General features: G+C 44.2%; 184 protein-coding genes, 1 tRNA gene and 1 pseudogene (2 of these 186 only partly in view). 69 read left to right on the forward strand and 117 right to left on the reverse strand.

The window, feature by feature from the left end:
* Positions 1 to 1665 carry the 5' portion of an inorganic phosphate transporter gene (locus tag KUV50_RS07650; RefSeq protein ID WP_222579534.1) on the reverse strand. The gene continues 663 nt to the left of window position 1, outside the view, so the window shows 1665 of its 2328 coding nt (coding positions 1-1665); the start codon lies at positions 1663 to 1665; its stop codon lies off the left edge, out of view.
* Positions 1666 to 2010: 345 nt separating this feature from the next.
* Here KUV50_RS07650 and KUV50_RS07655 point away from each other — a divergent pair, with 345 nt between their 5' ends.
* From KUV50_RS07655 to KUV50_RS07665, 3 genes are read left to right on the forward strand one after another with little or no spacing between them, the layout of a single operon-like run.
* Entirely contained in the window at positions 2011 to 3474 is a 1464-nt protein-coding gene (locus KUV50_RS07655; RefSeq protein WP_222579535.1) for an alkaline phosphatase D family protein, read from the forward strand.
* A 34-nt stretch (positions 3475 to 3508) separates the two neighbouring features.
* Entirely contained in the window at positions 3509 to 5254 is a 1746-nt protein-coding gene (locus tag KUV50_RS07660; RefSeq protein WP_222579536.1) for a SulP family inorganic anion transporter, read from the forward strand.
* A gap of 51 nt (positions 5255 to 5305) precedes the next feature.
* Positions 5306 to 6868: a sulfatase family protein gene (locus KUV50_RS07665; RefSeq protein ID WP_222579537.1), complete on the forward strand. Its 1563-nt coding sequence runs from the start codon at positions 5306 to 5308 to the stop codon at positions 6866 to 6868.
* Positions 6869 to 6878: 10 nt separating this feature from the next.
* On the opposite strand, the gene KUV50_RS07670 is transcribed toward KUV50_RS07665, so the two are convergent.
* Complete coding sequence (locus KUV50_RS07670; protein WP_222579538.1) at positions 6879 to 8378, reverse strand: parallel beta-helix domain-containing protein; 1500 nt, start codon at positions 8376 to 8378, stop codon at positions 6879 to 6881.
* Between the two features lie 34 nt (positions 8379 to 8412).
* Positions 8413 to 9630 carry a cytochrome-c peroxidase gene (locus tag KUV50_RS07675; RefSeq protein WP_222579539.1) on the reverse strand — a complete coding sequence of 406 codons (1218 nt, stop codon included), beginning with the start codon at positions 9628 to 9630 and terminating at the stop codon, positions 8413 to 8415.
* A gap of 1053 nt (positions 9631 to 10683) precedes the next feature.
* On the opposite strand from KUV50_RS07675, the gene KUV50_RS07680 reads away from it, so the two are divergent.
* Together KUV50_RS07680 and KUV50_RS07685 are read left to right on the forward strand one after the other, a co-directional pair.
* Complete coding sequence (locus KUV50_RS07680) at positions 10684 to 13779, forward strand: SusC/RagA family TonB-linked outer membrane protein (protein WP_222579540.1); 3096 nt, start codon at positions 10684 to 10686, stop codon at positions 13777 to 13779.
* Positions 13780 to 13791: 12 nt separating this feature from the next.
* Positions 13792 to 15318 (forward strand): RagB/SusD family nutrient uptake outer membrane protein, encoded by a 1527-nt coding sequence (locus KUV50_RS07685; RefSeq protein ID WP_222579541.1) that lies wholly within the window; start codon positions 13792 to 13794, stop codon positions 15316 to 15318.
* Positions 15319 to 15841: 523 nt separating this feature from the next.
* On the opposite strand, the gene KUV50_RS07690 is transcribed toward KUV50_RS07685, so the two are convergent.
* The 8 genes from KUV50_RS07690 to KUV50_RS07725 form a co-directional block, all read right to left on the reverse strand.
* The gene (locus tag KUV50_RS07690; protein ID WP_222579542.1) at positions 15842 to 17194 is read right to left on the reverse strand and encodes a DEAD/DEAH box helicase; all 1353 of its coding nucleotides are present in this window, start codon (positions 17192 to 17194) and stop codon (positions 15842 to 15844) included.
* A 167-nt stretch (positions 17195 to 17361) separates the two neighbouring features.
* The gene (locus KUV50_RS07695) at positions 17362 to 17994 is read right to left on the reverse strand and encodes a hypothetical protein (RefSeq protein WP_222579543.1); all 633 of its coding nucleotides are present in this window, start codon (positions 17992 to 17994) and stop codon (positions 17362 to 17364) included.
* 55 nt (positions 17995 to 18049) lie between these two features.
* Positions 18050 to 18502: a DUF1456 family protein gene (locus tag KUV50_RS07700; RefSeq protein ID WP_222579544.1), complete on the reverse strand. Its 453-nt coding sequence runs from the start codon at positions 18500 to 18502 to the stop codon at positions 18050 to 18052.
* Positions 18503 to 18514: 12 nt separating this feature from the next.
* The gene (locus KUV50_RS07705) at positions 18515 to 20365 is read right to left on the reverse strand and encodes a PLP-dependent transferase (RefSeq protein ID WP_261395049.1); all 1851 of its coding nucleotides are present in this window, start codon (positions 20363 to 20365) and stop codon (positions 18515 to 18517) included.
* A gap of 374 nt (positions 20366 to 20739) precedes the next feature.
* Entirely contained in the window at positions 20740 to 22152 is a 1413-nt protein-coding gene (locus KUV50_RS07710) for an enolase C-terminal domain-like protein (protein WP_222579545.1), read from the reverse strand.
* Positions 22153 to 22184: 32 nt separating this feature from the next.
* Entirely contained in the window at positions 22185 to 23144 is a 960-nt protein-coding gene (locus KUV50_RS07715) for a sugar phosphate isomerase/epimerase family protein (RefSeq protein WP_222579546.1), read from the reverse strand.
* A gap of 183 nt (positions 23145 to 23327) precedes the next feature.
* Positions 23328 to 26132 carry a DUF6797 domain-containing protein gene (locus KUV50_RS07720; RefSeq protein WP_222579547.1) on the reverse strand — a complete coding sequence of 935 codons (2805 nt, stop codon included), beginning with the start codon at positions 26130 to 26132 and terminating at the stop codon, positions 23328 to 23330.
* A 347-nt stretch (positions 26133 to 26479) separates the two neighbouring features.
* Positions 26480 to 29563, reverse strand: a complete 3084-nt coding sequence (locus KUV50_RS07725; protein WP_222579548.1) for a c-type cytochrome — start codon at positions 29561 to 29563, stop codon at positions 26480 to 26482.
* Between the two features lie 87 nt (positions 29564 to 29650).
* Between KUV50_RS07725 and KUV50_RS07730 the strand changes: the two genes are divergently transcribed.
* Positions 29651 to 29836 carry a hypothetical protein gene (locus KUV50_RS07730; protein ID WP_222579549.1) on the forward strand — a complete coding sequence of 62 codons (186 nt, stop codon included), beginning with the start codon at positions 29651 to 29653 and terminating at the stop codon, positions 29834 to 29836.
* A gap of 2 nt (positions 29837 to 29838) precedes the next feature.
* Here KUV50_RS07730 and KUV50_RS07735 read toward each other — a convergent pair whose 3' ends face one another.
* The 7 genes from KUV50_RS07735 to KUV50_RS07765 form a co-directional block, all read right to left on the reverse strand.
* Positions 29839 to 30648: an endonuclease/exonuclease/phosphatase family protein gene (locus KUV50_RS07735; RefSeq protein WP_222579550.1), complete on the reverse strand. Its 810-nt coding sequence runs from the start codon at positions 30646 to 30648 to the stop codon at positions 29839 to 29841.
* 121 nt (positions 30649 to 30769) lie between these two features.
* Positions 30770 to 31087 (reverse strand): amidohydrolase family protein, encoded by a 318-nt coding sequence (locus KUV50_RS07740; RefSeq protein WP_222579551.1) that lies wholly within the window; start codon positions 31085 to 31087, stop codon positions 30770 to 30772.
* 289 nt (positions 31088 to 31376) lie between these two features.
* Positions 31377 to 32705, reverse strand: coding sequence for an amidohydrolase (locus KUV50_RS07745; RefSeq protein WP_222579552.1), 1329 nt, complete (start codon positions 32703 to 32705; stop codon positions 31377 to 31379).
* Positions 32706 to 32711: 6 nt separating this feature from the next.
* Positions 32712 to 33662, reverse strand: coding sequence for a nitrilase family protein (locus tag KUV50_RS07750; RefSeq protein WP_222579553.1), 951 nt, complete (start codon positions 33660 to 33662; stop codon positions 32712 to 32714).
* A 245-nt stretch (positions 33663 to 33907) separates the two neighbouring features.
* The gene (locus KUV50_RS07755; RefSeq protein ID WP_222579554.1) at positions 33908 to 34339 is read right to left on the reverse strand and encodes an OsmC family protein; all 432 of its coding nucleotides are present in this window, start codon (positions 34337 to 34339) and stop codon (positions 33908 to 33910) included.
* Between the two features lie 94 nt (positions 34340 to 34433).
* Complete coding sequence (locus tag KUV50_RS07760; RefSeq protein WP_222579555.1) at positions 34434 to 35108, reverse strand: hypothetical protein; 675 nt, start codon at positions 35106 to 35108, stop codon at positions 34434 to 34436.
* Positions 35109 to 35161: 53 nt separating this feature from the next.
* A complete protein-coding gene (locus tag KUV50_RS07765; RefSeq protein ID WP_222579556.1) occupies positions 35162 to 36586 on the reverse strand; it encodes a glucosaminidase domain-containing protein in 1425 nt (474 codons plus the stop codon).
* Between the two features lie 184 nt (positions 36587 to 36770).
* Here KUV50_RS07765 and KUV50_RS07770 point away from each other — a divergent pair, with 184 nt between their 5' ends.
* From KUV50_RS07770 to KUV50_RS07785, 4 genes are all read left to right on the forward strand, one after another.
* A complete protein-coding gene (locus KUV50_RS07770) occupies positions 36771 to 37826 on the forward strand; it encodes a tetratricopeptide repeat protein (protein WP_222579557.1) in 1056 nt (351 codons plus the stop codon).
* A 106-nt stretch (positions 37827 to 37932) separates the two neighbouring features.
* The gene (locus tag KUV50_RS07775; RefSeq protein ID WP_222579558.1) at positions 37933 to 39156 is read left to right on the forward strand and encodes a hypothetical protein; all 1224 of its coding nucleotides are present in this window, start codon (positions 37933 to 37935) and stop codon (positions 39154 to 39156) included.
* 34 nt (positions 39157 to 39190) lie between these two features.
* Positions 39191 to 39763: a BatD family protein gene (locus KUV50_RS07780; protein ID WP_222579559.1), complete on the forward strand. Its 573-nt coding sequence runs from the start codon at positions 39191 to 39193 to the stop codon at positions 39761 to 39763.
* Positions 39764 to 39772: 9 nt separating this feature from the next.
* A complete protein-coding gene (locus KUV50_RS07785) occupies positions 39773 to 40276 on the forward strand; it encodes a hypothetical protein (RefSeq protein ID WP_222579560.1) in 504 nt (167 codons plus the stop codon).
* A gap of 51 nt (positions 40277 to 40327) precedes the next feature.
* Here KUV50_RS07785 and KUV50_RS07790 read toward each other — a convergent pair whose 3' ends face one another.
* Together KUV50_RS07790 and KUV50_RS07795 are read right to left on the reverse strand one after the other, a co-directional pair.
* Entirely contained in the window at positions 40328 to 40672 is a 345-nt protein-coding gene (locus KUV50_RS07790) for a hypothetical protein (protein WP_222579561.1), read from the reverse strand.
* A 180-nt stretch (positions 40673 to 40852) separates the two neighbouring features.
* Positions 40853 to 41191: a hypothetical protein gene (locus KUV50_RS07795; protein ID WP_222579562.1), complete on the reverse strand. Its 339-nt coding sequence runs from the start codon at positions 41189 to 41191 to the stop codon at positions 40853 to 40855.
* 587 nt (positions 41192 to 41778) lie between these two features.
* Between KUV50_RS07795 and KUV50_RS07800 the strand changes: the two genes are divergently transcribed.
* The 5 genes from KUV50_RS07800 to KUV50_RS07820 all read left to right on the forward strand — a co-directional run bounded on the left by KUV50_RS07800 (position 41779) and on the right by KUV50_RS07820 (position 46629).
* A complete protein-coding gene (locus tag KUV50_RS07800; RefSeq protein WP_222579563.1) occupies positions 41779 to 42330 on the forward strand; it encodes a PH domain-containing protein in 552 nt (183 codons plus the stop codon).
* Positions 42323 to 43855, forward strand: coding sequence for a PH domain-containing protein (locus KUV50_RS07805; RefSeq protein ID WP_222579564.1), 1533 nt, complete (start codon positions 42323 to 42325; stop codon positions 43853 to 43855). Before KUV50_RS07800 ends, KUV50_RS07805 begins: the two co-directional genes overlap by 8 nt.
* Before the next feature lie 162 nt (positions 43856 to 44017).
* Positions 44018 to 44503, forward strand: a complete 486-nt coding sequence (locus KUV50_RS07810) for an RNA polymerase sigma factor (protein ID WP_222579565.1) — start codon at positions 44018 to 44020, stop codon at positions 44501 to 44503.
* Between the two features lie 6 nt (positions 44504 to 44509).
* Positions 44510 to 45556: a hypothetical protein gene (locus KUV50_RS07815; RefSeq protein WP_222579566.1), complete on the forward strand. Its 1047-nt coding sequence runs from the start codon at positions 44510 to 44512 to the stop codon at positions 45554 to 45556.
* Between the two features lie 2 nt (positions 45557 to 45558).
* A complete protein-coding gene (locus KUV50_RS07820) occupies positions 45559 to 46629 on the forward strand; it encodes an outer membrane beta-barrel protein (RefSeq protein ID WP_222579567.1) in 1071 nt (356 codons plus the stop codon).
* A gap of 248 nt (positions 46630 to 46877) precedes the next feature.
* On the opposite strand, the gene KUV50_RS07825 is transcribed toward KUV50_RS07820, so the two are convergent.
* The 12 genes from KUV50_RS07825 to KUV50_RS07880 all read right to left on the reverse strand — a co-directional run bounded on the left by KUV50_RS07825 (position 46878) and on the right by KUV50_RS07880 (position 62854).
* Positions 46878 to 49976 carry an efflux RND transporter permease subunit gene (locus tag KUV50_RS07825; RefSeq protein ID WP_222579568.1) on the reverse strand — a complete coding sequence of 1033 codons (3099 nt, stop codon included), beginning with the start codon at positions 49974 to 49976 and terminating at the stop codon, positions 46878 to 46880.
* Between the two features lie 11 nt (positions 49977 to 49987).
* Positions 49988 to 51043, reverse strand: a complete 1056-nt coding sequence (locus tag KUV50_RS07830) for an efflux RND transporter periplasmic adaptor subunit (RefSeq protein WP_222579569.1) — start codon at positions 51041 to 51043, stop codon at positions 49988 to 49990.
* Between the two features lie 4 nt (positions 51044 to 51047).
* Positions 51048 to 52382 carry a TolC family protein gene (locus KUV50_RS07835; protein ID WP_222579570.1) on the reverse strand — a complete coding sequence of 445 codons (1335 nt, stop codon included), beginning with the start codon at positions 52380 to 52382 and terminating at the stop codon, positions 51048 to 51050.
* A gap of 13 nt (positions 52383 to 52395) precedes the next feature.
* Positions 52396 to 52797: a hypothetical protein gene (locus KUV50_RS07840; protein ID WP_222579571.1), complete on the reverse strand. Its 402-nt coding sequence runs from the start codon at positions 52795 to 52797 to the stop codon at positions 52396 to 52398.
* The gene (locus tag KUV50_RS07845) at positions 52794 to 53387 is read right to left on the reverse strand and encodes a TetR/AcrR family transcriptional regulator (RefSeq protein WP_261395052.1); all 594 of its coding nucleotides are present in this window, start codon (positions 53385 to 53387) and stop codon (positions 52794 to 52796) included. Before KUV50_RS07845 ends, KUV50_RS07840 begins: the two co-directional genes overlap by 4 nt.
* 172 nt (positions 53388 to 53559) lie before the next feature.
* The gene (locus KUV50_RS07850; protein ID WP_222579572.1) at positions 53560 to 54093 is read right to left on the reverse strand and encodes a helix-hairpin-helix domain-containing protein; all 534 of its coding nucleotides are present in this window, start codon (positions 54091 to 54093) and stop codon (positions 53560 to 53562) included.
* 175 nt (positions 54094 to 54268) lie between these two features.
* A complete protein-coding gene (locus tag KUV50_RS07855; RefSeq protein WP_261395053.1) occupies positions 54269 to 54595 on the reverse strand; it encodes a type II toxin-antitoxin system PemK/MazF family toxin in 327 nt (108 codons plus the stop codon).
* Complete coding sequence (locus KUV50_RS07860; protein ID WP_222579573.1) at positions 54583 to 54852, reverse strand: AbrB/MazE/SpoVT family DNA-binding domain-containing protein; 270 nt, start codon at positions 54850 to 54852, stop codon at positions 54583 to 54585. The genes KUV50_RS07855 and KUV50_RS07860 overlap by 13 nt, the downstream gene beginning before the upstream one ends.
* Before the next feature lie 116 nt (positions 54853 to 54968).
* Entirely contained in the window at positions 54969 to 56117 is a 1149-nt protein-coding gene (locus KUV50_RS07865) for an efflux RND transporter periplasmic adaptor subunit (protein ID WP_222579574.1), read from the reverse strand.
* A 12-nt stretch (positions 56118 to 56129) separates the two neighbouring features.
* Positions 56130 to 60458 (reverse strand): CusA/CzcA family heavy metal efflux RND transporter, encoded by a 4329-nt coding sequence (locus tag KUV50_RS07870; RefSeq protein ID WP_222579575.1) that lies wholly within the window; start codon positions 60456 to 60458, stop codon positions 56130 to 56132.
* Between the two features lie 323 nt (positions 60459 to 60781).
* Positions 60782 to 62185 (reverse strand): ATP-binding protein, encoded by a 1404-nt coding sequence (locus KUV50_RS07875; protein ID WP_222579576.1) that lies wholly within the window; start codon positions 62183 to 62185, stop codon positions 60782 to 60784.
* 3 nt (positions 62186 to 62188) lie between these two features.
* Positions 62189 to 62854 (reverse strand): response regulator transcription factor, encoded by a 666-nt coding sequence (locus tag KUV50_RS07880; RefSeq protein ID WP_222579577.1) that lies wholly within the window; start codon positions 62852 to 62854, stop codon positions 62189 to 62191.
* 190 nt (positions 62855 to 63044) lie between these two features.
* On the opposite strand from KUV50_RS07880, the gene KUV50_RS07885 reads away from it, so the two are divergent.
* Positions 63045 to 64835 carry a glycoside hydrolase family 9 protein gene (locus tag KUV50_RS07885; protein ID WP_222579578.1) on the forward strand — a complete coding sequence of 597 codons (1791 nt, stop codon included), beginning with the start codon at positions 63045 to 63047 and terminating at the stop codon, positions 64833 to 64835.
* 125 nt (positions 64836 to 64960) lie between these two features.
* Here KUV50_RS07885 and KUV50_RS07890 read toward each other — a convergent pair whose 3' ends face one another.
* Complete coding sequence (locus tag KUV50_RS07890; protein WP_222579579.1) at positions 64961 to 66847, reverse strand: T9SS type A sorting domain-containing protein; 1887 nt, start codon at positions 66845 to 66847, stop codon at positions 64961 to 64963.
* A 140-nt stretch (positions 66848 to 66987) separates the two neighbouring features.
* On the opposite strand from KUV50_RS07890, the gene KUV50_RS07895 reads away from it, so the two are divergent.
* On the forward strand, positions 66988 to 69300 hold the full coding sequence (locus KUV50_RS07895; protein ID WP_222579580.1) for a beta-N-acetylhexosaminidase: 2313 nt from the start codon (positions 66988 to 66990) through the stop codon (positions 69298 to 69300).
* 6 nt (positions 69301 to 69306) lie between these two features.
* Here the strand turns inward: KUV50_RS07895 and KUV50_RS07900 are convergent, their stop codons facing one another.
* The 15 genes from KUV50_RS07900 to KUV50_RS07970 form a co-directional block, all read right to left on the reverse strand.
* Positions 69307 to 70467: a metal ABC transporter permease gene (locus KUV50_RS07900; protein ID WP_222579581.1), complete on the reverse strand. Its 1161-nt coding sequence runs from the start codon at positions 70465 to 70467 to the stop codon at positions 69307 to 69309.
* On the reverse strand, positions 70460 to 71584 hold the full coding sequence (locus KUV50_RS07905; protein ID WP_222579582.1) for a metal ABC transporter permease: 1125 nt from the start codon (positions 71582 to 71584) through the stop codon (positions 70460 to 70462). Before KUV50_RS07905 ends, KUV50_RS07900 begins: the two co-directional genes overlap by 8 nt.
* A 278-nt stretch (positions 71585 to 71862) precedes the next feature.
* A complete protein-coding gene (locus KUV50_RS07910) occupies positions 71863 to 72099 on the reverse strand; it encodes a four helix bundle protein (RefSeq protein ID WP_222579583.1) in 237 nt (78 codons plus the stop codon).
* Positions 72100 to 72134: 35 nt separating this feature from the next.
* On the reverse strand, positions 72135 to 72875 hold the full coding sequence (locus KUV50_RS07915) for a metal ABC transporter ATP-binding protein (RefSeq protein ID WP_222579584.1): 741 nt from the start codon (positions 72873 to 72875) through the stop codon (positions 72135 to 72137).
* 14 nt (positions 72876 to 72889) lie between these two features.
* The gene (locus tag KUV50_RS07920; protein ID WP_222579585.1) at positions 72890 to 73828 is read right to left on the reverse strand and encodes a metal ABC transporter solute-binding protein, Zn/Mn family; all 939 of its coding nucleotides are present in this window, start codon (positions 73826 to 73828) and stop codon (positions 72890 to 72892) included.
* A 92-nt stretch (positions 73829 to 73920) separates the two neighbouring features.
* Positions 73921 to 75600, reverse strand: coding sequence for a SulP family inorganic anion transporter (locus KUV50_RS07925; RefSeq protein ID WP_222579586.1), 1680 nt, complete (start codon positions 75598 to 75600; stop codon positions 73921 to 73923).
* 138 nt (positions 75601 to 75738) lie between these two features.
* Entirely contained in the window at positions 75739 to 78858 is a 3120-nt protein-coding gene (locus KUV50_RS07930; protein WP_222579587.1) for an efflux RND transporter permease subunit, read from the reverse strand.
* Entirely contained in the window at positions 78855 to 79955 is a 1101-nt protein-coding gene (locus KUV50_RS07935; protein WP_222579588.1) for an efflux RND transporter periplasmic adaptor subunit, read from the reverse strand. Before KUV50_RS07935 ends, KUV50_RS07930 begins: the two co-directional genes overlap by 4 nt.
* A gap of 50 nt (positions 79956 to 80005) precedes the next feature.
* Positions 80006 to 81307, reverse strand: a complete 1302-nt coding sequence (locus tag KUV50_RS07940) for a TolC family protein (RefSeq protein ID WP_222579589.1) — start codon at positions 81305 to 81307, stop codon at positions 80006 to 80008.
* Positions 81308 to 81530: 223 nt separating this feature from the next.
* Complete coding sequence (locus tag KUV50_RS07945; protein WP_222579590.1) at positions 81531 to 82895, reverse strand: sensor histidine kinase; 1365 nt, start codon at positions 82893 to 82895, stop codon at positions 81531 to 81533.
* The gene (locus tag KUV50_RS07950) at positions 82892 to 83578 is read right to left on the reverse strand and encodes a response regulator transcription factor (RefSeq protein WP_222579591.1); all 687 of its coding nucleotides are present in this window, start codon (positions 83576 to 83578) and stop codon (positions 82892 to 82894) included. The genes KUV50_RS07945 and KUV50_RS07950 overlap by 4 nt, the downstream gene beginning before the upstream one ends.
* A gap of 86 nt (positions 83579 to 83664) precedes the next feature.
* Positions 83665 to 84042 (reverse strand): hypothetical protein, encoded by a 378-nt coding sequence (locus KUV50_RS07955; protein WP_222579592.1) that lies wholly within the window; start codon positions 84040 to 84042, stop codon positions 83665 to 83667.
* Between the two features lies 1 nt (position 84043).
* Positions 84044 to 85459, reverse strand: coding sequence for a 23S rRNA (uracil(1939)-C(5))-methyltransferase RlmD (rlmD, locus tag KUV50_RS07960; protein WP_222579593.1), 1416 nt, complete (start codon positions 85457 to 85459; stop codon positions 84044 to 84046).
* A complete protein-coding gene (locus tag KUV50_RS07965; protein ID WP_222579594.1) occupies positions 85452 to 87326 on the reverse strand; it encodes an OmpA family protein in 1875 nt (624 codons plus the stop codon). Before KUV50_RS07965 ends, rlmD begins: the two co-directional genes overlap by 8 nt.
* Positions 87327 to 87444: 118 nt before the next feature.
* Entirely contained in the window at positions 87445 to 88467 is a 1023-nt protein-coding gene (locus KUV50_RS07970; protein ID WP_222579595.1) for a hypothetical protein, read from the reverse strand.
* 278 nt (positions 88468 to 88745) lie between these two features.
* Between KUV50_RS07970 and pth the strand changes: the two genes are divergently transcribed.
* Complete coding sequence (gene pth / locus KUV50_RS07975; protein ID WP_222579596.1) at positions 88746 to 89318, forward strand: aminoacyl-tRNA hydrolase; 573 nt, start codon at positions 88746 to 88748, stop codon at positions 89316 to 89318.
* 50 nt (positions 89319 to 89368) lie between these two features.
* On the opposite strand, the gene KUV50_RS07980 is transcribed toward pth, so the two are convergent.
* Positions 89369 to 90235, reverse strand: a complete 867-nt coding sequence (locus tag KUV50_RS07980; RefSeq protein WP_222579597.1) for a mechanosensitive ion channel domain-containing protein — start codon at positions 90233 to 90235, stop codon at positions 89369 to 89371.
* 95 nt (positions 90236 to 90330) lie between these two features.
* On the opposite strand from KUV50_RS07980, the gene KUV50_RS19395 reads away from it, so the two are divergent.
* Complete coding sequence (locus KUV50_RS19395; protein ID WP_261395055.1) at positions 90331 to 90927, forward strand: TraR/DksA family transcriptional regulator; 597 nt, start codon at positions 90331 to 90333, stop codon at positions 90925 to 90927.
* Positions 90928 to 91061: 134 nt separating this feature from the next.
* Here KUV50_RS19395 and KUV50_RS07990 read toward each other — a convergent pair whose 3' ends face one another.
* Complete coding sequence (locus KUV50_RS07990) at positions 91062 to 92246, reverse strand: aspartate aminotransferase family protein (RefSeq protein WP_261395056.1); 1185 nt, start codon at positions 92244 to 92246, stop codon at positions 91062 to 91064.
* 62 nt (positions 92247 to 92308) lie between these two features.
* On the opposite strand from KUV50_RS07990, the gene KUV50_RS07995 reads away from it, so the two are divergent.
* Entirely contained in the window at positions 92309 to 93010 is a 702-nt protein-coding gene (locus KUV50_RS07995; protein ID WP_222579598.1) for an SIMPL domain-containing protein, read from the forward strand.
* Positions 93011 to 93445: 435 nt separating this feature from the next.
* On the opposite strand, the gene KUV50_RS08000 is transcribed toward KUV50_RS07995, so the two are convergent.
* The 3 genes from KUV50_RS08000 to uvrB form a co-directional block, all read right to left on the reverse strand.
* A complete protein-coding gene (locus tag KUV50_RS08000) occupies positions 93446 to 94867 on the reverse strand; it encodes a SusD/RagB family nutrient-binding outer membrane lipoprotein (protein ID WP_222579599.1) in 1422 nt (473 codons plus the stop codon).
* 12 nt (positions 94868 to 94879) lie between these two features.
* On the reverse strand, positions 94880 to 97978 hold the full coding sequence (locus KUV50_RS08005; protein WP_222579600.1) for a SusC/RagA family TonB-linked outer membrane protein: 3099 nt from the start codon (positions 97976 to 97978) through the stop codon (positions 94880 to 94882).
* A gap of 101 nt (positions 97979 to 98079) precedes the next feature.
* Positions 98080 to 100089, reverse strand: coding sequence for an excinuclease ABC subunit UvrB (gene uvrB, locus KUV50_RS08010; protein ID WP_222579601.1), 2010 nt, complete (start codon positions 100087 to 100089; stop codon positions 98080 to 98082).
* 138 nt (positions 100090 to 100227) lie between these two features.
* On the opposite strand from uvrB, the gene KUV50_RS08015 reads away from it, so the two are divergent.
* Positions 100228 to 100581 (forward strand): DUF488 domain-containing protein, encoded by a 354-nt coding sequence (locus tag KUV50_RS08015; protein ID WP_222579602.1) that lies wholly within the window; start codon positions 100228 to 100230, stop codon positions 100579 to 100581.
* Positions 100582 to 100662: 81 nt separating this feature from the next.
* Here the strand turns inward: KUV50_RS08015 and KUV50_RS08020 are convergent, their stop codons facing one another.
* Both KUV50_RS08020 and pdxA read right to left on the reverse strand, forming a co-directional pair.
* Entirely contained in the window at positions 100663 to 101349 is a 687-nt protein-coding gene (locus tag KUV50_RS08020) for a lipoprotein signal peptidase (protein WP_222579603.1), read from the reverse strand.
* A gap of 12 nt (positions 101350 to 101361) precedes the next feature.
* Positions 101362 to 102441, reverse strand: coding sequence for a 4-hydroxythreonine-4-phosphate dehydrogenase PdxA (gene pdxA / locus KUV50_RS08025; RefSeq protein WP_222579604.1), 1080 nt, complete (start codon positions 102439 to 102441; stop codon positions 101362 to 101364).
* 79 nt (positions 102442 to 102520) lie between these two features.
* On the opposite strand from pdxA, the gene rsmA reads away from it, so the two are divergent.
* The gene (rsmA, locus tag KUV50_RS08030; protein ID WP_222579605.1) at positions 102521 to 103291 is read left to right on the forward strand and encodes a 16S rRNA (adenine(1518)-N(6)/adenine(1519)-N(6))-dimethyltransferase RsmA; all 771 of its coding nucleotides are present in this window, start codon (positions 102521 to 102523) and stop codon (positions 103289 to 103291) included.
* 14 nt (positions 103292 to 103305) lie between these two features.
* Here rsmA and KUV50_RS08035 read toward each other — a convergent pair whose 3' ends face one another.
* On the reverse strand, positions 103306 to 103851 hold the full coding sequence (locus KUV50_RS08035; protein WP_222579606.1) for a hypothetical protein: 546 nt from the start codon (positions 103849 to 103851) through the stop codon (positions 103306 to 103308).
* Between the two features lie 38 nt (positions 103852 to 103889).
* Here KUV50_RS08035 and KUV50_RS08040 point away from each other — a divergent pair, with 38 nt between their 5' ends.
* The 7 genes from KUV50_RS08040 to KUV50_RS08070 all read left to right on the forward strand — a co-directional run bounded on the left by KUV50_RS08040 (position 103890) and on the right by KUV50_RS08070 (position 113440).
* Complete coding sequence (locus KUV50_RS08040; protein ID WP_222579607.1) at positions 103890 to 104207, forward strand: MGMT family protein; 318 nt, start codon at positions 103890 to 103892, stop codon at positions 104205 to 104207.
* A gap of 308 nt (positions 104208 to 104515) precedes the next feature.
* Positions 104516 to 106348, forward strand: a complete 1833-nt coding sequence (gene pepF, locus KUV50_RS08045; RefSeq protein WP_222579608.1) for an oligoendopeptidase F — start codon at positions 104516 to 104518, stop codon at positions 106346 to 106348.
* 390 nt (positions 106349 to 106738) lie between these two features.
* Positions 106739 to 107845, forward strand: coding sequence for a DUF4856 domain-containing protein (locus KUV50_RS08050; protein ID WP_222579609.1), 1107 nt, complete (start codon positions 106739 to 106741; stop codon positions 107843 to 107845).
* A gap of 5 nt (positions 107846 to 107850) precedes the next feature.
* The gene (locus KUV50_RS08055; RefSeq protein ID WP_222579610.1) at positions 107851 to 108957 is read left to right on the forward strand and encodes an imelysin family protein; all 1107 of its coding nucleotides are present in this window, start codon (positions 107851 to 107853) and stop codon (positions 108955 to 108957) included.
* A complete protein-coding gene (locus KUV50_RS08060; RefSeq protein ID WP_222579611.1) occupies positions 108957 to 110360 on the forward strand; it encodes an HTTM domain-containing protein in 1404 nt (467 codons plus the stop codon). The genes KUV50_RS08055 and KUV50_RS08060 overlap by 1 nt, the downstream gene beginning before the upstream one ends.
* Positions 110357 to 112765 carry a TonB-dependent receptor family protein gene (locus KUV50_RS08065; protein WP_222579612.1) on the forward strand — a complete coding sequence of 803 codons (2409 nt, stop codon included), beginning with the start codon at positions 110357 to 110359 and terminating at the stop codon, positions 112763 to 112765. The genes KUV50_RS08060 and KUV50_RS08065 overlap by 4 nt, the downstream gene beginning before the upstream one ends.
* Before the next feature lie 237 nt (positions 112766 to 113002).
* On the forward strand, positions 113003 to 113440 hold the full coding sequence (locus KUV50_RS08070) for a PepSY-like domain-containing protein (RefSeq protein ID WP_222579613.1): 438 nt from the start codon (positions 113003 to 113005) through the stop codon (positions 113438 to 113440).
* Between the two features lie 190 nt (positions 113441 to 113630).
* Here the strand turns inward: KUV50_RS08070 and ilvA are convergent, their stop codons facing one another.
* Positions 113631 to 114863 (reverse strand): threonine ammonia-lyase, encoded by a 1233-nt coding sequence (gene ilvA / locus KUV50_RS08075; protein WP_222579614.1) that lies wholly within the window; start codon positions 114861 to 114863, stop codon positions 113631 to 113633.
* A gap of 91 nt (positions 114864 to 114954) precedes the next feature.
* Positions 114955 to 116595 (reverse strand): ABC-F family ATP-binding cassette domain-containing protein, encoded by a 1641-nt coding sequence (locus KUV50_RS08080; RefSeq protein ID WP_222579615.1) that lies wholly within the window; start codon positions 116593 to 116595, stop codon positions 114955 to 114957.
* 403 nt (positions 116596 to 116998) lie between these two features.
* Between KUV50_RS08080 and KUV50_RS08085 the strand changes: the two genes are divergently transcribed.
* Positions 116999 to 121462 (forward strand): fibronectin type III domain-containing protein, encoded by a 4464-nt coding sequence (locus KUV50_RS08085; RefSeq protein ID WP_222579616.1) that lies wholly within the window; start codon positions 116999 to 117001, stop codon positions 121460 to 121462.
* Here KUV50_RS08085 and KUV50_RS08090 read toward each other — a convergent pair whose 3' ends face one another.
* Positions 121463 to 121873: a PIN domain-containing protein gene (locus tag KUV50_RS08090; RefSeq protein ID WP_222579617.1), complete on the reverse strand. Its 411-nt coding sequence runs from the start codon at positions 121871 to 121873 to the stop codon at positions 121463 to 121465. It abuts the gene before it with no gap.
* A gap of 15 nt (positions 121874 to 121888) precedes the next feature.
* Positions 121889 to 122080 (reverse strand): type II toxin-antitoxin system VapB family antitoxin, encoded by a 192-nt coding sequence (locus tag KUV50_RS08095; RefSeq protein WP_222579618.1) that lies wholly within the window; start codon positions 122078 to 122080, stop codon positions 121889 to 121891.
* 152 nt (positions 122081 to 122232) lie between these two features.
* Between KUV50_RS08095 and KUV50_RS08100 the strand changes: the two genes are divergently transcribed.
* From KUV50_RS08100 to KUV50_RS08110, 3 genes are all read left to right on the forward strand, one after another.
* Entirely contained in the window at positions 122233 to 124563 is a 2331-nt protein-coding gene (locus tag KUV50_RS08100; protein WP_222579619.1) for a PSD1 and planctomycete cytochrome C domain-containing protein, read from the forward strand.
* 4 nt (positions 124564 to 124567) lie between these two features.
* A complete protein-coding gene (locus KUV50_RS08105; protein ID WP_222579620.1) occupies positions 124568 to 126022 on the forward strand; it encodes a DUF1501 domain-containing protein in 1455 nt (484 codons plus the stop codon).
* Positions 126023 to 126158: 136 nt separating this feature from the next.
* Positions 126159 to 128315: a chitobiase/beta-hexosaminidase C-terminal domain-containing protein gene (locus KUV50_RS08110; protein WP_222579621.1), complete on the forward strand. Its 2157-nt coding sequence runs from the start codon at positions 126159 to 126161 to the stop codon at positions 128313 to 128315.
* A gap of 8 nt (positions 128316 to 128323) precedes the next feature.
* Here KUV50_RS08110 and KUV50_RS08115 read toward each other — a convergent pair whose 3' ends face one another.
* From KUV50_RS08115 to thrS, 5 genes are all read right to left on the reverse strand, one after another.
* Positions 128324 to 128605: a DUF86 domain-containing protein gene (locus tag KUV50_RS08115; RefSeq protein ID WP_222579622.1), complete on the reverse strand. Its 282-nt coding sequence runs from the start codon at positions 128603 to 128605 to the stop codon at positions 128324 to 128326.
* Between the two features lie 50 nt (positions 128606 to 128655).
* Positions 128656 to 128958, reverse strand: a complete 303-nt coding sequence (locus KUV50_RS08120; protein WP_222579623.1) for a nucleotidyltransferase family protein — start codon at positions 128956 to 128958, stop codon at positions 128656 to 128658.
* A gap of 103 nt (positions 128959 to 129061) precedes the next feature.
* Positions 129062 to 129205: a DUF4926 domain-containing protein gene (locus KUV50_RS08125; protein WP_222579624.1), complete on the reverse strand. Its 144-nt coding sequence runs from the start codon at positions 129203 to 129205 to the stop codon at positions 129062 to 129064.
* A gap of 170 nt (positions 129206 to 129375) precedes the next feature.
* A complete protein-coding gene (locus KUV50_RS08130; protein ID WP_222579625.1) occupies positions 129376 to 129633 on the reverse strand; it encodes a type II toxin-antitoxin system ParD family antitoxin in 258 nt (85 codons plus the stop codon).
* Between the two features lie 246 nt (positions 129634 to 129879).
* Entirely contained in the window at positions 129880 to 131811 is a 1932-nt protein-coding gene (gene thrS / locus KUV50_RS08135) for a threonine--tRNA ligase (protein ID WP_222579626.1), read from the reverse strand.
* Positions 131812 to 132173: 362 nt separating this feature from the next.
* Here thrS and KUV50_RS08140 point away from each other — a divergent pair, with 362 nt between their 5' ends.
* The 3 genes from KUV50_RS08140 to KUV50_RS08150 all read left to right on the forward strand — a co-directional run bounded on the left by KUV50_RS08140 (position 132174) and on the right by KUV50_RS08150 (position 139425).
* Positions 132174 to 134933 (forward strand): TonB-dependent receptor, encoded by a 2760-nt coding sequence (locus KUV50_RS08140; protein ID WP_222579627.1) that lies wholly within the window; start codon positions 132174 to 132176, stop codon positions 134931 to 134933.
* A gap of 30 nt (positions 134934 to 134963) precedes the next feature.
* Complete coding sequence (locus KUV50_RS08145; protein ID WP_222579628.1) at positions 134964 to 136319, forward strand: ATP-binding cassette domain-containing protein; 1356 nt, start codon at positions 134964 to 134966, stop codon at positions 136317 to 136319.
* 337 nt (positions 136320 to 136656) lie between these two features.
* Entirely contained in the window at positions 136657 to 139425 is a 2769-nt protein-coding gene (locus KUV50_RS08150) for an outer membrane beta-barrel protein (RefSeq protein ID WP_222579629.1), read from the forward strand.
* 139 nt (positions 139426 to 139564) lie between these two features.
* Here KUV50_RS08150 and KUV50_RS08155 read toward each other — a convergent pair whose 3' ends face one another.
* From KUV50_RS08155 to KUV50_RS08170, 4 genes are all read right to left on the reverse strand, one after another.
* Positions 139565 to 141262 (reverse strand): GMC oxidoreductase, encoded by a 1698-nt coding sequence (locus KUV50_RS08155; RefSeq protein WP_222579630.1) that lies wholly within the window; start codon positions 141260 to 141262, stop codon positions 139565 to 139567.
* A gap of 43 nt (positions 141263 to 141305) precedes the next feature.
* Positions 141306 to 141848, reverse strand: a complete 543-nt coding sequence (locus KUV50_RS08160; protein WP_222579631.1) for a gluconate 2-dehydrogenase subunit 3 family protein — start codon at positions 141846 to 141848, stop codon at positions 141306 to 141308.
* Positions 141849 to 142057: 209 nt separating this feature from the next.
* A complete protein-coding gene (locus tag KUV50_RS08165; RefSeq protein ID WP_410000031.1) occupies positions 142058 to 142567 on the reverse strand; it encodes a methylated-DNA--[protein]-cysteine S-methyltransferase in 510 nt (169 codons plus the stop codon).
* Positions 142568 to 142802: 235 nt separating this feature from the next.
* Positions 142803 to 142875 (reverse strand) — tRNA-Phe (locus KUV50_RS08170).
* 191 nt (positions 142876 to 143066) lie between these two features.
* Here KUV50_RS08170 and KUV50_RS08175 point away from each other — a divergent pair.
* Complete coding sequence (locus tag KUV50_RS08175) at positions 143067 to 143918, forward strand: hypothetical protein (RefSeq protein WP_222579633.1); 852 nt, start codon at positions 143067 to 143069, stop codon at positions 143916 to 143918.
* Positions 143919 to 144283: 365 nt separating this feature from the next.
* On the opposite strand, the gene icd is transcribed toward KUV50_RS08175, so the two are convergent.
* Positions 144284 to 145507 carry an NADP-dependent isocitrate dehydrogenase gene (gene icd, locus KUV50_RS08180; RefSeq protein WP_222579634.1) on the reverse strand — a complete coding sequence of 408 codons (1224 nt, stop codon included), beginning with the start codon at positions 145505 to 145507 and terminating at the stop codon, positions 144284 to 144286.
* 170 nt (positions 145508 to 145677) lie between these two features.
* Between icd and KUV50_RS08185 the strand changes: the two genes are divergently transcribed.
* On the forward strand, positions 145678 to 146949 hold the full coding sequence (locus KUV50_RS08185) for an alpha/beta hydrolase family protein (RefSeq protein ID WP_222579635.1): 1272 nt from the start codon (positions 145678 to 145680) through the stop codon (positions 146947 to 146949).
* A gap of 70 nt (positions 146950 to 147019) precedes the next feature.
* On the opposite strand, the gene KUV50_RS08190 is transcribed toward KUV50_RS08185, so the two are convergent.
* Positions 147020 to 148846: a TonB-dependent receptor gene (locus tag KUV50_RS08190; protein ID WP_222579636.1), complete on the reverse strand. Its 1827-nt coding sequence runs from the start codon at positions 148844 to 148846 to the stop codon at positions 147020 to 147022.
* Between the two features lie 138 nt (positions 148847 to 148984).
* Between KUV50_RS08190 and KUV50_RS08195 the strand changes: the two genes are divergently transcribed.
* Together KUV50_RS08195 and KUV50_RS08200 are read left to right on the forward strand one after the other, a co-directional pair.
* A complete protein-coding gene (locus tag KUV50_RS08195) occupies positions 148985 to 150121 on the forward strand; it encodes an acyl-CoA dehydrogenase (RefSeq protein WP_222579637.1) in 1137 nt (378 codons plus the stop codon).
* 41 nt (positions 150122 to 150162) lie between these two features.
* Complete coding sequence (locus tag KUV50_RS08200) at positions 150163 to 150696, forward strand: DUF3575 domain-containing protein (RefSeq protein ID WP_222579638.1); 534 nt, start codon at positions 150163 to 150165, stop codon at positions 150694 to 150696.
* A gap of 328 nt (positions 150697 to 151024) precedes the next feature.
* Here KUV50_RS08200 and KUV50_RS08205 read toward each other — a convergent pair whose 3' ends face one another.
* Positions 151025 to 152671 (reverse strand): PQQ-dependent sugar dehydrogenase, encoded by a 1647-nt coding sequence (locus KUV50_RS08205; protein WP_222579639.1) that lies wholly within the window; start codon positions 152669 to 152671, stop codon positions 151025 to 151027.
* A gap of 234 nt (positions 152672 to 152905) precedes the next feature.
* On the opposite strand from KUV50_RS08205, the gene KUV50_RS08210 reads away from it, so the two are divergent.
* Positions 152906 to 153745 (forward strand): 1,4-dihydroxy-2-naphthoyl-CoA synthase, encoded by an 840-nt coding sequence (locus tag KUV50_RS08210; RefSeq protein ID WP_222579640.1) that lies wholly within the window; start codon positions 152906 to 152908, stop codon positions 153743 to 153745.
* A 126-nt stretch (positions 153746 to 153871) separates the two neighbouring features.
* On the opposite strand, the gene KUV50_RS08215 is transcribed toward KUV50_RS08210, so the two are convergent.
* Both KUV50_RS08215 and KUV50_RS08220 read right to left on the reverse strand, forming a co-directional pair.
* Complete coding sequence (locus KUV50_RS08215) at positions 153872 to 155356, reverse strand: SLC13 family permease (protein WP_222579641.1); 1485 nt, start codon at positions 155354 to 155356, stop codon at positions 153872 to 153874.
* A 52-nt stretch (positions 155357 to 155408) separates the two neighbouring features.
* Entirely contained in the window at positions 155409 to 156836 is a 1428-nt protein-coding gene (locus KUV50_RS08220; RefSeq protein WP_222579642.1) for a PQQ-dependent sugar dehydrogenase, read from the reverse strand.
* A 70-nt stretch (positions 156837 to 156906) separates the two neighbouring features.
* Between KUV50_RS08220 and KUV50_RS08225 the strand changes: the two genes are divergently transcribed.
* Together KUV50_RS08225 and KUV50_RS08230 are read left to right on the forward strand one after the other, a co-directional pair.
* A complete protein-coding gene (locus tag KUV50_RS08225; protein ID WP_222579643.1) occupies positions 156907 to 158028 on the forward strand; it encodes an FAD-binding oxidoreductase in 1122 nt (373 codons plus the stop codon).
* A gap of 189 nt (positions 158029 to 158217) precedes the next feature.
* Positions 158218 to 158994, forward strand: a complete 777-nt coding sequence (locus KUV50_RS08230; protein WP_222579644.1) for an enoyl-CoA hydratase-related protein — start codon at positions 158218 to 158220, stop codon at positions 158992 to 158994.
* A 53-nt stretch (positions 158995 to 159047) separates the two neighbouring features.
* Here KUV50_RS08230 and KUV50_RS08235 read toward each other — a convergent pair whose 3' ends face one another.
* Positions 159048 to 159839, reverse strand: a complete 792-nt coding sequence (locus KUV50_RS08235) for an amidohydrolase (protein WP_222579645.1) — start codon at positions 159837 to 159839, stop codon at positions 159048 to 159050.
* Positions 159840 to 160013: 174 nt separating this feature from the next.
* Here KUV50_RS08235 and KUV50_RS08240 point away from each other — a divergent pair, with 174 nt between their 5' ends.
* A complete protein-coding gene (locus tag KUV50_RS08240) occupies positions 160014 to 160445 on the forward strand; it encodes a 2TM domain-containing protein (RefSeq protein ID WP_222579646.1) in 432 nt (143 codons plus the stop codon).
* A 232-nt stretch (positions 160446 to 160677) separates the two neighbouring features.
* On the opposite strand, the gene KUV50_RS08245 is transcribed toward KUV50_RS08240, so the two are convergent.
* The gene (locus KUV50_RS08245) at positions 160678 to 161277 is read right to left on the reverse strand and encodes a ribonuclease HII (RefSeq protein ID WP_222579647.1); all 600 of its coding nucleotides are present in this window, start codon (positions 161275 to 161277) and stop codon (positions 160678 to 160680) included.
* A gap of 156 nt (positions 161278 to 161433) precedes the next feature.
* On the opposite strand from KUV50_RS08245, the gene KUV50_RS08250 reads away from it, so the two are divergent.
* Positions 161434 to 162132 carry a protein-L-isoaspartate(D-aspartate) O-methyltransferase gene (locus KUV50_RS08250; RefSeq protein WP_261395067.1) on the forward strand — a complete coding sequence of 233 codons (699 nt, stop codon included), beginning with the start codon at positions 161434 to 161436 and terminating at the stop codon, positions 162130 to 162132.
* A gap of 110 nt (positions 162133 to 162242) precedes the next feature.
* Entirely contained in the window at positions 162243 to 162869 is a 627-nt protein-coding gene (locus KUV50_RS08255) for a carbonic anhydrase (RefSeq protein ID WP_222579649.1), read from the forward strand.
* An 807-nt stretch (positions 162870 to 163676) separates the two neighbouring features.
* On the opposite strand, the gene KUV50_RS08260 is transcribed toward KUV50_RS08255, so the two are convergent.
* From KUV50_RS08260 to secA, 12 genes are all read right to left on the reverse strand, one after another.
* Positions 163677 to 163883 carry a hypothetical protein gene (locus KUV50_RS08260; protein WP_222579650.1) on the reverse strand — a complete coding sequence of 69 codons (207 nt, stop codon included), beginning with the start codon at positions 163881 to 163883 and terminating at the stop codon, positions 163677 to 163679.
* A 77-nt stretch (positions 163884 to 163960) separates the two neighbouring features.
* Positions 163961 to 164689, reverse strand: coding sequence for an MbnP family protein (locus KUV50_RS08265; protein ID WP_222579651.1), 729 nt, complete (start codon positions 164687 to 164689; stop codon positions 163961 to 163963).
* A gap of 31 nt (positions 164690 to 164720) precedes the next feature.
* Entirely contained in the window at positions 164721 to 165341 is a 621-nt protein-coding gene (locus KUV50_RS08270; protein ID WP_222579652.1) for a hypothetical protein, read from the reverse strand.
* Positions 165325 to 165804: a single-stranded DNA-binding protein gene (locus KUV50_RS08275; protein WP_222579653.1), complete on the reverse strand. Its 480-nt coding sequence runs from the start codon at positions 165802 to 165804 to the stop codon at positions 165325 to 165327. The genes KUV50_RS08270 and KUV50_RS08275 overlap by 17 nt, the downstream gene beginning before the upstream one ends.
* Positions 165794 to 166879 carry an A/G-specific adenine glycosylase gene (gene mutY / locus KUV50_RS08280; RefSeq protein WP_222579654.1) on the reverse strand — a complete coding sequence of 362 codons (1086 nt, stop codon included), beginning with the start codon at positions 166877 to 166879 and terminating at the stop codon, positions 165794 to 165796. The genes KUV50_RS08275 and mutY overlap by 11 nt, the downstream gene beginning before the upstream one ends.
* 49 nt (positions 166880 to 166928) lie before the next feature.
* Entirely contained in the window at positions 166929 to 167465 is a 537-nt protein-coding gene (locus tag KUV50_RS08285) for an RNA polymerase sigma factor (RefSeq protein ID WP_222579655.1), read from the reverse strand.
* A gap of 178 nt (positions 167466 to 167643) precedes the next feature.
* Entirely contained in the window at positions 167644 to 168729 is a 1086-nt protein-coding gene (locus KUV50_RS08290; RefSeq protein ID WP_222579656.1) for an LptF/LptG family permease, read from the reverse strand.
* Positions 168730 to 169866: a tRNA guanosine(34) transglycosylase Tgt gene (gene tgt, locus KUV50_RS08295; protein ID WP_222579657.1), complete on the reverse strand. Its 1137-nt coding sequence runs from the start codon at positions 169864 to 169866 to the stop codon at positions 168730 to 168732.
* A 2-nt stretch (positions 169867 to 169868) separates the two neighbouring features.
* Positions 169869 to 171263: a rod shape-determining protein RodA gene (rodA, locus tag KUV50_RS08300; RefSeq protein ID WP_222579658.1), complete on the reverse strand. Its 1395-nt coding sequence runs from the start codon at positions 171261 to 171263 to the stop codon at positions 169869 to 169871.
* Positions 171260 to 171682: a hypothetical protein gene (locus KUV50_RS08305; protein WP_222579659.1), complete on the reverse strand. Its 423-nt coding sequence runs from the start codon at positions 171680 to 171682 to the stop codon at positions 171260 to 171262. Before KUV50_RS08305 ends, rodA begins: the two co-directional genes overlap by 4 nt.
* A 240-nt stretch (positions 171683 to 171922) precedes the next feature.
* On the reverse strand, positions 171923 to 172552 hold the full coding sequence (deoC, locus tag KUV50_RS08310; protein WP_222579660.1) for a deoxyribose-phosphate aldolase: 630 nt from the start codon (positions 172550 to 172552) through the stop codon (positions 171923 to 171925).
* A 41-nt stretch (positions 172553 to 172593) separates the two neighbouring features.
* Entirely contained in the window at positions 172594 to 175899 is a 3306-nt protein-coding gene (secA, locus tag KUV50_RS08315) for a preprotein translocase subunit SecA (protein ID WP_222579661.1), read from the reverse strand.
* A gap of 179 nt (positions 175900 to 176078) precedes the next feature.
* Here secA and KUV50_RS08320 point away from each other — a divergent pair, with 179 nt between their 5' ends.
* The gene (locus KUV50_RS08320; protein WP_222579662.1) at positions 176079 to 177773 is read left to right on the forward strand and encodes a gliding motility-associated C-terminal domain-containing protein; all 1695 of its coding nucleotides are present in this window, start codon (positions 176079 to 176081) and stop codon (positions 177771 to 177773) included.
* Here the strand turns inward: KUV50_RS08320 and KUV50_RS08325 are convergent.
* From KUV50_RS08325 to KUV50_RS08365, 9 genes are all read right to left on the reverse strand, one after another.
* On the reverse strand, positions 177756 to 178442 hold the full coding sequence (locus tag KUV50_RS08325) for a hypothetical protein (protein WP_222579663.1): 687 nt from the start codon (positions 178440 to 178442) through the stop codon (positions 177756 to 177758). The genes KUV50_RS08320 and KUV50_RS08325 overlap by 18 nt on opposite strands.
* A 139-nt stretch (positions 178443 to 178581) precedes the next feature.
* The gene (locus KUV50_RS08330; protein ID WP_222579664.1) at positions 178582 to 179478 is read right to left on the reverse strand and encodes an NAD kinase; all 897 of its coding nucleotides are present in this window, start codon (positions 179476 to 179478) and stop codon (positions 178582 to 178584) included.
* Entirely contained in the window at positions 179478 to 180845 is a 1368-nt protein-coding gene (locus KUV50_RS08335) for a BamA/TamA family outer membrane protein (RefSeq protein ID WP_222579665.1), read from the reverse strand. Before KUV50_RS08335 ends, KUV50_RS08330 begins: the two co-directional genes overlap by 1 nt.
* A 393-nt stretch (positions 180846 to 181238) precedes the next feature.
* A complete protein-coding gene (locus tag KUV50_RS08340; RefSeq protein ID WP_222579666.1) occupies positions 181239 to 181895 on the reverse strand; it encodes a CBS domain-containing protein in 657 nt (218 codons plus the stop codon).
* 21 nt (positions 181896 to 181916) lie between these two features.
* Positions 181917 to 182873, reverse strand: a complete 957-nt coding sequence (locus tag KUV50_RS08345) for a TM2 domain-containing protein (RefSeq protein ID WP_222579667.1) — start codon at positions 182871 to 182873, stop codon at positions 181917 to 181919.
* A gap of 3 nt (positions 182874 to 182876) precedes the next feature.
* Positions 182877 to 184091, reverse strand: coding sequence for a PP2C family protein-serine/threonine phosphatase (locus tag KUV50_RS08350; RefSeq protein WP_222579668.1), 1215 nt, complete (start codon positions 184089 to 184091; stop codon positions 182877 to 182879).
* A 63-nt stretch (positions 184092 to 184154) separates the two neighbouring features.
* Positions 184155 to 184487: a nucleotide pyrophosphohydrolase gene (locus tag KUV50_RS08355; protein ID WP_222579669.1), complete on the reverse strand. Its 333-nt coding sequence runs from the start codon at positions 184485 to 184487 to the stop codon at positions 184155 to 184157.
* Between the two features lies 1 nt (position 184488).
* Complete coding sequence (gene dtd, locus KUV50_RS08360) at positions 184489 to 184941, reverse strand: D-aminoacyl-tRNA deacylase (RefSeq protein ID WP_222579670.1); 453 nt, start codon at positions 184939 to 184941, stop codon at positions 184489 to 184491.
* A gap of 3 nt (positions 184942 to 184944) precedes the next feature.
* Positions 184945 to 185544 (reverse strand): SOS response-associated peptidase family protein, encoded by a 600-nt coding sequence (locus KUV50_RS08365; RefSeq protein WP_222579671.1) that lies wholly within the window; start codon positions 185542 to 185544, stop codon positions 184945 to 184947.
* 503 nt (positions 185545 to 186047) lie between these two features.
* On the opposite strand from KUV50_RS08365, the gene KUV50_RS08370 reads away from it, so the two are divergent.
* Both KUV50_RS08370 and KUV50_RS08375 read left to right on the forward strand, forming a co-directional pair.
* Entirely contained in the window at positions 186048 to 187106 is a 1059-nt protein-coding gene (locus KUV50_RS08370) for a COX15/CtaA family protein (protein WP_222579672.1), read from the forward strand.
* 32 nt (positions 187107 to 187138) lie between these two features.
* Positions 187139 to 187903: an alpha/beta fold hydrolase gene (locus tag KUV50_RS08375; protein WP_222579673.1), complete on the forward strand. Its 765-nt coding sequence runs from the start codon at positions 187139 to 187141 to the stop codon at positions 187901 to 187903.
* Positions 187904 to 188288: 385 nt separating this feature from the next.
* On the opposite strand, the gene thrC is transcribed toward KUV50_RS08375, so the two are convergent.
* The 6 genes from thrC to KUV50_RS08405 all read right to left on the reverse strand — a co-directional run bounded on the left by thrC (position 188289) and on the right by KUV50_RS08405 (position 197420).
* Entirely contained in the window at positions 188289 to 189593 is a 1305-nt protein-coding gene (gene thrC, locus KUV50_RS08380; protein ID WP_222579674.1) for a threonine synthase, read from the reverse strand.
* Between the two features lie 28 nt (positions 189594 to 189621).
* A complete protein-coding gene (locus KUV50_RS08385) occupies positions 189622 to 190557 on the reverse strand; it encodes a homoserine kinase (protein WP_261395060.1) in 936 nt (311 codons plus the stop codon).
* Positions 190557 to 193022: a bifunctional aspartate kinase/homoserine dehydrogenase I gene (thrA, locus tag KUV50_RS08390; RefSeq protein WP_222579675.1), complete on the reverse strand. Its 2466-nt coding sequence runs from the start codon at positions 193020 to 193022 to the stop codon at positions 190557 to 190559. Before thrA ends, KUV50_RS08385 begins: the two co-directional genes overlap by 1 nt.
* 94 nt (positions 193023 to 193116) lie before the next feature.
* Positions 193117 to 193560, reverse strand: a complete 444-nt coding sequence (gene ybeY, locus KUV50_RS08395; RefSeq protein WP_222579676.1) for an rRNA maturation RNase YbeY — start codon at positions 193558 to 193560, stop codon at positions 193117 to 193119.
* A gap of 1 nt (position 193561) precedes the next feature.
* Positions 193562 to 193954 (reverse strand): ATP-binding protein, encoded by a 393-nt coding sequence (locus KUV50_RS08400; protein WP_222579677.1) that lies wholly within the window; start codon positions 193952 to 193954, stop codon positions 193562 to 193564.
* Positions 193955 to 193958: 4 nt separating this feature from the next.
* Positions 193959 to 197420, reverse strand: a complete 3462-nt coding sequence (locus KUV50_RS08405; protein WP_222579678.1) for a DUF4175 family protein — start codon at positions 197418 to 197420, stop codon at positions 193959 to 193961.
* A 219-nt stretch (positions 197421 to 197639) separates the two neighbouring features.
* Here KUV50_RS08405 and KUV50_RS08410 point away from each other — a divergent pair, with 219 nt between their 5' ends.
* Positions 197640 to 197852, forward strand: coding sequence for a PspC domain-containing protein (locus KUV50_RS08410; RefSeq protein ID WP_261395061.1), 213 nt, complete (start codon positions 197640 to 197642; stop codon positions 197850 to 197852).
* Here the strand turns inward: KUV50_RS08410 and KUV50_RS08415 are convergent, their stop codons facing one another.
* A complete protein-coding gene (locus tag KUV50_RS08415; RefSeq protein ID WP_222579679.1) occupies positions 197853 to 198068 on the reverse strand; it encodes a hypothetical protein in 216 nt (71 codons plus the stop codon).
* Between the two features lie 319 nt (positions 198069 to 198387).
* Between KUV50_RS08415 and KUV50_RS08420 the strand changes: the two genes are divergently transcribed.
* Positions 198388 to 198699, forward strand: coding sequence for a DUF3467 domain-containing protein (locus tag KUV50_RS08420; protein WP_222579680.1), 312 nt, complete (start codon positions 198388 to 198390; stop codon positions 198697 to 198699).
* Between the two features lie 28 nt (positions 198700 to 198727).
* A complete protein-coding gene (locus KUV50_RS08425) occupies positions 198728 to 199948 on the forward strand; it encodes a pyridoxal phosphate-dependent aminotransferase (RefSeq protein WP_222579681.1) in 1221 nt (406 codons plus the stop codon).
* Here the strand turns inward: KUV50_RS08425 and KUV50_RS08430 are convergent.
* Genes KUV50_RS08430 through KUV50_RS08445 form a run of 4 tightly spaced genes read right to left on the reverse strand, consistent with a single transcriptional unit; the run spans position 199942 to position 203532 of the window.
* On the reverse strand, positions 199942 to 200928 hold the full coding sequence (locus KUV50_RS08430) for a biotin-dependent carboxyltransferase family protein (RefSeq protein ID WP_222579682.1): 987 nt from the start codon (positions 200926 to 200928) through the stop codon (positions 199942 to 199944). The two genes, KUV50_RS08425 and KUV50_RS08430, sit on opposite strands and share 7 nt — an antisense overlap.
* A gap of 2 nt (positions 200929 to 200930) precedes the next feature.
* Entirely contained in the window at positions 200931 to 201683 is a 753-nt protein-coding gene (pxpB, locus tag KUV50_RS08435) for a 5-oxoprolinase subunit PxpB (protein WP_222579683.1), read from the reverse strand.
* Entirely contained in the window at positions 201680 to 202444 is a 765-nt protein-coding gene (locus KUV50_RS08440; protein WP_222579684.1) for a 5-oxoprolinase subunit PxpA, read from the reverse strand. Before KUV50_RS08440 ends, pxpB begins: the two co-directional genes overlap by 4 nt.
* A 44-nt stretch (positions 202445 to 202488) precedes the next feature.
* The gene (locus KUV50_RS08445; protein ID WP_222579685.1) at positions 202489 to 203532 is read right to left on the reverse strand and encodes an aldose epimerase family protein; all 1044 of its coding nucleotides are present in this window, start codon (positions 203530 to 203532) and stop codon (positions 202489 to 202491) included.
* 130 nt (positions 203533 to 203662) lie between these two features.
* Between KUV50_RS08445 and KUV50_RS08450 the strand changes: the two genes are divergently transcribed.
* Both KUV50_RS08450 and KUV50_RS08455 read left to right on the forward strand, forming a co-directional pair.
* A complete protein-coding gene (locus KUV50_RS08450) occupies positions 203663 to 204577 on the forward strand; it encodes a GYDIA family GHMP kinase (protein ID WP_315899950.1) in 915 nt (304 codons plus the stop codon).
* A 254-nt stretch (positions 204578 to 204831) separates the two neighbouring features.
* Positions 204832 to 205635 carry a 3'(2'),5'-bisphosphate nucleotidase CysQ gene (locus KUV50_RS08455; RefSeq protein ID WP_222579687.1) on the forward strand — a complete coding sequence of 268 codons (804 nt, stop codon included), beginning with the start codon at positions 204832 to 204834 and terminating at the stop codon, positions 205633 to 205635.
* 97 nt (positions 205636 to 205732) lie between these two features.
* Here the strand turns inward: KUV50_RS08455 and KUV50_RS08460 are convergent, their stop codons facing one another.
* Positions 205733 to 206635, reverse strand: a complete 903-nt coding sequence (locus KUV50_RS08460; protein WP_222579688.1) for a glycosyltransferase family 2 protein — start codon at positions 206633 to 206635, stop codon at positions 205733 to 205735.
* A 205-nt stretch (positions 206636 to 206840) separates the two neighbouring features.
* Here KUV50_RS08460 and mtaB point away from each other — a divergent pair, with 205 nt between their 5' ends.
* The 7 genes from mtaB (at position 206841) to KUV50_RS08495 (ending at position 214551) form a co-directional block, all read left to right on the forward strand.
* Entirely contained in the window at positions 206841 to 208154 is a 1314-nt protein-coding gene (gene mtaB, locus KUV50_RS08465) for a tRNA (N(6)-L-threonylcarbamoyladenosine(37)-C(2))-methylthiotransferase MtaB (RefSeq protein WP_222579689.1), read from the forward strand.
* Between the two features lie 60 nt (positions 208155 to 208214).
* Positions 208215 to 209636 carry a TonB-dependent receptor gene (locus KUV50_RS08470; RefSeq protein ID WP_222579690.1) on the forward strand — a complete coding sequence of 474 codons (1422 nt, stop codon included), beginning with the start codon at positions 208215 to 208217 and terminating at the stop codon, positions 209634 to 209636.
* A 12-nt stretch (positions 209637 to 209648) separates the two neighbouring features.
* On the forward strand, positions 209649 to 210491 hold the full coding sequence (locus tag KUV50_RS08475; RefSeq protein ID WP_222579691.1) for a M15 family metallopeptidase: 843 nt from the start codon (positions 209649 to 209651) through the stop codon (positions 210489 to 210491).
* A 163-nt stretch (positions 210492 to 210654) separates the two neighbouring features.
* Positions 210655 to 211212 (forward strand): thioredoxin family protein, encoded by a 558-nt coding sequence (locus KUV50_RS08480; RefSeq protein WP_222579692.1) that lies wholly within the window; start codon positions 210655 to 210657, stop codon positions 211210 to 211212.
* Between the two features lie 155 nt (positions 211213 to 211367).
* Positions 211368 to 211868 carry a hypothetical protein gene (locus KUV50_RS08485; RefSeq protein WP_222579693.1) on the forward strand — a complete coding sequence of 167 codons (501 nt, stop codon included), beginning with the start codon at positions 211368 to 211370 and terminating at the stop codon, positions 211866 to 211868.
* Between the two features lie 257 nt (positions 211869 to 212125).
* Entirely contained in the window at positions 212126 to 213445 is a 1320-nt protein-coding gene (locus tag KUV50_RS08490; protein ID WP_222579694.1) for a Gfo/Idh/MocA family protein, read from the forward strand.
* Positions 213446 to 213801: 356 nt separating this feature from the next.
* Positions 213802 to 214551 carry a DUF1080 domain-containing protein gene (locus KUV50_RS08495; RefSeq protein WP_222579695.1) on the forward strand — a complete coding sequence of 250 codons (750 nt, stop codon included), beginning with the start codon at positions 213802 to 213804 and terminating at the stop codon, positions 214549 to 214551.
* A 209-nt stretch (positions 214552 to 214760) separates the two neighbouring features.
* Here the strand turns inward: KUV50_RS08495 and KUV50_RS08500 are convergent, their stop codons facing one another.
* Positions 214761 to 215978, reverse strand: coding sequence for a M20/M25/M40 family metallo-hydrolase (locus KUV50_RS08500; RefSeq protein ID WP_222579696.1), 1218 nt, complete (start codon positions 215976 to 215978; stop codon positions 214761 to 214763).
* Positions 215979 to 216176: 198 nt separating this feature from the next.
* Here KUV50_RS08500 and KUV50_RS08505 point away from each other — a divergent pair, with 198 nt between their 5' ends.
* A complete protein-coding gene (locus KUV50_RS08505; RefSeq protein ID WP_222579697.1) occupies positions 216177 to 217367 on the forward strand; it encodes an MFS transporter in 1191 nt (396 codons plus the stop codon).
* 26 nt (positions 217368 to 217393) lie between these two features.
* On the opposite strand, the gene KUV50_RS08510 is transcribed toward KUV50_RS08505, so the two are convergent.
* From KUV50_RS08510 to dnaN, 7 genes and pseudogenes are all read right to left on the reverse strand, one after another.
* Positions 217394 to 218419: a serine hydrolase domain-containing protein gene (locus KUV50_RS08510; protein ID WP_222579698.1), complete on the reverse strand. Its 1026-nt coding sequence runs from the start codon at positions 218417 to 218419 to the stop codon at positions 217394 to 217396.
* Between the two features lie 184 nt (positions 218420 to 218603).
* Positions 218604 to 218939, reverse strand: coding sequence for a n-acetylglutamate synthase (locus tag KUV50_RS19705; RefSeq protein WP_410000036.1), 336 nt, complete (start codon positions 218937 to 218939; stop codon positions 218604 to 218606).
* A gap of 440 nt (positions 218940 to 219379) precedes the next feature.
* Positions 219380 to 219772 carry a MepB family protein gene (locus KUV50_RS08520; protein WP_222579700.1) on the reverse strand — a complete coding sequence of 131 codons (393 nt, stop codon included), beginning with the start codon at positions 219770 to 219772 and terminating at the stop codon, positions 219380 to 219382.
* Positions 219773 to 219957: 185 nt separating this feature from the next.
* Positions 219958 to 220152, reverse strand: a pseudogene (locus KUV50_RS08525) (transcriptional regulator); the annotation flags it as partial.
* A 116-nt stretch (positions 220153 to 220268) separates the two neighbouring features.
* Positions 220269 to 220646 carry a DUF2784 family protein gene (locus KUV50_RS08530; protein ID WP_222579702.1) on the reverse strand — a complete coding sequence of 126 codons (378 nt, stop codon included), beginning with the start codon at positions 220644 to 220646 and terminating at the stop codon, positions 220269 to 220271.
* Between the two features lie 911 nt (positions 220647 to 221557).
* Positions 221558 to 222127 (reverse strand): nicotinate (nicotinamide) nucleotide adenylyltransferase, encoded by a 570-nt coding sequence (gene nadD / locus KUV50_RS08535; RefSeq protein WP_222579703.1) that lies wholly within the window; start codon positions 222125 to 222127, stop codon positions 221558 to 221560.
* Positions 222128 to 222290: 163 nt separating this feature from the next.
* Complete coding sequence (dnaN, locus tag KUV50_RS08540; protein WP_222579704.1) at positions 222291 to 223406, reverse strand: DNA polymerase III subunit beta; 1116 nt, start codon at positions 223404 to 223406, stop codon at positions 222291 to 222293.
* Positions 223407 to 223604: 198 nt separating this feature from the next.
* On the opposite strand from dnaN, the gene KUV50_RS08545 reads away from it, so the two are divergent.
* From KUV50_RS08545 to KUV50_RS08575, 7 genes are all read left to right on the forward strand, one after another.
* Entirely contained in the window at positions 223605 to 224885 is a 1281-nt protein-coding gene (locus KUV50_RS08545) for a M16 family metallopeptidase (protein ID WP_222579705.1), read from the forward strand.
* 96 nt (positions 224886 to 224981) lie between these two features.
* Complete coding sequence (locus KUV50_RS08550) at positions 224982 to 226013, forward strand: rod shape-determining protein (protein WP_222579706.1); 1032 nt, start codon at positions 224982 to 224984, stop codon at positions 226011 to 226013.
* 15 nt (positions 226014 to 226028) lie between these two features.
* Positions 226029 to 226880, forward strand: a complete 852-nt coding sequence (mreC, locus tag KUV50_RS08555) for a rod shape-determining protein MreC (RefSeq protein WP_222579707.1) — start codon at positions 226029 to 226031, stop codon at positions 226878 to 226880.
* Entirely contained in the window at positions 226877 to 227395 is a 519-nt protein-coding gene (locus KUV50_RS08560; RefSeq protein WP_222579708.1) for a hypothetical protein, read from the forward strand. The genes mreC and KUV50_RS08560 overlap by 4 nt, the downstream gene beginning before the upstream one ends.
* An 8-nt stretch (positions 227396 to 227403) precedes the next feature.
* Positions 227404 to 229257 (forward strand): penicillin-binding protein 2, encoded by a 1854-nt coding sequence (mrdA, locus tag KUV50_RS08565; RefSeq protein ID WP_222579709.1) that lies wholly within the window; start codon positions 227404 to 227406, stop codon positions 229255 to 229257.
* Positions 229254 to 229745 carry a type 3 dihydrofolate reductase gene (gene folA, locus KUV50_RS08570; protein WP_222579710.1) on the forward strand — a complete coding sequence of 164 codons (492 nt, stop codon included), beginning with the start codon at positions 229254 to 229256 and terminating at the stop codon, positions 229743 to 229745. Before mrdA ends, folA begins: the two co-directional genes overlap by 4 nt.
* Positions 229732 to 230686: the 5' portion of a DUF2851 family protein gene (locus KUV50_RS08575; RefSeq protein WP_222579711.1), read on the forward strand. It continues 338 nt past the right edge of the window; the window shows 955 of its 1293 coding nt (coding positions 1-955); its start codon is at positions 229732 to 229734; its stop codon lies off the right edge, out of view. The genes folA and KUV50_RS08575 overlap by 14 nt, the downstream gene beginning before the upstream one ends.

Genomic DNA, 230686 nt, shown 5'->3' on the forward strand with positions numbered 1-230686 from the left:
GACCAAAAAGTTCTCAATCTGCGTGATGCACAGATCAATGATTTTTGCACGATTCAATCCGCCATCCATACTCCGTCGCTCGAACTCTTCCAGATCTGCAATCCGCTTGGAATGCGTGCTGTGCGTCCGATACACCGCAATACCAGCCACAATCAGTACAGCTACTATGCCGATAATCCCGGTGAAATAAAAGATCAAAGCAAGCAAAAAAGCGACTGTAAACGCCGAGAAGGCGGTAAAAAACCACCCGCCGATCACGGAAAGCACCCCGGATACCCGGTACACTGCACTTTCGCGCCCCCATGCTCCATCCGCCAATGACGCTCCCATAAATACCATAAATGTCACATAGGTGGTGGACAGGGGTAGTTTGAAATTCGTCCCGACAGCGATTAGGATACTGGCCACGACCAATGTCACAGATGCCCGCAACATGTCGAAAACCGGTGCATCGTTTTTGAGTTTTTGTTGCTTTTCAGTAAATGGGCGTTCATCGAACTGCCGTCTGAAAACCTTGCGCACTTTTATCGGGACATTTTTTCTGACCACCTCTCCGACCGCAGACACATTCCGCACCAGGCTTCGAGAAAGCATGTAGGAGGAAAAGCGTTCGTATCCCTCATCCTGTCGTCCCAGGTCCAATGAAGTCTTGACCACCGCCTGGGCTTTTTTAGAAAAATACAGCGTGATCACCATAATGATCCCCGCTCCGGCCAACAAAATCGCCGGCGTAGCTACTTCTCCGGCCAGCCCGTCCATCAGGAAAGCATCCGCTTCAGCCCCGCTGGCTTTAAAGATTTCATAGGAATTATATGCCGCCAAAGGAACCCCTATAAAGTTGACCAAGTCATTCCCTGCAAAAGCCATGGCCAGGGCAAAAGTGCCCACCAACACCAACACCTTCAGTATATCAATCTTAAACAAGCGGTTGAGTGCGAATAAAATAACCGTCCAGCCAATTAGACTGATCAATAAAATCATGCCGGTGTTTTCCTGGATCGTTTGGGTGAGCTCATCGGACATAAACGAAGCACCCTTCACCCCTTTGATCAACATAAAATAGGTAATCGCCATGATGCCTATCCCGCCGAATAAAGGACCGATTTTGCGCATCCGGTTTTCATAATCAAATGAAAAAATAAACCGACTAATGTACTGAATCAGGGCACCGATGGTAAATGCGATAGCTACCGACATCAGGATCCCGCCGATAATGGCCAGTGCCTTGCCGTTGTTGATGTATTCGTGAAGATGCATCGCATCCGGATCCATAAACACCTTAATCAGCGACATCGCGACCGCCGCTCCCAATAACTCGAACACGATTGAGACCGTGGTCGATGTAGGCATTCCGTACGAATTAAAGGTATCCAGCAGGATCACATCTGTGACCATCACTGCTAAAAAGATCAGTATGATTTCGGAAAAATAAAAGTATTCCGGATGAAAAATGCCTTTTCGTGCCACTTCCATCATACCGCCTGAAAACGTGGCGCCTACCAATACGCCCATTGCGGCGACGAACATGATCACTTTGAAGGGTGCCGCTTTTGATCCAACGGCCGAATTGAGAAAGTTAACAGCATCATTGCTGACACCAACCACGAGGTCAGATATCGCCAGCACAAACAAGATAACTACAAGTACCAGGTAAAATATTTCCATTCGCTTTTTGACTTATTATGACGGTCGGTTGTATTGATTTTTTGTACCAGGGCAAATTTGAAGCATAAATATAGTAATTGCCGGTGTTATGACATTAAGTTATTGTTAATTTTAAAGCATTATACGAGTTTCAATGGTATTTTCGAGAAATGATCATGAATTTGTTCGGTCCTTGATCAGATGAAAAGGCTTTCTTCTGACCCGCTGTATTTCAATTAATAGCATGATCGTTTTCAGTTCGCTGGTCCGTGTTTTTTAAATCTTCGCTTCATGAACTTTGAATGAAAAACTGGAGATTTCATTATATTCACCTTTGACAATGCTATTTCTGACTAATTCGATCCCATGAAATCACCGACCCGGCGATCTTTTTTCAGAAGGACAGGCCTCTATGTGCTGGGGCTTCCTTTTGTACATCTCCGCAAGCAGCTATTGGGCCCGGGAAAGGATGATCCCAGCCTGGTATATTTTACCAACGGTATAAAGGTCACCGAGTTGCGATCCCATTCGGCGATTATCTGGACCCGGCTGTGCGCTCAGATGCATCCGGTGCCGGTCCGTCATGAACGGGTTGACAAAGGAGGGACCGATTTTCCGGTTGCATTTAACGAAGATATGCCGGTCCATGAGATGGATGGGGCCGTGCCAGGCATTTCCGGCGAAGTCCGGTTGATCGTCCATGGTGCCGGAAAGAAAACCACCACGGAATGGTTTCCGGCACGGGAAAGCCATGATTTTACGGTGCATATTCCCATCCGGAGACTGGATGCGGCCTCACACTATACGGTTATCGTGGAAGGGCGGCAGAGCTCCTCCGATAAAATCAATCGTCTGACGGGTGAATTCCGGACACCGCCCATTGACACAGCAGTGGCGCCTGTATTACTCGCCACCAGCACCTGTCAGTATTTTTGGAATTATGATGATGCAGAACGGGGCTATCAAAGCTATGATTCCATGCGTCGCATGAAACCAGATTTATTCGTGCAGACAGGCGATTACATCTACTACGACCGACCCGGACCTATGGCGACCACCGTCGAAAAAGCACGTCACAAATGGCACGCCATGAACAGTTGGCCCTCGCTGCGTACTTTTTTTCAAAGCACGCCAATCTACATGCTCAAAGATGACCACGACCTGCTGAGCGATGATGCCTGGAAAGAAACCAAGCCGCTGGGAGAACTGACGTACACAGACGGACTCAAATTGTGGCGCGAAAATGTTCCGCTGGAAGACAAACCCTACCGTACCTTTCGCTGGGGTCAGGATTTACAGATCTGGCTGGTCGAATCCCGGGAGTTCCGTCATCAGCATCAGGATATTCCAGCCGCTGAACGGTCCATATGGGGCGATGAGCAAAAAGCCTGGTTCGAAAAAACGGTCAAAGAATCCGATGCCACATTCAAAATTCTTATTTCACCCATGCCTGTGGTCGGTCCGGATCGTGAAAAGAAAGCAGATAATCATTCGAACAGCCGATTTCAGACAGAAGGCGAGTGGGTCCGGAATTTTATTTCAGATCAAAAAAACATGTACATAGTGAATGGGGACCGGCACTGGCAATATGTATCAAAAGATATCAACAGAGATTTGTGGGAGTTTGGTTCGGGCCCTGTATCGGATGCACATGCCGGTGGCTGGAAATCAGATGATGTCCGGCCGGAACACCGGTTCTTGCGTGTCAAAGGTGGTTTTTTAACGGTGGAGGTGGATCGCAAGGAGGATACGCCATTTATTGAGTTCACCCATTATGATGTATCGGGAAACCCATTGCACCGGGAGCAATTTTCAGAAACTATACGTTGAGCTAAATAAGGAATACCTTCGTAAAATGATAAACTTGAGTTCTGTATTTCCATTAGCGGAGACCTTGAAGCATTATGATAAGAAAGACTTTCAGGCGGACCTGTACACCGGCCTGACTGTCGGGGTATTGCTCATCCCACAAGGCATGGCCTATGCCATGTTAGCGGGGATGCCACCCATCTACGGGTTGTATGCCGGTCTCATTCCTCCGGTGATTTATGCATTATTTGGTAGTTCCCCACACTTGTCTGTCGGCCCGGTAGCCATCTCCTCGATATTGTTGCTCGCTGGTGTGAGCCGGCTGGCAGAGGTTGGTTCCGAACACTACATTTCCCTGGTTATTACAGCAGGGCTGTTGATTGGGGTTCTGGAACTGGGGATGAGTGTATTTAAAATGGGATTTTTTGTCAACTTTATTTCTTATCCGGTCATTGCAGGCTTTACTTCCGCCGCTTCGATCATTATTATTATAACGCAGTTAGATGATATCCTTGGGATCCAAATTCCCCGCTTCACCCATGCTTACGATACCCTGCTGTACGCCATCCAAAACCTTCCCTACACCCATCTGCTAACCTTGCTGATATTTGGAGTCTCTACGGGTGCGATCCTGCTTATCAAACGACTGGGACGGTTCTTGCCCTCCGCTTTGATTGTTATGGCGGTTGCAACGCTGCTTTGCTATGTGTTTCAACTGGATCAATATGGGGTGGCGATTATTGGTTCGGTGCCGGCCGGATTACCGAAGTGGGTATGGCCGGATTTGAGCATGAGCACGATCATAAGTCTCATGCCCACAGTATTTACTCTGTTGACCATCGGTATTGTTGCCAGCATGAGTATGGCGAAGGCGATCGAAACCAAGCATGAATATTATGATGTTCAGCCGGACAAGGAATTGCTGGGTCTGGGAATGGCTAAAATCGTGGGATCTTTTTTTCAGGCCTTGCCGACAGATGGTAGTTTTTCCAGATCATCCATTGTCAGCGATAGCGGCGGACGAACCGTGATGTCATCCGTCATAGCAGCTGCCCTGGTCGCTATTTCCTTGATGTTCTTTACGGTTTTACTGCATTACCTTCCTCTGGCAGTCCTTAGTGCCGTCATTGTGGTGGCTGTCGTGGGCTTGTTTGAATACAGGCAGGCCATTTCGCTGTGGCGGACACACCGAAGTGACTTTTTAATGATGCTGACGACCTTTGTGGTCACCCTCTCGGTGGGAATTATGGAGGGTGTGGCCTGCGGCGTTATGCTTTCCATTTCTGTGATGTTGTACCGCAGCACCCATCCCAGCGTGGTGGAATTGGGTCGGATCAAAGACAGTACCCGGTATCGGAATCTGGACCGTCATGAAGGAGCCATCAAAAGATCGGATATTGCCATTGTCCGGTTTGACGAACAGCTTTACTTTGCCAATGCCTCTTTTTTCAAAGACTCCATCAAACAATGTGTTAAACGGCATGATCGAAAAAAACTGAAGCATGTCATTTTGGATTCCAGCAACATTCACAGCATTGACAGCACGGGAATCCGCGTACTCAAGGAAGTAGAACAGGACTTAGCACAACAAAACATTACCTTGCATTTATCCAATGTCATCGGTCCGGTACGTGATATACTATACAAAAGCAATCTTCTCAATGAACCCGACAAACACCACATGAGTGTCCACGAAGCGGTTCAGTTTATCCTGGAAAACCCCACCGTACCTGAAGTCGACTATTCCAGAGGGGCGATGCAAACCAATGTGGTGGACGACAAACCCTCGAAAAAATCATGAAAAAATAATTTTTAGTACCTTGTAAACTTATCAGTGAAAGTTCAGAAAATCATGAAAATTTATTTTAAATCTCCACTAGCACTTTTTTTTATTCTAATGGGATTGCTCCCGGGATGTGGATCTGATCCGGATGGTGAAGATGAATCCATGCAGGATCTGCCAAACATTGTGGTGATTTACATGGACGACCTGGGATATGGTGATATGGGCGCCTATGGTGCAACGGGGATACCCACGCCGAATATGGACCGCCTGGCAAATGAAGGCGTGCGTTTCACGGAAGGTTATTCGGCTTCTGCCACTTGCTCACCCAGTCGATATGCTATACTTACCGGTCTCTATCCCTGGCGCAATAAAAATGCAAAAATTCTTCCCGGAACTGCGCCGTTGCTTATTGACACCGCGACCATGACACTGCCACGAATGCTACAACGCGCGGGCTACTATACGGGGGTCGTGGGAAAATGGCATCTGGGACTGGGTGACGGCAAAGTCAACTGGAATGAGCACATCGCACCCGGCCCGAACGAAGTGGGGTTTGACCATTCGTTCATCATGGCAGCGACCCAGGATCGAGTCCCGACCGTATACATCGAAAACGGTGAGGTGGTCGGACTGGATCCGAATGATCCCATTCAGATCAGTTACCAGGAGAATTTTGAAGGCGAACCCACCGGACTCAATAACCCGGAAATGCTGAAAATGAATTATTCCCACGGGCACAACAACAGCATCGTCAATGGAATACCGCGGATCGGTTTTATGAAAGGTGGCGAAAAAGCCAAATGGAAAGACGAGGCTATGGCCGATACATTTTTGGAAGAAGCACAGAAGTTTGTCCGGACCCATAAAAACCAACCTTTTTTCTTATACTACGGATTCCAGCAACCGCACGTACCCCGGACGCCCCACCCCCGTTTTGTGGGAGCGACAGATATGGGGCCCAGAGGGGATGTCATCGTGGAAGCCGACGCTATGATTGGGGCATTTATCAAGACCCTGGAAGAGGAAGGGTTGGCCGAGAACACCCTGATTATTTTTAGCAGTGACAATGGTCCTGTGGTCGATGACGGGTACGAAGATCAGGCTGTGGAGCGGCTGGGGGATCACACCCCCTCGGGACCACTCCGCGGTGGCAAATACAGTTTATTTGAAGCCGGCACACGGGTTCCCTTCGTGACCTATTGGCCGGGCCGTATTGCACCCGCGACTTCTGATGCACTGATCAGCCAGATTGATTTGATGGCCTCGCTCGCAGACCTCGTGGACAGTGATGTAGAAGTCGAGAACGACAGCAAAGCACTGCTCGATGTGTTGATGGGCCAAAGTACGGATGGTCGCGATCAGCTCATTTTGGAAGCCCGGGGACGAACCGCTTTTCGCAAAGGAAGTTGGGCGATGATCCCACCCTATCCGGGCGTGGCCTTGAACAAATGGACCAACATTGAATTGGGAAACCACCCTGAATTTCAACTCTACAATCTGGATGAGGATCTGGGTCAACAAAATAATCTGGCCGAAGAAAAACCAGACAAACTTAAAGAGATGGTCCAAGGTTTTGAAGAAATTCGCGGTCACGAATATGGCGCTTTAAAATCACTTGATAAGGAATAAATCAACTCGGCTATTCCTTCATGGCCAATATGTATTCGGCGACCGCCATTTTGGCTTCCTCACTGAGATAATCCTGTGGGGGCATTTCCGGAAAATCTTCCCGCAGGTTTTTCGGATTCGTGATGTAATCTACTATCCCCTGGGGGTTGCCTTTATGAATAGCCTGAATAATGTTCGTCCTTGGCCCGATCAACCGGGTTCCCCAGGCATGGCAGCCTGCACATACTCCGTAGTAGGTTAGCTCACCCAATTCTTCCGGGGTAACCTCTTTTATGGGTACGGGCTCGGGCAACCGATAAGTTCGCACATCTCTGGTGTCAGTAATCGGCGCTTGCCCCCAATCATCAATACCAAAGGTGCGGTATCTATTTTTATCGCGGATCGTACTTCCTGTGCCGCCGCCATATGCAAATATATCGGGTCCTTTGGAATCCATCTGGGTCAGCATGATCGCTTTAATTTCTCCGGTGGGGTTTTCGCCATTGTTATACATCATATTATCAAGAATAATGACCCGGTCAGGATTGCCTTCCGAGTTGGGGTCGTTCGCTTTGGGATCTCCGGTAGCCAGGTCTACGATGGTGATCCCGGTATTGTCATTTCCTGTAATGATATTGTTCTCTACGATGACATCATCTGCAGCCATGATCAGGATCCCTGTCCCCGCCGGAATACCTGCGACCGTGGATCCCGGTGCACCAAAATTCTCATGGTTGTTATTAACTACAAAATTATTCCGGAGGATGATGTCAAAAGCTGTTTTTATGGGCAGGCCGGGGGTGACAAAAGCCAGAAGACCACCGGTGTTATTGTGTGCATAATTGTTCTCTACCAGACAATGTCTTGAGTTTTCTATTTCAATACCGGCGACATTATCAAAGACTTCATTGTGCAGCACATCCACGTTGTCGCACATACCTACATAAATGGCCGCGTCGGCAATTTTACTGCACACGTTGTGTTCGATCAGACCGTTCTTACCATACTGAGGGAATATCCCATACACGCCGGTATCGATGATCCAGTTGTTCCGGATGACAAAGTTATTCCCGGCTTGCCCCATAATGCCATTGCCTTTGTAGTTAATAATTTTAAAATTTTCAACTAATATCCCATCACCGGAGTATAAAATCGCATCATTTATTTCTTTTTTACCATCCAATGTAGGCCACTGTCCGTCAATAACCACCCCTTGGAGGGCGATGTTGTTTTTGTCAATAAATACATTTTCAGAATACGTACCCGGAAATACCCGGATAAGGTCGCCGGAATGGGCTGACTCCACGGCCTCCTGAATGGACCCGCCTTGTCGTACTTCTATGATCTGACCGTCATAGGATACAGAATGTATCTCAAGGGTATCCCCGGTAGTCCCGGTGGTGCGATACCCCAGACCGGAAGGCATGGGCGTGGTGGATTCCTTGGGTGCTTTGAAAACAAATTTACCCAATACCACCCCAATGGCCAGCAAGACCAGTGCCCCAATAATTTTAAAAATATTTGATTTCATTCGTTTAGTTTGTCAGTGTATAAGTTTATTTGTTTTAGGTGCCCGGGTCTTTTGAGTTCAAAGCGTTGGAAATAAGCTCAGAAGGCAGTGTTTTCGGCACCTGGGGCATAAATGCCTCATCGGTGAGTGTTTTCAAAAAATCAACGAGCCGGTCGATCTCATAACCGGACAGATTGGGTTCCCAAATGTGCCAGTGGAGATACAGTGTCTCATCTTCCGGAACAGCGTGTCCCCGCCCTTTCGTGTAAAACTCGACAGCTTCATGCAACGAAGGAAAGCTCCCGGAGTGCATATACGGAGCTGTTTTTTCTATATTACGCAGCGTCGGAACCTTAAAGGCACCCCGCAGTGATTTGTCGTGAAACGGAACTTGCGCCCCCGGGTCAAGCGGTACCCCGGTAGGTTCGGGTGAACCGATTACAGCGAATTGTTGGTTTGTGAAGAGCGGCGGCGTATGACATTCTGCACATCGGGCCACAAAAGATCGAAACACATTCAACCCTTCGATTTCTTTTTGATTCAACGCTTCGTGGTAGCCATGTGCATAGCGGTCGTACCTACTGTTCAGGGAGACGAGTGACGATTGAAAGGCGGCAATGGCGGTATAAATTTCATCGAGCGCTATCCCGTCATTATAGTCCTTCCGGGGAAACGCGGCACGAAACATTTTTTGGTAAGCTTCTATGCCATTCAATGTATGCAGCAAATTTTCCGGCGTATTCGCCATCTCCTCTTTTGAATACAATGAGGTCTGGATTTGTTCTTCCTGAGTGGTTGCTCGTCCGTCCCAAAAGAGCCTCTCCAGATAGGCCACATTCCACAGTGATGGAGCCGATCGTTTCAGCTTTTTGCCCTGGTGGCCGATGCTGGTGGCCAGACCGTCGGAAAATCCTTTTTCGGGTTGGTGACAAGAGGCGCATGAAAGCTTGCCGTCGACGGATAGTACAGGGTCAAAAAACAAATATCGGCCCAAATCAATCTGCTGTGGAGAAAAACCATCTCTGATCGGAGGCGGAGCGGTTTGTAAACCACCTACTCCCTGGTTATTGGGCGAATCGTATTGTTGATATAGGTTGATGGCAACGCACTCATTGTGCTCATTCTTTCTAAACCCGGGTGGACACTGAGTACGTAATTCAGGAATCACCGAATCGGATGGTGGTGTTTTGTCCGGCGGCGGCATCAGATAGGCTGTTAGGAAAAACAGGCCTAACAAACTAGATTTCAACAGCCAACTTTGCTTACGCATCATCCGATATGGATTGATTTGAGGCAACAATGGAGAATCTGAATATCCTAAATCTTCTAAATGATGTCACATCTCCCACTGCTCCGAAATTAATAATCATCAAAACAAAAGTGTTTTCAATAAACTTTTGGTGATCCACCTGAACTAATCTGCGCAGATCTGTCGATTACAAAATAAGAAGTTAATCCCAATAAATTGAATCAGGGTCAATTTAATTAAAAGATTTGGTAAATTAATCCGGGCGATATCCAGCCACACTGGAATAATTTCTTAAATAAGGGTTATTTATTAAGATAAAACCATTTGGATCGTAGACCGGTAGTCCAAATAGAATTTCATAGTCTGAGGGAGTGGCATATAAAGCACTGCATGGGGTGCATACACTAGGGTGTTTTTTGGTATTGCCAAATATAATTTCTTATATACCCTTTTTAACAGGGTGTTTCAGAATATTATATTGTTTAGTTAACTAGATCTAATTATTATTCTGCACGACCTAATCTTCTTATCTTTGTAGTTCACCAAAAAAAGATAAAGTATGTTACGTAGACGATGGAGAAGACGATGGGGAGTTCAGAATGCAAATACACCTGTAACTTCCAGGAAGTAATCTTAAATCCCAAAGACTAAATCAAGGCACAATTTCAGTAATGAGATTGTGCCTTTTTTGTTTAATCCCAATCTCACATGTTCATCACGTCCTTTCTTCCGAACATGGTGTATCCCGCCATCATTTGGTAAACCCTTAAAAAACAACCTGCTCGCTGTGCAGGCGATCTTTTGGATCCGAAAATTGAATTGTTCCGTTTGCTCATCCACTACTTTTTCGACCCCACCCCATTTAAAGCAGCTTGGGCTTAGACAAATGCAGCCAAGGCTTACCCACCAAGAATTAAAAGTTGACTTATATTCAATTTTCCAATTTATTGGCCATTCGAATTGTGTTAAATTAGATTATTTGCAGGCATTCTTGATTTTTATCATTATATTATGATTCCCGTAACGCGTATTGATTAAGCTATTCCCCAATTTATTGCACCACAAAACCATTGTACCATGAAAAAGGACATGAAACTTGCATCAAAAAAACTCATGCACAGAAGAATAGCTTTAGCATTTACTGTAGTTGTATTACTTAGTGGCTTGACCTCCGCGCTCAGTCAATCCACCATCACAGGACAGGTCACCGATCAAGAAGGATCAGAATTGATTGGAGTGAATGTTCAGATCCAGGGAACCAATGAAGGTACATCAACAGATTTTGAGGGTAAGTACAAAATCGATAATGTAGCAGAAAATGCTACGCTCATCTTTTCATACATCGGTTATCAAACCATGCGGTTACCAGTCGAAGGCCGTTCGTCCATCGATGTAACCATGACTTCAGATGCTGCCCTTCTGGAAGAAATAGTAGTGGTGGGATATGGAACGCAGAAAAAAGTTAATTTGACGGGATCAGTGTCGAGTGTTGACATGTTGGGCACCCTGGAGAACCGGCCGATTACAAATGCCTCTCAGGCTTTGGGCGGGAAAGCTACGGGAGTATGGGTAAGCCAGAATTCTGGTAAGCCGGGTAGTGATGGAGCACAAATCAGGATTCGCGGATGGGGAACATTAAACAATGCCAACCCCCTCGTGCTCATTGATGGTGTAGAAGGGTCCATCAATGAAGTCAATCCCAATGACATACAAAACATATCCGTCCTAAAAGACGCCGCCAGCGCAGCTATCTATGGTTCGAAAGCTGCGAATGGGGTCGTGCTCATCACTACAAAAATGGGTGGATTTGATGATGGTGCAAAAATTAATTTATCCAGCTACATTGGCACTCAAAGCCTGACTCAACATTATGACATCATCGAAAACAGTGCAGAATACATGGGGCTCTGGAACCAGGCTTTGGTGAATGCCGGCGGAAGCGAACTGTTTCCACAATCACTCATTCAGGAATATCAGTCCAACTCGGATCCGTTCACGCACCCCAATGTAAACTTCTTTGACGAAGTATTTCGCTCTTCCATGATTCAGGAGCACAATCTGTCCGTGCGGGGAGGCTCCGAAAAAGTCCGGTACTATATATCAGGTAATTACCTGGATCAGGGTGGAATAATGCGCAATACTCAATCCAATCGATATGGTCTTACGATAAATCTGGAATCCAGAGTTAGGGACTGGGTCAATGTAGGTGGTCGAATCAATGCCATGCGCAAGGTTAGCGAAGAACCCTACAACCTGGGGAGAGTCCTTTATATTTTTGCGAATGGAGCATACCCTTTCACTGCACCTTTTAATGCCGATGGTCAATATGGCGCCCCAGAGGCAGTGAAAGACGGCAGCCTGATCGTCGGGAATCGCAACCCGGTCATTGAGACTGATAACGGGCTCACCACCTACGAAAACAACTTCCTTAAGATGAATGTTTTCGCGGATATTTCACTGGGTGAAAACCTCGTTTTCAAGACCAGCTTTTCTTCTCAAACCAATCACAACTTACGAGATAAACACAATGAGGTGTTGTATGGATACACTTCAGGAGGCATCCAGGCGGTCAATCTTGACTACCCCACAACCCTGGAAGCCAGCCGACGAAATGTAGATAATTATTTTTACACCTGGTTCAATACACTGAACTACACGAAGGCTTTTAATGAAAATCATGAATTGTCTGTTCTGGCCGGTATGCAGGTTGAAAATAATCAGATCAAAGATGCGTATGCCCGGCGAACGAATCCACCAAAAGCGGGATTGATTCAGGTTGATGCGGGTACCGGCGGCTTTACAGCGGATGGAAACCTCTTGTCCTTCCGAATGCTGTCTTATTTTGGAAGAGTCAATTATTATCTGATGAATAAATACCTGTTGGAAGTAAACCTCCGGGCTGACGCTTCTTCCAGGTTTTTAAAAGAAAACCGATGGGGTATATTTCCTTCTTTTTCTGCCGGTTGGCGGGTCTCTGAGGAATCGTTTATGCAGGATCAGAGTCTGATATCAAACTTAAAACTACGAATATCCGCAGGTCGTCTGGGCAATCAAAACATTGATGACTACTGGCCCTACCTGACCGTCATCAATCAAAGTAATTCGGTGAGTTATAACTTCGGAGGCTCTTTTGCCCCTGGTGCCGCTATTACTTCACTGGTCGATCCCAACATCAGTTGGGAAACCACGACCAATTACGGGATAGGCGCAGACATTGGATTTTTCAAGAACAAATTGAATTTAGAAGCTGATATATTCCGCAAGAACACGTATGATATAATCGTACGATTGCCTGTGCCTAAACTGGTTGGGGGTTTGGCTGCACCTTTTGAGAACGTGGGAAAGATGAAAAATGAAGGGGTAGAACTCAATGTAAATTATGGCAACTACGCAGATAACCGACAAAAGTTGAATTACAGCCTGAACGTGAATTTCACCTATATAGACAATCTGGTGACCAAGTTCCGAGGAGGCGATTCACCGGATCAGCTCCATTTGATCCGCGAGGGATTTTCGTACCGGACCCTCTACGGTCTCAAATACGAAGGGGTGTACAAATCAAATGAAGAAGCAGCGCAGCATTTGCCAAACAGCGGTTATCTTCCCAGAGCCGGGGAGTTGAAGTATACCGATATTAATAATGATGGAAAAATCAACTTTGAAGATAAAGTAGAGCTCGGGAATACCATCCCCAAGGTGACCTACGGGATGACTTTTGATCTTGGATATATGGGTTTTGATTTCAGCTTGCTTTTTCAAGGCATTGCCGGCGTCAATTCTTATATCGACAATGCCTGGACACAGCCGCTCGGAATATCAGGAGGCACCATCACGACCAAATGGCGCAACGCCTGGACACCTGAAAATAATTCGGCCACTATACCTGCCATTGCGATCAATAACACTTGGAACGGTCAACAATCAGATTTTTGGATGACCAGTTTGTCTTTTTTCAAACTAAAGAATATTCAGTTGGGCTATAACCTGGCTGACCAACTCCTGGACCGAATTAAAATGGACAAGCTGTATGTATTCCTGAATGCCCAAAATGTTTTTTCCAAGACAAGTAGCGAGTACGAGGGGTTTGACCCTGAACGGAACACCTTCGATTCGGGATACAACTTCTATCCGCTGCCTACCACCATTACCTTCGGACTCAATATTAACCTCTAAATTACAGAAGTCATGAAACATCTATCTATACTATTTTGTACCCTCATTTTTTTGTCAGGCTGCAAAGAAGATTATCTCAATGTTCTTCCCCAGGATAAAATTACCAGTGCCTCATTTTGGACCAGCGAAGACGATGTCGATCTGGCACTCAATGGTATTTACAGCGTGTTGCGACATCGTGGGATTTATGGGGCTGGACCCAGCCTCGAAGCGTGTACTCCCGATGCCTTTCAGTGGGCGCACTGGAACGGGAAGCTGCAACAAATCGGGGATGGTTCAGCAACAGCTTCTACCGGCGAGTTTATTCCGGAAAGATGGACCATGTGCTACCGCATTATATATCGATCCAATTATCTACTCGAAAATATTGACCAGGTTACCTTAGATGCAGACTATAAAGATAGAGTATTGGGAGAAACCCATTTCTTACGAGGAATAGCCTATGCACTATTGGCTGAAACCTACGGCGATGTACCCATCATCGATCAAGTCATATCAGCACAAGAAGCACGGGAAGTGGCTCCCAGCCCACGTCAGGAAGTGTGGAATAAAGCTATTGCGGAATATGACATGGCAATCTCAAGTCTCAAGGCAACCGCCCCAGCAGCAGGAAGAGCCACAAAAGGAGCTGCGCTCGGCATGAAAATGCGAGCTATGCTGTATCAGGGAAAATATGAAGAAGTTCTCGATCTGGTTGATCAGATCGACGCGCTGGACATCTATGAATTGTTCCCTAGCTATGAGGGTTTGTTCATGGTCGAAAATGAGAACAATCCCGAAGTGATTTTTGATATCCAATACATTGACGGCGAACAAGGTCAAGGTAATTTTTTCGCCTGGCTGGGAAGACCTCAGGGAATTACCACAGGTGCAGATGGTGCGAGTGATGTGGCTCCTACACAACAAATGGTTGATAAATATGAAATGATCGATGGTTCAGAAGTAGACCCCGATAATCCCTATGCGGGCCGCGATCCCCGGCTGGACTTTTCCATTCTCCGGCCAGGTACCTTATACGAAGGATTGCCTTACCCGGGTGTGATTCGAAACCATACCGGCCAACGCGTCGGGTTTGGGATGCGAAAATATACTGCCGAAGGAGTCAGTGTGAGTTCCCGCCGACAAGTACCATTGAATTTTATCGTTTTACGCTATGGAGATGTATTGATGTCAAAAGCAGAAGCGCTTATCGAAACGGATCAAAATATTCCAGAAGCCATAGCGCTTATTAACCGGATCCGGACCGAGCGGGATGACGTGAAAATTACAGCTTTATCCACAGATTTATCCCAGGAAGAAGCTCGGAAAAAACTTCGTAAAGAAAGGCGGATTGAGTTTTTCCTGGAAGGCACTTATTGGTCAGACATTAAACGATGGGATATCGGATCGGAACTGTATCCGAGTGAAGTGAGAGCAGGTGATGGCAGTTTGATTGAGATCAAATTTCCAGCCGGATACGATGCTCATTATAACCTCCTTCCCATACCGGATGATGAATTGTCACTGAACGATAACCTGACACAAAATCCGGGGTGGTAGTTTTGCATCCAGAGATTGTTATTTCTTTATCGTTTATTTCTATAACCATGGTGTGATCGGTACAATACCGATTGGCATTCCGGAATATTTTTCGGTTTGTTCGTCAAAAACACCCGGTATAGCTCAAGCTAGCCCGCAAAATTCATGGCTTTTGATTTATGCAGATGCAAGGCATCTAACTCCGCCGGAATAGTATTCTATTTCAAGGAGTTAGTAACGCAGCAGATGTATGAATCAAAAGTCAAACGTCATCCAAAATTGGGCTATGCAATATGCCCAATTTTGGAATTTAAGCAACTGATGAACTGCATATTATGCATTATAGCAGATTGACGTGGTGAATAAAGCGGGCTAGACCTCCGCTTTTTTACTCGAGAATATTTTAGAGCATTTTCAATTCCAAATGGTGGAATCCGATCCGAAAATAGAAAAACCGACCAGGATGAAAAACAACCCCCAAGGGTCCCCACCGGGCTGGTTGTTTCCATCAACACTTTGAATCTCAGAATGAACGCCTCAATTTTTAAATCAAGCTGATCCGCACCTTCTTTTTTTTGAGTTTGGTATTGTTTGTATTCTGAACCAGCTTATCCGCAGCATCAGCATGCACGCCGGCATAGGTATGATTCTGCTGGAGTTCGATCACCCCGAGTTGATCTCTTTTGAGCTGGCCCTGCTTATGAAACAAACCCGCGATATCGCCTTTTGAGATTTTATCGCGCCGTCCGCCCGTGATATACACCGTCCGCCACGCTACAGGAGGAGCAACTACTGCAGGTTCCAGGTCATTGATGTAAAGCGTTTCAGAAGTCTTAGCCTGAATAAATTCGGGCACCTCTTCGTCTTTCCAGTGGAGCACATAAGCGACCCCGTTTCGTTTCATACGCGCTGTACGGCCGTTGCGGTGAGTAAACTCTTTTTCACGGGGTGGAAGGTGGTAATGGATGATGAACTCGATCTCCGGAATATCCAGTCCACGGGCAGCCAGATCGGTCGCCAAAAGGATTCGACTGGTGCCGTTTCTGAATTTGATTAAAGCTCGTTCTCGGTCAATTTGGTCCATTCCGCCGTGAAATGGTTCATGCGGGATCTGATTTTGTGTCAGGTGATCACTGATGCGCTCTAAGGCATCTTTAAAATTGCAGAATATAATTCCGGGTTCGGGGCCTATAAAAGCAAGGGTTTTCTTCAAAGCATCCAGCTTATCTTTGTCGTCCGAAAGGATCGTTTTTATCTTTAAGCGGTCATTCTCCTGCTGTAAATAATCGATCAGAACGGGCTTCTTCAATCCTACAAATGCAGGTATTTCAGCTTCGCTGGTTGCTGAGGTCAGTATTCGCTGCTCTACATGGGGAAGCGCTTCTATGATCTCTGCCATTTCATCCTCAAAACCGATCTCCAGTGATTTATCAAATTCGTCCAGGATCAGGGTTTTAATGTGAGCCAACGAATACTTATCCCGTCTGAAGCGGTCTGCAATCCGTCCGGGTGTACCGATGAGGATAGCCGGTCGGTGTTTCAGATCAATTTTATCCAGTGTTCCCGAACGTCCGCCGTACACGGCGTTGACCTTGAACCCCGTCCCCAATTCCCGGGTTACCTGTTCGATCTGCTGCGCCAGTTCTCGGGATGGAACCAGGATGAGCGCTTGAATTTCCGGTGATTCTTGATCCAACGCTTCCAGGACGGGCAGTAAAAATGCCAGGGTCTTACCCGTCCCCGTGGGAGAAAGCAAGATCACATCCGACTTGGATCGGATTTTCTGTCCAGCCTCTTGCTGCATCGGATTCAATTCCGCTATATCAAATTTTGTTCGAAGGCTTTCATGAATTGCATTCGCGTCCTTTTCTTGATTTTCCGCTGATTGATTTGACATTGACGTTTTTCTCTGTTTTGTTTTTATAAAATGAAGGTTCATCAGACCCAGAGTCTGGTAGAGCTTCTCTCTAACATCGATTTGATTTTACCCAGGGTTTCTTCCGACAGTATCCAGGGATGAAGAACCTGCCTCGATTTTGAAGATCTTTTTGTGGAGAATCGTTTTTAAAATGCATAAAATATGCCGCCTCCCACGCCAAATCCAAAAGACTTGGGGGTTTGTTTTTCTCTCGATCGTATTTCCTGGCCATTGACGATCCGGTAAGCAGTCACATTGTTATTCCCAAAACGCCCATAGTAACCGCCTTCTATCGAAAAGGAGACATGCTGCCAGGCAATCAACTCGATCCCCAATCCAACCCCCACATTGATGTATCGTTCGATATCATAGTCTTTTTTGCCGGATGGTGTTGCCGGATAATTATTCTCCCATTCGTAATAATCATAAAACGAGCCGGCCAGGACATACAAGCGTGTTTTTCTCGATCGCTGTAGATTATATTGCACGTCTGCCCCATAAGCCAATCGTATTTCATCCGACCCATAATCCTCATCGTCGCTGTTCCCGTATCCAAAAAACTGCGTTCGAAGGGATACCCCGTTTTTCAACTGACGCTGATAACTCAATCCATAGCCTGAGAAAAACGATCCGTACAGACCAATCCGGTTTTGAAGCCATTTGGCATCATCCGCCACAGCCACGGGATTGTCTTCACCGGTTTGAGATTTTGATAGATCCTGGGCTCGGGCCAATGCAGCCAGCGTTAATAAACTCAGCACCATGAAGAATGTTTTCATCCTTAATAAATTTAGTTGGACTATAGTTCCAACGATAGCGAACGGGTAAATGTTGCTACTTCTTGGCTTGCAGCGCATTTAGAAAATTACGCAGGTATTGATCTCTCATCGTACGGTAGGAGTTGTTCCCGGGACGGCGAAAAAAAGCACTCAATTCATGTTTGCTGATCCCTTTGCCTGTTGATTCGAACAAATCCAGGATCTCATCTGATTTCAGATTCATCGCAATTTTAAGCTTCCGAAATATAATATTGTTGTTCAGCTGGTCTTCAGGCACTGGTAAGGGCCCTTCTTTTCGGCCGCGATTTTTAATGGTCAATCCATTGAGAAAGGTGGCCAGTTCCTTATCCGTGATTTCCTTAAAAGCAGGATCCTCCTCTTTTTTCAGCCAGTCACAGACCGCAGACCTGGTGACCTCATTACCGGCTAATCTGAAAAGAGCCATCATGGCGTCGTCGTCAAAATCATACAAGTAACGAATACGTCGTAATAGGTCGTTGTTGGTCATGTTCTCTAAGGATTAATTCGTGCTGATAGCGCTCACGAAATCTAAAAAAACTTTTTTATGAAGCTCCAGGTCCACATCGGGAGAGAGTGATACCCGGACAATATAGTCCTTGTCTCCTTCTTTGGTGGTTCCCTGGGTGGATGTAGCCGGGATCGTCCAGTAACACCCTTTTAACTGCCCATAGCTCACGCAAAACTTACTTTCCTGTGGGATTTCAGCAATCATTAATTGGATGAGCTTTAGATTCAATGCTCTCTTGTTCGCCTCCCTTTCTTCTTCGGTATTCCCCGAGGCCGGTAAATCCAAAGAAAATACGGACGGGGTAAAACCCTGATTCGCCAGTTCTTCAGAAACAAAATTGATCTTTGCATCGGGTAAAACTTCCCGAATGAAATTTACAAATTCACGGGTGTTCTGATAAGCCGCTTCGATGCGTTGATTCATCGACGGCAGCTGACTAGCCAGTATTTCTATCTGGTGACTGGTGGCTTCGTTATCGCAAAGGTTCAGGTGATGTTCAACAATTTCCATCAGATCATTCGTCCGCTCATTACCGACGCAGTACCCTGCCGTGACCAGACCGCCACTGGGGAATTTGGATCCACTGACATAAGAGATGGTACGGACGGTCGAAAGAATCGCTCCTTCACCTACAAACCGCACATTGGGACAAAACGTTTGATCCAGGATAAAAACAGGATCCATAGCAACCGATCCATTTGGCGTCATTCGTTTTTTACGCAGCGCCTCTTCCAGCGCAGAAAGATCCGGGACCTGCACTCTCGGGTTGGTCGGAATTTCAGCAATAATATATGGAATGGCATCCGCATTCGCAATCTCTGTCAAAACGGTCTCGACTCCTTGAACCATATCGTGCCCACCATCCACGGGCAAATCAACGATCTCCACCTGATCCAGACAGGCTGCTACACGCCGGGCCTGGTCATTGGTACCACCATAGCAATTGGGTGGCACCACGAATTTGATCTTTTTTCCGGGGTGGTTTTTCAAAGCATCATCCACCAACCCCATCATGATCGCATATTGCATGGAAAGCCCGCTGGAACCGAGCAGCGGCTTCGTGGTGGTGCCTGTAATCTCCCGGATGGAATCCAACACAAATTTCTTGTCTGATTCAACATCATAGGACGTATCATCTATTGTTTCCCCTGTCAGTAACTGTAAAGCTGCGTAACAATCCACCGGTGTCATGGCGATGGTTTCTCTTCGGCGGACGTGCTGTATCTCGGAAATATAACCCGCATTATTCTCACCGTGAATGGTCACTACGCTTCCATATTCCGGATGGATCGTAATGTAAAAATCAATATTGGGGTTGCGTTCCATTTTCCAAAGATCTTCTTGCTTCGAAATAAAGACCGAGCTGCCTTCATTACCAGAAACCTCCTCCGCATTTTGAACTTTCTTCAATTCAAAATCGTACCCATAGACCTGCCTGAGTTTATCCGCATGGAAACTGGCCGGTAGCTCGCCGGTATAATAAATCCGGGTCGGAACCCGATCCAGTAAATTTTTCCGTAACACAGCCAAAATCGGCATGGTTCCCGATGAAAAACTGATGATATGCGTAGGGTCCAGGTCATTAATACGCGCCACACTCCACTCCAGCACGGAGGACAACGGGTGGCCGAGCCGGATATAATCGTAAGCCGTGGGTAGTTCACGGAGGGCAGATGGATCCGTATTATTAACCTGAAACAGGCGGTCAAATTGTTCTAAAAATTGGGTCTTGGCCTGGGATTCATCATAGATATCCAGACGATGGGTCGTTAGTTTGATCCAGTCTTCCGGGCTGTTTTCCAATACCTCTTTTAGAAAATTTCGTATTCTTATCTTATCCATAGTATTCACCATTAAATCAGCCTGGTAACATCAGTTCTTTGGAAAATGTTACAATGCTATTTTATTATAGGGGGTCTATCGTAAATTTTTAGAGTTGCAAACGTACTACATAAAATTTACAGATCACAAAGAAGAGCGTCCCTTCTCCAGGAAAGAATTTATTCGGCGCATTCAGTTTATAAATAAGGTTTTTCTTTCTCTCTCGAGCTGAGATGGCCAGGTCCAGCCCGCCTCGCTGACCTATCCTGCTATCAAGGCAGGATTCTTCCCCCACCAGCCCTAAAACAGTGCTTTTCACAAGGGAGAGGGGGGGGAGTGGAAGGAGTTTGTCGGGTAGTGTGCGCATTAGCACAGCACCTTATACCTTCTTACTGCTATACTTCAAACAACCCCTCATAATGAGGCATGGGCTTAAAGATCCCACCACCATGTTCAAAAAATGGATCTTCCGTATGATACACACCGCCATCCGGCTCGACCCACGGCGCATCTGGCATGGGGTGGTAAGACATCATTTTGTCCCATTTTTTATAGTACTGATGGCCATTCGCTTCTTGCAACCCCGTGCTGATTCCCGGGAATGCTGGTAGACGGGCGGCAATGTTTTTATTCCATTCGACCAGGATGGGGTTCACCGTCAAATCTGCGCAAAAACAAGGAACATTATGCTCGTAGGCCAATTGGGTAATTTTCATTGTCATACTGAGAGTTTTCGCGATCGCCTTGACCGCAAACGCTGTATACCCCATTTCGATCCGGTCAGCGGCATCCTCGACCGTATGTGCACTTTCATCAGACGCAATCCGTACACCAAGATCTCCCACGAACGAGGTATTGAACTCGTCAAAGGGCTCCTCCACCACGGCGATCTGATCGAATGCACCAATTTTCCGGGCATGATCGAGGAGTCGTTCGAGCGTCTCTTTTTTCTCATACCGTCCATTGGCGTCGAAGTAATAGGGAATTTTTCCATCCTTGGTATAAGGCGTTGAATAGGCTTGCATAGCTTGATGTACCTCCGTCAAAAAAGCTTTGTCTTTTTCCAGCATCTCTTCTTGTGTACCCGCCGCCCCAATTTTCAACTTCAGTATAAAATACCCTTCATCAGTGGACTCCGTCAGTTTATCTATCGGCGTTCCGGTCGCAAACGAGGGTATGCTGGCCACCTTATCGTTTCGTGCAGACAATCCGGGTTTATACGCATCGGGGATCATCGCATCAAAATTGGTTATGCCGTGTTCTTGCGCATAGAGCAACCAGGCGGCATTGTCCACACAGACCAAAGCATTGAGCGCAAAGGTTTTTCGCAGGTCCTCGTGATCGGTAATGCGGGAAGCGTAGGCATACACTTCCGGGTACATATCGTCCAGCAATTGAAGCGGATCCGTGAAGCTTTGTCCCTCGATCATTTTTAGCGCGTGTTCACTGACCGCATACATCAGGGCATTGCCCCCTGATTCGGAGTGCTCAAAAGCAACCCGCGCATCAGACCAGAGAACGCCTTGCGACCCCAACCCAATAGTACGTATTCCGGAATCACTCTCCAGCAAAGCAGCCACCTGCCACGCTTCAGTGACCGCGCCTCCTTTAAACCGATAAGGATAAAGGGGCTCTCTTTCAAAATTGGAACTAACATTTTTGATCCGGATGGATTTCTTATTCATTTTATTTTCTGTTTTGTTGTACGCACCAGGACTACTCAGCACATAACCTGCCGCAGCCGAAGCGGTTAACTTAATAAACCCTCGTCGAGGTAAGCTTAAGATACTATTAGAATTGAATTTCATCGCTTTTGTTTAAGAATATGGAAAAATGATGGTTACACCTCCGCCCACAATTTACGCACGTTGTTCAAATCGCGTTTCATGGCATCATAGACCACCTGTGGTTCCACCTCAATATCGCTTCGCCCTTTCTCAGCTCCCCCCAGCGGGTATTCCAAATGCAAGGAAACCGGGACGTTGATTCCATACGATTTCAACAATTGGAAATAGGTCTTCCATTCGACCATCCCTTCACCAAACGGCACATTCTGTGGAAACCATTTTCCATCCTTTTCCATCCATTTAAAATCTTTAATCACAAATGACTGAATTCGTGGATGGATCAACTGCAGGCCTTTGGACCAATTCAATCCACCTTCTACGGTGGCGTGGCGAATGTCATACTGAGCTCCTAATCCTTTTTCGCTCGCGTTCATGATCAGCGCATACAATTCCCATATTGAAGAACCCATTCGGATTCCTGCATGATTCTGATAACAACCCATCAGCCCCAGTTTCTGGTTTAACTTCGCTAGTTTTTCAGCTTGATGCTGATAATGCACAATCGACTCCGGAATGGTTTTATCCTCCAGATACCGGTAATACTGCATCCGATAGTGGGTGATGCCCTGATCCGCAGCTGTACGGAGTACCCGCTGACTTAGTTCATCACCGGCATCATTAACATTGGTGGCCATAAGTACAGGCTGTAATCCAGCCTGATTCATGGCCTTTACGGCCTTGGGCAACTCTTGTTCCACATGCTCAGGTTCTACATGCCCGCCCCGACGCACCGTGAGATCCAGCCCGTCAAACCCCATCTCCGCAGCTTTTTCTGCCATCTCCTCGTAATTCAGGAACTGAAAGTGTTTGGAAAAAAGATGTATTTGCAGTTCGTCGTTCACCGGAGAAGGAGCTTGACTCCACAGCAAATGTGGCATGATCGGAGCTGCCGCAGAAAGTATCGTAGCATTTTTAATGAAATCGCGTCGAGTACCGGGAATGTGATTTTTCATAGTCTTAGTCTCTATATTTTAAATACGGAGATTTAACAGATCTCCAAGATCTGACAAATCTCTTTGTGTTTAAACCATGCTCAACAGCTAAGATTACCATCCACTGCGTTGTTGAACTTGTGTCCGCTTAGCGGTCGAAGCTCCCCCCCTTTCATCGAACCCCTTGCACCTTTCCCCTTTCTCCTAATTTGCCAGCGACTTAATATACAAAATAACAGCGTCTATTTCCGTATCATTCAATATCCCAAGGAATGAGGGCATTTCTGCATCATACCCCTTCACTACTTTTTTATTGGGCTCCAGGATTGACTCCCGGAGATAAGCTTCATCCACCTCCTGCGAACTGCCATCATTAAATTCCCGGACAGAACCATAAAGGTCCTGAAAAGGCGGGCCATACAATCCATCGGTACGGGTGCCTGGAGAATGGCATCCGATGCAAGCCATTTTTGTAAAGAGTTGCTCACCCAGCTCCACCGTCGCTTCCTGAGGCTCTTGGTTGTTCACCGCCAATTCGTCGGAAGAAAGTGCCAGATCACCAGTGTTCACGTCCCTAAAGCCAGCCTGATCCAAATCAATATCGTTCACTTCGTGCAAGGTAAACGAAAAGACATCCGACATGAGAGTTCCTTCTTCAGAAGCCATCTTATAACTGACTTCCATCTGTTCTACGACAGCCATATTGGGCACAATCAATAGCACCGCTTTTTTATCTTCGGAAAGATGGGTGGCCAGGACCGGCAGATGCTCTTCGCCCGGACTGCCATCCATGCGGTAATGGCCCGAACCATATTCCGGCGATCGCAGATAATTATAACGTTTCACCTGAAAATTACCAATATTGTCTATTTCAGCTTCATTCAGAGGTACATCAAACCGCAAAACGATGCCCTGGCGCCCCGCCTGAAATTGAACCGGCAGAATATCCGGCATTCCCGTGTACCGGAATCGGAGCAATGAACTGATCCCTTTGGAAGAGGACCCCCACAGGTTGAATCCGGTAAAGTATGGATATCCATCTTTCCCCCGGATAGCCCCTTTCGAAATCGGAGTCGGATAATGAGCCGGAATATAGGTAATACCGCCTTGCAAGGTCTGGTCTGTGGTATCGATTAGAATTTTATACAATCCCGGTTTACCAAAAGAGATATGTACTAATTGATCATTTAATGGGCCCATTTTATCCGTAGTCATCCACACTTGGCCAATACTAGATGGTTCAATGTGGTGCGGCGCCCATAGCAGTGGTGGGGTAATCGCCGGTGTGTCTACCACATGGGCTGTCGATGGCACCCCATAATAATCGCCTTTTTGCACATGATAGATCGGTGTACTCGGCACGTAATTACCTTGTTGATCGGTCACGGTCAGGAACCCCGTCTCTGGATGAATACCCAGGTAAGGCCCACGAAGACCGGTAGCCATGACCTCCAAAGAACGGCCATCTTCAGATATATGAATCACCGATCCATCGTATTGAGACCCTCTGGCAAAGCCCTTGGTTGTCGGTGCACCAATATGAGGTCCCCCACTTAATGATCCTCCTTTAGCTATGAAAAACCCACCTTCCGGGTCTACAACCAGATCCGCCGGCCACTCCCGTGTCTCCATGGACTGGTCTGCAATGTTTGAAAAGTTCTCATAAAAATCAGCTTCTCCATCGTTATTCGTATCGTGAAACCGAATAATGCCTGAACGATCAAAAACGTAGATTGTATCCCGCAACACCTCAATACTCATCGGTTGGTTGAGTCCGGACGCATAGCGGGTCCAGGTCATATAATCAGACCCGATACCATCGACCAGCCAAACGTCACCTGAAAAAGATACCGCTGCACCACGCCCGTCACTAAAGAAATCCACATCCATCAGACGTACATTGCGATTCCACGGGTTGGGAACGGGCAAGAGCAATTGATCGGTCACATAGGTTGCCGTATCTGGTGACTTTATTTCACGGGTATATACCTTTTCCGACCAGCGTGTTATATTTTCTTTCTTCTTGTATTCATAGTCGCGGCTGTTTTCTGCTTCGACAAATGCTTTAAAATCTTCCAGTTTATCGGTCGGTCCTTTCCAGATAAATATTCGTGAATGAATACCCGTATCCGTAGACTGATATTTGACAGATAGGTACCGGTTATCAGTCAGCACCCAGGTGGCGCCGTGGCCGGGTAGCGTTCCCACGGCTGTGACGCTGTCCTGATTTTCACCCTGAAGAATGTATGCCCAGGCGTCTGAGGATTCCATTTTTGCACCATTGGTAACTTCTGCCAGATTCACAATTAAAGTGTTCTGGTGCGGATTGATCTCGAAAGCTCGTTCAAAAACAGTCTCCTCCCCAAAAGACAGCCGGCCGGGCAGTTCCCGGATATCTGTACCATCTACAGTGTAGTGCAATGCCAATGAGTTGCTGTCTTCCAGTTCGATGCCACCCCATCGACCCAGCGAAGTGGAGATCGGTCCCCATTTGTCTTTATCATACGGAGCCGATTTGGTCCTTGGATCATCGTACGCTGGTTCGTTCACACTCCATCCTGGATACAGTCCCGTGGCTATTTTGGGGTCACCCAATACCTGAGGAAATTTATTCTTCTTATTGAAAAAGTCATCGTAAGAGATCTGAGCCATCCCGGTTAAGGAAATAAAGTCGCCGGTCCAACCCACGGACCAACGCAACAAATCGGGATCAAAACAAGCATAGGTATCATCCCCTAAATTCATGATAACACCCCGGGAAGTCAGATTCCAATCCGGCAATCCGTGTCCCAGATTGCGCAGATCGATCGACGTAGTAATAAACGGAAAATCCTGCTCCACGTAGGGCGCTAACTGAAGCGAATCATAATTATTATCCGAGATAATATGCTCCGGTGGTTTGTCGCAGCTCATAGTCAGCGCAATAAGAGACATCAGCAGCGTGCCTGCCAGAGTGGACAAAGTGGTGTATCGACCGTTAACGAAAACAGTTCGTGACGTGTTTTTCATAGTATATATTTTGACAAGGGTGCTAAATTAAGGGAAATCCATGAGTATAATAGTTTCTGTTGTTAGGATTTAAAGGTTATTTCGGGAAAGGCCCGGAAGGTCAGGGGGATAAAGCAGTTCATTCAATTTGAACTAGTTTCACCATTCTACCATTTGAGATCTCCACGTTGACGATTGGGCATTACTTTTTGTACAGTCTCAAAGGGTCCGCTTCATGCGCGTATGGATACATTTCCATTCTTAGTAGAAGTACAAATGTAAAATGCAAAGGCGCATTGGCTAACTTGGTGGCTAATCCACATTCAAGCGCTTGCTTTCCTTCTGTATTTGAATGCGTGCGTTCCATTTTAGTCCTCCATCAAATAAACAAACAAATCCCGCACCTCCTGATCACTCAATCGTTCCAGGATGCCTTCCGGCATCAAAGAGGTTTGCTGTGGTTCCATTTTTTCAATTTCATTCATGGAGAGTTGGATGGGCTCTCCCCCATACGGCTTCACCGTCACCGCGTTGTCAGAACGTTCAGTAAGAAAACCGGATAAAGTCCGGCCGTCCCGGGTGTATATCCGATAATTGACATAGCCCTCCCGAATGTCCGCACTTGGATCGACCACCTGCATAAGCATATAAGACAGGTTGGTCCGGTCGTAGCCGGTCAGATCGGGACCTATATTCTCCCCTTCATCGTTCATCTGATGACAAATCCCGCAGGCCGTCCGATAAATCAGCTTACCCGACGTTTCATCCCCTGCCCCCGATTGAATGACCCGTGCCAATTCCTGGATCGTTTTGGCTTTTTCATCGAAAGTGCTGACCTTTGTTGCCGGCCAGATTTTCTGTACTCTTTCGGATAATGCCTTATCGCCAAACAAAAGCATGTGCTGGGCCAGTTCGACCGGGACATCTTCCTTGTGGATCACCGAGGTTCCTTCTATTTCATTTAATAACAAACCGGCCCAACCAGGTCTGCTCATCAAAAGATTCAAGGCGGCCAGACGAACTTCCGGGTCTTCACGCAATACCCGCGGGTAAGCACCCAACACGCCATGTCCTACTTCCTCGAAATCATACCGTTGAAGCATGTTCAAAATGGTAATTTTCACCGCCTTCGACTCTTCGAGGGGTGGTCGCTTCAGGATATCCAGCAACGTGGGAACAGCCTCTTCATATTCTACCTCGCCGAGGATACGGATATAGGCCAACCGTTCATTGAGATCGGCCTGTGGATTTTTGATGACTTCCATGACCTTGGGAAGCACACCAGATGTTTTTTGCCGGAGCGCCATGGCATATTCTCCCTCTCCGGTTGCCTGATAAGGAGACATGGCCTGAACGAGTTCTTTTGGTAAATCCGATATATTTTTTCCGCGTAATCCTTCCTGCATCCCGTTCATAAGTTTTTCCCCGGAAGCTTTGTCCGGAACCAGTTCAAACAATCGCTGCGCGGCTCCTAAATTTTCCGGTCCGCCTGACAGCACATAGCGCTGCATTAACCGCGATAAAAGAACCTCTTTCACGACCGGAATAGACCAAAATGATAGATCTCTAAAAAATGCGATGACACCTTCCCGGTCAGATTCCGCTTTGGATTCCAATGCCCACCAGATCTGCAAAGGAATGTCCGGATCCGTGGAGTCATCGTGATGAATTAGCAGATTTCTGATCATGGGCAGGGCTACTTCACCGGGCAATCTTTTGGCGGAGGCTGCAAGCTGACTCCGTACTTCCGGATTTACTTCTTGACGGGCTACTTCAGCGAGTTCCTTTGCCACCACTTCCGATGCCTGACGCTGATCTCCCACTAACCGGACGGCCCACAACCGGACAAAAGGATCCGAATGATTCATCCCAGTTGACGCTAATTCATCATCCAGGCCACCCAGAAGATGCATCGCCCAAAATGCCTCTAGAGCCTCCTGACCAGACCCGGAATTCATTAAACCGCTCAACTGAGGAATCATTGATTGATCGCCTCTATCGTGGATGACCCGAAGGGCCTTTTGACGAAACCATCGGTTTTTATGGGATAAAAGATCGATTAATTCCTGATTACTATAAGTCGTCAGATCAAAGGGATGATAACCTGTTTTACTTCCTTTTTGCCTCAACCTGTAAATCCTACCGGTGGATTTGTTCCAGGTATCCCGGGGATCGACATGGGACAGCCGACTGTCATACCAGTCTGTCATGTACACCGCTCCATCCGGACCGGTCTGAATATCTATAGGTCGAAACCAGCGATCGTCTGTATCCACGGTGGTATCTTGATCAACGGTGCGTATCGTGGAACCATTTATTTCAAAATCAGACAGCACCACGTTTCCTTGTAGTGGATTCAGTGCGATAAAGTTTTCCTCATACCGAGCAGGGAATTGACCGCCTTCATAACGGAGAATAGCGTGAGTAAAACGCACTTTTTCTCCTGCAAATTCCATGTCGGGCAGATACCCAAAGGCATACGGGTTGGTCAATGGTCCGTGTTTGCCCCAGCTTTTCAGGTAATAGCCACCTTGCTTGTAATAAGGCCCGCGTCCATACCCATTGTGCCCCGAATAAATACGGCCCTTGGAGTCGATCTCTACGTTGAAGGTATTCCCACCACCTTCCCCAAAAATCTCGAAGATCTTCGTATCCGGATGATACCGCCAGATCACCTGGCCCTGAAAAAATACATCTTTCGTTGCTGCAGAACTCACCGTGGACGTGGTGGTACTCCCCTGCGCTCCATACAACCAACCGTCCGGACCCCATCGAAGACTGTTTGCTACGGCGTGGGTATCTTGTAAACCAAATCCCTGTAGATGAACTTCCGGGTCTCCATCAGGAATACCATCGCCATCGGGATCCGGATAAGCGATCAGGTAGGGTGGATTGAGCACCCAGATTTTTCCATATCCCTGGGTTACGCTGGTGGTGATATTCAATCCGGAGATCGCATCGATGGAGTGATCAAACACCCCATCGCCATTGGTATCTTCAAATATGGTAATCTTATCAGCTCCTTTTTTACCACCCGGTGGAGGTGCCGGAATCGTGTCAAACTGCACCCGCAAATGATTATCCAATCCGGTAATTTTCAATCCGGCGGGATACGGGTACTGGTTGTAGTGCACCACCCACATTCTCCCCTTGGTATCAAAGCTGATCTCGAGCGGTTGGTTGACCATGGGTTCACCCAATACGAGATCCATATCCAGGTCAGCAGCTACTTCAAATTCCCGGATTGCATCTTCTGCAGGTACGGGTTTGGAATCATCCGTTAATGCACCCCTTCCCGGAAATGCCTCGAGCTGACGGGCCACCTCTTCATTGGCGGCGCGACCGGAAAGGTTTTGGTTGGTCGCTTCCTCATCTTGGCAGCTGAAAATAAAGAGAATTAAAATAAAAGGGAGTTGTTTCAAAACATTATACATCGGGATAAATCTATACATTCAAATATATGTTTTAAAGGTAAGGAAATAATCATCGCAGATGGAACCCGCTAGGAGACATCGTGTTAATTATTTATAATTTCATCCATGGGGGTACAATTACTTTTGAATAAAGATGATCCCTGGAAACTACCTGCAAATCAATTGGACAAGATAAGCCGTATATTAACTTCACTGGATACCATATATACATTGGAGCCATTTCGACAAATCCCGCGATATCGGTATCATGCATTAAAAGGCGATCTTCAAGACGATCATTCTGTTTCCTGATTCTAGCGAAACTCAATTTTAGCGACCACCGGCTTATGATCGGATGCATCTTCATCCAGGACTTCCAATGACTGGACCTTCCAATCTTGGTTTTTGGAAAGAAAAATAAAATCGATCCGAATGCGGGGGTCTTTGGCCGAAAACGTGTTCTGATGTTCACCGAAAAGGACTGCTGCATCATCAAAATACTCCGTCATAATCTGATACGCTTCGCTGTCCGGCTCAAAATTGAAATCACCACATAAAATGACTGGCTCATCTTGGTCCTTGAAATAACGCACCAATTCTTTCGCCTGAGCGACCCGGTTTTCATCAAATTGATGGCAGAGATGGGTCCCCGCAAAAATAATCTCCTGACCGTCCGCTATTTCTCCCTGAACCATAAGAACAGCCCGATCTTCCCCACCTTTTGGAATCGGTAACATAACTTTTCGATGGGGAAAGGGAGTACCGACATGGCGTATCAGAAGCCCTTCCCCATAACCTCCATCGCTAAAATCAATCGCTTTGCCAAAATGGCCCTGCATACCTGTCAGTCTTCCCAGCTCCTCAGCGACATTAATTCGCCGGCCCTCGTTGAATCCGGCCGTACGCCGGGTCATGCTGTCCACCTCCTGCAACGCTACAAAGTCTGGATGGTACGCATTTATGATGTCAGCCACCTCGTCCAAATTGCTCGTTCCAAGGTTATAGGGATTTTCACCATGGTATACGTTATAGGTCATGACGGAAATTTCCTGTGCCGTAGGTTTACAAGAGAAAAGGAGAAAACACCCAAGAATGAAAAGGGTTAATTTGGAATGATATGCCATAGCAATGTAGTTTTTCAAAAGTCGATCTGCAACTCAAATATACACAAAGATAATTTGCAGGGCATGACTTAACATGAGGTCTGTAGTTGATCAGGCGGATCACGCGTGTATTTCCATGGTATTACTCTACCCAGGTTCCATTGAACATAACACGGGAGACCTTCTTGACATTGGAAATATCGACAAGGGGGTTCTCATCCAACAGTATTAGATCAGCAAATTTGCCCGCTTCAACACTCCCAATTCGCTGCTCCGATCGAAAATACTGAGCATTGAGTAAAGTGCTCGCATAAATGATATCCATGGGAGACAGACCAGCTTCTGCGAGCAACTCCATTTCGCGTTGATACGTCCAGCCTGGTTCTGAGTAAGGAGATGAGGTATGAGAACTGGTTACGATTTTAACCCCGGCCTGATGCGCTTTTGAAACAAACTCCAATTATTGATCGAGCGTTTTCAATTAACAAATTGAATACATTGCTGGCAACACCCCATCCAAGCCCACCCTGCAATGGTAGTCCATCCTCTCATACGACCTTTTACTTATGGTTCGGCGCAGTAGTGCTCCGTTTCATAAATTATTCTGTTTAATTCTGGCCTTTTTTATGCTATCCTGCGTTGGAAAGCCTCGCCTTAACCCCGCTATGGCTACGTTCTGACGCCTTGACTAGCACGAAAATGACCTCAGAATTATTCCACATAACTTATAAAACAGTACACTAGTCTTCTTAGTCAAATAATTTCATCGCTGCCGCAGTCATGGTCCGCACGCCTGTCCGAATACTGGGCTCCGGCAAGGGTGCATAAAACGGTGAATGCAGTGAGGGAAGCGCCGGTCCTCCGTTTTTTGCGCGTTCCACCTTATCCGGGGCTACAGTACCTAACCAGTACATGCATATCGGCACTTCATGTTCCTGCAAACCATACCGGCTAAAATCTTCACCAAACGTGTATTTTGGCATCTCCTGTACCTGATCTTTTCCCAACTCTAGTTCAAATACCTGAACTAAAGCTTTTGTCAGTTCGGCGTTATTCACCGTGGTGGGCGTAAACGGATCCCTGATGCGGATTTCCGGTAATTGTTCTTCACTGAGCCCGGCGGCCAATCCCAGATTTCGGCAACGACGGCGGATTCCTTCGATGATTTGATCCCGGACCGCATTGGAATAAGAACGCACTGTGAGCTGAAGGTGGACCCGATCCGGAATCACATTGTGCACGGTCCCGCCATTTACAGCTCCCACTGTGACTACAGCTGGTTCCTGTGGATTGATTTCCCGACTTACGATGGTCTGGAAAGATTCGATCAATTGAGCACTGAGCACCACCGGGTCTTTTGTGGTATGAGGTGCAGCACCATGTCCCCCTTCGCCGTAAACTGTAATATCAATCATATCCACACTGGCGAGCATGGGACCGATGCGATACCCCACTTTTCCTGCTTCCAGATAGGGGTTGCAGTGCAATGCGATTGCATAATCCGGTTTTGGAACCTTGTTATAAAGATCATTCTCGAAAAACAAATTGGCCCCAAGTCCCATCTCTTCTGCAGACTGAGCGACCATCACCAAGGTCCCCTGCCATTGATTCTTCAGCCTCATCAACATCCTGGCTGCACCTATAAACACTGTCATATGTACGTCGTGACCACAAGCGTGCATGACACCAACCTGGTCGCCGGCCGCATTAACTCCCTGCACGGTGCTGGCATATTCCAGCCCGGTCTTTTCCGTGACCGGCAAGGCATCCGTATCGGTCCGGATCAGCACGACCGGACCGGGACCGTTTTTGTATACTGCGGCCAGATTATACGCTCCGAATCCTTCTTGTATCTCAAAGCCGAGTTCTTTGAGGTTTTCCGCCATTTTTCGTGCCGTATTTTCTTCTTGCAGGGACAACTCAGGGCTTCGATGAAGATCCAGGTACAGCTCTTCCAGTCCGGGATAGATCTCATCCACATCATCACGGATTTGCTCCGAGGGTTGTGCGTATGCCTGCTGGTCAGGAAAAATGATTAAGCTGATAAATATTAAACAGAACAAAAAGGTGTATTTCATACTCATTTATTTACCAGATTTCATCCAATAAGGTGTCGTGTCCGCATTGTGATCTGCTCCGAGAATTTCCTTGTAGAGTTCGGGCCGCCGGGCGTTCCGGTATCTGTGACCACCTGCATTCGTAAGTTTCTCCTTTGTGAGCTCTGCGGTAGCAATATCAGCCTCAAAGGCATTGGACTCTGCAAGCAACTCCCCATAGGGATCCAGAAGCATCGCGTTTCCTCCTTTCAGATGTTCGCCATCGTATCCTATGGGATTGGAAAAGGCGTAGTACACCCCGTTATCATACGCTCTCGCCGGCAACCATCGCATCAGCCACCCACGGTGTTTGGGGCCCATAAATTCCTTCCGCAATGTATCCGGGTCCCGATGCCGGGCTTGCCAAATCTCATCTTTGACGTAACCTCGCCCCGGCATGGAAGAAGGTGTGCACCCGGTCACATGGGGCGCAAAGATAATTTCGGCTCCCAAAAGCGAGGTTGCTCTTACATTTTCGATCACATTATTATCATAGCATATCAACATTCCTGCTGTCCAGCCCATCAGCTCAAAAGTAGTGTATTCTGATCCTGCGCTCAGCCATCTACTGATGAATGGATGGAGTTTCCGGTGTCTCGCCATCATGCCTTCACCGTTTACAGCAACGTACGAATTAAAATAACGTCCTTCCTCTTTCTCCAGAACGCCAGCCATAACGACAATATCGTATTCATCTGCCAGCTCCACCAGCCGCTTCGTAGTCGGACCACCGGGAATCTCTTCAGCTAATTGATCGATTTGATCTTTGTTCAACCCCTTTAAAAAAGTGTATCCGGTGGTACACAGTTCATGAAAACTAATAATTTGAGCCCCTTCCTGACTGGCTCGATGAATCAGATCTTCCATGACGACAAGGTTGACGGATTTATCCCCATCCTTGGGTTCAAATTGCGCAACGGATACTTTCAATGGATTCATAAATTCTGGTTTTAAACAAAATAAGGAACCGGTAGAATAAAATCGAAAATTTTTGACAAGTTATGGGCGCATTCGCAGCGTTACTGTACATAACCACGTCGTCATTGTCTTTTATTTTTATTCATCCAATCCCAAAGGTCCACCAAGTTACTAAAAATATAAACCCCCGAACAAGAAAATGATCCTGTTCAGGGGCTTATGCGTCCAGATTTTAATAAATAACCCCGGTGGGGTTATTTTAAGTCTTAATTCAGCGTGGCATCCAGTGTTATCTCACAATTCAGCACAGCAGAAACCGGGCAACCTTTCTTGGCATTACCGGTCAGTTCATCAAATTTGTCTTGGTCAATACCGTCTATTTTGGCATTGAGTTCCAGGTGGCTTTTGCTTATCTTAACTCCGCCATCTCCAGCATCAATGGTCACCGTAGCTTTGGTTTTCAGTTCTTCCGGATCAAAACCGGCCTCGGTAAGCATCTTACTTAGGGCCATATTAAAACACCCGGCATGTGCTGCCGCAATCAATTCTTCGGGGTTGGTCCCACTCGTCCCATCTTCATCCGTAAACCTTCCTGCGAATGAATATGGTGTGTTTTCCAGAGTTCCGGATTGACTGGTCAACTTTCCATTTCCTTCTTTTACTTTTCCTTTCCAAATGCTGGTAGCGTGTCTTTTCATTGGTGCAATGATTTTTATGTGATGTAATACTTATTATAAAACCCAAAGAAGTGAAAATTGTTTGGACTTAATCCTTTCGACGAGCATGGAATCCTCACTCATAAATTACTTTTCTCAAAAATTGCAAGGTCACACCAATCTCTAAACTGATATTCCTGATTTCCTGCTCAGGAACCTGATAACGATTCCCGGAAGGAGTAGTTAGTTCCTGGGGTGGGGTATAGATCTGCTGAGACAGATCGGGACTAAAAGTAATATGGAGCAATGGGCGAAAAAATTCATTGGCGATTAATCGAATCCCGCCGCCTGCACTCACGCCATAATTCCATTTCCGCAATCCGTTCGTATTGATGTAGGTAATATCTCCAAACTCCGTTCCGTAGGTGTACGAACCGCGGATGCCAAAAGAATAAAACCATTCAAATTCATCACTGAGGTCATAGTATTTTTTGACGCCGGCAACCACTTCTGCATTTTTGAATAATATCCTGGAATATCCGCCCCGAACTACCCGCCCCGAAATTGGACTTACAAAGTCATTGAAACGAAGACCGCGCCCTTTGGGATTGAGACCGGCGTTGAGATAAAAAGATGAAGATTCGCCATAAGACTCCAGATGCCCCATCAAATGCAATGCCAGTAAAGGGTTGGATTTTTGATAACCACTCCATTGTTGAAAAGCGACCGTAGGGCCTGCTTTTAATCCCAGATACATGGATTGGCCACTGGCACCAGGCATGGCATATATCACCGCCACCAAGGTTATCATGGATACAGTGATTATACTTCGTGCAATGGATGAACGCCTGTCACAACCCGAGATCATTGGACTATTTTTAATTGCTGTCCAATCTGTATCTGATTAGAGCGCAGGTGATTATTTTGACGAATAGAGTCTACAGAGACTCCGAACTTGCGGCTAATACCATACAGCGTATCTCCTTTAACCACTTCGTATTCTATAAAGTCTTGTTTGGGTTCTGTGCGTGTTTGCTTTTTTCTGATCACAGAGGAAGAATCGGTCACATCCTTTTTGGACAAATCGATCACCGGAACCTGAACCTCCGGTGCAGATTCCGGGGTGCTTGTCGGTGGAGTCACCTGAGCATTAAACGTTTTAGATTGGCTCTCCATGTCGAGCTGTTCCGCCAGTACGGGCTCGGTCACCTTAGCGGAAGGAACAATATCCACATCATCATAAGTTACCGGAATTTCATCTCCGCGTGCCCGGCCTTTCAAAAATATTTTTTCACCGGGAACAGGGACCATATCGGCACGTATTTTATTCTTTCTTTCCAGCGTGGATAGTCGAATACCATATATCTGGGAAATGCGAGAAAGGTCTTCACCTTCCTGGACCACATGAAACCGCTTCGAACCCCGGTACCAGATTCGCTTTTTCTCCAGATAAACAAACATCCCATCTTCGAGATTCTCATCCAATTCAAGGTTATTATCGTTATACTTTAATATTTTCCTGGGTGAGATTTCATATTTACGTGCCAGCTGTTCCATGGTTTGACCTTGAGCTACTTTGACCACCTCCCGTCGATTGATTTCAATCCTGTGCTCCACAGCCCGACGCTGAACCGGTTCTTCAGGCCGGGAAACAATTCTGTTTTGCGGTTTCACTTTCTTTGCGGGTCGTGTCTTTGTAATATCGCGGGGCTCCACGACGAGATCGGAAGGATTCACGTACTTCACATTTGAATCTTCGTAATAATCAAACGTATACAAAGCGTACTTTTCAATCAGATGGATCAGTAGGTTTGCATAAGCTGGATTGGTCGCATACCCGGCCTTACTCAAGCCCCATGCCCAGGATTTATAGTCGTTTTTGTTCAGGTCAAACAAAGGCCCATACCGGTGCGTCTTTTTAGGATCAAGTAAAAACTGCGAATGCGCCCGAAAAGAGTCTTCAGCATCGACAAAAACCCGGAAACAGGATTTTATCAATCGACCTCGTCGGTCGCGGTCATCATCTTTCTTGTAGTAGGTGGGACCACTCCATACTCCCCCGCATTTGATTCCAAAGTGGTTATTCGCTTGGAGTGCCAAATCACTCTTGCCCGCATTGGACTCCAAAATTGCCTGAGCCATCTTAATACTGGCTGGAATGCCATTCTCCTGCATCTCTTCTACAGCAATTAGTTTATACAGCTCGATATAATCCATCACCTCCTGTTTGGAGTAGGAATACCCAATCACAACGTTAACAAGTAAAAAGAAGGTTATAAAAATTCGCATAGTATCCTTTTGTTTCCGTGGTGAACTACCACCAATATTGTGCCAAAAGCGGTAAAAAAAGTCCTTTATATAAAAATAATATTTAATGTATAAAACCCCGAAGGAATCTAAAAATACCTGTTTTTTATAAAAACATAATATTCACCGTATTTTTACCACCCGACAACGGGCAACCAAGTTAATAATGAAACGAAAAAATACAGTCCATCTTGCGCCATTTGGCATTTTTCACCAGATCCTGTGCCTGGTTGGTTTTTTCATGGTGAGTAGTATGTATCAATGCACCGATCCGGATTCTGAAAACACAGCGTCCACCCCTGATGAATTCTCTGATTCGATCAGTTATTACACCCGGCAGGTAGAACGCCAACCAGATAAAAACATCCCGCTATTCCACCGGGCAAAGCATTTCTATGAACGGGGTGCCTATGATGCGGCCCTGAAGGATTTACAAAATGCACTTCATATAGACAGCACTCACCTGGAGACTTATTTGCTTAAAAGCCAGATCGAAATGGACTATTTCCGTTCGAGAGCTGCCCTAAAAACATTGCAGAAAGCAGAAATAATATGGCCAAACTCCATCGAGGTCAAGGAAGATCTGGCGAAAACTCACTTGATTCTAAAACAATACACCTCCGCTCGCGAAGCAGCTCAGAAGGCCCTTGAAATTAACCCCTTCTCAGCGAAACCACATCTTTTTTTGGGCCTCATCGAAAAAGAAAATCAAGACACGGCGACTGCCATTTCACATTTTCAAAGCGCAGTGCAAAATAATGCCGACCTCTTGGATGCCTGGGTCGAGTTGGCCAAATTAAAAATGTCCACGGACCCAGATGAGGCTGTACCATATTTTGAAAGTGCGCTCCAAATTGAACCCGATAATGTGCATCTGTGGCATACTTACGCCACATACTGGCAATCCCGGGATAGCCTCGCCCGGGCGAAAGAATGTTATAAACTGATCAATGAGCTGGATCCGGAATACAAAGAAGCCTATTTCAACAAAGCCCTGATACTGATGGACCAGGACTCATTCCTGACAGCAATTCCCGTGTGGGATCAGTATATCCTTCAAGAACCGGACCAAGCTCAGGGTTATTACTACAGGGGGATCAGCCATGAAATGGTCCAAAATTACCCGGCTGCTCTCAATGATTATAAAGAGGCACGGGAGCGAGATCCAAGACTGGACCAGATCGAGGATGCCATTAAAAGCATGGAGCAGAAAATCCGTTAAATCGTCTTTTTACCACGTCGATCTATTTGACGCACTTTTTCTTTTCGCTTCCATTGCTTAAGACATAGAATTGTTGATCATTCATATCCCTCCAAAAAAACTATATTTGCATCATCAGGATATGAATGGAATAAAGAAAATAGTTCAGATTTTGTGGATTCTTCTGCTTCTGACCGGCAGCAGAACGTTCACTGCCCATGGCCAATCCAATCAGCTTCAGCTGAATCTGCTTCTGGAGTCCGATCAGTCATTGGAATGGACGAGAGAATATCAGGTCTTCATAGCCCGGCATATTCCTGCAACAATTATTTTGGGGAAATTGACCAACGAAAACACCCTGATCGGGCTTTTTGATATCGATGGGCTGGATAACAAACTTATCCTGCATGGTATCGAGAACAAAAAACAATACACGCTGCACGAATGGCTGGACAACAGTATAAAAACCGGCTCCCTCCATCTCAAGCACCATCAAAACCTTTTGACGGGGTACTGGTACAATACGTCACGATCCATGCGACTCAGCATTCAATCCAAGATAACAAGTGCTCCAAATGCGAACGAAATCCGGCAATATCAATACCAAGACCAACTGTTTTTCACGAAAACTACCGATGGTGAAGAGGAAATTCTTGACTCTGACATTATAAACCGGGAGTCCTGGGAAAAAAAACACCACTCTCCTTCACAATGTTACGAAATATCATTGCGGGGTCAAGCAGAGGAATTTTGCCTGTCGGGTCGTCTGGGACTTTATCCCTATAACCAGGTAGACCTGGTTCGGATACTTCATGGGCAGGTTCCGCAAATCCCCCATGATGAAGCTTTTAACAGCCAAATCTCACAATGGCTGAACAACTGGGCTGATTATGTATTTCAGGATACCATTTATGATATTTCTGAACAACGGTGGAGTAGAAACCAATCGATCTCGTTTATGCCGGATTTCATCAATGAAGATTTGGTAAGCGGTATGCTTTCCATTCAATATTCTGGAGACGAAATGATCCACTCTAAATCAGTGATCTACGACCGGGATAAAAAGAAATTCTACACCCCACAGGATTTCTTTCGCAGTCATACTTCCTGGAATGAAAATTTTCAAAATACCGCTCGTCAATATATTATTGAGAAACACTACCCAACAATCAATGTATTTCCAGAGATCATGGATCGAATCCGATTTCACATGACGCTTAACCCCAACGGCGTTTTGATCTCGACGGATTTTACACCATATTTTGGAAGGTTAAAAGTTCAACTGGATCGAAACATCTACCAAGATGATTTGCAAAGATTTGCACCTTTTAGAAAACTATTACTGAAGTAACGGTGTCATATAAAACGGACATAAGGTAATTCGCATGTTAAATATACGTTCTACAACAAAAATCAAAGATTGCATAGGCACAAAACACGGGAAAAAATCTGGTGTGCGGGAGACTTCAAAAATCAAACACGTATGGATGTGGATCTTCTTTGTGATGGGTTTATTATCATATACGCAAAATGGAACTGCCCAGGAAGTTCAGGTCATTCTGAGCTATGACACCGTCTACATGGGGAATGTATTGGGCGTCCAATTTACTATGAAAAACTGGCAAGGCGATTTATCAAATCCCGATTTCGGAGAGTTTGCAGTGGTTGGCGGCCCGCAGATCAGCTCATCGATGTCCTATTCCGGTGGACAGCGTACATCTACAAAATCCATTCTTTTTTACCTCAAACCGCCCGACCGGGCAGGAATTTATCAGCTTCCGGAACAATCCTTTCAGGCAGATGGCGAGGAAGTTATTACGGAAACGCAAGCCATAACTGTCCTGGAGAACCCAGACCAACTGGAGCAAAATCCTGCCATAAAAAAACAACCTTCGCGATCATTTAATAAAGAATACAAAAGGAGCCCACCCCCGCGGGGTCAGCGCCAACGCTTTTAAACACAAGACATGAAACAAAAATATCTTTGGATAACAGAACTCATATGGTGGGTTGGTTCCCTGATAATTGGCGTGGCGATCATATGGCCTTATTACCCGAAGCTGATTGTAAAAGTGCCCTTTCTGATACCCAATATAGTATTGGTCATACTCATGATACAATGCTTTCGACTGACTCTTTTTTTGAAACGATCGCCTTTCCCGGCACATCCTTGGACCATATACATGTCCTCGTTTGCGTTTATCCCCATATGCATTTATGTAGTCAATCAATACAGTCAAATGTCCCAGTTTTTTGAATCATCATCCTGGATGCATTCTTTTTCATATTTACTTACTCTTTCAGAAAAAAGCACGCTGGCCGTGTACATTCGTACGGAATTCACTCTGGTTGCTGTGGTTGCATTTATTTCGGGTATTTCATTTTCAGGTCGAATGATTCTGACTTCCTGGCGATTTTTGGGGAATCGAACACACAAACCGAGTCGACAAAACCAGATGAGCACAAAATAAAAGCCATTTCGCTCGTTTGCAAAATGGCTTTTGGCATGAAAAGATTTTTTTTTAGCTCTTAGAATTCAACCTGAACTGCACTTTGATGTGAATAATACGGTTCACTTCCAGGTCTTTGACATTGATCTTATGGTAATTCATTCGTTCTTTGATAAACTCATCCAGTTTATTGCTTCGCGCATCTGTCTTAAGCACAACCAGTTCATCATCGGTGGTTATAAAAAAAGAAATACGGACACTCTGATCCAGCGTAGTTTGGAGCGTTGGATTTTTCAGTAACTTCACAACGACACTACGAAGTTTAGCATTGGGATCCTCAAGTGGTTTGGTAGTGGAGATCTGGTGAATGGATGTAATTAATAGTAATACAATTGCAATGTGCTTAAACAGTTTCATGGTGTTACTTTTGGCGGGTTATTAAAATAATTCGTTTAGCTTAACAAGGCTTAAATATATATTAAATAACGCCTTTTAGATTGTACAAATGCGACTTTCTTTATGATCATCAAAAAATAAGCCATTTCACTCGTTTGCAAAATGGCTTAAGGCATGAAAAGATTTAGTCTTACAATCTTATTATTCCTCCAAGGCAAAGTGCACTTTCATGTGAAAAATACGATTCACCTCCAGGTCTTTTATATTAATTTTCTGGTAGTTAATCCGGTCTTTAATAAACTTATCCAAGGGCTTTGTACGAGCATCCGTCTTAAGAACCACCAATTTTTCATCGTCGGTGACGAAAAATGAGATGCGCACATGTTCATCTACTGACTGACCAATGTTTGGTTTGCTCAACAATTTGGTAATACTGATTCTCAATTCGGAATTTGGATCGTCCAGTGACTTAGCATGAGAGGAGTGAGTTGTTAGCGCAATGAATATCAGCACCATTGCAAATGCATTTAAAAATTTCATAGCTGGTAGATTTTGGTGAGTAATTATATTATTTTTTGTTTCCACATTATTGAACATCTATATTCCGGATTCATCTTTTGTACATCTTTGAAATTTAGTTTGTATTATAGTGACGGTTGAAAATACGAAAATGTTGCTAGAGCACTTCATATTCTTACTAAAAAGGGGTGATTTTTGGACGAAAGGGGAAAAACACCCGACGAATGACCTGATTACACTTTAAATCGCAACGATATATTTGGACTATTTCGACTTTGCCAAACTAATTACTAGGTATTTAAGATAATCTTCTCCAAAATACCCGGTTAATCCAGAATGTTTATCCCTAGTGCTGACACTGTCATCTTATAATAACAATTAATTTTGATTATGCTAGTCCTTCGCTGAAGGAAAAATAAGAACTTCAAATCGTTGTCCATACTCCCCCGCTAACGCTAGAGTGGGACCCGGTAGGGATTGTGATGAAAACGAATAATCCAAGACTGTGAGTTACCATCCATAAAGTAGCCCATCCATGCCACATTATAAACAGGTTGTTATATCTTCATACCTTCAATCATTTTGAGGAATCTTAATATTAGATGCACATGAATGACACTATCCAGGAAGAGCAATCCCGGCCATTTTACAATGAATGGGTTGACATAAATCAACTACCAATTGCCGAAGACTCAGAATTCGTGGGCCTAGAACCGGAATATCTATATGTCCGGTTAAGTAATATTCTAATCACCACCATTCTCGGTGGCCTTGTATTGGCCATTTTTGTTTTTCTTTCGGCTTTTACTTTCTCCGTAAAGTTTATGGTTTTACTGGGATTTGTCCTTTTAATGGCATTCTGGGGTTTGCTGACTTATCTGGAGTTTCATCAACGGGGGTACGCGATCCGAAGTCAGGATGTGGCCTACCGCAGCGGATATATTTTCAGACAGAGACAATTTTTACCCTTCAGGCGGGTGCAGCACTGCAAGATTACCGAAGGATTAATTGAGCGGCTTTTCAATTTTTCGACGGTGATCATATCGGCCGCCGGTGACGACATTGTCGTCCATGGTCTCCGACCGGAAGAGGCTCAGAAGTTGCAACAATTTGTCAATGAGAAAGTAGATGAGTTGACGAAAGAAATGCACTATGGATAAAATTACCTGGTCCACACTGGCTCCGCCGGCTATGATGATCAAAATCATCATGGCTATCCGGAGTTATGCATTGATAATTCTTTACTTTGCTTACCGCACCTATCAGCGGTTTGACAACATCTCCATATTCAACAGTTTTGATCTTTTTCTGGATTTTTTATTAAATATCCTGCCCGGTATCCTGATCATCATATCAGGAATCATGGAATATAAGAAATTCCGCTACCGACTGGACCGGGAACAGTTCCATATCAACCGAGGATGGCTGCGTCGTGAAAAAAAGAGCATTCCCATCGACAAAATCCAATCTGTCCAGATCGAGCAAAACTGGCTTTATCGTCTACTAAATGTTTATCTGGTAAAGATCGACACCATCGGAGAAGACCAAGTAGAAGTAGAAATTGGCGGCGTGTGGGAAAATGATGCCCTGGAACTAAAGCACACTATTCAAAAAATCAAAAAAGAAGATCCATTCGGTACTGTTCAAGAGGAGATACCGGAAGGATCTGCGACTAAAATCGATTTCTCCTATGCACTGACCAACAAACAGGTTTCGAAATATGCTTTTACAGAAAACATGCTCTGGTTTTTACTTCCTTTTTCGCTCTCTATGGTGGTATTGTTTCAACTTTACCATTCAGCTGAAATGGAAAAGCTTTCCTGGCAGTTAGTGATCGATCTGGTTTTCGGGAATTTTGACCCGGCAGCAGGAAGCTCCATGCATCAGGACCACGTTTCAATTAATTACGTCATTCTATATGGATTGTTATTAGCCACATTCTCCAGCGGTATGTTCTTTTTAAATAAGATAACCGGACTTTTTAATTACCGAATGATTCTTCAAAATAAAGAGATACACATCCAACGGGGTCTGATCAATAAGTTCGAAACCATCATTCCTCAGCGTAAAATTCAATTTACGACCTGGTATACTAATCTTATTCGGCGTAAACTCGGTATTTTCACGCTGGCTTATAAATACGCCGGAGGAAGAAAAACACTGGGCTCAGATGCCATCGTTCCTTTCTTTGACCCACACATGGCTTTCAAGCTCAACCAACCTTATTTTCCTGTGGTTCCCGGAGAGCCATTTCACACAGCGACCATTGCAAGCGTGTATATCTGGAGGAATTATCTTTATCTAAAGCTTCCGCTGTCTGTCTTTATTATCGGCGTCTGTTACTGGATTCATCCGTGGTTGTTTTATGGGTCTTTCGGGGTTTTGGCCTACTTTTGGATATACAATGTCCTGTTTGTAAAAAACTTTAAGATCGAGTTGCATCAAGAATATTTTATCATCCATCAAGGAGTTTGGGGCCGACGACACACCCTGGTCCGATGGGAAAAACTTCAAAAAATAGATGTGCGCCAAACACCTTATCAACGAAGGAATGGGTATGCCCACCTCCACCTGAATACCGCTTCCTCCAATCTGACGATTCCTTATCTGGATCTAACTATGGCAGAGGAAATTTTGAATTATGGGCTGTACAAAACGGAGATCAGCAAACAATTTCTTTTTTAACCACCGATAATCAACGCCAGGTAGGTAAATCAAAAGCCATGAGCTTTGCGGGTTAAATTCCATAAACTTCCTCAATCCTACCCAAAGGGATGTTTTTACTAATTTTCTTTTTTCTCGTAGCTCCAGTAACAAATTCGGACAGCTGTACGTCTAAGAATTACCATGACGCCTACTGAGTATAATGAATGTGTGGATGACCATGCCGATCAATTGTTCCGATATTGTACCGGTCTGACCCGTAATCGAACTGATGCGGATGACTTGGTGCAGACCGCATTCGCCAAGCTCTGGGAAAACCGGAAAGATCTTGAAAAGAAAGTTGCAAAATCGTGGCTTTACAGAACTGCTTATCGGTCTATGGTCGATGAATATCGTAAAACAAAAAGAAATCAGGAGTACCGAAATCGTCAGGAAGAACAAGCCACTGAATTTCAAAGCTCCATCGAAGATAAAGACTTGATCCGGAAAGCACTTGATGTATTAACCGATGAGCAAAAAAATTTAATTCTGCTTCGGGATTACGAGGGATATTCCTACAAGGAGCTTTGTGACATCACAGAGATGTCCATGTCAAATGTAAAAACAACCTTGTTTCGGTCTCGAAAAAAGTTGAAAGAAAAATTGCTGGAACTGGACTTTAAAATTTAACGAAAGATGAAATTCAATATAAATAATTACGAAGAAGCCGCTCTGGACTTTCTGGACGGCAACCTGGACCCAAATGATGAACGCCTGTTTGAAGATTTTCTGGATCAACATCCAGAAATAAAAATGGAAGTAGAAGGATTGGAACACATTATATTGGTGCCGGATCTGACCATGCAGTATCCCACCAAATCAGAGCTTTACCGCAAAGAAACTCCGCTTATGGTTCCGTTCTGGAATTTTCGGCGTCTGGCAGCAGCAGCGGCAGTATTGGTCCTGGTTTCTGCGACCGGATTGTTTATCTGGAAATCATCCCATTCTAACTCACCTTCATTAACAACAAATGCACCCATACGACCCCAGACCACTGAAGAAAGAACACCTGAGACAATCACCAGTTTACCAGTGCCGGAAGCTTCGTCTGACTTAAAAACAGACATCTCAAAAAGTTCGGAACCAGAGCAACCAGAAAGTACTGAACATTCGGATCCGGGCGTCATGGCTTTGGAAGAATCCCTTGCAGTACAACCGGGCACCTCTTTTTCTGCTCCGGCATTGGCTTCTGGGACAAACACCACCCCGCGCATCGGCGCCAGATCGCAAAACATACACCCAATCATGAAAGATTCCTCCGGACCAATCCCAATTCCCAACGGCTCAGACCTCGCCCACGGAATCGACCCCGACGGAGTAACCTCACCGATGCTTCCAGGACCAGTAGTTAGCGGGATCAACCCCTTATTGCCCCCGGTTTCCATCCCTAATTCTTCGGATGAAAACCAACGTAAGATTGCGGAGATTGACCTAAATACCAGCGTGCTCCAAGAACGTCAGACCAATACAGTGGCTTACCTTCCTGCAAAGGAACACTTGATCAGCATGCCTTTGGATGACCCGGCCCGTCCTACGCCGGCAGTAGCACAAAAAGAAACTATCCAAACATTTAAGATTCATATTCCAGGGAAGTTTTTATCGGAAACCTGGGGCGATGTGAGCATGGCTCAATTCAAGAAAAAGCTTTTACCCGAATTTATAAAAAATCAACTAAACCTATAACTATGAAAAATTGGAAATTTATCACGACTATCATACTCGCTGTGCTCTTTGCTGGCCTGGTGTCTTCTTATGGACAGGGCACCGTACCTAAGAACGAAACCGACAGTACCCGGATCAAAATGGAGCAGAAGCAGCAAGAACTTGAAGAATTGGCCCAGGAAATTGCAGAGTTGGCGGAAAAAATGAGCCAAAAAGCATCAAAAGAAATTGAAAAGGAAGTTTCAAGAGAACTCAAAGAGGCCCTTAGAGAAGTCAAGAAGGGTATGGAGGAAATGAAACGGGAAATGGAAAAAGAATGGAATAAGGAAAACGGTCAAAATGAGCAGGAGAAAAAGGTGGAGATCGAGATTGAAGAAGAGGAAATTGAGCGGGAAGATAATAACTGGGGGGAAGTACTTGATGGACTGGACATTAAGTTCAACAAAAAGAAAGACAAGCTCAAAAATGTCAAGACCCGATGGTTTTTGTTTGATCTTGGATTTGCCAGTTATATCGCACCGGAAGCCTTGCCTGAAATCAATGGCGTGAATCCCATGGAGCCAGATATCATCAACAGCGTGAGCTGGCGTCTTCATGTCCTTAATCAACGAATCAACCTCGTTAATCACAACCTTAACCTGATCTATGGCGCGGGATTTTCATTTAACTTTTATGGATTCTCCAATCCAAGTACCCTGGATGTAGCCAGTCCGCAAGTTAATTTCACGTTACCAGATGCCACCCAGGTGTCTTACAAGAAAAACCACTTGCGAGCATCCTATTTACATTTTCCATTGATGCTTAACATTGAGACCAATCCCTATCAAAAAAGCAAAAGTTTTCACATCAATGCCGGGGTGTACGGAAATGTGCTTCTTGGTGGTAAAACCGCTCAAAAAACCAATAATCAAAAGATCAAAATCAAAGACAAGTACAATCTGGAGAATTTCCAATATGGATTATTGGCCCAGCTGGGCTATGGTCCGATCACCTTCTACGGGACTTACGGGCTCAATGAATTGTTCAAGCCCGAAAAGGACAATGGATACCGGGTGCACCCGATTACTTTTGGCGTGAAGGTGTTACCATTTTAACTGATTTCGGGTGTGTGACGCTTGCCGAAGAGGAGGTGCGGCGGGAGCGTCCCACACCTTCCAACATGCTGGCGAGTGACACTTGCTGAGTGGGGTGTGCAGGAGGGAGCGTCCCACAACTTCCAACACCCTGATTAGGGGGCTGGCGGAAGAGGATCGTGTTTTTCACCTGAAAGCCCAGGTAATTTACATAGGTGACAAACCGGTGTGCCTTCCCTCAGTCATAACAGATCACTGTGAATTCTATATCAACGAATTGCATTTTTACTCAAACGGGCTTTTACCGAATCCACCGCATAATACACCACGGGCACCAGGAACACCGTTAACATCAATGAAGACAGCAGACCTCCGATAATAACCCAGGCCAAGCCATTTTTCCATTCACTGGCTGTTCCACTGGCCAGCGCAATGGGGAGCATTCCGATGACCATGGAGAGCGTCGTCATTAGAATGGGGCGCATCCGTTCTTTCCCGGCCAGGATCAGCGCCTCGCTGTAGTGCTTTCCTGTCGCTTTGATCTGATTGGTAAAATCCACGATCAGGATCGCATTTTTGGTCACCAGCCCCATCAGCATAATCAATCCCAACAAAGCAAAAACACTCAGATGACTCATCGATAAATTCAGTGCCAACAATGCGCCAATAGCAGCCACGGGTATAGAGAACAAAACCACAAAGGGATAAATAAAACTATCATACAATGCCACCATGATCAGGTAAATTAGTAAAAAGGAAATCACCAGTACCGAACCCAACGCACCAAAGCTGTCGTTCTGCCGCTTTATATCGCTTCCCCAGATCATATCAATTTCCTCCGGCAACGGATGCTCGGCCAGGTAGGCTATGACATCATCAGCTACCGTCCCCGAAGGTCGTCCAAGCGCATCGGCAGTGATGGTAACAGCCGGCTGACGGTCCAACCGCTCCAACAACGATGGAGAATTCTCCTGTACCACTTCAGCAAACTGACTGACCTGAACGGGCAACCCTGCCGGGTTGACGATAGTCAAATCCCGGACATTTTCATAATTCTGCCGTTCAAATTCCGGCAACCAGACCTGTACTGGATATTCGGTGCCATCTTCCGTATAGGTGGCATCATCGTTACCTGCAAAAGCTGTTCGGAGATTGATGCCGCTGTATGCGGTACTCAACCCCAGCCTTTGCATTCTATCCGGATCCGGTATTATTCGAAACTCGGGCCGCCCTTCTTCCACAGACAGCCGGACATTGTCCGCACCCGGGATGGTCTCGATGACAGCTTGAAGTTGGTTGCCGGCATCCAAGACTTCACTAAGTGCGGGCCCGCTCAGAGTGATCTCAATCGGTGAGGTCCGAGCCACCAGCCCCAATGCCATCAGGCTGAAATTGATCCCTGGAAATTGTTGCCGGAGTTCCTCACGCAGATGCTGCATATAGTGTTCGGTTCGGACATAACCGGCTTCATCTTTTGACTTCAGCTGAATGGTAAATTCTGTTTTGTTGGGTGATCCCACTCCAAAACTCCCAATACCGGTACTGGGACCGCCGATATTACTGAATACCGTAGCCACTTCCGGTTTGGCCAGGATATAAGTCTCAATGTCGGAGGATACTTTCGCATTTTCTGCCAACGCGGTGGTTTTGTCAAACTCCATATTCACACGGAACTTGCCCTGATCACCCGTGGCGATCAATTCCTTCCCGATGATTCCCTGCATCATGAGTGCACCGGTCAGGACAAACAAAAGAACCACAAGTCCGGTGAAAACCAGTTTATGATTCAACACCCATCGGAGTGCATGGCCATACCATTCAATAAAATAATCCAACTGCCGCTCAAACCACAGTAAAAACCGGTTGAAAAAATGAGTAGGTTGCAAATCATCTTTTCTTCCTATTCGCGAGGTCAGCCAGGGTGTCAATGTAAAGCCAACAAGCAAACTGGTTAACGTAGAAGTGATGACAACCACGGAAAATTGTTTCAACATATCGGCCACAAAAACCTGTAAAAATAATATGGGTAGAAATACAACAACATCAACCAGGGTAATCGACATGGCTGAGAACCCTATTTCCATCCGCCCGTCCAAAGAAGCTTTCCGTTTTTCTTTGCCCATATCCAGATGGCGTTGAATATTTTCAAGCACGACGGTAGAATCGTCAACTAGTATTCCTATGATCAGCGACATGGCCAACAAGGTCATCAGATTCAGTGTGTAGCCGAGCAACCACATGACCGCAAATGCAGTGACCAATGAAGTAGGAATAGCTATCAGTACAATCAGAGCGTTCCGAAAACTTCGAAGAAACAATAACATGACTATGGACACCAAAATTACAGCGAGGATCAGATCATGAACCACGGAATCAACAGCAGCAATCGTATTCTCAGTACTATCATCGGCAATTGAAAAAAGGATTTGATCTGACCTGTTTTTATCCTGGATGTCTTTGAATTTTTTCTTCACAAGGGTGGAAACATCGACGGCATTGGCATCACTTTGTTTTTTGATCAGAAGACCTATTCCGGACACGCCGTTGTATCGGCTGACCGATGATATTTCTTTGATGCCATCGGTTACCGTGGCTATATCGCCCACATATATTGGATTGCCCGGCACTGGCATAGCCACCTGCACATTTCGGATATCCTGAAGGTCATGAAATTTAGCGGTGATTCGCACCGCATTGCTTTTCGTATCCGATTGGACTTGTCCCGCCGGGATATCGACTCCCGAGCGCTTTATGGCCTCCACCACCTGAACCAGCGAAATGCCGTAAAACTTTAGCTTTTCCTGTTCCACCCGGACCTGGATCGCTCTTTGTTCACCTCCGAGCAAGGTGATTTCAGCTACGCCCTTAATTTGTTGGATCTGAGGTAGCAAATCATCTTTCATCTTTTGGTAAAACGCCCGGGCTGGAAGTTCACTGGTGGCACTGACCGACATGATCGGAAGATCATTGGGAGACACCTTGCTCATTCTGGGGCTACGAATATCCTCCGGCAAATCTTGACGTATGTTATCGATATAGCGCTGTGCATCCTGCATGGTATTATCCAGATCGGTCCCATACTTTAGATTGGCAATAATAATGGACGCATTGGGTAGTGATTTAGTGACCAGATAATCGACGCCTTCCAGATTGGACAACGCATCTTCGATCTTCCGCGATACCGACGTCTCTACTTCTGCTGGTTCTGCTCCCGGGTAAGCCGTGGTAATCACTACTACAGGCTGATTGAAATCAGGCATTAACTCATAACTCAGGTTTCGATAGCCGATATATCCCAATAGAATAAAAAGGCTAAAAAGTACGATAATCAGAGATGGCCGTTTGATCGAAATTTCCGTAATATTCATGGTTGGTTTTTTTATTGGATCGTTACATTTACTCCATCATAGAGGTTGATAAATCCTTCAGTCACAATTAAGTCACCTGCATTTAGTCCTCCGGATACAACGACCTGATTCCGATATCGAGATGCGATGGTAATAGGTTGCAACACGGCCCGACCATCTCGGACGGTATAGACCTGCGGTTCTTCCGCGGAACCCTGAAGCGCAGAGGCAGGAATTGATATGCCCTGTTCGGCCAATTCGTTCTCTAAAACGGCTTTACCAAACATGCCGGCTTTGATCTTCTGCCCCGGCCGGTTGGAGACTAAAAACTGAACCGGAAAATGATGGGCTCTGTTTGCTTTGGCACCGATCATCACAACCTGACCAGTCAATTCTTCACCAGGAAAAACATCAGCAATGATGGTGTGTTTTGCCTGCATCCGAAATAAGTGCAAATCCCGTTCTGCGACATTTATCGTAAATTTCAACTGATGAATGTTGGTGATCTGTAGTAAGGGCATACCCGGGGCAGCAAAAGCACCTTCCTCCACCATTTTAGCAGTGATCACACCACCAAAGGGAGCCCGGATAGTGGACTTACTGATTTTTTCTTCTACGATTGATTTTTGTATTTGAGCCTTTTGCAAACCGAATTGTGCTTTCTTTACTTTGACCCCCTGAATAGCATCTTCCGCTGCCAAGGCAGTATAACGCCAGAGATCTGATTCCACCCCCTCGATTTCAGCTTCTATGCTTTGCACTTGAAGATCCAACAAGGAATGGTCCAGCTGAATCAGGACCTGTCCCTTCCGCACCTTACTTCCTAAATCGACATCTACAGCATTAATTTTCCCTTGTAGTTCGGCATTGACACGGGTTTCTTTGACCGGCTCAAAAACCCCGGAAAACCGTTGCTCGTTCATAAGGAGTCCAGGTTGTATAGTATCGACGGCCACACCGACAGCTTGATCTTTGTCGTAGTGATAGACCCGATTTTGTGCAATTTCCTTATTGGTTTTTAGCTTAAATGCCGTTAAGACAATTAATGCGATCAGTCCGATGATTAATAATATATTTTTCCAGGTCATGGTATTATTGGTTGGTGAGCGTATTAAAATTTCCTGTCAATTTTTTCAGTTCCAGATCGGCCTTCAGAAAATCTACGACGGCCGATAAATACGATTGCTGGGCAGTCCGGACCACGTTGTCGGCTTGAAGGATATCTGCCATGGTGGCGATGTCCTGCTGCTGCTGGCGCACGGTCTGATTGTAAACAGAAAGTGCCTGAGCAATTTGATCTTCCACGTCCGTGATGGCATTCAAAGTGATCTGTCGCTGGAGTATAGCGTTTTCGATCAACATGAAATTTTGGTCTTTGATTAAGTTCATTTGCAATTGATTATTGATGAGCTCGATGTTTTTCTGATTGATTTTACGTTTGGTGGTACCATCAAATAAAGGATAATGAATCCGAAGCCCTGCAAACCCGATGGGGTACACATTAAGAAACCCATTGGGCTTTTGATCATTACCATATCCCGTAGCACCAAATGATCCAAATAATGATACCGTTGGCAACCGGCTGGCTTTGAGATTTTCCAATTCGATATTTATCCGCTGACCCTGTTTTTGCGTCAGCTGATACTCCAGGGAAAAATGCCGTGGATACCCAACGACGTCAGGAGGAATGATTTCCCGTTCTATGTTCAGAAATGAATCCAGTGGAATACCAATAGCTATTTTCAGCGCGTTGAGCACTTGCTTTATCTTATTGTTAATCAAAGAATTTTGGGTGTTTAGCTGCCCAATTTGCAATTCAACTTTAGACACATCAGTGCCCACAGCCAGTTGATGATCATGCAACATCTGCATGATTTTCAATAGTTTTTTGGCATTTTCCAGTTTGACATCGATAAATTCCGATTGCCGGTACAGGATCTGAGCATTGTAATACAGATTTGCAATGTCGAAGAAAAGTTGTTCTTCTGTTTTCCTGTACTGCAATTCATGCATTTCTATCGCCGTCTGGGTCAGATCCACCGCATGCCTGATCTGTGGCTGATAGAGCGGCAGGGCCAACTGCAAATTAGCATTGATGTTGTGCGGTACACCAAACTGAGCTTCTTTGAACTGTCCCTCCGGTCCTCCGAATAGGGACATCGGCATGAGTTGATACGGAAGATTGGTAAAGTATTTGTATTCTGCGTTTACACGGAGCTTGGGTAACCGATTAGCGGCCATTTCTTTTTTCTTTTCCGATTGGAGAGCCAGGTCGTTTTGCTTGATTTTTAGGTTTTTATTGTATGCTCTTGCTGAATCCAGACATTGATCGAGGGACCATTCCGGAGAACGAGGGGACTCCTGGGCTGCTACCGGAAGAACGCTGATGAGGAACCCAATCAGGATGTGAATATTCACTAACTTCATAAATCAAAAAATTTTAAGCTTCTTTAAGCACTTGGGCGTTGTTCGTGGTATAGTAACTTAGCCAGGCCAATATAGCTGTGATACTCGTTCTAAAAACAAGCGCCAGTACAGTTTTCTCTTCATGTACACCCCCCATATAAACATACACCGCAAAAGCAATGGAAGTGATCAGTAACAATCCGGTTGCGTAAATCAACCATCGGACGGCTTTGGTCCGTTTTTTGACCGACAAGTAACCGGCATAGAGGTAGATTGCTCCACAAATCAGATTGGCAAAAACCACAAACGGGACATAATTCCCTTCCAGTTCTCGAATTCCAAACCAATTAAACAGCACCGAGGAAGCCATAAAAACAGTAACTCCACCCAGGAAGAAAAGCAGAATAATCAATAAAACACGAAGACCTTTTTTCATGATGAACTTTTTATAAGTGTGAGTAATGATTCGATCATATTATAACCACTACGTTCTATATCAAACTGGAAACCCGATATTCTCCATTTAAACATTTGCAAGCGAAATGTTCCCATAACGATGTTCAGAAGTTCTTCCGTGGTAATTTTATTTGTAAATACATTCTGCTGTTGACCGGCCATAATGATGGGCATTAGGTGCTTCATCATCACCTGCATAATCTTGTAAATGGTCTCGTTGATTTGCTTACTTTCTTCGAGAAGTCCTGCTGAAAATACTGCTACGACAAAGTGGGGATTTTCTTTGAAAAAAGCAATTTGAGCCTGGAACAAGCTTTGAAACTTATCTTGCGGAGAATCACGATGACTTACTGCCTGCACATTGACTTCATCGATTTGTTCGGCGAGGTATTCTAGCAATGCAACGACGATCTGTTCTTTCCCGGCAAAATGGCGATAAATCGCACCTTCGGAGAAGTTCATTTCTTTTGCCAGATTCTTGGTAGTCAGCCCACTAACTCCGGCGGTGGTCAGGATTTTACCAGCTGCCTCAATTATTTCTAATTGACGATCTGTTATTGCATTTTCCATTTTCCAGATTATATTATGATTTACTAACAGCGCTAAGCATGTAAATGTTCACTTACAAATATAGCGCTATTTTTCCAGATTCCAAGCAAAACAGGTTTATTTGGAATACTCAACTTGTTTTCTCAACTTTAAATATATCCTTGCGGAATAAAAAGGAAGAAATTTTAACCGGTCAATTTTTCCCTTGCCAGGCTTCCAGTGCTTCCCATTCATCATTCGCGGCGAGAAGTGCTTGCTTCGCCCAGGTTTCATGACCATGCCGCAAATAGACTGTCCCAGCATCTTCCAGGATCTGCTTCAATGCATCAAGAGATGTTTCGGACAAAGCTTTGTAGGTAACAATTCCACTTTGGTACAACACCTCTGCTGTTTTGGGGCCGATCCCTTCTATCCGGGTCAGATCATCTTTTTGGCCGGCATTCTCCGCGGTCTCTTTTTTAGGTAAAGTTGGAGCATCATCTTCTCCAGCCGGCGTACTGTGTTTACCCTGTCCGAGCAATTGATCAATGTAATCTTCCAGTTCATCGATCCGGCCTTCCCGTTCCAGTAGCATATTGTTCATTTCATCATAGGCCTGATCGAGTTCTGCAGCACTTTTACGTTTGTTCTCTGACACCAAATACCCGACGATCACTCCAGCACCAAAAACGATAATTCCAAAGGGGGAACCGAACATCAAACTAAACATCGAGATAAAAAACACCATAGATCTTTAAATTTATTTGAAGGATATTAAAGCTACATAAATTCCTTTTCCTATTCATAACGGATCCATCGTCATTTTGGTTCTTTATACCATTTGAATTCACAATTGCCGCATATATTCCGAAATATTATACGGCATTAACAAATACAAATGGTATTAGAGGTCGACTGACGCATTAATCAATTAAATATTTTTGTAGCAGACTCTTAAGAGCTAATATTCCCTTTTGGTTGAGTACGTCCATTTTTCTACCCAATCTTAGCTTATCAACGCAACGTATTTGATCCAGACAAATCTGAGCTTTTCTACCGGTTAAAGTTATTTGTAACCTCATAGGAAATCGTCGAATGGTAGAAGTAATAGGAGCTACTAGAACTGTATTCAACCATGAATTACTAGTATTTGGCGAGATGACAATGCAAGGGCGAATCTTGTTAATTTCACTTCCTAACGTAGGAGTTAAATCCACCCAATAAACCTCATATTGTTTTACCAGGTCCATTCACTTAGGTCTTCATCTTCAAAGAAATCAGGTAAGAGCCGTTCAGGTTGACCATTTTTCTCAATTTCAGAACGTAATGCTTCTTCCCACCCTTCCCTTGGTTTTTTCTTTTTATCCAGCTTCTTACCCGGTGTCAAAATCAATTTTTCATTTTCCAATTCCATTTGTACCGATTCTTCCAATCCCAGTAATCTTATGATGTTGGCAGGAATAATGATGCCTTTTGAATTTCCTATTTTTATGATATTAGCTTCCATGGTATAAATCATTTTGTGTTCATACAAAGTTATAACTTTTTGGATGCATGAAAAGTTCCTGAATAATTTGGTTAATAACCAAGGCTACTATGATCACGTAAAAAAAGTTTGAGACCTTACTCCGTGATCAAACCAAATACACCCCCGATCAAAAAGGTGGTTTCAGGAGTAAAGTCTTCTGCATTACGTAGCGGATAAAACCCATTGTACAACGGTCCTACTTTTACTTCCCGTCGCTCAAAAGACAAATTTTCATCACCTCCATGGTCATTCCATACCAGCACATAGGACTGATTTTCCATTTTTACCACAGCTTCCTCCGGTAAAGCGGGCATAGAATCTTGCTTCGTTACTATTTCTGCTTCCACATACATGCCGGGCGTCAAATCGCGTGCCAGCGATTCATCCTTGAGGTGACCATGGACCAGAACTGTCCGCTTGTCTTCATCAATGAGCCGGTTAATCAGATAAATATCTGCGTCATACCAGGTAGCAAGATCACTCTGAACCTTGAATCGAATATCCTGTCCCACCGAGACCTTGGATAAGTCAGATTCATAGACCGATAATTCAACATGAATATGATTTGTATTTAGCAAGCTGACCGCAACGTCCCCAGGTGATAAAAACATTCCCGTTGAAGCGTTCACACCCGTCACAAATCCAGAAAAAGGAGACCGTATCCCTATGGTGGTCTGTATCGTGGTATCGGTCAATTCGTCCGGATCAATCCGCATCATCTCCAGTCTTTTCCGGAGCGACTGATATTTACTCTCACTCACCCGGTAGTCCGATTCTGCTTTTAGATAATTCTTCTCCGAGGTAAAATTGTCTTTGACTAATTCGCCCTGCCGTTCGTATTCACGCTTTAGATAATCCAGAGAATTTTTTACTTCCAGATAATCCTGCTGTACCTCAATGTAAGCCGGGTTTTCCAGCGTAAATAAAGTTTGCCCACGCCGGACACGTTGCCCCGGAATCAGATTCAGGGATTTTACATACCCCTCAAAATACGCACTAACCTGTGCTCTTCCTTCCGGTGGAACATCCAATACACCAGTCGTGCGGATTAACTGTTCAAAAGTACGGAGGGCATACCGGCCGGTATCCAGCTTGCCGGCCAGATATTGCTCCGGGGAGATGTCGAGTACAGGATCTGTCTGGTTGTCAGGCAGATGAATCACTGCTGAATCATCGTTTCCGGATCCACAGGATGCGACGCCAAGGAGAAGCCACAAACCAATTATATATTTTAAGGTATTCATAAATAAAATATCTTATTCGATTAAATAATTTGCTTCCAGTACAGCTTGATTGTACCGGTACACATGGTCTAAATATTTGCGCTCGATCTGCTGCGCCTGATCCATCAATTGGATATACTGTAAAAAATCAATTTCTCCTGATTCAAACAAAGCCTGTGCATTTGATAGAATTTCCAGGGCATAGGATTGTCCGGTGTTTTCATAGTAATCGATACCTTGTCTCAGACTTTGGAGTTTTCGAAGAATCGATTGATAATCGTTCCTTAAATTCTTCTTGTAGTTAAAAGATTCGTGTTGCCGGATAATCCGTTCTACCCGGGCTGCTTCTATTCTTGATTTTTGAGCCCCGTTGAACAGGGGAATACCAAGGCCAATCTGAAATCCCAGGTAGCTGTTGGGTGCTTCCTGTCCGTTTAATCCCTGAAAAATTCCAAGATGGATATCCGGCCACTGTAGCCGACGCTGGTATTCCAATTGATTATCCGCCTGGACCTGTTGGTTGATATAAAAGGAGAGTCCCGGATGATTCATAGTATCGAGCGGTTGAAGATTCAGTGGAATCAATTCCTGATCCTGTATGGTCACAGAATCACTGGTTTGCAACCATTTCCGGAGGGATACCAAAGCTTGCTGTTCGTTAGCCCGGCTCTGCATGAGAAGAAGATGCACTTCCTGTTGTTTATTTTCAGCGGTAACCTGTACCAGTCTATTCGTTTCACCGGACTCATATCGTCGGGTAGCTGCCCGCACAAACCGGCCATACAGACTATCCAACCGCTTATAATGCGTTTCGATTTTATTCCAATAAAGTACGGCATAGTAAGCCTGAGATACTTCTTTGGTCAACATTCTTTTGCGAATGGCAAGCTGGTCTCGGGAGAGTAATGTATTGGATTCCAACACCTGACGTCTCGCTTTGTAGATGGTGGGAAATTCAAACGACTGGTTGACGCCCCAAACATGCAAAGGGAAGCCATTTTCAGCCAGGTTAGACTGGTCAAAATTGTAATACACTTCCGTTTTTTCCACATCAAATGCCGAATTTTCCAACACTTTGTTTTGATTGATCCGCCCGGATGAAGCCTGGATACCCTGATTATTTTCCAGAGCCAGTGATATCGCATCATCCAGCGAAATAGATATCGGATCATTCTGAGCAGTGAGGCCTATCGTGCCAAGTATTAGTAAAAGAATAGTCATCGGTGCTTTTTTTAATGCCCGCTGAGCACTTCTGCTCTCCACCATAGCATAAAGCACAGGTAATACGAGCAGCGTGAGAATAGTAGCTGAGATCAGACCTCCAATGACTACGGTGGCCAAGGGCCGTTGTACCTCAGCGCCCACATTGGTCGATATCGCCATGGGCAAAAATCCCATGGCTGCTGCAGAAGCGGTCAAAAGCACAGGCCGCATCCGATGTTTTGTACCGAGGATAATCCTTCGATGTATATCTGTCATACCTTGTGATTTAAGTTCTTTAAAATGCTCTATTAGCACGATGCCATTGAGAACAGCGACACCAAAGAGTGCTATAAACCCGATGCTGGCGGATATACTAAATGGCATATCCCGGATAAATAGCAACATGACTCCTCCCACTGCGGACAGCGGAATAGCTGTGTAAATCAACAACGCATCCCGTACCGAATGAAAGGCAAAATAAAGCAAAAAGAAGATCAAGATCAACGCAATGGGAATGACAATTGTCAATCGCTGTCGAGCTGAACGCAGATTTTCAAACTGACCGCCATATTCCACAGTATAACCCGGTGGCATATCGATTTCCTCGGCAATAATGTTCTGGACGTCATTTACGACCGATTCCAGATCCCTGTCCCGCACATTGACTCCTACTACAATCCGCCGTCGGGTATCATCCCTGGAGATCATGGCCGGGCCAGTAGTGTATTGAATAGAGGCAAATTCCGTAAAAGGTACCGCCTGACCGTTGGGGAGTTGTACCGTGGTTTTTTCCAGATCAGCCAAATCCTTACGGTAACCCTCCTCCAGGCGAACCACCAGATCAAACTGCCGTTCACCTTCAAAGATCGTTCCGGCTGCCTTACCGGCGAATGCCATCGTCAGGATATCATTGAGTTGGGCGATATTCAAGCCATAACGTGCTATTTTGGCCCGGTCAAATTCGACAGACATCTGGGGCAGGCCAACCGTTTTTTCAGTGATGATATCAGAAGCTCCATCCACATCGCGGATGGCATTTTCGACCTCCACCGCTTTTCGATGAAGAACATCGAGGTCTTCTCCAAATATTTTTACGGCCAGATCGGCCCGCACTCCCGTGATCAACTCATTGAAACGCATTTCAATCGGTTGGGTAAACTCATATTCTACACCGGGAATGACCGAAAGCTTATCCTGAAATTCATCGATCAGATCAACCTTGGTGCCGGCCGTCGTCCAGGTTTTGATCGGTGTAAGTTTCACAATGACATCGGTCTCCTCCATAGACATGGGATCCGTAGGAACTTCCGCTGCTCCTATCCGGGTCACGACCTGTTCTACCTCAGGGAAAGTCAGCAGTATTTTTTCGATCTGAGTCGTCGTTTCGATGGTTTTGGTCAGTGAAGTACCGGTTTTTAGTATCGGTTGTATGACCAGATCACCCTCGTCCAGTGTAGGGACAAACTCTCCCCCCATTTTTGAAAACAAGAAAACAGTCAGACCTAATAATCCTACAGCCAGGAGGAGTACCAGCCATTTCATTCGCAGTGCCCACACGATGACAGGATGATAAAGATTCTCCAATCCCCGTATGAGTCGGTGAGAAATATTATTGCTATTCTTCTTCGATGGTTTGAGAAACAGTGAAGCCATCACGGGCACATAAGTAAGGCCCAGGATCATGGTTCCCGCCAGTGCAAGACTAAACACCATGGCCATAGGCCCGAACATTTTTCCTTCTACCCCGGTCAGTGACAAAATGGGGATAAATACAATGATGATAATGATCTGTCCAAAGATGGCAGAACGCATCATTTTTGACGCACTTTCATGGGTAATCTTGTCGATCATGGATCTTTTCTCACCGCCAGTCAATCCTTGAAGTTTCCCGCTTTGTTGTGTCATTTGGAAAGCGATAAACTCAACTATAATCACCGCACCATCGATGATAATACCAAAATCGATCGCACCCAGACTCATCAAGTTAGCATCAATGCCCAGGATATACATCATCGACAAAGCAAACAATAAACTGAGTGGTATCACAGACCCTACGACCAGCCCCGAACGTAAATTCCCCAGCAGTAGTACCACCACAAAAACCACGATCAAAAAGCCGAGGATCAGATTTTCAGCTATGGTGAAGGTCGTTTTCCCAATTAACTCCGTTCGTTCCAAGAACGCATTGATGTACACGCCCTCCGGCAATGAAGACTGAATGGATTCCACACGATCCACCACGCGTCCTATAACGTCCTCTACATTGGCTCCCTTCAGCAGCATGACCTGTCCCAGAACTTTTTCTCCTTCACCATTACCTGTGATCGCACCAAAACGATTGGCGTGACCAAACCCCACCGTGCCGACATCCCGAATAAATATCGGTTTGCCGTCGCGGATCGTAACCACAATATTTTCTATATCATCCAAAGAATTGGCCAGGCCTTCTCCTCGGATAAAATAACTTTCGTTGGTCTTTTCGATGTATCCGCCACCGGCAACACTGTTGTTCTTTTCCAGTGCATCAAATATTTCTGTGACCGGGATCTGCAAAGCACGGAGTCTTTCCGGATTAACGGCTACTTCGTATTGCTTCAGATAACCACCCCAAGTATTGACCTCCACGACACCCGGTATTCCGGAGAGTTGTCGTTTTACGATCCAATCCTGAATGGTGCGCAGGTCGGTGAGGGAGTATTTCTCCTGATGAGCAGAATCTACTTCGAGGGTATATTGATATATTTCGCCCAAACCAGTCGTGATGGGTCCCATAAAAGGCACCCCAAAACCGTCCGGAATTTTTTCTTCAGCGCTTTTGAGTTTTTCAGCGATCAACTGTCGCGGCAAGTAGGTGCCGACGTGATCATCAAAGACGATGGTTACCACAGACAACCCAAATTTTGAAATGGATCGAATTTCTTTGACGTTGGGCAGGTTGGCCATTTCGAGTTCCACGGGGTAGGTGAGGAATTGCTCCACGTCCTGTGTGGACAGATTCCTGGAGGTGGTAATCACCTGCACCTGATTATTGGTGATATCGGGGACGGCACCCACGGGTATGTTAAACAGGGAATACACCCCAAACCCAGTCAACAACGCCGTAAAAAGCAAAATCAGAACTTTGTTGTGAATACTGAAATGTATGATTTTATCTAACATAAGAAGCCCTGATTTTATAAATAGCCAATCGTTCCGAATAATGAAGCACCGCTTCATGCCAATAATAATAATCACACTTCCAAAATGATTTGCATGAAGCCTTAAGTTTCGCTTAAGATTCAGCTTGGACATGCTGAATACTGACTGCTCCTATATTCCTTCATATTTTGTAAAGGTACCGGAGAGATATTTTTCAGTCTATGACAGTGGTCACTATAAATCCTGAGTATGGTCAAAGGAATGGGGCATTATCCACGCATATCCGCCGCAAGACGAATTGAAGGACAGCAAGCTCAAGATCACTGAATTATTCTGTAGGAAACTTAATTATTGTGCAAACGATCCTTGGGAAAAGAAAGCTCAAACGTCGTTCCGGGCTCTTCCCGGCTCGTCACCTGAATCTCCAGATCAAGAAAATCGCAGGCTTTTTTCACGATAGACAAGCCCAGGCCGCTACCTTTAAACTCCTTGTGTCGAAGTGCATCTGCCCGGTAAAAGGGCTGGAAAAGATGATCAATGTCTTCCGGACCTATCAAAATACCCTGATTCGTGATACGACAAGATAATGTGTCTTCTTTATCTAATAACGCGATTTCAATAACCGTTCCGGCGCGGGAATATTTGATGGCATTGGATATCAGGTTTTCAAATATTAAATCAATGTAATAGGGATCTGTTATCACTGTATTCTGATAACCCGCATCGATATGAACAGACAACGCTTTTTCTTCTATATGGCCCTTATATCTCAGTAAGATCTCATCGATGAGCAGCTGGAGGTTCACCGGCTCTTCAGTTTGATGCGAGTGGTTGCCATCCAGACGAGCCATGATCAGTAATTGCTCTACCAGGTCTGACATCCGGTCGATTTCTCTAATGCTGTAATTGATTTTTTCTCTGTATTCTGATTCTGTTCGGGATTTCCGGATCAACACTTCCAGAGTTCCCTTGATGACCGCCAGCGGAGTACGCATCTGGTGTGAGGCATCCGCAGTAAACTGTTCTTCTCTTTCTATTGCTTTTTGCATGCGGTTCACCAATTCGTTAATCGAGGAGGTCAGGTGATACAATTCATCCTTATTCTCGGGCAATGGGATTCGTTCATTGAGACTTTGGCGGGTGATGCGATGTGCCGATTTGGTAATGTTTCGCACTGGTTTGATGCTTCTTCCTGCCAGAAATCGAGTCACAAAAAAGAGTCCGATAAGAACCATTGGATAGAGCACCAGTAGGTTTTTACGTAGGCTGTTTTTAACCAAAATAGGACCTTCCAATGACATGGCGGTGAGGATATACCCCTTTCGCAGCCCTTCCTTTTCAATGGGGATTTGCATCTGACGGATCGGGCGGTTTTCAAGGTAGGTATCAAACTGCGCCCCATACCCAAAACCTTTCTCAGAATGAAAAACCAGAGAATCGGTTTTAAGATTCGGAGATTTATCCATGATCTGCCCCGAAACATTGACCAACTGGACAAAAACGGGATACACCTGGACTTTCTGGTGTTCGAGTTCCATCCATTCATCTTTATTGATAAACCTAAAACTATCCTGTTCAATGACTATTTCTGCAGAGTGTTTGTACGCTTCATAAGTAAGATCCGTATCGACGGTCTCGTAAGCCACAGCTCGTACACTGTAATAAATAATTAAAAAAACGACAGCTATAATGGCTGCTGTAGCCAGCATATAGTACAACGCTATCCTGTTTTTGAAGGATAAGTTCATGTATTATTCTTTAGCCATGTACCCCACACCCCGGACGGTTTGGATATGGTCTTCCTCGGTTTTAAGATCCAATTTTTTTCTCAGCGCATTGATGTACACGTCGATCACGCCGGTACTCATCTCGAAATGGATATCCCACACCTCCTCTATAATCTCAGAACGCCGGCAAACCTGTCCTTTCCGACGAATTATGTATTCGAGCAGGGAAAATTCTTTTTTGGTCAGAGCGATTGGCCGATCGTCTTTACGTACTTCATGAGCCAACACATCCATGGTAATATTTCCCAGAGTCAGTGTCTCGGCTTCCTGGAGCCTGGTACGAGTCTGAACTTTGATGCGTTCCAGCAATTCTTCAAATTGAAATGGTTTTTTGATGTAATCATTGGCTCCGGCCTGCAACCCCATCACCGTGTCTTGTACGGTATCTTTGGATGTCAAAAAAATCACCGGGGTAATCTTGTCCTTTTCTCTCAAAAGACGACATACTTCGATACCAGATAAGCCCGGCAGCATCCAATCTAACAGGATCACATCAAAAGGTTCTGTCGTGGCACGCTCCAGACCGAAAATTCCATTTTTTTCAGCTATTACTTCATAGGATTCTTCCTCCAAACCCTGGCGGATGAAGCTAACAATACCTGGTTCGTCCTCTATGATCAGAATCTTCATAAATGGTAAATATACGGAGACCAGACCTTTATTTTCTTAGGATTGGCTTAAAATACACGGAAGCACCTATAACAAAGTCATGTGCTCTCCTTAATAATATCCAATACTGATGATATTTCTTTATCTTACAAGTTCTTTTCAAATAACACCGATCATGCTGATCAATCTATCGTGATAAAAATTATTTTTTATGACACAATGCTTTATTCCACCCACCGTCTCCATTAAAACAGCTTTAATCTGCGGTCTGATTTTTTGCATCAGTGGTATACACAGCCAGGAGATCCACGTTCGCTACAATCAAGTCGGCTATCACCCTTCTGAGGAAAAGATCCTCTTTGTGATGGCTACAAAACCCCTACGACAGGAATTCACCCTGGTCATGGAAGGAGGTCACCATCCACAAAGGATAGAATATCAAAAATCAGAGACCGGACTGTGGGGGCAATTTAAAAATCAATATACCTTGAACGCTTCTGCTATGACGGAAACCGGCACTTATAAACTCCACTACGGAAACCAAGAAGTAGCTTCCATTCTGGTCAAGGAAAATCCCTACCAACCCTACCAGCACGATTTACTGGCTTTTATGCGACAGCAACGCTGCGGTTACAATCCCTATTTTGATATGGTATGTCACCAGCGTGACGGGAAACTCTTTTACGGACCCGTTCCAGATTCTTCGTTTTATGATTTCACCGGCGGCTGGCATGATGCCGGTGATCAATTAAAATACCTGATTACCAGTTCCAATGCGACGGCCCGAATGCTCCTGGCCTATCAAATGGCTCCGGATTCGTTCGATGATCAGGTCGATGCGATGGGACACTCAAACCCAAACCAGATTCCAGACATCCTCGATGAAGCCAAATGGGGATTGGATTGGATTCTAAAATTGCATCCCCAGGATGGCTGGCTGATCCACCAGATCGCAGATGACCGGGATCACCGGGGGTTTAAACTACCAAACGATGACAATGCAGATTATGGTTGGGGCGAAAACTCCTACCGGCCGGCTTATTTTGCGAATGGAGCTCCACAGGGACTGAACAAATGGAAAAGCACATCTACCGGCATTAGCAATCTGGCGGGCCGTTGTGCTGCGGCATTGGCCCTTGGTTCCAAAATATTTGAGAATATCGATGCCGGATTTGCACTAAGGTGCAAAAATGCGGCCATAGAACTGTATGACATGGGTGAACAGAACCCCGGATACCAACAAGGAAATTCTTATGGGGCACCCTATCGATACAATGAAGACTCCTGGCACGATGACATGGAATGGGGTGCAGCAGAATTGTATAAACTGACCGGCGAAGTAGACTATTTGACAAAAGCTATGGATCACGCCCGTGCTATTGGCCCGGACGGGTGGATGATGCGCGACACCATGGACCATTACCAGAAGTATCCGTTTATGAATATGGGACATTTTTTATTGCACGCCATTGCTCCGGATGAATTCAAAGACACCCTGTCGCATTGGTATCGGATGAACATTGAAAATGTGCTGCGACGTGCATCAACCAATGCTTTTGAAATTGGTATTCCATTTATCTGGTGCTCCAATAATTTGCTGGTCAATTTTATCACACAAATCGCTCTATATGAGAAAATGACAGGTGATAAACAGTTTCATCAGGGAATGGTGCTGCACCGGGATTGGCTGTTCGGCCGAAACCCCTGGGGAACTTCCATGTTTACCGGCATTCCTGTCGGGGGTGAAACACCCGTTGATGTGCATATTCCTTCGAGGATGATTTTACAGGATACGCCAGCGGGTGGATTGGTTGATGGTCCGGTGTATCGATCCATCTATGATAACTTATTGGGTTTGACTTTATTTAACCCCGATGAATTTGCAGATTTCCAAAATGACTTCGTGACCTATCACGATGATATCGGCGATTATTCGACCAATGAACCGACGATGGACGGCACGGCCGATGCTATACTGATGTGGGTGTTACTGGAAAATTGACAGATCATTAATACCATTTGAGTTCATGATTGCCGCATATAGAAGGGACGCAAAGCATGATTATATGGATAATGGAAGAGATCTGCGATGTAAGTATCGCGACTTTTCTTGATCATCCAGTCCAATTAATTGGTTTTCACTACTTTGCGATGGACCACGGCTCCCGTTCGTAGATCAGTCAATTTGAGAAATACAACTCCATGTGGCACATCCTGTATATCCAGGGAATCGCCAGGATGAATAAGTGTTGTTTTTAATGTACGCCCGGTGGTATCCATGACAGCTACGCGGAACGCACCCTCCAATCCACTAAAGCGTACAGTACCAGAAGCGGGATTGGGAAACACCACGATGGATGAATCCATCCACTTATTCTCAGCAGTCGAAGTACGCACCTCGCAGCCCTTATAACTCTGTACCGCTTCTATAATCGCTTTATATTTTGGCGCAGGAATCAGATCGGTATCCTGATCCATGGATTCCAAAATTCCCCAGCTGCCATACCGGGCACTCCGGGCAGAGACAAAAGAGAAATTCATCATCAACCACGGTTCATCGCCTTGATGAATGGACCGCAATGCGGAAAACCATTCCTGATAAAGATGGTACATGGCGGTATCGCGCTGGATATCGAGCAATGCCTGAGCATAAGAGGGCTCTACACCGAATGGGTGCGGTGTAAAATGTTGTCCGCCTTCATAAAAAGCCAGGGTTTTACCCAGTGAACTGGCGATGGTTTGCACTTCCTCAATAAAGTGAACCCCCTGCGTCATATTTTGCCGGACAAACCGAGCCAGATCAGCCACAGTGGCAGCGCTCCCCAGATTATCGAGAGTTTCATCCCCATCTTCATTGAAAGAAAAGTAATAGGTTGGAGCCACTGCATCAAATGATTCGGGATCGACATTTCGCACCACTCGTTCCGCCACATCGGTCCAGCCAGTCTGCACGCCCACCACTCGGGTAGTTCTGTGGAGTTCTCCGTCGAATTCATCCGTCCAGTAATCGAGCATCCGCTGTATAAACGGAACGGTTCCTTCCGGCCAGATGGCATCGGTCTCCTCTACACCATATTTATTCGTCCAGTGGGTCTGTCCAAAGATCCAGTTCCAGATCTCATTGCTGTATTCTACGGTTATATTAAGATCTGGCTTGAGATGATCTCTAAAGTACCGGGCCATTTTCCGAATATAATCCTCACTGGCTGTATGTGGCACACACACCCATCCATCGATATTTTCCTGATTCATCAACGCCACCATCATCTCATAAGGAACCCCCTTATTATAAGCCCAGGTATAATGATCCATTTGACTACGTTCTGCCCAGTCCACCAGATTGTCATCTGCGATATCTCCGGGACCGGATTGCCCCCAGTTATTGGTCTGTCCCCAGTCCATGAAACGCACCGAATTGAAGGGTTGCAGTTTTTCCAGCCACAAATCATAGAAAGGCTGTGTCTGATACGTAGACTCTGTACCGGGCATCAATACCCGAATGTTGCGTATGGGGTTATCCTTTTCAGATCGTCGGATGGTCATTTCCAGAATACCCTCTTTCGGTGTAGGGAAGTCAAAAACGATGCGGTGATCCCCGGTTTGCTTCAGGTTCTTGTGTCCGCCCCAAAAGCTGAGCTCCCCGTCACCTTCCCACAGAACCGTATACGCTCCGGCCGGCCATCCATCGGTAATAGCCCATATAGTGACCACCCGCTGTGGATAGTCTGATCCGGGTACATTTTGAGGCACATGGGTAGGATAACCATCCTCCCGGAAAGTCATCTCATCTTTGAAGCCTGAATTAAAAGGATCATTGGGGTCTCCGACCGACTTTGTGTACCAGGTCCGGGAAGTACGCATAAGGTCCACAAAAGGTATTTCTGTTCCATAGTCTGCCAATCCGGCCAGATTGGTTCCGAAATTGAGTTTGCAGCTATCTGGTATTTGACCAAACGCTATGGGTCCACCACTTAACAACACACCTATAAAAATTAAAAACCGCAAAGGGGACATATCGATTAATTTGGGATGAAATTAAATAATCTAACGTTTATGCCGCTTTAAATAGTTTAAAATTTTCATTTTCATTACCTTGTCTTCTATGGTAGCATACGAGAATGTCTCTAACAGTTATTGCGGTCAAAAAAGCACACATGAAATTGCTTCCGATAAAATGTATCATTTTCCTTTTGGCGGGCTTTTCTTTTTTTTCGTCCTGCCGGAAAGATCTTAAATTACAGCCCATCCACATCATTCCAGAGCCTGTCTCCGTTCAGGCACTGCATTTATCTCCTTTTGTAATCGATGATCATTCGATCATCTACATCACGGATTCTTCGATGATGCTCCCGGCTCAACTTTTACTTACAACCCTTGGCGGGGGTTATAAAATAAGAATGATCGACCGCACCTTATCGACCCACAGCGGGATTTCCTTAAGACATTCTACGGATACCAGCATACGCGACCAAGGTTACAACCTGGAAATCCACACGCAAAGCATCGTGATCTCCGCCCATGACACTCCCGGACTGTGGCACGGCGTTCAATCACTCCGGCAATTATTGCCGGCTGATCCGGCAGAAATCAGCACGGCTTCGTTACCCTCTTTGGTCATTAATGACTATCCCCGGTTTGGTTGGCGGGGCATGCATTTGGATGTTTCCCGACATTTTATGCCGGTACCCTTTATAAAAAAATACATTGATATGCTTTCATTCCACAAGCTCAATGTGTTTCACTGGCATCTTGTCGATGGCATCGGATGGCGAATTGAGATAAAATCCCATCCCGAACTCACAGAGGTCGGAGCTTGGCGGGTCGTCAAAGAAGACAAAAAACCCTGGGAGGATTTTGAAGTGTGGAGATCAGGAGACCCCCGGCCCAAATACGGTGGATTTTATACCCAGGAAGACATACGAGAGGTGGTCGCTTATGCCACCCAAAAAGGCATTACGGTGTTGCCCGAAATTGAGCTGCCCGGCCACTCGGAAGTTGTATTTGAGTGCTACCCCGAACTTCGATGCATCGATGAAAAGGGCGATTACCTCCCGAACATCGGTGTATATTGCGCGAACCTCCAGGCTTCCTATGATATACTCGAAGATGTATTGGTGGAAGTCATGGATCTTTTTCCATCCGAATACATCCATATTGGGGGCGATGAGGTGAACAAAAGCAACTGGACCCAATGTGCCCGGGATAAAAAACTCATGGAACGTGAACACTATACACCGGAAGAAGTACAAAGTCATTTTGTCAATCATTTTGACCGGTTTTTACGGGACCATGATCGAAAAATGATGGGTTGGCACGAAATTCTGGAAGGCAATTTAAGCCCTTCGGCAGCGATTATGTATTGGGGGAATGGTCGAGCGGACGATGTGGATGAAATGCTCCGGGAAGGTCATGAATCCGTGCTGACGCCAGGCAATATTTATTATTTTGATCATTATCAAAGCACCAGCAAACACGAACCTCCGGCATTCGGAGGGCTTTCGACACTCACTCAGGTCTATGAGTATGAGCCTTACCCGGCAGCCATTGAAGACACATATGGAAATCAGGTTCTTGGCATTCAGGCCAACTGCTGGACCGAATATATGGACCATTCCGATCAGGTAGAATATATGGTTTTTCCCCGCATCGCAGCGCTGGCTGAGTCGGCCTGGTCTCCCCGCCACAAAAAAGACTGGAGTGTGTTTACGCAAAAAATTCCCCGACTGCTGGATTTTTATAATCATCAGGATATTCAGTATGCACCGAGCAGTTTTCGTCCACTCATCAATGTATCGTTGGACCATCAATCCAATGAATTGTATGTCCGCCTCGACCCAGAGCTTCCAAGTGACCTCTACTATTCCATGGATCAAAGTCCACCCACACCAGCCCAGGGAATGCCCTATGCCGGTCCTTTTCCTTTATCAGAAACAACCACGATCCGGGCCGGGGCTTATCAGAACGAAAAAGAGATTGTAAAACCGGAGGTCAAAAAAGTCATCGTACACAAAGCTCTCGGCAAAGAAGTTGTTTTAGGAACACGGCCCTATTCCAGCTACATGGCAGATGGACCACAAACCCTGGTTGATGGACAATTTGGTGGCGACAACTGGGGCAATGGGCGGTGGTTGGGATTATTAAATAAAAATGTCGACGCAGAGATTCATTTTAACTCATCCTCTTCCATCCGGTCTATCGGTTATTCCGCCATCGAAGATCAGGGGTCGGGGATATATTTTCCGGAACAGATCCGGGTATCCGTCTCGGTGGATGGCGAGCACTACACGGAAATTACTACCGCAGATATTGATAACAATGCTATTCAGTACAGCTCTAAAACCAGGGACAGCATCTTCACCATTGCATTTCCACCACAAGAGACCAAATACCTGAAGGTGGAAGCCGCTCTGCCCCGGATTCCGGACAAAGGAATGTTCTTGTTCGTGGATGAGATTATCGTGCAGTAGCGCGACTCATCCTCGAAACAAAAAGAAATCATCTTTGACATGCTCTATTTTGTCATCTCGATTGGTCATGATGTATTCCAGTGCCAGACCGGTGAAATTCCGGCCTTTCTCGGTAAGTGATACGATTTGATCTTCGATCGTAATCATATTATTTTTCAGAGCCAGTTCCACCACTGTTTTGGATTGTACCTCCTGCCAATTGATGTGCTCTTGCAAATGATTTAGGTGTCGTTCGCTTAATTCAGAATGGTTATTGAGGTGCAGCAAAAAGGTAATCAAAGAAACCTCTGTGCGCTGTTGTTTTTGACGATAAAGCACAGAGAGCAAACCCTTATCCGGCGCAAACAAGTACACCATCAAAAAAACAATCCCCAAAACAGTGGTCATGGAACCCGAAATCGAAGCATCCAGCAAATGTGCCAGCCAATAACCTGCGATTGCTGAAAAGACGCCTAAAAGCACCGACAGAATCAGCATCTTTTTCAAATCCGTCGTCAATAGATAAGCAGTAGCAGCAGGTGCAATCATCAAGGCAACAACGAGGATGGCACCCACGGCATCAAATGCACCAACGATCGTGATGGACGACACCGACATCAGGCCATAGTGCAGTACGACGGGAGAAAAACCCAGAGCCGCCGACAACCCGGCATCAAAAGTGCTGACTTTGAGTTCTTTAAAAAATAAAACCATCAAAGTAACAGTGACCACCAGGATCGTACCCATCACCCAAAGGGATTTAGGTCCCATATCCCGACCGGCGATCAATAGCCGGTCAAATGGAGCAAATGCCAGCTCACCGAGCAACACCGCATCGATATCCAAATGTATGTCACTCGCATTTTTGGCGATCAGAATAACCCCCACGCTAAATAAGGTCGGAAAGACCAAACCAATGGCTGTATCTTCTTTGACCAATCCTGTTTTTTGAATAATCTCCACCAAAACCACGGTGACAATACCTGTTACCGCCGCTAATAAAATGAGTATAGGAGAATTTAAATCCTGGGTGATAAAGAAACCAATGACGATACCCGGCAAGATCGAGTGGCTGATTGCATCACTAATTAAAGCCATTTTCCGCAACACCAAAAACACACCGGGGATGGCACAGGCAGCTGCTACTACGGCAGCAATTAATTGTATGTCCAGCTGTGCACTACTCATCTTTTAGTTGTTGGTTATAAAGATTTTTAGCTGCATCGAACCCGTGTTCGGTTAATGACCATTCCAATCCGTCAATTTCAACCCAATGCCTCTCTTCCATTTTTCTCAATGATTTTCTGGAAAAGCCATGAAAGTCATTTAATATACGGATGGAGTGGGGATGGGTGACATCTTCATGGGTTTTGGCAATATCAAACATCAACTGCAATGTCTTTTTCAGCTTAAGATCATTCCTGTTCCTGCGGAAACGTATTTCACGAAAAAGCAAACCTCGTCCCGGTGAAAACACAAATGAAATCAAAACAAAGGTTGCGGCCACTAAAACAATCACAGGTCCGGTCGAAAGGTTATCCTGACTGGCACTTATCGCGGTCCCAACGACCCCGGCCAAAGCGCCCAATACGGCTGCCAGAACGATCATAACCCAGAGGTGATTCGTCCATTGACGAGCTGCAGCCGCCGGTGCCAGCAACATGGCACTCATCAATACGACGCCGACCGTCTGAAGCCCGATCACAATGGCTAATACAATAAAAAATGTAATCAACGCATCGATAAATTTGACATTGAATCCCAGGGTTTTGGTATAATCCATATCAAATAACATAATCTTGAATTCTTTCCAGAACAACAATAGAATAATCAGACTGATGCCCGTCACTCCAATCATAATCATCACATCGCTTTCAACCAAAGTAGCTGCCTGACCAAATAAATACTTGTCCAGCCCTGCCTGATTGGCATTGGGTTGCTTTTGGATATATGTAAGCAACAGCATGCCAAAACCAAAAAACAGCGAAAGAATCAAACCCAGGGCCGTATCCATTTTTAGGTGCGTCTTGGAAGTGATCCCACGAATCCAGAAAGTTCCGAGCAGACCACAGACCAAAGCGCCCAGCATCAGCACATGGGTTTCTTTGGCACCAGTGATCAAAAACGCCAATGCTATACCGGGCAATGCAGCATGCGAAATGGCATCACCCAACAAGCTTTGCTTGCGCAATACCGCAAAACTCCCCAGCATACCACAAATGGCACCCAACACAGCGGTACCTATCGTGATGGTCCGCAGGGTATAATCAGAAAAAACCATTTGGAAATATTCTGTAAAAGTCATTTTATTGTCAATAGTCTGTAGTTAATAGTCTGTAGTCTTTACGAGCACAATATTCAGTGGTTGTTGTCATTTCGGTTATCGGTTATTGGTACGCTTCGCTATTGGTCATTGGATAGTCCGTGGTCTTTAGTCAGTAGTCGATGTGAGTTCTCTTTGGTCTGCAGTTATTGTCATTCGTCATTTAATTTCTTTTGGTACTTTTGAAGGTTTGTAATCATTTTGTCCATTTGGGGTAGTCTTAACCTGGAGGTTGTTTTTTCATTTGGAATATATTTCTGTCAGGTTGCAATGGTGGAGCTGACAACACTTTCCCTTACAGAGCCTTGAGCGATTGAATTGTGGATCAGTACAGCCAAACTCAAGGCAATGGACTGAGCTGCTCTTCGGTATTGAGAAGTCAATCCAAATCGCTCATCGTTCGAAAAGTCCTTTGCAATATCATAAACTTCGTCAATAAACTCCAACGATTTTTGATATACCCTTAACTCCTCAAACTTGTATTCTACATCTGCCATGTTTTTTTTCTTTAAATATTTTAGACGTCCACCGACTATTTATTCACCGCCACCTTGTAGTTAATTCCATACGTTTTGGTCAGATTATCATCATTAAAAACCTCCTTAATAGGCCCCGTGGCGATTTTTTTCACATTGAGGAAAGTTACCCAATCAAAATATTCGGGCACGGTCTGAAGATCGTGGTGAACGACGACCAGCGTTTTGCCAGCTTTACGCAATTCTTTGAGAATATTAATGATGGCTATTTCCGTTGTTGCATCGACCCCTTGAAACGGCTCATCCATAAAATAAATAGAGGCATCCTGCACCAATGCACGTGCCAAAAATACCCGCTGCTGCTGACCGCCGCTCAGTTGGCTGATTTGCCGGTTTTTAAAAGGAAGCATTCCCACTTTCTCCAGAGCCTCCAGTGCTGCTTTTTTTTCTTTTTGACCCGGTCGTCTGATCCAACCCAGGCTTCCGTAGGTTCCCATGAGGACAACATCGGCGGCTGTTGTCGGGAAATCCCAATCTACACTTCCTTTTTGCGGCACATAAGCCACCAGCTTACGTTGATTCTTATACGGCTTTCCAAAGATCGACACACTGCCCGCTATGGGTTTTATAATCCCTAAAATTGACTTGATCAGGGTGGATTTCCCGGCACCATTTGGCCCGACGATCGCCATCAGCACCCCTTCAGGCACTTCCAGATCAATGTCCCACAACACCGGCTTGTAATCATAAGCCACGGTCAGGTCATCGACACTAATTGCCAGTTTTTCTTCCGTCATTATTCTATGTATTGTTATCGCAATGCATTGACAATCGTTTTAACATTGTACTTGAACATCCCAATATAGGTTCCTTCTTCTGTTCCCGGATTACCTAGCGCATCACTATACAACGATCCGCCGATAGCCACCTCATGGTTTTTGGAAAGCACCGCAGCCTGCAACGCCTCTATCGTCCGTCGCGGCACTGAACTTTCAATAAAAATAGCCTTAACCTCGTGTTCAATAATAAAATCTGAAAGCCGCTGTACATCCTGTACCCCGGCCTCTGTAGCCGTGGATATTCCTTGCAAACCAACGACTTCAAAACCATACCGTTTTCCAAAATAATTAAAAGCATCATGGGCGGTCACTAAAATCCGTTTCGATTTGGGTAAAGTTTCAATGATCTGCTCGACCTCTACTTCCAGTTCATCCAGTTTTTTCTGATAGACCGTATTATTCTCTTTAAATAATTCAGCGTTTTCCGGGTCCGCTTCTGAAAGTATTTGAGTAACCTTGTCGGCAAATTGCTTAAAAAACTGAATATTGAACCACACATGGGGATCATAATTGGAGGCAAACAACTTCGAACCTATAAGTTGATTTTTATCTAAGGTTTCACCTAAAGCAATGGTTTCTTTACCACGCACCTTCATTTTTTCAAAAACATCCACCAACTTGCCTTCCAGATGTAAGCCACTGTAAAAGATAATATCTGCTCCAAATAACTTGGACACATCTCCCTCACTGGCTTTATATAAATGCGGATCTACCCCGGCACCCATCAATCCTTCCACTTCCACAACCTCCCCACCGATATTTTTAACCAAGTCCGTTAACATCGTCGTCGTCGTCACTACTTTGAGTTTTCCCGACTCTTCCGGTGTACTACAGGAAAAAAGGCCCAACACCATGATCAGCAAGGCTACAATTGCCAGCCAATTAATTTTTTCTAAAGTATATTTTATCATAAGCTATTAGTTCAAACTCATGCAAATATAAGCATTTAGCTTCATCAAACATAAAAGTTGGACAACTCTAATAAAAGGATATAAACAGCCGACTATGACGCGTCCGTTTCAATAATCTCGGCGGCCCTTTGGGCAGCCCCTTCGATCGAGTCCGTGATGTTTTCAGGAGCCAACACCGCATAAATATCTCCTTTTTCCAAATCTTCCATCACCTCCTTATTGACGCCGGAAAGAATAACCTTTGTATTGAGGCGGTTAAATTTGGTAATCATTTCTCTGAGTCGATACATACCGGTCGCATCAATGAACAGAACATGACGCATCCTCAGTATCAACACCCGAGGCCGATCGCTGAGTCGACTAATCGTATCCTGAAAAGCCTGCGCGGCCCCAAAAAACAGCGCACCATGAATTTCATACATTATCACCCCTTTGGGGAGGACGGGAATCTCATCTTCAAACAACACTTCAACGTGTTCATCCTGGTCTTGGCTCAAGTTTCCCAGGTGTCTAACCGTTGTCGTATCACTCACCCGCTTCATCAATACAAAGCTGGATAGCACGACTCCTACCTCAATAGCAATGATCAGGTCAAATACGACGGTGAGAAAAAAAGTAACCAACAAGATCATGACATCGGACTTATTCCCTTTGAGCAGAGACACGAATTGGCGCCATTCACTCATATGATAAGCCACCACGATGAGGATTCCTGCCAGACAAGCCATAGGAATCAGCTTAGCCAGTGGTGCCAAAGCCAGCATAATGATGAGCAAGACCACGGCATGGACGATACCGGCTACTGGTGTGCGTCCCCCATTTTTTACGTTCGTAGCTGTTCTGGCAATAGCACCCGTGGCGGGTATTCCTCCGAACATGGAAGAAAAGCAATTAGCTACCCCTTGGCCGACGAGCTCTGCATTGGATCGGTGTCGACCACCGATCATACCGTCACTAACCACGGCAGAGAGTAAGGATTCTATCCCGCCCAGTAAAGCAATCGCAAAAGCAGGTTGGATCAACTTTTGAATGGTTGCAAAATCAACTTGGGGAATAGTGGGCATTGAAAGTTTATTGGGTATTTCTCCAAAAGAAGATTCGATAGTCTCCACCGGCATTTCAAAGAAGAGGACCAGAACCGTACTTAACACTATGGCCACAATGGAACCCGGTATTTTACTGCTGATTTTGTGAAAGTTCAGGGAGATGACAATAGTCCCCAAAGCGATGATGACCGCCACCCAGTTTATATGGCCAAAATGAAGCGCATAAAGCTTCCATTTCTCTATAAAATCCGCAGGAACTGAATCAATGGGAAAACCAAAAAAATCTTTAATCTGTGACGAGAAAATGATAACCGCAATACCACTGGTAAACCCTACAATTAAGGGATGAGGAATAAACTTCATCAGATTTCCTAACCGGGCGAGACCCATCCCGATCAATATAATTCCAGCCATAAAAGTGGCAATGATTAATCCATCCACACCAAACTCCTGCACGATCGCATATACGATCACAATAAACGCACCGGTCGGACCACCAATCTGAACACGACTCCCTCCCAACACAGAGACCAGCAGACCTGCAACGATAGCTGTAATCAACCCCTTATCAGGCGAAACACCGGATGCAATCGCAAAAGCAATAGCCAACGGCAAGGCCACTATGCCGACGATAACGCCGGCAATGACATCTTTTCGCAGTTGCTCCTTGGAAATTCCTTCCTTCAGAATAGAGAAAAACTTGGGTGTAAAAGGTGAATCTTTCATACAGTATCAGGTCATCTTAGAATACATATAAAACCCGGCCTTATGCCATGTGTCCGGCTACGAATCCTCTAAGATATACATAAATTCAGCCAATATCCACCCTTGATCCATCCCTATATAATGAAATTCTGGATAATTTTAAGCCTCCTGAACGGGCCGCGCTTTGGTCTTACCGCGATCAGACTTTTTATACGCCCAATAAAACACCTGGGGCAAGACCGTGAGGGACAAGATCATACATATCAGCAATCCACCCACGATCATAATAGCCAGCGGTTTTTGTATCTCCGATCCCATCCCTGTAGAAAGTGCAGCAGGCAGCAAACCGGTGGATCCCATGAGTGCAATCATCACGATCGGACGGATCCGACTGTAAACTCCGCTCGAGATAGCTTCGCGCAGGTTCATTTTTCGCATATTCTCCTTCATCACAGCAATCAGAATGATACTGTTTATGGTATTTACGCCAAAAAGAATGATAAACCCAATCCCTGCCGATATACCAAAAATGGTTTGCGTCACCCACAGGGAGATGAATCCCCCGACAAAAGCATATGGTATCGTGCTCGCTGCAATCAATGTATCCTTTACCGTCCCAAAATTGAAATACAGTAAAAATAAAATCAACAACAATACGGCGGGCACAATCAAAGCTAACTGTTTACTGGCGCGTTCTTTGCTTTCAAACTCGCCGGCCCACACGATTTCATTTCTTGCCGGAATATTCACTTTTTCTTCTACGTTCTTTTTTGCTTCGGCTATAGTACTGCCCAAATCCCTTCCTTCTATGCTAAATCCTACAGCGATATAGCGGCTGCTTCCTTCCCGGTATATAAACGCCGGTCCGGTCAGATAACTGATGGTTGCAAGTTCTTTCAGGGGTATTTTCTGACCAGCAGCAGTCGGAATCAGTATATTACCGATTTTTTCATCGGTATCCCGGTATTCCTTTTCAAACCGCAACCGCACATCAAACATGCGTTCTCCTTCATAAAATGAGGTCGCCGCCCGTCCACCGATCGCCATTTCAACCACGGCCTGAGCATCCGCAATATCCACACCATATCGAGCCAACTTGTTATCATGCAACTGGATGCGAAGTTCGGGCAAGCCAATATTACGATACACGTTGAGGTCTTCGATGCCTTCAACGTCTTTGATGGCATCCGCCACCTGATCAGCATATTCTTCCAACTGAAAAAGATCTTCACCAAAAATCTTCACCACCAGTGAGCTCTTCACTCCCGCCACATATTCCTCCACGTTATCCTGTATGGGTTGACTAAATCCAAAGGCTATACCCGGATAAGCTTGCAGCACCATACGCATCTCTTCGACAAGTTCATCCTTGTGAACTTTTCTGCTCCACTCCTTTTCCGGATGCAGCTGAATATGAAATTCGATATTGAAAAACCCCGTGGGGTCGGTGCCGTCATTTGGTCGTCCCACCTGGTTCAGAACGAACTTCACTTCATCAAATTCCCGTAACTTAGCTTTCATCTCCCGGGCAAGGCGGGTTGACTCATCAAGATTAACACTATTGGGTAAAGTCGCTCGCACATACAAAGCGCCTTCATTGAGTTTGGGAATAAATTCCGACCCGTAAAATGCAAAACTGGCCATAGATACAGCCAACAGTGCTATGAATCCAAAAATAGTCACTTTTCGACGACGACTGCTCAGTAAAAAAAGATTAAAAAGTGACTTTTTGAAAAACCTCGAAACAACGTTTTCTCGCTCTACCACATTCTTTCTTAACATAACTTTGCACAGAGCGGGTACATAAGTAATGCTAAGAATCAAGGATCCCAGCAACGCGTATGCCAGCGTAAACGCCAACGGTGAAAACATTTTCCCTTCTACCTTCTGAAAGGAAAAAATAGGCATCAATGCCACTATTAAAATAATCTGCGCAAAGACAATATAAGTAGCCACACTACCTGCACTCCTTTTAATGATCCCCATTTTACTGATCCGGTTGAACCGTTTCATTCCAAGGTGACGGGCTTTACGGTCGAGCGCCACAAAAACCGACTCAACAACAACCAGGGTCCCCTCCAGCAAAAGACCGAAATCGATGGCACCCATTGAGATCAGGTTCGCTGACAATCCCTGAACCCGAAGCATGACAATCGCAAAAAGGAACGATAGCGGTATGACTGAAGCTACGATGATGGTCGTCCGCCAGTTAAAGAGAAAAACAAATACAATGATGGACACCAACAATATCCCTTCCACGATATTGGTCGACACCGTATTTACGGTTGCATCCACCAGCTCGGTACGATCAATGAAGGGCTCAATCTGTATATCTTCGGGCAAGATCCGGTCATTGAGGTCGATGATTTTTTCTTTGAGCCGGTAGATCACTTCGTCGGGGTTTTCTCCCCGGAGCATCACAACTATACCCTGCACGACATCTTCATCGTCCTGGAGTCCGACCACACCCAGGCGTGGCTTCGCTGAAATCTCAACCTGAGCCACATGCTTTACCAAGATGGGGGTCGTACCTCGCACTTCGATCAGAATATTCTCGATATCTGCCACACTTTCAAGCAAACCTACTCCTCGTACGACATAAGCCTGGCTGCCTCTTTCGATAATATCTCCACCCACGTTAATATTTGTTTTTGATACAGCCTCAAAAACTTCCAGGGGCGACAGGTTATAGTTCGCCAATTCGGTGGGGTTGATTTTTATTTCATAGATTTTTTCTTCCCCCCCAAAACTGACAACATCGGCGACACCTGGTACCGACACCAGTTCCCGCTCAATCACCCAATCATGGATAGCAGTGAGCTCTTTAATGGGTCGATCACTTTTCAACACGTATCGGAATATTTCACCGGTAGCTCCATAGGGTGGCTCAATGGTGGCATCTGCACCGTCCGGCAAATCAACCCCCTGCAGCCGGTTGGCAGCATACTGCTGAGCATAAAAGTCTTCCACATCGTCATCGAAAATCACGGTAACCACAGAGAGCCCAAACAATGAAATGGATCGTACATCGGACTTCTTAGGAATGGTATTCATTTCCTTCATTAGCGGAAGCGTCACAAATTTTTCGACTTCTTCAGCACTTCTTCCCGGCCACTGCGTTATTATTCGGGCCCGGGTGTTTGTCACATCCGGAAAAGCTTCAATCGGGGTGTTCACATAGCTCACGATACCTGCCACCACCAAAAGGAAAGTCAGGAAAAAAACAATGATGGAATTTTTTAATGAGAACGCTACTATTCCCTGCACAAATTTTTTCATTTCGACAAATTGTTAATCTGTTCGTAAACCAGTAAATGGTTCCGGGTAATGATGCTTTCATGTTCTTCCAGGCCTTTTGAAATAAAAGTGGTTCCATTGTTGGATGATAGGACGTCCACTTCCCTGATTTCCATATCACAATCACTACGGTGCACTACAACAAAATCTTTATTGTGATCAAATACCATCGACGAAGTAGGTATTCCAACTGCTTCCATCTTTCTGTCCTTGAGAGCAATCACATCAACCAGCATTCCCGGTTTCAATATAAGATCTCCGTTTCTCATCACAATCCGGGCTTTTAATACTTTTGCTTCGCTGTCCAGAATTTGGGAAACAGCACCGATGGTCCCGTGGAAGATGGTGTCTGGATAAGAGAGTGTGGCAACATCTACTTTCATTCCATTTTCAATGTGCCGTACATTTGTAGCGTATATATCGACCATGACCCATACTTCACTCAAATCAGAAATGGTAAACAGCACCCCGCCATCGGCTGATATCCGGGTTCCGGGAACGAGGTCTTTTCCAATCACAATGCCTGAAGAAGGTGCCTTAATCTGAAAAACATCCCCATTTTCACTGGCACTGAACAGATCAAGATGGGCCTTCACCTTTTGCTGGTCTGATCTGTAAATTGCCACATCGCCTTCCGCTTCCATCAGATCTTTTGCGGTAGCAATTCCATCCTCATACATGGATTGGACCGACTCCAGTTTTTTTTCAGCAACTTGTAACCGGGCATTAAGACTGTTCAATTCAGCCTGTAGAGTACTCAGTTCGGCACTCTTCAATTCCACCAACACCTGCCCTTTTCTCACCCGGTCACCTAATGAAAAATAGGTTTTGGTTACCACACCACCAACCAGGCTGACAAATTGAATTACGTTGTCGGGGTTAGCTTCTACGACACCGGTCAATGGGATGCCTTCTGTAACCGGTTGCAAGACCACCTGCTTCAATTCAACCCTATCCTTAAACGACTCATCCAGGCAATAAACTAGCTTTTCGACCGGTTGATCCGGGGTCTGTTCCTCACATGCCAGGATGAGCAGTCCTCCTGTTCCTAACAAAATCCACAGCAGAAATTCTCTCATTATCTTATTCTTTTATACGTATTAATTGAGTTCTGTTTTATCAAAGATTTTTATTGGATAACATCTACTCCGACGAGGTAGTTAAGTTCTTCCACCCGTTCTATGATTGCATGCCGGGCATCACGAAGGATTTTTTTGTTTTCGAGGTAAGCATCCAGAAAATCCAAATATTCCAGCAGGGTAATATTTCGATTTAGAAAATTTCGGGTATAACCATCCAGAGTCGCATCCAGTGCTTCATCAAAATCCGGGTCTATGTCGGTATAAAAATCAATGGACTGCTGAAGATTATGATATGCGAGCACGACCTCATTCTCCAGGGACAATTCTTTTTGCCGAACATGCAGCTTGGATTGTTCTATGCCAATTCGAGCCTGCTGGATGTTTCCCTGGTTGCGATCAAACACCGGAATATCCATGGCTACTCCAAAGCCAAAAAAATTGTACATAAAGTTCCCTCCCCGATCGTATCCCATCTTAAGTGTGACGTCTGGCACTCGCAGGGCCTGCTCATAGTCCAGTTTTCTTTTTTGATAAGCCATATCCAGCTGTGCCAATCTGAAATCTGGTCGAAACTCCTTTGCCTGAGTGATGAGTTCACTCAAATCCACCGCACCCACGGGCTGTTCATTATTTAAGTATCTTTCCGGCTCGATGGTCAGCTGCACGGATGCAGGCAATCGCATCATCATCTTCAATTCCTTCTTGATTTTCTCTGTTTCTATTCCCAGGTCATTCTTGCCTTTTCCAATTTCAAGTTCCAATGCTTTCAACCGGACATATTCCCCTTTTGTCACATGGCCTTTCTCAACTTGTCGATGATATGACTGGGTTAGTTGCTTAACAGAGTTCAGCTGGTTCTGATAGGCTTCAGCGGTCAGACGCAGGTAGTGCAGACGTGTTAGAAGGCTCCGAAATTCATATTTTAAATTCCGTAAAAGATTCTCAAAAAACTCGCGTGACTGTTCCACTGAGACTGATTCGAGCGCCGCTAATTTCTTTCGTTTTCCTGCGGTCATCACCAGTTGCTCAACCGAAAAACCAAACTGTTGGTTTTGACCTAACCTTCCTCCATTGAAACCTTGTAACTCATCACCAAAAACGGCCAACTGTCGCTTTGTCGCCCACAGATTAACTTCATCTATTTCTAACGCAGGATTGGGCCATAGTCTGGCCTGGACCACCCGAGCTTCCGCTTGAGAAATATTCAGTCGCTCGGCCATAAGGAGCAAATTCTCCTTTAGAAAAAGCGCTTCACTTTCGCTGTGATTCAATACCAATGTATCCTGCGCAGTTAAAGAAGCGGAATACATAATCAATAATAGAGATGCTGCCAACTTTACTAATGACATAGATTAACTATTGTGCTTATGAGACACAAAAGTCACTACAACGACCTTAAAATTGGCTTAATATGGATAAATTTTAGCTTAACCCGCGTTATTCACCCCGTCAATCTATTGCAATGCATAATATGCAGTACATCAATGGCTGGATTCCAAAATTGGCATATTACATAGCCCCATTTTGGGTGGTGTTGAACTTTGGCGGGTTAAATGCTCCTGGTTTGAACCCTCAAAGGAACTGAACTTTAAACACATTGAGATCATTCGCAGGATTGGAATAGCTTATCGTCCCCTGGTGGTAATCCATAATCTTTTTAGCCAGAACCAGTCCCAGTCCAAACCCAACCTTTCCTTCACTGTTGCGCCCCCGAAAGGAATGTTTAAATAGGTGAGGCACCTCTTCCGGCGTGACGGGAGGGCCGATATTGGAAATGGAAATAAGGAGTCTTTTAGCTTGGGAACAATCAATAAGTAGTTGTGCATTGGGTTCACTTCCATAGCTGATGCAGTTGATCATAAGATTCTGAAACGCTTGCTTGATGAGCATCTTGTTGGCCTGCAAGCTCAGCCGATTGTCATCAAACTTAAGTGGGAAAAAGTTAATATCAAACCGAAAGTGAGGATATATCAATTGCAATTCCTGAACAATATCAAACAGAACCTCATCGATACGTACTTCCGAGGTATGGGTTTGTTCTCCGGATTCAAATTTGGAGATCTCCAGAAAAGTATTAATAATCTCTCCCAATGACTTGGTGTTTTTAATCTGAACATCCAGCACGGCTTTCATTTCATCAATATCTGCGTACGACTTGGTGCGTTCCAGTTCGGAAACCAGGACCGCCACGGGGGTCTTCAGCTCGTGGGAAATATGATGTATCGCATTTTTCTGAAAGGCAAAAGCTTCATGAGTTCTTTTCAACAGATCATTGAACCGTTCGGTGAGGTGGTTCAGTTCAAAAGAAGAGGTGTCTGGTGTCAATAAAGAAATATTTTCACTAGCCAGGTCATACCGGTTCATGCGGTCTGCCAGTCGTTTAATCGGTTTTGAAATAATGTTGGACAGATAAAGCGACAACAAGATCACGATCACCGAAATGGCGACAAAAATCGCAATAATGACATTTCGCAAAAAATACAACTTGGAATAACCAAAAGCGTCCAATGCTTTACTAATGGCATAATACGACTTTCCGTCTCTTTCCCGATAAACTCCCACCAGATCATAGTCGCCTTCTTTGGTCTCTACCCATTGCCTGGCTGGGGACAGCTTCGTGAGTATACTGGTCGTCTGGTGAATGGGCAAGGAGTCCAGGCTGGAGAATATCAAATTCTTTTGGCTATCGAATATGAGTAATTTTTCATCATAAAAATCATGGATATCCTGCGCATCCAGCATAAGTGCAAGTTCTTCGCTCATCTCTTTGAACTCCGCGATCAACCCAATGGTATATTCTATTTTTTTACTTTGAAGCTGCTGAAATTCTTCTTCCCGGTACTCAGAAAACAATACGTAAATAACGGTCAAAGAGATGGCGGACAGTACGATGACCGTGATCGAAAAATAAACAAGTATTTTGTTCCTTATTTTCATTCTGTCTCAAGATAGTACCCGTAGCCGACTTTTGTTTTTATAATGTTTTTGCCAAATGGCTTATCAAGTTTGTTTCGTAAAAAATTTATGTACACCTCGACGATGTTGGTATTTGCCTCAAAAGAGCTTCCCCATATTTCTTTAATGAGATCCTTTTTGGAGACGACTTCCCCCTTGTGCCTGCACAGCATCAGCAGTATCTGGTATTCCCGGGGAGTAAGTGCAATCTCTTCGTCTTGTCGAAAGACCTTTTTCTGACCGTCCTGAATAACGATATCATGGATTTTTATTGTTGAGTGTTGACCGGGTGCATGAATGTTATTCCGACTTCGCCGGGTTAAGGCATTTACTCTCATTATCAACTCCCGCATAAAAAAAGGTTTGGTCAGATAGTCATCTGCTCCACAGCCAAAACCCTTTACTTTATCTTCCAGTTCACCAAATGCTGTTAACATCAACACCGGAGTTACTGCATCGAATGACCTGAACTCGCGGCACAAATCAAACCCAGTCATGCCAGGCAGGTTTACATCCATAATCACGCAGTCGAAAGTCGTTTTACGAAGGATTCGTTCTGCCAACAGACCGTCAAATACGACTTCTGTGACATGGTCTTCGCCCGAAAGTGCTTCGCTGATGTTTTTGTTCAGGGTCGGGTCATCCTCAATAATGAGAATCTTCATAATTGTAAAATAACCTGTGGTTAAGTAATGAGATAAAGTGTCGGAGCTCTGATCGAAAGATAAAACTTCCAGCCTCCTTCTATATTCTAATTATCCGAGAAAGGCATTCCCTGGATTGGCGGAAACGCGAATTGTGCCACAGTTCCATCCAACAGCAGGATACAGAAATAAGAAGATGGATCTTTGTAAACTTCTTTAAAATCCTCTATCCGGGAAGGATCCACTACATTCTTGGCCACCAACTCTTCCAGCGATGTAGCATGTACATACCAATCCTGCTTTTGATCGATGGATTCATACAACTGCACACCCAACTCGGGCAAAGTTTTTGAAAAAACGAAGACTGGAAATTCCGATACAGCACTGTCCAGTATCACCTTCTGTGCTTCCCCAAGCATTGGCTTAAACCGCCCGTATTGGTTTTGAAAATCGCGTATTACTTCTTCTTTGTGAGTTGCCATCATTTTAAACATTTTTTATATGCAGCAACGCCACATTTTCTATGTGGCTGGTATGTGGAAACATATCCACCGGCTGCATGGCTTTACATTCATATCGATCCATCCATACCGCCAGATCTCTGGCTTGTGTAGCTGGGTTACAACTAACGTATATTATTTTTTTTGGTTCAAGCTGACCGATAAATTCAACAACATCCGGGTGCAGGCCTGCTCGCGGAGGATCTACGATCAATGTGTCCGGCACGCCGTGCTGATCTATAAACTTCTGAGACAACACTGCCCGGACATCCCCCTGATAAAAATCACAATTCTCAGCCCGGTTAATCGCTGCATTTACACGCGCCCACTCCACAGCTTCTCCTACCTCTTCGACGCCAATCACACGACCGACCTGATCAGCGATATAAATTCCAATACTTCCCAAGCCGCTGTATAAATCATAAACCGTCTCCGATTTAGAAAATTCGCCATAACGAAGCACCTGGTCGTACAATCGACGGGCTTGTCGCGTATTGGTCTGAAAAAAAGATTTCGGTCCAATCCGGAAATGCTTTCCACCCAACTCCTCAGTAATGTATGCTTCTCCTTTGAAAAGATGCACTTCTAAATCAAAAATGCTATCATTTGCTTTAGGGTTGATGACATACTGGAGTGAAGTTATGGCAGGGAACGCTTTGTCAACGGCAGAAAGCAAATTTTGTATCGCTTCTTCGTTATTTTCTTTGACGATCAGTACGACCATCAAATCGCCGGTCTCGGTCGTCCGAATCATCAGATTCCGCAAAAACCCGCGCTGGCTCCGCGGATTGAAAAAGCTTAAGTCTGCTTCGATGGCTTTTTCTTTAATGAAGTTGCGAATAGCATTGGATGGTTCGGGTTGTAACAAACACTCGTCAATATCCAATATCTTATCAAAACGACCCGGTCTGTGGAAGCCTAAAGCCCGGCGTTCTTCAATGCGGTCATCGCTGTTCATCTCTTCTTCCGTGAGCCAGCGTTGGTCGGAAAAAGTGAATTCCAGTTTGTTGCGATACCTGTATATCTCTTCACACCCCAGGATGGGTGAAAATAATTCGACCTCAAGTGCACCAATGCGTTGCATAGCGTCTCTGACCGTCTTTTCTTTGAGCTCGATTTGACGATCATAGGTTAAATTTTGCCATTTACATCCGCCGCAATGGGCAAAATGACGACATGGGGGGTCTGTCCGATCTTCAGAGAAGTGCAAAAATTCCTGGACATGGCCCATCCACACCCCTTTCTTCTTACGGGTCAACAAAGCGGACACCTGATCACCCGGGACGGCATCGCGTACCATAAACACTTCCCCTTCCGGAGTCCGGCTGACGGCCATCCCTTTCGCTCCGATATCGACAACCGTTCCTTCGACCGTCCGTTTCTTTTTTCGTTTTCTACTCATTCGTAATTATTCTTATTTCTGTTCTGCGATTTCGTTGCCGTCCTTCCACGGTCTCATTGGTGGTTAGAGGTTGTGATTCGCCCATTCCCCGAGCTTCGATCCGTCCGGGTGCTACGCCTTTCCTCACCAAAAAGGACTTAACGGCTTCCGCACGTTCCTGAGATAAAATCTGATTATCCGAAGCCTGGCCGACGCTGTCTGTATGTCCCCACAACATGATGGTTAATTTCCTGTTTTTAAGCAGATAGTCTGCCAACTCATTCAATTCTACGTCAGACGACTCGAGTAATTGTGATTCACCGGATCTAAAATGTACATTCTCCAAAATAATCGTTCTCTCGTCCTGTACAGGTGCCATCTGGATGGTATCTGTTATATCTTGGTTAATTTTTTGCTCCAGGATTTTCTTGTAGGAGTAAATTCCATAATCCTTTCCAGACACAGTAATACCATAGGTCCGGTTCCCGCTGATCAGAAAAGCGGTATGCCCTTCGGAATCTGTCACGCTACTGCGGACCAATTCATTTTGAGTCTTATCATATACCTGTACTGAAAAACCCTGAAGTGGATTCAGGGTGGCCGAATCAACGACGATCATTTTATAAAGCAGTGCGGGGCGTGGCTGTATGGCACGATCTACCTCAAAGGAATACAAATCAAACTGCCCATTTCGTGCGGAGGAAAAATATCCGGTTTGCCCTGATGACTCAATAAACACGCCTTCTTCGTTTTGTAGACTATTGATCGGATACCCCAGGTTGACAGGCTTTGACCATTGATTTCCATGCAACCGATGCGCCATAAACAAATCACGTCCGCCAAATCCTGGCCAATAATCTGAAGTGAAATACAAAGTATACTCATCGGCATGTAAAAATGGATTTTCTTCGTTCCCCGGTGAATTAATTTTCGGGCCGAGATTGATCGGTTGGATCCATCTGTTTTCCCTCCACACGGACAGCCACAGATCTCTGCCGCCATAACCACCCGGGCGCTCACTGCTAAATACAATCACCCGGCCATCCGGCGATAAAGTGGGCTGAGAATCCCAATGGCGGGTATTAATATCAGGCATTAACGAAGGGGAGGTCCATCCCGTATCACTTAACCGGGAAAAGTATAAGTCACATGATCCCACGCCTTGGGGCCGATTGCAAGCAGTAAATACGAGCAAGTGACCGTCGCCTGAAATAGCAGCTGCTCCTTCATTGTCCGGGGTGTTGAATATGTCCATGGGTCGCGCCGGTTGCCATTGACCCTGCCGCCATTGACTCTCATAAAGATCCTCCTGATCCGCTCGCCGGGTGATGATCAAATTTCGACGATCATATGTCATACTGATTCCAAGTTCATGATTATCGGTATTTATAGCAGCAGAAAACGGGTTCGGATAGAACTGTCGCGGTACCCTATAGAGACTATCAGCCACCGTGGCGCTTCTTATAAAATAGGCCAGTCGATTTTTTATTTCGGGTTTTGGATTCGCTACCAGGTCAAGATAGGTGCCCATTGCTTTTCCGGCTTCTAAAAATTCATGATTCTGCCAGAGACTTTCTCCCCATTTCACATACAAGTATGGGTTTTGACGGGTAGTATCCCGTTCAAGCGCTTTTTCAAAAGCCTCGGAAGCTCGTCGGGGTTTATCCTGTCGTAGCAGGGTAGACCCTTTGAGGTCAAAATAGGACTGATCCCGGGCCGATTCTTTAATAAGGTCAAGGCACTTCAATGTCTCATTCCAATCCCCCTCCTGGAACAATGCCAGGCATTTGGCAAGCGGAATATCCGGACTCTTCTCCACACGACCTACCTGCTGGGATGCCCCACATCCATACAACAGAATTCCACAAATCAGCCATATCATTCTCATTGTTACCAAACGATCTATAAGGATCAACTATTTCTTCGAGACATTGCTCCTTTTTGCATTTCTTTTATCCAACTCCCTAGAAAGGGGGGACAAACAGTAGCACCTTTTGTCTACGGGTCTATCTATTGTCCAGGATGCCTTTGGCCCGTTTATTCCCCAGTTTGACAGCCCGTTTCAGATCAGCGAGATGGCCATTTTTACCCAATTCTTTCTTGCTTAAAGACATTTCCAGGTAAATATCGCCGTCCGTGACATACTTTTGTCCTTCGGAATCAATTTTTAAGGCGTCTTTGAGTGCATCCAGGGCACCTTTGTGGTTATCCAGTTTTTTCAGTACCAACGCATACTTAAATAAAGAAGCCTTCACATGACGGCTATTTCGGCTTTCCGGGCCAAAATCACGTTTATTGAAAAACCGTAATTCGAATTCCGCCTTTTTGTAATCTTCCAGATGCATCAAAGAGTCTGCTTTAAGACGTCGGGCATGCCAGTGAATATCCTGCAAAGCCAGTGAATACTTGATCGCCAATTCCAGATCTTTCAATGCTTCGTCATATTCTTTGCGTTTCATTTTGAGTCGGGCGCGTCCGAGATATGCAGCGGCGTTCGTTTCATCCCACTTTATAGCTTTCGTAAAATCTCGTTCCGCATCATGAAATTTTTCAAGGATATAGTTTAGATACCCGCGACGTTCGTAAGCCTGGGAATGTTTATCATACAGTTCAATAGCAGTAGACAACAAGTCCATGGCTTCCTCTTCCTTCCCTTCTACTTTACTTAACTTTTTCCCTTCCTGGTAATTCTTTACTACTGCCTTATCGCTTTTGGGTTCGATCCAGGCAAAATGCATTAGGTTTCCATCCTCGATCATCCAGGCACCAATATTCCCTGAAATGGCAAATTGAGCCGTGTATGTGAGTAAACTAACGGTGGTTTTCCAGGCTTTTTCTGTCACATTTATAACCGTTCTGGGAATTTCCATTGTCATGGTCTCCTCACTAAACAACTCTTCTTCCTCAAAAATCAATTCAATGGATTTATGGTAGTTATCCACACGGTGACGAAACATCTTCAATCCTTTTGAATAACTTCGTGGATTATCAAACTCTATCTTTCCTTGAAAGATACTCTTGTGAAACATAGGAACTATTTTACTTTTTACTATTGGAAATCAGGTAGTCATCTTGACTAAAAAAACCTCCATCCTAAATTGAACCGGAATTATATACCGTTCATTTGATTATGAAATACATATAGAAGTATAACAAAAATAAGGAGTTAATCCTTACTATAGCGGGTAAAATCAAAACAAATTTTTTTACTCAGACTTCCACTGGTGTAAAACGTGATTTGCAGGATCAAAGTTTCCATAAATTACAGCATCATTGTCAGAAGTTAAAACATAAGCAAATACACCATATGAACCACAAAAAATTTTTAATCATCGGGCTGGGCAATCCAGGTTCCAAATATGAAGATACCCGCCACAATGTGGGGTTTCTCGTAGCAGATCAATTGAGCCGGAATTACAAAGGCCACTGGGAAGATGAACGACATGGGTTTTTGTCACAAATCAAAATCAAGGGCCGTTCTGTTTACGTTCTAAAACCAACAACGTTTATGAACCGCGCAGGTAAAGCTGTATCGTACTGGGGCCAAAAACTAAACCTGAAATCACCCGATCAGATCCTCGTCCTTGTCGATGACATTCACCTTGATTTTGGCGTCTGTCGCTTGCGAAAAAAGGGAAGCTCCGGTGGACACAACGGGTTGAAGGATATCGAAGAAAAAATGGGACGACGCGATTATCCACGAATTCGCATAGGGATAGGTAATGACTTTCACGCCGGGCAACAAATCAATTATGTTCTGGGTGAATGGTCCTCCAAAGAAAAAGAAGAACTACCTTTTATTCTTGATCAGGGTGTAAAAATGGTGCAAAGCTATGTCACCGTTGGTGCAGACTTAACCATGAACGAGTTCAATAAATAGAAACTAACCATGCAGCGGTCAGCCGCACTTTGTTTATTATAATGCGGCCGCTATTTTAAATCACGGGCATGATTAACCGCGTTTGATTTGACAAAATTGACCACACGGCGAACCGTCTTTTTTCGTATTTCTTTTTCAATGTTCCGGTTCATCCGCTTGAGTATGTATTGAAATTTTAAAGAAATACTTTCTGCATGAATCTTCTCAATACGTAGATAGTAGCTGTCTTCTTCGATGTACGGTTTAAATTCATCCAGGATCTGCACCAGTGATCCTTCCAGGTCTTCAATGGTATTCAGAGATATGAGTTGCATCTCAAAATCTATAGTGACCTTTTTACTGGCTTTTCGGGTATAATTTACGATCTCATTGGAAAATGCTTTGTTGTTGGGCACGGCAATGATATCGTCATCATCGCTGAGAAGAAGAATCTTGCTCAGCGTCATATCAATGACTTTTCCTGTCAGATCGCCGGTCTTGATGTAATCATCGGTTTTTATGTAGGAAGAAAAACTCAAAATTATTCCGCTAATAATGTCGACTATATAATCCTTAGTCACAATAGCGATGGCCGCTGCCACTATGCTTATCGAAGTGAAAAAAGTACGAAAATCCACGCCAAACAGCGCCAGAATCATAACAAACACTCCCCCAGCCAGAAGAATGTAATACAAGTTTTTGAGCCCCAACGTAACATTATCATTATGATCTGATCGCATCTTTTTTCGTCCCTTATACCCCCAAATGACAGCACGATAACACAAATCTACAACCAGCAGATACACCAACAGTCCCGATATGACGCGAAATCCGTGTTGTACGGTCATGGATTCTGGGAGAAAACTCCACAAGAAAAACGTTTCATTGACCAGGAAAAGCAACAAAAGCACTTTTATTACATTATATAACACAGACATGGGCTAAAAATTTATTATGCGCATGAACTTTTTATTTCGAAAGAATATTACATATTTGCAAAGCTAATTAGAAATTATATAATAATCAGAGAATTATGGCAGAAGAGCATGTACGTAGCCGCTACTCCGATAAAGAGCTTGAAGAATTTAGAGCTATTATCGAAGACCGGTTGGAAAAAGCCAAAATACAGTTAGAAAATATACAACAGCAGATTTACGAAATCACTGAAAACGGGGGCGATGAACACGGTGGAGACTGGGTGGATGACTCCGGATTCAACACCGACATGGAACTTCTTAATACGATGGCTATCCGTCAGCGAAAATACACACAGGATCTCGACAATGCTTTGGTCCGGATTCGAAATAAAACCTATGGCATTTGTGTCATTTCAGGAAAGCTGATTCCCATTGAACGCCTTCGGGCAGTGCCCACGACCACGAAGTCCCTGACCGTCAAAACGGAAGAACAGGCAAAAGCTCAAGCTAAGAAAAAACACCGGGTTAACAAATTACCATATGTCAAAAAGCGGGAGGTGATTAGTAAAATCGTAAAGAAAACACCACTGGATCCTAGCAAAGTCAAAAAACAGCCAAAAATCACCCTCGACGACGATGATGATGAAGACTATTTTGATGATGACCTGGAAGTAGATGAAATCGACTCCTCCGGTGAAGAAGATGACGATTAGTTGTTTTTGATGAATTAATTAGATCAAGCCTAAAGCTTCCTGTGCCGCCTTGCCGGCACAGGCCAAGCCTCGAAAACGCTATAAACCACATGCACGAGCTGGTTTGCACGGTCTGCCTTCCCCCCAATACTCACCTACAGCTCACCGTTCATCACATGTAAAATATCATCACATACTGCTTCCAGTTCTTCCATGGTTATAGTCAAAGGGGGTGCCAGACGCAGGCTTTTCTCATTGAAAAGAAACCAATCCATGATCATTCCCCGGTTCAGACATTTAGAAATAACTGCATGCATCACCGCTGGTGATTCTACTTCGATCGCCGCCCATAGTCCTGCTGTCCGCAATTCTTTGATTCGTGGATGGACCAGTTTTGATTGAAGGAGCTTCTCTTTCTCCGCAACCCGATCCATCAATCCGCTCTCCAGCAGAGTCTCTAAGGTAGCGTGGGCTGCCGCACAATTAACCGGATGCCCGCCAAAAGTCGTCAAATGCCCCAATACCGGATTTCGAGTAAAATGCTGCATGATCTCCCGGTCGCTGATAAACGCGCCGATAGGCATTCCACCTCCCATTCCTTTAGCGATCAGCATGATGTCAGGTACAACATTGTACTTTTGGTAAGCAAATAGCTTTCCGGTCCGACCAAAACCGGTCTGTATTTCGTCGAAAATAAGAAGCGCTCCTTTTTCCTTCGTTCGTTGCCGAAGCTTCGCAAGATACTGTGGATCCGCCGCATATACACCACGTTCGGCCTGAACCGGCTCTATAATGACAGCTGCGGTGTTCTCGTCAATCTTGTCAAGATCGGGAACTTCATTTAACCGGATGTGTTTTACACCGGGCATAAAGGGCCGGTATGCCTGTGTGAAAAAAACATCACTGTTGAGTGCCATCGCGCCTGTCGTACTGCCATGATAAGCCTGATAACAACTGATAACATTCGGGCGGCCGGTATATCGGCGGGCCAGTTTAATAGCTCCTTCGGTGGCCTCGGCACCAGAATTGACAAAATAAACACTATTCAAAGTTTTATCCAGCTGATCCGTTAACAACTTGGCATATTCCACCTGAGGAGACAAGACAAATTCGCCATAAGGAAGCGTATGCATATACTGCCCAGCCTGCTGTTTTACAGCATCCACCACTGCCGGATGTTGATGCCCCAACACACTGACACCGATACCACTAATCAGATCCATATATTTCTTACCCGATGCATCGGTGAGGTAAAGACCGTCCGCAGATACAATTTCCAGCCCCATCGGTTCTGGGCTGGTCTGCGCCACATGTCTTAAAAATAAATTCCTTAAATTCATGCTATTCTATTAATCTTTAACGTTTCAAAGATTGTTGTTCGATCACAAACATACATAAAAAAATGAGTCGTAATTTCATCCCCGCTGCCTTAATCCTTGGAATCGCCGTAATTATCGCCAGTTGGATTTTTGGAACCAAATTTTATGAAAGTCGATTTTCAGATCGCTACGTTAGTGTCAAGGGCTTGTCAGAGATGGAAGTCAAAGCTACATTGGCCTCCTGGACCCTGGAAAGCCGGATTGACGGCCCTTCCTTTGAGAATGTCAAACAAGAGGTCAATAGTCAGGCCAATATAATTTTGAATTGGCTGCAGGGAAAAGGTTTTACCAAAACTGAAATAAAAATAGAAGATGTATCGGTTAGCCGCAACTATTATCAGCAAGGGCAACCTCCGTTTAATGGTTCCGTCCGGGTAAGCTTACAAACAAAGAATGTAGACTTGCTGGAGGAGATATCAGGTTTGACCACCGAATTGCTAGACCAGGGGGTATTTTTAAGCGGCGATCGATGGTCCAACCGTCCCAGATATTACTTTACAGGGGTGAATGACATCAAACCAGAGCTTTTACGAAAAGCTACTCAAGCAGCTCTGGAATCTGCCGAGCAATTTGCCGACAATTCAGGGGCAGAAGTGGGTGACATCAAATACGCAAACCAAGGGATTATTGTATTGCTTCCAGGCAACCGGATTGAGGAATCCCACGAATTTTACAAAGATAAGATCGCCCGCGTGGTGGCTTCACTGGATTATTACATTGAATAAAAAAATTGGCTGCACCAAAAGGTTGATGCAACCAATTTACTACCAACTATGAAAATCTAATGTTATGGGTCGTTTTACACCCACGCACTTGATCGGCTTTTGTAAGAAGGTAGATTTCACCACTCATCAGTATATAAATAACCAACCTGGGTAAATTGTTCATTTCCAACAGATCCGGATTAGATGTCCCATGTTGCACCCAATGTCCAATCCCATTGGGGGAGGGATATATGGATCTATACGTGCGTAATAGACAATTGGATTTATGACCTATGGATTATTTCGGATGATCTGTTATCCAAAGCGATGCAGGAGCTTCGGTCTCCCGGGATAATCTTAAGCGAAGTTGACCAGTCTTTTAGAGCAGTCTTCTAGAGGTGTGTTTTATAAAACCAAACACCGCATGAATACTCATTCACCATCAATAAGTAATCATCATTTTCCGTCCCAAAATACCGGATCGGTCAACCCGCCAATGGATGGTACGTTGGAACCATTCCGACTTTTTTCCGTATCTGGATACTCCAACCTTCGGATGTAATCATTGAGATTAGCATTCGCCGGCAAATCAAAGTCCGTGTATTGATAATCAAAGCGACGTGCATCGTTCCAAGTTTCAGGCTGAAGGAAAAGCGCAATATATTTTTCATCCATAATGTTCTGCAGAGTCAATGATGAGCCGTCCAGATCAGGGTATTTATCCTGAAAATATGCTGTGATGGCATTTTCATCCACACCCACTTTCTCCATATTGGCACGGATAGCGGCCCTAAACGCGCCTAGTGCTCTATCCATATCATCTGACCGAAACGCTGCCTCTGCTTCAATAAATTTTTGCTCTGCATAAGAAAACAAGATCAAAGGGGCATCCTCTGAAGAATAGAAGCCGGAAGTCTCCAGATAGACTTCTTCCTGAATGGTGCCATCTCCACGGCGACCTGCTCCATTTGGTGTACCTCGAAAAATCATTTGTCCATCTTCTTCAAACGGTTCTGTGATCAATGCCAAACGTGGATCGACGACACCAAAAGTAGTTCCATTCATTGCATCAACAATCTGCTCGGACATCCAACCATCGAGCACCAGGTTGTCATTATTGATTGCTGCCTGGGCCCAGGGGTTTCGGACATCAAAAAAGGTCAGCTGTGCATCATCGCTATTTCCTTCCAGGCCGTTGGACACTGCGCTTAGTACAGCATTGGGATCGTAACTGGATTTTTTCGTAAAATGATTGAGATAGCGCGCTTTTAAACCATGCGCAAGATTCAGCCATTGATCCATATTTCCCGAATAGATCAGATCTTTATCTGAAGCTGGTGATCCCGCATCTCCACCACTATTGATCAGACTAATAGCTTCATCAATCAATCCAAGTAGGGTATTGTACACTTGTTCTTCTGAATCATACGAGGGTTGAATGATTTCACCACTGAACCCGGCGGAATACGGAATACTTCCCCAAGAGTCGGCAGCCATAGCCAGGTTTACAGCCATCATCAATTTACCAATCGCTTCATGATTACTGGCGTTAATCTCCTGAGAAAACCGAATAAGATCATACGCATCTGTCATAGTACCATACAGGTTGGCCCATCGTGACGAATAATCCACTTCTTCATAGGTGTCCGTGGGGGAGGATTCATTGGGCGAAGCAAAATACTGAACAAAGTAGTTCGTGTAGCTGGTAGCAACCCGATAATTATTGTATGGGGTCTGATAGGTGGTCCGCATCACCAGACCATCCAACGGTGCCTCTGTAGCCACGTTGGGATTTTCATTAATGTCCAGATAATCATCACAAGCAGTAAATACAACCGAAGTGGTAAAAACGATAAGTAGAATATATAGATTTTTCATTGTTGCTTTGTTTTAGAAGGTGACATTAATGGAAAATGTAAAGCTCCGTACTGCCGGATACGTAAACCCACCAAAGCCATCATCGGCATTCCCATTGCCCCGGTTACCTTCCGGATCAAATCCAGTGAACGGCGTACTGAGCCAAAGATTATGCCCTACTCCTGAAATACGAACATTTGAAACCGGAATATTCGCCAATACAGATTGTGGCAGCCTGTAACTCAAGGTCAGGTTACGCAACCGGACCCAATCCGCATCTTCGATAAAGTTCTCCGTGATGCCCCGGTACACATTCCGGTAAAACCCGGCTCCATAGCTTTCTCCATCGGGTCCCACACCTTGTCCCTTGAACACTGATTGGGTGTTCACACTGCCATCAGCGGTCACGCCTTCAAACACGACGGTCTCGTTCCGGTCTTCGGTAAAAGGAGAGATTCCAAATGCAGCCATAAAGTTACTCTGCTGATTATACTTTTGAACGCCCTGTCGGGTGTCAAATAAGGCTGATATTTCAAAATTAGCATACGCAAATCGTGTGGATACAGAACCAAACCATTTTGGTTGCGAGTTTCCGAGAATAAGTTGCTCCCGGTTTCTTACAGGAAAACCGTCATCGCCGATCAGGATGGGCTGTGAGTAATCGGGTGTTTGCCCCTCTTTAGCATTGTACCGGGCATAAGAGGTTCCATACAGGTTCCCATAAGCTTGACCAGGAATAAGTTTTAAGGATGCAGTAGCCCCTGAGTAGCCATAACTAGAACCTAAAAATATCTCATCAACTCCTTCGATAATTTCAATGACTTCGTTGTTGTTGGAAGTGAAGTTCAGCCGTATATTCCACAAGGCTTTTTCTGTTATAATCGGATTCAGATCCAAACCAATCTCCACCCCTCTGTTGCGTATACTCCCTGCGTTGAGGATAAAGGTTGAAAATCCCGTAGCGAGCGATGTCGGCACAGGCACGATCTGATCTTCACTCAGGTGATTGTAAAATGTAAATTCCAACCCGGCTTTACCACCCAATGCTTCCAAATTGAATCCAGCTTCGAAGGTGGTGGTTTTTTCCGGTGAAAGATCCGGCGCTCCTTTCGTATTCCCCCGTGTAAATGCCCCGATGTCATCGGTCGCATACACCGTGCTTAGACGATAGGGGTCTGTATCTTTTCCGATGGTTGCATACGACAACCGTAGTTTCCCGTAATCTAAGAATCCGTTGAAAGGTTCAAATTGCTCTGTGAACACATAACTCAAACTTGCCGACGGATAGAAAAAAGAGCGATTGGATACGGGCAATGTCGAGCTCCAGTCGTTTCGGCCGGTGACAGTCAAAAAGTACGTGTTCTCATACTCAAGCAATAATTCACCAAAAGCACCCACGATCCTTTTGTTAGTCAGATTGCTTGATGATGACAATGTTTTTGGATTTACATTATTCAAGCTGAACCAATCCCATACCGCAAGTTCGCTGCCACCGGTAGTCACCCGGTTATAGCTCTGATCCAACAAATCATGGCCTATCAGAAAATTGGAATTGAACTTTTCTGAAAATTGACGATTAAAATTCAATATGAGGTTGGAATTAATGTCCCGGTTCCGGATACGTGTCTCGGTTACGAAACCCAGTCCATTGTCCTCGTGAACATTTTCACCTTCGATTCCTGTTGGTGCCGGGGCACGGAGAAATCGAAAATCTGAATACTGATCCAGGCCTGCTTGATAACGAATATTGAACCAATCGGTCACATCGTATTGGATCGTAAAGTTCCCGATGTATCGATCCACATCATCGGTGAATTTATTGGTCTTCGCACCATAGGTGGGATTGTTCCCTCGCTTGCCGTCATTCCGATACCCTTTCATGGTTCCGTCGGGGAATTCAAAGTCAAGCACATCGCGGCGCGGTGCCCAGTAGGTCAGGCTTTCATTGTAGCGGTCCGCATTGACCCGATCTCCGCCGGAATTGACATAATTGATTCCTGCCGTTAACTTAATCTTTTCAGTAGCCTGCATGGTTCCATTAAACCGAGCAGATAAATTTCCATAGTTGGAAAAAGGCACCACACCGACATGATCCAGATTTGACAAAGAAAGCCGAAACGTTGATTTATCATCTCCGCCTGACATGGCGAGCGTATGCCGCCATTTATGCCCCTGCTGATAACCGTTTTTGTAATTATTATATATTTCTTCGGGATGGGACGGGTCCTGTGCCCGAGCTTCTTCAACCGTCGACCCCCAGCTTGGCCAAAATGAATTGGGATCGTAAACCCCGTTGTATCCCTGCGTAAACTTATCCTGGGTCTCAGGATATTTGTTTATATTTTCAAAACCAAAGGAGGAAGTCAGATCTACCTTCAGGCCGCCACCGACGCCCTTTTTTGTGGAGATAATGACTGCACCATTTGCGGCACGTACTCCATACAATGCAGTGGCTGCACCACCTTTCAGGATACTCATGGATTCTATATCATCTGGATTGAGATCACCTACGCGGTTTGACATGGTCCGGCTGGATCCCCCGCCTACGGTATAGGTAGAATTGTCGATGGGCACACCATCTACTACAAAAAGTGGCTGATTATCGGCATTGGGATCCAGAGAATTGATCCCGCGAATGATAATTCGGGCCGATTCTCCGGGGCCACCACCGCTACCGGATATCATCACGCCGGTCGCTTTACCCTGAAGTGAGTTTAGCAGATTATCATCGACCGCTAACTCCAGGTCTTTGCTTTTGATTTCATCGATGGCATAACCAAGTCCACGGTTGCGCTTGCTACGTCCCAGTGCAGTAACCACAATTTCATCGAGCTGATTACCCTCTGAGAGCACAACATTAATCTCAGTTTGACCCTTTATTTCGACATCTTTTGATTGATAACCGACATAAGAGAACCGCAACGTCTGACCTTCGGAGGCCATGATGGAATATTTTCCATTAAAATCTGTTACAGCGCCGTTCCCCGTCTCTACAACGAGGATGTTCGCAGCTATCAAGGGTAGTCCATCTTCATCGGTGAGCTGCCCTTGGATTTGGCGATCTTGGGCCGAAAGGACAAATGGAAGGACAAGAAAAATAAACAAGGAAAATCGTGTAGTTAGTTGATCCATCGCTTTAACATTTGTGGGTAAAATTAACACAAATAAAATTAAAACCGCGAAAAAACGTTAAGATAAACCAAATTACATCCACTCCACAATCGTACCAGAGGTTACAACCGCTTTTTAAGCGCTTTCATTTCATCTCTATACTGAGCAGCGGTGATAAAATCCAGTTCCTTGGCAGCTTTTTTCATATTGGATTCTGCTTCTTCAATAGCTTTTTCGAGTTGGTCTCTATTCATATAATCCAACACCGGGTCTTCCGCGACCAGCTGATTCTCTTCCGGTCCTGCATACGCTTTTTTACCCCGGATATCCAGTATAGAATGGGCACTCAAAATCTCCTCTTTGCTCTTCGTGACGGTTTGGGGCGTAATACCATGCTCCTCATTGTAGTCCATTTGTTTTTGCCGACGACGATTGGTTTCATCGATGGTATTTTGCATGGACCGGGTCATCTTATCTGCATAAAATATGACTAAACCGTTGTTGTTCCGGGCTGCGCGGCCTGCTGTTTGGGTCAAGGATCGCTCATTTCGCAGAAAGCCTTCTTTGTCCGCATCAATAATCGCTACCAGGGAAACTTCAGGGAGGTCCAACCCCTCCCGCAACAGGTTGACACCAATGAGCACATCAAAAATTCCCAAGCGAAGCTGCTGCAGAATCTCCACCCTTTCGAGGGTATCCACTTCGGAATGGATATACCGGCATTTTATATCTAGTTTTTGCATGTAGTCGGTCAGTTCTTCAGCCATGCGCTTGGTCAGGGTCGTTACCAGAACCCGTTCCCCGACCAGGATCCTTTTATCGATCTCATCAAGGAGGTCATCCACTTGATTGTAACTGGGACGAACTTCGATCGGTGGATCCAGCAAGCCGGTTGGCCGAACAACCTGTTCGACGATTACACCTTCGGTTTGTTCAAGTTCGTACTCAGATGGCGTCGCACTGACGTAAACGATCTGATTCGTCATCCCTTCGAATTCCTCAAAACTCAATGGTCGGTTGTCCATCGCCGACGGAAGCCGAAATCCAAAATTCACCAAATTCATTTTCCGTGCCCGGTCTCCGCCCCACATACCACGGATTTGTGGAATCGTGACGTGACTTTCATCAATCACGGTCAAATAATCATCCGGAAAATAATCCAATAAACAGAATGGCCGACTGCCCGGCTGTCTTCTGTCAAAAAAGCGGGAATAATTTTCTACACCGTTGCAATAGCCCAGTTCACGAAGCATCTCAATATCAAAAGTCACCCGTTCATGAATCCGGCTGGCTTCAAAATACCTGTTGTCTGCCTCAAAATATTTCTCTTGCTCGTGCAGTTCATCTTCAATTTCCCGGATGATTTGCTTCATCCGATCTTTCGGCGCCAGATACAGGTTTGCTGGAAATATAGCAGCGTGTTCCAACCGCTCGATACTTTTTCCGGTTTCAATCTCCAAACGTTCGATCTCTTCGATCTCATCACCAAAAAAGGTAACCCGGTAACCATAATCCACGTAAGGCAGATTAATGTCAATCGTATCTCCACGAACCCGAAAGGTCGCCCGGCTAAATTGGTGTTCGGTTCTGGAATACAAACTCCCCACTAATTGATGCAAAAAAGAATTTCTGGAAATCACTTTCCCTTCGTGAATCCGAATAATCCCGGTCTTGAAATCTTCCGGATTTCCCATACCATATATGCATGACACCGACGCAACGATGATTACATCCCGCCGACCTGATAACAACGAAGAGGTAGCTCGCAGTCGAAGCTTATCCACTTCCTCATTGATCGAGAGGTCTTTTTCGATGTAGGTATCAGAAGATGAAATATAAGCTTCCGGCTGATAATAGTCATAGTAGGAGACAAAATATTCGATCGCATTGTCCGGGAAAAACTCAGTAAACTCCCCGTACAGTTGCGCCGTCAGCGTTTTATTGTGCGTGATCACCAACGTCGGTTTATTCACATTGGCAATCACATTAGCCATGGTGAATGTTTTTCCGGATCCCGTAACCCCTAGCAGCACCTGGGCATCTTCACCGGATTTTATTCCACGGGTTAACGCCGCTATCGCTTGCGGTTGATCTCCGGTCGGTTGATATGTAGATTCTAATTTAAAAGCCATAATGTGGATACCAACACGAAACAAAACCATTAGTTCCCGCTCGCTGTTTATTTTTTAAAGGTTATTGAGTTATTGAGTCGAATCACCTATTAACTGATGACCAATAACGAACATCAAAGTGGGCAAAAAACCAATACTATGCAGATCAAAATCAAAAGAATTTATGACGACAAAGGCTCGAACGATGGCATCCGGATTCTGGTGGACCGGTTGTGGCCTCGGGGAGTGAGCAAAGAAGAGGCCAATCTCGACGAATGGTGGAAAGAGATAGCACCGAGCGATGAGCTTCGAAAATGGTTTGACCACGACGAGGACAAATGGGCAGAGTTTAAGAAAAAATACAAGAAAGAACTGGACGATTTAAGCTCGGAATTAACGAAAAAGTTAGACGAGCTCGACCTTCGTAAAACGATCGTTCTACTTTATGGGGCAAAAGACGAAAACCACAATCAGGCGGCGGTGCTCAAAGAATATCTGGAGGAGGAGGTCTGATTTCACGAATCCGGACAGGTTTCAGGCAATAGACATTAGCCCAGCGATTTTCACCCGCTGCAAATTCCTTTTACCACATGCTCATTCAGTTTCTACCGGTGCCAGGTTTTCAGTTTTTGTTTTGCTTTCTTCATTTTCGCTTTTCTTGTCCAGGCTACCGGAGAAAAAATTTCGGTAGAATATCAGAAGTGTGACCATTCCTATAAATATACTGGAATCAGCTACATTGAAAACCGGACGAAAGAATTGGAACATATTCCCCCCCACCAGTGGAACCCATTCCGGCCACACTGTATCAATCATAGGAAAGTAAAACATATCAACCACCTTGCCATGCAGCAGGCTGGAATAGCCCCCTTCCGGCGGCATAAACTGAGCAATTCCTTCCGGAGTGAAACCACTCTCAGAAAAAATGACACCGTAGAATACACTGTCAATAATATTCCCTACCGCACCGGCAAAAACCAAGGACAACGCCAGGATCATCCCCGTATTTTCTTTCCGACGAATCAACGTATTAATAAAATAAGCCAAGACCGCCACGGTGACAATACGGAAGGTCGTCAAGGCCAGTTTGCCCCATTCGCCTCCCAGGCTGAGTCCAAATGCAGCGCCATTATTCTCTACAAAATGAATGTACGCCCAATCTTGGCCAAGAATAGGGATCTGTTCGTGGTAATAAAAATGGGTTTTGATGTATATCTTAGAGACCTGATCGATCGTAAGAATAATCAACACCAAGATGGTTACTTTTAATCTACGGTTCACGCTTTTACTATTTTATTCTTCAAACTCGGAAGGATCAAAATCATCGCTCCCCTGGTGAATATTTTGTTTTTGAAGTGGGTTTTCGTTCCAAGTTTTATAGTTCCTGCGGTGACGAATCGTGTCAATAGCCAGGTACAACGCCTTCCGCATCGACTGTGGATCAGCTTGGTTTTGCCCCGCAATATCAAATCCGGTGCCGTGATCCGGTGAGGTTCGCACTACCGACAACCCTGCTGTAAAATTAACGCCCTGTCCAAAACTCAACAACTTAAACGGAACCAAGCCCTGGTCGTGATACATGGCTAAAATACCGTCATACTTTTTGTATTCTCCACTGCCAAAAAAACCGTCTGCTGCGAAAGGACCAAAAACCAATTGGCCTCGCTTCTTGCTTTCTATAACCGCCGGACGTACGACCTGATCATCCTCCTTCCCGATAACTCCTCCATCTCCGGCATGCGGATTCAACCCCAATACCGCAATCAGTGGTTTTTCTTTTCCAAAATCCTCAATAAGCATTTGATGCATCAGGTCCAGCTTTTTTCGAATCAACCCTTTACTGATCGTCGAACTCACTTCGTTAATCGGAACATGATTCGTCACGAGTCCGATGCGCAGATCATCCCGAACCATGCACATCAGCGATTCATCGGCTTCCATAAACTGCGTAATGTACTCGGTATGCCCCGGGAACCCAAAATTGACTTTTGCCATGGCCTGCTTATGGATTGGTGCCGTTACAATAGCATCAATGTCTCCCGATTTCAGATCCTGTGTGGCTTTTTCCAAGGACAACGCAGCATATTTCCCCCCTTCAGAGGTAATCTCACCCAACATGATGTTGACATTTTCTGACCAACAATTGAGAATATTGACCGTATTTTCCTTTGCATATGCGATGGTCGAAAGATTCGTATAATCAAACGATCGAGGTTCCACGATGTTTTTGTGATAAGAAACAACTTTTGACGAGCCATAGATCACAGGAATACACTGATTGAAAATACGGTCATCTGACAACAATTTTATGATAATTTCAGGTCCGATTCCATTTACATCTCCTATTGTGATCCCTATTTTAGGCTTGTACATATATTAGTATTACTTTAGTCCGCTCGTTTTTAACAACGCAAAGTTAACAAAAAGCATATCATGAATTGCAATTAATCCTATGAAGGCAAAGAAATCTTTTGGGCAACACTTTTTGATGAACACCCACCTGACGGCGAATGTTGCCCGCATCATACAAGAAAAAAATGCTTATAACCGAATCCTTGAGGTGGGACCCGGAAAAGGAATCTTGACCAGAGATCTGCTTAAAGTGGCTTCGCAATTCAAAGCGGTGGAACTAGACCGAGACATGATTGATGTTCTAATTTCAGAGAACATTCTCACAGCAGACCAACTCATCAAAGAAGATTTCCTTCGTTTGAATCTGACCGAAGTTTTTCAAGGTCAGGACTTCACTCTGGTGGGCAACTATCCCTACAATATTTCCTCCCAAATCGTGCTTAAGATGATCAATCACCACCCCCTGATCCCATTCTCCATGGGGATGTTTCAATACGAAATGGCCAAACGAATTACCGGCTCCGTAGATTCTAAAGACTATGGCTCGTTGTCTATACTGACCCAGCTTTATTATGATTGTAAAATAGCCTATCGGGTAAAGCCAGGCAATTTTACGCCACCTCCCAAAGTCCATTCTGCCGTGGTGCAGTTTACCCGAAAAAAAGAATTTCCGGATTTGCCCGTTTCTGTGCTGGAAAGATATTTACGCCGGGCTTTTAATCATCGGCGTAAAAAGATTAAAAACAACCTGCATTCAGAACCGGAACAAGAGGTGCTAAGCGAAATGGGGTTGTCCGATTTACGCGGGGAGCAAATCCCAATGGATGTGTTTGTAGAATTGATTAAGAAAATCCACGAATTAGTTTCATAACCGTGTCAGAACAACTAAAACTCCTGATAAATCAGCCGATCATAGGCTTCAAAATCCTTGATCCCCACTTCATCTTCAGTCCCGGGATGAATGGCTATAGCTTTCTTTCCCTGTTTGACCGCTGACTGAGCTTCGAGTGGCCCTTCACAAAGATGAAAATGGTTTTTTATCGTTGAGTCACCAGCCCCTATTATGCCAGCCAAATCCAGATGATGGTCCGTTTCGCTGACATCATCTACCTGTTGAAATAACTGCAATTCGGGACGCATCCGATGTACGTAATCCAACATATCCGGAAAGCGACTCAGAACCCCGGCAACAGAGGAGTGCTCTATGATCTTCCGGATCTGTTCTTCCTCAAAAAGATGGTCAAATGAACAGATTATATCTGAACCTTCCACCCATTCGACAATGGCCTCCCAAGCTGGCTGGGTGATGGGGTATAAAGAATCCGGATTAAAGTCAAAATGCAGATAATCCACACCAAGTGCCGTAAAATACCGCGCATCGGTCAGCGTCATCACGCCTAAAATAAAGTATCGGACCGGTTGATTTTCCATTTCGATTATCGTATTTTGGCGACAAAACTAAGACAAAATTGGCAAAAAGCTATTACGAAGCGGTCTATGATATCGTAACCATGATCCCATACGGTCGGGTCACCACCTATGGCATTATCGCCGACTACCTGACACTGGGTTCTGCGCGGATGGTCGGGTATGCACTGCAACAGCATCATGCAGGCTATGGCTATATACCGGCACACCGAGTCGTGAATGCATCGGGTGTGTTGACCGGTAAAAATCGGTTTCCGCACCCAACCTATATGGCGGATGAATTGCGCAGCGAAGGGGTAGAAGTGGTCGATGACAAAGTGGTGGATTTTCAGGCCAAACTGTGGCGACCGGAAGGGTAGGAAAAGCCATGAGATGTTTTGGTGTTAGAAAGAGTAAGGCGCTGCCCGCATTCACAAGCCTTTGCGGCAAGCTCCTTCCCCCAGTTTGGACGAATCTTGTGGCGACTGCAGGATGGGTGAGCAGAGCGGCTTACACCACACCATTCCTATCCCAGTAAAGTCGTAGAGCTATTTTCATACTGGATATGCTCATTTCCTAATACCAGGGATATTCTACTAGAGTTCGACTACCTTTATATTTCAACAAATTCCCCATATCTTCGTTCTTCAATCTGAAATCATTCATCAGACACCTGAAAAAAAATAATATGTCAACATCCACGAAAACACCAACCTTCGACAGCCGTCTAGATATACCTACTGAATACAAATGGGATCTCACACCTATATTTGAAACAGTGCAAGACTGGGAGGAATCAAAAAAAGAAATTAAAAAAGACCTTAAAGACATCAGCCAGTTCAAAGGGAAGGTCATGAACTCACCAAAAAACCTGGGGGATACCTTGACTTTCACCACTGCGCTGCAGGAAAAATTGCGAAAACTGAGTTGTTACGCTTCACTATCATCCGATGAAGACATGCGGGTATCCCAGTACCAGGGAATGAAACAGGAAGTGAGTCAAATCTATTCTGCTTTTGCAGCGGCAGCTTCTTATATCGAACCCGAAATACTGGATGCAGATGTAACCACAATCCGCCAATATATTCAGGAAGATGAGCGCTTGCGTGATTTTGATTTTTACCTGGAAGACCTCATCCGGCAACGCCGCCACAAACGCTCCGATGAAGTAGAAAAAGTCATCGCACAAGCTTCACTCATGGCCGGCAATGCTTCTTCGATCTACAGCATATTCTCAAATGCTGATTTTCCATACCCGGAGGTAACCTTATCCGATGGAAACACTGTAACTCTAAATAACGCCAACTTTGCATTATACAGAACCTCCCCCGTCCGGGATGACCGGAAAAAAGTATTTGAGTCCTTTATGACGACCTTGAGTGGGTTCGAGCGCACCTTCGGAACCCAGCTTTATGGCAATCTTAAAAAAGATGTATTCTATAGCCGAGTTAGAAACTACAACAATACACTGGAAAGCTCACTGGATGAAGATCACATCCCGGAAGAAGTATACCACAACCTGATCAGCAACGTACAAAAAAATCTGTCTACTTTTCACCGCTACCTGCGACTGCGCAAAAGAATGATGGGCCTGGATAAACTTCATTATTTTGACTTGTACGCCCCTTTGGTTGATAATGTAGATCTGAAATATTCCGTGGATGAGGCTCAGGAAATAGTGCTCAAATCATTGGCTCCTTTGGGTCAGGATTATGTCAATGTGGTTGAGAAGTCCTTTGAAGATCGGTGGATTGACATGTACCCCAATAAAGGGAAACGATCGGGAGCTTATTCCAATGGCGCCATCTATGATACCCACCCCTACATTCTGATGAATTACAATGGAAAATATGACGATGTAAGTACACTGACCCACGAATTGGGGCACACCATGCACAGCTATCTGTCCAACAAAAAGCAACCCTTCGCCAAAGCCGATTATTCTATTTTTGTTGCAGAAGTAGCGTCCACACTGAACGAAGAACTTCTCAATGATTATCTTCTGGACACCATTACGGATCCCCAAGTGCGTTTGTCCATTCTTGGAAATTACCTGGAAGGTGCAAAGGGCACCCTTTTTCGACAAACACAATTCGCTGAATATGAATTATTGATTCATCAGATTACTGAAAAAGGCGAATCGCTGACCGGCGAAAAGTTGAGTGAACTCTACCTCGATCTGGTGCGTAAATATTACGGTCATCAGGAAGAAGTATGTCATGTGGATGAGAACATTCGGATGGAGTGGGCATATATTCCTCATTTTTACTACGACTATTATGTGTATCAATATGCCACTTCATTTACAGCTTCTCAGGCATTAGCGGAAAAGGTACTGTCTGGCGATCCCAATGCATTGGAGCGATACCTGACCTTTTTATCCTCCGGGGGATCTGAGTACCCGGTGCGTTTGTTAAAAAAGGCCGGTGTAGATATGACGGAGTCTCGTCCATTTCAGTTGACCATTCAAAAGATCAACCGAATCATGGATGAGATGGAAGAGATCCTGGCTGATGGTTGATAGTTGATGGTTAATTTCTCACTAATGCGGATTGCTTCAAATGATGTTAAATTAATTTTTTGATCCATCTAAAACGGGGGGGCAAAAAGTTCCAATTTTAAACGAGGTCGTATGCTCCCCTCAAACTCAAAAATGAACGGGAGTCATTATTTGCTTTACCGACAAAAAATACCGGTTTAGACATCCTTGACAGCTGTATCAAAATCGGCTGTACAGAGACAGACCATGAATTCGGATAACCTGCCCTGAATTCCTACAACGCCCTATTTACGGACACGTCAGTCCGTATTTACCACGGTATTATTTAGATTATTTCTAAAGAATTTCTTTGTTTTTGACCATTCTGCTTTATATTTGCATCCCTATTAATAATAAGTCTAAATAAATATCATGATTCGAAATCATCTTCTCACACTATCCTTATTAATATTGACCGGAATCTTTTTTACTTCATGTGAAAAAGAACCCCAAAACCCAGCATATGAAGTCCCTGCCACCTATAACTTTGAAAATGTGGATTATTCCGGACAAACCGATCGACTTGGCATGCTTTATGAATTGCAGGCAGAGATCAAAAAAGTTGCATCTGAGAATAAATCACTAGACAAAAGTCAATTATTGGCAATGTACACCAATGATCCCGATCTCGCCGGATGGCAAGGAAACTATAGTGAATCAAAACAACTCAAAAACAAAACTTTCCCAGCCTACCAAAATATTTTTACTGAAATTCTGGAAGATGCTGCTGACAAAAGTCAGAACATACAACCTGCCACGGAAGGCCAGGCCGGAGTCATCAGTAACAACACCGGAGACAGAAGCTATTATGTGAATGAAAATGGATTGGAGTATGCCCAGTTTGTAGCCAAAGGATTAATGGGTGCACTGCTTTACTATCAAGCAACCGCTCATTATCTGGGAGATGAAAAAATAAATGTCGACAACACAGAAGTTACTCCTGGAAAAGGAACCGCGATGGAACACCACTGGGATGAATCTTTTGGATACTGGGGTGTACCCACCGACTTCCCTCTAAACACAGATGGTTTACACTTTTGGGGTGCATACACAAAGGGTCGCAGTGGTCACCTGGGCATCAGCCAACCACTGATGGACGCCTACATCAAGGGACGTGCAGCTATTTCAGCAGGCGATCTCTCTACCAGAGATGAAGCCCGTAAAGAAATCAAAACACTCTGGGAGAAAGTAGCCGCATCATCAGCTATCCACTACATGAATGGTTCGCACACGGACTATGATGATATCGGAGCCCGTCTACACCAATTGTCAGAAGGCGTTGGATTTATTTTTGCCTTGCAGTTCAATGACCAGCGTTCTGCAAACCAGGACGAGATTTTTGACCTGATCGAAAAACTGGGTGGCTCGACAAATATTGAAGACCTGAACTTGTACCAAACCTCTCCGGAAGCCATCCTGGAAGTCAGGGATTGGCTGGCAGACCGGTTTGATCTGGAAGAGAAAAAAGAAGAACTGTAAATCACATGAACGCAACAAATCTGTTTCGCATAAGTAGATTTAGCATCATAGGAATATTAACCTTGTTGATTCTCCCGGGCTGCAATGACAGCCCGGGGATTCGCAATCAATGCAGCGTGGATTATGATCAAGAGGCGTTGTTTTCCGCTATTCTCCGCCATCAGATTACACCAGGATATGAAAACCTCCAAAGTCAACTCGATCAATTAAAGAATGACTTTGACGCTTTGCAATCGGATCCGGACCTGGCCAATCTGGACCGACTTGAAACTACATTTGCAGATGCCTATCAGGCCTGGAAAAGGGTAGAAATCTTTCATTTTGGTCCCGCTGAAGAACTCCAGGCACAGAGCTATTTTAATCTATTCCCGCTGGATGTGTTAACGGTTCAAAATCAATTATCTTCAGGGTTTGACTCCGAAAACAGCACCCAGTTTGACAAAGGGTTGCCTGTGCTCGATTATTTCATTTTTCACAAAACAAACCCACAAGATCGGTTGAACTACCTGCTACAATCCGATGTAAGAGCTTACTTTACAGCAGCTTTGGACAAGATGCGCTCAGTAGCGAACCAAGTCACAGAAGCCTATGGGGGTGATTATGGGGATCAGTTTACTACCATGACCGGAACGGCTGCCGGGTCCTCCTTATCCTTACTAATTAATGCCTTAAGCAAATTTTTTGAAGACAACCGTCGCAATCAGTTGGGTATTCCATCCGGAGCCCTTACGTTGGACATCCCCAACCCTGACAAAACGGAAGCATACTTTAGTGGCATCTCTTTAAACTTACTAAATAAGGGAGTGGAAACAGCACAGATGCTATATGAAGGAAAAACTAACAGTCCCGGAATCAAAGATTACCTGGAAGCGCTCGAAGATGAAGTAGACGGAGAAAAAATAGCCGATCAGATTTCAACCCAGTTTAACAAAATTAATCAAGCGATCCCCCCCCTCGAAAATCCACTGTCAAAAGCTGTTCTTGATGATAAGAATGATATAGCCGCTCTTTATCGTGAAATGAGTTCCCAAGTCATTAACCTGAAAACTGACTTGCCATCACGATTGTGTATTTCAATAACCTATGTAGACAATCCCAGTGATACAGACTAATGAAAAGTCCAAGCCAATATATCGACGATCTCAAAACAAAAGAGACGTCCATTGCCCCGCTGGTTATCTTCCGGATATTATTTGGGCTTCTAATGGCCTTCGGAGCCATACGTTTTATATTTTCAGGATGGATTGAAAAGCTTTATCTGGAGCCAGATTTCTTTTTCAAATTTTTTGGATTCGAATGGGTGCATGTACCCCAATCTGCCTGGTTATTATATGGACTGCACCTGTTGATTGCGACGTCAGCAATTGGAATAGCACTTGGGTGGAAATATCGATGGGCAGCGATCCTGTTCTTTCTTTCTTTTTCCTATGCGGAGATGATGGATGCCACGAATTACCTCAACCATTATTACCTCGTCATATTGGTTGCTTTCCTCATGATATTTTTACCGGCACACCGGTCATTTTCCATCGATGCCTTTATAAATAAAAGCATTCGCCAGAACAATGTTCCCCGACTCTACCTTGCGGTACTGCAGTGGCAAGTGGGTCTAGTTTATGTTTTTGCCGGACTGGCCAAAGTGAATTACGATTGGTTGGTTCATGCCATGCCACTGGCTGTATGGCTACCAGCACGCACTGATATTCCTGGTTTAGGTCTGTTGTTTGAACAACCTTGGGCACCTTTTCTCATGAGTTGGGCAGGTGCATTTTATGATTTGTTTATTGTTTTTTTATTGACGAGTAAAAGATGGTGGAAGGCAGGATATTTACTTGTCATCATTTTTCACCTTATGACCAAGGTGTTGTTCAACATCGGAATGTTTCCCTATATTATGATCTGCTTTACAACCATATTTATACCCGTCGTCTATCATCAGCGAAGTCTGAAGTTCCTCCGGAAGCTATTCGGCAAGATCAGGTCTGTGACAATATTAACGCCCCCGGTCAACGCATCGATTCCAAAAGTAGCTCCCATCAGCTCACGGACCAAAAGCTTGTCTCTGGTTTTTATGTTTTTTATCATCATACAGCTGATAGCTCCTTTAAGACATTTGCTATACAGCGGCAGCGTACATTGGAACGAAGAGGGGTACCGATGGTCGTGGCGCGTGATGTTGCTGGAAAAAGCAGGTACCGCTTTTTTTACCGTCGAAGATCTCCGGTCTGGCAGGAAGTTTGAGGTGGAAAATGACTTATTTCTTACGGCGTACCAGGAAAAACAAATGGCTTTTCAGCCTGATTTCATACTTCAATTCGCCCACCATCTAAATCAGCACTATATGAAAAAATTGGGCAGTGAAGACTTAAGAATTACTGTCCGGAGCCGGGTAAGCCTAAATGGACGCAAAAGTCAGACGCTGATTGATCCCCATACCGACCTGACAAAGATTCACAATACCTGGCTAAAGAAAAAGTGGATTCTTCCTTACGAACCTCAAATCACCGCACTATGAAGTATGTGTTCAGCTGCATAGTATTTTTGGGCTTCCTCGTTGGCGGACAGGCACAGTCGTACATTTTACAGTTTCACGACGCCCAGACCGGCGCTCCAATTTCGGGCGCGATGATCTACAGTGACCAGTTGGATGAAATGCCCATGAGTGGCATGGATGGCCGGATCACGTTGAGCATTGATTCTGCCGTATCGGTCATTTGTATGAAGGAGGGGTACCAAACTGACGAAATCCTTTTATCCAGTAAAGATTCCATTTACAAAGTGAACCTGACTGCCTTACAGATCAAGCTGGATGAAGTCATGGTCACGGAACAATATGAAAGTGATTTTAACAGCACAAAACTTCAAAACGTCGATGGTTTCGGGATCTATGCAGCAAAAAAATCAGAGCTGATCAATCTGAATAAACTCTTGACCAATAAAGCCAGTAATGTTGCCCGAGAGGTATACTCCAGCGTTCCAGGGCTCAACATATGGGAAAACGATGGTTCCGGTTTGCAGCTTAACATCGGAGCGCGTGGCCTAAACCCCAACCGTTCGGCCCATTTCAACACCCGTCAGAATGGCTACGACATCAGCGCTGATGCTTTGGGGTATCCCGAAAGCTACTACACACCACCATTGCAAGCCATCGAAAACATTCAAATGGTCCGTGGAGCAGCCAGCCTGCAGTTTGGACCACAGTTTGGCGGATTAATTAATTTTCAGCTTAAAGAGGGACCGCGGGACCAACCTTTTGAATTTTACAGTGAGAACACCTTGGGAAGCTTCGGCATGTTCAGCACGTACAATTCCATTGGAGGCCAGAAAGGCAACGTAAACTACTATGGCTATCTTTCCTACAAGACCGGAAAAGGATGGCGTGAAAATGAGAATTTTGATCAATGGGGAGGGTATGGGATGATCGATTGGAAGATAACGGAAAAATGGGATGTCAAGCTGGAACAAACGGCCATGAAATACCTGGCTCAGCAACCCGGGGGGTTGGTTGATTTTCAATTTAATCAAAACCCAAGACAATCCCTGCGGGACCGGAACTGGTTTTCCGTAAATTGGATGTTATCTGCCTTAACCACCGACTACCGCTTTTCCGATCACACGGCCTACAACGGTCGGTTTTTTTTCCTGCATGCGGGTCGGAAATCATTGGGTGATCTAAGCCCGGTCAATCGTCCAGATCCGGGTCGTGAACGTGAATTGATCGACGGAAGTTATAAAAACCTCGGTCATGAATCCCGGATCATACACCGGTACACCATCGGGAATCAATTGGCTACACTACTTACGGGAGTTCGGGTGTATCGTGGTCAGAGTAACAGTGACCAGGGTCTGGGTAATGATGGAGATAAACCTCATTTCCAATTTTTGAATCCCAAAGACCTGGAAACCGCTTCTTATAGTTTCCCCAGTTGGAACACCGCTGTGTTTGCCGAGCACCTTTTCAATATAAAAAATGGCTGGACACTGACACCAGGAGTCCGATTTGAATTCATACATACGGCCATGGACGGGTACTACAAACAACGCGTTCTTTCCGGAAATGAAGTCATCGTTAACAAGCGATTCAATGAAAATAAAAGCAACGGTCGTTCCTTCGCTCTTTTGGGATTGGGTATAGCCAAAAAATTAAATAATGAAACCGAAGCATACCTGAATTTTTCTCAAAACTATCGATCGATCAACTTCACCGATTTGGCAATTATTAATCCAAGTCTCAAGGTGGATAAAAGCATGAAAGACGAACAAGGTTTCAATGCGGACTTGGGGGTTCGGGGGTATTTGTGGGAAAAGATGTTACGGTTTGACCTCAGTCTTTTTTATCTCCGTTACAATGACCGGATCGGAATCTCATATCTGACCGAAAACGATCCACGCTGGGGGGATCGGTTAGTAACCTATCGCACAAATGTAGGTGATGCCCGGGTGTGGGGCATCGAGAGTTACCTGGAAGCCGACTTCGTTAATGCCTTGAATATCGAAAATAAAGCTGTTCGATGGCATGGTTTTTTGAACTTGTCAATGCTCGATGGCAAATACATTTCAGGAGGAACGGACGTGACTGGTAAAGAGATAGAAAACGTGCCGCCATTCAATCTTAAAACCGGATTGCAGTTTTCCTGGAAAAGGTGGAGTTTTAAATACCAGTACAACCTGACCCAACAACACTACAGCGATGCGACCAATAGCATTCAGGTTGCCGATGCCACCCGTGGTATCATTCCCACCTATTCTGTGATGGATACATCCATGAGTTTCCACTACAAAAACCTGTTGTTTCAAACCGGTATGAATAATCTTTTGGACAAACATTACTTTACCCGTCGTGCGCTATCTTATCCCGGACCAGGGATCATTCCGGCACCAGGACGTTCGATGTATCTGACGGTAGGCATTACACTGTAATTCAAGACAAACTATCGATAGATTTGTTAAATGATGTACAGTATCCGTCATCATTGAATATAAATTAATTTCCGCACGTTTGACGCAAATGTTAATTACGTTTTCAATTACAAAACATTAACTATTTACCGAAAATAGGATTTCAAATCCTCCCGTTTTAAGTTTGAAAATTAGGTAAATATCGAAACAGGATAACACCCCTGTTTTAATATTATTTTGTAACCAAATTCAACACATATGTTTGTTATTAAAAATTTGATGTTTTCAGTGATGGCCTTAGGCCTCGCAATGACAGCTAACGCCCAGGAGCAAACATTGCAAAAGGAAGAAATTCCTGTTGAAATTACCAGCTTTATTGAACAGCATTTCTCTTCCACTGAAGTGATGAATGCGAAGAAAGAGAAGGATGAGATGGAAGTGTCCTATGAAGTAGAACTCCAGGATGGAACAGAACTGGAATTTAATGAAAACAAGGAAGTTGTTTCGATCGATAATGATTCTCCACTTCCTGAAAGTGTGATTCCGCCCTTACTCCTGGATTATGTAAACAGTCAATATCCCGGCAAAAAAATCACAAGTTGGGAATTGGATGACAACGAACAGCAACTGGAACTTGATGATGACACAGAATTAGTGTTTGACACAGGCGGTAATTTTATCCGCGAGGATGATTAATGCCCGTAGTTTTTAAATAAACCAAATTTTAGGCAAATGACTTGCAAAATCCAGGACGGAACTTACGATCCTGGATTTTTTTATGTCATTCTGGGTTTGTTCTGAACACTTCCTGGATCCAGATCATGGTGAGTCAAAATAGCTTGACGTGGTGAATAATATAATATTACCACTACAGAATCAAGGAGAATTATTCCAAATGTGGACTTTTCACCGTTACTTTATATCCTTTTTCCCGCAACACGCGCAAAACTTCTTTGCGATGTTGAAAGCCTTTCGTCTCAATTTCGATATTAATTTCAACCTCATCTACCAATAATTCAGACCCGATCCGGGTATGCTCTACTTCTAGCACATTCGCGTCCAGTGCAGCAATATCCGTTAACAATCCTGCTAAATTCCCCGGCATATCAGGAACTTTCACCCACAGCTGCATGTACCTTCCGGCTGCAGTCATTCCATGCCGCAATATTCGCATAAGTAGAACCGGATCTACGTTCCCACCCGATAATACCGCGACTGCAGGTCCATCAATCTGCGTATTGTTAAGCAAATAAGCGACCGCCGCAGCACCTGCGGGTTCGACAACCATCTTACTTCGTTCCAGTATAAAGAGCATCGCAGTAGAGAGGTTGTTTTCACTCACGGTCACGATATCATCAACATGCGCCCGAATAATTTCAAAAGGAACCTTCCCCGGACACCCCACTGCAATCCCATCCGCCATCGTGGTCATTTTTTCCAAAGACACAGGATGTCCCCTAATTATAGAGGATGGATAAGCAGCAGCCTGCTCCGCTTGCACACCGATGATGCGCACATGCGGGTGCGTCGATTTGACCGCAGTAGCAATGCCAGCCAACAAACCACCACCACCGAGGCTGACTACGATGGTTTTTACTTCGGGACACTGTTCCAGGATTTCGAGTCCGCAGGTTCCTTGCCCCGCGACAATATCAGGGTGATCGAAAGGATGTATGAGTACGGCTCCGGTTTCGTGTCCAAATTTTTGGGCGTATTGGAGTGATTCATCGATGGTCCGGCCTTCCTGACGAACTTCCGCTCCGTAGGCTTCTGTTGCCAAAACCTTGGGAACCGAAGCCCCTTCCGGCATAAAGATGGTCGCGGAAATACCGAGAAGCTGGGCAGCCAATGCAACACCCTGAGCGTGATTACCGGCTGAAGAAGCAACGATTCCTTTTGACTTTTCCTGATCTGACAACCGGGCAATCCGGTTGTAGGCACCACGTATTTTAAATGAACCCGCCCGGTTCAGATTTTCACATTTTAGAAATATATCGACACCGGTTCGGGCGGATATATTCCGGCTTCGCTCTATCGGTGTTGGCTCAATGACAGATTCCAAAAGTTCCTTCGCCTTGTAGATGGCCGAAAGGGGAACGCTATTTTGTTTCTGCGCCATAAGTCACTGGAGGTTGATTACTTCCTGCCAAGATACAAATATTAGTCTGGTGTGCGACAAGCACTTATGCGGATCCAGAACGAAAAGCTATTTACACCCCAGCTTCCACACCGTACTTCTCATCTCGGAGTGCTTTAACCTTTTCATCGGCAAAGTATTCTTCGACGGTGGTCAGTCGGTCAATAATACCATTGGGCGTCAGTTCGATCACCCGGTTGGCTACGGTTTGCATAAATGTCTGGTCATGAGATGACAATAACACAATGCCTTTGTAGGTCACACACTGTTCGTTAAATGCCTGAATACTTTCCAGATCCAGGTGGTTGGTCGGCTGGTCAAGTATAATACAGTTGGGGTTCTGCAGCATCATTTTACTCAACACACAGCGTACTTTTTCGCCCCCGCTGAGCACACTGGTTTTTTTGAAGACTTCTTCACCGCTGAAGAGCATTTTACCTAGGAAACCACGTAAAAAAGGCTCGTCCACATCGGTCACATAGTCCGGGACATACTGACGAAGCCAATCCATCAGATTCATCTCCTCACCAAACAAATACGTGTTTTCAAACGGAAGGTATGCTTTGGTAATCGTAACGCCCCATTCATAGGAACCCTTATCAGCATCCTCCTTGTCATTAATGATTTCAAAGAAATGCGTAACGGCTAAGGGATCCTGGCTGATAAAGGCTATTTTATCATTCTTTTCGATGGTAAAGTTCACGTTATCGAATAGTGTTCGGCCATCGACTGATTTCGAAAGATCTTTTACCGTCAGGATTTGATTACCGGGCTCTCGTTGCATTTGAAAAATAATGCCCGGGTATTTCCGATGACTCGGTTCGATATCTTCGATTTTTAGTTTTTCAAGGGCTTTTTTCCGGGAGGTAGCTTGTCGGGATTTCGAAGCATTGGCACTAAACCGTGCAATAAAATCCATCATGGCCTGTCGTTTCTCCTCGACCTTTTTATTCTTATCCGCAATCTGTCGGGCCATTAATTGTGAACTTTCATACCAAAAGGTATAATTTCCCGTGTAGACTTTCACCTTTTTGCGGTCTACATCCGCCACATGGGTACACACCGAATCCAGAAAGTGACGGTCGTGACTGACGACCAAAACAATATTGGGGTAATCCGCCAGGAAGTTCTCCAACCAGTTGATCGTTTCCAGATCCAATCCGTTCGTCGGCTCATCGAGCAGAAGAATATCCGGATTACCAAACAGCGCCTGCGCCAATAGAACCCGGACTTTCAGATTCCCAGGAACATCTTTCATCAAGGTTTGATGAAATTTTTCAGCGACACCGAGACTGCTAAGCAGGTTGGCTGCTTCGCTCTCTGCTTCGTAGCCACCCATTTCACCAAATGCCTCTTCCAACTCACCGGCACGCATCCCGTCTTCTTCCGAGAAATCAGCTTTACTGTAGATTTCTTCCCGCTCTTTGGAGACTTTCCAGAGCTCTTCATGGCCCATCAATACCGTATTCAATACCGTGAATTCATCAAATTGGAAGTGATCCTGCTTTAGAACTGCCATACGTTCACCCGGTGTGATTTCCACGGACCCTTTGCTGTATTCTACCTCGCCGGAGATTATTTTAAGAAACGTCGATTTTCCGGCGCCATTCGCACCAATCACGCCGTAGCAATTACCTTGGGTAAACTGCACATTAACTTCATCAAATAGGACACGAGTCCCGAAAGTGAGGGTGAGATTTTTAACGCTGATCATAACTGACTTCTATTTTTTGAAAATGGGTGCAAAGATACGGAATTAATTGTGAATTGTTGATGGTAAATTGTTGAAAATGAATTACGAAATGACTGTTGGGGCACTTCGGTATGGTTATTGGCAATTGAAAGAATTAAGCTGAAAGAGGGGTTGTTTGATGGAGGCACAGCGAGGGATTTGTAAGCCTTGAGGGCGCGAAGCAACCGTGGGATTGTAAAGCCCGTTTTGAAAGGAGGGTGGGAGCATCTCATACCATCAAGTGACTTCTCACATCAATGGAGATTTTTTCTCATTTTGTAAAAAAACATCCTCCACTACGTAGTACCACGTACATAAAGTCCAAAAACCCCCTTTAATTTTACCTGTAGGAATAAATCTCATTCCCTGGTAAAATACCAAAACCATGAAAAATTTATCCACCCAATATCTGAATCAAGTTAGATTGGTAGCACTGGTTAGCTTCCTCAGTTTGACAACTTTGCATTCCCAGCAAACCATCACAAATACCTGGACCAGTGGAGATCTTCCAATGGATTACGCATCTACTATTTCTGCTTATGTATATAATGCGGCTTGCACGGAAGAACTGACCTTAACTCTGCCTACAGGAGATTTCTACAGAGTGACGGGAGTCGATATCACATATGACATTGAGGCAGTAGGAAATGGTTATAAGTCCGAACAAAGATCACGAATCCTTTTTTCGAACAACGATGTATCAGAAAGCTGGACCAATGGAAGTGGTTATGAGTCGGGCACCTATCACTACAACCGGACAAATGTCTCCATCGCCAATGGAGTCTATCCGGGTGGAACTGATCTCATCTTCGAACTGCAAGCTTTTAGAACTTACAGCTCAACTTTCGGTGATTATTGTAACATGACGGATCAAAAAATACTCAACAACACCTGGTCCATAACCGTACACTTCGAAGCAAGTGAGCCCATCACCTGCCCCGCTCCGGATAACTTATCGGTTGAAAATATGACCACCACTTCAGCCGACTTTTCCTGGGATGAAACAGCTTCAGCTACGGAGTGGGAGGTCAAATATGGGGCTCCGGGATTTGATCCGGAATCAGCAGGTACTTCTATTTCCGGACTATCGAATAAATCCACCACTATTTCAGGTCTGTCAGCGGGCACAAGCTATGACACCTATGTCCGCGCTGTGTGTGGGACAGATGATCTCAGCAGTTGGTCCGGACCGGAGAGCTTCACCACCGCCTTCGAACCCATCGCCAACGATGCCTGCAGTGGTGCCATCACGATATCGGCCGGGGATACGAAAACCGGCACCACGCAGGGAGCTACGACGACTCACACCGATTGCAACTCGGGGAAAGAGGTGTGGTACACCTTCACCGGCACAGGCAGCGCTATCGAAATAGATCTTGTGTCCGACCTTGACAATGTGATGGTGCTTTATAAAGGGAACTGTGGTAGTTTGTCGGAAATACAATGTGTGGACAATATTTTTCCTGGAGGCGGTGAGAATTTTACGTTGAACAGTGTCAACAATCAGACATATTTCCTAACCATAGGTTCCTATGAGGATTCATACTATCCGGCTTTTATGGGTTCCTACACGCTCAGTCTCTCAGAAGGTTGTGGCGTGGTCAGCAACTTACAAGCACCTGCATATCCCGATGCCCATAGTGTCACGCTCTCGTGGGACGGTCCTGCATCGGATGCGGAGTATCAGATCCAATACGGAGTCGATAATACCCCGTTTTCTTTTGATGCTGATGAAACCATAAATAATATTTCCAAGAATAGTTATACTATTACAGGCTTGAGCCCCAATACCTCCTACGATGTCCGAATCCGTACCGTTTGCGGTGGAGGGGAATACAGCACCTGGACCACCTGGGGTTTCACCACACGACAACAAACCATAAACAATGATCTCTGCAGTGATGCAGTAACTGTCACCTGCGGAAACACCTACGAAGATCAGCCTCTAAGTGGTGCGACTGCCCAAAATTCCATTGTGTTTGACCATTGCACCAGCAACATTCCGGGCGTTTGGTATAAATATACCCCTTCTGGCACTTCTGACCAGGATGTAAAATTGACCTTTAATGACTTTGACCCTAGAACCACAGGATTGGGTGTTCGACTAAGGGTGTCCGTGGTCAGCGGTACCAATTGCTCAATAGATGAATTTGTATCGTGTTTTGAAATAAACAGATACTACCCGTATAATGCCTTTACAGCCCATCCGGGAGAGACTTACTACATTTATGTGGCTTCCATAAATCTTAACGATTACAACAACGTAAGCTTTGACATGGAGGTCTCCTGTGGCTCCTATTCATCGGACAGCTACCATGATGTATGTGATGATCCTGGAATCCTGGAATGCGACGATACCGACACTGGCAATACCGATAATGCCACCGATAATGTGGATGATCCGGAAACCAATATCGGTCGTGGTAATTGGCATACATTTACAGGAGATGGGAAAAATGCAACGATCACCATCGAGTCTTATGAAAACATAGACTTCAACGGGCATCTGGCTTCCGGAAGTTGTTCTTCCCTGACCAAGGTAGCCAGTCTCAACAGCGTTGGTGATGAAGATTATACCTTCACGACCACCGCTGGCTCGACCTACTATCTGTATGTGGGGGCTGCAGGAAATCATTCCTATGAAACAGGGCCCTATAGTGTGTCCCTGACCTGCTCTGATTGTGATCCGATCGCTATACCTACTTTGTCGGATCTCCCCGGCAAAACGGTTTATCTGGATGATGAGGGTTCGGCCAGTATTACGGTCGAAGAACTGGCACCTGGCCTCCAAACCATCTGTAGTGTAGCTTCCGTCACAGCGTCTCCACTTACTTTTGACTGTAATGATGTAGGAACGCCAGTGGATGTCGCCTTTACCGTAACAGACCTCAGTGGAAATAAGAATGAAGGTACAATCCGTGTGACGGTTGTCAATAATATGAATCCAGAACCTAAATGTGAAGACATCACCATCAATCTGGATAATACTGGCAATGCTTCACTATCAATACCTGATGTAGACCGAGGTGTTGATCACAACTGCATTATAGAAGGTGTAAGTTTAAGTAAATACTCATTCACGCGGGATGATTTGGGAGAGAATGCGGTGACACTGACCATGACAGATCTCTATGGGAATAAAGGTACTTGTACCTCTACTGTTACTGTCGTGGAGAACAGACCTCCGGAAGCAAAGTGTAAAGATTTTGTCCTCGAATTGGACGCTTCAGGAATCGGCACACTTGATGTGAGTGATATTGATAATGGAAGCACGGATTTCGAGAATGACATTGTCACTACTACCTTGAGTAAAACCAGTTTTAATTGTTCGAATATAGGCTTCAATACGGTGACACTTACTGTTGCAGATAGCCATGGTAATTCCAGCACGTGCACTTCCAAGGTAACTGTAGTAGACAATACAACGCCCCGTTTTATCTCTACACCTCAGACACCGGTTCTGGTCAACGATGAAGGAGACATTCCGGATCCATTTCCGGTGACATATTCTGATAATTGTTCCGCAGATATGACCTACATTGAAAATCAGACTGCAACCGGATGCGGGTATCAACTCAAAAGGACCTGGACCATCACGGATCAGTCGGGGCATGAAGATCATTTTTCGCAGACCATCGTGTTTGACGGAAGTTTGCAAAAGGACATAGAGCCGGTAGCCGTGCATATGAGCGGACTACACTCGGGAGACACGTTGCATGTGGAAAAATGCATTCCTTACGACATCTCTCCCGACGATCTAAATGCCGGAAAGGACCCCAATGCTCGTATTAAAACGAACATATACCGGCTGCCTTTACCGGAACATCATGAACGAGGCATGTATGCTTTTTACCAGTACAGCTACATCGTTACCGACCATTGTGACAATTCGAACCGATATGATTATTACCTGGCCTTATTCGACCTTTCCCCACCGGTATTTAGGAATTTTCCTCGCGATATTGCCATAGCTAATAAGGATGATGTACCTCCGGTACCGCAAGAAGTGCGGTCCATTGATATTTGTCAATACGTGAAATGGGATACGGTGGTGACCTTTGCAGTAACTGACCCCCATTCGATGGACACCCTGGCCTTCGTTCGCCGGTGGATCGCCGAAGATCAATCCGGGAGTCTGGGATATCGCGATCAGTTTATCAACATTGATGGGACCCAACGTCATGATTTTGGCACCATTTCGCTGAGAATAGGTCAAAAAGAAGATATCAGCCGGAGCCACTTCCAGGAAAATGCGGGAACCAATGGAATTCAGGTTCATTTACTCCGCTATAATGATGACAATGAACTTGAAGCAGTTGATTCTATGGTGACGGACACCTGGAATGGCCTGCTTGGGAATGCGGTATTCACACCACTGCCAGAAGGAACTTTCCGGTTAAGAATTGATTTGCCCGATGGATATTCTGTTTTACCGGGGCCGGATTCTCTTTTCGCACAAAACGGATGGTCAGACACCCTACAAGTGGGATCTGATTCAATAACAAACCTGGGAATGATTACGCTGATCAACCAACCGCCGGATACAGACACAATACTTGATCTAAGCAAAGAGAAAAACTTTTTCGTCATGGAAACAGCAACCACAAAGTCAAAACCAGCTGCAATCCTTTTTCCAAACCCTACGAATGGCCGGTTCACCATTCAAACGGAGTCAAAGCGGCCGCTCCGGTTTTACCTTCGGGATATATCGGGAAGACCGGTCAGAAAAGGTATTATAGAAGACAGATTGGAGATAGATATCAGTTCGCGTCCTCAGGGTATTTATACCATTCAGCTGGTGAGTGATGATCAGGTTATTGAAACAAAAAAAGTAGTGTTGGTGGAGTGATTATGAAGCTAGATTCTGATCTTTAAAAATACGAAGTGGAAAATATTTCGAAATCTGATCAAAATCACGATCCCGATACCATAAGGGTATATCAAAATGTAGAGCATACCAGGCAATCAGACAATCGTTGCTTTTTCTGATGGTTACCCCCTTTTCACGTAGTCGACGATAAATCTCTGCCGCTCCTATCGCTGCTTTATATGCATCACATTCGAGTCGGTTCAGTCCATCGGTCGTATTTCTTATTTTAAGATACTTGATATCAGTTGATGTTCCTTGAAGGATTTCCTGGAGGATTGTGGGACAAATGCATAATTTATCCTCAATTATCATTTGGTATTTTAGTTTCATATCTAAACTATCTTCTCCATTGAAGTAAGGAATCCAAATGGATGTATCACTCAATACCATTTTAATTATTTGAGGTTATACAGATCTCATAGCATCTAAATCGCCCTCCCACTTCACCTTTCCTTTCAAATTAGCAAGTTCTTTCAGCTTCAATTTCCGAACATATTCTTCCAGGGCTGCATTTACTGCTGCTTTCTTCGTTTTGTAATTTGTCTTTTTAAGTATCTCATTTAATAAATCATCATCAATATCAATGTTCGTTCTCATATTTACCTGTTTAGATCATTACACCACATAACGCATATTTTTACACAAAGGTTTCTAAGTTTTGCCCTTTTTTGATAAAGCTAAGAAATGTAGTATATTTAAGCCATTGTGAAATCTATAACTCACTTTTACCAAAAAGTTTACATAAAACAATGAGGTCGTTTTTACAGAAGAAACACATGCTGGCTATTAGTCTTCTGACTGGAATAATATTATTTCAATGTCAAGATGAACCCACCGTAGTGACCGATGCGAAAGTTCCTGACGTGGTGGATTTCAACTTTCATGTAAAGCCCATCCTTTCCGACCGGTGCTTTAGCTGTCATGGCCCGGATGAAACAGATCGTCAGGCGGGCTTGCGACTTGATATAGAAGCGAATGCCCTGGCAGCGTTACAGGATCAGCCCGGGAAATACGCTATTGTGCCGGGAGATTCAAAGAACAGTGAATTGGTGCGGCATATAATGAGTGATGACCCCAATGTGACAATGCCACCGCCTGAGTCCGGGCTTAAACTTACAGAAACCGAGAAACAAATCCTAAAGAAATGGATCGATCAGGGTGCCGAGTACGAAGAACACTGGGCATTTATTCCCCCGGAAAAATCACCGCTGCCTGACCTGAACGACAAAGAATGGCCGCGCAATGAGATCGATTATTTCACTCGTTCCACCATGCAGAGCAAGGGTTTGTCACCTTCGGAAGAAGCCGACCCGTCTCGATTGCTCCATCGGCTATTTGTAGATGTGACCGGCCTTCCTCCGGACATAGAAACAATCAATCAATACAAGGAAGGTTTCACGGAAGAAAGCTATGAAGCTCTGGTCGATGAATTGCTTGACCGCCCCGGATATGGTGAAAAAATGGCGCTGTACTGGATGGATGCCGCCCGGTATGCCGACTCCTATGGCTATCAGGACGACGAAATGCGGTCCCAGTGGCCCTGGCGAGACTGGGTGATCCATGCTTTCAATGAGAACATGCCTTATGATCAGTTTTTGGAGTGGCAGCTGGCCGGAGACTTAATGCCGGATGCATCCAAGGAGCAGATACTGGCTACCGGTTTTAATCGCAACCACAAAATCACCGAAGAAGGAGGGGTGATCCAAGAGGAATATCGGGTAACTTACGTGATTGACAAGACGAATACCTACAGTACCAGTGTGCTCGGGATCACCATGGAATGCGCACAATGTCACGATCACCGGTATGACCCCTTTTCTCAGAAAGATTACTTCCAGCTGTACGGATTTTTCAATAACACGCCGGAAGTCGGTCTCGAAGGAGATGTCACTCAATCCAAGCCTTCAAAATTCCCGAAAATATTCATTTCTCAAAACGAAATCGACAGTCTGCTGACCTTTATCAACGCACCAGACACCAATGTCGTCACCGCCTCGGTGATGGGCGATCTGCAGGACAGTGTTCGCCAGACCTATATTCTGAATCGGGGTTTGTATGACCAACCCGGAGAACCCGTGGAACCAGAAGCCCCGGAAGCGGTCATGGCATTTGATACAGAGAAATACCCAAAAAACCGGCTCGGCCTGGCCGAATGGACCATCGACCGACAAAATCCTTTAACAGCCCGGGTATTTGTCAATCTGATTTGGTCTAAGATCTTTGGAAGAGGCATTGTAGCTACCGTAGAAGATTTTGGCAATCAGGGTGATTTACCAACGCATCCGGAATTACTGGACTGGTTGGCTGTCGATTTTATGGATCACGATTGGGACGTAAAAAGACTCGTGAAGCAAATGGTTATGTCCACCACGTACCGTCAGTCATCCAAGATGAATACAAAAAGTGCCGCACTGGATCCCCAAAATGTGTACCTGGCCCGCATGAGCAGAAGCCGGATGTCCGCCGAAATCATCCGAGATCATGTCCTCGCCAGCAGTGGATTGATCAATCGGCAAATCGGTGGTCCCAGTTATAAACCCTATCAGCCCGAGGGGATCTGGGAAGTAACCAGTTCCGGTCGGGGCAGCCTCAAAAACTATATACAGGATCACGGGGATGAAATCTATCGTCGTGGAATGTATGTATTTATAAAACTCACCGTCCCGCCACCCAATATGTTGATTTTTGACGCCAGCAACCGCGATCAATGTGAACTCGGACGCGCCACCACTAATACTCCGTTGCAGGCACTGGTGATGATGAATGACCCCATCATCATGGAAGGGTCCAGAGTCCTCAGCCAGAAATTATTAAGTGAAAATACTGATATCGGCAATGTACTGGAGAAGGCTTTTGTCCGGGTTTTATGCCGTTATCCGGACGCCAAGGAATCTGAAGTCCTGCTAGATTATTATCAGGAAGAATTTGAGCGATATACTGCGGCACCGCAAGAAGCCGCCCGGTTTATCCAGGTAGGGGAGTATCCGAAAGATGAAGAACTAGATCCCATCCAGCACGCAGCACTGATGTCTTCCATCCATCTGCTGTACAATCTGGAGGAAGCCATCACCAAAACATAATATTATGAATGACCCAGAAATAAAAGAATCACGACTACGTATAAATCGACGGCATTTCCTGTCAAAAATGAGTGTCGGCATCGGTAGCGCCGCTTTGGGATCACTTTTGATTCCGGATCTCTTCAAAGGAGGTGGGACAGAAGAAGCACTCAGTGCTGCATTGCCCCACTTCGCACCCAAAGCCAAAAGAGTCATTTATCTTTTTCAAAGCGGAGCGCCTTCCCAGCTTGAATCTTTCGATTACAAGCCCACCTTGAACAAACGCATGGGCGAAGATCTTCCGCCATCGATTCGCGATGGACAGCGACTTACTGGTATGACAGCCAATCAGGAAAAATTTCCACTCGTGGGTTCGTACTACGACTTTAAGCAATATGGCGAATCGGGTGCCTGGGTAAGCGATTTGTTTCCACATACGGCTAAGATTGTCGATGAACTTTGCATTATCCGCAGCCTGCATACTGAGGCGATAAACCACGATCCCGCTATCACCTTTTTCCAGACCGGCGCACAACAGGGGAACCGCCCAAGCATGGGCGCCTGGCTGAGCTATGGCCTGGGCAGTGAGAATAAAAACCTACCGACTTTTTGCGTGCTGGTTTCGAAAGGAGATGGAAATGGTCAGGGGGTTTATTCAAAACTCTGGACCAACGGATTTTTGGATTCCGTCCATCAAGGGGTGCAGTTTTCTTCCGGACATGACCCCGTCCTGTACCTGAGCAATCCCGACGGCACCGATTTCAAGTCACGGCGTAATATGCTGGACAAATTATCGGAATTGAACACACATCAATATGATCAGATTGAAGATCCGGAAATCACCGCCAAAATCAAGCAATACGAAATGGCTTACCGCATGCAGACTTCTGTGCCCGAAGTTACTGACCTCTCCAAAGAACCGGATCATATTATCAAAATGTACGGACCAGATTGCCTGGTTCCAGGCACCTACGCTGCAAATTGCTTGCTGGCGCGGAAATTGGCCGAAAATGGAGTCCGGTTCGTTCAGTTGTACCACCAAGGCTGGGATCAACACGGAAATTTACCCCGGGAAATGGCAGGTCAGGCCAAAGATACCGATCAAGCATCAGCTGCCTTGGTCATGGACCTCAAGCAACGCGGCATGCTGGATGACACGCTGGTCGTATGGGGAGGCGAATTTGGCCGAACCAACTATTGCCAGGGAAAACTCACCGCCGATAGTTACGGCCGGGATCATCATCCGCGAGCCTTCTCGGTCTGGATGGCCGGCGGAGGGATTAAGCCGGGGGTGGTTCATGGAGCGACCGACGAGTTCGGCTACAACATTGTCAAAGACCCGGTCCATATTCACGATTTCCACGCCACTATACTTGATGTTCTGGGGCTTAACCATGAAAAACTAACGTATAAATATCAGGGCCGACGATTGCGGCTCACCGATGTGGGCGGGAAAGTGGTTAATAAAATCATTGCGTGAAATTGGTTATTCGTTATTATGTTATGTGTTACTATGTCAACGAAGAGAACTCAACAACTCAACAATTCAACAACTCAATACTTCGACTCCGCTCAGCACATCGCCTTTACCTTGACCTCAACCTTAACCTCAATTAATGCAGAAAAATAAACTGTGGCGGATACTGGGAATGGTCAATTTTGGTCTGGATGTATTTATCCTCTTTTTCCTGATAGCGGCCGACTGGATTGTAATTCCCAGGCTTTTACAGGTATTTGGACGGGCACATCCAATGGTTTTGCACTTCCCGGTGGTTTTTATCTTTCTGCTGCCGATCATTCCATGGGTGTTGTCTTCTTTATCACTGGATAAAAAAAATAGCCGGCAATTCATGGGACATTATATCATTCTGGCCCATTTTTTATGCGCGATCACGGTCCTGTTTGGACTCATTTTATCCATAGAAGGTGGTTATACCGGAGAAGAAGTCAGCTATCATAAATGGGGTGGTGTGATTTTACTCTTTCTGCTCATGGTCCTGGAGAACAGTTGGTATTGGCCGGTGATGGAGCGACGAAAAATGAGATTGGCACTTTTTATACCCATGGTTGTACTGGTCATTACTAGCCATATCGGTGCCGGGATCACCCATGGACGTGATTTTCTCACGGAGCCGATCCTAAAGAAAAAAACTAAAAAGGTCCCCCTGGCCGAAGCGGTCGTATTTCGTGATGTGATCCACCCTATCCTGGATCAAAAATGCATGAACTGTCATAACGCTACGAAATCAAAAGGTGAGCTGATCCTGAAAGACAGCACCTCCATTCTCAATGGTGGGGAAGGCGGCCCGGTAATTATTGCAGAAGACCGGTTGGAAAGCCCGCTTCTACAGCGCCTGTTACTCGACATTGATCACGACGACCACATGCCACCCAAAGGCAAGCCCCAACTCACCCAGGAAGAAGTATTGGTTATCCGGGAATGGATCAAAAAGGACAATTTATTTGATCTGCATTTTAATGAACTGGAACCCACGGACACCCTGGCGATCCTGATCGAAGAGACCTACCATTACGATGATGAACCGGTATACACCATGGATGCCGCGAATGAAGCAGACATACGATCACTCAATGATGACTACCGGTTGCTCGTTCCCATCGCTGAAAAATCGCCGGCTTTGTATGCGCGGTTTTTAAGTGCCTCACACTTTCAACCGGAGTATTTTGCGGCGCTAGCTAAAACTCAAGAACAAATCGTAGACCTGCATGCCGGGTACATGCCCGTGACAGATGAAGACCTTCTGGTTTTGGAAAACTTCAAAAACCTCCAGGTACTCAATCTCAATGGAACAGCGATTACGGATAAGGGGCTGAACGTCCTCCACAATCTTCGAAATTTACAAAAGCTATACCTCGCTGAAACCAGCGTTTCCCTGGAGGGTGTGCAAAATCTGCTCGAAGTGAATCCGATAAAAAAGATCTACCTATGGGACACCGGCGTAGACTCCAGCCAGATGGTCACGCTCAGACAGGACCACCCCATGACAGAGATTGTCGGCATATCCAATCCTTTCGGCAATAAAATCATTGCGCTGAATCCACCACAAGTGAAACCCGCCGACCCATTCTTTCAGACCGCCACCACGGTCACCGTAAATCATCCGATACCGCAGGTAAAGATCCACTATACAACAGACGGAAGTCCACCAGACAGCCTCACCTCCCCGCTTTATGAACAACCACTGGACATTGATGGTGACACGGAATTTCGCTTTCAGGCCTTTAAAAAAGGTTGGCTGAGCAGTCCGGTCATCGACCGATCGTATTACAGCAGCAAACATACTCCGGATTCGATCTGGTTCGTCACCGAACCCAATCCAAGATATGCCGGACAGGGTCCATCTACCTTGATTAATTTCAAAACCGGGGAAAAGCCCCATGAAGACAAGAACTATCTCGGGTATCGAGAAAAGGATGCCGTTATTGGTACACGGTTTGATGACCCCGTCACACTGGAAAAAGTAGTCATCAGCGGTCTCTCCAAGACCAATTCATATATCTTCCCTCCCAGCCGTATTGACGTGGAAGTCAGGAATAAACAGGGGAAGTGGGTGAAAATTGGAACCACGGTGCCGGATCAACCGGCCTTTGAGATCGGCTATGAAAAGTACTTTTTCACGGTTCCGCTGGAGCAAAAGATCAAAACAAATGCGATAAAAGTAACGGTGCATCCCGTGCAGAATTTACCAAATTGGCATCCCGCCAAAGGAGATAAAGGGTGGGTGTTTTTGGATGAGGTGCTGTTTCAGTGAGTACTGCTTTAGCCGATAAGTGTTTTGAGTATTTTTTTGATCTCTTTTCGTAAAGCTGGAATTTTGTTTTTCAGGATATCCCATACAATCCGGTAATTAACTCCCGCATAATTATGTATAAGTCGATCTCTCATTCCGGCCATTTCTCTCCATTGAACCTTTGGATTGGAACGTTTTATTTCAGGCTCAATTTTCTTCGTTGCCTCTCCGATTATTTCCAGACTTCTAACTACTGCTCTTTTGAGCGTTTCATCTTGTATCAATTGTTCGTAGGTCAATCCGTTTTTCACAAGACCTGAAAGATAATTGCATTCATTAAGGATGTGCCGAAGTAATTCATTTATTTAACAAACTCAACTTCTTGTAAAATCTTAGGCCCTATGTACGGACTCAATCCATTGTGTGTAACTATATCAATTTTCCGGGGAGAAAAAATTTCTTCAAATAAATCATACAACTTGAACAAGTTATCATAATGTTCCATCGCCGGGTTAAAAACAATAAATAAATCAATATCGCTATTATCACCTTCCTCCCCGCGAACATATGAACCAAATAGCCCAATTTTTTCGACGCCAAGATCCGATATCTTCGTTTTTTCCTTCTTCAGGGTGTTAATTATATTTTCTTTATCCACTTTCATATCAGTAATAACTTCTATTTTTAAAAAACAGTTCCGGATAGTTCTGTTCTCAATGAAAATACTTTGTCCACTTCAAACTTCAACGACATCAGTTCATCCGTATTTATGCCAAACTGGTCATTGTACGTCCCTTTTTATCAGCAAACTCGACCTCAAAGGTGCGATCATCCAGTTCTTCCACGATGGTACCTACTTGACCTCTGGCTAATTTTTCTTCCGGTATATCTTGCAATAAGGCTATACCCAACACGCTTGATTTTAGCCGATTTCTAAATGAGAAAATAGCGACTATCTTCGTTGAAAATACTCGCCAGAACCCCGGCTATGCCTGCGTTTTTCGCCTCGCTATTCACCATTTTCTCTGACTTATCTTATCGGCCAAACCAAAACGTCCCGGGTATACTACATCGAGGTGTTTTAATGGTGTATTTTGATCCCATGTTTTTTATGTAGTTCATCCAATAACACTTCAGGTTTGAAGTCCAGAATAAATCCACTATCCTCCCCTTCTTTCAGAGCATTACTCAATGCAATCCTTTTATTCTCCTCTTCTTCAAGAAGTCCTAATCCGGCCTGAATAACTTCATCAGCTGAATTATACGAACCATTATTTATGGATTTAGTAATGAATTCTTCAAAGTGCTTGTCCAGTGAAATAGTCTTTTTCGTTTCCATTTTGAATTTTTTTGCATTTTTTCTATATCCACCCTCGTACCACCCTAAATCCTTATAGCTGTAAACAAGTTCCAGATTTTGATTTATTCTACTACTTTACAAGTAGCCCCAGTATTGAGATATCTAGTGTGCCGAATTCTAAGTGCCTACCGCGGTATTGTTACTAAGGCTTCCCGCAAATCACACAGATTAAAATGAGTTCTTCCGTTTTAAAGTGAAAGACAACCGCCTGGGGCGGGTCTTTCTCTACACCCCGCGCTCCTTCTCTACCTCAAAAAATGCAATAAATTCATCAATCGACATCGTGCCTTTATCGCCATCTCCCTGGATCCGGACAGACACTGATCCGGCCTTTTCTTCATCTTCACCAACTATAAGAATCAACGGAATTTTCTGAACTTCAGCATCCCGGATCCGGCGGCCAATGGTCTCATTCCGGTCGTCGACTTCACCGGTGATGTCCGCCTGAGCAAGCCGTGTCTTCACTTGATACGCATAGTCATTGAAAGGTTCAGACACCGGCACGATCACATACTGATCCGGAGCCAGCCACAACGGGAACTTACCGGCGGTGTGCTCAATCAGGATGGACATAAACCGCTCCATACTCCCAAAGGGCGCCCGGTGAATCATTACCGGTTGGTGGGGCTTGTTGTCCGCACCGATGTATTCTAGTTCAAAACGCTCGGGCAGGGTGTAATCCACCTGGATGGTCCCCAGCTGCCACGAACGACCGATGGCATCCTTGATCATAAAATCCAGCTTCGGTCCATAAAAAGCAGCTTCTCCGATCTCCTTTGTGGCCCGAAGTCCTGATTCTTCGACGGCTTCGATTATAGCCTGTTCAGCTTTGTCCCAGGTCTCGGAAGTCCCCAGGTACTTTTCCGGGGTGTCCGGATCCCGCAAAGAAATCTGCGCTGTAAAATCTTCAAACCCCATTTTGTCGAGCACAGTTTTTGTCAGATCCAGTACGTCAAGAAATTCCCCCTTTAACTGCTCGGGCATGCAGAAGATGTGCGCATCATCCTGGGTAAATCCACGCACCCGTGAAAGTCCGTGCAACTCGCCGCTTTGCTCATACCGGTATACGGTTCCAAACTCCGCTATCCGAACCGGCAATTCCCGGTAGGAGTGCGGTCGGTGCTTGTATATCTCACAGTGATGCGGACAGTTCATAGGCTTCAGTAGAAATTCTTCGTTCTCACGAGGGGTCTGGATCGGCTGAAAACTATCCTGTCCATACTTCGCATAATGTCCGGAAGTCACATAAAGCTCTTTTTTGCCAATGTGTGGGGTCACCACCATTTTATATCCGCGTTTTTCCTGCTCATCTTTCAAAAACTTTTGCAAGCGCTCCCGGACTGCTTGACCTTTGGGCAACCAGATGGGTAAACCCGCCCCGACCTTTTCAGAAAACATAAAAAGCTCCAGTTCTGCGCCCAGCTTCCGGTGATCGCGCTTCTTCGCTTCTTCCACCATGGCCAGGTACTGCTTCAATTCCTTTTGCTTTGGAAAAGTGATTCCATAAATCCGGGTTAACATCTTCCGGTTTTCGTCACCCCGCCAATAAGCACCAGCCAGATTAGTCAATTTAATTGCTTTGATGATTCCGGTGTGTGGGATATGTGGCCCCCGACATAGGTCTGTAAACTCGCCTTGGGTATAGAAAGTGATTTCACCGTCTTCGAGCTCGTCAATCAACTCCAACTTATACTCGTCACCTTTTTTTGTAAAGTGCTCAATCGCTTCCGATTTGCTCACCGCCCGGCGCTCAAAAGTGTTTTTCTGACGTGCCAGCTCCGTCATTTTCTTTTCGATCTTATCCAGGTCTTCTGGTCCCAACTGTCGATCACCCAAATCGACGTCATAATAAAAACCCTGATCAACCGGTGGACCAATCCCGAATTTCACGCCCGGGTACAGTGTTTCCAACGCTTCCGCCAGCAGATGAGCCGACGAATGCCAGAATGCCGACTTCCCCTGATCATCGTTCCAGGTGTAAAGAACAATCCGTGCATCCTCTTCGATGGGACGACCCGGATCCCAGACGACGCCGTTCACACCTACAGACAAAACATTTCGAGCCAGTCCCTCACTGATGGATTGAGCTACTTGCATTCCAGTCGTGCCGGATTCATAGGATTTTATCGTCCCATCAGGGAAAGTGATGTTGATCATGATATTGTGCTAATTCATTGTTTATTAAAATCGAAAGTACAAAAGTACTATTTGATCTCCAATTGTGAAAGAACCCACTTGGAAACGTTCTGCAGTTATCTAAATCACCAAGCTTATGTTAAGCGTTCAGATGGGTGACTTCCCCATACATCCATGAAAAACACTGCTTAATTTATTCATGCACAACAGAACCAATACCCAACGATAAATCACCCAATACCTCATTCATTCAAAAAACCATACGACCCGTCACTTTTTATGTAAAAAATTTTTGTTAATAAACACATTCATCTTTTTTTTTAGACGATATTAACGTATTTTTACGTTATCATTGCAAGCGCTTCATACTCAAACACAAACGGATGATCAAACATGTAATCCCAATTTTAATTTTAATTTTTAGTGCCAGCCAGATCGGTTTGACTCAGAAACAGGGTAGTGTAACCGGACAATTGTCCGATGAAAATGACCAGCCACTCCCTTTTGCAACAGTCACGATCTACAAAGCCGTGGATACGGTACTCCTGGATTACATACTCAGCGAAGATGACGGTTCCTTCCAGTTCAAAAAACTTCCTCTTGACGACACGCTGAGAATCATTGTTTCTTATCTCGGCTATATGCCCTATAAAGAAGATTTTAAACTTACCGATAATACCAAAACAAAAGAATTTGGGGCCATCAAAATGACAGCTACCTCGCAGACTCTGGATGAAATATTAGTTCAAGCTGAGCGTCCTCCGGTGGTCATGCACAATGACACACTGGAATTCAACGCTTCTTCATTCGCCACAAGAGACGGAGCCACCGTAGAAGACCTTGTCAAAAAGTTACCTGGGGTAATCGTAGACAATGAAGGAAACATTACCGCCAATGGAAGACCCGTCACCAAAGTACGCGTAGATGGCAAGGATTTTTTCGGCGGTGATCCACGGGTCGCTCTACGGAATCTAACCAGTGATATGATCAGTAAAGTACAGATCACCGACGACCGGGAGGAGGATCCACAAAACCTCAAAGCAGACGATGAGGTCAGTCAAATTTTGAACCTGAAACTAAAAGAAGATGCTAAAATTCAAGCCTTCGGCAAGGCATACGCAGGTAAGGGTACCAACGACCGGTTTGAAGTAGGAGGCATCGTAAATAATTTCGATGACACCCTGCAGCTAAGTTTTGTCGGCTACTACAACAACCTCACCGAAACCAACCTGTCCATGCACGAAATGCTTAGCCTCGGCAGCTTTAGCGCGAATAGAAGTTGGGGCGGGAACGGGCCAACGATTAACGGGCTGTCGACGGGGGGATCCCGGGCAGGCCTTCCACGTTCTTTATTCGGAGGAGCCAATGCGAATGCGACTTTTGGCGGAGCCAAATTCAATCTTCAATATTTTTATTCCAATTATAAAAATGAATTTGGCAATCAGACCTTCAAAGAGACCACGGTGCGGCCTGATTCTGTATTCATATTCAACTCTGATAATGAAGGAGAATCAACCAGCCGGGGCCACAATGTGACCGGTGGCCTTCGTTGGGAAATTGATACCATGACTCAACTAAATATCAATGCAGGACTCACCTACGCCAAGGGGACACGGCCCTCCACAAATACTGAAACTTCGGCATTCAATGAAAAGGATAACATCATTCAGAATTTCATTACTGAAGAGGATCCACATTCGTCCAATATCAATATCAACACCCGTCTTTATTTTAACAAAAAACTCAATAGCGAGGGACGTAATGTCGGCCTGAATTCTTCCTTTACCACACGAAAAGAAGACAATGATCTACTATCCAATTTTGAACGGGTGTATTTCCCAAATGCCATCGATTCCGCCGTTTACTTTGATCAGCTGCGCACAAGGTATGAAAACAACCAAAACTTTTCCTTTAATTTGAAATATACAGAGCCGCTGCTTTCAAATACTTTTGTCGATTTGTCTGCGGAATACAAATCCGGCCTGCGCAATAATAACATCAAGACCCAACAGCAATATCCGACAGACCAGGATTGGACGGTCATAGATAACCTGTCCAATGACTTCGAACGAAAAGAAAACGAAATGGGGGCTTCAGCCGGCATTCGTTATCAGAAAAAAAAGGTACAAGTCAATTTCAGCCTCAAATACGACCACCTCAATTTCAACAATTATTTCAGCGAAGAGTACGCCACCTTTGATGAAAACTACCGATTTTTCAGTCCAAATCTGAGGATTGTTCTGGATGGTTGGCGGTTCAATTACCGGTACGACTACGATCTACCCGACATCAACCAGTTGCATCCCATTACCGATAATACGAACCCACTCTATATCCGTGAAGGCAATCCCGATCTTACACCGACCCGGGACCACAGACTTTATTTATCAAAATTTCAGTACTCGGGCAAATGGAAATACCGCATTTACTTCAGTGGTGGTTTTAGCGATGAAAGTATCATCAACACCACTTATATTGACAAGAATGGTGTGACCTTTTCCAAACCGGTCAACTATGAAGGAAGCTCCATGGATCTATATGGGGGCCCGGGCATCAACCGAACTTTTGAAATGGAAAATCAAAAGCTCAGCGTCGATCTGGATGTGTACATGAATTTTAATACCGACCCTTTTTCTGTCAACGGGCAGGAAGGTACGTCACGTCGGAGAAGTATGGGGGTAAGCACACGTTTAAATTACAACCTGAACGAGGTATTAGATTTTTCGCCCCGGTACCACATGGGGTTCAGCAAGACCACATATGAAAATGTCGACTATCCAGAAATAAAAACACCGGCTCATTACTTGTCCGGAAATTTGACGATTCACCTCCCCTGGGCCATGGAGTTTCAGAATGACGTCACCTATCAGTACATACCCGTGACAGCTCCAGGTTACAGAAACAGCAGAACCATGTGGAATGCTGCACTTAATAAGAAAGTACTTTCCAGTAAGAAGCTGACCATCCGACTGTCCGCTTTTGATCTCCTCGATCAGAATATTAGTTTTTACCGGTATGCCCGATACAATACTGTAAACACTTTTCAAGAAAAGACATTAAAGCGGTATTTTATGCTATCCGTGATTTATGATTTTCGGAAGAGTGGGGGCAATAACAGAAGGGGACCGGTCATGGTACATTAGTCGGTTGCAATCCATTCAAAAAAGCTTGATATGGTTCATAACGACATAGTGGATGCGATACTTTCAGGTAAAAATCACCGGATATTTTGCATTTATGGTGAACACATCCAGGAAACAAAGCTGCTAGATGACATCCATGAATATTTAAAAAGGCTTTCAAATCCACCGGGTAGATCTTTTGAAAAGATCACTATACTGGGATCCAGAGCTCATTACATCGAAAGACACCAGCACCAAGGACTCTTTTTCCAACAACGGTATCAATCATCCTATAACGAATGGGGAGAAACCGTACAACATCGTTTGCGAGCCCGGGGTGTCACCATTGATGATCTAGAATGGGACCAGTGGAAAAAATGGTTTGAACTGGAGGAAATATGGGAAAAACCACTATTGCAATTGTCTTCCGGAGAGTGGCAACGGTTTTCGCTCTGCTACGGTTTAATAAACCGACCGGAAATATTAATCGTACCCGATCTGCTGAACGGTCTCGACCAGGAATGGCAGCATAAAATATTTGATCGCATCGTAGGCCCCATCCACTATACTGGTCTACTTATCTTTTCTTCCGACGTTCCGGCTAAGCATCCTGCAGTGCAAAATATCTCCATGGGGTCATCGGGTGGAATACCATCAACAGCAATTCCGGAATTCCCAACTTCACTGTTTGATGCCTACCACGAATATCAATCCAAATTTCTATCCGCATCCACCGGGCCTGTCCAAATACGAATGGAGGGTGTAAATATCACATATGGGGAAGTACAGATTTTAAAAGAAATCCACTGGCACGTGCAGAAAGGGAATAAATGGAATATTCAAGGTCCAAACGGGGCTGGAAAAAGTTCGCTGGTTAGTCTCATTAATGCCGACAACCCGCAGGGATACAGTCAACCCATTCAGTTATTCGGACAAAAATATGGTCGGCAATCGATCTGGGAAAAAAAGGCACGCATCGCTTATTTTGGATCGGACTTTTTCCAATATTTCCGTTCGTCTAAAACGCTGGAGGACGTGGTTCACCAGCAATTAAAAACCCCCTATCTGAAAACGATCCAACCATCGATGTTTTTGATCGACGGGTTCTTAACACATTTTGGGCTGGCACCTTACCGGCGAACACCCTATTCCAGAATATCCAAAACACACCGCCGGCAATTATTGCTTCTACTCAGCTACCTGAAAAGTAGTGAAATACTGCTGCTCGATGAACCTTACCAGGATCTCAGTCACCATCAGATCAAATTAAACAACCATTTTCTGGAAACCGTCCAACCTAGCTCTTCTCAAACCGTAATCTTTGTAACCCACAGAGCAGACCACAAACCCAACTTTTTAAACAAGGTCTTAAAGCTTAAAGAAGGAAGGATCTTGAATACAATCTAACATTAGGTGCACCCATTTGTCCAGGTTTGGATGCACTCTTCCATCTATCCGAATCCGCTTTTGGAGAACAGTTTTGGCGATGTTCCGATTCCATTCATTTTCCAGCATAAATTTCCGAATTATATGTAAAATGACGTGTTCACCTATTAGAATTGGTTGTTTACCGAATATACTTAAGAAAGCACAACAAATTACACCATATTGCCTTTGATTAAAGTAATGCCAGGATTGTGATCGTAGCACATAAATGAATGGAATTGAATTGTCATTCTTTTTTATCCACTGTGGCCACCTTGTTTCTGAATTAAATAATGTTCTGCTATTAAAGCGATTTACCATGACCAGATTTTTTACTTCACTAATTCTAATCTTTGTTTTTACCATCTCCGCCTTCGCCCAAAAAAATGGTGAAACTACAGGTATATTGCTGGGTGACGAAGAAACACCTTTACCATTCGCTACGGTATCCGTATATACGGCCATGGACACTGCATTGATTGATTACGTATTAACTGAAGATGATGGTTCTTTCCTAATTAAAAAACTGCCACTCAATACCACATTACGCATTATCATATCTTACCTGGGGTACGAACCGGTAAAAGAAGACTTTGAACTATCCGAAAACGGCGCTATCAAAGATTTTGGCACGATAGAAATGACTTCGACCTCCCAGACCCTTGACGAAATCCTGGTCCTCGGGGAACGTCCACCCATTATGATGAAAAATGACACGCTGGAATTCAATGCCGGATCATTTACCACGCGGGATGGTGCTACCGTTGAAGATTTGATTAAAAAATTACCGGGTGTGGTGGTAGACAACCAGGGAAACATTACAGCGAATGGTCGCGCTGTCACCAAGGTTCGTGTAGACGGGAAAGATTTTTTCGGGGGTGATCCCCGAATTGCCTTGAGAAACCTCACGAGCGATATGATCGACAAAGTACAGATTACCGACGACCGGGAAGAAGATCCTCAGCAGCTTCTGGCCGACGATGAAGTGGATCAGGTCATCAACCTTAAGCTCAAGAAAGATGCCAAAATCAAAGCCTTTGGGAAAGCGTATGCCGGAGGCGGAACCGAAGACCGGTATGAGGTAGGAGGAATTGTCAATTCGTTCCGAGATACCTTCCAACTAAGTATGGTAGGTTATTACAATAATCTGTCGCAGACCAACCTTTCGATGAACGAAATGCTGAGCCTGGGAAGTTTTGTTACCAACCGCCGAGGATATTGGGGCGGTGGCGGAATCGATGGGATTCAATTTGGTGCAGGCGGGTCAGGGTATCCAACCTCTTTATTGGGCGGAGCAAACGCCAATGCCACTTTTGGCGGCGCGAAAATGAACCTGCAATACTTTTACTCCAACAACACGCTGGAGTTTGGATCAAAAACATTTAAGGAACAGACAATCAGACCCGATTCCGTGTTTTTTTACGATTCACAAAACGAAGGAAATTCGAAAAACCAGGGACACAATGTTACAGGTGGTCTGCGGTGGGAGATCGATACGATGACCCAATTGAACTTTAATATCGGCCTGAATTATTCACACGGAGAGCGGCCTTCCTTCAATGAAGAGACTTCTGCTTTTAATGATAAGGACAATATTCTGCAAAATTTTGTGACCACTGAAGATCCTTCTTCCGCCAACCTGGGCTTAAATACGCGGGTGTATTTCAACAAAAAATTAAATGATGATGGTCGGAATATCAGTTTCCGCTCGTCTTTTTCAAAAAGCAAAAACGACAACGATTTATTTTCAAACTTTGAGCGGACCTATTTTCAAAATGCGATTGATTCCGTGGTTTACTTTGATCAGCTGCGTACGAGTTATTCAGACAATCAAAGTTTTGAGGTCAACTTACGTTACACAGAGCCCATTGCCGAAAATTGGTTTATCGACCTGGAAGCGGAATATGAACCCAGTTCGCGCATTAATAACATCGAAACCAGACAACAGTATCAGCAGGATCCGGATTGGTCCCTTATTGATAATCTTTCCAATGACTTTAGCCGGAATGAACAGGAGATGGAACTGGGGACCGGCATCCGATACCAAAAGGACAAAGTACAGGTCAATCTAAGCGTGGAATATGATATTCTAAATTATACCAATAAGTTCGGTGATGAAATTCCTGATTTTAACGAAAATTATCGTTTTTTCACCCCGCGTTTAAGAGTAGTACTCGATGGGTGGCGGTTGTTCTATCGGTACAGTTACAATACGCCAGACATCAGCCAGCTACACCCCATTACCAACAACACCAACCCGCTTTATATCCGGGAAGGCAACCCGAATCTTACCCCCGTGCGTTCACATGGTATGTATGTTTCGAAGTTCTCCTATGCACGAAAATGGAAGTACCGACTCTATATGAGTGGAAACTACAGGGGAGACAACATTATTAATACCTCCCGGGTCGACGAAAGCGGAGTGACTTATTCCCGCCCCATCAATTTCAAAGCACCCTCCTATAATCTTCGGGGAGGATCAGGAATCAACCGAACTTTTGAATTGGAGAATCAAAAAATCAGTGTCGATTTTGATCTCAATGCAAACATAGGATCCGGCCCCTTCTTTATCAACGGACAGGAGGGCATTTCCAACAATACGGGGCTAGGAGGTGGATTATCTGTCAATTACAATTTCCACGACATCATTGACTTCTCCCCAAAATACAATCTTGATTACAATCACAACACCTATGAAAAGGTCGATTACCGGGATGTGAATATTTTCAATCACAGAGTTTCCGGAGATTTTACGTTGTACTTACCATGGAATATGGAATTTCAGAATGATCTCACCTACCGGTACATTCCCCAAACCACACCTGGCTTCCGTAAAAGTAGTTTTATATGGCATGCGGCGCTGAATAAAAAGATTCTCGCCAGCAAAAAGATCACCTTGCGGTTGAGCGCTTATGATATCCTGGATCAAAACATTAATTTTTACCGGTATGTCAACTTCAACAATATCGTAGACGGTCAGCAAAAGACGTTATCCCGATATCTGCTATTTTCTGTCATTTACGATTTCAGAGACACAGGGAAAGGATCTCGTGGTGGTGGAAGACCGGGCGGTGGTCGACGACATTGAGGTCAGGTCCAGACTCTTCGGTTTTCTTCATGGTAGTGGAAGACGAATAACTACGTGATTCTGTAAGGATCTTTCTGCACCCACCAATGGACCAACGAGGAAAGCTGAAAAGCTCAAAGTGATAGAGATCGCAAACTTATCACAAGTTTTGCTTATTCAGTTCCTTCACCGCATGATCACAAGCTCGTGCCGTAAAAGCCATGTAGGTCAATGATGGATTCTGACAAGCCGACGATGGCATAAAAGAGCCATCCGTAATAAAGACATTTTTTGCCTCATGCATTTGATTCCACTTATTGAGGACTGATGTTTTCGGATCCCGCCCCATGCGAGCCGTCCCCATCTCATGAATACAATGACCTGGAGGCGGCATGCTATCATAACCGTTAACATTCTTTGCCCCTGCGGCTTCCAACATATCAATGGCACTTTGCTTCATGTCTTTTCGCATTGCCATTTCATTTTCTTTAAATTCACAATCGATATCCAGCGTGGGAAGCCCCCATTTATCTTTTTTATCGTGATTAAGCGTGGCTTTATTTTCATAGTAGGGCAGGTGTTCACCCCAGGAGCCGATCCCGATACCCCATTGTCCAGGCTCTGTTTTTGATGCTTTGAACTCTGCGCCAACGCCTGCTGCTCCACCGATGCCCCGGCCGCGGTGGCTACCGCCCTGATAACCAAACCCACGCACATAATCGTCACGCATCGAGTCCGGACTGATGTTTCGAAACCGGGGTATATAGATACCATTCGGCCGTCGTCCATAGTAATATTTATCTTCGAATCCATCAATCTGACCAGAAGCTCCTACACCAAAATGGTGGTCCATCAGATTATGACCGACCTGTTCACTACTATTTCCAAATCCATTGGGAAAAACATCAGATGTGCTATTTAAAAGAATCCAGGTGGTCCCCAGTGTTGAGGCATTGAGAAATACAATATTTGCATAATATTCCTGGGTTTCATTGGTTTCTGCATCCAGGATTCGCACACCGGTTGCTCGCTTTTTATCCTTATCATAGAGGATTTCTGTAACGATCGAAAATGGCCGCAGCGTTAGGTTTCCTGTTCGCTGAGCTGCTGGCAGGGTTGCTGAATTACTACTAAAGTACCCGCCAAACGGACACCCCCGGGCACACAGATTCCGGTATTGACATGGTCCCCGGCCTTCGACGTTTTGTGTAAGATTCGCAACCCGGCCAATGGTAATTACCCGGCCATCCATTTTTTCTTTCACCCGATCCGCCACATGTTTTTCCACACAGGTCATGTCCATGGGAGGTATAAAATGACTGTCTGGCAACTGAGGAAGGTTTTCTTTTCTCCCGGACACACCCGCGAACTTTTCTACATAGGTATACCAATCCTTGATATCATCGTAACGAACCGGCCAGTCCACGCCATGTCCATCTTTGGCATTTGCTTCAAAATCCATTGGAGATAGCCGGTAAACCTGACGTCCCCACATCAGAGATCTTCCGCCAACGTGATAACCCCGCAGCCAGTTAAAAGGCTTAACCTCTGTATAGGGATTTTCTTTATCATTCACCCAGAAGTGTTCTGTAGCTTCATCAAATGCATAGCACCGGCTTTGAATGGGATAATTTTCTTTGACTTCCAAGGTATCCCGACCGCGGTGGGGCAACTCCCAGGGATCCTTTGTAGCTGTAGTGTAATCTTTGATGTGCTCTACGTTCCGCCCCCGCTCCAAAAGAATGGTTTTCAGCCCTTCTTCACACAATTCCTTGGCAGCCCAACCCCCACTTATCCCAGAACCAACCACGATGGCATCGTAGGTGTTTTCCTGCTGTGCTTTATTATTGATATTCATAATCGTTCACTGTTTTCAGATTAAATTTTAGATGGAGCTAATTTTACGCCCAGGCTTTTTGTCCCGGCTTCAGATCGATACACCCTTCATAGCGTCCGGGGACTTTTACATAATTTAAGGCCGCTGTCATCCCAGGCTCAGAAGTAAAGTAACCAAACAAAGTAAGTTCTTTGATGATTTTATATCCTTCATGCTTTTTCTTGTCTTCTTCACTGGCTTCACCATATACCATTGCATCTATATCTTTGATCGCCTGAATCTGATCCGCTGAAGATTTATCATCGAAGTCCGACCCGATCTCAGCCAAAAAAGAGGTTACTTTTTCCCGCGCTTCTTTGGGATAACAATCCTCCAACATCATCACTACAAAGGGTCCAGTGTTGGCTGCAGCTGCACCCGGTGTATCTGTCTCTGGTAGAATAACCTCACCGATAGCATTGAGTGTATCTGAATCATTTTGCGAAAATTTACCAGGTTCCGGATGTGGATCCGATTGACAACTTTGCTGAAAAACCAACAAGGTTGATGCACTGAGGCTGGCACCCATTATCGTGGCGACTTTCTTCATAGCTTCACGTCGTTTCATAGGATCTGATTTGAATTAAAACATTTAATAATTTATACGATCAATCCTGTTTACACCTCCAGATTCATCATCTACTCCTCAAAATACGTAATTCGATGTAAACTTCCTAACCACTTCAAAACAAAGCGTTATAACCCGCATTCAAATCAGACTAAAAGAAAGAAATTTCAGCAAGCTATTCTTCATAATCAAGTGCAAAATTTTTCGATTCAGACCTGACTTTCTTGGAACAGATCACCTTGAAATGCATAATGCCCCGGATTTTCATGCTGTAGGAGTTGACGTTTTATGTTTTTCCCATATGCATATCCGGTCAGTCGTCCATTTTTGCCAATGACCCGATGACAAGGAACTACGATGGCCAAGGGGTTATGAGAACTTGCATTGCCCACTGCTCTGGCCGACTTGGGATTATCCAAAAACTGGGCGATTTCACTGTAAGTTCTTGTTTTACCATAAGGGATCACACATAAAACCCGCCAGACTTTGATAAAAAATTCTGAATGACCCCGGAAATCCAAAGGGAACCGGAAGTTTTCCAATTCGCCTTGAAAATACTGGTCCAGTTGTTCTACGATCGGGGTGAGTAAAGGATCGTAACCCAGCTCTGATTCCTTAGCAGCCTCATCGGTGAGTATATGTAAAAAGCGGAGACCATGGTTATTGCTTTCCATTTTTACAATTCCTACCGGAGTTGATATGATGCCGCGGTTGATCATCTGATAAAAATAGCAAAATTTTAATATATAAATGTATGGCAACGATATTTATATCACACTTTCCGAATATTAAAACAGTTTGATGACTGGTTCTTATACGATCAAATTCTATTGTTAATCCATATCAAAAGGAAACATTTCAAGAAGGGAGACCATTCGAGCAACTTAAGAAAGGGTTTTGCATTAACGTAAATAAAAAAAGAGCTGTGAAGTTGACTTCACAGCTCTCTTGATGTGGTACCTCCAGGAATCGAACCAGGGACACCAGGATTTTCAGTCCTGTGCTCTACCAACTGAGCTAAGGTACCTCCTTGTCTTTTGAAAAGACAAAATTTATTATTAACAATATTTCTTTCTTTACTTTGGTTTAAAGGAAGAAATCGAGTTCTTACATGGATGGAAAAACAATATAGATCTTTATCTATTTTTATTCATCCGAAACGCAAAGGTAATCTCTTTTTTCAGTTCAACAAAAAAATTATTCACTAAAAAGTTTCTGATGAAAAATCCTTCCATTCTCTTATTAGCACTTATGGTTCTTATTGCCGTTCTTGGGTTTGGAGTTTACGCATACTGGGCATCCACATTGGGGCTGATACTTTTATTTTTTGGAGTGATGGCCGGCGGGAGTATTCTTATCTTTAAAAAAGAAATCAACCTTTGGATTCACAAAAAAACCGGACGACTGCTCAGTGAAAAAGAAATTCAATACCTCAACGAAAATTTTCCCTTGCTGAAGTACATTCCAGTTGACCAAAAATCACAATTCTTTCAAAAAGTTAATTTTTTCCGGCTGGACAAAGAAATAATCAGTCAGGACCCGAAAGAACGGGTTTACCATCCGGCCGTTCTACTGTGTGGTGCCTATGCAGCTTATTTTGACATCAATAGCAAGCGCACTGCTGTTCCATTCCCTTCTATTCCCGTGTATGTATTTTATGGTCACCCTTTCCCATCCCCTCAGTTTCCAAAAATGCTGCACATTACAGAATTTTTCGAGGAAGATGGGGCCATGTTATTTTCGGTCCCACATATGATGAAGGGAAACGAAGACCCGACCCGGTTCTTAAATATTGTACTCTATGAAAGTGCGCGCGTCAGAATGAACGGACTATTCGACTCTGTCGATTTCCCGAGCTTGCGCAAGCTGTGTTCTCATGGAGGATACACGATCGACAAGTTGGAGGAGTATCTCGGTCTCAGTCAGGAAAACATCCACACAAAAGCCCTGGCTGTAACCCTTTTTTTTGCTGACAAGAAACGGTTTGCATCTGCTTTTCCCCGGTTGGCAGATCTTTTTCAGCAGGAGTTTATATACAGTACGGAGGAAAAAACAATCCCAGTCAAATAAGAACATGGTACACAAAGACCAAGATCTTCGAAATCGCAAGCGAATGAACCGAAAAAAGTACTTGTCTGTTCAAAAAAATTAAACACCAACGCAGGCAGTACCGAGCCTGCCCCGTCAGGGGTGTTAAGTAATTTCTACCATCCCATAAACTCACCTGTTCTTCCCACATCGGGAAACAGTTTTATAAAATTGATCATGTGGAAGGGACACCTCATTCATTACAAAAGGGGAATTTACGAACACTTGCCGCAAATTCCCCTCTGTATTTCTCTGTAAAGCTGCTCAATAAGGCATTTTCACAGTTACCTAAACCTTCTCAACAACTCAACAATCTCAACACCTCAACAACTCAACAACTCAACATTTTAGTCCATGTTTTTGATAATCTCATCGCCAAATTCAGAGCACTTCAACAAGGTAGCTCCTTCCATCTGACGCTCAAAGTCATAAGTGACACGCTTTGCTGAGATAGCACCCTCAATGCCCTTTATAATCAAATCAGCCGCTTCATCCCACTTCATATAACGGAACATCATTTCTCCCGACAATATCACGGAACTTGGGTTTACTTTATCCTGACCAGCATATTTAGGTGCTGTACCGTGTGTAGCTTCAAATATAGACTTTCCGGTCTCATAATTGATATTAGCTCCAGGTGCAATACCGATACCACCCACTTGCGCTGCCAGTGCATCAGAAATGTAATCGCCGTTGAGGTTCAGCGTAGCAATGATGTCATATTCTTTCGGTCGTAAAATAATCTGTTGCAAGAAGGCATCAGCGATCGCATCCTTTATGATCAGCGATTGACCGTCCTTGTTGATAATCTGCCATGGACCGCCTTCGTAATCTTCAGAATTATAATCGTTTTTAGCAACGTCGTACCCCCACTCTTTAAATTTACCCTCTGTAAATTTCATAATATTTCCTTTGTGAACCAGCGTCAACGAGGAAGATCCTTTATCCAGCGCATACTCGATGGCGGATCGAACCAGTCGTTGGGTTCCTTCGACAGAAACAGGCTTTACACCAATTGAAGAGGTTTCAGGAAATCGTATTTGGGTTGCACCCATTTCATTGACTAAGAAATCAATTACTTTTTTTGCTTCTGGTGTTCCTGACAGGTATTCGATTCCGGCATAAATATCTTCTGTATTCTCGCGGAAAATGGTCATATCCACATCACCCGGTGTCTTCACCGGAGAAGGTACTCCCTGAAACCAACGGACGGGTCGTACGCAAGCGTATAAATCAAGCTTTTGTCGCAAAGCAACATTGAGCGATCGTATTCCACCACCAACCGGCGTCGTCAGCGGACCTTTGATAGCTACCAGGTATTCTTCGATGGCATCCAAAGTAGCTTGGGGCAACCATTCTCCCGTCTCATCGTAGGCTTTCTGACCTGCTAATACTTCTTTCCATTCGATCTTTCGCTGGCCTCCGTATGCTTTTTCAACAGCAGCATCAAATACCTTTTCAGAGGCGGCCCAAATGTCAGGACCGATCCCGTCTCCTTCGATAAACGGAATAACCGGATTATCTGGCACATTCAATACTCTATTATTAATGGTGATTTTTTGTCCGCTCATAACTTGACTTCGTTTTTAAAATGAATAAATAATAGGGCCGCAAAGTTAAGATAATCTTCGATATTCCCTTAATCAAAGCAGCAATGATATCAACCCAATATCAGCTACTTTGTTTTGCGATTGTTAATCCTCAAAATATTTTGTACTTTTCCACCAAACAAAGTCAACCTATGCGAAAAATTGCAATTTATATATGGATGTCATTGATATCAGTTTCGCTCTACAGCCAAGAGGTAAACTACGATGAAAATAAAGTCCCTGACTTTCAACTACCCGAGTTGTTAACGACATTCCACGGAAAGTCCATCAATGATGCATCGGCCTGGGAATCTGTGCGAAGACCAGAGATTCTGAATGTATTTCGAGAACAAATGTATGGCACGAACCCTGTACATCAGGTTGAAGTTGACTTTAAATTGGTTAAAAACAAGGAGAAGGTGTTGGATGGAGTGGCTGACCTGAAGGAAATCGACCTTATTTTCTCCAACGATCAGGGAAAACACACAGCGCGTCTGCTTTTATTTTTACCTGCTCACGTAGAAGGACCCGTCCCGGTGTTCCTCGGCATGAACTTTTACGGGAACCACACCATTCATCCTTCAGCATCGATTTCATTACATCAAAGCTGGGCAAGAGACAATCCACTTTTCTTAATTTCTGACCAAAAAGTGGACGACCGATCAAGAGGGGTCCGGTCTTCCCGCTGGCCTGTGGAATACATCTTATCCCATGGTTATGGACTGGGTGTGATATATTACGGGGACATCGACCCCGATTATGATGATGAATTTCAAAATGGTTTGCACCCCTTATTCTATAAAAAAGGACAAACCAAACCCACCGAAAAAGAATGGGGAAGTATCGGAATCTGGGCATGGAGCCTTTCCCGCGCCCTGGATTACCTCGAAACCGATGCAAAAGTCGACCATGACAAAGTGATTGTTTTCGGGCATTCCCGGCTGGGAAAAACATCCTTGTGGGCTGGGGCCCAGGATCAGCGGTTTGCTGGAATCATTTCCAATAATTCGGGATGTGGGGGCGCCGCACTTTCCAAAAGAAAAGTAGGGGAGACCGTCAAAATTATAAATAACGCCTTCCCCCATTGGTTCAATGATTACTTTACCCGCTTTAATAACAATGAAGAGGAACTTCCATTTGACCAACATATGCTGATCAGCCTGATGGCACCCCGCCCCGTGTACATCGCCAGTGCCAAAGATGATGAATGGGCTGATCCACGTGGTGAATACTTGTCCGGATACTACGCTGCACCGGCCTATAAATTATACAATATGCAAACACCATCGACCATAAAGTCTCCTGCCATAAATCAACCTCGCATGACGGAGAGTGTTTCTTATCATATCCGGTCGGGCCGGCACGATGTCACCCGGTATGATTGGGCACAATACATCCGTTGGGCAGATAAGTATATAAAATAAAGCTTGATTCCCCCCGGGATCTTATGCGGCATTATCAAGGCATTGGATAAGAATGGCGTGCCCGGCGTGATCAATGCACCAGCTTCATGCTTGCGCCTCCGTTGAACCAACGACCCGGCATAGGGACTCCATTGGTTTCGGTGTACTTTTCATTCAGCAAATTATTGAACTGAAGCCATACTTTTCCTTTTTTCCATCGATAGCTTACCGATGCATCCATCAAAAAGTAATTGGCCAGATTTACCCGGTCGAGGTATCGTCCGCTTAGACTGTAGTTTATTTTATCACTAATATGGCCTTCGAGCTGGATCATGGCTTGATGCTTCAGATTATCGAGCGCATACCGAGAAAATGCAGCCTGGTCGGTGTTGATCAAGTCTGCCTGGACATAGGTATAAAACAACTTCAAATGTGAAAATTGAAGCGGATTTGCTCCAAAGCGATAATGACTATCCCATTCCAACCCGTTGACCTGCGCATGATAAAAGTTTCGTGGTTTCCACGGATCATTCACATCTTCTTTTACCCAGTCAATTAGATTTCGACTATCTCGCATATACCAAGCCAGGTTCAGATACCAACGATCACCAAAATATTTGGCTCCGATTTCATACGTCATAGCCTCTTCCGGTTCCAGTTGTTCATTCCCTATGTTAGTCGGACCGACATAATAGAGATCCGTGTAGGTCGGCACACGATAAGTCTGCCCCACATTCGCGTAAATATTCCAGCGGTTATTGACTGCATACCCCACATCCATTCCCGGATAAAAGAAGGTTCCAAATTCTGAAAAGTAATTCACACTGAACCCCGGTGTGATGGAAAGTTTGCGAGACTCCCATCTGTGCTCGAGAAACAGGGCTGCTTCCTGCCGATGATGATCCCCCAGGTTGTTACTTTCTATCCCCAGGGATCGAACTTCTACACCCAGTCCTGTCAGACCAAAATCGGTTTGATACCCCGATTGTACTTCCATGCCCAGCGTATTGGTGACGTGCAAGTTCAGGTATTCTTCCGGTTTGCCGCGGACCAAAAGATACTTGTCCTGATTTCTCCGCCAGTAGACGGAAGGTTTGACGTGCCACTTATTACCAACTTTTGCGTATTGGATGTTCGCTGTACTGGTTTGTATTTCTTCATATTGATCTACATGAGCGGGGCTGGCATAAAATCCATTTGCGCCAAATTTGCGATCTGCGTGGCCGGCAAGTACCGACCATTTTCCAAGATCCGATTTCCATTCATTCTGATAAAACAGCTCTGTGGTTTTAAAGTCGGTGTTGTGCCGGTACCCATCGCTTCGCATATGAGATGCATTGAAGAGCTGCCGAAAATCACCCGAACCCACCGTCGTTGCCGCGCTACCCTGTACTGTTCCGTAGGATCCTCCTTCCAATCGAAAAGTAGACTGGGGGGTCTTCGGAACCCGGGTAATAATATTAATCGCCCCAGCAAGGGCATTCTGACCATACCGCCGAGATCCCGGTCCTTTAAGCACCTCGATTCGTTCGATGGATTCCAGGGGTACAGGTATATTTAGTGAATGATGCCCGGTTTGTGGGTCATTGATCTTAACACCATTGATCATAACCAGAACTTGTTCAAAGGTCGATCCGCGCAAACTAAGATCCGCCTGGCTGCCCTTGATTCCCCGGTTGCGAACATCAACACCCGGCAAATAGGAAAGCACTTCATTCAGACTTTGCACGGGAAGCCGGTCTATATCCTGACGGGTTAAAAAATGTATGGTCCGATTGGACTGGGAGAATGGGAGTTGAATTCGCTGATCCCCGATAGTCACATCCGGTATACGCACGATGGTATCAGATTGACCATTTAGTGAAGGCAAAAATAAAAGTCCACATAACAATGCACAAAAATATAACTTACTATTCATGAAGAGCGGTTAACAGTTAATGATTACCCGTAGGTCAATTCGAAGATTTATGGCAAGCTAATACAGCGATTATATTATTTGAACGTTCTATAAACCTACGCAAAGATCAAAAATTTCAGTAACTTGAATTAAAAAATCATGATAGATTTTTCTGAAGAACAAAGGATGATCCGAAAAGTAGCCCGGGAATTTGCTGAAAAAGAGTTGCTCCCCGGGGTCATAGAACGAGACAAACACGCCCGCTATCCCAAAACAGAAATTAACAAAATGCACGACATGGGCTTCATGGGTATGACGGTCGACCCCGCTTATGGAGGCGGTGGTATGGATACCTTGTCCTATGTAATTGCTATGGAAGAAATATCTAAAGTAGATGCTTCCTGTGCCGTGGCCATGTCCGTAAACAACTCGCTTGTTTGTTGGGGACTTCAGAAATATGGCACGGACGAACAAAAAGAAAAATTCCTCCGGCCCCTGGCTTCCGGAAAAAAGCTAGGAGCATTTTGCCTTTCCGAACCGGAAGCCGGATCTGATGCCAGTCATCAACACACTATTGCCGAGGAGAAGGAGGATCACTACCTTTTGTCTGGGACCAAAAACTGGATCACCAACGGAAAGAATGCAGACATATATTTGATTATGGCTCAGACCCACCCGGAAAAAGGCTCCCATGGCATTAATGTTTTTATAGTAGAAGCAGACACCGACGGGTTGACGACGGGAGAAAAAGAAGACAAAATGGGAATTCGCGCCAGTGACACCTGCTCTGTCATGCTCGACCAGGTTGTCGTTCCCAAAGAAAACAGGATAGGCGAAGATGGTTTCGGGTTCGCCTTTGCAATGAAAACACTGGAAGGCGGGCGCATCGGGATCGCTGCACAAGCCCTGGGAATCGCATCGGGTGCCTATGAACGGGCTCTGAAGTATGCACAGGAAAGGGAAGCCTTTGGGGTTCCAATTTACAAGCACCAGGATGTATCCTTTAAACTAGCTGATATGGCTACAGAACTAGAGGCATCAAGACTTCTGGTTTATCATGCAGCGATGGATAAAGATGCCGGAAGGTCTTATACAGTTAGCGGGTCCATGGCCAAACTCTATGCTGCTGAAGCAGCCATGAAAATCACCACGGAAGCTGTGCAGATTCACGGTGGATATGGGTATGTCCGGGAATACCATGTCGAGCGTATGATGCGCGATGCCAAAATCACCCAGATCTATGAGGGCACCTCCGAAATACAAAAAATTGTAATTTCAAGGTCTATTTTAAAGTAAACCCACTTTAATAACAATCTACTACTAAAGCTATTGATAACATGAATCACATTCCACTGACCTTTGCTCTTATATTGATTTTCGCCACGGCTGGCATGACCCAGAAGGCACTCTTTAAGGTCAACCTCTATACCTTTATAAAATACAGCGATCCCGAAGTCTATATGGAAATCAATCTCAATGATAAATCCAGCATCGATGCGGCACTCCGGCTTGGTTTCAACAACTCTCCGTTCAGCAACCAGATTCACGCCAATGTGGACATTCGCGCAGGCTACCGCTACTATCCGTTGCATGAGATTTTCCAGACACCGATAGGTTTCTTTCTTCGACCCGTCCTGGGATTTACATCGCTGTATGGCGGTGGACTCAATCCTGGAGGCGGCGGCATCAACCAAGTCGGGAACCGCCGAAGCAGTTTCCAGTTTGGGGGTACCGGTGGCTTTCAATACGTCTTCAATAAAAAGTTTGCCATTGATCTTTTTTACGGTCAAGCCTATCACCTCAGCCTGAATGACAACTTCGGTTCTGGCTTCCAGCCAGTGTATAATATTGGCGTAGGGTATGGGTTTTAGCAATTATGAATGGTTAGTTATTAATGGGTCGTTGGTCATTGGTACGCCTAGCTGCTGCACAACGGTAGGTAAACTTTGTCGTTGGCTGTTGGATGTGCGGGACAACCAGGAATAAATAGGTTTTTCAGACATAAAAGCGCGTAGGATCAGCAGAAAAAGGGCGCCAAATAATCCATGGAAAGTATATCAACCACTGAAATTAATCATTGAGTCCACTCCAGATAATACTTAGAGCAATGTTTTGCTCCGTCCCCAACGAGTTGGGGATTAGCCCGGAGTGATAAATATTCCGCCAAATTGGCTTTTAACGTTATTAAACAATTAATGATCAGTTCTTCAAGATCTTCGTCACATAGGTTTTCTGGCCCACTAAAAACTTCAGAAAATACATACCGGTGGGGATATTGCGAAGAGATACAGAACCAGGTAGAGAAGATTTCATCTTCCGGATTAACTGACCTGTACTGTTTCGGATCTCAATGATAGCGTTGGTCAGAGACTCCTCTGTTTCTATAGTCAGATGATCCGAAGCGGGATTGGGATATACTTTTATATTGTAAAAATCTACCGCTTCAGTAGCCGTCAGCATAACACTCAGAATCTCAGAACCGGCCTGACAACCATCTTGGTCGACCACGGTAACATAGTAGTTCCCATTCTGATGGCTGAAAAAAATCGGACTTTCTGTGGTATCAATGGCCTTAAAAAGCGCTTTATCGTCCGAGTCAGCATGATAATGCCAGATGTATTTTTCATAGGTGGAGTCCGCCTGGAGCGCTATTGAATCCCCATCGGTTGATTGTTGGGTGAATTCCGGTGTGCTGATTTCACAGTTCAAAAAAATTTTATAGATCTGGCCACTGAGTGAAATAGCAAAAAGATTACCTTCCTTATCTTGAGCAAAAGAAGCAATACTGTTTTTCTTATCAATGGTCTCCAGAGACTTCACCACTGCACTTTCAGAATCCTTCAATACGGCCATATATACATTCCCGGACACGTAATCGGCAAAAAAGTACCGGTTCTCCATCCCATCCACCGGACCTCGATACCGGTAGCCGCCGGTAATGGACCGATCCCCTGTCGTATGCTTTCGCGTAATAACTGGATCTACATAAGAACCGTCACAATCGTCATCGGTATTGTATCGCTGATCACCTTCATAGCATCGCCATCCATAGTTCAACCCACCTTCTGCATCAGCGGCTTCATAACTGATTTCTTCGACCGCATTTTGTCCGACATCACCCACCCACATATCACCGTTTTCACGGTCAAAACTAAACCTCCAGGGATTTCGCCAACCCCAGGACCAAATTTCCGGTTGGGCATTATCGACATTTTTGAATGGATTATTTTCCGGAATGGCATAAGGATTGCCCTTGTCCACATCGATCCGCAGCATTTTACCCAACAGGGAAGTGAGGTTTTGTGCACGGTTCTCCGGGTCACCAGCTGATCCGCCATCCCCCATTCCGATATACAGATAACCATCCGGCCCAAAACGGATGCACCCCCCGTTGTGGTTCCCATAAGGTTGATCTACCGTGAGAAGAACTTTTCGAGTCTTTGGGTCAATCTCATCAGACTCAGGGAAAAACTCATACCGGACCACCGCCGTGCTGTTGTTTTCATCGGTGTGGTTCAGATAAATATAAGGAGTATCCGGATAAGCCGGATGCAATGCTATGCCAAGCAGTCCTCGTTCACCACCAGCATTGGCAATGTGGTCTTTAATATCGAGAATCATATTTAGTTGATTCCCTTCTTCATCAATGGTCTTGACCTTTCCCGCCTTTTCGATCAGAATAAAGTCGTCATTCACCCAAGGTGCCATATCGATAGGTTGATTGTGCGATTCACCCCAGGGTGTGAGTTCGATATTCGTCTGAGACCCTGCCGGACTGCACCCAAATAAGACAAAAGAAAATGCAATTAAAATTTCATGGAATAAATAGAAAGGATTGGAATTCATGGTCAAGATGGTTTATTTGTTGGCTATTATTACGACCGCCGGGATAAAAAGTGCCATAACATAAAAGTGTAACGGCAAATGCACCTTTTATGTTGAACAACGCTGTGTTAAACCCTTGATTTTGTTAATGTTTGGTAGAAATAAGACTATAGGTATGGTATAATATACTACTACATCTACTTTTTGATAATTTGCTAAATCCCTATCTTTACCCCATCATAAAAAAGAACACCTATGAACACACCCAAATGGATTACCGCCAAAGAATACACCGACATTACCTATAAAAAATGCGATGGTGTCGCGCGGATCGCATTTAATCGTCCGGAAGTACGCAATGCGTTCCGCCCCAAAACAACCTCCGAATTACTTGACGCCTTTCACGACGCGCAGGAAGACACTTCCATCGGGGTGGTTTTGCTATCGGCTGAAGGACCGTCCCCGAAAGATGGGGTTTACAGCTTTTGCAGCGGCGGGGATCAACGCGCAAGAGGGCAGCAGGGATATGTGGGGGAAGATGGTTACCACCGGTTGAACATCCTGGAGGTGCAGCGACTCATCCGTTTTATGCCCAAAGCAGTGATCGCTGTGGTGCCCGGGTGGGCCGTGGGCGGAGGCCACAGTCTTCATGTGGTCTGTGATATGACCCTGGCGAGTAAGGAACACGCTATATTCAAACAAACCGATGCCGATGTCACCAGTTTCGACGGCGGATATGGAAGCGCCTATCTGGCCAAAATGGTGGGGCAGAAGAAAGCGCGGGAGATTTTCTTTCTAGGCAGGAATTATTCGGCTCAGGAGGCTTTTGATATGGGTATGGTGAACGCCGTCGTGCCTCACGATGACCTGGAGGATACTGCTTATGCATGGGCACAGGAAATTCTGGCGAAATCTCCGACAAGTATAAAAATGCTCAAATTTGCCATGAACCTGACCGATGATGGGATGGTCGGACAACAGGTTTTTGCCGGTGAAGCAACGCGCCTGGCCTATATGACCGATGAAGCAAAGGAAGGAAGGGATGCTTTTTTGGAAAAACGGAAACCGGATTTTGAAAAAAAGTGGTTGCCTTAGATTTAGATTCATAAGCCGGGTTGGGAGGACGGTGCGCTGGGATTGTGAAGCTAAATCATCCCGGAACCATAAAACCCGGGCTTTGCAATCCCACGGTCGCTACGCTTCCTCAAAGCTTGCAAACCCCTACACAGAGATTCCAAACACCGGTATTCCCCATAGATACATTCCAATAATTACCAGAATCACGGCGATAACATCGATGACAATGCCTGCCTTGGCCATATCGATGATACGCAAAGGACTGCTGCCAAAAATAATTGCATTGGGTGGCGTGGCTATCGGCAGCATGAAAGCCAGCGAAGCAGCCAATGTAATAGGAATCATAAGCAATAGCGGTGGAATTCCCGATGTTTCAGAGATACCCGCTACGATGGGCAGAACCATTTCTGTCGTAGCGGTATTGGAGGTAAACTCCGTCAGGAATGACATTCCCGCTGTAAGAACTGCCATCAGTTCTACCGGGCTCCAGTTGCTGTTCTCCATTACCTGCTGACCGAGCCACAAACCCAATCCGGTTTCCTTCACGGCCAGCGCCAGTGCAAATCCTCCCCCAAACAACAATACAATATCCCACGGTAATTTGACCGCTGTCTTCCAATCCATCAGGCCTGAATTTTCCCGGGAAGGAATCAAAAATAGAAGCACTGCCATAGCAATGGCAACTGAACCATCATTGAAATACCCCGGGTTGTCAAACAACTGCGACCAGCCTGGCACCGAAAAACCACCAATCACAATCGGGGTCCGGAACACCCACAGCAAAGCCATCAGAGTAAACAGCCCACCGACCCACTTTTCTTCCCGGGACATCGAACCCAGTGCCGTGTATTTTTCCTGCAACAATGTTTTAGAAATACGATCCATGTTCTTTTTAGGAACATACATCAGGTAAAGAACGATCAACGCCACCCCCAGAATAATCAGACTCAAAGGCAATGCAAAAATAAACCAGGAAGAAAAACTGATTTCCGGGGCCTCGGGAAAAGATATAGCATATATCCGGGCGAACGACAGATTGGGCGGGGTCCCGATCAAAGTCGCTGTACCTCCGATGGAGCATGCATAAGCCAAACCTAAAAATACCGCAATGCTAAATCGCCGGATGATCTTATTCGGGTAAAAGTCTTCGAGATTTTTCATAATCGACAGGCTGATCGGCACCATCAGCATAGCAGTGGCAGTGTTGCTCATCCACATCGACAAAAAATATCCGGCAAACATGAATCCAAATAAAATATGTATCGGTCTTTGCCCCACCTTCAAAAGAATAAATAAAGCGATTCTCCGATGTAAATCCCACTTTTCCATGGCCAGTGCCATGATAAAACCACCGATGTACAAAAAGATAACGTAATTGACATAGGCGCCCGCCGCTTCACCACTATCCATCACTCCAAACAAAGGGAATAAAAATACAGGTAGTAAAGAGGTGACCCCAATCGGTATGGCCTCCGTAACCCACCAAAAAGCCATTAGAATAGCTACACCAGCCGTGTACGTCAAAACGGGACGTTCCGGATCCAATTCCACTAAAGACACAAAACACACAAACAATACGATCCCAGCTAAAACCAAAAACTGCCTGCGCTGTATAAATTTCTGCTTCAATTCAAATCACTTATAAATCACTTATAACTGGTTTGCAGTGTACGTCCACGACCTACTTCTCAGGCACAAGCCTGACCACAAAACCCGGATTTCCTTCGACCCCGACATAGATATAACCATCCGGTCCCATGGCAACACTACGTACTCGCCCTATTTTCTTTAAAAGTGGTTCCGTTTCGATCACGTCCTCTCCATCCAATACTATACGTTCCAAATAACGATACTTCAAGCTGCCTACCAATAAATCACCTTCCCAGTCGGGGTAGCGGTCTCCGGTGATAAAAGTCATCCCGCTCGGAGCGATGGACGGAACCCAATAATGCAAAGGGTCTTCCATCCCGGCTTTTTTTACTTTATCTGTAAATGTGGTGCCACTGTAATTAATCCCATAGGATACGACGGGCCAACCATAATTCAGCCTGGGGCGTACGATATTGATCTCGTCTCCACCACGAGGACCGTGCTCATGGGTCCATACGGCTCCTGTCTCAGGATGTATCGCCATTCCCTGCGGATTTCTGTGTCCATATGAATAGATCGATGGGACTACACCCTGTTGATCTGCAAACGGGTTATCTTCAGGGATAGAACCATCCGCATTGATTCGGTGGATCTTTCCAGGATACCGGTCCATAGCTTGTGGATTATCATCTCTTTTTCCCCGATCACCGACCGAAACATACAGTGTGCCGTCTGCAGCAAATTCCATCCGTCCGCCGTAATGATGACCGGTTGCCAGATAGGGAGTGGCCTCAAAAATGACTTCAGCATCCTTGAGTTGGTCTCCATCCAGCTTCGCCCTGGTGATCATGGTGGCTGCCAAAGTTTCGCCGTCTTCCTCTTGTGATGACGCATAAGAGAGATAAAGCCAATTATTCGTTTCAAATTCCGGATGCAAAAGCACCTCAAACAGTCCACCCTGACCGGCATAGTGTACTTCTGGTACACCTTTGATTTCAGTCTGATTTCTCATTTTGTCTACCCGATAAAGTTTTCCTGCCTTGTCTGTCACCAATAAATCTCCTCCGGGAAGAAAAGCCATTCCCCAGGGGCTCTTCATATCGGTCATCACCGTGTCCAGCTTCAGATCGTATGCCTCTGCAGAAAAGACATCGGAACTATCGCTCGCATCTGCAAACTGGTATGCTTCGATCTTTTCACGGATCGTCAGAATATAAGTTGCTAAAGAATCGATGGCACCTGCTGAATACACAGAATCGTAGCCGGGCATGTCTTCTTCTGGAAGTCCATGGGCTATGACCTGGATAATAGAATCTTTTTCCGCTCCATATTCCCATGTCCGGTCGGAGAATGCTGCGACTTCTACGCCATGACAAGAAGCACAAGCTTGCTGGTAAATGGCTTCTGAATGTTCATATATATTTGCTTTCCCAATGGGTTTATCCGAAGAAGAATCACAAGCCCAAATGGAAAGGGCTGTCGCAAACAGGATCCAAAGCGTAAGTCGAGTGTATTGCATAATTTGTTTTTGAAGAAGAGCTAAATATAGTCAAATAAAACCCGTATTTTTGCCCCAAATTATAACATTTATGGCATTTCTTTTTTCCAGACGTAAAAAAAAGGAACGCAGGAATATGCACCATGAATTTATTCCTGTCAAAATTTCATCCGTTAAGAAGGAGACAAATGACTGTATTTCAGTTGAATTTGACATTCCTAAGGAAGTAAAAAGCAATCTTACATTTTTAGCGGGACAATATCTGACACTCCGTACAGAAATTGACGGGGAATCGGTTCAACGACCCTACTCACTGTGCAGTGCACCGCATGAAGATTCGTATAAAGTAGCGATTAAAAAGGCAGAACACGGACAGTTTAGCAATCACGCTAACAGTCATTTCAAATCCGGAGATACGATCGAAGTGATGGGGCCGGAAGGCAACTTCACCCTGGACCTTTCAAGTAAAAACTCTAAAAAATATGTCTTTTTTGCGGCCGGAAGTGGAATCACACCGGTCATTTCCCTGATAAAAGAGATTCTGCACATAGAACCTAAAAGTTCCATAACCCTCTTTTATGGCAATAAAACCTATTCTTCGATTATCTTTTACGAGGAGTTGCAGGAATTGAAAAATGCACATGAAAGGTTTAAGATCCATTACTTCTTCACAGAAGAACCCATGAAAGACCAGATGTACTGTGGTCGGTTGGATGTGTCAAAGTGCAATGTTCTGGCTCAGAAATTGATTTTGAAAACGGAAGAAACTGATGAGTTTTTACTTTGTGGTCCTGAAAAGATGATCTTTGATCTCAAGGATCTGTTTTTGGAGCAGGGCGTAAAAAAAGAGCACATTCATTTTGAGTTATTTGAAAGTGCCGCGGGTAACATCTTAAAAAACAAGGAGCCCAAAGAACATTCTCCCGATGAAGATATGGCTGAGGTAACCATCACCCTGGATGGGGAAGATCATGTTCTTCAAGTCCCATATGATGACCAGCCGATCATCGAATACGTCCTGGATGCCGGTTATCCTGCCCCTTTCTCTTGTCTGGGAGGCGTGTGTTGCAGTTGTCGGGCCAAGTTGCTGGAAGGTGAGGTAGAAATGATGGCGAATTTTGCGCTGGAGGATGAGGAGGTCGAAGAAGGGTATCGGTTAACCTGTCAGTCGCTGCCCCGAAGTGATAAGATTCATCTGGATTACGACCAGTAATTTACCCGGAATGTGGGCGCATCAGATCCCACCCATATCTAAAAATAGAGCTTGTGCTCCATCCTATCCGGACTCTCCATCGCTAAACACTTGTCCCTCTTCTGAGATAATTCCGTGGATTAATTCAGATTAGAAGGTATTTAGGTAAAAATTATACGCTATTTTATGCCAGAATAAACCAATCCAATTATGTCTCTTATCCGATATCATGAAGAACAAGCCGTGGCCACGCTCACGTTGAACCGGCCGGAATCGCTTCACAGTCTGACTGGTGAACTCATGAGCCAACTGATGGAATCCCTGCACAAAGCAGGTCAAAATCCAGATATACGCTGTATTGTCCTCACCGCAACGGGCAAAGCCTTTTGCGCCGGACAGGATTTGAATGAATTTGACCGAGTGGATGAAATTGATTTTGAAGGAACATTAAAATCCCGGTATGAGCCACTAATCCAAACTATGAGATCACTCTCCAAACCCATCGTCTGTGGGTTGAATGGGGTGGCTGCGGGTGCCGGCGCATCTTTGGCACTAGCTTGCGATATGATCATTGCTAGTGAGGACGCCTACCTGACCATGGCATTTGTTCACATCGGTCTGATTCCGGATGGTGGAAGCACCTGGTTTCTTCCGCGGATGACCGGATATCACCGGGCCATGAATCTGATGATGACCGGCGATAAAGTAACAGCTCGACAAGCACACGAATGGGGATGGATCTATGCAGTCTATCCACCAGATGGTTTTGACGATGCTTTACATGTCATGGCCACGAAAATGAGCCACATGCCAACCCAAGCGCTGGCCCGGATCAAGCAAGCAGTCAACGCCAGCTTTCAAAACACCCTGGAAGAACAACTTATGCTGGAAAGAAATTTACAGACGCAGGCTGGAAAAACAAAAGACTTCAAGGAAGGCGTAGCGGCGTTCCGGGAAAAGAGGCGGCCAAAGTTTGGCGGGGGATGAGTAAAAAAAAAATTAAAAACTTTTGAAACGGAGCAGTAGTCATCTGCACAATATTAGCTCTTCAACACAAACGCATCCCGGTCATCCAAAAACCGAAACTTATTCCTGATTTTCCCCAGTTCCTTTTTCTCCAATGTCCCGGTAACGAGTCCTTCCGCTCCATCCTCGAGTTGAGCTATACATTCTCCCAAAGGATCCAAAATCACACTACGACCGAGATACAGGATGTCATTATCATCTCTGCCGACCCGGTTGGCTCCGATGGTGTAACAAAGATTCTCTATCGCGCGCGCCGGCAGGAGCGTATCCCAGGCCCGAGTCCGGCTTGCCGGCCAGTTCGCTACATAAATCAATGCATCAAACGCTTCCGTATTCCGCGACCATACCGGGAACCGGAGATCATAGCAGATCAACGGACATAGTTTCCAACCTCTGTATTGGACAATGAGCCGGTCTACACCGCTTTCGAAGAATTGATCTTCGCCCACATAGGAGAAGGTATGCCGTTTGTCATAGGTTTCAAAGTCACCACTGGGCCACACAAAATACAATCGATTGTAGTACCGGTCTTTTTCACGAACGATGATACTACCACACAATGCAGCATCGAGTTCCGAGGCCAGGCTACGCATCCAAAGCAAGGTTTCACCCTTTGCAGGTTCAGCATTGGTTTCGGCATTCATCGTAAACCCGGTGGTAAACATCTCTGGGAGGATGATCAGATCAACCGGATTTGGCATACTCTTATTGATCAAGTTCTGAAGATGACTCCGGTTGGAGGGCCGGTCTTCCCAGTAAAGATCTGGTTGCACAGTTGCTATTCGAAGTTGATCGAGCGTTTTCAAAATGCAATTTTTATTAGGATTTGCTAAAAAATGTGTTCAGGAAGCTCTTCTAAAAATCATTAATGGTATATTGATTTACGTTCCCGGGTTTCTCAGGAAATGTTGAGGTATCAAAATCCATTAATTGGGCCTTGATCACATCATGGATTATATATAACACTAAAATATAAAATTGTGCCTTTTTGGAAGAAAAAGCAAATCAGTCCTCAGGAGATGCTAAAAATAAAAGTACGCAAGAAAGTTCGAAATCAAGCGAAATTTCTAAAGCACAGCATTATATACCTGGTATTTCTTATTTTCTACTTGGCCTTGGCATACATTATCAGCGCAGAGGAGTTTCTTATTGTAGGTCTAATATTGTTTGGCTCCTGGATGATAGGATTAATATTTCACGGACTTTCTGCTTTTGTTTTTAACCGGATTAACTCCTGGGAAGAAACGCGCTATCAGCAAAAACTAAAAGAATTGCGACTTGAAGAAGAGCATAGTTCTGATCCGCATTTGGAATCTGAAGAAGATGAAATAGAAGACCCCATGGACCTCAAGTCCTATGAACGTCTTCGCAAGGAAATGGATGATAAATGGGGCGAAGGGGATTTTGTATGAATAAGGCTGTTAGGTGTTAGGTGAAAGGAATTAGAAATGGGGGATAAGGTTTTAAAATTTAGGTGGTATGAGATGCCAGTGCTTTGTGGCGTTTCACTATTGGTCTTTGGGTGTTGGTCAGCGCAAATTTTTAATTTTGAGTTTTTAATTCTTAATTCTTAATGAACGGGATTCAGGTGCGGGGCACTCCCTTCACACAAGGCTTTCCTCCAAGTGACACGCACCAGTGCTATTAAAACAATTTTTGCTCCGGCGTCAATCGGAAACTTTTCCGATGTAATCCACATGGACCGTGGACAGCGATTCCCTTCCGGTGCTCACGGGTCGGATACCCTTTATTACGCACCCACCCATATGTTGGAAAATTATAGTGTTGTTCTTTCATATACTCGTCGCGATAGGTCTTTGCCAAAATGGATGCCGCTGCTATGGAAAGAAATTGACCATCTCCCTTGATCACGCATTCGTGGGGTGTGTCTTTATAAGCATAAAAGGTGTTCCCGTCCACGAGCAAATACTCCGGCCGTACAGACAGACTATCCAGTGCTACATGCATAGCCTCTATGGATGCTCGTAGAATATTGATCTCATCGATGCGATTGGGAAATACAAACGCCACCGCATAACAAAGGGCTCTGTTCTCAATATGATGTCGAAGAAGATTTCTTTGTTTTTCCGTAAGCTTTTTAGAATCATTAAGAACTGGATCATTAAAACCTTCCGGGAGTATCACAGCTGCTGCTACAACCGGTCCCGCCAGACATCCACGACCTGCTTCGTCCAGTCCGGATATTATTTTAGATTTTCGTAAATGATATTCTGCAAGTGCCACGGGGCTAATATACTATTCCGTTGAGATATTCAATAATCATGCGGGCATCCATCGCATGCATTTGTCAAATTAACTCCAGCGGAAGAGAGTGACAAAACATATTTGATCATGGTCGGTTTAAAATTATGAATAAAGGCACGTCGCTTCATGAAGTACATGGTTTTTTATAAGCAACTTCTTTTACTTATATTTTCTCTTCTATGGGTGAGTGTATGTGGCCAGGATTTTCAAACTGAGCGTAAAACTATGATTGATGAACAACTCATAAAAAGAGGAATATCGTCCCCGGCCGTACTCAAAGCCATGGATGTCGTCCCTCGACATTTATTTGTATCAACCGACCAAAGGACAATGGCGTACGTCGACGGACCACTACCTATAGGACATGGTCAAACCATTTCACAACCCTATATGGTCGCATTGATGAGTCAAACGTTAAATCTCGATGCCGGTTCGAGGGTTCTTGAAATTGGCACAGGTTCGGGCTACCAGGCAGCCGTACTCGCCGAGATGGATATGGAGGTTTATTCCATCGAGTTAATTCCCGAACTGGCAGAGCAAGCTACTAAAAATCTGGAATTGGCGGGTTTCTCAAAAGTAAAAGTTCGGACGGGTGACGGATACAAAGGTTGGCCGGAAGAAGCGCCTTTTGATGGTATCATACTTACCGCCGCACCTGAACAGATTCCTCAAAAATTAATCGAACAATTGAAATCCGGGGGCACAATGGTTTTACCGGTGGGGGCAATAAATCAGGTACAAACTTTGAAAAAATTAACTAAAACAGCGGATGGAGTCACCAAAACCGACCTGGTTAAGGTACGTTTTGTTCCTATGGTTCGGGGTAAAAACTAAAGATGGCCATCAGAGCATAAAATATAAATCGAGGAATTCCTTGTAGATTTGGTAGAATAATTTTTCAGGATCTTGTTTCTTTGCATATCCTTTAACCAGTAATAAAAGCCATGAGACTTAAAGACGTATTTGAAAATAATCAGAAATGGATTCAGGAAAAACTGGATGTGGATCCTGATTTCTTTAAAAAACAAGGCAATGGTCAGGACCCTGAATTACTGTACATTGGTTGCTCGGACAGCCGTGTAACCGCTGAAGACCTGATGGGGCTAGGGCCAGGCCAGGTGTTTGTACACCGAAACATTTCCAATATGGTGATCAGTATAGATCTGAGTGCCATGTCTGTGATAGAATATGCCGTCAAGCATCTGAATGTGAGGCATGCGATCGTATGTGGCCATTATTCCTGTGGTGGGGTAAAAGCAGCCATGCAATCTGCAGATCTGGGGCTACTCAACCCCTGGTTGAGAAACATCCGTGATGTATACCGCTTACACAATAAAGAATTAAATAGCATCGTCGACGAAGACAAAAGGTACGACCGACTTGTCGAACTCAATGTCCAGGAACAATGCGTCAATATGATCAAGACAGCGGTGGTGCAAAAAGCCATTCGTGATCGGGGCCTGAAAGTTCACGGTTGGGTTTTTGATGTTCATACCGGCAAACTGGTTGATTTGAAAATTGATTTTCAAGGAATCCTGAGCAATATTATGGAAATCTACAAGCTGGACTAAAAGCGAGGATCTAAAATCCGTGTAGTGTGGCATGCGCTACGTTTTATTTTACTGCCCGCTGATCTCGCCGATTACCGATAAAATTGTCCCATAAAGCGGTATCTACCCCGTCCTTCGAGTGGTGTTTTTAGTATTGATCCGGCTCTGTAAAGCCGAAATAGAAATGATGCGTAACATCAAGATACTTCGTTGCGCTTGGACTATTTCACTACAAACAAGGATCTTCCTGATCAGGATCTACATAAAACTTTCTGGCTTCGAGATCTAAGCTATGAGGGAGCATACGGTGACGAAAATACAAGCTGTCAGATATTCTAAGAGACGGTTCATTTACCTGGTATACATTCAGAATTAGTCCTTTCTCTCACGCACCCTAGCCGTACTCTCATATCAAGCCTTCGCAAAACCTTTTCTTTTCACAGTTGAAACGGAGCACCATTGCTCCAAGAACGAAGTCCGGCAGCTTAAGCCGCTTTATTCACCACGTCAAACTATTATGATGCATAATCTACAGTGCATCAATTGCTTAACTCCCAAAATTGGGCATATTACATAGCCCAAATTTGGGCGACGTTTGACTTTTGCGAGTTAAACTTGGCTTCGGTATTCCCGTCGTAGCGCATCCTCCCCACGGACGATCCCACCATAGGGTTGGGATCTGTATCGGCTGCACTTCCATCAGTCACTACGAGGACTTTCAACAGCAGGAAGACCTCCAAATAATAGAAAACAACCTGCCCGGGGTTTTCCGAACAGGTTGTTTTTAAATTTTCTTCCTTATTCTTATGCTATGGAAATAATGCCTCCTTATGCCGAGGGTTCGCTGGTTTCTTTAAAGTCTTTACCATCCCAGCATCCTAACCATTCTACGTCTTTCCCAACTTTAATGTAGTTATTAAAAGCATTGACCGCGGCCTTTTTTTCCTTTCGGTAGATGGTTATCATCTGATGTCCGCTTTTTACATTGAAATAATAATTCCCTTCACCCATGGTGTAGTTCTTTTTCCGTCTCATTATAATGCTAAATTTATTTTAAAACTAAACGCCGAAAATATACGAAAATAATTTTGAAAAATCAAGGTTTCAACGAATTAATTGACCATTGACTCCAAAAAGCCATCTGCAATGGTATTCATATAAGGTAACTGTTCCAATTGATGAAGTCGAGGCGCCTCTGTAAGCGGATAATCCTTCAAGATCTCTTTCAAGTCGATAGGAATAATAATCTCCCTGACTTCTCCACCACGAAAGGATAACCCGTCATTCCATTCCAAAATGCGATAGGTGTCGTTTCCCCCTGTATGGAGTGTAGAAGCACCTGGTGAGGAATCATGGAGTTTGAAATTACCTTCTATTTTAGTAAAAATATAGCTTTGCCACGCCGGCCAATATTCACTGGTCAGACTCATGGCAGAACCGGCTTCATGATTGGCAGGAAGGGTAGCATTTTGAGCTGCTGTCAGCCCCAATCCAAAAGACAGTGAACTGTAATCTCCGGATGGCACCTCAAATCGAAGTGTCTGTTCTGTCTCCCGGACCACATCTCCGCTTGTATTTTGTAAAAAGGACACATGCAGGACATCGACCATATCAAGAGATTCAGATTCGTTTTGCAACTTGAAGTCTGACAAGTAAAAACTAACCTTACTGAATTGCATCTCTACTGAATCGTTAATAGCGTACCAGCGCTGTGGTCCTGACACAGGAGATCCGTCATACCTCAACTCCAGGACCAAATCTAATTTTGTAGTTGTCTTGTTGTCCTCCTTGTTACAGCCCATCACAATCGTGAACATCAACAGTAAAAATAGTATTCTCATACCACACTAACGTCAACGATATCGCTTTGTTTTACTGCCATTCAATACTTTTGATAAGGGTGTCCATATCCGCGTGAATATATTTCAAAACAGGTGCAATAGAATCCGGATTAGGCTGAACCTGGAAATACAATGCACCTCTGAGAAAATGCTCGGAGGTATCGGTTACAAAAAACTGAAAGGGAGATGCCACCGGTCCTTTGAGTTCGAAAGACATTCCGGACGTCCGGCCATCCTGATTGATCGGAATTTCTTCAATACTGCTGGCTATTGCACTATGTTCATATACCATCTGGAAGCTTTCTGCAGATAAATCCTCAAAAGTATGTGCCGCTCCGATGGGGTAGTAGGTAAAATGTATATTTGCGCGCAAATTCGGATAAGTCAAATCGAACCAGCAGTTGTCCGGTAATTTGTCATCAAAATACATCTGTCGATCTTGAATCAGCGCATGTGTTGATTTTCGGAATGTAAACCCGCAATCTGTTTTATCGTAGACGGTTACATAATCAGCTTCGGGAAGCTCTTCATACGGATACATTCGTGGTTTGGGGCCATACGCAGCTTCGTTCTCCCCTCCGCAGGCGAAAAACAAAAAAAAACTCAAAATTAAAAGTGAACAGCCTTTCATTTTGTCAGAACGGTAGATCATCCTCTTCTTCGTCTGAATCAGAGGCCGAAGATGTGGGCGCCGAGCTAGCATTTGACCCTGAAGAAGAACCCGACGAGCTACCGGCTACGAACGGATCATTTTCTTCCGATGGAAATGGAGATCCTCCCCCCTGACTATCCCTTCGTTCGAGTGAACGCATGATGTTCGCAACCACTTCAGTGACATACCGGTCGTTGCCATCTTTGTCTTGATATTTTCGGTGCGTCAGTTTACCTTCAATGTAGACAAGGCTTCCCTTTTTGAGTTGCCTTTCCGCACTTTCAGCCAAATAGCGCCACAAAATAACATTGTGCCATTCTGTCACCGTCTGCCATTCATTATTTTTATCCCGGTAGTTTTCATTGGTCGCCATAGGAAATTTTGCAACTTTTGTTCCGCTTTCGAGGACACGTACTTCAGGATCTTTTCCCAGGTTTCCGACTAATATGACTTTATTGATCATCGCTTTTCTTTATGCTTAAGTTATAAGATATCTTGTTTAAAAACAAACGCAGAGGTCGTGGTATTGCAAAGTTCTCCAAATTTTTTGACTCTACCATCATGATTTTTCCATTTTGTTCCCAATCGGTGGGCGGTTGGTCAACCAGATAGAATTGCAAGTGCAACTTCCGGTGGGAAAGCTCCCAGTTCATTTTACCTAATAAAGGCAGGTCGGGGGCTTTGCTTTTTTTTGAAGATTCAAGAAATGAGCCAAGACCTTTCTCCGAACCGATCACTGGAAATATAAATAAATTTTTCCAAATATTGGAAGATTTATTTTGAATCATAGCCACTCTGCCCTGGTTCACGTATACCCCAAAATTTATCCAACGTTTCTTTTTAATGGTGGTACCGGACTTATACGGAAGATCATCAACCTTTTTCAATTGATAGGCACGGCACGTACTCCGAGCCGGGCAACTGGCGCAATCGGGCTGCCGTGGTACACACATCATTGCCCCAAAATTCATGATTGCCTGGTTAAATTCTGCTGAAGGAATTTCCTGGACAATTCTATTGACCAGATCTTGGATAAATTTAGAGGTTCGGCTTGAAGTAATATCCTGCTCAATATTAAAATACCGACTAGTCACCCGCTTGACATTTCCGTCTACTACACCAATGGATTCTCCATACGCAAACGACGCTATCGCTGCTGACGTATATGGTCCGATTCCTTTTAATTTTTGCAGCCCCGCAGCCGTATCTGGAAATTCCCCACCTAATTCTAGAAAAACATATCGGGCTGTCTCGTGAAGATTCCGGGCTCTGCTGTAGTAGCCCAACCCTTCCCACAATACCAGCACGTCATCAATAGAAGCTGTGGCTAAAGACTGAAGGTCGGGAAATCGATGGATAAATCGCTCAAAGTAAGGCGTGCCTTGCTCCACACGGGTTTGCTGTAAAATAATTTCAGCGATCCATATGGTATACGGATCGCTGAAATTTTTCCAGGGCATCGGCCTGGGATTTTCGGTGTACCAATTCAGAAGTAGTTTTCCAAATCGGACTATCTGTTCCTGAGCTGGTTGTTCCATGAAGATGATTTAGGAGGCACGATAGTGCTGCTCGGATATCATACTCATTTTAACTAGCTCGCGAATTCAATTCATAAATGTTATTGTATTGCACCTTGATTTTTTCTTTGAGTTCTTTTCGTGCAAAATATATTCTACTCTTGACAGTCCCTAATGGCAGGTCTAGTTTATCGGCTATCTCATGATATTTAAACCCTTCGTAATACATTTGAAAAGGCTCGCGCAAAGATTCCGGCAACTCGTCAATAATTTCGAAAAGCTCCTCCATAAACATGGTCACCTCACCTTTGTTGAAGATATCATCTTCACCACTGTTCAAGTAGTAAAGGTTGCTGGTGTGGTCTGAAATTGTATTGTATCTTTTCCGTCGCCGGTAATTATTGATAAATATATTCTTCATGATGGTCATCAACCAGGCTCTGAAATTAGTACCTGGTCGAAATTTTTCTTTATTGCTAAAAGCCCGGTACGCTGTTTCCTGAAACAAATCGTGCGCTGCTTCATCATTCTTGGTCAGCGAGAAAGCAAAGCTCCGTAGAACTTTGGTTTGCTCGTCGAAGTTGTTCGAAAATTCAAATCTGGACATTGTATTAAATTTTGTTTGTTGACTGTTACAAATATAATGTTTGTTTAATGAAAATCCTAATTTGGTTAAACAATATTCTCTTAAATTACTGTTATAGTCATTAAACATATCCTAATACATCTGACTATCAATCAGTTGTACAAATATTAACGTTCACGTCAGATTGAATATTGTACGCCTACCGTTGCGTCATCTTAAACATGATAAAGGTGAGAAACCCAAATACTATATTGGGAAGCCAAACGCCAAGAGCGGGGGGAACCACAGCAGAATTAGCGAAGGTAATACTGAATTTTGAAAATAAAATAAACAACGCACCGATCAAAAGTCCAGCTGCCAAATGAAGTCCCAGCCCCCCGCGCACCTTGCGGGATGATATACTCACAGCCAGAATTGTCAGGATAAATGACGTAACAGCATCTGCGGTTCTTCGATGAATCTCAATCCACGATGAGGTAACATTCGAAAACCCTTTGAGCTTTTGTTCCTGAACCTGGTCATACAACTCAAACGTCGTAAAGGTTCGCTCAAATTCATCAATCTGTATAAAGTCGCCCGGTTTGATGTAAAGCGTCGTATCCAGATATTTGTTTTTATGAACTTCCAGGTGTTGACGATCCCCTTCAAATGTTCTTATCGAATAGTCATATAGCTTCCACTGAAACGGAGCTTCCACAATCTCCATTTTATTCGCCTTTATAATTTCTACGATCCGGTCGTTCTGGATCTTTTCCAACTGGATATCGTAGGCAGATGTATCTGAGGGTCTGTAGGTCCGGATATAAATCATGGATTCAGGGGTGAGCATTTGTTGGATATTGCTCTCCCGGATCTTCTTTTTATTGTCACTTAGGTGGTTAGCAATAAAAACAATACGGGATTTTTCACCATAGGGAATCAAAAAATGATTCGCGAACAAATGTATTCCTGATACAATAATACCACCGAGAATATAAGGATATAAAAACCGTCTGAAACTGACACCTGCATTCAACACAGATAGGATTTCACTGTTTTTGGCTAATCTGGAGGTGAAAAAAATGACACTTATCAGAATAAAAATAGGCCATATTGTACTGTCAATAAAAAGAATAAAAGGGATAAAATATTCTTTAATAATCGTACTGGCTGGCAATTGCGTATCGGCCAACTTTTGCACTTTTTCACTAAAATCAAAAACCACCGATACAGCCGTTGATAACAAAACCGTAAAGAAAAACGTTTTCAAAAACTTACCCAGGATGTACCGATCTATAATTTTCATCTACAATCTTTGACTGTATTGTGTAATGGCTTTTTCTTTCCAGGTATCAAAAACACCCTGTTTGATTTTCTCCCGGGCCGCACGTACTAACTGAAGATAAAAGGTCAAATTTTGCAAAGTAGCTATCTGCGCGCCTAATAATTCTTTACTTAAAAATAGATGTCGCAAATATGCCTTACTATGTCGACGACTGGTATCGGCGTTACTCCGGGCATCAATGGGCGAGAAATCCTTCTTCCATTTCTCGTTCTTTATATTAATAATTCCTTCATGCGTATACAACATTCCGTGGCGAGCGTTTCGTGAAGGAAGCACACAATCAAACATATCAATCCCCAGGGCAATGTTTTCCAATAAATTGGCTGGTGTTCCCACCCCCATAAGATACCGGGGCTTGCTCGCCGGCAGTATACCATTTATAAGTTCTACCATGGCATACATATCCTCATCCGGCTCTCCCACAGAAAGACCACCGATGGCATTAATCGGCGCCTCTTTGGAAGCAATATACGCTGCTGATTGAGCACGAAGGTCTGCATACACACTCCCTTGCACAATGGGCGCCAAACATTGTTGGACGGCTGAGTCCGTATCCGTTTTACTGAACTGATCAAAGCAACGATCCAACCACCGGTGTGTCATATGCATGGAATCCCTGGCATAATCCTTTGGGCATGGATACGGCGTGCATTCGTCAAAAGCCATGATAATATCAGCCCCGATGGTTCGCTGTATATCCACCACCGATTCCGGTGTAAATAAGTGTTTTGATCCGTCAATATGGCTTCGGAACTCCACTCCTTTCTCCGTGATCTTTCGGTTTTTACCCAGGGAATAAACCTGAAAACCGCCTGAATCCGTCAGAACTGGTTTTTTCCAACTATTAAAGGAATGGATTCCACCTGCTTTATCAATCACTTCGAGTCCGGGGCGTAAATAGAGGTGATATGTGTTGGCCAAAATAATTTCAGCATGAATGACTTCTTCCAATTCCGACATGTGAATGCCTTTTACAGTAGCCACGGTTCCCACCGGCATAAAAATAGGTGTATGAATCACTCCTCGTGGTGTATGCAATCGACCAGCCCGCGCGTCGGAGCTTTTGTCATTATAATCTATGTCAAACGTAAAACTCAATACTAGACGTTTTTTCGGGAAATGTTGATAAATACTGCAAACATAAGGGTAAAACCCAGTAATGCAGACCCTCCAAATGAAATAAAAGGCAATGGAATGCCGATCACCGGAACCATCCCCAGCGTCATTCCGATATTAATAAAGACATGAAAGAACAGCACACCTGCCAGCCCATATCCAAAGTTGGTCACAAACCGGGTACTGGATCGTTCTGCGACATAAAGAATTCGCATTACCATAATAAGAAAGACAGCCATAATGATGACCGAACCAACAAATCCCTGTTCTTCACCCACAATGCAAAAGATAAAATCAGTGGTATGCTCCGGCACATAATTCAGCTTAGTCAGTGTCCCCTGCATATACCCCTTGCCATCGATACCGCCCGAACTGATAGCCATTTTGGACAATACCACATTATATAAACTCCCCCTTGGATCACATCTTTCAGGATGTAACCACACATTGAGTCGATCCTGCTGATGTGGCTTCAGAACATTATAAAACACATAAGAAGTAGTATAGGATAAAGCTGAGAGCATGAGCAAGACCGACGTAACCATGGAAACCAAGCGAAGTTTTCCTTCCCGGATAGTCAACAAGGTCATCACCAGGGCAAAAGCACCATCGATAATCAAGATCAATACATCGAGATCATTTTTGAAAAAAACCACATTCGCAATGGCAAGTAACAATATACTTCCAATCCAGTATTTTGAGAAATTATATTGTGAAGCATAAACAAACATGAGTAAAAGCAACAAAAAAGCAATGGTGCTATAAACGGTAAAACTAAGCGTCATGATAAATACCACCCCCAATAAAAACACCACCACAAATGGCCAGATGCTCAGTCCGTTTCGAAATAATACAAAGCTAAACGCAAAAAATATAAGAGCTGATCCGACATCAGGTTGAATCAATATCAGCAAAACCGGAATCACAATAATCACAAACGCGATCAACATGGATCGCACATTGGTCACTTTTACAGAAGGGTTGGCCAGATAATTCGAAAGAGATAAACAAGTTGCAAACTTCGCAAATTCCACAGGTTGAATGGATATGCCCCCTACATTGAGCCATGCTTTGGCTCCATTGATTTCGGATCCAAATATCAACACGAGTACCAAAAATAGCAAACTGATCAAATAGATCGGCAAGGAAAAAACGTTCCAAAACTTCTTCTCAATCAATAACGCCGAAAAAAAGACCAGTGCAGCCGCGATGGTCCAAAAAGTTTGCATTCCGACAGCAGTATCCAGACTCCAAATATGGACTTCACTCCAAGAAGTAGCTGGCGTGGCCGCTACCTTAATAAACCACCCTATGATAAGGATGGCGAAAAATAAGACAAACAACAACCAGTCGTATGTAGGACTACTTTTCGTTTTCACTTCTGTATAAGATTTTTCCGACACTGAATCACCTTATCAATAGGTACCGTTGCATTAATTAACAAGGCCTCCGGGAAATTTTCTCGTATCAGAGCCAATAACTGCATCGCATTTGAACGCGCTACAAAAGATCCCGCATAGAGTCGGTAATAAGGTGGGTCATGTTCCCATTCGTGGGGGATATACTGGTACAACTCGTCAAACTTGCGTTCGATGCGCTCCATTTCTCTCCGATCGGTAGTGAATAAATACTGGATCCGATAGCCCTCCAGTTCCGTGTTATCCTCATACCTGGCCTGATATTCCCGCATCGCTTTTTGGACGTGAGTGGTTTCTACGAACATAATCTCCTGAGCAAATCCCCACTCAAGTGCACAAAAAGTTATCAACACAAGTAAGAGTAATTTCGTTGTCTTCATAATTTGATGTTCCTATTAAATTGGCGAAACAATACTTCATGGGTTAACCGCATCGATTTACTTTGCAATACAGAAGCAGTATCCTGATCAATTATTGCAATCAACCATCAGAAAAAGCATCGAACTCCCATCTCGACTTATGCTAAATATTAGGTGCTGCATTCGTTGTGGAAGTTTCTGATTATATCAGAAGTACAAGTGAATATTGATTGCCGGGTTGATGAATTTATGCCTGAGCATTTACAACAAGGAACTAGTCCCGATCCTGTCAGCACCCAGTTTAATCAGTGTTTCTGCTTGTTCGACTGTCCTGATGCCTCCGGCAGCTTTTATTTTCAATTCTGGCGGACACAATGATTTTAAAAACGAAACCATCTCCTGCGTAGTATCTCCATAGACACCTGTGCCGGTTTTTATGTATTCTACATTGTATTTCACACAATAATCCACGATAATTTTAAGCTCATCCCGGGTGAGCAGATTGTGATCTGCGATCAACTTCAGTTTTGCATTTTTCACTCTGCACATACTGGACAGACTGTCTATCTCCCGATCTACGTAGGACCACATTTCCGTTTTAACAGCACTGATATTGAGCACAGCATCGATTTCTGATGCCCCGTCACTGATGACCTCTTTAATCTCTTCTACCTTGCTTTTATAGGAGTCAAATCCATTGGGGAAGCCAACCACTGTTGAGATTTTAAACCGTTCATTTTCAACCCGCCGACGGATGTGTTCTACAAAAAAAGGCGGAACACATACTGAATAGTATCCCATTTCGATGGCTCTATCGACATGTTCATCGATCGTGGAATAAACGAGGTCGGGTCTGAGCAGGGTAAAATCAATGTGTTTACGAATATCCATGAATATGTGCTTTGGCTAACCGAAATTAAATAAATTTTCAATTAAACCCGTCCATGACATTGCTTAAATTTTTTACCACTCCCACAAGGACAAGGGTCGTTCCGTCCCACTTTCTTTTCAGTACGAACGAATGTTTCCACTTTCTGACGTTCACCGCCCGCATTTTCAGCAGCCCGGCGAGCTGCTTGCTCTTCTTCAGAACGACTTGTTTTCATCTTACTCAGGTCCGTTCGTTCCGTTCGCGCTTCACGAACATCCCGGGGTTCTTCGATCATAATTTTACCACCCAGGATCCACCCGGATACTTCCCTGTTAATTTTATATATTAATTCTTCAAACAGATTGTAGGCTTCCATCTTATAAATCACCAATGGATCTTTCTGCTCAAATGATGCAGCCTGGACCGACTCCTTCAACTCATCCATATACCGAAGATGCTCTTTCCAGTTTTCATCGATCAGAGCCAGTGTAACCGTTTTTTCAAGATCTCGCATAATCGAATAACCTTCGGTCTCCACAGCTTTCTTCAAATCTGCAGTCAGATTCAATACTTTGGAGCTGCCGTCAGAATAGGGGAGGGTGATCCGCTTGTATTTATTTCCTTCATTTTCATATACATTCTTGATGATGGGAAGCATGATCCGCTTGATGTAATTCTCCTTTTCTTCATAGAACTTCCATACGTCCTCCCGGAATTGATCTGATAGCTTATCCACAGATCCGGTTTCAAAATCTTCTTCTTTTATTTCTGGGTCATACCCAATCTCTCTCAAAGAAGCTTCTCGGAATGAATTATAATCCCCGGCTGATTTATGTTCATACACCAAGCTATCCACAAAACCTTCAACCATATTTCGAAGATCAACGATTAACCGTTCTCCTGTCAGGGCATTTTCTCTTTTTTTGTAAATAGCTTCCCGCTGAATATTCATGACATCGTCATACTCCAGCAATCGCTTCCGAATTCCAAAGTTGTTTTCTTCCACTTTTTTCTGTGCGCCCTCAATGGATTTGGTCATCATTCGATTCTGAATGACTTCCCCATCTTTGAGCCCCATCCGATCCATAATCTTTATGGCACGTTCATTCATAAACAAGCGCATCAGATTGTCCTCCAATGACACAAAAAACTGAGAACTTCCAGGGTCTCCCTGTCTTCCTGCACGTCCTCTCAACTGTCTGTCCACCCGACGTGAATCGTGGCGTTCGGTACCAATAATCGCCAAACCACCCGCATCTTTGACCTCTTGCCGAATCTTGATATCGGTACCCCGACCCGCCATATTCGTAGCGATCGTCACCCGTCCCGGTTTTCCGGCTTCGGCTACAATCTCTGCTTCACGTTGGTGGTGTTTGGCATTCAGGACATTGTGAGAAACATTGGCAATATTCAGCATTCTGCTGAGTTTCTCCGAAGTATCCACGGATGTCGTACCGACCAGAACCGGACGACCGGCTTCGGTTAATTCTTTCACTTCCTCAATGACAGCCGCATATTTCTCGCGTTGTGTCCGGAATAAATAATCATCCCGGTCATCTCGAATAATGGGTTTGTTTGTTGGCACCACCGACACATCCAGTTCATATATCTCCCACAACTCACTGGCTTCTGTCTCTGCTGTACCAGTCATACCAGATAGTTTGTGATACATTCGGAAGTAATTTTGCAGAGTTACAGTAGCATAAGTCTGAGTCAATTCTCCCACCTTGACGTTCTCCTTCGCTTCCAAAGCCTGATGCAATCCATCGGAATATCGACGTCCTTCCATCATACGACCGGTCTGTTCATCCACTATTTTGACCTGGCCATCCATCACCACATATTCTTCATCTTTCTCAAACAGAGCATAGGCTTTAAGCAGTTGACTGACGGAATGAAGCCGTTTGGATTTTTCTGAATATTCCAGAATCAAAGATTGTTTCTGATCCTTTTTCTCTTTCTCGGAGATGTCTTGCTGATCGATCTCATTGAGGCTGGTCGCCAGGTCCGGCATGACAAAAAACTGTGGATCATCCTGGTATCTGGATAAATACTCCACCCCCTTTTCAGTGATTTCCACTCCTCTATTTTTCTCATCGATCGTAAAATACAGGGGTTCGTCCACGATATGCATGTGCTTGGACTGTTCTTGCATATAATGGTTTTCCGTCTTCTGTAGGATGGATTTGATTCCATCCTCACTGAGGAATTTGATCAATGGTCTGTATTTGGGATACGCCCTGTACGATCGAAGCAGCGCCATTCCCCCTTCATCTTCCTCATGCCCCAATTTGCCGGCCTGGATTAGTTTTTTCGCATCTGCCAGATACTCTGTCGCTAATTTTTTCTGTTCATTGACCACCCGTTCGACAATCGGCTTTAACTCCACATATTCCTGTTGATCGGCATCCTTGGGGATTGGTCCGGAAATAATCAGTGGTGTACGGGCATCATCGATAAGAACCGAATCGACCTCATCCACAATGGTGTAGTGGTGCTTGCGCTGCACTTGTTCTTCTTGCGACCGAACCATATTATCCCGGAGATAATCAAACCCAAATTCGTTGTTGGTCCCAAATGCAATATCCTTCATGTAAGCCTGGTGGCGCTGTGGAGAATGGGGCCGATGTTTATCTATACAATCCACCGTAAGAAATAAGAACTGGTAAATGGGACCCACCCATTCAGAATCCCGCTTGGCCAGATAATCGTTCACTGTAACTATGTGAACACCTCGCCCCGACAAACCATTCAGATAACCAGGTAAAGTAGCCACCAGCGTCTTTCCTTCTCCTGTTGCCATCTCTGCTATCTTCCCATCGTGCAACACCATCCCTCCGATCAACTGAACATCATAGTGGACCATATCCCATTGTATCTCCGCTCCGGCAGCCAGCCATTCGTTTTTCCATACGGCCTGTTCACCTTTTATTTCCACAAAATCATGAGATGCAGCTAAATCACGATCAAAATCTGTGGCTGTCACGATCAGTTCCTTGTTATTCTTAAACCGGTTCGCCGTTTCCTTCACCACAGCAAATGCCTCAGGTAAAAGCTCCATTAGGATTTCTTCAAGGTAGGTATTCCTGTCTTCCTCCATCTGGTCCAGCTCGTTAAACAACTCCTCTTTTACTCCAAAATCCTTTTCTTCCACCGCCTGAGCCTGGAGTTTTTCCAACTCGTTATCGATATCACTCAGATATTCGGCAATACGGCCCTTGAATTCATTTGTTTTTTGCCGAAGCTCATCGTTGGATAAAGATTGATATTCCTGAAAATATTCATTAATCTGTTCGACCTTGGGCATATAGGATTGGACATCCCGCTCATGCTTCGTACCGAAAAGATCCTTTAAAAATTTAAACATTATATGTGGTATTTATTACATTTAAAATAAGAGGTTCAAAGAAACTACATTCCAAATAACCTCAATCCGACAAAGTTAACGATCTTATGCGCTTCTATCGAATAATTTGTTCTATTTATAGTGTCTGCACACTTACAAACGTTACTGTAACGCATATGATTAGAATATCGATCTTTTTTTTGGCATTTTTCTTTGTGGCCGCGCTTCCTACGGGCAGAGGACAGGGGATTGTAAACTTCACCTGTTATGATCATGACCGAATAGCCTGGGAGGTATCTGCACCGGGCTGTACCAATCCGGTCATAGACTCTTTATTCGTTTTTATTCAAGAATCTGAAAATTCACCATTCAATACCTGGTACTCTGGTACATCTTTAAATGGGGAAATCCGGGATGATGTATTTAAAACAGCGCACGCTGTCTATGCGGAACTTAAAATCCAATGTCCCGATCGTCGACGGATCGGGTCAGACACGATTTCACTTGCTGCCATGCGTGAAGCCGTGCAACTGGATTCCGTGCGCGTCCTGACGAACGGCGATGTACGGTTAACATGGAAAAACAAACCGATCTCCGGAGTCCGGTATATCGTAAATTCTGTAGTTAGCGGAAGCTCCTCCGTATTGGCGAGTGGCATCCAGGGAAACTCATACACCGATACCCGCGGATTGGCTGGCCATGATATCGAGTATTACTCAGTTTCAGCTTCATTGGCTTGTGGATACACCTTCCCGGAACCAGATAGTTTTTACCACACCTCCTGGCTGACCTATGAAACAGTTCCGTGTGAAAGCGGGATTTCTTTCGAATTTAAACCGTTTTCGTACTGGCAAGGAGGTACAGCATCTTCTACATTGTTCGTAGTTCGGAATGACCAGGTCACTGATTCCGTAGATCTGGCTGTCGGTGATACCAGATTTCGGTACGAACAACTGGACCACGGTCAGGAATATACATTCTATGTCCGGGAGGCCGGACACGAACGTGATCAGGTGGCATATTCCAATCCAATCACCTTCACGACCAATGTTGAAGAACCCATCCGTTGGATCGTCATCGGTGCCATTACCATTAACAATCAAAATCAAGCCACCATTCTGTGGACGAACAATAACCATACACCGACCTTTCCATTCAAGCTCCACAAAAATGGTTCTTCGGCGGATATACCTCCCACCGATCTTCACCAGCGTGCTGTAAATCAATATGAATATACTTTACCAGCTATTTCATCCAATAATCCGGAGTATAAAATATCGTTGCAAGACAGCTGCGGTAATACCATTGAATCACGTCCCAAAAAGGCTTTGCTGACCCAGGGAAAACTTAACGGAGGCATTGATCTCCAGATCCAATGGACCGATGTAAGCGATGAAGAGTGGCACGTGGATGAATATGTGGTGTACTATGTGTCCAATGGTGGTTTTTCTTTTCTCGGATCCGTCGATGGTTCGACAACTCATTTCCAGCATGCTTACGATGAAAACAACCCCATAGATTCCGTGTGCTACTATGTCGTGGCCCGTGGGGAAGTATTTTATGCCGAATCAGACAGTACGACAGATTTTTCCATGCAATCCAATACGGTTTGCCTCCACGGGGAGACCATCGTGGAACTTCCCAATGCCTATCATTCCAATGAGCCTCCTTACCGTCCGATCATTGTTCCTCAAAGCAACATCACTTCGTATAATTTCCGCATCTTTGACCGGTACGGGAGTCTGGTTTTTGAAACAAATAATCCGGCGGAAGGATGGCAGGGACAACACCAGGGCAAAGAAGGTTTTGCAGATGTATATGTCGTGCAAGTAGAACTCACAAACAATCAGGGGGAACAGATCAAAAAATCCGGGTCGCTATTGCTCTTTCCGTGATTTTCGCTCTGTGGCTTGACGCACTTTTCTCCGGGAACGGATAATAGCTTCTCCAAACAGGCAGATTTCGCTGATCACATAGACCAACACGCCAATATTAAGTGTGAAAAATCCCACATCAAATAGCACCGGCAAGTGCTCGCCATAAAAATAATAGACAATCAACAAATTGGACCCATAAACAAGGGCAGAAAAAACGATCAAAAACAAGCAAAAGACTTTTATAAAATGAAATCTGGATTCATTTTTTCTATAATAGATCCGGGTAAGCAGCGCTTGATACAAAGTTTTTTCCGGATTAATTTTTACTAGTTCTGTCGTTACATATTCGGACTGTTGGACAAACCCCTGGTGGAATAGCGCTGTCGATTTTTTAAACAGCAATTCCTCATAGACCTCCCGATGGGGTTGATCAACCCGATGGTACCGGATGCAGTCTTCGATGATTTCATCGACCTCGCGTAGAAAGCTACCATATTTCCCAATTTGATACAGGGCTTCAAGATAGATAATTTTCAATTCCAACTGTTGCTCCACCGAGAGCAATCCGATCAGATTCTTATTTGCCTGAAACTCTTCGATTATGACATCAAAATCCTGCTTGTCGAGATTGACAAAGTTCGCATAGAAGTTGGAAATGTCAACGTTGGTCAGAAAACGCATGGCCATCAAATCATTATCAGTACTTGGTATTAAAATACAAAATACAGAAATTATTTGAAATAATCAATCTGAACAAATTAGGACAGCTAAGCGACTACGTAGCGAGAAGAGAAGTAATGCAACAAATAGCAACAAGTTTATTTTCTTAGTGCATCTTTTTGTTCCGCAGATCCTTTCCCCACATCAGTTTATTCCTTAATGTCTTGAAATAAGACATTTTTTCCAGGTCGACCAATTTTATTTTAAAATCGGCCTTTTTAATGGTCATTTCATGTTCTGAAGTAATCAATTCATACCGCGAATCGAGCGTACACAAAAAGTTGTCCGCACGTCCCTGAACCTTGAAGCGCAGCGTAACATCTTCGGAAAGAACGACGGGTCTTACATTGAGATTATGTGGTGCAACAGGTGTAATAATAAAGTTGTCACAGCCGATTGCCACGATCGGACCACCACAACTCAGCGAATACCCCGTTGATCCGGTTTGAGTGCTGATTATTAAGCCATCTGCCCAGTAGGTGTTTAAAAATTCATCGTCCATATAGGTTTGTACCGTAATCATGGATGAATTATCCCGCTTGTGGATCGTGAAATCATTCAGCGCAAAATTTTGCTCCTTAAACAACTCTGGTTTTGATTTCAATTCCAACATCGTCCGCTCATCGATGCTGTACGCTCCTTCCAATAGATCCTGAATAGCTTCTCGTATTTTGGTTTTTTCCACGCTAGACAAATAACCTAATCTTCCGAGATTAATCCCCAATATTGGAATATTGACATCCTTTACCAATAGGGTAGCATTGAGAATTGTGCCATCACCTCCCAGCGAAAGTAGAAAATCATACATTTCTTCTTTCAGCTGATAATAATCATGGATTACCTCATATCCGGCAACAGCTTCGGCATTTGATTCTATAAAATGATTGCGGATATCTTTGTAAATCCCTATATGAACACCAAATTCCTTAAGTGTATCAATTACTTCAAAGAAGTAAGGTTCGCTTTCTGATGTTAGTACGTTCGCATATAAAAGAATCCTCATTAAAAATTTCGGTTGAGATGAAAAAATACGCCAATTTCCTTTCTTTCATTTAGACTAGCTTCAAAGGAACAACTAAATTTATTATATAGCAAAACATTGAGACCAACGCCCCCGCCCCAAAGGCTCCTGTTCACAAAAGGGTTGGTTTTAAAATAACTATCATACACATAACCATAATCCATATTGAGTGAAAGATATAACTTAGCATCCATTTCCCGGTAATTTGTAAAGGGCATGATTTTACCCAAATTTATTTTTCGGTCAAACACTTTTCGCATGACGCTGGTTTTATAAACCCCGAGACTTGAACCCTGAATGTGATAATATTCATACCCGCGAATGTATTCCGGCTCACCACCCAATTGGTAGAGATCGTAGTACGGGTAGTTTTCCTGACTAAAATGACCTCTCAGAATTCCGGCATGCGACCACGTCCAATATTCATTTAACGGTTGAAAATAGGACACATTTGCTTCCAACTCCCAGGAATTTAACTGATCAGAATCTGCAATTCCATTACGGGCCAGAGAAGCAAGTAAATACCACCCGTCGGTGGCCAGGTATTTATTGTTTCTTTTTTCCAGCTTATATTCTAATTTGATTTGTGCATACCGCTGTTCTGATGCACCCCGAAAATAGTCCGGGTTTTTTTCGAATACTTCATCAGCTATAGTATTGTAAAAATAACCAAAAAAAAGTTTATAAAAACTATTCTGAGCCGGTCTGTAAGTAAAAGCCATACCTGTTTCAAATCGTGACCGCAAAAACTGATCATCGTCACGCAGATATTGAGGTTTTCCATCCAGCGTATTGTATATTAATTCTTTGTTGGATGCATAGTAAGTCCTGAAGTCAAAATTCCATTTTCGGCCCGGGTCAAAGTAGGGACTTTCATAATTCAGTATAAATTTCCGGTCATATCCCCATTGGGCCAGGACATCAATTTCATCTGCATTTCCTGTGATATTCCGAAGTTTGAGATTCATTCCCAGATTAAGAAATTTAATATCCCGGTTGTGTTCTGACCACCACACGTTGAAGTTTCGATCAGCAAGTTCGATGATTGGGATAGGTATAAAGAATAAACCTTCCTTCACAGTAAAATGTAAGCGTACGTTATTATCATTTTCTTCATCAAAATAAAGATTGGTGGAAACATCTGTAAACAATCCAATATTGTTAATATGATCTTTGCTGATTTGCAACTTTTGGGTAATCTCTTTGAGTGTCAACGAATCTCCTACGTGGACGACGACTTCTCGGAGCAATCGGCTGCTTTGGGTCTTTTCATTGCCTTCAAAAGAAATTTGTCGGACCAAATACTTTTTAGGCGTGTGCTGGGCCTGAACGGGAAGATGCCATGCCATGCTGCTTGTCATTATGACTATCCAGATGAATAACTTCTTCGCATTTTCCAATATCCAATCCATACTTTATCTATCCCGATCTTTTCATATCGCTATACGTATTAAATGTACATCTAGATTGTAAACCTTTAAAGTAATGCGGTTTACATCCAAAATAATCATCTTATATCGCAAATATTTGAAATAATCCATTATCCCATGATTGTTGACTGTTGATTCATCCCTAGTCACAGGTTTATTTTCACTTCGTGAAACAATGAATAAGATTAATATTTCAAATAATCCAAGTAACTCCACAGATAAAACTTCTGCTTCAGCCTTAAGACTAACGTTCCAAGATATAGAAAAATACAGATTGTTGAAATTATTTTTCTCAGCTGTTATAGCCAGAGACTAGACATTCAGGTAGGACATTAGTGATTCATACCGATCCTTTAACTGATGACTATAGCTATCATCTTCATAGTAAGCTTTTACTTTATAGGAATACCGTTCAAGAGTTTGTAACACAGTATTAATATCCTTGATATCTGTTTTTAACGTTATTTCAATAACCGGATAGTTTCCCGTAGATACTAACACAGAGAAAATATGAACTTTTTCCATTTCAAGTATGCGAATCATTTCAGATAGATAAAAGTCCTGTTGAGGTACTTCCAATACAAGCAAACTACCTTCGGACCCCAAATCATAGGTCGATATGATTTCTTCATACAATTTTTCAATAGTAATGACACCCAAATAGGTGTCCTCCTCATCAAGTACTGGCATGATGGTCAATCCTTCATTGGCCATTTTCTTTGCTGCTTCAAGCATATGGTCCTGGGCCCGCACAAACACACGAACTCCTTTCTTAGTAAGTTCCCGGAGCGTGGTACCCGGCTGGCTGATTCGCAGGGTGTCTTCATCGACTATTGTCAAAAAAGCCTTGCTTTTAATAAGTGGCAAATGACGAGTCTTATTCCCATCTAAAATTTTCAATGCTTCATCAACCGTATTGGATATGGAGACATTTTTAAAATTGTTTGATATAATTTGTTTGGCAATCATAGTGTTTCATGTAATAACGACTCAGGAAGACATTAGTTTCCTGCGTTCCAATTCAAATTCGGTCTCTGAAATAATTCCTTTTTCACGTTGTTCTTTCAGTGTGTGCAGATGAGCGAGGAGATCTGCTTTATCTTCTTCGTTCATGGCTTTGAGATTCGGGTCAGAAACCAAATCTTCTTCCTCTTCTGGATCCTGTAGTGTTTCACGTGAAACGACCGTTTCCTTTTCAACATATATAAAACCATTTCGCTCAAAATCCTCCCACTCCGGTTGAATTCGTGCATAAGCCAGCTTGCTGTGCTTTCTGATTCGCTCAAAATCATCAAAACCTGCTTTTACAGCTTCACTGATGTGCAACATCGCCCTTTCCGGCTTTTCCAATTGTGAATAAGCACAGGCAACATTAAAATTTGCAGCTATGTTGTGGGGGTCTATTTCTAATATTTTATTAAACTCCTGGATGGAACCCTCCATATCATAGTCCTTGAATTTTTCAATTCCACGTGTTTTTAATTCATCAATCTTCTTCAGAACCATTCTTCGCTCTCTTTTTGAGGTGGGTACCTGCTTTCTTCTGTTGCGTTTTCGGTATGGTCCGTCCGTTTTTCTCATGTCATTCATTCTGCTAGCCCGATACTCATCTCTACTTATTCGACGATCTCTGCGGCCCATCGGATCCGATTCAACGCTGCCGGAATATCTTCGCCTGTATGATCTGTACCGGGGTTGTCCTTTTCGATGCCGGGCCGTCGCATCTGAATTATTGTACTTCAGATCAAATTTGTCCGGACTCATCGTTAAAAATATTATCGCATCGATAACACCGATAATTGCACTCACTGAACCCAAAGTAAATATCGCAAAGAAAACCATGAGCAAACCTAGGCCTACCTGCCCCAGATAAAATCGCTGCAATCCGACGATTCCGCCGAAAAAGGCGAGTAAAGCCGCTAAATTTTTATTTTTCTCGTTGTGCATACCTTATTTGACTATTCCTTCTGGTTTAATCTTACACAATAAAACAGTGATATCATCCCCAATTGGTTCATTTTCCTTGAATTTTTCGATGAACTCCTTCATATTTTCGGTAATCATCTCAATATTTCCGAAAGGCAATTTGTGCAGTGTAGACAGGATATTATGGTAGCCCATCATCTGACCTTTATTATTTCGCAATTCCTCCAATCCATCCGTGTATGAAAAAATAACGGTTTCATCCTTTATTATTTCGCGACCTACAGATATTTCAGGGAGTGTTTCATTTATGCCAATGGGCGTAGTTCCTTTTTTCAAATAGCAACTACCCTGTGCACGGGTTTGAAGGATGGGGTAGGGGTGCCCCGCATTGATATACTGCAGTTCATTTTTGATGACGTCATAAGCACCGATAAACAAAGTAACTAAACGGTCGCCTTTTGTAGATTCGTATACGGCTTTATTCAGTCCCTTCAAAAGCGTAGTCAAATCAGAATAATTTATGCTCAGTCTCCGCAGACTAGCCTGCAGATTAGCCATGAGTAGTGCAGCAGGAATGCCTTTACCTGCTACATCTGCAATGCAAAATATACTGATGTTACTATTCTCAATGTGAAAAAAATCAAAATAATCCCCACCAATTTCACTATGTGGGATGTATAAGGTTTTGAATTCCAATTCGCGGGTATCCGAAAAGTATTGCGGCATCAATGAATGTTGGATTTGCCGCGCCAGTTCAAGCTGAGTTTTGTAATTCTCTTGCTCAATTCGCAGCTTAAACAATCGCTTATTCTCCATAGCGATGGCTACAAAGTTCGTGATCGTTTTTAGAAAATTAAACCTGGTACTATCCTGCACATTAATTTGCTCCAGGTGCACCAAAGAAATTAATTCTTTCTTATGATACACAGGAATAAAAATTTCCCCATTGGAGGACCGAAAAAATTTGGATTTTTTTTCGGAAAACTTCTTGAAAGCAGACGCATAGTCGGACCAGGTTTTCGTCGGATCCGAGGATAAAACTTTCATTCCCCGAATTGTATTAACACACAAGGTTACACTGCCTGGTTCATAATATCGTTCGATGGAATTTTTATAAATTTCAAACAGATCTGTGATAGAAGCATTTTCATTGATTGCTTCCGTAATCTTCATCAACCCAAACAACTGATTGTTGTAAGTATCCTGTGGGTCAGCAATATTTTCATATATTGGCACCATTTGAATCAATTATGAACGGGTCTTTTATAACCAATATCTCCTGCACGGCTATTCTTTTCTATATTATTCCTTTAATTTAGGATTTTCAAAATGTCTTTGGGCGTCTCGTTTTGACTTTTTAGAAAAGTTTTCAGCGATTACTTCTTCAAGATTAATATCCATTTGATTTGACAGACAGGTTAAAACGAATAAAATATCCCCAATCTCGTCTTCCAAGGCCTTTTTTTTATGAATTTCTTGCTTAAACGATTGTTCGCCGTATATCCGTGCAATGAGCCGAGCTAATTCACCAACCTCTTCCATCAAAATCAGACCGTTTGTCTTTTCGTCGAAATATCGAACTCCAAATTTTTTAATCCATTCGTCAACCCTTTTTTGATATTCCCTGATTTCCATGCTACCATCTTTGTTGAGAGTCCATAAGAATCGTCACCGGACCGTCATTTTCTATAAATACCTTCATATCGCCTCCAAATACACCGGTTTGAATGGGTTTGTCAAGTTCCTGTTCCAACAAGCCAATGCATGTATTGTATAATTCTTCAGCACGAGACGGCCTTTCTGATTGAATGAATGAGGGTCGGTTTCCTTTGCGGGTAGAAGCATGGAGCGTAAATTGACTGATAAGCAAAATGTCTCCATTCACATCAAGAACCGAAAGATTCATTTTGCCTGACGCATCATTAAAAATTCGAAGATTAATGATTTTTTTCGTCAGCCACACGAGATCCTGTTCATCTGCATCTTTTTGTACACCTAAAAATACACACAAACCTTTTTCTATAGCACCACTTTGATTTCCCTCTACCTCCACTGATGCCCTGCTAACCCGTTGAATAACTACTCGCACTACTTAAGATTCTACTTCAGACATGCTTTCCTTACTAACAAAAGCTTTGGTTTTGGCAACCATCAATTTATCAAGATCAGGTATATTCCCATTTTTACGATCCAACCAGTTATTTATTAGAGACTTATGACTAATAAATAAAGGGATACGTCGTATTTTATTTCGCTGCTCATCACCACTATCTTGCGTGATTACCGCAAATCCTTTCGTGCCTTGCTGATCTTCGTACCACAAACCCGCCATCCAAAGCATTTTGTCCTCGGGATGTTTGATTATTATACTCGTACCAGGATCCTGGTTATAAATGAACTTCTTAATCGGAATCAGAATTCTTTGATGCCGAAATATGGTATGCAGACTTTCCTGTTTTTCAATAGACGGTCCATAAAGATAGGATAACCTGGGTGCTTCAGGTAACATAGGATTTTCCATTCCCCATCTCACCATGGATATTCCTGGTTTCTCAGATTGTGCAATAACAGGGTAACGTTGTCCCGTTTGAATATTGAAGTGCGACAATAAGTATTCGGAAAAATGAATTCCTTGTTCTAATAATTCCAAAATTACTGTGTTGTCAGATTCATAATGTAATAAGTCTCCCATAGTATAGTTCTTGTTTCGCAGGACAAATTATATAAATTTTTAATATGATAAAATGTTTTAAACATAAATAATAAATAATATACCTTACTAATTGATTATAAGTTATTTACATAATTTATTTTGTTGATGAATTGTTAACTATAGCGTGTAAAACAGGATCATTACTCACAAATTTTTCCAACAAATCAGTTGACAGATCAAAATTGTGATCATTCCAGCTTTTGTTCAGTGATCATTCACATTTAGGCCTGCATCTATGGTCATCCATGCGGCAGAAAGTTTTCAAACTAACAATTCACAACATTATGTGTATAACCAAATAATGGTAATTTTGCAGTTATAAAAGGCTGATTAGAAATAATATGTTGAGGGTCACTATTGTGAATAAATGGTCGGCTGATGTTAAGATCAGTTTATAAAAATGGAAGTGAAACTTTCTATCCACATCTTCACAATCCTAATAATAATGATTCTTTTTTTAAATTTTTATATGATCATTTATCATGAGTAAAGTCAATCAAAAAATTTCAAAAGGCGTAAAAATTTGGCTCTGGATCGGTTTTATAATGATTCTTCTTCAAATCTTGATTGGGGGTGTCACCCGATTGACTGGCTCCGGTCTCTCCATCACCAAATGGGAAATCATCACAGGTACGATTCCACCGTTGAATGATGGTGACTGGGTTTCTGAATTTAATGCCTATAAGGACACACCACAATATCAAAAGATCAACAAAGGGATGAGCCTCCAGGATTTTAAGTTTATCTATTTTTGGGAATACTTTCACCGGCTTTGGGCACGAATAATGGGGTTTGTATTTTTGTTGCCCGCAATATTTTTTTGGTGGAAAGGTTTTTTCCCGCAATGGTTAAAGAAAAGAGTAGTTTACATCTTCTTGCTAGCCGCGTTAGTAGCTTCATTCGGATGGATTATGGTAGCCAGCGGTTTGATAGACCGTCCGTGGGTAAATGCCTATCGTCTTAGTTTTCATCTTATACTGGCAGTTATACTCTTGGGATACGTTATGTGGACACTCTTGTCCTCATATCCTGTGCGTAAATTCAAAGACAAATCACTGGCACAATGGTCCTTATTTTTAGCCAGTGGATTGTTTATCCAGATATTTTTAGGAGGAATGGTAAGTGGAATGAAAGCTGCATTATTATATCCTACATTTCCTAAAATGAAAGGTGAATGGATTCCATCGCTTATTTTCAACAATTCCTTATGGAATGTTGAGAATTTTATTCACTATGATAAATCGCCATTCTTCCCGACGCTTATTCATACAGCACATCGCTTGTGGGCTTATATCTTGACCATTAGTATTTTGTATTTTGCGTGGAAGTTATACACCAACTACTCCAATCGCTTTATTCACTTTGCACAAATATTGTTAATAAGTTTGTTGGTCACACAGATAGGATTAGGAATCCTCACCGTGATTCACAGCGTAGGTACAGTGCCCGTTTTCTATGGAGTGGCACATCAGGTCGTCGGTATATTACTATTTAATGCCAGCTTGATTTTTGTTTTTATAATGCGAAAAAAGATTATTTAACTATATTTGATCACGGAATAACCTAGTTATACATGAACGCTCTTACTATTCAAACGAAAGATAAATTCAATTTTATTGGAGTTGGTCCTGACGATGGAGAGGTCCTTTTATTGTTGCATGGCTTATTCGGGACAGCTAGTAATTTCGATGAAACGATACATTTCTTTAAAGATCGTTATAGAATTTACCTTCCTATTCTGCCAATATTTGATATGGATGTCAGGAAGCTTTCGGTGTATAGTCTTATGGAATATGTTCGATCGTTTGTAGAGCATTTTGATATTAAAAATCCACATATCATTGGTAATTCTTTGGGTGGGCACATTGCACTCTTGTATGTCTTGGAGTATATGGATGATGTCAAGTCTATGACCTTGACAGGTAGTTCAGGTTTATATGAAAGTGCATTTGGGAAAAGTTTTCCACGGAGAGGGGATAAAGATTTTATTCGTAAAAAGATCAATCTGACTTTTTATGATGATGATGTAGCCACAGAAGAAATGGTAGATGAGATTTATGATATCACTTCCAATACTCGAAAATGCCTGAAAATGGTTAAAACAGCCAAAAGTGCAATACGACATAATGTGGGGGATCAATTGGATAAAATCAAAGTACCAACCTTGCTTGTATGGGGTAAACAAGACACCATAACACCAGCATTTGTGGCAGAAGAATTCAATGAAAAAATCCCTAATGCGAAGCTTGAGTTTATTGATAAGTGTGGACATGCACCCATGCTGGAAACACCAGAGGCTTTTAATAAAGTGCTGGAATCCTTCCTGTCTCAGGTCTAAGACTTTCTATTCTAATTAATTTATTGCTGCGCTGAATTTATTACAACCAATTTGTGTTGCAATGGTGACTGACATGTCCGCAGAATTTTTTGGTCAGGTGAACGCGCGATGACCAAAGCGATCTATTTGAGAGAAGTCATTGCTTAGCGGCTGATAATCAATTCTACTTTCCTTGATGTTATCGGTGGGTTGCAATTTCCAAATACGTAAACGTTTTAAGTTTGTGAGTCCAGCGATTCACAGGATTTAGAAGAAGCGTGAATTGAAAAGGCTCTTTATTTTTTCAATATAAATCGGAGGAGCTGTTTGGAATCACTATTTGTATCTATCGATGGAGAATGATCTGCCACCGTTGATTAATGGTGTTAAAATATATGTTGATATACTATGATGATTTACTTAGAAGGAAATTTTTGAAGTCTTGGAATGTTGCTGACATCGGGGTTTTATGAGACTCTAGATCCAAAAAACGGTGAACACTAGCAGGGTAGGGAATTTTAAAATCAATCTCAGCTTGTATCTCTGATTGGAACTTTATCGGATGAGCTGTGCTTAACACTACAACCTGATGGCCAGTATTCGTTGAATTTAAATACTGTTCAGCGGCTAAAACGCCTATCGCGGTATGGGGATCCAGGACGTAGCCATTGTTTTTATGCTTATTGAGTATTTGATTAATCGTTTGCTGATCAGTGTAGGAATAACCAGAAATATCTTTCTTGATATCGTTCCACGTGGAACCATACATGTGTTGGATGCGTGAAAAATTAGAAGGATGGCCTATATCCATTGCATTCGATAGAGTAGGTATAGCGGCGGTTGGTTTATACTCCCCTGTTTTAAGGTAATTTGGGAATACGTCATTGATATTTGTAGCCGCGATCATATGGCTGATGGGTAAACCCATCCGTTGGGCGATTAATCCGGCAGTTAAATTGCCAAAGTTACCTGAGGGTATGCAAAATGCAACAGGAGTATCTTTTTTTAATTGTTTGTAAGCTTCAAAATAATAGAATGATTGGGGGATCAATCGGGCAATATTAATCGAATTGGCTGAACTGAGATGAAGATGTTTGTTAAGATCAAGATCTAAAAAAGCTTGTTTTACCAGTTTCTGGCAATCATCAAAGTCGCCTTCAATTTCTAAAGCATGTATGTTACTTCCCCAGGTGGTAAGTTGGCTTTCTTGCAATCGAGATACTTTCCCTTTTGGATAAAGAATGGTGACTTCTATGGAATCCAGCCCATAAAATCCTGCGGCTACAGCACCACCTGTATCTCCAGATGTTGCAACTAAAATGTTTAATTTTTTGTTTTCTGTAGACCAAAAATGATTCATTAAACGAGCCATGAAGCGGGCCCCAAAATCTTTGAACGCCAGTGTGGGCCCATGGAAAAGTTCAAGTATGGAAATTTTATCGTCGATATTGATTACAGGTGCCGGAAAATTTATGGCATCGTATACGATTTCTTGTATAATTTCCTCCGGCACCTCTTCCCGCAAATACTGTGTTGCAATGATATTTGCTAGTTCTCTGAAACTGTAATCCGTTATATTTTCTATTATAGCCGGATCTAGGGCGGGATACTGTTGTGGCACATATAAGCCATTGTCAGGTGGTAAACTGTGCAATACCGCTTCCCGTAGAGAAACGATGTGGTTTGGATTGTTCGTGCTGTATAGTTTCACGTGGAACTATTTTGGTGTGGTAATTGGATTAATATTTATAAGCGCCTTCGGGATTTACCTTTGAGATCAATGTTGTGGCCTTAATTTTTGAATTTGAAAAAACTTCACGCATGGCAAATGCGATGTTTTCAGCATCCAAACTGTTTTCCGATAAAGCAAATATGGATGGACCAGCACCAGAGATACTACATCCCAGTGCATTTTGATTCATGGCAGCTTCTTTGACCTCGCGGAATTTTGGTATCATAAAGGCACGTTGAGGTTCTATAATGTGATCTTGTAAGCATTGACGCATCAAAGTGAAATCTGAAGTGAATAGACTATAAATGAATCCTGCCAGATTAAAAGATTGATTGATGTGTTGATCCAGCGTTATATTTGTTTTAATGACATCTCGTGCATTTTTAGTTAAAATTTCTACGTCCGGGTGAACCAGTGTGATGTACAGACCTTTCGGAGTAGGTAGTCGTCGATGCAACAAGGTCTCGTCGTTTTTGACAAAAATTATTCCTCCCAACAAACAAGGGGCTACATTGTCCGCATGGTAGGCCTTGTCTGCGGATTGTTCTCCTTTTACCGCGTAAGGCAATAACTCTTCTTTTGAAAAAGGCTTTCCCATAATGTCATTCACAGCAAACGCACCAGACACAGCGGATGCAGCACTACTACCCAATCCACTGCCAATGGGCATTTTTTTATGTATTTCTATTTCAATGCCCATGTCAGAGGCATTGCATGCGTCGAGAACAGCCTGACCTGCCACGGATGCAGTGTTCTTTAAAGGATCCATGGGAAGTTTACCTCCATCGTTGAAAATTTGTGTTATATGAACTCCTTTGTATTGGTCCGATTTCCGAGCAATTACTTCGTCTCCGGGAGACTCCAAGGCCAAACCGATGATATCATACCCTACGGCGAGATTGGCGATGGTGGCCGGCGCAAATACTTTAATTCCTGCTTTCATTAAGATGGGCTAATTTGACTTTCTATATTAATTATTTCAGCAAAAACACCTGCCGCTGTCACTTCTGCTCCCGCCCCGGGTCCTTGAACAACAAGTGATCTTTTGTGGTAGCGATGGGAGGTAAAGACGATCATGTTGTCACTGCCCTCCAAGCTATAAAAAGGAGATTTTTGATCGACGGCTTGCAGGGAAATATTTACTGTATTGTTTTCCATAGTAGCGATAATACGGAGCTTCTTATGGTCTTTGGCTGCTTCCTGTCTTAGGTTTTCGAAATAAGCATCATTGTCCTGCAGGCGTTCAAAGAACTCTTCGGTGGTATCTGCTTCCATACAGTCTGCTGGTAAAAAGGATTCGATCATGACTTCGTCAGGTTCGATTTTCATTCCAGCTTCCCGACTTAAAATAATGATTTTACGTTTGACGTCTGTACCACTCAAATCGATCCGTGGATCAGGTTCGGTAAAGCCAAGTTCTTTAGCTTTTCTTACAATGGTACTGAAAGGAGTTGTTCCATCAAATTCATTGAATATATAAGATAAAGATCCAGAAAGAACACCTTCTATTTTTTTGATTTTGTCACCAGAGTGAATAAGGTTTTGCAAGGTCGATATGACCGGCAAGCCGGCTCCCACGTTGGTTTCATAACCAAAAGTAACATTGTTTCTTTGTGCCAGTCTTTTTAGATTCACATACTCTTCGTAGGAAGAGGAGGTAGCAATCTTATTTGGTGTAACAACATGAATGCTTTCGGCCAGAATGGAGCGGTACTGCCGTGATATCTCATCGGTGGCTGTATTGTCAACAAATACAGAATTGATCACATTGGCATCATCCATGCGTTTTTTGAAGAGAGACATATCCATTGCCTCTCCATTTCGTGACAGATCATCTTCCCAGCTCTCCAGGTTTATTCCGTGTTCATCAAAAAGCATTTTCCGGCTATTTGCGATGCCGATTAGCCTGATTTCAACTCCACGATCTTCCAATAGAGACTGACTTTGCTCATGAATTTGCTTGATCAATGTGCTGCCGATAAGACCAGTGCCGACGACAAACAAATTGATAACCTTGATGTCTGACAAGAAAAATCCTTCGTGTAGAGCATTCAAAGCCTTGTTTTCATCCTCTTTGTTGATAACCACCGAAATGTTTCTCTCTGAACTTCCTTGAGCGATTGCTACTATATTGATACCGTTATTTCCCAGTGAACGCATCATTTTTGCAGCGACACCCGGCACAAATCGCATATTATCACCTATAATAGCGAGGATAGAAAGCTCTTTTTCGATGTGCAAATGGTCAAGATCATTCCGTTCGAATTCTCGCTTAAATTCTTCTTGAATGACTTTGCTCGCTTTGCGAACCTGATTGGGTAATATTGAAAAACTGATACTGTATTCAGATGAACCCTGTGTGATAAGCATTATATTAATACCAGCATCGGCGAGACATCTGAACAGACGGGCTGCAGTACCTGGAACACCGACCATCCCATTTCCCTGAAGCGTGAGCAATGCCACATTATTTATGGCAGATATCCCTTTGACTGGATGATCGTTCAGATTGACCTCCGCTGATATATATGTTCCGCTGTGATCAGGATTCATGGAGTTTTTTATCACCAATGGAATGTTCCGATCCATAGCTGGCTGCATAGTTGGTGCGTAGATAACTTTCGCTCCAAAGTGTGACATTTCCACAGCTTCCAAAAATGACATTTTGGGTATGGTAAAAGCTTGCTTTACGCGGCGGGGATCGGTGGTCAATACCCCATTTACATCGGTCCAAATTTCGATGAGATCAGCTTCAAGACCTGCACCCAGCAATGCGGCAGTATAATCCGATCCACCTCGACCGAGTGTGGTGCTTAAACCGCCTTTGGTCGATGAAATAAAACCGGTTACAATTTGAATAGCGGTGCGGTTTTTGTAGTAGTCTGCAATTTTTTGATAAGTCAATCTTAGATGAACTTCTGCATTTCCGAAAACGCGATTCGTCTTAATTATCTTTCGTGCATCCAGGTACTCCGAATGCACTCCTAGCTGGTTCATGTATTTGGCAATGATAAACGCAGAATACCGTTCGCCGAAGCTTAATACATAATCCATGGTTCGGGGAGAAGCTTCCCATACCAGGTAAATTCCATAAAGGAGGTTCTCCAGGGTTTCGTGCTGTTCCTGAATCACTTCCATAACCTCTTTTCGGTAGGTCGGATTATCGAACAATTCCGCTATAACGTCATTGTGTCGTTGTATGAAATGATTCAGATCTTCCTTGTAATCTTCTTTTCCTTTACTGGCTTTTGTGGCCATTCCGATCAGAAGATCGGTAATACCACCCATGGCGGAGAAAACAACAGTAAAAGGGATCCCCTTTTTCGAGTAGCTCTGAAGAATATTTCCAACATTACGAATTCGATCTGCATCCTTGACCGATGAACCTCCAAATTTTAATACGCGCATATATGAATTATATAATAGATTTATCGTTCTTATGACATTCAATCAATAAGGGCTCAAAATTATTAATAAATTCTTAGGGACAGGAATAAAAAGGTCATTTAAATTTTCCTTCCAGTAGCGTTTGAACAGATTTGAGATATTCATCTTCTTTTGCCCGCATGATTTTTTGTTCTTCAACCGTCTTATCTGTATATCCACAGCTGTGTAAAATTCCATGAATGATCACGCGATACAGTTCTTCGTAAAACCCATGAGACATCGTGCAGGCATTGTCCATAACTCGTTCTGTACTTATGTATAAGTCAGCCGTGAGGGGAGTTTCTGAATAGGTAAATGTGATAATATCTGTGAAATAATCGTGGTTCAGGTATTGCTTATTGATGTCCAGCAAATATTCATCAGAGCAAAAAATAATAGATATTTCTCCGATTGGCGTATCCCTTTTTTCTTGATTGATGGTTCTGATTATCCATTTGCGGATATCTTCTTCTTCATCCCAGGGAAAGTCAACATCGTGGTGAAAAAATGATATTTCCATTTTATAGTTTAAATCTAAGGACAACGGATTGACCATTTTTTATAAAATCAACCTTATCCGTTAAATGGCGCATAAGGTGAATCCCTCTCCCTCCGGGCAGTGACAGGTCCAATTTGGAAGTGGGATCTTGAACAGCAGATGGATCAAATCCCCTTCCCTGATCTTCAATCTGAACCACGAGATAATCATCAACGACTTTTTCGGAAATAATGACCATTTTAGAAGCGTCCAACTGATTACCATGGATGATTGCATTGTTGACAGCTTCCATAATAGAAAGACGAATATCCACGAACTTCGGCGGATCAATCTGATAATGTTTTTTCAACCGGGTTATAAAATCATCAATCAATTTGATGTTTTCAAGTTCCGATGCGAAAACAAGTTGTGACAAAGCGTTATCGGTTTTTCAGGTCTTCGTAATATTCTTCCACCAATTGTTTATAATAAGGCTTTAGTGCCGGAGAAAGTTTCTGATACGGTGTGATTTCTTCTCGTCGTCTTTCAAGGTATTTTTGCAGGTCAGGAGGGAGTGTCCTGGGGACATTTTTAGCTTCCTCAGCTTTCCGCTGTTCATCCATCTCTTGTTCCCGCTCTGCTTTTTCAGCTTCAAGGAGCCTCGTTAATATCTCCTGTTGCCTTTGCATCATTTCGTTGGTTAGCTTTTTATTGACCAAGTCTGTTTCCATGCCATCCATCATATCTATTAGCTGCTGGAGTTGCTTGGAACCCTTCCCTTGCTCCATTAATTTTTGCTGTTTTTCTTCCAGCATTTTACGTAATGCAGCTTGTTCGGCTGCGGTTTGCGCAAAATCTTTACTCATTTCCCCTCCTTTACCTTTTCCTTCCTGTCTTTTTTTGGCCATATTTTTCATTTCCTCGGTCAGCTTTTTCTGTCCTTCTGTAATTTTATCCATTGGAACTGATCCAGAACTATTACCTGGATTTTGACACATGGCACTAGGCTGAGCCATTTGCATTTGCATGTTTTGCAAAGCTTCCGTCAGCATCAGAGCCAGATCATTTACATTTTTCATGGTCCTGCGCTGGTCATTGGCAGCATCTGACTTTTCTTGCTCTTCCATAAGTTTTAAACTCTTTTCAAGGTGCGTGTCGATGAGATTCACTTTTTCGGTGACTGTGGTTTCGATTTGAGCGTTTCGACCAGCCAGAGCCATGAGGCTGTCCCGAATCAAAGAAAAATTGCTTTTAAGCTTAAATTGGTCACGTACTTTTTCAACATACTGCGGAGTGGCGTAAGACAGAGGAGCAACCTCATCGATGAGGGTTTCCTGATCAAAGGAAAGCCTGACCAGGTTTTCAAGAATTTGTCGGAGTGTTTTAATGTCTTCTTTAGCTTGTTGTTCCTGACCACTTTGCATATTTTGCTGCATGGATTCTGCCATTTGTTGCATTTTGTCACCCGCATCTTTTTGCTTTTGACCCGCTTTTTGGGGAGATCCGGACTGCATTTCTTCCATGCTTTGGTTTTGGTCTTTTTTGATGTCTTCGGAAGTTGTTTTGGGATCATCCATTTTGGCAGGAGACTCCAGGGATTTATTTTTTTCATGGAGTTCCTCCAATTTTTGGCTGATTTTCTCAAACTCCTCATTCAGCTTTTTTTGTTTTTCTATATTTTCTTCCTGATTTTTATCCGATGGCCCTTCTTTATTCTCTTCACTATTCTCTGTGCTATTCTTTTCCTTATTATCCGACTCCTTACTTTCTTCTGAATTCGGATCTTCTTCTTCACCTGCTTGATTTGTATTTTCTGAATTGTTATCTTGATCCTCTTCCATTTTTTCTTCGATATTTTGCCGGGCAAGTTCTTTTTGTTTTTCGGCCAACTCCTCCAGCTTTTCTGCCTGATCCATCAGATCACTTTCCATTTCAAGTTTTTTATACAATTGTTCCAGTCGCTTGAGATCCATTTGTGTCTGATTCATCTCCTGAGACATTTGTTCGAGCTCCTGGATTGCTTCATCTTTCTTCATTTTATCCATTAACTCCTGTATTTTCTGCATGAGTTGTTCCAGTTTTGGATTCTGAGCTTGTTCCATCATCTTTTGGATATCTCTATTGTTCTGCTGGTCGGTATTTTTGAATTCCTCCTGATTTCGAGAATTCTGCTCATGCATTTGTTGTGTTTCCTGAAGTTTTTGCTGAATAGCGTCTTGGTTTTTCAGCAACTCTTCCATTTCTTTTTTCCGCTGCCAGGAAAGCTCTTTTTCCTGAAGCAGTTTATTGCGAAGTTCTTCGGTCGATTTGATCAATTCCTCTTGGTTTTTGAGGATATCTTCCAGGTTGGAATTGATTTGTTGTTCGGTTTGTTCTTCCAATTCTTCAAACTCTTCGATGGTCTTTTGAGTCCACCTCTGGATGGCAGTTTTTGAAGATTTGCTTCCACGGACTCCATCGTTGTCAAAAACTTCAAAGTAATACCACAACGCTGCACCGGGAGCCAGGTCAAAGTTTTGTATATCTATGATCTTGTCAAAAGTCGCGGCTTTTCCTGTTGTATTTGACAGGACTTCGGAGTGGAATTCAATATCTTGATCCGGGTTGGCACCTTCAGGTACAAGAGCGTAGTTGTAGGTTATTTTCCGGATCCCGTAATCATCCGATGCTTCTCCCAGAATATAATGAATTTTAGGATTGAGACTGTCCTTTTCATTTTGAAGACTGATGCGCGGGTATTCATCTGGAATCGATTCTATGAAGTATTGTACTGAGTCTGCACGTGGAATGTCGGACGAATTGAAGACAAGCCGATAGTCGGTATTACGATAGATGCGCTGACCAAACTTCGCGATATTGTTACTCGTATTAAGAACCGTGTCGACCCCTTCCTTATTCAGTTTCAGTCCCAGTTTAGACATGTTTTCGGTATCAAATGTCCACATAACCTTGGTACCTGCGGGCACGATAAAATCGCCTTCATTGAGTAGAGATTTGTCTTTTATTCCGGTATAGTCAGGAAAGTCCAGATCAATTTTCATACGAGCTAATGAAGGTTTTTTGAGTATCTTAATCTCATAAGGTACAGATGAAAATCCATTGGCAGAAAAGAAGAATCGGGTGTCATTCCCCACATTTTTCAGTGTATATGAAAACTGTCCCAGGTCATTTTTTTTCATCTTATACTGAAAATTGTCAATCGTGATAAAGGCTTCTTGCGGCAAAACGCTGCCTTCCGTATTCATGAGTATTTCAATGTCTTCAAACTGAGGTAAAGAAAGATCTGTGTTCTCCAGCTGAAAATCAAACGGTGCTTGTCGCTCAAATTCTTCATTATTGTGAAGAAGACGATACGACGAATCTGTGATCATACTGGGTGCACTAAAAAGCAGTACGATAAGTATCAGAAAGGGCGGAAGTGCATAGCGCAGATATTTACGATTTTTCGAAAGATCAATGGCTTTGGGGAAGGAGATCAGTTTGATCTCATTAGTTTTTTGTTCGATACTGTGTAATAATAGGTCGTTTTCCGTTTGCCCGGTTTGTCGGGCAAGTTGAAGTATATTTAATAATTTGTCCTTGACTTGAGGAAAATGATCACCGATAATACGGGCAGCTTCTTCCTGGTCCAAGGTTTGACCGATTTGAAAAAAACGAAATATCGGGCGAGCAATCCAGTGGATAAAAGAAAGTATTAAAACACCTAATCCGCTGTAAAATAACACTTTACGAGTGGATGAAGAAAAGTAAAACTGGGATTCCAGAACATTAAAAATTATAAAAAGAAAGAGGTTGAGTCCGATAAACAGCAATGTCCCTTTAATCAACTGATTTGTATAGTATTTGCGGATAAACCTGTTCAGTTTTTGTATTAACTGCTCGTAACCGGTAGAATTATTCATTGTTCTGCTCGTTTAATCATGGGTGTCAGCTAACTCTAACGTTGCTTCTGCGCATTATCTGTTGAATGCTCACAAATTTGTGCATTTAGAGTAGTCAAATTGACTTTTAATGTGCTGATCAAACAATAAAATATAGAAATTGATTATATTTCACTTGGAAATCGAATGCATGATCCCACTTAAAGGAACTATTTGTTTGTAAAAAAAGTTTCAATTTACATGAACTGGCGAAATATTTTAGAAAAACAGGCTTTTGGAGTTTGCAGTTCCATCGCAGATTCTGCCGGATGGACCGTAGATCGGGTCCGGGTATATTTTGTTTACCTGTCTTTGCTCACTTTTGGATCACCTGTCATCGTTTATTTGTTTTTCGCTTTTTGGATCCATTGGAAACAGTATATACAGGGACGACGTCCTTTGCAGTATCTATAGTCAAATAGCCAATATGGACGAATCTTGTCCGATTATGGCCCGCATGGTATCGACCTGTATGGGGTGGTTGGTTTTTTGAATGTATTCAGATGTTCTGAAATGCAATCTTTCACATTCTTTTTGATTGAATACGGTCAGACAATCCGGAAAGCAAATAAAAAACAATCCAAGACAGCCGGCGATAAATACAAATAATTGTAGAAATCTTAGCTTCATAAAAATATCGGTTTTTGAGATGATAAAACAAATATATGGCTTTTTATCAATCTTTAAAAATATTTGATTAACAAATAATTACGTTACTTCACGTCAAGTTTTAGTGTAATCATATTGATTTTAACCGTCATGTTTACTTGTATAGATAATGAGTGGTTAAAACATGGCTGTTTTAACATTTGAACCAATTCGTGTCATTATTTTGATTACATAGGAGAGGAAGTATTCTGAGATTGCAATCAGATCCTACTAAATTATCCGGCAAATTCATTGGTATAGTCCATAGAAATCACCTACTTTTGACAGGAAAATACGGATTATGGAAGAGAAAAAAGTTGAGAATCAAATGAATATTGAAATTTCGGAAGAAACAGCCGATGGAATTTATTCCAACTTGGCCATTATTTCTCATTCCAACCAGGAATTTGTAGTGGACTTTGTTCGGATGATGCCCAACCTTCCCAAAGCAAAAGTGAAAAGCCGGATTATATTGAGTCCGTCGCATGCTAAGCGGTTGATGCTTGCCCTGGAAGAAAATATCAAAAAATTCGAAAAGCAACACGGAAAAATTAAAGATGGAGGAGCACCTATGCCACCCATAAATTTCAATATTCCAAACGCTGAAGCCTGATTTACCTGACCTTCAAATCTTATCCACAATGGACCATGTGAGCCGAAGGAGTTGCTATGCTTATGAATCGCCCATCAGAAAACTGATGAAATATGCGAATCAAGCCAAAAAGAACGGGATAGAAGTATTTCACCTGAATATCGGACAGCCCGATGTTCCTTCACCGGTTAATCCTCGAGAAGTCTTGTCTGACTGGAAGTCAGACCATTTGCCCTATGGTAAGTCCGAAGGTGAAGAATCTATGCAGGAAGCATTTTTGGCCTATTACGAAAACTGGGACGTTCATTTGGAGTCTGATGATATTCTGGTGACCACCGGGGCGAGTGAAGCCTTATTATTTAGTCTGTTTGTCACCATGGATCAGGGGGATGATCTGATCGTTCAGGAGCCTTTTTATGCGAATTACAATGGGATCAGCCAAATGGCCGGGGTTAATATACAATCTGTGTATACGCCTTTTGAGGATGGATTTCCAATTCCTTCCATGACGGATTTTGAAAAAGTGCTCACGCCCCGATCCAAAGCGGTATTGTTGTGTAATCCGAACAATCCGACAGGAAAGGTTTATACACGTGAAATGCTGTTGCAGCTGGCAGAATTTATATTAAAACACGATTTATATCTGATCGTGGACGAGGTCTATCGCGAATTTTGTTATGAATCTGAGTTCTATAGTGTGCTCCGGATGGACCATATTCAGGACCGAGTCATTGTTCTGGATTCCATTAGTAAAAGATACAATGCTTGCGGAGCCAGAATAGGATGCATCGTAACCCGGAATGCGACAGTGAGAGAGATGATCTTGAAGTATGCTCAGCTTCGACTCAGCCCTCCTGTTTTAGGGCAGAAATATGCAGAGAAAGCCATTAATCCCTCGCAGGAGTTTATGCAGAACATGATGGATATATATCGTGCCAGACGGGTATATGTCATGGATCGTTTGAAAAAGATTCAGGGCATTATTCTCAATGAACCAGAAGGAGCTTTCTATATTTTTGCTCAGTTACCTGTTGATGATTCGGAACTTTTCTGCAAATGGCTTTTGACTGATTTTCAGATCGATGGGAAAACAGTAATGCTGGCACCGGGGAATGGATTTTATGCGACGGAAGGACTTGGAAAAAATCAAGTTCGATTAGCCTACGTCCTTGATTTGCCCCACTTGGTTGTCGCCTTGGATTGCCTGGAGGAAGGGCTCAAATGCTATCCGTACTCCAGCATCAACCAGGAATCTTCAGTAGCTCAGTAAGTCAACGAATGATTTTTGATGTTTTCGGGAAATAGTTTATTCCAGAAACGGGTAAATTGTTGCGTTTTATATTTTCGAAGATATATCGCTTCCTCTCGCGTGGTCCATTTGAACTCAAGATGATCCCCCGGACCCAGGTAAGCCAGTTTCCACAGATCCGCATCAATGATTTTAGCTACCCGAGGGTATCCGCCTGTTGTCTGACAATTGGGCAAAAGAAGGATGGGTTCACCACCGGAAGGCCATTGGATCATACCTGGCAACACAATGGATGAAACCATGGAAGTCATCGTGTGATTATATTCTTGGTTTGTGGTCAGACGGTATCCCATTCGACTGCTATTTCGGCTGATGCCAAAAGATTCTTCGCTCAAAGCATGTTTGATTTGATCACATTGATGTAATTCAGCTCCGGCAGTTATACGGATGGTATGAGGTCCGGAAGACTTGGCGGGCTTTAAGTAATCCGGTGTTTTTACAGTAGATAATTCCATCTGGCCTACCTGGTCGATGATGATTCGGTCCTGATCTTTAAGTCGGTTGCCTGCACTTCCTGAAAAAGGACTTAGTACATCTGCCGATGCACTTTCGTAGACTCTGTTCACCCTCCATTTTCCTCTGATGGCAAGATAAATGGTACCATTGCGGGCAATTTTTTCGATCCGCAGGATTTGCTGGCTTTTTGCGTGCAAAGTAGTGTGAGAAGGGATTTTTTGATCATCGAGATAATATTCCCCGGCAGAGCCGGTCATGGCAAAGACATGGGGTTGATCAAATACAAATTCGACCGGACCAGTTCCCACTTCAAGAACAGCAGGACCAGCACCTTTAAAATCAAAATGATGAACCAGACCATTGGCCCACCAATACTGAAACAGATCTGTTACGCCCGACGAAGGAACTCCGAGATGTCGGGTGTTTTTCCGCCCCTGATCCATCACCATGGTTTGCCAGCCCGCTTTCTTAACTATGATTCCCATAATTAGGTGGTTTTAATCAGTTTTTGATATTCATTCACAGTCTTACCTTCCAGAGCTTTAAAATGCAAACGCGAAACAGGCGTGAATCTGATTCGATCCAAAGGACGGATCATTAAATCATCTATTGCCGGTGCAGTTGATAAGGTATAATCAAATAAATCCAATGGTGTTCGGCCTATAATATTCCATCCGCCCGGGCTCGCCATGGGATATACCCCCGTTTGATGTCCGGCTATCCCGACAGATCCTTTTTGGATGTTTTGGCGGGGTTTTTCGAGTCGGGGACAGGCCAGCCGGGGATCCAATCCGCCCAGATAAAGAAAGCCGGGGAGGAACCCAAACATATAAAAAATATACTCTTGTTCGTGGTGAATATGAATCAAATCCTCAAAAGAGAGCCCGCAGTGGGAGACCAATCTGTCTTTGTCCCATGCCATCTCATCTTCATAACAGATCGGAATGGTTATGTGCCGGGGTTTCACTGTCATGTTTTGTGACATATCATGAGGACGCTCTGCAAGAAGTACCTCCACGTTATCCTGAAGCCGCTCAAAGTTGACCACGTCAACATCGTATTGGATGGTTAGTTCGTGGAAGGTAACCCAAACGTGTTGAACACCCCGTATATTTTTGATCAGGATGCGTTCCCGCAGCGCATATAACCATCTGATTTGTGGTTCAGATATTACCGGTTCGAGCTGTAGAGTCAAACAACGTTCAGATAATGCGAAGATTTGATAATTGAAGGTATTCATAAGCCAGGAGGTGTGAGAACAATGTTTTCACGATCCAGACTAGCGTGGAGTTGCTGAGCCAGGGTCAGTGCATAGGAATGGTCCCCATGGATACAAATAGTTTGTGCTTCCAGCAGGATGTGTGCGTCGTCCACAGTTTTAATCCTGTTACCTTTAATAATGTTAATCGCTTGTGCTACTGCTTCATCAGGGTCAGAAATAATTGCTTTGTCGTGATTTCGCGCCACTAAGGTGCCGTCGCTGTTATAACGGCGATCCAGAAATTCTTCAGCAATATACACAATACCTTCTTCCCGAGCTCTTTTTTCGAGCAGACTTCCTTTTTGACCATACAGCAACAATGGGTAGGGCCAATCCAACAAAAACCGAATAACAACTTGAGCTACTTTTTCTTTATGATGGGCATCATGATAAAGAGCGCCGTGTAGTTTCAGGTGCTGCAATCGGGCGCCGACCGATGAACAAAGACCTGATAATGCTGAGGTCTGGTAATACAATGACGCATATAGTTCACTTTCCGACTGATCCATGGAGATGCGCCCAAAACCGGGCCTATCCGGGTAGGAGGGATGCACTCCAATGGCCACATTTCGCTGATGAGCCTGGCGGATGGTCTGGAGAATGGTATGAGGGTCCCCGGCATGAAAACCGGTAGCAACATTGCAGCTGGAAATAAAATCGAGCAATCGGATCAAGTGGGGTGCCTCTTCGTAGGCGATTTCTCCCATATCGCAGTTCACATCTATCCTGTATTTAGCCAAAGTGAGTTGTTTTTATAAAAAAAAATTATCGCGCAACGCTGTCCTTATTTTTTACTGGTGATCTCATGCAATGATTCTCGCTGATCAAATTCATAGATTACGATTTCTTTCATCGGCTCTCCGGGCCGGACGATAGAATCAGGAAAAGTTGGCACATTGGGGCTGTTCGGAAAAAACTGTGGTTCGAGACAAAAACTTCCCCATTTGGGGTAATGACTATTTTCTTTACCGGGGTGATTACCTGCAGAATTGCAGGTGTAAAATTGAATTCCGGGAAGCGTCGTATGAATTTTCATCATCCGTCCACCGGTTTCTTCCCAGATACTCGCCACCTCCCGGAGATTCCCTTTTTGATACTCGTGGAGCTCAAAATTATGATCATATCCGCCGGCTAATTGGATTTGGGGATGATCATCACTGAGGTAAGGGAATATTTTACGATAGTTTCTAAGGTCAAACACGGTATCATTTACATGGTTCTTATCATTATCAATGGTGAAAAATTCATCCATCGGGTAGTAGTAATCAGCATTTACTTTAAAAAAATGATGTCGTAAATGCCCCGCATCATGTCCGGCTAGATTAAAAAAGGGAAGATGAGCCAGATTAACCGGACAAGCTTGATCTGAAGCTGCTTCCAGCGTAAGCCGGAGGGATTGAGGGCCTTCGAGTGAATAAGTGACCCGAGCAGTAACTTTGCCAGGATAACCTTCTTCACCGTCAGGTGATACGTATTCCAGAATGACCGTATCGCTCGTGTGTTCCAATACTGTCCACATTTTTGTGTGGAATCCGCCCGGACCGCCGTGCAAGGTGGCACCGGGTACATTCTGATTCAATGTGTAGGTCTTGCCATCCAGTGTAAACCGGGCTCCAGCGATTCGGTTGGCCACCCGACCACAGACTGTTCCATAAAAATTATTGAACCGGACATATTCATCCAGGGTGTCATACCCCTGGAGAACATCTACTTCTTTTCCATCTACTCCGGGAATCCCTGCATTGATGAGACGGGCTCCGTAATTTGTGATTGTAAATCGAACCATGTCGGATTTCAGGATAAAAGATTGAGGGGTGGAAACAGTCATATGGGGTGGTTCGGTTTAAATAATTTGGTATAGTGAATCGATCGCAATTTATAAAGATATAAAATTATCATGAACAGTTGAAAATCTGTATCTTTACCACTTAATTCCTTCACGCCTAAAAACAAACAACATCGCCTTCAAGACCCACTCCAACGGTAAACTATTAATCACTGGTGAGTATTTCGTCATGGAAGGGGCGATGGGATTGGCTGTTCCTGTCAAATGGGGCCAGTCCATGAAAGTGACTGAATCTCAGGGTGCCGGGATACATTGGATAACGAAGGACCAAAATGGAGCCAAATGGTTTGAGTGCAAGCTCAATCTGATTGATTTTGCCATCGAGAAAACCACCGATGAAACCAAAGCTGAATTTGTTCAGTCATTGATTAAATCGGCAGCTCAATTAAATTCCGATTTTCTATCCAAATGGAAAAAATATAAAGTTACCTGTGATTTGGGGTTTGATCCGGCGTGGGGACTTGGAACCAGTTCGACGCTGATCTGCAATTTGGCGACATGGGCAGAGTTATCACCTTTTGAACTTTTTTTTGATACCCAGGAAGGATCGGGATATGATATTGCTGCGGCGGTTTCGCAAGAGCCCTTGCTTTATCAGAAAAACGAGGATGAACTTTCTTTTGAGACTTTTGATTGGAGCGGAAATTTGACCGATGGAATTTGTGTTTTTTATCAAGGCCATAAACAAAACAGTCTCGAAGAAGTCCGGACCTGGAAGACGAATAAAGTATGGAAACAAAAGGACGTAAAACAGGTCAGTAGTATCTCTGAAGCATTGGCCGATTGTAATGATGTCGATGAGGCTATTTCCTTGTTGCGGGATCACGTCAATATGATGGAACGTATTTTGAACCGGACAGCGTATGATGGTCAGTTTTCCGATTTTGAAGGTGTGGTCAAGCCATTGGGAGCATGGGGTGGCGATTTTGGGTTGGCACTGCATACTGATGTGGAATATACAGCGAAGTATCTTGCAAAGAAGGGGATGAAGACCGTGTTTCGGTTGGGTGATATTCTGGTAAAATGAGCATCTTCTCGGGATATGGTATCAACATTACTTAGAGCTTTTAACAACACAAGATCATTTTGAGCGGTTATTTATCTCAACCAATATGAACGGGAAAGCCGGAGTACAAGAGAGCTCAGACGAAAAATGAAGAGTAGGCGTTCATGGAGTATGCGACGAAGCATATTTCAAATCATTCATTAGAAGAGATCAATCGTATCTTCCCCGCAGGGAGGAGACTGAAACAGTAGAAAATTAATAATCACAAAATAAGTATGAAAGCACCTGAAACGTATATTTCTGATCTAAAGACCTTAGTCCGTCAGGCCGGAAAAGAACTTTTGAGAATATACCGGAAAGAGGGCGGTGTGGATGTGGAACTCAAACAGGATGATTCCCCCGTTACTGTGGCAGACCTCCGGTCCAATCAAATCCTCGTCACCGGACTGAAGGCCATGGATGATTCGATCCCCATCGTTTCTGAAGAAAACAAAGCCATTCCTTTTGAGGTACGTAAGAATTTTGACCGGTTTTGGATTATTGATCCGCTCGATGGCACCAAAGAGTTTATTAAAGAGCTCGATGAATTTACCATACATCTGGCGTTGATCGAAAAGAACCAGGTCGTGTTGGGCATGATATATGCGCCGGTGTATGATGAGCTCTACTATGCCTGGGAAGGTGGTGGGGCGTGGATATCACTAAATGGGGAAGACAGAAGATTGGCCGGGCATGCGGTAGATTTCAATCAGGACCGATTGCGTATCATGCGATCCCGTTCGAACCTGGATCCGCTGACGATGGAATACATCCAGCGATTTGATAACCCGGAATTGATCACGATGGGTAGTGGTCTGAAGTTTGTCCAGCTAATTACCGGTCAGGCAGATTATTATCCACGGGCACGTACCAACATGAAGGAATGGGATATCGCCCCGGCTCAGATTATTCTGGAGGAAGCCGGTGGTGGCATTTATCAGTGGTCAGCAGATGAACCTTTGCGTTACAACAAAGCGGAGATGACGGTCAAAGGATTCAGGGTTGTGTCACAGGCAGAACAGATTAATGACCTGGTATGAAGTGTGCGTTGGTGCACCAGTGGATGGAACGAAAATACGAATGCATAAGCCAGGAATAGGCTATCTCCCTCTGATGTGTGGCGTGCGAAGATTTGGCCTAGCTGATGAGCGAATAATAGACACGCTTAATTTTGCACAAGCATTTCTTAAACCATAGTTCGGGCGTGTTTACCGGTTCTTCCAGGGCGCCTTGATAGGGTGTACCACGCCGGAGATAATATTTTGAAAAGGTCGCGGCAGTCAGGCCCCATTTCATCAAGAACTGGATCGAACCTGGGTTCATCCTGTGTCGGCGGGTGCTTTTGGATTCAAAGTGATAAACCCGGCTATTACCAAAACCCCGAAAATCTCGAACTCCTAATTGCCAGAGTTTCATTGAAAAATCAGGATCACTGTACAACCCCGGTGAAAATTCTGTGCTGTATCCACCTACGGCATCCCACACGCTTTTGTGCACTACATTGGGTGGCCAGGTTGCCCCATTCCAGTCTTCCATGGTACGCTGGTGGTAGTTTTCCAAGAATGTCATCTCTTCAAAATTATGGACGCTGGTGCCAAAGTTAGATTCATCCAGGATGCTGTCATCCCAAAAGGAACCGGGCTGCATCTGCGTTGCTGAATAGAAGAACAGATGGTTCCCTTTCCGGGCATCGATCGCTTCCCACAATGGGACATCCCAACCGGGTGCCACATACATATCATCATTGAGGTACAACAAATAATCGGTTTGCATCAACTCCCGGGCCAGGTTGAGTGAATAGCAGATTCCAATGTTGTCTTTAGAATAATTGAACGATAAATCATCTTGTTTCCGCAGCCATTCCAGCGTGCCATCCTGCCCTTCATTGATGTGGATGATAATGTCATGGGTGTACTGTGAATGGGTGCGAATACTATACACGCATTTTTTGAGGTAGTCCAGATTGTTCCAGGTGGGGATAATAATGGAGAACACAGGTTTCCCATCGAACGAAGTGGACACTTTTGTTTCCTGGATCATAGTTGGTCAGATCAAAGCCTTATGTGATAGCAATTGGTGTGTAAAAGTAAGAACTATTTTAAAATTATATAAAACACCCTCATGGATTCGCACATAAACCGGAATGCCATTACCTTTGTAATTTAGATGCGGCGGGATGTTTCGGTATTTTTGGGATCACCGAACGAAAATAATCACGCCGGATTGATCCTAAAGTCATTAAATTATGGGAAGTCCGCGTACTGTAGCTTTTCACACACTGGGTTGTAAGTTGAATTTTTCGGAGACGTCCTCGCTGCAACGAATGTTTGAGGATCAAGGCTATCATGTGGCAGAGGCGTATGACCATGCGGACGTTTTTGTATTGAATACGTGTTCGGTTACTGACTTTGCAGATCGCAAATGCCGCAAGTTTGTTCGAAGGGTACTGCGGCAGAATCCACAAGCCCGGGTCGTGGTGACAGGGTGTTATGCCCAGCTCAAGCCTACTGAGATTGCAGACATAGAGGGTGTGGACATGGTTCTGGGTGCTGCGGAAAAATTTCGCATGCTGGACTACATCGATCAACTGGATGGTGCAAAATCAAAAGGTACGGTCCACACGACGGAGATCAGCGAAGTATCCACTTTCAATAACGCATTTTCTTTTGGAGATCGAACTCGGTCTTTTTTGAAGGTCCAGGATGGCTGTGACTACAACTGTTCCTTCTGTACCATTCCACAAGCCCGGGGTCGAAGCCGTAGCGATACCTTGGATCAGGTGGTGGCTAATGCCCAACAGATTGGGGAATCGGGTGTACGTGAGATTGTGCTGACCGGCGTAAATTTAGGTGACTTTGGCAATGGAACGGAGGTGATAGAAGGAGAACGACCCAAAAAGAATGATTTGTTTATTGATCTCATTCGTGCATTGGATCGGGTCGACAGCGTTGAACGATTTCGCATTTCTTCCATTGAACCCAATTTGTGTACCGGAGAAATTATAGAGTTTGTGGCTGGTTCCAGTCGTTTTATGCCCCATTTTCACATGCCCTTGCAATCGGGAAACAACAAACAGCTGGCCATGATGCGTCGTCGATACCGCCGGGAACTCTACGAAGACCGTGTCAAATTGATTAAGAAAGTGATGCCGCACGCTTGCATTGGTGTAGATGTTATCGTTGGTTTTCCGGGCGAAACGGATGAAGACTTTTTAGAGACCCAGCGGTTTATCGAAAGTCTCGACGTGAGTTATCTCCACGTGTTCACTTATTCTGAGCGTCCCAATACACCGGCAGCTACCATGTCCGGTGAAATCGATATGAATAAACGGCGCAAACGCAATGAAATACTACGACATCTAAGCGACCAGAAAAAAAGATCGTTTTACGAGCAACATCTTCACGAAGACCGAACCGTTTTGTTGGAACCGGGAAAACAGCCCGGACAACTGGCGGGATGGACGGATAATTATATTCGACTGAATGTGGCTGGCGGAGAAGAAGACGTTAATACGATGCGCAGGGTACGAATTTTACCAGAACATCTGGATTACAATTGATATTGTCGGCAAGTTATTCGCAGACAACAGAGGATTATAAATTAGCATATATATTAATCAATGCCGGAAACTCCGAAAATAGATACGGATCAGAAAGCACTGGAAATTAATCTGAACGATCGGATTTACGGTACTTTTGCTGAGATTGGAGCAGGTCAGGAGGTGGCCAGATATTTCTTCAAAGTGGGAGCTGCTGCCGGAACGATCGTAAAGACGATGTCAGCTTATGACAAGGTCTTTTCAGATAATATATATGGAGCCGAGTCATCCGGTCGGTATGTGTGCGAATCGCGGTTGTATAAAATGCTGAACCACGAATACAACTTGCTCTGGGATCGGTTAAAAGAAGATCGGGGATCCAAGACTTTTTTCGCTTTTGCAGATACTATCCAATCCATCAATTATCAGAAGAGCAATTTTGGACAAGGGTGGTTGGGGCTCCGGTTTCAGCTTACTCCCGGCGGAGAATACAATGAGCTGGTGCTTCATGCACGCATGCGCGACAATGATGCCCAGCTTCAGGCCGCTGCCATAGGAATCCTTGGTGTCAATATGCTGTATGCAGCGTATTATCATTTCGATGATCCGGAAACGTTTGTGCGTTCTTTGCATGACCACCTGCACGACCGTTTGTCCATTGATATGATCCGGTTGCGCGGACCGGAATTCGAAGATTGGGACAACAGAATTCTTTCTATGTACCTGGTGAAGAACCACCTTACCGAGGTGGCTATGTTTGATCAAAACGGCCAATCGGTACATGCTTCAGAGTTTTTATATAAAAACTCACTTATGGTAGTTCGGGGAAATTTTAGGCCTCCAACCCTGGTTACGGAAGATGTATTCGAACGTTCTTTTAAAAAATTTCAAAATGAGCATGATGTCGATGAGAAGCGTTCGATCATCATGGCTGAGCTGACACTGGAGAATATTACGGAGAATGGTCGGATTGACACCGAAGATTTCAAAGCCCGGGCGGATCTGCTTAATGCTATGGGGCAAATGGTTATCGTATCCGACTGCAGCGAACATCAAAAGCTGATTAACTACCTGTCCGATTACAAGATCCATCAGCTTGGTATTGTGATCGGTATCCGTGAGTTTCGGGATCTTATCGTCGATAAATATGATACATACCAAGATGGCGACTTGCTGGTGGCTTTTGGACAGTTATTTACACGAAATATTAAAGTATATGTGTATCCGGCGCTCAATGACGACCTGACAGAAATCATGACTCTGGATACGCTTCGATTGCCGGAAGGAATCCATTTTTTATACCGGTTTCTTATCGACCAGGAACTTATCGTAGAAGTAAAAGATTACAATGCCGATAAGCTGAGCATAATACCTCATGGGGTGTATAAGATGATCAAAAGTGGAGAGTCAGGGTGGGAGTCATATATTCCTGAAGATCTGGTTCATTTGATCAAAGAAAAACAACTGTTTTACGGGGAATCTGAAAATGATAATTACGGATAAAACAAAAATTAAATGAAACACAAAATAGTAAAAGGCCTTTTGGTTCTGGCCATCGGTTGGATGATGGCTTGTCAATGGGTGAATGATACCCCGGCAGAATCGACAGTTTCGCCTGTGCCGTCCAATGACATCGTGATATCTTCTGAAACATCGAAAGAATGGAATTTGTGGCCTATTGATACGAGTATACGCTATGTGACGGGAGATTTTGATCCCGCCAAGGATACGACATTCACTTTGGTGCCCCGGAATAAAGCTGACCGGACAGGCATGTACCTCCGGAAGGACACCTACCAGGCGTTTTTGGCCATGGATTCTGCAGCTCGCGAGGAAGGTGTGATTCTGCAGATTCGATCCGCCACCCGAAATTTTGATTATCAAAAATCTATCTGGGAGCGAAAGTGGACTGGTGAAACGGCGATTGAGAATGGTGAAAAACTCAATGAGTCCACCCCGGATCCGGTGGAGCGGGCACGGAAGATTCTTCGGTATAGCTCCATGCCCGGAACCAGCCGGCACCATTGGGGGACAGATATCGATTTGAACAATTTCACCAATCGGTTCTTTGAACATGGAGAGGGGCTGAAGATATACACCTGGTTGGAGGAGCATGCAGCTAATTATGGATTTCGACAACCTTATACAAAAAAAGATAGCCTGAGACCCTATGGTTACAACGAAGAAAAGTGGCATTGGAGCTTTTATCCGGTGTCCGATGTGCTCACAGAATACGCTGCGAAACATCTGAAAAATGAGATGATCTCTGGGTTTAAAGGGGCTGAAACGGCGGAGGAGATTGATGTTGTCAAGAACTATGTGCTGGGCATTAATCCCGAGTTGCTCAGTGGAAAATAGAGTATAGTTTATAGTCTGTAGACAACGCTGCTGAATCTATATCCTGAGGGTGGCAAACGAAAGCTTTGCAGATTGTTGGGGTTTGTTAGGTACCTGCCCAAATTTTTTCGTGGCCCTCGTCGATAATTTACTATGAATAATTAATCATTTATAAACTAAAAAAATGGCATACACACTTTCGAACATGTTACCGCTGGGCACGGTCGCCCCGGAATTTACACTGGTGGATCCTTTGGACGGGAAGAAGAAATCCCTGGATGAGCTCAAGTCCGATCAGGCAACCGTCATTATGTTTATTTGCAACCACTGTCCATATGTGATTCATTTGATCCGAGACATTGTAGATACCGCTGAAGAGTATATGGAAAAAGGCGTTCGGTTTGTGGCGATTAGTCCCAATGATGTAGAGAATTACCCCGATGATAGCCCGGATCGCATGGCCCTTATTGCTAAGGTTCTGCAATTTCCGTTTCCTTATCTTTTCGATGAAACGCAGGAGGTCGCGAAAGCTTATGATGCTGCGTGTACACCAGATTTTTATATTTTTGATCGGAAAATGGAATTGGCCTACCGGGGACAGTATGATGATTCCAGGCCAAGTAAGGATGTGCCGGTCACGGGGAAAGATTTCAAAGCTGCACTAGATGCTGTTCTGGCAGGTGACCAGCCCTCGGACAGGCAGGTTCCAAGTGGAGGATGTAATATTAAATGGAAAAAATAAAAGCTGATAACAAGGAAGCTCAAAGCAAGGAAGCTGAAAGCTCAAAGCTCAAAGTCCTAAGCTTAAAGCAAGGAAGCTGAAAGCTCAAAGTCCTAAGCTTAAAGCAAGAGAGCTCAAATCATAAATCCAGAAATTGCTACGTAAATAAGAAGACTATGAAACAAATCGCACTTTTATTTCCCCTTACATTTTTGCTCCTGATGGGGCAGAGTTGCCAATCGGGGTCAGAATCAAATTCGGGTGAAAAGGAAGGTCTCTTCGCCCAAAAAAAAACCAACGAATACACCATGATCGAACAAGGTCCGGTGTATTCTTTTACGGTAGTACCCGATAAATATGATAACTGCAGAGCCGTGTTCGCATTGTCCGAGGATGATCTGACGTCTGAACGGTTTATCTTTGCTACTGATCTGCGGAAGTCCGCAGTTTTAGCGATGGATGGCCGGTTGATTGAACTGGAACTTTTCACAAAGCGCACCGTAGATCTTTCCGCCCAGTTTTATAAATATGAAGGGAAAGGCTACTCTGTCGATTTGGAAATTCGTAAATCTGAGGTTATCGGGAATAACCTCAAGAAGGTACGCGGCCAATTGAAAATCTTTAGCGAAAGTGGTTTTCGGGATGTTTTTTACATCATGGGAGAAATAAAATGCTGATACATCCCGGAATCTTATTTGATATGTGTGAATAATTCTGCAAATTTCGTATTTTGTCGGTTTCCTGTGAACAGCAAGGGTAATATTACTTTTTTTTCATAATGTAGTTCCCGCTGTTTATGGATATAGGACCCGTCGCGGGGCTGACCCGGACGAGATGAATTAATTATTTTAAGCCCGATGCCATGCATTGGGAAAAGGAAATCTGCTCTTACATTGGAATATTTCAGATGTGAGAAAGAGTAAAATCACAAATCATGCAGGATCAAACCAATAAAAAAACAAACAATCCGGGACGTCGTACTTTTATTAAAACAGCCGGGACGACCCTGGCAGCTACTGCCGTGGGAATGAATATGGCCTATGGCAGAGGACCGTCAGCTGAAGAGGATGGAATCCTTAAGGTCGGATTAATCGGATGTGGAGGCCGGGGTACCGGTGCCGCCGTGCAGGCATTGACGGCCGATAGCAAGACCAGGCTCACCGCCATGGGGGATGTATTTGAAGATCACCTGAACCAGTCTTATTCAGCGATCAAAGAAGAAATGGGTGACCAGGTAACGGTCGCAGACAGTCATAAATTTATTGGTTTTGATGCGTATCAAAAAGTTATCGATTCCGGTGTAGATGTAGTATTACTGACCACACCACCCGTTTTCCGACCGGGCCAATTTGAAGCTGCCATCGCGGCCGGCAAGCATGTGTTTTGTGAAAAGCCTATGGCTGTTGACCCGGCCGGAGTGCGGAAAGTCCTGAAAGCAGCGCAGACCGCTAAAGAAAAAAGATTGTCAGTGTTGGCTGGATTCTGTTATCGGTATGATGCGGTAAATATGGCTGCTTATGAGCAGATCCATCAGGGAATCGTCGGTGATATTCATTGCGTAACGACCAAACGATTTGGTGGTGAGTTGTGGTCCAAACCACGACAACCAGGTTGGTCTGATATGGAATACCAATTGCGGAATTGGCTGTATTATGATTGGTTGTCCGGTGATTTTATCACAGAACAAGCGGTTCACAGTCTGGACCTGATGGCCTGGGCACTGGGTGACCGGGTTCCGGTCAAAGCCATTGGAACCGGCGGTCGACAAAAGCGAGTTGATCCGATTTATGGAAATATCTACGACCATTTTGCGATCGAATATGAATACGAAGATGGCGTCAAAGGAATTCATATGTGCCGTCAACAATCCGGAACCAAAGGAAGTAACACCGTCGATGTTTTCGGAACCAAAGGACATGCCTATGTCAAACCCGCTGCTGAAGCGCGAATTTCGGGTCAGCAAAACTGGCAGTTTGAAGGCCAGCGGAATAACATGTACCAACATGAACACGATCTGTTCTTTGATGCCATACGGAAGGATAAACCCATGAACGATGGTGTCTGGATGGCCCACAGCTCTATGCTGGCTATTCTGGGGCGTATGGTCGGCTACAGCGGACAAGAAATCAGCTGGGAACAGGCGATGAATTCAGATATGCACATTGGGCCCGATTTCGAAGATTATGCATTTGATCTTCAGTGGCCGATGTCTCCGGTGCCGGTGCCGGGTAAGACGAAAGTACTGAAAAGCTAGCATCGGTTTCATCGGGAAAGTAATTGATAAAATATGAAACTCAAATAAATATAATGGGTTCAGGCACAAATAAAACGAACCCTCTGAAGAGTGACTGGACAGATTTTGGATGCAATTGACTTTTGAAAAAATAAAGCAGTTGGTTTAAACGAAGTAGTTAGCGGAATTTGGGGACTGGCCTTGTTCGGCATGAACCAGTAGTAGAAAATGACATGACGACGAATTGCACCTTGCTCTCAAACACTGACAAGTCTCATACTTCCCCTGAAAATCATTTAACTTCATTAGTACATCTTCCTCTCCCTATAAAATTTTATCCAAGACGCTGACAGGTAAATGGCAAATCAAAAATAACTATGAAACACAATACACTTTACTTTTTTCTTATCCTTTTTACCACGTTGGTTTATTCTTCACAAGCCCAGGAATATTTATTCGATTTTGGCGAAGTTATTCCATTGGCCAATGCACTTGAAGAAACCGATAAGGGTAAGACGGAACCAATCCAATGGTACAATGTCAATACCGAAAAAGAGACCTGGGACCACCGCGACAGCATTTTGGTTTGTTACGGAAACCCCATCGGCGTGGTACGGAGTGGTCGGCAGTTTGAGAATTACATGCTGCACGTCGAGTGGAAACACATGGAAGCCGGCGGGAATTCAGGAATGTTTATGTGGAGCAGTGCGGTACCTGGTAAAAACCGTCTGCCCAATGGCGTAGAAGTACAAATGTTGGAACTCGATTGGGTGAAGTTAAATACCCGAAATGGTAAGGAACCGCCGATTGCTTATGTGCATGGTGAGATGTGGGGTGTGGGTGATGTGGTCACCACGCCGGATAATCCCCGGGGCGTACGAAGTAAATCCATCGAGAACCGATGCAAAGGAAAAGGGGAGTGGAATACCTACGATGTGGTCTGCGTGGATGGTACCATCAAGTTGTCCGTCAATGGAAAATTTGTGAACGGAATCAGCGAATCCACCCAGCGGAAAGGGTATATGTGTCTCGAATCTGAAGGTGCTGAAATCCATTTCCGGAATCTGAAGGTCATCGAATTGCCGGGTGGACTGGCGGAGGAGGTCGAGTCTCTTCCTAATGAGTGACTTTTAAAAAGTAATGCAAGCGGAACGATGTTTGTCAAGTTAATAGCTGAGATAAACGCTTTAGAATTATTGTCATAGAAAGACCTCAATCTTTGGCATGCTTCTGAATTCAAATGGTATAAGTCAAAACCCATGAATTTTACAGGTTAAGAGTAGTTGGTTTAGATCGTTGGCTAAAATTTACTTTCGGAACAGAGGCTCCATCCTCTTTAGTACAGGTTGGCTAAGCGGTACATCAACACCGCCGCCCGCTTTGCCTGCACAGGAATTTTACTCAGGTCGCCCGTTTCATGGATGGTGTGCGCCCCGGCTCCACTCATCCCCAGACCATCCACCGCCATATCCACCAGGCCTGAAGTAAACGAAATGTCCGCAGCCCCGGCATTTCTGGGGTCTACCGCTGTAACGGGTCCAAATCCCAGATCCTCGCTCACGGTGCTGTACAAGTGGAGGAGTTTCTGGTTTCCTGCAGTAGATGGCAATGGCGGGTATCCTGCTCTACTGAATGTCAATTCAGCTGTTGTTCCCGGGTAATTATTCGATGCGATTCTGAGCATGATCTTTTGAGCTCTTTCTAATTGTTCCGGAGACACCGCCCGGAGATCACCGGATACCTTGGCTTCCTGAGCCACCACATTACTCTTTCCGAAAGCGGTTCCCTGGCTTTGTTCGGAATCATACGAGGTTGTCGTTCCACCCACAATGACGCCGGGATTGAAGGTGAGATTTTTTTCATTAGTAAGTTCTTGATAAAAAGTGTTGAGAATCCGGGATGCCTCGTAGATGGCTCCGACGCCAACACCATCCGTAAATACCTGTGAAGAGTGGGCTGGTGTACCGGAAACCTGTAGCGTCCACCCGGTCCAGCCTCTTCTGGATACTACCAGTGTTTCCGGGTTTCCGTCCGCGTTTTCAAAAGCCAGCGCAATGTCCGCCCGCTGAGCTCCATCGGTGAGTGCTTTTTTTGAAAGTTCAATCGGACGGCCGCTGTGCTCCTCATCCCCGGTAAGAACCACTTCGATCTGCATATCGTGAAGCAGATTGGCTTCTTTTAGTGCTCTTAGGGCCATCAGGATAATCACATTGCCGCCCTTCATATCTGATACTCCGGGTCCCTTCATAATGCTATCGTTCACCATGACAAGAGATTGAAACGGACTTTCTGGTTCAAAAACCGTATCCAAATGGCCGATCAACAGTAGTCGCGGTCCCGTGGTTCCATGGGTCCGCGCCACGACGTGGCCTGCTCGTTTGAACGCTGCTCCGTCGATCCATTGGGTTTCCATCCCCAGCTTTTCAAATTCCGTGATATATACATCTCCCACCCGTCGGACTCCTTCAAAGTTCATCGTCCCGCTGTTGATGTTCACGGTCTTTTCCAGTACGGAAATATAATAGGCTGTTTCTTGGTCAATGGTCAGAAGCATAGCTTCTTCGGTTTGGTTAATTTGACTCCACATCGTGCTGGAGAAAAATAATGATAAAAAGTATGCTATCAATGGGCTTCGCATGGTCTGGTGTCGTATGTTAAAAAATGAAAATACACATTTTTGATCATTTCCTTAAATTTTTTATATCACCTCGTTTGGTTACTTTTGCTCGATACGGGAAAAAAAACCAACATATTGAAGCCTTTTTCCACCTGGTCCAGATCTGGTTTGTTGCTGTTTCTGGGCATCATACTTATTTCTTTCAATCTACGTCCCGGATTCACCAGCGTTGGTGCGATACTGGGATTGATCCAGGATGATCTGGGGATGACCCATACCCAATTGGGTCTGCTGACGACCTTGCCTTTGCTGGCATTTTCGACAGCGTCCTTGTTTACCTCTCGACTGACACGATGGGTGGGCTTTGAAATGACCCTGATGATCGGGGTGGTGATGATCGGCTCCGGGACTATTCTGAGGGGTCTGGGTGGTATTTATTTGTTGTATGTGGCGACGGTGATTATGGGTGGAGGCATTGCGATATGCAATGTTGCGCTCATTCCATTGATAAAAAACCGCCTCGACCAGCACGCTGCTATGGTGACCGCAACCTATACGCTGGGTATGAGTGTATTCTCGGCGCTGGGATCGGGGGTGACAGCACCCCTTTCGGTGAATCTTCAGTGGGGGTGGCGCGGTGGATTAATGATCTGGGCGGTGTTGACTTTGATTACGATACCGGTATGGATGATTCAATTAAAATCACGCTATGCACCGAAGAACCAAAACGCACATACGGTGAAAGGGTTAAATTTGTTAAAATATCGACGGGCCTGGCAGATCACCATCTTTATGGGTATTCAGTCGTTTATTTTTTACGCATTAGCTTCGTGGGGGCCTGAGATATTAATTTCCAAAGGGTTTTCAATCGAAGAAAGTGGTTGGGCTATATTCTATATGCAAATAGTTTCACTGGGTGCAGTGTATGTCATGCCCATATTGGCAGATCGTCCCGGGTATCTTCGTTACTTGGTATTGATTATGGGAGCTACGTTTTTTCTGGCGTTTGGGTTGTTGTTGAGTTCGGAGCGCTGGGTGCTGTATCTGGCGTTGACGATTATGGCACAGGCCACCGGAGGTAGCATTAGCCTGTCTTATTATTTGATCAGCAAAAGCACGCAGAAAAGCGAGAACACGGTCAAATTATCAGGAATGGCGCAGTCGTTTGGGTATTATATAGCAGCGGGTGGCCCGTTTTTTGTCGGGTGGTTGTATGATATTATCCAGGACTGGAACACTATTCTGATGTTGTTTTTTGGAGTAATTTGCTTTTACACGTACTTTAGCTGGATGTCTATCCGGGATGGTGTGGTGGAAACAGATTAACCAAATTATGGATCAGAAGCGCTGCGTTACCTGCGAATTATTTTAACGATCCGATTATTTATTATTTCTGATAAATTCCAATAGTACAGCTTGGGGTCCGTGGTGCTGTAGAATTCAACCACAACAGCATCCATATCCTGGTGGTATCTTGCGAAGCTTTGGTATCCGGGCACCCACCCCGAATGCGCATAGTTATATACCGAAGAATAAATGTCTTGTTCTCCGGGACCGAACACGGATCCATCGTTGAGTGCTCGAAGGAAAACCCCCACATCTTCTGCCGTAGCTAACATGCCATGCTCGTCTTTTTTTAGATCAAAGGGGTGTCCTACATGATAGCCGCTCATCACATCGTCTATATTTACATCCCGGAGTGAACTGAAGGTGTGGTGAAGGTTCAGCGGCCTGAGAATTTCTTCCCGGATGTATTGAAAATTTTCATACCCCAGTACATCGTCCATTATTTTGTTGATTAGCAAATAATTGGTGTTGCAGTATTCATAGTCTTCGCCGGGTTCAAAATTGGCTGGTTTGCCCTGTATCAATGCCAGACTTTCTTCATAGGTTTCGGTAGGAGCAGCCCAAAAGTTTGGGGCATCTGTAAAATTGGGGATCCCGCTTCTGTGCCGGATCATCATTCTCAAAGTAATTTTCTCCGCATTTTCAATGCTTCCCACGAGTTCAGGTAAATATTCAGCGATCGTCTTGTCCAGAGAAAGCCGACCTTCTCGGACTAATTTGGTGACCGCTACGGCATCATAGAGCTTGCTAATGCTGGCTATCTTAAAAAGTGCCTGCGGTCTGGCCGGAATCTTAGATTCCCGGTTGTGCCAGCCACCGGTATAATACCGGGGTGGTTTGCCGGCTTGATCTATATAGACAATCATTCCGTCAAACCCCTGATCGATGGCTTCGTCGACCTGTTCCTGAACGGTATCCGGAAGCGGACGTATCCAGGCTTTGACTAAAATCCAAGGTACAAAAAACATCGAACCGATCGTTCCGATCAACAATGCGATTCTGATTATCCGTTTGACTTTCTTTTTTTTCATTCTATGTTAGAACCAAAGTTTGAGTTGAACCACCAGATAGCGGAGTTGTGGCATCTACCGAAAGAATCAACTTCAAGTAAAAACTGACTAGTGTACCAGAGGAGCTGCCGTATTTACCATATGAGCTCAGATGTGAGCCTAGCTTCTTAACTTTGTGGTGCGCTGGTGTTTTTCACGCTTTATTTTACAGTTCCTCCAATACGGACTTCCCCTTGGAAAGGTCTCCGGACGTCCATTCCCAGGTTTCGTGCAGCCGGATTTTTCCATTTTCTAATATTTCAGGTTTTGAGAAGCATATTCCGGTCATTAATCCGCCTTTTTTATTGACCTGATGATACCGCATTTCAATATTCCCCTGATCATCGACGAGTCCGATTAAATGGCCTTTTACAATTTCTCCCCCGCTGTATTGGGATGTTAAAATATTTCCGTTTTGCTTGTATTCAAAGATGGTTTGCGCAGAGGTTTCTCCGTTTTCTGTGTTTGCCACCGGACTAAATCTTTTGTTGTTGTAGTTCATCTTTTTATGGACTTTGTAGGCAGTGGGCTTTATGATCTGAAGCCAATCAGCTACCCGGGGGTGTTTGCTGCTTACATTTGTACAGCAGCCGGGTTGTTGAGTGCTCTTGGATTGTAAATTACAAATCATCCGGTAAGTCTGGAAATTTTCGGAAAAATTTTTAAGCCCCGGCAGGCTATTTTCTGTCGTGGGTATCATTTAAATAAGTTACGATGTAACCCTCACCGCTCAACTTATTTTATGAGTTCGGAGTTATTTGTGTTTCCAGATCCTTATGGGTTCACGATTCACAGATTGATCCAGGCGATTCGTCAGCGTGAAACGATCTGGAAGCGCCTGGATTAAGTAGAATACTTATACAATTCGGTCACTTTTTGTAAATCAATCGAACTGTTTATTGTATAAAAATAATTCAGTTGCCATTTTTGAGTTCGTTCAGCTTATTTGCTTTTCACAGTATCCCAATTTGGATAAACTCTAAAAGCTCGTTTACCTTCTTTCTTTTCGGTTGAGAGAATTCCTCTTTTAATCAGCACAGATTTCGGGAAAACGAATTGCCCAAACTCGTTTTCCGTCCGCACGTTTACAGCAAAAAAATCAACTCGGTCCTTTTCGTTAAAAGGTTCAATCGGTCCACTTCCATTTCGTTTCCAAAAGGTAACAAATTGTCCGACTTTGTTTGGCGTTATTTTGGCATTTCTACTCAAAACATGCAGTCCATTAAGTTCAATTCGACAAGCATTATATTCTTTACTTTCAGTTTTAAAGTCCGAAATCTCAAGTGAGCATTTGTCATAGATTTCCGTTTTTATTTGGTATAGATTTTTGTCCATTTTATTTGATTTTTCAATTCACTTTGTTGCGTGTGGGTATTATGGCTACTGCTGCTGCTACTGCTATGGCAAATGCAAGATTACAAGGCACTTACCTATCCTTTTAACATTTGGTCTATTTAGTGGAAATTCTTTCATTTTGGCACTTTAGACCGCATTTGCTCTAGCCGATGTTAGGCGGTCGGCTTTTTTACATCTACGAGTTTGCCCAGTTCTTCTTGGGTCAAATGTCGCTCCTTTCGGGCAGCTTTGATCATTCGTCCTAATATTTCCATTCGGAGCTCGTATTCGTATTTGTCTCGTTCTTGGGTGCCAACTTTGCCAATAAATTCATCTTTCATTTCTTCAGGCGTGAATGTTTTCATTTCTTTAGTTGCCATATTATTTCACTTTTCAGTTTTTTGAAAAGTCTTGGGTCATTCGTCTATTCAGCAAGGTCATGATTTTATCATCCTCTAATTTAGCGAATTAACGGGATTCATGCAAATCGAGCTTTCTATAGATTACGACTTCTGATATTCACCCAAACGGAGCACATCAGTGCCAGAATCGCCAGGCCGACGGTAAAAGTATTAACCAGCCAGGGGCCGGGTTGCCAGCCCGTTAATTTTTCGACCAGAAATGCAATGTAACTCGGGGGCATTCCCCTTTCTCCCAGGGCATGTAAGATTTGATAATGCCAGTCAGTGAGGAAGCAGTATCCCCATCCTTTCCACAGTCCCAGTAAAAACCAGGATCCAAAGGTGACCAATAAGGTGATCAGATTTACTTTTCTCGTAGCGGGATACATCCATCCAAACAAGTTGAAAAGGATCAATACAGCATGGAAAGTATAAAAATAGTAATTGGCCAGATGGAGAACGAATTCTGTCATGGTAAAATCTCTTGTTTTTTGATGCGGACCTCAATCTTTATCTGTACTCCTCTTATATGTTGCTAACGCTATGATTACACTGGGAGTTCGCCGGGTTATTGCCTGGTGTATGCGGAATTATATACCGCATGACGCGGCAGGTGCTATGGAGCATGATAGCAGTGAGAATGAATATACCGATTTTAGGGCAAAGTTTCATCCCCTAAAAACACCCTTTTCATTTTCGCTCTTATGCTTCACATTGAACCCCATACAGGGTGCTCAATAGGGATGGTCTCTAACCCCCGACTGCACTATGTTTGTCGGGGGTTATTCAGGTAAAACCCCGTCCAGGGTTCTGAATAATGGTGATCTCTAATTATTACAAAATTTCAATGTACTCGATCTCATATTGATTACCCAACAACGCCGGAGGTGTTGAAAGTAAATAACCCCGAATAAGCCGATAGGCGCCATTCGGGGAGGAGAAATGCTAGTGATTCAATTCAGAAGTTGTATACATTATTTATGAAACGGAGCACTAGACACCGATCTATCCAGAGATTTCTGAACAATGCCATTTCTGCTCTTATTGCATACCAATCATTCGATAAGAACCCTAGAATACAATTATCTTGAATTAAAAAAAAATACAGCTCTACCAATTGCTGCTTAAGCATTATTCACGTGTGCTTTCTGCTCCTACAAATAAATGTTTGGGTGCCCAATCTCAACTCCAAAGATAATTATTGCAACTTCTCCGAAGTCGATTTTAGGTCATAGAACGTTCTTCTAACATACTTGGACCGCTCTGCGTTCTTTTTCTTAATACTTAGTGGCCCTCCAGCTAAAACTCCCTAACCCAAACTACAAACGACCAATTATTAACCCCCTATCTGAATGAATTAAAAACTCAGATTTAAAAATTATCCTCAGTACACCGGTGTTTCATCCAGGTACTTCCATACCGCATCCGGGACCAAATACCGAACCGATTTTTGTTCTTTGAGGCATTTTCGAATAAAACTGGATGAGATTTCCATCAGTGGTGCATCGATGATGGTTATGCGATCGCTGTTCGCCAAATCGCCCAATGCATAGTCGGGCCGCTTGTAAACCAGAATGTGGTGGTTCGCCAGAATGACCTTATAGTTTTTCCATTTGTGGAGATTGGCCAGATTATCACCGCCCATGATCAAGGTGAACTCATAATCCGGGTGTTTTTCCTGGAGATAGGTGAGAGTGTCGACCGTGTAAGACGGTTTGGGCATTCCAAATTCGATGTTGGACGCCCGGAGCTGATCATTTTCTCCGATCGCGAGATGTACCATGTGCAATCGGTCGTAATCCGGTGCCAGGTTGGATCGTTTTTTAAATGGGTTTTGCGGTGTGACGACCAGCCAGACCTGGTCCAAATCAGACCAGTTTGCCACGTGATTCGCTATAATCATATGTCCGGTATGAACCGGATTGAAAGAACCAAAAAAGAGACCTATTTTCATGAAACTCTTAAAAATTTTCAGCTTTCAACTTTCCATTTCCAATCCCCAGTCACCAACGATCAACAACCAACGACCAAAGCGGAGTGCCCCAACGACCAAAGTACAATTCATCTCCTGTTGCGAAGCAGGAGGGAGCATCCCAACCACCATCAACCATCAATTATTAAGCATTAACCATTACTGGCATGACCAGCATCAGCAGGTCCTCTTTTTCAGCGCTGGATGAAGGCAGTAGAAGCGACGCCCGATTTGGGGTTGACATTTCCAGCATGACTTCTTCCGAATCCAAGATGCCCAGCATTTCGATCAGGAACTTGGAGTTATAAGCGATCTGCATTTCATCACCGGAGTACTGGCACGAAAGGGTTTCATGGGCTTCATTGGAATAATCCAGATCCTGCGCCTGGATTTCAATTTTATCGTTCTTCAGGTCGATGACGATCTGGTTGGTGGATTTGTTCGCATAGATGGAAATCCGCTTTAACGAGCTCAACAGATCTTTTCGGTTGATCGTTAGAATATTTGGATTGTTGGTGGGGATCACGCCGTTGTAATTGGGGAAAGTGGCGTCGATCAGTCGACAGGCAATCTCTGTTTCACCGGACTGAATAAACACATGTGAATTGCTGTAATTCAGGACCACGTCTCCATCGCCATCGAGGGCCATGTTGAGGAGAGAAAGCGATTTTTTCGGAATGATCATAAAGCCCTCCATCTCTGTCGTAATATCGAGGTAGGTATATTTGACCAGTTTGTGAGCATCCGTGGCAACGAAGGTCAGCTTGTCTTCTTCCACTTTAATATAAACCCCCATCATGGCCTGACGCATTTCATCATTGCTGGTGGCAAAGATGGTGTTTTCAATGCCTGCCTTCATAGCCTCTTTGGGAATGTTGACGGATTGCGATATGTGCGTATCTGGAATCTCCGGAAATTCCTCAAAATCGTCACAGGCCAGCTTATATTCTCCGTTGTTGGTCAGAATATTGAGGATGTTGGATTCGTCCTCCTTGACAAACTGAACGGGTTGATCAGGAATCGCCTTTAGGGTATCACTCAGAATCTTCCCCCGAACGGCTATTTTCCCATCTTCTTCGCCTTGCACCTCTATGGTCGAGTAGATGGTAGTTTCCAGATCTGACACGGTTAACTTGAGCTCATTTCCATTCAGTTCCAGTAGAAAATCTTCTAAAATGGGCATCATTGGATTCGTGGGGATTACACCAGATGCAATCACTGTTTTTTTCAAAAAATCACTAGAAGAAACGGAAAATTTCATGCTGTTTTTTACTTTTTTATTTCAGGGTATAAACATAAGAAAAATTTGCTGGAAAACACGCACTGGATTACCTAGAATAAGGTTGTCCTTTTCCGGTTGAGGGAACTCTTATGCGTATCAATCTTGAGCGAGCGCCTGATATTATTCTTTGGCGAAAAAATTAATTTATACATTTGACCAGATGATCAAAACCAGAAGGTGATAAAAGTACCCGAAATAGCGCCCATTCAAAAGCCCGCCGCTTTTGAGTATGAGACCAACGTGATCCTGGAGGATTGTGCGTTGTACACGATACCTGCTACGCATGAACTCGATTTGGTGAAAATCGAAATTGTCCTCAACCGGGGTCGCCATGTGGAACAAAAAAAACTAAGCTCGCGGTTCTGTGCCCGGATGCTGAAAGAAGGCACCCAGTTCAAAAATCAAGACGATATCAACGATCTTTTTGATTTTTATGGTGCGAATTTTCATGTCCAGTATCATCTGGACTATGCTTCCTTTTCATTGGTATGTCTTTCTCGGTATTGCCGACAGTTGATTCCACTTGTCTTTGAGATTATTACCCAGCCGGAGTTTGACGCAATAGATCTGAAAAGACTCAAAAAGAGGGCTAAGTCAAAACTTAAATTAGCGTTGGCTGATAATGATGCTTTGTCGTTTCGTATTTTAACGGAAAAAATTTTTGGAAGTCAACACGCCTACGGATACAATTCGACGCGTGAAGATATCGAACAGATCCAGGTCGAAGATCTTCAGGCATTTCACGACACTTTTTACTGCAAACCAAATTTTAAAGTGTTCTTGTCCGGCTCTGTGAGTTCGGACATCAAAAAAGAGCTTTTGGATCATATCCATGCGTTGCCTGATCAACGATACAACCCCACGAGTTTTTCGCCCGAGTATTCTAAGAACAGGGTCTCGCATCCCGATGTGATCTATCTCAAAAATGATTATGCGTTCAATACACAAAGCTCCATAAAGATGGGCAAACGGATTATCCGGCGAAATCATCCCGATTACATTCCTATACATTTTGTGAACACCTTGCTGGGCGGATTTTTCGGTTCCCGGCTGATGCAAAATATTCGGGAAAAGGAAGGGTTAACCTACAATATTTATTCGGATTTGGAGCCGATGAAGCACGATGCGTATTTTATGATCGGTACTGATATTAAAACGGATAATATTGACAAGGTCATTAAGATGATTTATCATGAAATCCAACAACTGGAACAGGATATTATATCCGATCAGGAGTTGCGAATGGTCCGGAACTACATCAAGGGCTACCTGTTGAGCTCGTTGGATGGGGTGTTTTCAAAAGCAGAAATCGTTAAAATCTTAACGCTGGAGGGCATGCCGGTGAATTGGATTTATGGTTTTTTTGATCGATTGGATGAAATAGAGGCAGAAGAAATTCCCCGACTGGTAAAAAAATACCTGAAAAAGGAGGAATTATTTACTGTAGTAGTAAATTGATGTTAAATTTGGGACTTTAATACTTGGATTTCGAAAATCGAGTTGTAACTAAATATTATTTGAGCGACGCGTGCTTGGTACAGCCATTAATACAATATGAAATTATTTAGCTTCTTTACGCAGGAATTGGCCATTGACCTTGGAACGGCAAATACCCTGATTATCCAAAATGGAGAGGTAGTCGTAGATGAACCCTCGATCGTAGCCATAGACCGGCGTACACAGGAAGTCATAGCCGTGGGAACCCGGGCCATGCAGATGCATGAAAAAACCCATGAACACATCAAGACAGTCCGGCCATTGAAAGACGGTGTCATAGCAGACTTTCAGGCAGCTGAAAACCTGATTGAGGGGCTGATCAACATGATCGACAGTCGGAAAAGTTTTTTTACCCACCTTCGGATGGTGATTTGCATTCCCTCCGGAATTACCGAGGTCGAAAAACGGGCTGTTTTTGACAGCGCGGATCATGTCGATTCTAAGGAAACCTACCTCATCCATGAACCATTGGCAGCTGCATTGGGTATCGGGCTCAATGTGGAAGAGCCTGAAGGGAATATGATTATTGATATCGGGGGCGGAACTACTGAAATAGCAGTGATCGCTTTATCCGGAATCGTGACGGATCAATCTATCCGGACTGGTGGCGATGAATTTACGTCTGATATTGTGAATTACATGCGACGGGAACACAATTTGCTGATCGGAGAGCGTACAGCTGAAAACATCAAAATAAAAATTGGATCCGCACTCGAGGAGCTCGATGAACCGCCGGGAGATATTCCGGTGAACGGCCGTGACCTGATGACGGGGATTCCCAAGCAACGGATCATTTCTTATCAGGAAATAGCGACCTGCATCGATAAATCGATATCCAAAATCGAAGAAGCTATTCTCAAGGCGTTGGAAGCCACTCCGCCGGAGCTGGCTGCCGATATTTTTCGGAAAGGACTTTATCTGACCGGTGGCGGCGCTGCGTTGAGAGGACTGGATAAGCGGATATCCATGAAAACAAAACTGGATGTGCATGTTCCGGACGACCCGTTGCGCGCCGTTGTTATCGGCACCGGCATAGCGTTGGAAAATATAGGTAAATTCTCATTTTTGATCGATCGTAAGAATGTGTGAGAATCCTGATAATATATGGGAAATTTTATACGATTCATTCTTCACAACCTTCACTTCATTGTGTTTATCATACTGGAGATTATCAGTATTAATCTTGCCGTAAACTTTGATAATCGCCGGAAATCCATTTTTTTAAGTACATCCAATCAAATTACCGGGTACGCCCAATCCCATTTTAAGACGATTACCCAATACTTTCATCTCGGAGAAGAAAATGAATCTTTAACTAGTGAAAATGCGCGGTTGAGAAATGAACTTCTTAATCTGGAACAGAAGTTAAAAGCAGAAGCAGCTCATCCCGACAGCCTGACGGTTGGTGAGGACGATGATGTTTATCGCTACCGGGTTGTTCCCGCAAAGGTCATCTCCAATTCATTTTCGTCACTTCACAATTTTTTGACTATAAATGCGGGCCGGAACGCTGGCATCAAACCCGGTATGGGGGTCATCACAGAAGACGGGCCCGTGGGCATCGTGACGCAGGTGAACCAGGACTATTCCAAGGTGATATCATTGTATAACATCGAATCTTCCATAAGTGCAAAAGTCAAAAACAATAACGCACTGGGGGTTATCCAATGGGAACCCTATAACCTGCAAACCGTGGTCATGCGGGAAATTCCGAGACATGTAGAACTTGAAATTGGAGACACCATCGTCACGAGTGGGTATTCATTTTCTTTTCCGCCCGGATTGCCGATTGGTTCGATTGATTATTTTAATCTCGAGAGTGGTGAGAATGATTACACGGTCTATGTCAGCCTCTTTGAGGATTTGTACACGCTCAATGCGTGTTATATCATAGAAGATACCTGGAAAGAGGCGGATACGGTATCCTCTGAGTTAATGGATGAGGAGGAACAATGAGTGTCTACCGAGTGAATATCATCCGTGCGTTGCTGCTGTTGCTGGCGCAGATATTGATTTTTAATTTTGTAAAAATCACCTGGTTTTCAATTCCCTTTATCGAGGTGTTTTTGTATCCGTTGATCATTTTTTTATTGCCCCTTCGGACCCCGGCTTCTGCGGTTATCATATTGGGTTTTGTCACCGGGCTTATCGTAGATATATTTCAAAATACCCCCGGCGTGCATTCGGGGGCGGGTGCATTTGCGGGGTTTGTGCGGCCGTACGTGATCAATCTCATGGTTCCTCGTGGCGGATACAAGGTGAATATATCACCGACGATTTCTGCGATCAATTTGCGGTGGTTTTTGTTGTACGCAGCAGTTATGATCACATTGCACTGTTTTGCAGTGAGTTTAATTGACATTTTTCAATTTAAATTAGTACATTATATCCTGTTAAGAACCATTTTGAGTGCTTTGATTTCTTATGTTGTCATTGTCATCACCATGATTGTTTTTGATCCAAAAGAATAAACACGAATATGACCATTGATTCACAAGGTCGGTTTAGAATTATTGCCGGTATTATTGCCGTGGGATTTGCATTTTTGCTCTTCCGCGTGGCACAAGTACAGGTCCTGGATGCGCAGTCTCAGGTCGAGGCCAATACAGCTTCCCTGGTGAAGACGATCCAAAAGCCGTCCCGGGGGCTGATTTATGATCGCAACGGTGAATTGATTGTGTTCAATAAGTTTGTATACGACATTAACGTGGTCTATAATGAGCTCCCTGATCCCGTCGACACCACACTGCTTTTTGACTTGCTGCACATCGATCAGGAATATTATGAGAAGAACATCCAGCGAAACTGGTCGGATATCCGCTACTCAAAATTTACTCCCTTTACATTTTTATCCCGCGTACCGGATAGCATAGCCCTGCGCTTTAAAGAATACCTGTACATGTTTCCAGGGTTTTTTGTGACTAAGGAGGCGGTCCGGGGGTACAAGTATCCCACTGCTTCGCACGTGTTGGGATATATTTCAGAGATCGGTAAAGCAGAGCTCGATAGAAACAGTGCCATTTATGTTTCGGGGGATTATGTAGGAAAAAGCGGGATCGAACTTTATTACGAGGATTTGCTTCGGGGCGTCAAGGGGCACCGATATGAGCTCAAAGATAATCTGGGGCGCCAAGTTGGCGATTATCTGGATGGTTCGCTGAACCAGGAAGCAATTTCAGGAAATGATTTGACCCTGACTCTGGATATCAATCTTCAGCGGTATGCCGAGGAACTAATGATTAATAAAAAAGGCGGGATCGTGGCTATAGAACCAGCTAGTGGAGAGGTTTTGACCATGTTAAGTTCACCTGATTTCAATCTCAATGACCTATCGATCGGTCAGAATCGCGGTGAGCGGTTTCAGGAATTATTTGCGGATACGCTAAAGCCGTTTTACGACCGGTCCATGATGGCACACTATCCGCCGGGTAGTGTGTTAAAACCCATCCTGGCCTTGATTGGGCTACAGGAAAAAGTGATCACACCCCACGAACACATTTATTGTGGTGGTGGTTATTTTTATAAGAGCAATGTCTGGCGGTGTCATGCCGGCGGTGGAAACAACGACCTCAAAAGTTCCATCACCCGATCGTGTAACACCTACTTTTTTACCATATACCGGGATTTGATCAACAAGTATGGTTACAGTCATCCTGAAAAAGGTTTGTTTGATTTGCACAATTATCTGAGCAAGTTTGGAATCGGCCGAAAACTGGGCATCGATCTGCCCATGGAAGGAACAGGACTTAACCCGACGCCGGCTTATTATGATGAAATTTACCGAAACAAAGGAGATTGGCGATTCACTTATATCCTGTCTAATGGCATCGGCCAGGGAGAAATCGAATTGACGACCCTTCAAATGGCCAATGCTGTATCCATCATAGCCAACGAAGGGAAGTTCAAGACCCCGCACTTGATAAAAAGCATCGATGGAGAAGCCGAACGGATCCCGGAACGGTTCCGAAAGGAACGTTCGGTTGATATCGATCCGGATTATTTTCCACCAGTAAAGGATGGGATGCAGGGAGTAATTGATTTTGGTACGGGAGGATTAGCGGCTGTCCCCGGAATTGAAGTGGGTGGAAAGACGGGAACCTCAGAAAACAGCGGAAAGGATCATTCGGTGTTTATCGCCTTCGCACCCAAAAATGACCCAAAAATTGCCGTTGCTGTATTTATTGAAAATGGAGGTTGGGGTAGTACCCAGGCTGCGCCCATTGCTGGTCTGATGATCGAAAAATATCTGAAAGGAGAAATTTCTGACAGCAAAAAATGGGTGGAAAAGATGGTGCTCGATTCTGATCTGATCAATAAAAAACCAATGCCATGATACTGTCTGCCATCGTTGCTATATCGTCCAACAATGTCATCGGAAAGGACAATGATCTGCCGTGGTACCTGCCGGCAGATCTTAAATATTTTAAAAAAACTACGCTGGGACACCCGGTGATCATGGGACGCAAAAGCTATGAGTCCATCGGACGCCCCCTGCCCAAGCGAACCAATATCGTAGTCACCCGGGACCCGTATTTTATATCGTCCAATATCCTGGTAGCACATTCCATCGGTGAGGCAGTGGAACTCGCCCGGGACACGGACAGCGAGGAGGTTTTTATCATTGGTGGAGCCATGGTGTATGAACACAGTCTTCCCCACCTGAACCGGCTTTATATCACAGAAGTGCACGGTGAGTTTGAAGGTGACACCTTTTTTCCCGAATGGAACCCGGAAGAATGGAAGCTGGTTTCGGAGGAACCTCATTTGGCCGATGATAAGAATGAATATAATTACGTTTTCAAAGTGTATGAACGAATATAGTCCCATAATTAACGAAGATTTTCTGCAGTATATCTGGCGGACCCAAAAGTATGATCAAGCTGGTCTTCGGTCGACAGAAGGAGCTGCCCTGGAAATCATGAAAGCCGGTACGCTGAATTATGATCAGGGACCTGATTTTATGGATGCCCGCATGCGGATCAATGGTCAGCTTTGGGCGGGTAAAGTTGAAGTTCATGTTCGTTCGTCCGATTGGCTGAAACATGGTCATGAAGGCAATCCGGACTATTTCAATGTGATCCTGCACGTGGTCTACGAGGACGACCAACCGGTGACGGACCCCTATGGAGAAAAGATTCCAACGCTGGAGCTGAAGTCCAGAATAGATCATGATATTCTGGAAACCTACCGGTATTTGTCATCGTATCAGTATGATATGATTCCCTGTGAAAAGCTCCTACATACTGTCTCCCGTTTAAACATCACGTCCTGGAAAGAACGCATGGCTGTATCGCGCTTACAGGAGAAACAGACGCAGGTGGAAGAAGTCTTTTTATACAGCGATAAAAACTTTCAGGAAACCCTGTTCAAATTATTGTGTCGTGCTTTCGGTTTCTCCAAAAACAATACGGCATTTGAATGGTTGGCCAATACCTTAAAATTCAAACTAATTGCACGGCACCTGGACAATAAGCTGCAGCTTGAGAGTCTGCTCTACGGGCAGGCCGGAATGCTCACACCTGATGCGAAAGATGAATACCCCCGGAAGTTGTATAAAGAATATAATTTCCTGGCTGAAAAGTACAACCTCGATCCCATCGATCCGACCGTATGGAACTATGCCCGAATGCGCCCCCAAAACTTCCCGACCATCCGCATAGCGCAATTGGCTGACTTCTTGTATGCGTATGGAAAAACTCTGATGTATTCCCTGGACTGGTTGGAGCTGGTGGACAAATTGGATTGTTCAGCCAGCAATTACT

The sequence above is a fragment of the Membranihabitans marinus genome, assembly GCF_019802045.1.
Taxonomy (GTDB): domain Bacteria; phylum Bacteroidota; class Bacteroidia; order Chitinophagales; family Saprospiraceae; genus Membranihabitans; species Membranihabitans marinus_A.

Coding starts and splice junctions, on each gene's coding strand:
- KUV50_RS07655 (WP_222579535.1), top strand. CDS start 2,011: ATGAAATCACCGACCCGGCGATCTTTTTTCAGAAGGACAGGCCTCTAT.
- KUV50_RS07665 (WP_222579537.1), top strand. CDS start 5,306: ATGAAAATTTATTTTAAATCTCCACTAGCACTTTTTTTTATTCTAATG.
- KUV50_RS07670 (WP_222579538.1), bottom strand. CDS start 8,378: ATGAAATCAAATATTTTTAAAATTATTGGGGCACTGGTCTTGCTGGCC.
- KUV50_RS07675 (WP_222579539.1), bottom strand. CDS start 9,630: ATGATGCGTAAGCAAAGTTGGCTGTTGAAATCTAGTTTGTTAGGCCTG.
- KUV50_RS07680 (WP_222579540.1), top strand. CDS start 10,684: ATGAAAAAGGACATGAAACTTGCATCAAAAAAACTCATGCACAGAAGA.
- KUV50_RS07685 (WP_222579541.1), top strand. CDS start 13,792: ATGAAACATCTATCTATACTATTTTGTACCCTCATTTTTTTGTCAGGC.
- KUV50_RS07690 (WP_222579542.1), bottom strand. CDS start 17,194: ATGTCAAATCAATCAGCGGAAAATCAAGAAAAGGACGCGAATGCAATT.
- KUV50_RS07695 (WP_222579543.1), bottom strand. CDS start 17,994: ATGAAAACATTCTTCATGGTGCTGAGTTTATTAACGCTGGCTGCATTG.
- KUV50_RS07700 (WP_222579544.1), bottom strand. CDS start 18,502: ATGACCAACAACGACCTATTACGACGTATTCGTTACTTGTATGATTTT.
- KUV50_RS07705 (WP_261395049.1), bottom strand. CDS start 20,365: ATGGATAAGATAAGAATACGAAATTTTCTAAAAGAGGTATTGGAAAAC.
- KUV50_RS07710 (WP_222579545.1), bottom strand. CDS start 22,152: ATGAAATTCAATTCTAATAGTATCTTAAGCTTACCTCGACGAGGGTTT.
- KUV50_RS07715 (WP_222579546.1), bottom strand. CDS start 23,144: ATGAAAAATCACATTCCCGGTACTCGACGCGATTTCATTAAAAATGCT.
- KUV50_RS07720 (WP_222579547.1), bottom strand. CDS start 26,132: ATGAAAAACACGTCACGAACTGTTTTCGTTAACGGTCGATACACCACT.
- KUV50_RS07725 (WP_222579548.1), bottom strand. CDS start 29,563: ATGTATAGATTTATCCCGATGTATAATGTTTTGAAACAACTCCCTTTT.
- KUV50_RS07730 (WP_222579549.1), top strand. CDS start 29,651: ATGGGGGTACAATTACTTTTGAATAAAGATGATCCCTGGAAACTACCT.
- KUV50_RS07735 (WP_222579550.1), bottom strand. CDS start 30,648: ATGGCATATCATTCCAAATTAACCCTTTTCATTCTTGGGTGTTTTCTC.
- KUV50_RS07745 (WP_222579552.1), bottom strand. CDS start 32,705: ATGAAATACACCTTTTTGTTCTGTTTAATATTTATCAGCTTAATCATT.
- KUV50_RS07750 (WP_222579553.1), bottom strand. CDS start 33,662: ATGAATCCATTGAAAGTATCCGTTGCGCAATTTGAACCCAAGGATGGG.
- KUV50_RS07755 (WP_222579554.1), bottom strand. CDS start 34,339: ATGAAAAGACACGCTACCAGCATTTGGAAAGGAAAAGTAAAAGAAGGA.
- KUV50_RS07760 (WP_222579555.1), bottom strand. CDS start 35,108: ATGATAACCTTGGTGGCGGTGATATATGCCATGCCTGGTGCCAGTGGC.
- KUV50_RS07765 (WP_222579556.1), bottom strand. CDS start 36,586: ATGCGAATTTTTATAACCTTCTTTTTACTTGTTAACGTTGTGATTGGG.
- KUV50_RS07770 (WP_222579557.1), top strand. CDS start 36,771: ATGAAACGAAAAAATACAGTCCATCTTGCGCCATTTGGCATTTTTCAC.
- KUV50_RS07780 (WP_222579559.1), top strand. CDS start 39,191: ATGTTAAATATACGTTCTACAACAAAAATCAAAGATTGCATAGGCACA.
- KUV50_RS07785 (WP_222579560.1), top strand. CDS start 39,773: ATGAAACAAAAATATCTTTGGATAACAGAACTCATATGGTGGGTTGGT.
- KUV50_RS07790 (WP_222579561.1), bottom strand. CDS start 40,672: ATGAAACTGTTTAAGCACATTGCAATTGTATTACTATTAATTACATCC.
- KUV50_RS07795 (WP_222579562.1), bottom strand. CDS start 41,191: ATGAAATTTTTAAATGCATTTGCAATGGTGCTGATATTCATTGCGCTA.
- KUV50_RS07800 (WP_222579563.1), top strand. CDS start 41,779: ATGAATGACACTATCCAGGAAGAGCAATCCCGGCCATTTTACAATGAA.
- KUV50_RS07805 (WP_222579564.1), top strand. CDS start 42,323: ATGGATAAAATTACCTGGTCCACACTGGCTCCGCCGGCTATGATGATC.
- KUV50_RS07810 (WP_222579565.1), top strand. CDS start 44,018: ATGACGCCTACTGAGTATAATGAATGTGTGGATGACCATGCCGATCAA.
- KUV50_RS07815 (WP_222579566.1), top strand. CDS start 44,510: ATGAAATTCAATATAAATAATTACGAAGAAGCCGCTCTGGACTTTCTG.
- KUV50_RS07820 (WP_222579567.1), top strand. CDS start 45,559: ATGAAAAATTGGAAATTTATCACGACTATCATACTCGCTGTGCTCTTT.
- KUV50_RS07825 (WP_222579568.1), bottom strand. CDS start 49,976: ATGAATATTACGGAAATTTCGATCAAACGGCCATCTCTGATTATCGTA.
- KUV50_RS07830 (WP_222579569.1), bottom strand. CDS start 51,043: ATGACCTGGAAAAATATATTATTAATCATCGGACTGATCGCATTAATT.
- KUV50_RS07835 (WP_222579570.1), bottom strand. CDS start 52,382: ATGAAGTTAGTGAATATTCACATCCTGATTGGGTTCCTCATCAGCGTT.
- KUV50_RS07840 (WP_222579571.1), bottom strand. CDS start 52,797: ATGAAAAAAGGTCTTCGTGTTTTATTGATTATTCTGCTTTTCTTCCTG.
- KUV50_RS07845 (WP_261395052.1), bottom strand. CDS start 53,387: ATGGAAAATGCAATAACAGATCGTCAATTAGAAATAATTGAGGCAGCT.
- KUV50_RS07850 (WP_222579572.1), bottom strand. CDS start 54,093: ATGGTGTTTTTTATCTCGATGTTTAGTTTGATGTTCGGTTCCCCCTTT.
- KUV50_RS07855 (WP_261395053.1), bottom strand. CDS start 54,595: ATGGACCTGGTAAAACAATATGAGGTTTATTGGGTGGATTTAACTCCT.
- KUV50_RS07860 (WP_222579573.1), bottom strand. CDS start 54,852: ATGGAAGCTAATATCATAAAAATAGGAAATTCAAAAGGCATCATTATT.
- KUV50_RS07865 (WP_222579574.1), bottom strand. CDS start 56,117: ATGAATACCTTAAAATATATAATTGGTTTGTGGCTTCTCCTTGGCGTC.
- KUV50_RS07870 (WP_222579575.1), bottom strand. CDS start 60,458: ATGTTAGATAAAATCATACATTTCAGTATTCACAACAAAGTTCTGATT.
- KUV50_RS07875 (WP_222579576.1), bottom strand. CDS start 62,185: ATGAACTTATCCTTCAAAAACAGGATAGCGTTGTACTATATGCTGGCT.
- KUV50_RS07880 (WP_222579577.1), bottom strand. CDS start 62,854: ATGAAGATTCTGATCATAGAGGACGAACCAGGTATTGTTAGCTTCATC.
- KUV50_RS07885 (WP_222579578.1), top strand. CDS start 63,045: ATGACACAATGCTTTATTCCACCCACCGTCTCCATTAAAACAGCTTTA.
- KUV50_RS07890 (WP_222579579.1), bottom strand. CDS start 66,847: ATGTCCCCTTTGCGGTTTTTAATTTTTATAGGTGTGTTGTTAAGTGGT.
- KUV50_RS07895 (WP_222579580.1), top strand. CDS start 66,988: ATGAAATTGCTTCCGATAAAATGTATCATTTTCCTTTTGGCGGGCTTT.
- KUV50_RS07900 (WP_222579581.1), bottom strand. CDS start 70,467: ATGAGTAGTGCACAGCTGGACATACAATTAATTGCTGCCGTAGTAGCA.
- KUV50_RS07905 (WP_222579582.1), bottom strand. CDS start 71,584: ATGACTTTTACAGAATATTTCCAAATGGTTTTTTCTGATTATACCCTG.
- KUV50_RS07910 (WP_222579583.1), bottom strand. CDS start 72,099: ATGGCAGATGTAGAATACAAGTTTGAGGAGTTAAGGGTATATCAAAAA.
- KUV50_RS07915 (WP_222579584.1), bottom strand. CDS start 72,875: ATGACGGAAGAAAAACTGGCAATTAGTGTCGATGACCTGACCGTGGCT.
- KUV50_RS07920 (WP_222579585.1), bottom strand. CDS start 73,828: ATGATAAAATATACTTTAGAAAAAATTAATTGGCTGGCAATTGTAGCC.
- KUV50_RS07925 (WP_222579586.1), bottom strand. CDS start 75,600: ATGAAAGATTCACCTTTTACACCCAAGTTTTTCTCTATTCTGAAGGAA.
- KUV50_RS07930 (WP_222579587.1), bottom strand. CDS start 78,858: ATGAAAAAATTTGTGCAGGGAATAGTAGCGTTCTCATTAAAAAATTCC.
- KUV50_RS07935 (WP_222579588.1), bottom strand. CDS start 79,955: ATGAGAGAATTTCTGCTGTGGATTTTGTTAGGAACAGGAGGACTGCTC.
- KUV50_RS07940 (WP_222579589.1), bottom strand. CDS start 81,307: ATGTCATTAGTAAAGTTGGCAGCATCTCTATTATTGATTATGTATTCC.
- KUV50_RS07945 (WP_222579590.1), bottom strand. CDS start 82,895: ATGAAAATAAGGAACAAAATACTTGTTTATTTTTCGATCACGGTCATC.
- KUV50_RS07950 (WP_222579591.1), bottom strand. CDS start 83,578: ATGAAGATTCTCATTATTGAGGATGACCCGACCCTGAACAAAAACATC.
- KUV50_RS07955 (WP_222579592.1), bottom strand. CDS start 84,042: ATGATGGCAACTCACAAAGAAGAAGTAATACGCGATTTTCAAAACCAA.
- rlmD (WP_222579593.1), bottom strand. CDS start 85,459: ATGAGTAGAAAACGAAAAAAGAAACGGACGGTCGAAGGAACGGTTGTC.
- KUV50_RS07965 (WP_222579594.1), bottom strand. CDS start 87,326: ATGAGAATGATATGGCTGATTTGTGGAATTCTGTTGTATGGATGTGGG.
- KUV50_RS07970 (WP_222579595.1), bottom strand. CDS start 88,467: ATGTTTCACAAGAGTATCTTTCAAGGAAAGATAGAGTTTGATAATCCA.
- pth (WP_222579596.1), top strand. CDS start 88,746: ATGAACCACAAAAAATTTTTAATCATCGGGCTGGGCAATCCAGGTTCC.
- KUV50_RS07980 (WP_222579597.1), bottom strand. CDS start 90,235: ATGTCTGTGTTATATAATGTAATAAAAGTGCTTTTGTTGCTTTTCCTG.
- KUV50_RS19395 (WP_261395055.1), top strand. CDS start 90,331: ATGGCAGAAGAGCATGTACGTAGCCGCTACTCCGATAAAGAGCTTGAA.
- KUV50_RS07990 (WP_261395056.1), bottom strand. CDS start 92,246: ATGAATTTAAGGAATTTATTTTTAAGACATGTGGCGCAGACCAGCCCA.
- KUV50_RS07995 (WP_222579598.1), top strand. CDS start 92,309: ATGAGTCGTAATTTCATCCCCGCTGCCTTAATCCTTGGAATCGCCGTA.
- KUV50_RS08000 (WP_222579599.1), bottom strand. CDS start 94,867: ATGAAAAATCTATATATTCTACTTATCGTTTTTACCACTTCGGTTGTA.
- KUV50_RS08005 (WP_222579600.1), bottom strand. CDS start 97,978: ATGGATCAACTAACTACACGATTTTCCTTGTTTATTTTTCTTGTCCTT.
- uvrB (WP_222579601.1), bottom strand. CDS start 100,089: ATGGCTTTTAAATTAGAATCTACATATCAACCGACCGGAGATCAACCG.
- KUV50_RS08015 (WP_222579602.1), top strand. CDS start 100,228: ATGCAGATCAAAATCAAAAGAATTTATGACGACAAAGGCTCGAACGAT.
- pdxA (WP_222579604.1), bottom strand. CDS start 102,441: ATGTACAAGCCTAAAATAGGGATCACAATAGGAGATGTAAATGGAATC.
- rsmA (WP_222579605.1), top strand. CDS start 102,521: ATGAAGGCAAAGAAATCTTTTGGGCAACACTTTTTGATGAACACCCAC.
- KUV50_RS08035 (WP_222579606.1), bottom strand. CDS start 103,851: ATGGAAAATCAACCGGTCCGATACTTTATTTTAGGCGTGATGACGCTG.
- pepF (WP_222579608.1), top strand. CDS start 104,516: ATGTCAACATCCACGAAAACACCAACCTTCGACAGCCGTCTAGATATA.
- KUV50_RS08050 (WP_222579609.1), top strand. CDS start 106,739: ATGATTCGAAATCATCTTCTCACACTATCCTTATTAATATTGACCGGA.
- KUV50_RS08055 (WP_222579610.1), top strand. CDS start 107,851: ATGAACGCAACAAATCTGTTTCGCATAAGTAGATTTAGCATCATAGGA.
- KUV50_RS08060 (WP_222579611.1), top strand. CDS start 108,957: ATGAAAAGTCCAAGCCAATATATCGACGATCTCAAAACAAAAGAGACG.
- KUV50_RS08065 (WP_222579612.1), top strand. CDS start 110,357: ATGAAGTATGTGTTCAGCTGCATAGTATTTTTGGGCTTCCTCGTTGGC.
- KUV50_RS08070 (WP_222579613.1), top strand. CDS start 113,003: ATGTTTGTTATTAAAAATTTGATGTTTTCAGTGATGGCCTTAGGCCTC.
- ilvA (WP_222579614.1), bottom strand. CDS start 114,863: ATGGCGCAGAAACAAAATAGCGTTCCCCTTTCGGCCATCTACAAGGCG.
- KUV50_RS08080 (WP_222579615.1), bottom strand. CDS start 116,595: ATGATCAGCGTTAAAAATCTCACCCTCACTTTCGGGACTCGTGTCCTA.
- KUV50_RS08085 (WP_222579616.1), top strand. CDS start 116,999: ATGAAAAATTTATCCACCCAATATCTGAATCAAGTTAGATTGGTAGCA.
- KUV50_RS08090 (WP_222579617.1), bottom strand. CDS start 121,873: ATGGTATTGAGTGATACATCCATTTGGATTCCTTACTTCAATGGAGAA.
- KUV50_RS08095 (WP_222579618.1), bottom strand. CDS start 122,080: ATGAGAACGAACATTGATATTGATGATGATTTATTAAATGAGATACTT.
- KUV50_RS08100 (WP_222579619.1), top strand. CDS start 122,233: ATGAGGTCGTTTTTACAGAAGAAACACATGCTGGCTATTAGTCTTCTG.
- KUV50_RS08105 (WP_222579620.1), top strand. CDS start 124,568: ATGAATGACCCAGAAATAAAAGAATCACGACTACGTATAAATCGACGG.
- KUV50_RS08110 (WP_222579621.1), top strand. CDS start 126,159: ATGCAGAAAAATAAACTGTGGCGGATACTGGGAATGGTCAATTTTGGT.
- KUV50_RS08120 (WP_222579623.1), bottom strand. CDS start 128,958: ATGAAAGTGGATAAAGAAAATATAATTAACACCCTGAAGAAGGAAAAA.
- KUV50_RS08130 (WP_222579625.1), bottom strand. CDS start 129,633: ATGGAAACGAAAAAGACTATTTCACTGGACAAGCACTTTGAAGAATTC.
- thrS (WP_222579626.1), bottom strand. CDS start 131,811: ATGATCAACATCACTTTCCCTGATGGGACGATAAAATCCTATGAATCC.
- KUV50_RS08140 (WP_222579627.1), top strand. CDS start 132,174: ATGATCAAACATGTAATCCCAATTTTAATTTTAATTTTTAGTGCCAGC.
- KUV50_RS08145 (WP_222579628.1), top strand. CDS start 134,964: ATGGTTCATAACGACATAGTGGATGCGATACTTTCAGGTAAAAATCAC.
- KUV50_RS08150 (WP_222579629.1), top strand. CDS start 136,657: ATGACCAGATTTTTTACTTCACTAATTCTAATCTTTGTTTTTACCATC.
- KUV50_RS08155 (WP_222579630.1), bottom strand. CDS start 141,262: ATGAATATCAATAATAAAGCACAGCAGGAAAACACCTACGATGCCATC.
- KUV50_RS08160 (WP_222579631.1), bottom strand. CDS start 141,848: ATGAAACGACGTGAAGCTATGAAGAAAGTCGCCACGATAATGGGTGCC.
- KUV50_RS08165 (WP_410000031.1), bottom strand. CDS start 142,567: ATGATCAACCGCGGCATCATATCAACTCCGGTAGGAATTGTAAAAATG.
- KUV50_RS08175 (WP_222579633.1), top strand. CDS start 143,067: ATGAAAAATCCTTCCATTCTCTTATTAGCACTTATGGTTCTTATTGCC.
- icd (WP_222579634.1), bottom strand. CDS start 145,507: ATGAGCGGACAAAAAATCACCATTAATAATAGAGTATTGAATGTGCCA.
- KUV50_RS08185 (WP_222579635.1), top strand. CDS start 145,678: ATGCGAAAAATTGCAATTTATATATGGATGTCATTGATATCAGTTTCG.
- KUV50_RS08190 (WP_222579636.1), bottom strand. CDS start 148,846: ATGAATAGTAAGTTATATTTTTGTGCATTGTTATGTGGACTTTTATTT.
- KUV50_RS08195 (WP_222579637.1), top strand. CDS start 148,985: ATGATAGATTTTTCTGAAGAACAAAGGATGATCCGAAAAGTAGCCCGG.
- KUV50_RS08200 (WP_222579638.1), top strand. CDS start 150,163: ATGAATCACATTCCACTGACCTTTGCTCTTATATTGATTTTCGCCACG.
- KUV50_RS08205 (WP_222579639.1), bottom strand. CDS start 152,671: ATGAATTCCAATCCTTTCTATTTATTCCATGAAATTTTAATTGCATTT.
- KUV50_RS08210 (WP_222579640.1), top strand. CDS start 152,906: ATGAACACACCCAAATGGATTACCGCCAAAGAATACACCGACATTACC.
- KUV50_RS08220 (WP_222579642.1), bottom strand. CDS start 156,836: ATGCAATACACTCGACTTACGCTTTGGATCCTGTTTGCGACAGCCCTT.
- KUV50_RS08225 (WP_222579643.1), top strand. CDS start 156,907: ATGGCATTTCTTTTTTCCAGACGTAAAAAAAAGGAACGCAGGAATATG.
- KUV50_RS08230 (WP_222579644.1), top strand. CDS start 158,218: ATGTCTCTTATCCGATATCATGAAGAACAAGCCGTGGCCACGCTCACG.
- KUV50_RS08250 (WP_261395067.1), top strand. CDS start 161,434: ATGGTTTTTTATAAGCAACTTCTTTTACTTATATTTTCTCTTCTATGG.
- KUV50_RS08255 (WP_222579649.1), top strand. CDS start 162,243: ATGAGACTTAAAGACGTATTTGAAAATAATCAGAAATGGATTCAGGAA.
- KUV50_RS08260 (WP_222579650.1), bottom strand. CDS start 163,883: ATGAGACGGAAAAAGAACTACACCATGGGTGAAGGGAATTATTATTTC.
- KUV50_RS08265 (WP_222579651.1), bottom strand. CDS start 164,689: ATGAGAATACTATTTTTACTGTTGATGTTCACGATTGTGATGGGCTGT.
- KUV50_RS08270 (WP_222579652.1), bottom strand. CDS start 165,341: ATGATCTACCGTTCTGACAAAATGAAAGGCTGTTCACTTTTAATTTTG.
- KUV50_RS08275 (WP_222579653.1), bottom strand. CDS start 165,804: ATGATCAATAAAGTCATATTAGTCGGAAACCTGGGAAAAGATCCTGAA.
- mutY (WP_222579654.1), bottom strand. CDS start 166,879: ATGGAACAACCAGCTCAGGAACAGATAGTCCGATTTGGAAAACTACTT.
- KUV50_RS08285 (WP_222579655.1), bottom strand. CDS start 167,465: ATGTCCAGATTTGAATTTTCGAACAACTTCGACGAGCAAACCAAAGTT.
- KUV50_RS08290 (WP_222579656.1), bottom strand. CDS start 168,729: ATGAAAATTATAGATCGGTACATCCTGGGTAAGTTTTTGAAAACGTTT.
- KUV50_RS08305 (WP_222579659.1), bottom strand. CDS start 171,682: ATGAAGACAACGAAATTACTCTTACTTGTGTTGATAACTTTTTGTGCA.
- deoC (WP_222579660.1), bottom strand. CDS start 172,552: ATGGATATTCGTAAACACATTGATTTTACCCTGCTCAGACCCGACCTC.
- secA (WP_222579661.1), bottom strand. CDS start 175,899: ATGTTTAAATTTTTAAAGGATCTTTTCGGTACGAAGCATGAGCGGGAT.
- KUV50_RS08325 (WP_222579663.1), bottom strand. CDS start 178,442: ATGGCCATGCGTTTTCTGACCAACGTTGACATTTCCAACTTCTATGCG.
- KUV50_RS08330 (WP_222579664.1), bottom strand. CDS start 179,478: ATGAGGATTCTTTTATATGCGAACGTACTAACATCAGAAAGCGAACCT.
- KUV50_RS08335 (WP_222579665.1), bottom strand. CDS start 180,845: ATGGCATGGCATCTTCCCGTTCAGGCCCAGCACACGCCTAAAAAGTAT.
- KUV50_RS08340 (WP_222579666.1), bottom strand. CDS start 181,895: ATGATTGCCAAACAAATTATATCAAACAATTTTAAAAATGTCTCCATA.
- KUV50_RS08345 (WP_222579667.1), bottom strand. CDS start 182,873: ATGCACAACGAGAAAAATAAAAATTTAGCGGCTTTACTCGCCTTTTTC.
- KUV50_RS08350 (WP_222579668.1), bottom strand. CDS start 184,091: ATGGTGCCAATATATGAAAATATTGCTGACCCACAGGATACTTACAAC.
- KUV50_RS08355 (WP_222579669.1), bottom strand. CDS start 184,487: ATGGAAATCAGGGAATATCAAAAAAGGGTTGACGAATGGATTAAAAAA.
- KUV50_RS08365 (WP_222579671.1), bottom strand. CDS start 185,544: ATGGGAGACTTATTACATTATGAATCTGACAACACAGTAATTTTGGAA.
- KUV50_RS08370 (WP_222579672.1), top strand. CDS start 186,048: ATGAGTAAAGTCAATCAAAAAATTTCAAAAGGCGTAAAAATTTGGCTC.
- KUV50_RS08375 (WP_222579673.1), top strand. CDS start 187,139: ATGAACGCTCTTACTATTCAAACGAAAGATAAATTCAATTTTATTGGA.
- KUV50_RS08385 (WP_261395060.1), bottom strand. CDS start 190,557: ATGAAAGCAGGAATTAAAGTATTTGCGCCGGCCACCATCGCCAATCTC.
- thrA (WP_222579675.1), bottom strand. CDS start 193,022: ATGCGCGTATTAAAATTTGGAGGTTCATCGGTCAAGGATGCAGATCGA.
- ybeY (WP_222579676.1), bottom strand. CDS start 193,560: ATGGAAATATCATTTTTTCACCACGATGTTGACTTTCCCTGGGATGAA.
- KUV50_RS08405 (WP_222579678.1), bottom strand. CDS start 197,420: ATGAATAATTCTACCGGTTACGAGCAGTTAATACAAAAACTGAACAGG.
- KUV50_RS08410 (WP_261395061.1), top strand. CDS start 197,640: ATGAACTGGCGAAATATTTTAGAAAAACAGGCTTTTGGAGTTTGCAGT.
- KUV50_RS08415 (WP_222579679.1), bottom strand. CDS start 198,068: ATGAAGCTAAGATTTCTACAATTATTTGTATTTATCGCCGGCTGTCTT.
- KUV50_RS08420 (WP_222579680.1), top strand. CDS start 198,388: ATGGAAGAGAAAAAAGTTGAGAATCAAATGAATATTGAAATTTCGGAA.
- KUV50_RS08425 (WP_222579681.1), top strand. CDS start 198,728: ATGGACCATGTGAGCCGAAGGAGTTGCTATGCTTATGAATCGCCCATC.
- KUV50_RS08430 (WP_222579682.1), bottom strand. CDS start 200,928: ATGGGAATCATAGTTAAGAAAGCGGGCTGGCAAACCATGGTGATGGAT.
- pxpB (WP_222579683.1), bottom strand. CDS start 201,683: ATGAATACCTTCAATTATCAAATCTTCGCATTATCTGAACGTTGTTTG.
- KUV50_RS08445 (WP_222579685.1), bottom strand. CDS start 203,532: ATGACTGTTTCCACCCCTCAATCTTTTATCCTGAAATCCGACATGGTT.
- KUV50_RS08455 (WP_222579687.1), top strand. CDS start 204,832: ATGAAAGCACCTGAAACGTATATTTCTGATCTAAAGACCTTAGTCCGT.
- KUV50_RS08460 (WP_222579688.1), bottom strand. CDS start 206,635: ATGATCCAGGAAACAAAAGTGTCCACTTCGTTCGATGGGAAACCTGTG.
- mtaB (WP_222579689.1), top strand. CDS start 206,841: ATGGGAAGTCCGCGTACTGTAGCTTTTCACACACTGGGTTGTAAGTTG.
- KUV50_RS08470 (WP_222579690.1), top strand. CDS start 208,215: ATGCCGGAAACTCCGAAAATAGATACGGATCAGAAAGCACTGGAAATT.
- KUV50_RS08475 (WP_222579691.1), top strand. CDS start 209,649: ATGAAACACAAAATAGTAAAAGGCCTTTTGGTTCTGGCCATCGGTTGG.
- KUV50_RS08480 (WP_222579692.1), top strand. CDS start 210,655: ATGGCATACACACTTTCGAACATGTTACCGCTGGGCACGGTCGCCCCG.
- KUV50_RS08485 (WP_222579693.1), top strand. CDS start 211,368: ATGAAACAAATCGCACTTTTATTTCCCCTTACATTTTTGCTCCTGATG.
- KUV50_RS08490 (WP_222579694.1), top strand. CDS start 212,126: ATGCAGGATCAAACCAATAAAAAAACAAACAATCCGGGACGTCGTACT.
- KUV50_RS08495 (WP_222579695.1), top strand. CDS start 213,802: ATGAAACACAATACACTTTACTTTTTTCTTATCCTTTTTACCACGTTG.
- KUV50_RS08500 (WP_222579696.1), bottom strand. CDS start 215,978: ATGCTTCTGACCATTGACCAAGAAACAGCCTATTATATTTCCGTACTG.
- KUV50_RS08510 (WP_222579698.1), bottom strand. CDS start 218,419: ATGAAAAAAAAGAAAGTCAAACGGATAATCAGAATCGCATTGTTGATC.
- KUV50_RS19705 (WP_410000036.1), bottom strand. CDS start 218,939: ATGAACTACAACAACAAAAGATTTAGTCCGGTGGCAAACACAGAAAAC.
- KUV50_RS08520 (WP_222579700.1), bottom strand. CDS start 219,772: ATGGACAAAAATCTATACCAAATAAAAACGGAAATCTATGACAAATGC.
- KUV50_RS08530 (WP_222579702.1), bottom strand. CDS start 220,646: ATGACAGAATTCGTTCTCCATCTGGCCAATTACTATTTTTATACTTTC.
- nadD (WP_222579703.1), bottom strand. CDS start 222,127: ATGAAAATAGGTCTCTTTTTTGGTTCTTTCAATCCGGTTCATACCGGA.
- dnaN (WP_222579704.1), bottom strand. CDS start 223,406: ATGAAATTTTCCGTTTCTTCTAGTGATTTTTTGAAAAAAACAGTGATT.
- KUV50_RS08550 (WP_222579706.1), top strand. CDS start 224,982: ATGAAATTATTTAGCTTCTTTACGCAGGAATTGGCCATTGACCTTGGA.
- mreC (WP_222579707.1), top strand. CDS start 226,029: ATGGGAAATTTTATACGATTCATTCTTCACAACCTTCACTTCATTGTG.
- KUV50_RS08560 (WP_222579708.1), top strand. CDS start 226,877: ATGAGTGTCTACCGAGTGAATATCATCCGTGCGTTGCTGCTGTTGCTG.
- mrdA (WP_222579709.1), top strand. CDS start 227,404: ATGACCATTGATTCACAAGGTCGGTTTAGAATTATTGCCGGTATTATT.
- folA (WP_222579710.1), top strand. CDS start 229,254: ATGATACTGTCTGCCATCGTTGCTATATCGTCCAACAATGTCATCGGA.